The organism is Cerasibacillus terrae (genome assembly GCF_008039555.1).
Lineage (GTDB): Bacteria > Bacillota > Bacilli > Bacillales > Amphibacillaceae > Cerasibacillus > Cerasibacillus terrae.
This window is the reverse complement of the sequence record NZ_VDUW01000002.1, coordinates 115,343-346,028: the sequence shown is the minus strand read 5'-3', so window position 1 is coordinate 346,028 and position 230,686 is coordinate 115,343. Positions and strand designations below refer to the sequence as shown.

The window sequence follows — 230,686 nt, the reverse complement described above, 5'->3', positions numbered from 1 at the left end:
ATATGTTCACTTATGCTATTTTTAATAGAACCAAAACTATTAGTCACATGCTTTAGAATTACATCATGATGTTCTTGATTACTGTTATTTTCTTCCTCCATAGTTATAGAAGTCTTTTTATGATTTTCTAACAATTTAGCAATTTCCTCTTCTCCTTGTTCCCGTGTAAAAGTTAATGCATCAACATTCTTTTTAGAACTTCCATTATATGTAACGTCAATATTAATTCCATTATCAATTAGTATTTTTGCAACTTCAATATGTCCATTCCTAATTGCACCAAATAAAGGGTTTTTTTCCGGTTCACTAACATCCATAACAGCACTAGAAGAGAATAAAAATTTTACGATATCAGCATGTCCTGCAGAAGCAGCTTCATTCAATGCTCCACCACCGTAAACCCCACCTGATTTATTAACATCTAAACCAAGCTCTACTAATTTTTTGGCTATTGCTAATTCCCCTCTAGAGGCTGCTACATGAAGCCACGTTCCAAATGGGGTCATCATATTTAATCTCTCGCTATTAGAATCAATTAAATAAACTACTTTTTCAATATCGCTTTCTTTTATAGCAGAACGAATTTCTTTTGCAATATGTTTACTATCCATCATCTTTTTACTCCCTCCTTATTGCAATATCTCGGATCAAAATCATATATCATTCATATTTGTTGTCCCTCTTTCACCAATTTTTTGAGTCTTTCCATTTCCGTTCTTAAACACAACATGGTGTGCGGGGGGCATACATATCAGCTGATAATTAAGGAGAGTTCCTTAGTTTTTAATGATTAAAATTCCTTTCTTTCCAAACTAATATAAGCTTACGAAATTCCTCTGTTTCCATATATTCATCTGGTGGTGGTTCATCCAATATATCTGCAAGTGATACAGAAGTTATATGTGGTCCGATAACAACTGTTGGGGCATTAAAAAATATTTCGTATTCATCATGTGTGCCATCTATAACTTTATCTATAATGTTAATAAATTCATCTGCTTCTTCTTTCAATGCAATTTGCTCGATAAAATCAGAGAACATATCAACTTCTTCTGGGAGTTTGATTCTCAATGTTCCTAAAGGGTCTTTATAAAAACTAAAACTATATTTCATTTTTTCTATCACTTCCTTTTATTCATTTCTTCGTTCCTTCATCCAGTTAAAAATTACCTTCATTATTTTTTATCCTTTTGTCGTCCTAAATAACAGGATTCTTTTTCTTGAACCTCACTCGAGTTGTTCCAGGCATCACTGTCAATACGTTTGCCAGTAATAAAAGGAACAGAAAAATTAAAGTATATATTAACAACAAGATGTTTTTATATTTAAAATAGGCATAGAAACCAAATGTTATTAATAATAAACCTATAAAATATACAATAATATAAACAAAAAAATATATTATACCTTTAGGCCATATCCATAACTTTCTTTTTTGTAATTTTTCGGGATTAGCAATTTTATATAGATTTCTCTGGTTTATTTTACTTATATATAATCGCAATGAAATAAGAAGTAGTGCTGAAATTAAAAATATCATAAAGGTAACTACCGGAATAGTATTAAGATCAAAATAGTCTGATATGGACTCTAGCATTCTAGCCAATAGAACTGTCATTCCGATTCCAAATATATTAACATAACTCGCTTTTGTCTGTTTTACTGTTGGACCCTTTATTTGCTTTAAAATGTGCTGATTACTTATTTTATAAATCGTATGCGGAATTAACCAATAGGCAAATGGAATAAAAAGCACCCATACAGGACGATCTACATCAATCAGATAATCCTCATCATTAATAGTTAGAATTTTATATCTGAACCGCATGCTCATTGCTGTATAACTTACCTCGCACTTCAACTAATCACTCCACCCCCAATAAGAGCCCCTCCAGCAGAATTTGACACATCTACAAACGTTAGAAATGATGCCGCCCTATTTTGTTTTTAACTTCTGCAATCCATTGATTGAAAACATCATCCGGTAATAGAGTAATAAAACGTTTCAAACGCTTATATACTAATGAGTTCCTTACCTATTAGGACTTCGTTCAGGTAATTTTTCCTTCCAAATCAATATTAGTTTCCGAAATTCTTTTGTTTCTATTGTTTGTTCAAATGGCGGATCGATTAAAAATTCATTAAATACAGTTGTAAAATCAGGTTTGATGACAACTGTTGGGGCATTAAAAAATATTTCGTATTCATCATGTGTGCCGTCTATAACTTTATCGATAATATCAACAAATTCATCTACTCTTTCTTCTAATGCTATTTGCTCGATAAAATCAGAGAACAACTCTATTTCTTTTGGTAATTCAATCATTAAAAAGCCATGAGGCCCTCTCTTGAAAGAATAAGGATATTTCATTTCACTCTCACCCCTATTTATCGTATTTAGGATAAGTTGTAGCAATTGTTCCATCTTTATCTGGCGAAGTTTCAGTCCCTAGAATAATCTCTCCCATAATTATTCATTTGGAAAACCACTCCGATTCATGTTCATGTGAACTTACAAATTTCGACAAAATTCGGGAAGTGACAGGCACCCTACAACCATTTAATTTATTACTTTGAACATCGTAATGTAATTTCATTTCAGTCGGCATTTTACGTTTAAAATCTTTTCATTTATTATGGAGTGCTTCTAAATTATTAATCCCAAAATCTAATAATGCTTCTTGTCTATCTATTGATGTATCAATCTCATTTAAAATGGTATTTAATTTATGTTTACGATAAACATTATTTTCTATTACAAAGAAAACATTAAATACATATACATTTGACTCATAAGAACAATAAATATAAATATCATTTGCTTTATGTTTTACATATTCCAAACAAACTGCTACCATATTCGCTTGTAGTTCTGAGAAATAATCTTCAAATACTTTAGGCATCTTTATCCACCCTTTCCACTTAACGCATCATCTATCCTGCAAAATCGCTAACTGCCCATTTCCTAGGCACATAAATTCCCTTGTGTGCTATTCTTTTCGACAAAATTCGGGAAGTGACAGGCACCCTACAGACTTTCCTTCCAAATCAATATTAGTTTCCGAAATTCTTTTGTTTCTATTTTTTGTTCAAATGGCGGATCGATTAAAAATTCATTAAATACAGTTGTAAAATCGGGTTTGATGGTAACTGTTGGTGCATTAAAAAATATCTCGTATTCATCATGTGTGCCGTCTATAACTTTATCGATAATATCAATAAATTCATCTGCTTCTTCTTCCAATGCAATTTGCTCGATAAAATCAGAGAACAACTCTATTTCTTTCGGTAATTCAATCATTAAAAAACCATGAGGCCCTCTCTTGAAAGAATAAGGATATTTCATTTCACTCTCACTTCCCCATATTCAGTTCTTCGTTCCCTCACTCAGTTAAAAATTACCTTCATTATTCTTTATCCTTTTGTCGCTCTAAATAACATGATTCTTTTTCTTGAAGCTCCTCTACTCCCCTCAAACCAATTTCATTTTCACTAATTTTATCAATATAATAGTTAAGGTAAAGACCCAAATCATTCCTACTAAAACTAATAATCATTCCCTCTTTTCTTTTTTCTTACTCATATGTAAAATCTCTATCATATGCTTCAACATAAACAGTATTCTCATCTTTAAACTTTAGTGCCTCACTGATAACAGAAGAACCATAAGGCTCTCCCTTTGGTTCACCGTCTTTGTATCCCGCAGTAGGTACCCAATAATCACCAATTAAATCTTCTTCGGTTACTTTGGCATTACAACCAATAAGTAATAGTGCTATAAAAGGGGTAATGAAGTACTTTACTTTACATATTCCTATCACTCCTTCCAGACCACTTTTTCCGTCGTTTTCTAGAAAATCTTGGCTGATGTAGCAATTGGAATTTGGCTCAAATGTTTCCACCACTTCTTTTAATTCGGTCAATGTATGTTGATAGTCTATTAAAGACTGATGGAAAAAATAAAGAAAGGCTGGTGGCAATCATCATAAAATGCCCGGATTGCTTCACCACCCTTTCCACTTAACGCATCATCTATCCTGCAAAATCGCTAATTGCCCATTTCCCAGGCACATAAGTTCCCTCGTGTGCTATTCTTTTCGACAAAATTCGGGAAGTGACAGGCACCCTACAAACTTTTTCAAAACAAGGTCTTGTTTTAATTACCCTTCTATTTTGTTTTTAACTTCTTCAATCCATTGATTGAAAACATCATCCGGTAGTAAAGTTTCGTCATTTGAATAGATTAATTCATATTTATATTTAGCTTTTAAATGATTTTGTTTTACATTGTAATGTAACTTTATTTCTGTTGGCATATCCCAGTGAAACTTTTTACATATCTTATGAATTTTTTTCAAATTATCAATTCCTATATCCATGGCTTTAAATTGTCGTTCTTGTGATATATCAAATGCATACTTAGAGCTGTTCATTTCGTTAACTTGATGTTTTTCTAAGATTGTTTCATTAATATTATAGAAAAAATCAAAAGCATACATGTTTGGTTCATAAGAACAATATATATATATATCATTAGCTCGATTATCAATATATTCCGAGCAAATTAATACCATATCTGTTTGTAATTCTGAAAGATAGTCTTCAAACTCCTTTGTCATATAGAATACTCCCTTCAATTGTCTATGTTTCTAAAATACGCTTTTCCATCTATCATATATTTTATATCAAAACTTTCAGGCCTCAATCTCGCTCCATCATAATTCACATCAACGTTTACTGTAACATGCTTTCCATCTTTTATTGCATCAGCCCATTGATTTTCTATTTTTTTATAATGACTTAGGTTAACTTCACTTAATTGGGAAACCAAATTATCAAGATCAGGTGATCCACCGAATCGGTCTCCTGCTAAATGCCCAGCGTGATCACCAGGTTGTTTACCAGGAGTATTTGGATTGTGGGATAATCTATTTTCTCTATCTGTTAATTTTAAGTCCTCTGCAACCCATTCTTTTATTCTACCAAACTGGTCTGTTTTGTATAAATAATCAAATTCTCCTGCTCGATAGGTAATATTTGGCTTTAGCTTTGTTTTCTTTTTATCAAGAAAATGCTTGGAGAACATCATCAATTGTTCTTTCAAATTCATACCATCAACAACATTATAAGGAACTGGTCCCGCTGGTGCGAATTGGTATCGCGGGGCATAAGGAAACAAATTTGATAAGTTCACATTTTTTACATGTTTCCCAGCATTTCTAGCAGCTGTTTTTGTTGTCGCAACACCTGCCTTTGTGGCAGTTCCTGCTCCTTTTGTACCGACAATTGTTCCTAATGCGTAAGTTACCCAATGGGCTCGGCTTTCTGCATCCCCGTTAATCATATCACGTTTATATGAATCAGAAATTGCTTGAGCAATGTACTTACCTGTATCGATTGGGTGACTAGCCGCTTGATATAGTGATTCAGCTGTTCCTTCAGGATCTGTAATCATATCATAGATTCCTACAACTGTGTCTTTACCGACATCATATATTCCCAATCCTGCACCTTTCAGCGTTCTTCCAACCGTTGCAGTTCCTCCTTTAATCTTATCCCAAATAGAGGATTCCACTTTTTCATCCATTTTTTCATCTTTATATACGATTGTTTTTAAAAGGTTAGCATAGTCTTTTCTGTCTATTTCGCCATTTTTCAGAGCATGAAAGGCCTGTTCTAATATAACTTTTTCGTCTTTTACTAAATCTCCTAATACATTAGCATGCATCTTCTCAATCTCAGACATCGGCAACTTCTCGAAATCATCACCGTATAGTCCCAATATCGTTTCCTGATTCTTGTTATAAATACTGTCTTGAATCATTTGAAATGATTCAAGTCCTTGGATTGCTTTTACATTGAAGTTTCGAATCGACAAATCTCCACTCTGGAACTTCGATTCAATCTCTGTCAAATAATTCAACATCGTATCTAAGTCTTGCTTCGTTTGTTCGAGTTGGGAAACGCCATATTCATCTAGGATGTTTAATTCTTCCACAATATGGTCTGCTTTTTCTTTCCCACGCTGAACATTATCCACTACTTCGGATTCATCTATTTTTTCAATGGAAACGATGTCTTGGACACTACCAATGATACTATTTGCCTCGGATGTAAAGTCAATCGCCGTTGTTTTCACATCATCCAGGCCACTTTTTACATCGTTTTCTAGAAACTCCTGACTAACGTAGCCATTTGCATTTGGTTCAAATGTTTCCACCGCTTCTTTTAATTCGGTCAATGTATGTTGATAGTCTGTTAGCGATTGATGTAAGAAGATAAGAAAAGGCTGGTGGAAATCATTATAAAACGACCGGATAGCTTCACCGCCCTTTCCACTTAACGCATCATCTAATCCTGCAAAATCACGGACTGCTCGTTGTACTGCAGAAATCTGACCTTGTAGATTGTCAATATCTTTTAACGTATCATCTATACCAGATTGTAAAACATCAACATCTAGGACTTTCAATGAAAGCACCTCCTACTAGATAAAAAACTATTCTTCAATTCACCTATTTTATCTCAGCATATTTTCTGGATTGCCCAGGCACATTATTCTTTTCGACAAAATTCGGGAAATGACAGGCACCGCCCTGCACTGCACAGGCACCGCCCTGCACACCCAAACCCTAGAACAATTTTCGACAAAATACGGGAAGTGCCAGGCACCCTACAACCACTAGCCCGGTTAGGGTGTAAAGTAGGTAGGGTGTGGTGTTTGTAATTTGCTCTTCTTCGTCTTTTAGTGGTGTTTCTTGGACTTGGTTTGTGAAGAGTCCTATTTTTTCTAATTTTGCTGTGATGACGTTTGTTTCTTCTTTTGATGTTGTTAGAAATAGCATTTCTTTCATTTCATCCGTGTCTGATTGATTATTACGTTCAAATGTTAGTTCTTGCTGATTTTCGGAAATCTGTTCCTTTTTATTTATGCGATCCCGTAAATTAATATTTAATTCCACATCTTTTTTTTGGTATATATTTGGTTCTGGTTTTTCCACATCATCAGGAGCTGCAGCATCTACAAATCCGGAACCACAAAGGATGAAAATGAATAGAAAACTAAGCAGAAATTTCTTCATCCTGATCTACCTTTTCATGTTTATTTGTCAATATTTGATAGGTATATACAAATACAGAAACTAGAATCACAATTAATGCTAGTAAACTTACAGCGGCTAGGTAAGGTGTATTTGTATTATATTGTAAACCGATATATACATCTGCAATTGGATTATTAAATTGGAATTCTGGAACTGCAATATTTAATAACGGTGTTACGGAAAAGATGATAACTCCAATACTTGCTAACCAACCTACAAATGTATGAATAAAAAATCCTCCACGGACAATATTGGATATCGCAAACAATAATAATAATGTCAAGATGGTCCATTTAATGGTTTGAGCATCATTTAAATGATAGAGATTGATACTATAAACACTAATAATTAGCCCGATTGCTAAGTTCAACATGATAAATAAGCCACTTTGTGCGTAATAATTCATTTTGGAATAATAATTACTTATTGAACCTACAAGTAAGCCACTAATTAAAATGATGAGTAACATCACAACAGGTGGTATTCTCTCTTCCTTCTTTGACATTACCTTTCCATCTACTTTTCCTTCTACATTAACCGGATTTGATAAATAGTTATATACTAAAGGATTTGATTGTCCATCTACAATCGTATTGCCTAAAACTTCATATACATCGTCATGGACTTTCTTTGTTGCAGAGACATTCTGTTCCCATCTATTATTTAAGTCATCGGATTCCTTCTGAACATCGCCTACTTTTACTTGTAATTCAGTGGTTGATTGGATCATAGTATCTTGATTTTCATCTAGTGAACTGACAAGTTGTGCTAACTGTTCAAATGATGACTGTGAGATGTTATGAATATTTACAGGTACATGCTCATCCACATACTGTAATGCAGGAGATTCTTCCCATTCGAATGTTTCTGCATTATCCTCACTTAATCCGGCTAGAACATTCTCCACTTCTTCTGTTAATCCGTTTAATAATGTATTCATTTGTTCTTTATTACCTTCTAAACTTTCACTGTATTGTTCTAAAGACTTTTCTGCATCTTGGACAAGTGAGGAGAAGTTTTTCACTCGGTTCTGATTTTCCTTTTCCGAATCAATATCAAACGGAATTCCTAATATACCTCGAATATTCTTTTCAAATGCTTTATTCTCTCGATACCATTCCATCATATTGTAATGCGTATCCCCGATTTTTTCATTGGATCTTATAATGTCTTGAATGAGCTCTCTATCAACTTCTAGCTTTTGTTCTAAAACGACGTGATGTTCTGTCAAACTCTCAGCATAATCGATTAAATGTTCGATCGATCTATTTTCTGAAATTTTATTTACCTTTTCAAATTCTAAAACAAATCTATCGTATTCATCCTTATTGAATCGTTTGTAGAAGTTTAATATTTTTCTTTGTAAGTCACTAACTTTTCGATTTAATTTTCCTTTTGTTTTGTCCTTATTTCGTTGTAGATCTTCATTAATCTTTAGCAAATCAGCGGCGTAATTTTTCCAGTTAGCCACTGTTTCTTCTGTGTCATAATTTTCTATGAGCGTTTTTAGTTCATTTTCTGCTAGTTGATACTGATTTAATAAAGGCTGCCAATCTTCCTCATACCCTGTGGTTCCTTCTCCACTTTGTCCTTCACCTTCACCATTTCTCACTTGAACTTCTGTTTCATCTCCAGGTTCTTCTCCTGGTGGATCTTCAGGTTTCTCTTCTGGATTTTCCCCCGGTTCTTCAGGTTCCCCCGGTTCTTCTGGTACTTCGGGCTGATCTATTGGTTGATCAACAGGCTCTAATTTCCTTTTTAATCTATCGATTTCCTTACCCAAATGTTTGAAAGACCTCTCTAATTCACGGAATGAAAGTGCATTTCCATCCTCAGGTTCTACTGGGACAATAAATTCAGCTTCCTGGTTCGCTTCTAATATCTCATTTATTGAACTGTCCAAAGCTTCCGTGGATTCATCTAAATTCTTTGCAAAGGAACGATTCAAATATTCTTCACTAAAGTTCACAACAATGTCTTCTAAATGTTTTTGTTGCTGATCAAAAATTTTATCTGTATTGGTTGACCACTGTTTAATATTGGTTTTGCTTTTCTGAATGGTTCCTCTCATATCACCAAAATAGGATTGAAATGCATGATTATATGCCATATTTTGGGCAGCATGATCACCCAGTGCCGTATTGAGGTCTTGAATTCCCGCTTTCATCAATTGGTCATTCAGTTGAATTCCTTTATGAATAATTTCTTTGTTTTCTACTAAAAACTCATGAAGTGATTGTTGTTGTGTTTGCTGTGCTTCCTTATATTTACCTAATGCTTCAGCGAAAAGATTCATTTCCTTTTCTGCTTCCATACCCATGTCTATATTTCCTTTAGACACTTCGTTAATATTGTCCGTCTGATTTAAAATTGATTCTAGGACCTTTTTATGTTGTCCAATTTCTTCAGCCATCTTTTTGGAAGATGGTGCATAAAAAGAGTACATTGCATTTTGGAAGGCAATTTCCTTTTCTAAAATACTATCAAAATGCTCGCGGATATTTTTTATCTCTTCTGAAACATAATTCCAATATATAGTTGACATGTTTTCGCTAATAATATTTTCGGCATTAGCCATTTCTCGATGTATTCGTTGACGGTTTTTAGCATCTAAATACGGTTGAATGACATAATTGAGATTAGCCTTGTCCGGATTTTCCTCTTTAAAGGACATGACTCTTTCTGTAAAGTCCGAAGTTATATACACAACTGCATCATATGTTCTATCATTGAAACCCTGTTCTGCTGTACTTCTTTGAACCACTGTCCAATTATAATCTTTTTCTTCCTTTTCATTCAGTAGAATTGGAATTTCATTTCCTAATAATACTTCTTCACTACTCATCACAATACCGTTATCTTCATTAACTACCGCTATATCTCTAGTACCTTTCTTCTCCTCAGCATCTGATACGTTCACATTAGTTGGCTGACTATCGACATAGCGAAATAATAACAATGGGATAACTAAAATAATCAGAAGTTTCATCATTAAACCTATTGTTTTCTTCGTCTTCATATTGTACTACTCACCCTTTCTAGGTTATATTCGGGGATTAAAATTTTTCTATCAGAATTATTTAAGACATAATATGCGAACCCTTGTTTTAATTCAGATTCATTGCGAACATACGGTAAATGTACAAAGGATTGATCAGACTTTCTCATCAACAAGATGACCTGTTTGATTTGTTTCATCTGTGATGTTAATGGATCAAAACCTTTTGCGACATCATTCGCTGAACCAGTTACGACAAAACAAAAACCAAGATGTGTTTTATTTTTTATCATATGAATTAATTTGGTTTCATCTGCCTTATTTATGTTCTGTTTAAAATAACCAACCTCATCAACCATCAACATCAGTGGTGGGAACTTCAATACAGCATCTCTTTTTCCACTTATTACTTCGCGGTATGCATTATCCCTTCTTTCTAGCTCTTCTTCTACATCCTCTATCCACTTACTGAATTTATCTTTTGTTTCTATATAATCTATCTGTTTTTCATCTGAATAATCAGAAAGTGTATGTTGAATCGAATCAAAAAGTCCAATTTTCGTTTCGGGATTTGTAAGCATTTGATGAATGATTAATTGAAGGATATTCGTTTTTCCTTTCCCAGCATCCCCCATTACAATTAGCTGTTTATGCTTGTCAAAATCAATATAGACTGGTTGTACACTTCCTTCATCGAGACCAATAGCAAATTTAGTTAGTGTTTGCTTTAATTCGTACTTCTTCGTAAATGTAATGAAATTCAATTTGTTAGGAAGCATCGGAATAGAAAATGGCTTTTTCGCATCTTGATAACGTGCTTGTAACACTTCCACCTCATGCTTCATATTTTCTAACATTTCTACATCTGTTTGTCCTTCAATTGGTAAAACAATCTGAGAAAGAAATGCATCCTCTTTCTTTATATAAGCCCTACCTGGTATGGCTTCAATTTCGTACGGTGTCTTTCCAATGATGACCGTTTTCTCACCTGCATCCATTAAATAATGAAGGATTCTTGTTTTTAAGTTCCCCATTAACGCATGTTTGACTGCGCCATTTCGAGTTGCACTTAATATTAAATATATTCCTAATGACTGGCCATCACGAGACAACTGTATAAACTCACTTTCCAAATCAATCATTTCGTCTCTAATAATGTCGAAGTTATCAACAGTAACAAAGATGATTGGAAGTTTTTCAGGTGCAATCTCATTATATAAAGCAATATTATTGACGACATATTCTTGAAAAAGCTCTTTTCTCTTATTCATTTCTTTATGAATCATGTTAAAGAACTTCTCTATTTTTCTTAGATCATCTGTTTGAAAATAATCACCTGTATGTGGTAAATTTTTCAAAGGAAGTAGTGCCCCATTACCAAAATCAAATATATAGAACTGATATTTCTCAGGTGAGTATTTTCTCGCCATAGACAATAAAATAGTAAGGATGGTCATCGATTTACCATATCCTGCTGAACCAAATATCCCAATATTTCCATCTTCCACCGCTTTGTAAAGATACTGATTTTGTTGCTGTAGTTCTGGTTCATCTGTTAAAGCGATCATGAATTGATTTGGCTGATTGATTTTATCCTCTTTTGCAATTATTCGATTCGGTAATGGTGGTAACCATGGACTTGGAACCTTTTTGATTTGAAGTTCGTCCGTGACTTTAGCAATCTCTTCAACTACTACGTCTATTTCTGTCTCTTTTGACTTTCGAGTATCATCTTCTGTAGCTACCTCGGATAGTGGTACAAACCCTAAGTCTGTCACTAAAGCTACTTCATCTTCTGTAGAAACAATATTCTTCTCATATGGTGCACCACTCCAAGCTGACTGAAATAATTCATATACTTCATTATTTCCAACTTGTAAATATCCACGTCCGGTGACAGTGATATGTGCTGCATCACCGTTTTTCAGTATTTCTTTACTATCGCTTTCATCCTGTACTTTCAGTGCTACCTTAAAACGGGAGTTCGACCAAATCTGATTATCAATAATCCCACCTGGTTTTTGTGTTGCTAGGATTAAGTGAACACCTAAACTTCTTCCAATACGAGCAGCACTTACTAATTCCTTAATAAATTCTGGCTCTTCACTTTTCAATTCAGCAAACTCATCCGAAATTAAAAACAAATGCGGAAGAGGCTCATTTGCGACATTCTCTTTATATAAATCCATATAATCATTTATATGATTCACTTCGAATTGGTCAAAGAGTCGTTGTCGATGTTTTAATTCACTTTTGATTGATTCTAGAGCACGTTTGGAAAAGTTTTTACTTCCTTCAATATTCGTTATCGTTCCAAGTAAGTGTGGAATATTTTTAAATGGTTGAGCCATGCCTCCCCCTTTATAGTCAATAAGTAAAAATGCAACTTCATAAGGGTGGAAATGAACGGCTAATGATAAGATATATGTTTGTAAAAACTCACTCTTCCCCGAACCAGTTGTTCCAGCTAATAAACCATGGGGACCATGTGCCTTTTCATGTAAATTTAAATAAACAAGATCATCCTTACTCTTTAATCCGATTGGTACAGCAAGTGACTTAGATGATTTGTTTTCTGCCCATTTTTTCTGGATTTCCAATTCTTTTACTTCATCTGTTTCAAACAACTCCATAAATGTTACTTTATCTGGAATAGAATCACTCATCCCTAATTCATGATTTAGAGAAAATAGTGTACGAGCAAATGATTCATTTCCAGTTGTTGTGTGCGGGTCTAATTCAAATGGCGTATGTTTAGCCTTATGGTTTTGGATCAGTATATCACCATGTTTGTCATCATTATATCGGACAAGGGTATTTATATTTTCAGAAAGGCTTTCCTTTCTATCTGCTGCAAAAATGGTTGTAATCCCTATTTCCTCTTGGTCTCCACTTTCTAAAAATGACAAAATAGAGTGCTCTGATATTAATTGACGATTCGTGATGATAAAAACAAAATGTGGAATAAAACGCTTTTTATCCTTTTCTTCATCAAGTTCTCTTTCCTTCAATAATTCAAAAATGGATGAAAGTAATTGGTCCCTTGTTTGCTCATTATAAATAAGTCCTCTTGCATAAACATGTGGCAAACGAAAGTGTGGCAACCATTTAACCCATTCCCATTCTTCATATTCATCCTCATTAAATATGGCGACAAACCGTACATCATGATAACTATGGAAAAAGGCTAACTGTCCGATAATCTGTCTAATCTCCCGCTTAACAATTGTTTCCTTACCGATCATACCTGTTGAACCTGTAAATAAGTCAATCGTTAATGGAACATTTTTCACCTCTTTAAAATGTCTAATAAGTTCTTGCGATTTTTCTAGTAAATCATCTAATTCTCGATTCGTCATTTCCGTCCGTTGAGATGATACGTCATAACTTGCAGGTACCGTAGCTCTACCTACCCGAATATGTAAAAAGTCATGACTCGTTATGGTACGTTCCCATATTTGATCACTTATCTCACTTGTTAAATACTTCATCCTTTCAAATGAAGGAAAATGATAGTACAGTACATCACGTTGTTTATCGTATAGCTTTTGGAGTTCCATTTGTTTATCTTTTAAGTATTTCGTATATAATTCTTTACGTTTTATGTTTTTTTCTTTTACCCTTTTTCTTTCTTTAAAGTATTGTACGGAAGATGTGATAATTGTCATTGTAAAAATAGCAATCGACATTAAAATAAAGATACCTCGGGGGCGAATCATTGTAATAACCCCCATTACAATCAACATCACTAAGGGCGGTAAAACCATAATCCATAAACCCCGTTGATTGTTTTCCGCTTCTCTATCAGGAAATGAGAAGTTCACTTTCTCCTCTGGTAAATCATAAATCATTCGCGGTGTTCGCCGGTAATTAGGATACTTTTCTTTTAACACAGATGTTGGTAATTTAACGGGAGATAAAGGGAGTTTAGAAGCTTTATTTCCCTTCACCATCATGACATCATTTTCAATTAGAACCATCGTTGCTGATGGATAATACACCACATCCCCAAGTTGTAATTCGTACATATCCTTCATTTGGTGACCATTAATATAAATTTCCTTATGATTTGGTTGTAAAATCCACTGATCCTTCACTTTGATTAAGGAAAAACATGTGCTCTTATGGTCTTCACTGTGATTAGCCACAGGAATATGTATCTCCGTCTGATTACCTAAATAATAATGTTTTTCCTTCTGTGGTGATACATCTAAAAGAAATTTAAACAAAGACGCATCTATTTTTACTTCTAAAGGTGTTTGATCTTGAACTTCCCCCAATACATTTCCTTCATAAGTAATTTGTAATCGTCTTTCATTATCAATGGTTTGAATGCTTATAGCTGAGTCTAAAGGAAATGATCTCAATGAAATCGTATGTTTTAGATTATTTCCAATTGTAATTTCCTCTTGATCCTCTATGGACAGTGGATGACAGTAACATAACTGATCATAATAAATCCATAATATACTCATGATTGTCACTTCCTATGCATGAATGATAAAAGTTATTTATTTTTCTTTATCCTTTTTTTCTCCCTTTTTATCTTTCTTAGAGGTGTCCGCTTCATCCTCGTTCTTCTTCGCTTCTTCAGCCGATTTCTCTTTATTTAATTCTTTTTGTTTTTCTAATTCCTCTTCTTGTTCACGTTCTAATTCTTCTTGCTCTTCTTCTATTTCTGATTCATATTCTTCTATTTCAGAATCGATATCTTTTATTTTTTCTTCTCTATCTTTCCCTTTTAAGTCCGGATCCCGCTGAACAGCTAAGCGATTTTTATATAATCCATACAAAATTAAGTCTCTATCTTCAAACCTTTTTGCTATATCAATTGCTTCTTCAAATTCAGACCGTCCTATGTAAATCCAGTATAAAAAGTATCTATCATCTGTTTGTAATGTGATTGTTTTTTGTATATTTTTTCTCTGTTCGTCTGTCAGTGTTTCATTCTCAATAATCGACATTGCTAATTGATATTGCACAACATATGGCATCTTTTCAGGTTTATAGTTTTCCATTTCATCCATCACAGAACTATACTGCTTTTGTAAAAAATATTTATTCGTTTCCACATATGATTGCATCTCGGGAATTTTAAAAAACAAGGTAAAAATGACATAGATTACCGCTGGGATAAATAATATGGAAAGTGCTAATATACTATACTTGTAGGTTTTCCATTTTTTCCTTGGAACTCTCTCTATACTTTGCTCTAATTTTTCCTCTTTTTTTAACTGCTTTGTTATAAATGTCCGTAATTGATCATAGGATTTTCCATACATGATCTGTTTAGCCATATCAGATAAATCAATTGTTTCATAATGAGAAAAATATGTTTCGAAATCATATTTATCGTCTACTATACTAGCAATCGCGGCCTTTACTTCATGCCATGTAATGTCATCTTGGTCTTCATAAGGAGGAATACTTTCTTTTACTCCATAATGTAAAAAATGTGGCATTAAGCCACTATCTATCAATATATTATTGGGACAGACGATAACTTTTAATCTTTTTAATGAGTGATTTTCTACTGTATTAAGTAAATTAAATGATAGCTGCCATTTAGCAAACTTACTTTTCTTATGTATTTCAATAAACTGTTCAAAATATCCAGGAGGGGAAATATGTATCTTTAATTGATCATCATCTATTTCTATTTCTTTTTTTAATGCTGGGTTAATATGTTTTAATAATTCAATTTCTATCTGGTCATGCAATCTCACTTTCGCTTTATGTAATGAAATGATGATAGACTTTTCTTCATAGTCTATACTTGCTTCCGTCCTTTTATTAAAGTATGGTATCGATTTATCATCCATCTAAACATCCTCCTGCTTATGCAATTTCCTAGCTGCAATTTCATCAACCAAGTTTGGATTTTTATTCATTATAAAAATATGTATCATATTACAATATTTCCACACGGTCTCCTGTTGTTATTCCACATTCTTTCAATGTCTGATTTCCAGTATAAACTCGTTGTTTATTTTGAACCCTTATCCAATATCCATCACTAATCTGTATCTCTTCATTAAGTATTTGACTTACAATATCAACCAACTTTTTAATAGAATGTTGATTTGATAATCTAATATCAAATGTTGGCCTTGTTTGGTGCTTTACATCGATTGTCAGCTCTATATACATATTCATCCTCCGTATTGATGCTTCACTTTTAACTTGAAATTTATTAATAAATAAAAAGGCACCAACAGTATGGACATACTATGGTGCCTTTTATTTTTAGAAATAATTATCTACGAATCTGGCTTGCTATATCAGCATCAGCACCACGCAGAGCATTAGCAGTAGAGTCTAGTTGTAAATGAATTTCTTCCATCAATTCATGCATTCTTCTAAAGGGTTCTTTCAACTCATCGTACTGCTCGAAAAACGCTCCCTTAGCTTCACCGTCCCAAACACCATCTAAGTTCACCATTAGACCATCAATATGACCAAGAATTCCTTCAATGTCGCCCCCTGCTTTTCTGTACTCTGCGGCAACGCGCTCTAATTCATCTGGTGTTACACGAATAAGTCCTGCCATTTGGTAAAACCTCCTTTAAACTTTGATTCTATTATAGATTCTTTTTTCAAATTTATCTATACAATTTTCCAACTCTTCCAAAAATGAGTCTTTCGATTCAGTAAAAAATACCCATAATTAGAACTAGTTCAATAGAATCATTTATTCTAAAGAATACATTTTTTCCAAAATCACTATTGATTACCACTCATAATACGGTAATATTTTAGTATACACTTTAATATCCGAATATTCTCTTTTGTATTTATTTATATATTCTTAACTACATTTTCCATTAATCACATGAAATGAGAGGTCTGCAATCTTGAAAAACTTATACCTATTCATATGTACGACCATCCTTTTAGTAGGATGTTTTAACTTGGAAAACACAAAAGAAGAAACGAACAACGTAACCAATCAACAGAATCAAGAAGAACAATACATAAGTGTGCAAGACTATGATGGCGAAGGATACACATTAAGAGGTGGCCAAGATGAAGCGGTTGACATTGCCAAACAACATAAAGAGAAAATTGTAAAAGCAGTCGAGGAATTTTTCCTAGATAATTATAAAACAGAAGTAAAGGTAAATCATTTCATTGGTGCGAAAGATGCTGTATCTGTCACAGTCGAATCCGTGAATGAACCATTTTTCTATACATTTGCCATTGTTCCGGTTGATTTTAATACTAAAACAGTTGCGACAGACCGAGTTTTTACACTGGAAGGAGAAGTGGAGAAAGGGATTAAAGGTGGACTATATGTGATGGCCTATGAGGAGGAATTTGCCAATTTAGATAACTACTTACAAACTTTGGAGAAGGAATATCCAATTATAGGTATAAATAAAGAGGCAATTCAAAACACAAATATTATACGTGGTTATATAACACCCCACTATTTTGTTTCACCCTTTGGAGAAACATTTAAAGAATTATTTGATGTGTATACAAATAATTCCAAAATGAACAAAGAAGAGTTGCGGCATTTTTTTAATCAAAATCCAATCGATCCGCAATACTTAACAATTACGATTGAAGTTTACATGAAAGAAAAAAATATCGAACCTGACCAAGAAATATTTGACATAATTGTCAATGATATTGAAGAAATGACGGACATTCCAAAGGGTTCTTATGCAATATTCCTAAATGGTAATGATATTAATAAACAAACAGCTCTGGCAAAAGATTCAATAAGCAGGAAAACTCCAGATGAAATTATAAAAGAGTGAAACAAACTCACAACCATTTATGAACATCCACACGACAAAGGAACTCGGTGGATGAGGAGGTATTAACTTTGAAAAAGATAACCATATGGTTCATTACATGCGGTGTATTATTCTTAGGAGGATGTTTTAACGTAGACAACACAAAGAAAGAAACAAAACAACCAAATCAAGAAGATGAACAATACATAAGTGTGCAAGACTATGATGGCGAAGGATACACATTAAGAGGCGGTCAAGATGAAGCGGTTGACATTGCCAAACAACATAAAGAGAAAATTGTAAAAGCAGTCGAGGAATTTTTCCTAGATAATTATAAAACAGAAGTAAAGGTAAATCATTTCATTGGTGCGAAAGACGCTGTATCTGTCACGGTAGAATCCGTGAATGAACCATTTTTCTACTCCTATGCCATTGTTCCGGTTGATTTTAAATCTAAAACAGTTGCGACAGACCGAGTTTTTACACTGGAAGGAGAAGTAGAGCAAGATATCCAAACAGGCCTATATGCCATGGCTTATGAAGAGGAATTTTCTAACTTAGATCGTTATTTAGAAAATATGAAAAGTAAATATCCAGTTATCGGTAGATTAGAAGTAACTTATCAAAACACTAACAATATACGTGGATATGCCACACCATTTTATTTTATTTCATCAGCATCCTATACGTTGGATGAATTATATGATGAATATATAAACGAACCATCTATGAGTAAAAGTGAAGTTAAAAAGCTATTCAAGCGTACTCCAATTGATTCTAAGGGTATAAATATATCTATAAACCTTTTTATGGAAGAAGAAAATGTAGAACCAAATAAAGAGATCTTTGACAAGATTATTCATGACATTGAAAGTATGAAAGACCTTCCTAAAGCATCCTATTCTATTTTTTTAAACGATAATTTTATTAATGCACAAACTGGATCTGGAAAGAAGGATAATACGCTGAGTAGAAAATCACCAAACAAAATTATAAAAAAATAAAAAGAGTGTTTATAGGATTACACCACAAAAGCTCAGGAGGGCTTCATTTTGAAAAAAAATACTATCTTCTGTATCACATGCTGTATGATCCTTTTAGGAGGATGCCTTAACCAAGAAAATGAAAATGCGGAAATGGAAAAGCAAAGAAATAAAGAAGATGAACAATACATAAGTGTGCAAGACTATGATGGTGAAGGATACACGTTACGAGGTGGGCAGGAAGAAGCGGTTGACATTGCCGAACAACATAAAGAGGAAATTGTAAAGGCAGTCGAGAAATTTTTCCTAGAAAATTATAAAATAGAAGTAAAAGTAAATCATTTCATTGGTGCGAAAGATGCTGTATCTGTCACAGTCGAATCCGTGAATAAACCATTTTTCTACTCCTATGCCATTGTTCCAGTTGATTTTAAATCTAAAACAGTTGCGACTGACCAAGTTTTTACACTGGAAGGAGAAGTAGAACAAGATATCCAAACGGGCCTATATGCCATGGCTTATGAAGAGGAATTTTCTAACTTAGATAAGTATCTCGAAAAAATTGAAAAAGAGCATCCTATTATAAGTATAAATAAAACAGCTATTCAAAATACAAATATCATACGTGGATATGCTAAGCCTTACTATTTTATATCAATCGGATCATATACCATGGATGAATTGTTCGATAGATACATGAAAAACCCTACGATAAACAAAAAGAAGATTAAGAAATTTCTTATTTCAAATCCAATTGATCCTGAATATATAACTATTTCAATTGAATTCTTTATGGAAGCAAAAGATGTGGAACCTGACCAAAAGATTTTTAATATGATTGTTAAAGATATTAAAGAAATGGCGGATATCCCCAAAGGTTCATATTCCATTTTTTTAAATGATAATGATATTAATAAACAGACAGCCATGGGGAAAAATGCAATAAGCGTTAGCTACCCTGATAGCATTATTAAAGAATAGATAAGGAAAGCGAATATTTTATAACCGGCAATACTGTGAGGAATAAATTCATTACCAGTTCATGAATACTTATCTCTTGAATTGATACTTTAGGAGGTTTCGATCTTGAATAAAACTTCTACCTTGTTTATCACATGCTGTACACTCCTTTTAGTAGGGTGTTTTAACATGGAAAACTCAAAAGAAGCGACTAAACAACAGAATCAAGAAGATGAACAATACATAAGTGTGCAAGACTATGATGGCGAAGGATACACGTTAAGAGGTGGCCGAGATGAAGCGGTTGACATTGCCAAACAACATAAAAAAGAAATTGTAAAAGCAGTCGAGGAATTTTTCCTAAATAATTATAAAACAGAAGTAAAAGTAAATCATTTCATTGGTGCGAAAGATGCTGTATCTGTCACAGTCGAATCCGTGAATGAACCGTTTTTCTACTCATTTGCCATTGTACCAGTTAATTTTAAATCTAAAACAGTTGCTACAGATCAAGTTTTTACACTGGAAGGAGAAGTAGAGAAAGGAATTAAAGGTGGACTATATGTGATGGCCTATGAGGAGGAATTTTCTAATTTGGATAACTACTTACAAACTCTAGATAAAGAATATCCAATTATAGGAATGAATAAAGAGGCGATTCAAAACACAAATTCAATACACGGCTATGCAACACCTTATTATTTTGTTACTCCAGTAGGTGAGACATTTAATCTATTATTTGAGAAATACATGGATAATCCTAGTTTAGATAAACAAGACTTGCAACAATTTCTAAAAGATAATCCAATTGATTCTAAATATATTACGATTACATTAAATCTCTTTATGGAAGATAGTGATATAGAACCTGATCAGGAGATTTTTGAGATGATTGTCAATGATATTAAAAGAAAAACAAATATTCCGCATGGTTCTTATTCACTATTCATATATGAAAACGAGATAAACAGACATAGTGCACTAGGCAAAAACGGAATCAGCGGAAACTACCCGGAGAAAATAATTAAAAATTAAATGAAAGGAGTAAGTTAAAATATATATAAATAAATAGAATGTGGGAGGTTTATATATTGAAGAAAGCTACTATCTTAGTAATTACATGCAGTACATTACTTTTAGGAGGGTGTTTTAACTTGGAAAATACAAAAGAAGAAACGAACAACGTAACCGATCAACAGAACCAAGAGGAACAGTACGTAAGTGTGCAAGACTATGATGGAGAGGGGTATACATTAAGAGGTGGCCAGGAAGAAGCGGTTGACATTGCCAAGCAACAAAAGGGAGAAATTGTAAAAGCAGTCGAGAAATTTTTCCTAGAAAATTATAAAACAGAAGTAAAAGTAAATCATTTCATTGGTGCGAAAGACGCCGTATCTGTCACGGTAGAATCCAAGAATGAACCGTTTTTCTACACATTTGCCATTGTTCCAGTTGATTTTAATTCTAAAACAGTTGCGACTGACCAGATATTCACACTAGAAGGAGAAGTGGAGCAAGGGATTAAAAGTGGATTATATGTTATGTACAATAAAGAGGAATTTAGTAATTTAGATCATTATATACAAAGTTTAAAAAAGAAATATCCCATTGTAGGAAAAAATAAGGAAGCATTACAAAATACCAATATCGTACACGGGTATGCAACACCACACTACTTTATATCTGTTGCTGGAGATACATTTAAAAAGTTATTTGATGAGTATATAGAAAACCCCAAAATGAATATAGATGATTTACAGGAGTTTTTCACTAAAAATCCAGTCAATCCTGAATATATAAATATATCTATGGACTTTTTTATGAAAGAAAAAGACGTAAAACCCGATCAAGAAATATTCGATACAATTACTCATGACATTGAGAAAATGCAAGACCTTCCTAAAGGGTCATACTCTATATATTTAAATGATAATAAGATAGATCAAATGAGAGGTTCTGGAAGAAAAAATACAACACTAAGTAAAAAAACACCAGATCAAATTATTAAGAATTAAAAGGGAGGAGCAAATAAATGAGTACGACGAGTAATATAAAACAGGTAGACACTAGTAATACTTCTGATATTAATCACAAGCAATTGAACTCTACCATCAAATCATCTGATGTAAGCGATGCTGATTTAGTACAGATAGCTGGTAATCACGCCTACAACCGGGATGATATTGATAAGTTTATTTCCGTTAACGGAAACGAGTATGAATTAATTGACATCACACCAAATGGAGATGGTTTCCACAACAATTCCGGTCTAGATGCTATCGCACTTAAAAAGGTAGATTCTGATGAAATTGTCATTGCATATGTCGGAAGTGAACAAACAAAGGAAGACTGGATTGAGACGAATGCAAAGCTTATTCATGAAGATCCGCCACAGCAACTCCAAGATGCAGTTGATTATTATGAATATGTAAAGGATAAATATAAAGATGTTGGCACGGTTACCCATGTAACAGGGAATTCCCTAGGTGGGGCATTGGCAAATGCCGTAGCTGTGGAGAATGAAAATGTTCGCTCTGTTACCTTAAATCCAGCTTTATTACCTTATGGGTTGTTGAAAGACAAGGAATACGACAATATTGTCAATTATATGGGAACATATGATATTTTAACAGGGACTTTAGAACATCTAAGGCTTGAGGGTCGAATACCAGGAGAACATTATAAAATAAATCATGGCTTACAACATTTAGACATGTTTATCACCAATCACACTGGATATCTAAAAGGAAATGATCCAAACAATTTTCAGATTGGTGAATCTATCAATGACCCTGGTTACGGAACGATTCGAATTGCAGCAGACTTTTATATTGCGACAAGTCTTTTTACAGGCGAATCACTGCATGGTGGACCTTCCACAAAAATTAAAATTGACGCTGATGCGATGCGAAATTTAGCCGATGGTATCGCAAATATAAATAGTAATGAATTTCATGAGATAAGTGAATACATTAATAATAGTAGGGAAATCGTAGAATATGAACATGAAAAATTCCAAGAACGAGTGGAATATCTACAGGAAAAACTTCAATTACTTATCGAACAAATTGCACTTCACCCTGTTTTTAATAATATAGCAAGTAGTGGCAACTATATTATAACTATAATTGATGGATTAATTGATATCGTAGACATAATTGAAGGAAAGCTTGGATTCTTAAATATTATTTTGGATTCAAAACCGATGGAAATTATAGAATATGTATCGAATACAAATATAAATGTTGAAAGTTTAATATCTCCTGTAAGATTAGCGTTAAATACCGTCCAACAAACTATAAATGATTTTATTTTCGCTGTATCCAATATGTTTAACGATATCATCCCAGATTTATTCAAAGGTGGAACAGACTTTTTTATTGATGCTGTTTCTGGGGAACTAAATGCACATTATGAAATTGTTCAAACAAATAAAGATAAACTCCTACAGCAATTAAAACAATACAGTATGCAAGTTGGAGATATTGCCGATGTATTTGAAGAAACAGATAACAAACTAGGCAATGCCATTTCAAATGGAACACATGATACCCCCAATACCGATATCACACCCGTAGATCCCGTCACTCTAGATGAATCCCCATATTTGGGACTTGGTATGAAAATAAAGGAAATTCAAATCGAAATGGCACGTGGTCAACTAAGTTTACATGTGACAAGAAAAATAGTACCCGTTCTAATAACCATTGAAGCAGGACTTATCGCAGTTGAAACAGCTTTAGAGAGTGTCTTATTTGCAATCAACTCTACCACATCCATTGTATTAAACGGTAATCCAGCTAGCCTTATCATTGATTTATTTACAGATTTCAAAAGTAAAGTTAGAAATGCCGTTAATGAGGTAAAGCAACCCATTGTTGATTTAGAAAATAAAGTAGAGGATTTGAGAAAAGCAGTCGCTCGATTAATCATGGGTCTACCAAATATCACAAACGACCTTTTACCATATATAGATACTGCCATTTTTGCTTCAAATAACTTTTCAAATGTAGCTTTATACAATGCCGCTTCCCAATTTGTATTAGAGAAAACCGAAATGGTATTTTCTGATATTATTTACCAACTGTCCCAAGAAGAAGGAGGGGCGATTGAAGCTAACGTTGAAGCATCTAAAAATATAGTCAAGAATATCGAAACTTTAAAAGAGCAAATCAGTAAAGGAACGTTTTAAACGAGAATTAGTAGATAAGAAATTACATCTACTATTTTTTTTGAAAAAATCGAAGTGTAAAATTCGTTCCAAACCTAATAGAAATTATTATGATCTATTCATTCATGCTTTTTGAAAAACCTTACGTATCCAAACATCACTTTTTCTTTTGAAAAGTTAATCATAATCTTATCCCCATAAGTGTAAATAGCGAACCAATCGTCCATAACATCACTAATATACTAATTATCTTTTTTTTGCATTTTCTTTATAGTATTACCATCTTCGTCATATTCCTTAATCCATTTAACATCATATTTATCCATTAACTTTTCTCTTTTTTCATCAAATTCATTATCTTGTTCTTCCCCTAGTATATAGAAATTCATTATTTTCACTTCCATCTTCTTTGCATTTTTATTATCGATTTCTTCAATCAACTCTTCATATTTATCATACATAGATAACTCAATTTCTATCTGTAATTGATTTAATTGCTTTAATTCTTTGTTCTCTAATTCAATGCCTTCTAAATAATTAACTAATTCATCTATATTTGGCAGGACATCTTCTTCAAAGAGAGTTTTAATAGCTTGTAAATCATCTTTTAATAAAAAAGAAGTGATTGCTGACATTTCACTTTCTATATTATTTTCTTTCATGACTTGATAAGTAATCCAATAATTATTATGATATTCTATTAGTTCATCTGTTACGTCGCTATCTTTCAAACAACCAGTTAAAAGTATAATCAGAACTACACCTAAAACCATATTAAGAGCTTTTTTCATCAACAATCACCTCATGTATATGATGTTTTGACGTTATTTTTTCGCCCTTTCAACCTGCCTAAATTCATAAAAATTGTATCTACTAGTGCATCGAATACGGCTCGTCTTTATCTAGTTTTAAATCTATTCGATTTTTGTATAATTGATAACGTGTTTTTGACAAAAACAAAATATGGGCTCCTGCCACCACACTTAAACCAACACCATCAAAGAACCACCATCTGGAAGGAAATATATAAGATGATAAAACAAAGAATGGATGATAGTAATAACAAGGATGAAAATTTAATCTGTCTATAATATACTGTTTCAAGCCCTTTATACATAACATTTTTTATATGTGAACGATTAAAAAGGTCATTTGTATCATCTGATAGATGTCCTTGCGAATAAGGACATGCTACATAATCCCACGTTACCTTTTTTTCTGCTTGCACTTACTTTCTTCCATAAACCATTAGTCGCTTATTCCCACCTTTTAATAGAACAATAGACCCATTTGGCAATAGTGCTTCCATTATTTAAACTCCACTCCTTTTTCAATCAGTTTTTTCTTTTCTTTTTTTGTAGGCTCTTCATATGAGACAAAACGCATATTTGCTTTCATAAAAAAGTACCTATGGATAAACTTGGCGGCAAAGTAGATAAACAACAACATAAATAAAATGTTTAATCCAATAACAACATAATACTTTAATATTTCTGTTTTACCTACCAGTCCACCAAAAACCAATCCTAATGCCGGAAATACCGTAAGTGCTGTGTTATATTTTAACATTTCTTTTTTTTCTTCTTTTTGCTCTATTTTCAAATGTATATCTTTATATTTCACAATTTGATATCTGATTATGATATAAGAACTGACTAAAATGGCCAGATTTAATAGGACATAGTACATGATTGAATGAATATTCATTGTAAAATAAGAAATAGCCTGCAACATAATAAAAAGTGTGATTGCACCAATGACTCCATATACTCCTATAAATTTAATTACTTCAAATTGAGTAGAGTATGGATTTTTGATCATTAACCGTAAACACCAAATGTGTAAAATGAGTGCTAATGGCATAATCAACCATACAAGTTCCATTTTCGGTAGTGCGATAAATGATACCCCCAAAGGGATATCATATAATACGAGTACAAAAGTTGCTAAACCCCATTTTACATCTTCTGGGTATACAAAGCGTAATTGTTCTATTACAAAAGATGGTAATTGCTTATATTGTATGTCTGACTTTATTTTCATTCTCAACATCTTTCCTTTCCTAGTTTAAGAACCTTATTTGAACCATCCCGCTACCGTATTAAAAGTGCTGTGAACACCATCTTTTAATTTTTTTGATATGCTTTTTCCTGTTTTCCCCTCCCAGTTTAAGCCTACTGATATGAATGTAGAAATTCCAAAACCTACTATCGCACCCACAATAAACGGAGCACCTCCTATACCAATAGCCGTTGCAGTAACAGCTCCTGCAGCAACTAGAGACACAGCCCCAATACCGACATCAACTCCAGCATCTCCTATGATTCTAGATGTTGATTCTTCATTTCCCAGCTGTAGAAGCGGCTAACTCAAGATTTATGAATAATTTAGTCGTCTCCTTTGTCTACTGCAAAAACAAGCGTAATACCTCCGCTTTAAAATAAGGAGTATTACGCTTCGTATTATCATATTTTATATGAACTAATTCACGTACAATTAAGCCTTTTTTAAGATTTCCTGAAAATCTTCCTCTTCTTCATCCTCATACCCTCGAAAAATAATATCAATGATATCAGAGTGATTAAAAACATACGCATAATCCTGGTTAATATAGCCTTCTGGATACGGAACACCAAGATAATCAAACATTGTTCCTGCAATTGATTCTTTTTGAGTTTCTTCGTTTCCTTCTCCCGTAACAATTTGTTTTCTACCATAAATCATTAATCGCTTATTTCCACCTTTTAATAGAACAATTGAACCATTTGGTAATAGTGCTTCCATTATTTAAACTCCACTCCTTTTTCAATCAGTTTTTTCTTTTCTTTTTTTGTAGGCTCTTCATATGAGACAAAACGCATATTTGCTTTCATGAAAAAGTACCTATGGATAAACTTGGCGGCAGCATATACAAATATTAGAATTAAAAAAACATCAACTGCAAGAACATAATAATACTTTAATACTTCTGTTTTACCTACGAATCGACCAACCATCAATCCTAAAACTGGGGTTATTGCAATCACTGCGCTGTCTTTTGAAGTTATTTTCTTTTTTTCCTTTTGCTCTAGTTTCAAATGTATATCTTTATATTTCACAATTTGATATTTGATTATGATATAAGAACTGACTAAAATGGCCAGATTTAATAGGACATAGTACATGATTGAATGAATATTCATTGAATAATAAGAAATAGCCTGCAACATAATAAAAAATGTGATTGCACCAAACACCCCATATACTCCTATAAATCTAATCATTTCAAATTGAGTAGAGTATGGATTTTTAATTAACAAGCGTAACCACCAAATATTTAATATAAGTGCAAATGGCATAATCAACCATACAAATTCCATTTTCGGTAGTGCGAGAAATGATAATCCTAAAGGAGCATCATATAAAAATAGTATGAAAGCAATTGTATCCCATTTTACACGTTCAGGGTCTGCAAAGCTTAATTGTTCTTTTACGAAAGATGGTAATTGCTTATATTGTATGTTTGACTGTATTTTCATTCTCAACATCTTTCCTTTCCTAGTTTAAGATCCTTATTTGAACCATCCCGCTACTGTATTAACGGAACTGTGAACACCATCTTTTATTTTTTTTGATATGCTACCTGACTTCCATTCCCAGTTTAAGCTTATAGATATGATAGATGAAGCAACAACACCTGCAACAGAGCCTATAATAACTGGAACACCTAAGGTACCGATAAACGCCGCAGTAGTAAATCCTGCAGCAACTAGAGACACAGCCCCAATACCGACATCAACTCCAGCATCGCCTATAATTCTAGATGTTGATTCATTATTTTTAATATTTTCCTTAATATTTAATCCCGTGTCAATTGCAATTCCAGCCCATCCAGCTTTACTTTTTAAACCACTAATTGCACCTGCTTTAGAATGGACCTTATCAGCTATACGAATATTATCGCCATGTTTTCCTTTCTTAACTTGTTGGTTAATGTACCTACTATCGTATATTTTAGTGTCTCTTTTAGTAGGTTTACTTATCCCAATCGCTTCTGGGTTGTGCACACGATACCTAACCATTCCCTTTCCTTTTGTTTCATACTTTTCTATCTCAAATCCCTGATTATGTAAATTATGCGCCATTAACAAACCATAAACATCGCTACCAATACCGCCTTTATTATCGTTTATATAGTTAACAAGCGCTTCCGATATATCAATTTCTTCATTACCTTTCTTAACATTGGCCTCGAATTCTTTAAGTCCCTTTAGAATATTCAAGTATTCTTTTCTATCAATATTTCCCTCTTGCAAATCCTTAAAAGCATGATTTAGTATTGTTTTTCCTTTATCATTCAATCCTTTTAGTTCTGTATTCTTCCTCTTCTCAATCTCAGACATCGGCATCTTCGCGAAATCATCACCATACAATCCCGATATCGTTTCCTGATTCTTGTTATAAATACTGTCTTGAATCGTCTGAAAGGATTCAAGTCCTTGGATTGCCTTTACATCGAAATTTCGAATCGACAAATCCCCGCTCTGGAATTTAGATTCAATCTCTGTCAAATAATTCAACATCGTATCTAAGTCTTGTTTCGTTTGTTCAAGCTGGGAAACACCGTATTCGTCTAAGATATTTAACTCGTCCACAATATTTTCTGTGTGTTCCGATAAAGGTTATACGTTTAATATAAGAAAATAAAAAATGCTGGTGACAATCAGTGTATTTGTATCTAGTAATAAAAATAAAACCATACATACAAGATGTATGGATTCATTTAAACATGTTTAAATTAGCTTTAATCAGTTGTTTCAAGGGCTCTGTCACTTTTCCAGCTTTAAATTTTCCTTCATTCTCTTCCTTCCATTCGCCAAACAACTTTTGAAAACGTTCTTCTTCATTATCCTTATATCCTTCAAACACAATTTCATCTATATTTTCGTGATTAAAATAAAACACTCTTTCAGGTACTAACCCTTGAGGATAAAAGCAACCTGAATAATCAAACATAGCGCGTTCGCCATCCATTTCAATAATAGGACCACGATTCAAAATCATGATCTTACTCGTTCCTTCTTTTAAATAGATTATAGTGCCAATTGGTAGCATTTGTTATCCTCCTTTATTTCTTAACTTAATTTCATTCCTGTGACTCTGTTTCAATTTACCAAGGTATAGAGCATTTAAAATTACTTCACTGCATTTATCTCCGTTTTATTCATAACAAATTTTACTTTCGCGGGTCCTGGGAAAATAGCCATTGTATTTAAAATAAAAAACATTGCTGTAGCTGCTATAAAACCGAGCATTGGTATAATATGACCCATTTGTATAAATGAAATCATTGAAGGTATTATAAATGCCAAAGTAAACAAGAAAAAGAATATCAGCATGACATAATGTTTCAATAATTTCGGTCTAATCTTTATTACTTCTTGTTCCAGCTTTTTCATTGCAATCACTTCATTCATTTTTTTATGTCGTGTATGATGTACTCGGATTCTGTAGAAAATACATAATATCAAGGAAAATATTATGATAAAAACATTTACAAACATAGATGCCTGGAACATAATACCGTTTAACAGCGGTTGTATGAATTGCGCTAGAATCAATGATATACCTGTTCCCAATAAAATGAATCCACCTCTACCACCCTGATATTTTAACGGCATTTTTAACTCTTCAAACGTATTCCTATTAATCTTATAAACAGTATGTGGGATAAACCAGAATAAAAATGGAAAAATAATAGTCCAAATAGATTGATCCATATCAAGAATATAATAATCGTCTTTAACACGTATGATTTTATATCTTATATTTTTAAAAACATGCTCTGCTTCACATTCCAATTCAATCACCACGCCCAATTCATTGGATTTATTGCATCTATCCCACCAGATATTGCTTCTCCAACATTACTTATTACTTCTTTTGTTTTTTTCCAGGTTTCATCAATTTTTCCACCAACCCAATCTAATCCATCTTGAAGATCAAAGAGATTTATTTCATACCAATAATTAAAAGTTGTAGTTAATATAGTTCCAACAGCTATTCCCCCTAGTATAGCCCAACCACCTGGATTTGTTCCAAAGGCAGCCATTGCTAAGGTATTAGTACCTAAACCCACACCTAGTGAAGCTGTATTATGAGCAATGGCTTCTCCTACAGACTTATCCTTCTTTTTTAAATCATGATACATTCCTAGCCCATATCCTCCAATTATTGAGCCTACACCTAGTGCTAGACCCGCTCCTTGGATATTTCGTCCGGTAAGTACAATAAAATCTCCACCACGCTTAATAATATCTCCTGTTTTAGTGAAAAAGTTTTTGCCAACAGGGAATTCCTTTATTAAATCACCTATTCTAATACCATGTTTGCCAACTTCAACACTATTCTTGCCTGCTTCCTTTACATAACTACTAATAATGTCGGCATAAGCATTGATTCCAATATTCTTATAGTTGTTCCTAAAATACTCAAAAAATGCTGGATCAACTGACGCATCAAGGTTTCCCTCTTCAATATCCCTTTCAAATCTTTGTAGACCTAAAACAATATCCTGATACTGTTTACGATTAATCTCACCATTTTCTAATGCATTAAATGCATGATTTAAAGTAGCTTTTCCATCCTCACTTAACTCACTCAATATACTGGCTTGCATCTTCTCAATCTCAGACATCGGCATTTTTTCAATATCATCACCATACAATCCCGATATCGTTTCCTGATTCTTGTTATAAATACTGTCTTGAATCGTTTGAAAGGATTCAAGTCCTTGGATTGCCTTTACATCGAAATTTCGAATCGACAAATCCCCGCTCTGGAATTTCGATTCAATCTCTGTCAAATAAGACAACATCGTATCTAAGTCTTGTTTCGTCTGTTCAAGCTGGGAAACACCGTATTCGTCTAAGATATTTAACTCATCCACAATATGGTCTGCTTTATCCTTCCCACGTTGAACATTATCTACGACTTCGGATTCATCGATTTTTTCAATGGAAACGATGTCTTGGACACTACCAATGATACTATTTGCCTCGGATGTGAGGTCGATCGCCGTTGTCTTCACTTCATCCAGACCATTTTTTACATCGTTTTCTAGAAACTCTTGGCTAACATATCCATTTTCATCTGGTTCAAATGTTTCCACCGCTTCTTTTAACTCTGTCAGTGTATTTTGATAGTCGATTAGCGATTGGTGTAAGAAAATAAGAAAGGGCTGGTGGCAATCATCATAAAATGCCCGGATTGCTTCACCACCCTTTCCACTTAACGCATCATCTAATCCTGCAAAATCACGGACTGCTCGCTGAAGGGCAGAAATTCGACCTTGTAGATTATCAATATCTGTTATCGTATCATCCATTCCCGATTGTAAAACATTAACATCTAATACTTTCAATGAAAGCACCTCCTACTTAGTTAAAGGATTTCCTCGTCTATTGTTACACACCTCTTGCTACTACTTGATCTGTACGTTCCATTTCATCCACCGATTTATCTGTTGCTTGGACATTATTTATGAATAATGTTTCATATTTAGCAAATAATTCATCATATCGTTCTTTGATTTCATTTAGCGACTCCACCATATCTAGTTTAATCGACCCTTCTATAACCGTTCCGAATGTTGCATCCAATGATTGAACAGAAGAGCGCATTTCAGATGTCACCTGTTTAACCGTAGAAGTGTCATATTTAATTTCACTTCCACCACCACCGCTTGTTATCATAATTATTTACTCACCTCGCTTCTCATTGCCAATAAAGTTATCCGATTAGCCTCTTGAGCTGTTAAGATAGTTCTGTAATTCTCAATTTCCTTTTCGATTGCAATCGCCTTTCTCATCATTCTAGCATCTACTGTAGTTACTTGGTCGTTTGGAATCGTCTCGAAGCTAACCTCTAATTCACCTTCTCTGAAGTCATCGTATGTATTGGAATTTTCGCCGTGGAATGTTTTTGATGTAAAATTTGGCTCTAAACATATTCTTTTTTTACTAAGAAAATCACTCTTAACCGTTGCTAACTCTGTACGAGCTGCTTTCAAGCGTCTTAATTCTTCTTTTTTTTCCTCTAATTTTAACTTAGTCATAGCAATTTGCTGATCAGCAGCACCTATTTGAGCAATAATACTAGCTAAAGGTAACATATCTTCACCCCATACTTTTTTACATATATACTCCCTTATTTAAAATTGGGTATTTTCCGTTAATTATAATATAATTTAAGTAATTCCGTCAGAATATTTATAAAGTATCTCCGCAGAACTAGAAAAAGCAATCTTACTTCATATCCATCCTAGCTTGTATATTCACCCGGTTTTCATTTGTTAACAAATGAAAAGTAATTTTTAATTTAATAAAAGTGTATCGATTTGCAAGATTTCCAACAAGAGGAAAAAGGCCTATTAAAGCAAGTTTATATAGTTCGTTTCTACTATTTACTTTATTTTCCATATGAACTTACTTAAAGATACTAATAAGTGGTACTCTTTTAATTCCTATTAAAAATATTTTATTAGATTGTAATATATGATTGTGTTCTCGATTAAGGTGGAGTAGTTTTAAATTAAATTGCAGAGAAAAAAATAATCGAAAGGACCGCCAGTAGACAGTCCTTTCGATTAAAGGTTTCTCTTTTTAAGAGTATCATTTTAATTTATTTTAAGATTCTTTTTGTAGTTTATTCCATGTTTGTTGATCAACAACACCGTCAGGATCTAATTCATTTGTAAGCTGAAATTCAACAACCTTGTCATATGTCTCCTGTCCATATACACCATCTTCTGGAATATTTAATAATGTTTGTAGATAGCGGACATATTTTCCATTGTCATTGACATGGACATTGGGCAAATCACTTGTTGTTTGGGATGCTGTCTGTTGAAGAGATTTGTCCTTCATTTCGTGAGTATTAGCACTGTTATTTAATCGATTTTCTACCATTAGAAACCGATCGATTTCAGCTGCTTCTGAATTCGACAGAACATCCATATGTTTAAAATGAGACATGACAACTAAAAAAAGAATAATGACTATTGGATAAAAAAGAAAGGGAACAATCTTTTTAAACAATTTAATCTCTCCTATTTTTATTCACTAATCTTTTTATCTCTTCGGAAATCAGATATTCCAATAATTTCTTCGCCTGTGTCTACGATTGCATTTATTCCACCATAGTATGCGGCTGAATCGACAACACGCGTTGTATAACCTGCTTCCTCTAATGCATCTATCAACACACTATCTGGATATGATTCAAATTCAATGATAGAATCTTTAAGTATCAGTCTTGGCACGAGTACACTCTCACTTAAATCCTCTGTCACATGATAGTCTAATAGAACTTGTGCGAGAATCTGTGGGATTCGGTTTCCACCCGGTGAACCTATTGCCGTAATAGAATCCTTTTCCATAATAATAGTTGGTGCTATGAAGGAACGCGATTTCTTATATGGTTTATATTCATTGAAAGAACCTTTCACCGTGTTAAAATTATCCAATCCATTATTTAAAAAGAATCCTTTATAAGACTCTCCGGAACCCCAGAACTGGCTAAGTGTATTAGTGGCTGAAACGACAAGCCCGTCCTTATCAATGATAGAGAAATGTGTCGTACTGACAGGTTCTTCCTCATAATTATCAAAAACACTTACCGAATTGGATAGTAATTTTTGAATATATTCATCCGTTGTTAATTTATTATAATCAATCGATTGTACGGTTGGGTCTCCGACAGTTGATTTTCGATCATTATAAGCTTTGTCAACAATTTCGAGGTATTGTTCTATATTTTCACTCTCAGACCCTATTAATGGTTGAACATTTTCATACTCTAGCATTTTTAACATTTGGATTAGGGTCACACCAGAAAATGGTGGCGCTGCACTAAATATCTTTTTTCCATTTACTTCACCATGTGCTGGCTTTCTTTCCACAACAAGCCTTTCTTTCACCATCTTTTCATCATATTTAAATCGATCTTTTAAAATTTCATTATAAAAGTAGTCTGCACCGTTTTTTTGAATGGCTTGTAATGTTTTCCCCAGTTCCTTTTGAACAAGGGTATCTTCTTCTTTCAATCCTTCATCATTTTTGTAAAAATGTGGTGCTGTGTGAATAATATAATCTTTATTTCGGTCAATTCTACCTGCTAGACTAGAATCAATCTCGAATCCTTTTTTTGCATATTTAATGGCCGGCTCTATTAATGTTTCCATGTCCATTGTTCCATATTGCTTCTGAAGATGATCCATACCTGCTACAAAGCCTGGTATCCCTGTACGAACATTTTCGTCAAAATCTTCGCCATCACTAATTTCTTTATAATCTACAAAGATAGGTTCATCCTCGTCGGGGAATTTAATCATCATTCCTCCCCCGCCACCGATACCAGATCCATATGGTTCAACAACACCTAATGTATAAGCAATAGCAATTGCAGCATCAACTGCATTTCCGCCTTCTTCTAAAACTTCCACTCCCACTTGGCTTGCAAGCGGATTGGATGTACTTACACCAAATTGATTAGACTCTTCATTATTTTCTAGAACAGCACCACTCTCTAGCTGATCATCATCTTTTTTATTAGAATTCCATAATAAAATAATAGAAACGATCACAATAATGACGATAACTAAAACAGTTAACTTCTTCTTCATTTAATCTCTCCTAACTAAAGGATGGTCAAAGTAAAATAAATCATCCTTCTCATGTAATTCTATATTAGAGTGCTTTAAGAGACGTTTTTTTACTTTTGATTGATAATAGGATTCCATTTGATTTAAAAAACGAGGAGATGCTTCTTTAATAAGCATTGGTTCAATGAAAAACCTTCCAATCCCTTCTTCGTCCATTTTTAACGTGATTAGGGCAGTCTCCCTTGTATTCGACCAACCTTGATCAAACACAAAGTTGCCTAAACTATAGAACACCACTGTATCATCAATGATTTCAACTGGTTGTAATACATGTGGGTGGTGGCCAATAATAATATCTGCACCTGCATTTGCCATCGCCTTTGCTAGTTCACGCTGACGCTCAGATGGTAATGTATCATACTCTTCTCCCCAGTGAACATGAACAATGGTTAAATCAGCGTTTCTACTTGCATCTCCAATTCTCGGTATGAACCGACTCGGTCTTGCCGAAGCAATACCTGCCTCTGTTTTGGTTGCTACTGAATTGGCAACAAACACATCAGAGATTCCAAGTGTAGCAATCTTTACATCATTCACTGTCTTGTAATGAATATCTGTCGCTTCTTTTCGATTGATACCTGCTCCAACATAGTCAATGTCTACTTTGGAAAATTCCTCTAACGTATGCATTAACCCTTCTTGCTGATAATCCATCGCATGGTTATTCGCTAAATTTAACACCGTAAAATTAAGTTCTTTAAGGGATGGCAATATATCTGACTTTGCAAATAAATGGATGTTCTTATCTTGTTTTTCAAAGTCCTTTTCAGAATCTAAAACCGGATTTTCAAAGTTACCTGTAACAAAATCGGCTTCTTTTAATCTATTTTCTACATCTTGAAAAATAAATGGCAATCCCTTTTGATCAATCACCTTTTGTACATTACGGCCCATCATGATATCCCCTGTAAAGATTGCTGTAAACTCACTCGGGGCATCTGCCATTGTGTTTTCACTAGATTCAGAGCTAGCACTCACACTCATTATTGTTAATAAACCAACCGTGATTACTAGTAGAATAAGAACATGTTTTGTAGTATTTGGTTTCGTTTTTTTTACATACTTCAAAAGGCGTTCTTGCATATTTAATTTATCTTTCATCATTTCTTCATCCTATCAAAATATTTAAATCATCAAATAATAACGAGATGATAGACTGCTAATAATCCATAGGTAAGACCACTTAATACGATAGTACTAGATAGTGTCACAACCACACCTTGTTTTTGAATCGTGTTTGCAATAATTCCTGGTACGATGACACCAATTCCCCTAAATTCAAGAATTTCAAACGGGATGACCGGATAAAAATAGTCAAATACGAGTTTCAACATAATCCCTACTATTAACATAGCAGAAAATTTCCGACGACCATATAAAATAACAAATCGCATAATCCCGTGTTGAACAATGATATACGTTAGTAAACTAATGAGTAAAATAACTAACATAAAAACTGGCTGATCAAACACGAGTGCTAAATAGCCTGGAACAACTAGTCCAGCAGGTATAATTCCCGTTTTCTCCGCAAAAATTAAACTCAAGATGACTCCTAATACAAGTGCTATATATAGATCTGTCCCAAACATTAACTTTTTACCTCCGAATTTTCTGTACTACTATTTGTTAAATGATGAATTAGCGGTTCTCCTGATCCGTGAATATTTCCGATTCCATAAATAACTTGACCATTTAACCTTTTATGTAGTTCTTCTAAAACAAGGTCCATTGATTCATCTTCTAGATTCAGGAGTTCGTCTGCCTTAATCATGTCTTTGTTATATTTTTCTACAATAGGTGCTGTCGTGCTACCTGTAAGAATCAATGTACTAATTGACATGTAAGGCAATACATCATTAGCAAATTGTATCGTTCTATCCACTCGGTCATCCCGGCAGTTCATAATAACGATTAAATTTTCGGAAGGATAACCAACATACTGGACTCTATCCCATATTCTAAGAGTGGAAGTAGGATCATTTGCAGCAAAACCATTGACAAAATGAGCATACTTTCCACCATATTCATAGGTAGCAATTTTCATTGCACCAGGGTCTGGCGGCGTAAGTAGCATCCCCTCTAATGCATCTTCTTTTGGGATATCCAATGCCTCTGCTACACCTAAAGCGAGTGCAACATTGTCCGGAAAAATCATATAATCAAATTTTCGCAAATACGCTTCATCCACTTCTTCAGGCTTTGCTACAATAACCTTCGTATTCCTTTTTTTAGCAACTCGTTTAAATAAATTGAGGTATTCCCCATCTATCGTTACCAATGTTCCATTATAAGGGATTGTCGCTAGAAATGCTTGCGCCACCTCATCTAAAGTAGGCCCCATCACATCCATATGGTCTTCAAGCACATTCACAATCACGCCAATATTCGCTTGAAGCAATTGATCTTGAAACGTAATTTGATAGTCAGGATTAACAGCCATACACTCCGAAACAAGTGCTTCTGCACCTAAATCAGCCGCTTCTTGAACAATAAGCCTTTGCTCACCTATATTCGGACCTTCCCTGCGCCTAATAATCGGCCTTTCCTCTTTATTCCAATAAATCATTCTAGCAGCGGTACCAGTAGTTTTACCGACCGTCTTCAAACCACTCTCTATAATCATCGTAGTAATTAATCTTGTAACAGTAGACTTTCCACGAATCCCATTAACATTTATTCGAATAGGAATAGAATTTATATTTTCATAGTGCTTTTTCTTTTGTCTCCATCCAAGGAATAAAATAAGGATAGAAACAATGATAATCAAAAACAGTTCCATCTTATACCTCTACTTTCGACATCATTTTTACAACATATAATAATATAGCACAACTTAGAAATATACATAGGAAATAGCTATCCAAAGCCTTTTCAAAAGTCTCATTTAGGTAGAATATTTCCTCGTTTTTTTCATATTTTTTCACAAAAAGAGCATACTTTCGTCTACATTTGATACCTATACTTTTTATAAAATATAGACCTTTGGAATCATTTTCATTAATTGTTTTCCGTTTTGTCTTTTTTATATTTTTCTTCTTTTTTCCCCATTTTTAATGAGGGAAAATGGAAAGAAAAATCTCCTTTCAGTTAGGAGGAAATTTTCTGCTTTAACAAAAAATTGTCATTTTCGAGGGATGTGCAGTTGTTGCTGGGGGATGTGTGCCCAACGCCATGGGATGTGCGGTTCCCGTATGCAAACTTTACATACTATTTACAGAATGTTTACTATTGTTTAACAGTTAACATCTAAAATTGGGGGTGATTGGAATTAATAAATCGGAGGGGAATAGATGAAGATGAAAAAGGGAAAGGTTCATTCTTTTGTGGCGGCTGTTTCTGCAACAATGATTTTTGCAACAACATTATGGCCAGGAACAACGGTTGTACTGGCAGAGAGTACATATCCAAAAGGAGAGCAGCCAACTTTTGAGGTTTCAAAAGATAAGAAGCAAAATCAGGACACAAAGCAAACGAAAGAGAAAACAGAATTTCATCAGAAAAATGAGAAAAAAACAAAGCAGCCTGATATGACAGACGAAAATCATTCATTACCTGAAGAAGAGCAAGATGAAGAACCAAAATCAGATGAGAAACAAAAAGTTACAGGAAATGAGGACAAGTCCTCGGATTCAGAAGAAAAATATCCAAATGAGGAAGGTGACGAAAATGAAACAGATGAGGAAGGGAAAGAATCCGAAACTTCGAATTCAAATGATGAAAAACACGATGCTTCTAAGGAAGGAAAAACGAAAGAACATCAAGAAGATGAAATAGAGGATGATTTAGATAAGGATGAAGAAACTATTGAAGAAGATGAAGAGCTACGTATTGAACATGAGCCGATTACAAAAATTAATAAAAACGAGGAACTATTAATAGAAGCAAGCGTTCCAAATGCTAATAAAGTAATGATTCAATATCAAACTGGTAAACAAATGCAAACAGAAAATATCCCTCTACAACGTAAGGCAGATACAGACATTTATCAATTTAAATTAAGAAAAGAGATGACCGAACATCTATTTTGGTCCCCAGTGTTTTATTATTCGATCCACGCGGAAAATGAAGCAGGAGAAAAAGTTTCTACAGATGTTATCGAGGTAGATATTGTAGATAATAAAACCATAGATTATAATCAAATACCTCCCCTACTCATCACAGAAATCACACCAGACACAGCGAATGTAAATAAGAAAGACGCTTATGAATTTATTGAAATCTATAACAATACCAATCAACCCATTCAAATGAATGATTACGAGATTATTTATCGTTATCCAGATGGAAAAGCGGATTTCACCTGGAAAATTAAAGACGATAAGACAGTCGAACCACAAGATACTTTTATCGTTTGGATTCATAATGAAGGAAATAAAAATTTGACATTGGAAGATTTTAATAAGCATTATGGACTACAATTAACAGATGATGATGTGGCGATTGTTCATTCAGACGGGATGGCCAATGGTAGTGAGCGAACCATTCTTCTTGCAGATAAATATCAAAATGAAATTTCAGGAGCAACCTACACAAAACAAGATGTCACAGCAGATAAAGGGATTGTTTATGCCTACCCTACTTCTGGGAAGATGATGAAAAAAGTTGGAATTAGTGAAACGATAACTCCTTCAGAAATCATACCTGGACAAGTTCCAGCTGAACCAGTACAAGTAGATGCTGAAGGTGAAGCACCAGTCATTAAACATGAACAACCAAAAATAACAGATGAAGAAGTTATTGAATTATCTGTAGAAGTTACATCAGAGGAAGATTTACTCGGTGTAAAAGCACATGTGAAACAGAGTGATGACGCAAAGGAAAAGACAATTCAAATGGAGGAAACAGATGACCCTACTATTTTCACCGTTAGGATTCCACGTAAAGAAATATGGGGTGACACACTCTATTACTATTTTACGGCAGCTAATCAGGCTGGTGAAACAAAGAGTGAAACATTTGAATTAGAGATGCCCGAAAACCAAGTTGATTTTCAAAATTTACCAGAACTTTTAATTACTGAACTTGTGCCAGACAGCTCAAATGTCAATGCTTTAGATGGCTATGAGTTTATCGAAGTATATAACAACTCCAATCAAGACATTAATTTTTCTGAATATGTGATCCGTTATCGTTATCCAAATACCGATAAATCGGGTGACCTTCTATGGGAACCTACTTCAGATACTGATGTCATTATTCCATCTGGTGAAGCGATTGTTTTCTGGATTATTAATGGTGGTAACGGGCATTTATCAGGTGCAGATTTTAATCAAAATTATGGTACTAATTTAGTGGAAGGAAAAAATTTATTCCGCATGTCTAACAATGGTATGGCCAATGGAAGCGAGCGAACATTAATCGTTGCAACGAAATCAGGCCATGAAATTGCAAGATCGGCCTATAATACAGATGAACGTGAGGATGACACCGTTAAAGACAAGGGAATTTTTTACCGTTATCCAGCTGATGGAACAATTGATTCCGTAAAATTTAGTGCTGGAGTGTTGGATGCCACTCCTGGAACAGTGACGGAAGCTCAGGTACCAGCCGAAAAAGTCCAACTCAAAGAAGATCATGAAAAACCAGTCATTGAAGATAAGACAGGATCAAAAGAAATTCCTTCCTCTGAACCCGTTATTATCGAAGCGAAAATTACGGATAACGAACGTGTTACTTCTGCAGCAATTTTTTATCGAACAGATGAAACAAAGAATTTTAAAAAAGTAAATGTAGAAGAACAGAAAAAACATCGCTACCGTTTAAAAATTTATGCACCTGAATTAATTGGAAAAAATCAATTAGAATATTATTTTGTTGCAAGCGATGGGACAAGTACTGTCAAAACAGAACCACAACAAATCAAAATTGTTCATGACCATGTGTTAGAAGGTTTGCGTTTGAATGTAGCTGATGGGGACATCCTTTCTGGTGAAAGACTTATCAAAGCAACGGGAGATAACGCAACAGACAATGTTCAATTATTCATAGGTGATAAAGAATTAACAGATAAAACAAAAGCATTAGAAACAGAAGCATATTTTGCTTTTGATATCCGTAAAACAAATTTATATTTTAAAAATGGAGTCACAATGGGTGATGACATTTTGCACATATTTGATGATACGGTAAATGAATTTACAACACTAACCGTTCCAGTTGAACCTGAACGTTTGAAAGTCGGGGAAAATACGATTTCCGTTCGTTCAGGAACAAAGGTTAGCCCATTTGATTTAGAATCAACGGAAAACCGGGATGATTTTTATTTAAAAAATATTCGTCTCGTATTGGCAGATGGAACGGTGATTCGTGATGCGGACTACCCGGATGCTGGAAAAGAATACGCAATCGGTGACAGTGCTGGCATGTCTAGTGTATATGATTTCACATTTACATTGGAAGAAGACCAATTTAAAGCAAATGCTTATCTAATAGATACGACTTTATTGAAAGATGGAGAACATGAGATTAAAGCAGTTTTAGATGAAGAAACCGTATCAGCAAATGTCGTGGTTGATAACACAGCACCAATAATCAACCCAACAATCAACAACGGTGAAACATATAAAGGCAAGTTTACAATTGATGCAGCATTTACCGATGAATTAAGTGATGTAACAGAGACGAATGCACAATTAAATGGGGACTATATTTCTCTTCCATTTGAGACAAGCTCTGCCCTACTGGATGCTGGGGAGCATAAGGTGGTATTTACAGCAATGGATGAAGCAGGAAATACAAGAACAAAAACTGTAACATTTCAAACAAAAGCAGAACATCCGCTTCTCCCTGACGCATCACCAGATGAGGCAGAAGCTACAGAAACAAATTTAACCGTAAAGGTAACCGACCCAACTGGTGATGAAATGGATGTATCTTTCTATGAGGCATTCCAATATAAAGCAGACAGTGATGACATGTCGATTTCCATGCACGCATCAGATACAGAACCACCGCAAAATTTCACACCAGAAGGCGAGAAAAAGTTGACTGACAGCGAACGTGAAAAGCTGATAAAGAAAGATGGAAAAGCCATCACAACAGAATCAATCACCCAATTCCCGTATCATCGTTTTGATGTAGCAGTTGATGAAAAAGTACAAGCAGATGACATTGTCGAAATAGTTTGGAACGGTTCTTCCTTAGCCGGTCGAAAAGTGACGATGTATGCATGGAACGTTAAAACGAGTAAATGGGAAGCACTCATTTCGACCATTGCCGGGGAAGAAGAATTTGAATTAATTGGAAAAGTAACTGCTGGTGACTATATGAAAGATAGAAATATTAGTGTGATTGTTCAGGATGAAATTGCGAAAGATCGTGTGGATGATACTGATGGTGCTACAGACATAGCTGATTCTGAAGTATCCCGTGATTCGAGTCATCCAGTAGCCGAGGAACTACAAACTATTAAAAGTGATGACACTGATAATTCGGGGGATTACCGCGATGTGTTAGACTTACCAGTTAAAGACGGACAATTCTCTTTTGTCTGGTTCTCGGACACACAATATTATTCCGAATCTTATCCGCATATTTTTGAAAATCAGGTTAATTGGATTGTTGATGCAGCAGAAGGTTTAAATTTAAAATATGTTTTCCACACAGGAGACCTTGTTGATAAACATTATGATCCGAAACAATGGGAAGTTGCTGATAGTAACATGAAAATTTTAGATGATGCCAATATCCCATACGGTGTTCTTGCTGGAAACCATGATGTCGGGCATAAAGGAAATGACTATGAAAATTACTATCAATATTTTGGTGAAGACCGCTATATTGATAGAGACTATTTTGGTGAATCTTACCTGAATAACCGTGGCCATTATGACTTAATCTCAGCAGAAGGAAATGACTTTATCATGGTATATATGGGCTGGGGTGTCGATGAGGATGGAATTGATTGGTTGAATGACGTGTTAGAAAAATATCCGAATAGAAAAGCCGTCCTGAACTTCCATGAATATCTTTTAGCAAGTGGGTCACGCAGTCCAATTGGAGATAAAATTTTTGAAGAAGTTGTTGTGCCAAATGAAAATGTACATGCTGTGTTAGGTGGGCATTATCATAATTCACAAAAGCTAGAAGATAGAATTGATGATGATGGTGACGGTAAACCAGACCGAACCGTTTATCAAATGTTAGCAAACTATCAAGCAGGTCCTGAAGGTGGACAAGGTTTCTTGCGGATTTTAACATTTGACCCAGAAACGAACACAATGGATATGACAGCCTATTCCCCTTACCTGAATGAAAAGGATTATTATGATCCAGAACTGTACCCTGGGAAAGATTCCTTTGTTGTTGATTGGGATTTAACACCACAAGAGAAAAAAGTAGAAACAGACTATATTGAAGTAAATGTCTACACTGACAAATTAATTGGCAAAGTAGAAAACGTACCTAGCGGCGAAACAGCAACCGTTGTATGGAATGACTTAGAGCCTAATGAAACCTATTTCTGGTATGCCACAGCCGAAGACAATTATGGTGGAAAAACAAACTCCCCGATTTGGTCTTTCCTGACAAAAGATGGTGAAGTGATCGAACCAGAAGAACCTGGAGATGATGCAGGTGGTGACGATGGTGATGTGGATCCGGGTGATGATGAAAACCCTAAAGAGCCGGGCGGAGACAATAACCCTGGAGACGGCGGAAAACCTGGAATGCCTGAAAAACCGGGTAGTGACGGAAAACCGGAAGTGCCTGGAAAACCGGAAGTGCCTGGAAAACCAGGTAGTGGAAATCAACCTGGAAATGGAAATAAACCAGGGAATGGGGAAAAGCCTGAAAATGATAAAAATCTAGAAAAGCCAAGTAAACCCGGAAAAGATAGAACAAATAATGATGGGAATGGCCCAATCATTGAAAAACCAAAGGAAAAAGATGACGATTCAAATGATAATGGATGGCTATCAAATAACAAAACAAATGGAAGAAACAAAGCCGGGACAGGACTACCAAGCACAGCAACAAACATGTATAACTATATCATTGCTGGTATTGCCCTTCTCGTTCTCGGAACCGCAACCATGCTCCTCCTGAGAAGAAGAAAAACAAATTAATCAAAAGGACCGTCCCAGGGCGGTCCTTTTTCTTTTGAAATCTTCGGCCTGCTATCGTTAGGGTGACTCCTTTTATAATAGTGAACCTTTTTTATAGTAAATCTGTGAAATAATCTATTTTTTGTTCTCCGATAAATCCTTTCATTTCTCTTTCAAAATCTACCTTTATTTCTGGTATTCGAGGGTCTTTTTTGTATAAACGCTGGATGATAATCTCTAGTTTCAGCAGAGACGCTGATTTTTCACGGAAATGGAGATTCATATACGACTTTTCGCTCCTTTTCATTATTTTCTGAAACTAGTTGTCTGATTTCATTGACTATTTATTAAGCTATCATTTATGATAGAGTTAGGAAAGAATTTTTTAGCAAGAGTGGGGAGTGAGGAAGTATGGTGGGTTCGACTCCCACCGTCTCCACCAAAATGCTAGGATATTTTTTAGGGGGGATTTATTAAAAATGGAATTGCAAACGATTACAATCAAAAGAGAAGATTATGTATCTATTGTGGAAATTAATCATCCACCAGCAAATACATTATCTTCGCAAACAATCACAGAACTAAGAGAAGCATTTCAAATATTGAAAGACGACATTGATACACATGCCATTATTGTCACTGGTGCTGGTAGATTTTTCGTTGCTGGGGCAGATATTAAGGAATTTACTGAAGCTTTTGGTGATTATGACGCTGCTTTTGCTATGGCAGAGGCTGGTCAAGCATTATGTGATGAAATCGAACAAATGAAAAAGCCAGTTATCGCAGCGATTAATGGTGCTGCACTTGGTGGTGGATTGGAATTATCCATGGCATGTCATTTACGCCTAGCAGCTGAGGATGCAGTTTTAGGTCTACCTGAATTGAATCTCGGACTTATTCCAGCATTTGGAGGTACCCAGCGTCTTCGCAAATTGGTTGATATGCCTACAGCACTTGAGATGATTTTATCTAGTAAACAAGTAAAAGGAAAAGAGGCAGCCGAAATAGGTCTCGTTCAAGCAGCTGTGAAAGGTGATGAACTAATGGATACAGCACTCACACTTGCTAATTCACTAGTTGCTGGAAAAAGCATGACAAGTGTGAAGCGCGCGCTTGAATGTGTTGTGCAAGGTGCAGATGAAGCACTGGAACACGGCCTGGAGCGTGAGCGCGTAAAATTTGCGGAACTATTTTTAACAGATGATGCAAAAGAGGGAATTACTGCATTTGTTGAAAAACGTAAGCCAGATTTTAAACATCAATAATGTTTTATAATCAAGGGTGAAAGGAGAAAGATACGAATGGAAGAAGTTCTTGTTACAAAGGGGAAAAATGGCTTGGCAACGATTACGTTAAATCGCCCAAAAGCTTTAAATTCACTAAATGATGTGATGTTAAAGAAAGTGCATGAAGCACTCACTGCTTGGAAAGATGATGATGATGTTCAAGTAATCCTTTTTGATGCTGCAGGCGACCGTGCCTTCTGTGCCGGTGGAGATATTAAAACACTGTATGCAGCAAAAGATTCAGACGCTAAAAAGCAAGAGGCTATTGCATTTTTCGATTTAGAGTATGAAACCGATCAATTTATTGATGATTATCCAAAACCAATTATCGCGAATCTAGATGGTATTGTAATGGGCGGGGGTGTTGGCCTAACATATGGTGCCGATTATAAGATCGTCACAGAAAAAACAAAATGGGCGATGCCAGAAATGAATATCGGGTTCTTCCCTGATGTTGGAGCAGCTTACTTTTTGAATAAAGCTCCCGGATATACCGGTCGATACGCCGCATTAACCTCAAAAACATTCGGTGCTGCGGATGTTTTATATATGGAGGCTGCTGATTACCATATACAGACTGAGCAGTTGGTAGGCGTGCTGGAAAAATTAAAAGAAGTAGAGTGGCATGCAGGTGATGTAAGGAAAAAAGTAGAATCCCTGTTATCGGAACATGCGTCAGCTCCGAAAGAATACGGGAATCTCGAGAGATTACAGCCGGCAATCGATAAACATTTCCAATTTAATACCGTGGAAGAGATTATCCAATCGCTGGAAACAGAGTCTAGCGATTGCGCCGTGGGAGCTAGGGAAGACTTACTTCAAAAATCACCAGTTTCCTTAAAAGTCACACTAGAACAACTGATTAAAGGAGAGGGAAAATCCTTTGCAGAATGCCTTGCAATCGATTTAATCATTGCCAGTCGATTCATGGAACATGACGACTTTTTCGAAGGTGTCCGCTCCGTGCTAATTGATAAAGATCGTAATCCAAATTATAAATATAAAACATTAGACCAAGTCTCCGATGAATTGGTTGCCTCATTTTTTGAAAAATAGGATTTGGAGTAGGTGAAAAAGCTGCCTGAGATATTACGCGGGCAGCTTTTTTTGGTTTGGGGTGGAGGGGGATATCGGGATTTGGAACGGGATATCGGGATTCAAGCACATATATCGGGATTCGAGCACAGATATCGGGATTCAGAGCAATATATCGGGATTCGAGCACAGATATCGGGATTCAGATGCAGATATCGGGATTCGGAGCATTATATCGGGATTCAAGCACATATATCGGGATTCGAGCACAGATATCGGGATTCAAGCACATATATCGGGATTCGAGCACAGATATCGGGATTCAGAGCAATATATCGGGATTCGAGCACAGATATCGGGATTCAGAACATTATATCGGGATTCGATCAAATATATCGGGATTCAGAGCATTATATCGGGATCCAAACAAATATATCGGGATTCGGAGCAAGATATCGGGATTCAGGCACATATATCGGGATTCGGGCAAATATATCGGGATTCGAGCACATATATCGGGATTCAACACGATATATCGGGATTCAAGCACAGATATCGGGATTCAAGCACATATATCGGGATTCAAGCACATATATCGGGATTCAAGCACAGATATCGGGATTCGAGCGAATATATCGGGATTCAAGCACAGATATCGGGATTCAAGCACATATATCGGGATTCAAACAAATATATCGGGATTCAGAGCAATATATCGGGATTCAAACAAATATATCGGGATTCAGAGCAATATATCGGGATTCAGAACATTATATCGGGATTCAAACAAATATATCGGGATTCAAGCACATATATCGGGATCCAAACGCACATATCGGGATTCAAGCACATATATCGGGATTCAGAACACAGATACCTGGATCCTAAGCACAATATCCCGGGATCCCAAACAAGATATCCGAATCCAAGACATTTATATGGTTGATTTTCTGCTTTAGCAGAAAATCTTCCTTTCCCACCACTTAAAAAAACGAAGCGGCGGGCCGCTTCGTTTCCTTTTTTTTATATTTAATTAGAACCATCTTTCGGTAACGACTTTTTTCCTTGTGTAGAATTGGACACCGTCTTTTCCGTTTGTTCCTAGGTCGCCGAAGAAGGATGCTTTGTTTCCAGCGAAGGCGAAGAATGCCATTGGTGCTGGGACGTTGACATTGATTCCGACCATACCAGCATCAATTTGGTTTCTAAATGTTTGGGCATGTTTTCCATTGGTTGTGTAGATCACCGCTCCATTTGCGAATTTGGATTTATTAGTTAGGTCAATCGCTTCCTGCAAATCCTTCACACGAACAACACTAAGTACTGGTGCGAAAATTTCATCTTGCCAAATTTTCATATCTGGATTTACTTTATCGAAAATCGTTGCACCTACATAGTATCCGCCATCTTCTTTTGATACTTTTTCACCTTTTTCTCGACCATCGACAAGTAATTCTGCTCCTTCTTCTACCCCTTTATCCACATAACCGAGAACACGCTCTTTATGAGAATCACGGATTAGTGGTCCAACGAAATTAGCCTCAAAACGCCCGTCACCTACATCTAATTTCTTCGTTTCTTCCACAAATTTTTCAAGGAATGTATCTGCATATTCATCTGGCACAGCTACAACAGATGTTGCCATACAGCGTTCTCCACTACTTCCGAAAGCAGAACCGATAATTCCTTGGACTGTTTTTTCTAGGTTACAGTCAGGCATCACAACAGAATGGTTTTTCGCTCCAGCTAATGCTTGCACGCGTTTTCCATTGGCTGTTCCTGTTTTGTAAACATGTCTTGCTACAGGTTCAGAACCGACAAAGGAGATTGCTTCAATATCTGGATGTTCTAACATACGATTAACGACATCTTTTCCACCTTGGACAAGGTTTAGTATACCTTTTGGAAAGCCAGCTTGATAGAAATAGTCTACCAGTTTTTCCGCGAGTAGTGGTGTACGCTCGGACGTTTTTAATACGAATGTATTACCACAAGCAATCGCTAATGGGAACATCCATGCTGGAATCATCATCGGAAAGTTAAACGGTGTAATCCCACCTACTACACCGAGTGAGTAACGCCAGATGGACCCATCAATACCAGTTGCAATATTCGGTAGGGCATCCCCCATCATCATGGATGGTGTGGATGTCGCAAGTTCCACGGCTTCAATTCCACGACGAACTTCCCCACGTGCATCTGTTAATGTTTTTCCATTTTCTAGGGTAATGATTTTCGCTAATTCTTCCTTATTTTCCTCTAATAGCTCTAAATATTTAAACAATGGCTTCGTTCGAGCTGGAACTGGTGTCGCTGACCATTCTGGATATGCCTCGGCTGCCGCTTTTACCGCATCATTCACATCTTCTACCGTAGATAATGGTACATGTGCGATTGCTTCCCCTGTTGCTGGATTTGGGACAACCTCTACCTCCGTGCCTCTCGAGTCTACCCATGCATCACCTATAAAATTTTTCACCATTTTAATGTCTGTTTTCATCATTTTGTATCAAGCCCCTCTCTTGTTTTTCCTTGTGCTTTTACTTTTTCATAAAGAACCGCCATATCTTTCGGTCCATAGCCTTCCTTTTCTGTTTCTGTATATAAAGATACTAATTGCTCACTAATTGGTAGGTTTAAATCTTGTTGTTTTGCCAAATCAAGGGCAAATCCAAGGTCTTTTAACAATAAAGAAATGGTAAATCCCGGTTCATAATCGTTATTTGCAATATATGTTTTATAATTTCTTTCATAAATGCGGCTCTGACCGTAACTGACATTTAACATGTCAAATAACTTATCGAGGTCAATGTCTTTTTTATTCGCTAATTGCAGTGCCTCACTAACCCCTGCTGTATAGAATCCGATTAATAGATTATTAATCAGTTTAACCGTTGTACCACTGTCAATGGTCTCACCAACATGGAAGCAATCAGTTCCTAGGGCATTGATCAGTGGTAATACTTGCTTGAAAACTTCCTCAGAACCACCAACCATAAAGGTAAGTGTACGGTTTACCGCACCAATTACTCCCCCACTTACTGGAGCAGCAAGAAATGCGATTCCTTTTTCAGTAGCTGCTTTAGCAATTTTTTCATTCATTTCTGGAGCAACTGTACTCGTATCCACCAAAACAATGTCTTTGTGGCTATGGGAAATCAATCCATCCTCCCCGAGGTATACAGCTTCTGCCGCTTTGGAGGACGGTAAACTGGTGAAAACGACATCACAATTGGCTGCTACTTCTCCGCCTGAGTTAGCAGTTTTTCCTCCTGCTTCTTCAAATTGAGTTAAGGCATCTTTGTTTAAGTCATGTCCCAATACATCATAGCCATCTTCCACTAAATTCTTTGACATTGGCATTCCCATATTTCCTAATCCAATAAAACCTATTTTTTCCATCTAATCGCTCCCTTCCTCTTTCATATATATTTATTTAAACGGCATATTTGCCTGTTTCCACTTGTTTTTTGGAAATTTCTTTCTTTTTCGCAAACAAATCGGTATAAATTGGGATTTCTGTGCCCTTTATACTTGCCAACATTTCCGCCTTTTTCCCTTCATCTTTTACAATGGATGCGATAAGGGTTGTTGCTTGCATTTCAATTAGTTGAAAACCTTCTTCACAAATAATATCTGCTATCATTTCCTTTATTTGGTTCGCATCATCTTTCAATGAGCGATATAATACGGCTTTCATCTGATACACTTCTGTTAACATATCGGAAATGACCCGTAAATAGTCTTGATAATCATCCATTGTTTTTCGGTCCATTTCTGGCAAGTTTTCTACCACGTTATCAATTAATTGGATCGCATGATAAATAAATTGCTCGTTCCGACTGGTCGGTTTCCCAACTTCTTTCAATACATTGGAATCTTTCCTATATTGATTTAAAAGAGCCTTGGCTACAGTCAAGCGATTAATTTCATTTGTTCCTTCAAAAATTCGATTAATCCGCGCATCACGGTACATTCTAGTAATATCGTATTCTTCCATAAATCCATATCCACCATGAATTTGCAGAGACTCATCAACAACATAATCCAATGTTTCGGATGCTTTTACTTTATTCATGGCACAATCCATCATGTAATTGGAAAGTTCTTTGACCAATTTTTCATTATTGTCAATTTCATCCAACAAATGTGCCGTATAATAGGCCATACTTTCTACGCCATAAATAGCTACTGCCATATTGGCAATTTTCTCCTGAATTATTGGAAAATCTACTATTTTAGTCGCAAATTGCTTTCTTTCTAATCCATATTGAATTGCGATTTCCATCGCCTGCTTTGCCATTCCTATATTGGAAAAGGCAAGCTTTAGTCTCGCAAGATTCAAAATATTTAAGGCAATGTAATGCCCTTTTCCAACTGTTCCTAGTACATGGTCATTAGATAAACGAACTTGATCCAATATTAATGTAGCAGTGGATGATCCTTTGATACCAAGCTTCTTTTCCTCTGGACCAACAGAAACACCTGGCATATCCCGCTCCACAATGAAGGCGGTAATTCCTTCTTCTCCTTTTGCAAAGACAACATAAGTATTGGCCAGATGGGCATTGGTAATCCATTGCTTCTCCCCGCTTAGTACCCATGTCTTACTGTCTTCTTCCCATTTGGCAGAAGTTTTTGCTGCTAAGGCGTCTGAGCCGGCATTTGGTTCTGTTAAGGCATATGCGCCAATCCATTCTCCTGAAGCCAATTTCGGAACATATTTTTGCTTTTGTTCGTCAGTACCATATAAAACATATGGTAATAAACCGACACCAGAGTGAATGTTAAATGCAACACTAAATGAGGCTGCATATCCCATTTTTTCAGCGATTAAACCAGATACTTTCTTACCAAGTTCAAGTCCACCATATTCCTCAGGGACTTCTACCCCCATTAAGCCAAGCTCGCCGGCAGCAGTAAATAATTCTTTCGTTAAATCATAATCATGATTTTCAAGACTTTCTAGTTGTGGTAAAATACTTTCATCGACAAATTGAGATACCATTGTCGCAATCATTTTTTCCTCGTCGTTTAAATCATCTGGTGTTGGGAAATTTTTTAAATCTCCTATGACTGGAAAAACAGATTTCTGTTTTAACCTTTCCATTCATTCAACTCCCTCCTGTTTCTAAAAACACTAAAAATTCATTTATTTTTTATACAGATTGAGTGGTCGCTCAAAAATATCTTTTCTCAGATGTGTATGTTCGGAATGTCATTATTAATTCTTTACGAAGAAATAGCAATTATATGAAAACGCTTTCTATTTATTTGAAATTTTTTTGATAGATTAAAGTTTACTATCAACAGAATTTTCTTATCATATTTATAAAAAGTCTATAAATCTTTCCCTTTTCTAGTTGCTATTATATAATGTATGGGTTCGCGATTTTTTTAGTCGCGAATTGGTGGGCAGTGATTCACTCGTGGTGACAAATAAGATGGATGACCGATTGAATGGAGGAAAGATGGACCCTACTCCATCATCCGCCATTCACCGATCAGTATAGGTCATTTATTGCTCGTGGTAGTAAATTTTTTCTATGTCTTGGAACAAAATTATCGTGTTTTCTAAGTATCCTTTATACTATTTGATTGGTGAATACTGCTCACCAGTATATTTAACACGTGGACGGAATAAACGGTTATTGTCATGTTGCTCAATAACATGTGCAGTCAGGCCTGAAGCACGTGAACCATAGAAAATTGGTGTGTACAATGGAATCGGAATATCTAGTAACCAGTAACATGGAGCAACATAATAGTCCAAGTTAGGATAGATACCAATTTCTCTTTCCATTACTTTCTCCCCTGCTTCACACATTTCAAGCAGTTTATAGTCTCCTTTTGCCTCACATAATTGTTTTAAAGCATCTTTCATAACTAGTGCTCTTGGATCCATTTTCTTCATATATACACGGTGTCCAAAACCCATTACTTTTTCTTTGTTACGAAGTTTATTCATAATAAGCTCTTCAAATTCAGAAGCAGAGTCTGCTTTTAATAGATCATGCATGACCGCTTCGTTTGCTCCACCATGTAAATATCCTTTTAATGATGCAACCGCACCAGTTAAAGCACCATAAAGATCAGACATTGTCGAAGCAATTACACGAGCAGTAAATGTTGAGTTCGGCATTTCGTGTTCACTATATAGTAAAAGTGCACGGTCGAAGATTTCTTCTTCTAGCTTTGATGGAACTCTACCTGTAACCATGTAAAGGAAATTCGCACCGTATGATAGATCCTGACGTGGCTCAATTGGCTCATCCCCATTTAAAATATGATAACTATTCACAATTAATGCAGGTAATTTTGCCAACAAATCATATGCTCTATCTTTATTAACTTCGGTAGAAAAATCTAATAAATCTTTATCAAACCCTCCCAAACTGGAAAGTCCTGTTCGTAGTCCATCCATTGGATGTGTATCCTTTGGAAGTAGCTTTAAAATGTCATAGATTTCTTTTGGTAACCCATAATTATCTTTTAATTTTTTATCTAATTTTTCCTTCTCTTCAGCCGTTGGAAGTGAATTTTCCAGAAGCAAATGAACCATATCAAGGAAATCATTTTCTCTTGATAACTCAATTAGTTCATAACCTCGAATAATAATCTTCTCTTCTTTTGTGTCTAAAAGTGAAATCGCCGTTTCTGAAGCTACAACACCATCTAATCCTGGTACAAATTTATTTGTCGTTTGCATATCTTTTATCCCCCTATTTTTATTACTCTATCTTTTTGCATAGTTTTTCTATTTTTCAAACATGTAAACGATTACAGCACTCTTTTTAATACACCTCCATTTTTATAAAATTTAGCGGTAATTAATTAAGATGTTTTAAAAAGCGAGCGCTCATTCAGTTTTTTTAATAAAAAAAGAAACAACCTCTTACTCCCTAATAAGAACAGTCAAACACTGTATTTATGTTGTCATATTTTCCAGCAAATGAAACACTCTTTAAATCACATCAAAAATTACCTTAGTGTTGTATTTGTATAGATACTCCATTCTTTAATTTCTATCTTTTGGTTATTGTATCACTACTTTTCTCTAGTTTCAATATGTTTGTAATTATCTAAATTCAATAAAAAGAATATTTGTATACAAAAGTGCGATGTGTCATATGTTTGACACAATTTATAAAAATTAAATATTTTTATAAATTTTCTTCTAAAATATAAAATTGTCATACATTTTTCACAACACGACATTGCAATAAATAGCATGCATTGATAAAATGGATGTGATAAATTGTTCGAATCTGTTAAAAATAACTGCAGCAAATCAATCATTATATAAAGTGAAACTTCAATCAGTGGGAGTTTCTCCATTTCCCACTGATTGTTAGTTGAACCAATCGGGCATTTACTGGCTGTTGATCCTCCACTTGTAATTCTTGGATATTCCGAATTCTTAATGTGGAGGTCTTACAGCCAGTTAATACGCGGTAAAGTGAAACTTCAATCAGTGGGAGGTTTCTTCTTCTCCCACTGATTGTTAGTTGAACCAATCGGGCATTTACTGGCTGTTGATCCTACACCTATAATTCTTCAGTATCCCAAATTCTTGATGTGGAGGTCTTACAGCCAGTTAATACGCGGAAAAATATTCTAGATGATGTTGTGAAAATGAATGAATACACTCTCTCCTACTCGTCTTCCAAATCGTTTATTGGTCGCTTGATTGGAGAGATTTTTATGATAAAGATACGAATTCATGTGGCACAGCATCATTTTTATCAAAGGGGGTATGTTTATGCTGCCAATTGAAAGAAGGAATCAAATTAAACAATTAATTCAAGATAACGAACATATGAAAATTTCCGAGCTAAGTAAGTTGCTCGGTGTTTCTGAAATGACCATCCATCGCGATTTAAAACCACTTATTAAAGAAGAGTTTGTTATCAAAACATTTGGTGGGGTCACATTGGCAAAGGACTCCGCTACCAAGCAAATACCTGATGATGCTTGTATTATTTGCCGCCGCCCAGTAGAGGAACGTCTTGTTTTTCGAATTATCCGTAAAGATAACCAAATTGAAATGGCTTGTTGTGCCCATTGTGGCCTTTTGCGTTTCCAACAAATAGAAGATCAAGTCATGCAAATTATGACCCATGATTTTCTGTGTCACACAACGATTAACGGGCTAACTGCATGGTATGTCATGGACACATCACTTGTCGTTAGCTGCTGTAAACCACAAGTTCTAGCCTTTGAGTCGAAAAAACATGCTGACCAATTTGTCAAAGGCTTCGGTGGAGATGTGTATTCTTTCCAGGAGGCACTTGAAAAACTTCATCAGAAAATGAATAGTGGTACTTGTTGTCATCATCATGATTGATTTTTCAGGTAGAAATCGGATTATATGATTTACGTATCCATTTTCATTATAATGAAAACAGTACATATTTATTGCAAGTTACATGATTATAAAATTAATTGGCAACATCCAGATTGAAAGGAGTATGCTCATTGAGACAATTAAAAGTATTAGGTTTGTTTATTGTTTTATCCCTTATTTTGGCTGCTTGTGGTGGAGAAAAAATTGAAACCAATATGAGTGAGGATGTCATTGACTTCGAATTCACAACACAAGACAACGAGAAATTAAGCCTTGATGATTTAAAAGGAAAATATTGGATTGCAGACTTTGTTTTCACAAACTGTACGACTGTATGCTTACCAATGACAACGAATATGTCCGAACTACAAGATATGATGGAAGAAGAAGGACTGAACGAACATGTTGAACTCGTTTCCTTCTCTGTTGATCCAGACCGTGACACACCGGAAGCATTAAAAGACTACGCAGAAAGTTATGATGCAGATTTAAAAAACTGGACATTTTTAACTGGATATGACTTTGAAACGATTAAAGAACTTTCTATTAAATCATTTAAAAGTTTGCTAGCTGCACCACCAGAAGGAGATGACCAAGTCACCCATGGTACAAGATTCTACCTGGTCAACCCGGAAGGCGAAGTTATTAAAAATTATAATGGAGTAGAATCTGCTAACTTACACACACTGATGGATGACTTAAAGAAACTTGATTTAGAATAAAGGGATGCTCTAAGCAACACACCTGCTAGAGCCAGAGTTGGATTGATTGGTATCGCGGGTTGGATGCGGATATCGGGATTTCGGAGCAGATATCGGGATTCGAGCGATTATATCGGGATTCGGAGCACATATATCGGGATTCAGAGCATTATATCGGGATTCAGGAACAGATATCGGGATTCAGGCGCAGATATCGGGATTCGGGCGCAGATATCGGGATTCGAACGCATATATCGGGATTCGGGCGCATATATCGGGATTCAGGCACGGATATCGGGATTCAGGCGCAGATATCGGGATTCAGGAACAGATATCGGGATTCGAGCACGGATATCGGGATTCAGGCGCAGATATCGGGATTCAAACGCATATATCGGGATTCAGAACATTATATCGGGATTCGAGCGTGGATATCGGGATTCAGAGCATTATATCGGGATTCGAACGTATATATCGGGATTCGGGCGCAGATATCGGGATTCAGGCACGGATATCGGGATTCAAACGCATATATCGGGATTTCGGCCCAACATAACTTAAGATGAAAAATGCCCCATCTCATGTAATATGAATTATCTATACCATATTGGAGGTTATTTCATGCGGAAAAAATTGCTTTCTTTTTTCATAATCATGCTCATCCTTGTACTTGGTGCTTGTGGTGCAAGTGATGAAACAGAGGAATTAACACCTTTAGAGGTTGACTTACAAGTACCAGAAACAGCAGATGTTGGGGAAACAATTCCACTTAAAGCAACTGTTGGATTTGGAGATAAAAAAGTCGATGATGCCGACGATGTAGAATTTGAAGTGTGGGAAGATGGCGAAAAAGAGGACACCCTTTCCATGGATGATGATTCAACAGATAAATTTGACGCAGACAATGATGGTGACGGTGTGTATTCTGGTGAAATATCATTTGATAAAGATGGCGTATTTGTTGTTCAAGTCCATGTAACCGCAGAAGGATTACACACAATGCCACTGCAAAAAGTAACAGTTGGAGAAGGCGCATCAGAAGAAGATGCAGCTGAGGATGACCAGAAAGATGACGAAGAGGAAGGAAAATAGTAATAAAACCTTTCATGGAACAATGTTATATAATATGACACATTATAAAAATTTAAAAACAAAGGATAGATGAACAGGAGATTTAACCTGCTTATATCTATCCTTTTTTATATGACAATTGATTCATTTACTACTAGATCTTCCATTTTATTTAGGGAGATTTAGTTGCCATGAAACTCCGAAGCGGTCATTTAGCCAACCGAATTTTTCACTGAAACCATAATTATCTAAAGGCATAAGTGCTTGTCCACCTTCAACGAGTTTCTGATAAAGATTGTTAATTTCTTCTTCCGTATTACAAGTAACATAGATTGAAAACGAAGGTGTGAAAGAAAACTGGTGTTTCACATTACTATCAATACAGATAAATTCTTGCCCATTCAAGGTAAAGGTAGCCTGCATTACAGTCCCTTCTTCCCCTGCTTCATTAGCTCCATATCGAACAATTTTTGTAATTTTAGAATCCTTAATGAGAGATGTGTAATAATTCATTGCTTCCTCTGCATTACCATCTTGAAACATTAAAAATGGAGTTACCTTTCCCATTTTAAAATACTCCTTTCCACGTCACACTTATTGCATAATTTAATCAAAATTATATCATAATCCCTAACAAATCCCCCTCATATCTAAGAAAAATTGTTATTGTACAAAAAGGAAAAGTTCATCCAATCCTTTATAAAGTGAAACTTCAATCAGTGGGAGTTTTCTTCGTCTCCCGCTGATTGTAAGTTGAACGAATAGGGCTTTTACTGGCTATTGATCCTACACTTATAATTCTTAGGGTTTCGAATTTTTGATGTGGAAATCTTACAGCCGGTTAATCTGCGAAAAAACTCTTTTACTTGATATTTCTCCCCCTGATTAGTGCTGTATTTATGCTATAATTTAAATTAGAATGTGATAAAAGGTAATTTTCATGTTTTAACCATTTTTGTTTCAGGAAATTACCTCAATTTATGAGAAATAATACCACAGTCATATGGGGGACATCACGAGATGAGTAAGTGGTTTTTATTAAATATCATTTTATTAGGTATTGCCATCTGGAAATTTGTTACAAACGGACTTTTCCCAGCAGTTCCAACACATATTATGATTGGCTTTCTTGCGGTATTATTTTACCTCTTTAATTGGACAAGGCATGCGGTATTTTCTACGATCCGTGATGTCCCCAACCGCCAAACAAAAATCAAATACGCCAATCTTTCTAAAAAAGTACTCCCATTTCATAAATGGACAGGAACAACAGCTTTATTAATTGCACTGATTCATGCCACAATCGTCATTCATACATATGGATTTCAATGGCAAATAGCCAAATTCATAACCGGGACTCTCGCACTCATTATTCTTGCCGGAATTATCACAACAGGTTGGATGAGATTGTACCGGCCAACCATTGCCAAAAGAATGACACACCTCTATTTAGGAATGGCATTGTTTTGGATGATCTTACTTCATATTTGGTTGTAATTTTGGTATAGCCTATGAATTTTTACGGGGAAAATGGAAAAAAACACATGGACAAATCTAATAATTTTTTCACCACCGCTCTCTTTCATCAAGGAACTCGCCTTCGTCATGATAGAGTGCTTTTTTAACTCACAAATGCTATTTTAAATGGTAACGATTTGTGGAGATATCGGGATTTGGAACATTATATCGGGATTCAAACACATATATCGGGATTCAGAACAATATATCGGGATTCAAGCGCACATATCGGGATTCAAAACAATATATCGGGATTCTAGCGAATATATCGGGATTCAGAACATTATATCGGGATTCAAACGCAGATATCGGGATTCAAACGCACATATCGGGATTCAGAACGATATATCGGGATTCAAACACATATATCGGGATTCAGAACAATATATCGGGATTCAAACTCACATATCGGGATTCAGGCACAGATATCGGGATTCAAACACATATATCGGGATTCAAAACATGTTACCATAAATTTAGAAATACAAAAATGGATAATCATCATTAATGAAAAGGATGTGTTTTTTTGGTACTAAATTTTGCACATAGGGGTTCTCTTACAGAGGCTCCTGAAAACACACTTTCTGCGATTCAAAAGGCTATTGACAAAAATGCGCAGGCAATTGAAATCGATGTCCAACTTTCAAAAGATGGACATTTAGTTGTCATTCATGATCATCGTTTTTCGCGTCTTAATCCTAATGTTCCTGGACTGGTAAAAGATTATACATTAAAAGAAATTAAACAAATCGATGTTGGGTCCTCCTTTTCAGAGAAATTTGCTGGGGAAACTCTTGCAACCCTTGATGAAGTTTTAGAAGTCTGTCCAAAAGATACCCTTTTAAATATTGAAATTAAAAATATTCCGATTATTTATAATAATATTGAAGAAAACGTGTTACAATGTTTAACACGACATAATCGGAAAGAACAAATTGTTATTTCATCCTTTGACCATGAAGCATTAGCAAAGGTGCAGGCATTGGATTCAAATATGCCACTAGGACTTTTACTTTATTATCGTTTAGTCAAACCATGGGAGTATGTGAAAAATTCAGGATTGAATGTGTGGAGCGTCCACCCGAATATGGTTTATACAACTGAACAACTTGTTCAAGAAATCCATCGACTAGGCCTCAAGGTATACCCATATACTGTAAATCATATAGATAAATATGAAGAAATGCTCGAATACGGAGTCGATGGCGTCTTTTCCAATAACCCTGAGATTTTCAGAAAATAAAAAGGGAAATTTTTTGCGAATGCAAAAAATCAACAATTGAATGGTAGTGGTTTTTTTTTAGCCGGGGATGTGTGATTGGAGCAAGAAGATGTGTGGTCGATGGCTTGGGATGTGCGCTCCCAACCGAAAATGCGCAGTTATCAGCCAGAAAATATGCGCCTCGAGCCCAGCGGTGTACGCTCTCAACGGTGATATGCATCTCGAGCAAAATGGTGTGCTCCCAACCGAAGATGGTGCACTCCCACCCTGAGAATCTGCTCCCAAGCCCGATGATATGCGCTCCACTCCCACCCCTGCGAATGTGCGCTCTTCACGTAATAATATTCTCAACAGGGATTTCTCATTAGGAGGTGTGATTTTGTTAAAGCGACAAAATTATTTTGAATTGAAAAGTCAGCAGATGAAAGAAATTATCTTAGATGTATTGGAGCGTTTGTTACAGATGGCAGATCAGTATACTGCGCATTTGGAGAAACCTTCTGATAAGAAGAAGGCATATATTTTACAGGTGGAGCAGTTTGTGAATCAGAGCGAGGAGCGAGTCAATGATCATATTTTAGAGCTGCTCTCTTTACAACCAGTTGCAAAGGATAAAGTTAAAGAGTTATTCGGTATTAGCCGGATTGCTGGTTTGTTAGAGCGGGTTGGGGATCAATTAATCAATTTGCTTACGATAAGTGATGGTGAAAATGCTGCTGAATTAATGCCGATGATTGAGCAGTTTTTCCATTATGAGCGGGAAATGATGGGGTGGTTAATCCAAGGTATTGAAAAAAACGATCGTCATCTGCTTGAGCTCGTAATTTCACATGACCAATATGTGAATCGATTAAATAAAGGAACTTACCAATCTGTTGTTCATTCGGTTCAGGAGCAGGAGAAGATTACGGAGAGTAATTTGAAGACCATTATTATGAGTCGTTTTCTTGAAAGGCTCGGGGATTATCTGGTGACCATTGCTAAAATATATCATGACTTTTTAGATACTAGACAAGCGAGTGACGAATAATGGAGTTATTTTTTCAAAGTTTTCTAGGCTTTATCGGTGGATTGGGGATATTTTTATATGGAACCCATCTTTTAAGTAATGGATTGCAACGTGTGGCCGCCTCGAAAATGAGAACATACCTTACCAAACTAACAGACACACGACTGAAAGGATTATTCAGTGGAATCCTCACGACATTTCTATTGCAAAGTAGTACCGTAACATCCATTCTCTTGGTTGGATTAGTGAGTAGCTCAGCCCTCACCTTGTCACAGGCTTTTGGGGTTGTTCTCGGTTCTGCGATTGGTACAACGTTTACAGTACAAATTCTTACCTTTGATATTTCGATGTACTCCTCTATTTTCATTTTCTTAGGGGTTATTTTTATTATTTTTGTCAAGCATGATAAATGGAAATCAGCTGGTTTCATCTTACTCAGTATTGGATTTATCTTTTTCGGAATTCACTTGATTTCATCTGCTTTAGAACCTTTAAGTGAGCAGGCACGATTTTTAGAAATCCTACTTAGCCTCTCAGAAAATCCGTTCATTTTTGCTTTCATTTCCATGGTGTTAACGGCCCTTTTCCATAGTAGTGCAGCCATGATTATTATCGGAATTGCCTTTGTTACCAATGGTGTTCTAACGATGGAAGCAGTCATTCCACTTGTTTTAGGGGCGAATGTTGGCTCAACCATCCCAGTTCTCATCTCTAGCACGACATCCAGTAAAGAAGGAAAAAAGCTTGCCGTCTTTTATTTCTCGTTTAAATTTATTGGTGTTGCACTCGTTTTCTTCGGGTTAGCGTTCCTTGGACCACTGATGGAGATGATTCCTGGAAATCCTGGAAGACAAATTGCCAACTTCCATACCATCTTTAATGTGTGGATTGCAGTTATTTTTCTACCTTTTTTACCAGCAATTGCGACGCTTTTCAAGAAACTTTATCCACCTAAAAAGAAGTCCCCTATGTTTCAAGTGGATTTGCCCGAGCATTTATTAACCGTTCCAGAAGAGGGCCTTTATCAAAGTAAGCAAGAAATTGTAACACTCGCAAGTCTTGTTCACAAAGGCATGATAAGGCGTCTGGAAGATTACATCGATGGAAAAATAGATAAGCAAAAGCTGTATGAAATAGAAATCTTGATTGACGCATCCTATATACAAATCCAGCAATTTTTATTAAAATTAGCCCAAAAAGATTTAACAGATGAACAATCCAATTTAGAAGTTAAGCTATTAAATATTTTAAATGATATCGAGCATATTGGAGATACTGTCATTCGATTTATCAGTATTGCTGACAAAGTAAGCAAGAAAAATATTATATTAAATGAAGCTGATTTAGAAAAGGTAAAGACCCTCCTGCATTATATTGAAAAAACATATGTAGACTCCCTATCGGCTTTTCGGGATGATGATTTACAACTAGCCAAAGACAACTTACAGTACCAAGCCTCGATTGATCAATTTGAAAAAGATGTGAAATTCGAGCATTTTAACAGTCTCATTCATAAAAAGGAACATAATCCCGATATTAGTGCTGTATATTTGGACATTATTAATCAATTGCTCCATATTTACCAGCATTCCATGAATATCTCACGAACAGTGTTAGGGCTCATTTAATGAATGTACCGTTGCTGGCCAGGAGATGTGCGCTTGATGGCCTAAGGATGTGTGCTTGAGACCTGAGGATGTGCGCTTGCTGGCCTGAGATGTGCGCTCCCGCCCCGAGGATGTGCGCTCCAAGCCCGAAGATGTGTGCTTGATGGCCTGAGATGTGCGCTCCCGCCCTGAGGATGTGCGCTCCAAGCTCAACCCTCTATCAATCTTGTGACTGGATAATAACAAAAAAAGAGCGTGTATGCCTTAATACGCTCTTTTTTGTTATGCTCCTTTTTCATTTAGCGTCAGCTTTTTCTCTAGTTAGTCCTTCTCCCTTCCCCTCTCTTATATTTCCAATTCTTAGACTCTATTTATTAAAACGGTCTACGCAGTTTTCGACAATTTAAGCGATTGAAAGTTGGATTGGATGTGGTATGTTGGTAATACCATTTAGTTTCTGAATTTAGGGAGTTGATGTAATATTGGAAATATCTAAAGAAAACATTCATTCACCATTTTGCATCTCCGTCAATCCTCTTGATATAAAGTGGCAGGAAATCATTAAAAAAAATAATACCCCTTTTTTATTTCTTAAGGAAAAAGGAGTCATTTGTAAATACGTATTTATGGGACATGTTCATCAAAAAATGTCCGTTACAACACTTTTATCGAAGGCGACTTCTATCGAAAGAATAACGGTTTTAGCTGTGGAAGAAGCCCTCACCCCACCTATCATTTTTCAAGCACTTGGAGCACCCTTTACCATTATAAAAGAAAATGGGAAATGGGTTGGTTATATTTGTAGAGAAGATCTTTTTATCGAACTTTTTCATCAAAAAAGTCATCACACCAATTTTTTAAGAGGCATGCTTTCATCCATTCCGATGGGGGTATTTGTAATTGATCGCGACTATAAAATTATCCATTGTAACCAAACTGGGCTCCAGATGGTTAAGTCTACGTTTGATAATGTAATCGATTCTGATGCTGGGACCATTTTTAATCAGAACCAAATGGATAAAGTATTTTTAACGAAGGAAGCGATTCTCAATCAAGTCCATATTACAAATGAATTTGGAATATTGGTGGACTACATCCCTATTACTCACTCTGAAAATAATGACAATGTTATGATCATCGTTCAAGATTTACCTAAGATAGAAGAGATGGCACTGGAAATGGAAGCTGTTAAAAATTTAAATACAGATTTACAGGCCATTTTATCTTCATTGTATGATGAAATTATTGTAACGAATGATAGTGGAGTAATTCTGCGTCATAGTGATTATATTATACCTGACTTTTGGGAGACGGATGTCAAGCAAATTGTTGGTAAGAACTTGCTAGATTTAGAAAAGGAGGGGAAATTTTCACCCTCTGTAACAAGACTTGTATTAGAAAAACATGGAAAAGTTTCTGTCATTCAAAAAACAAAGAATGGAAAAACGGTCATGGCAGTTGGGAATCCGGTATTCGATGAAAACGGAAATATTCACCGGATTGTTATCGCATCGCGAGATATTACAGAAACAACCAAATTAAAAGCCGAATTACAAGAAACACGAAAACTAACAAAGGAATATAAAGAAGAACTAGAAATAATCAAAAGTAGAAGTCAAATAACGAAACAAATCATTTACTGTAGTCCGAAAATGGAACGAGTGATGCATAAAATTGAAAAGCTAAGTGAATTCCATTCAACCGTGATGGTGTTAGGGGAATCTGGAGTAGGAAAAGAGTTAATTGCCCGAGCGATTCATAAATATGGGCAACGAGCAAATGCTCCCTTTTTAGCACTTAATTGTGGGGCTATCCCAGAGGAATTACTTGAAAGTGAATTATTCGGTTATGTGAAAGGAGCATTTACAGGGGCAAATCAACAAGGAAAAAGCGGTTTTTTTGAAAAAGCAGAAAAAGGAGTATTATTTTTAGATGAAATTAGTGAACTCTCTCTTTCGCTTCAAGTCAAATTATTACGTGTTCTTCAGGAAAAGGAATTTACACCCGTGGGGAGTACACAACCTATTCCTGTTGATGTACAAATCATCACTGCGACAAATAAAAATATCGAAAAAATGGTTCATGAGGGGCTATTTCGCGAGGATTTATACTATCGCCTCCATGTTATTCCAATTACCATTCCACCCCTTCGTGAAAGACCGGAAGATATACCACTACTTGCGTATCATTTTATGCAAGAGTTAAATGAACAATATGGGAAAAGCCACCATTTATCACCAGACGCTCTGAACTTATTGGAAGCCTATTCATGGCCTGGGAATGTGAGAGAGTTACAAAATTTAATTGAACGGTTTGTCGTTTTTGCAGATGAAGACATTATTACGGCTGATTTCATTCGACCGTATATGCATTTTGGTGAACAAAAAGATTGCGAACTTATTATTACAGATATTATTCCATTTAAAGAAGCACAACAAGCAGTTGAAGAGCAATTAATCACATTAGCAATGAAACGTTATCAATCGACGACTAAAGCAGCAAAAGTATTAAATATTGATCAATCAACTGTGAGTAGAAAATATAAAAAAATATTAGAACGCCAAAAACTTAGCTAATTTGTTTGTGAAATAAAGTGAAACTTCAATCAGTGGGAGTTTTCTTCATCTCCCACTAATTCGAATCGGGCATTTACTGGCTGTTGATCCTCCACTTATAACTCTTGAAGTGGAAGGTCAATAGCCAGTTAATCTGCGATAAATCAAAGGGCAGTCTGTATGTCAATCAGCATAATCTATGCATCATTGCATAATTAATATGTCTGAAATTTTATAATAATCCTAATAATCTATTGAATAGCGATTATCATTTTTATATTTATAAAATTATATATTCCCATTTTATAAGGGTTTCAAACCCTTTTTTTTATTTTTTTCTTTATGTTGGCATGAGATTTGCATGAATAATGGCAAGAAAGAAATTCAACATATCCTGGGGAGGAATAACTTATGAAAAAAATGATAACGAAAGAAACAGAAGTGAAGCAATTAGTAGAATGGGACAAAAAACATTTTCTTCATCCAACTTCTAATCCAAAGGAAGGAGCAACAACTGGTCCGAGTATTATTTTTTCTGAAGGAAAAGGAGTTTATGTAAAAAATGCTATCGATGGTGAACAATATCTTGATGCGATGTCAATGCTTTGGAATGTGAATTTAGGTCATGGGCACCAAGAACTTGCTAAGGCAGGAAGTGAGCAGTTAGCTAGTTTAGCATGCACCTCTTCTTTTAAAGGTTTTTCCAATGAACCAGCAATTCAATTAGCTGAAAAATTAGCATCGATTACCCCTGGGGATTTAAATACGGTATTTTATACATCTGGTGGGTCAGAATCCAATGATACAGCACTTAAATTAGCCAGATTTTACTGGGGATTGAAAGGCAAATCAGAAAAAAGAAACTTTATCGCTCTAAATAAAGCCTATCATGGAGTCACCATGGCCGCCCAAACAGCAACAGGAATTCCAACATTTAATGAATTTGCTGGTTCTAATATTGATGGGGTGTTTCATGCAGAAGCCCATTTATTAAACTGTGAGTTAGGTGATCAAGATGATCCGAATTACGCCAATTCCATAAGAGGCATCATTGAGCGAGAAGGAGCAGACACCATTGCCGGTATTATTCTTGAACCTGTTCAAGGTGCTGGTGGTGTAAACATGCCACCTGAAGGTTATTTACAAGCCGTAAGAGATATTTGTGATGAATTCAATATTCTGTTTTTAGCTGATGAAGTTATTTGTGGATTTGGCCGGACAGGAAAAATGTTTGGTGTTGACAATTGGCAAGTTACTCCAGATATGATGTCGATTGCGAAAGGATTAACGAGTGGTTACGCTCAACTTGGTGGCGTGATGATGAATGAAGAAATTAGACAAACGTTTGCCAACTATGATGGAGTGTTATCACACGGATTCACCTATAGTGGTCATCCGACAGCCTGTGCCATCGGTTTAAAAAATATTGAAATCATTGAGCGTGACAATATTTTAGAAAACGTGAAGAACATGGAGATTGAAATGAAGAAAGGATTAGATTATTTACAACAAAAATACCCTTTCGTAACAAAGAGTCGCTCACTTGGTTTACTATCCGCTTTTGAACTTTACGAAGACCCGGCAACCGAAAAGCTATTTGAAAGTCGTGTGTTTCCTGCGAATACAGTTGTTAATGAATCTTTCAAACAAAAATTAATTGTTAGAGCAGTTGGAGCACATAACCAAGGCATCGCAATCGCCCCACCTTTAAATATTAATAAACAAGAAATTGAGGATATTTTTGAACGAATGGACGCGGCACTAACTGCTTTTCAAAAGAAAATAAAATGAAGCTTCCATTAGTGGGGATTTTCTTCATCCCCACTGATTGTTAGCATCGCCGGGTATGACTTAAAGACTCTAGAACAAATCGGACGTTAACTGGCTACCTGTCCCCCACTATCATTCTTAATTTCTTGAATCTTAAAGTGACGGTCTTACATCCAGTTAACCCGCAATCAATTAACCATTTTGTAAGCGATTCCATTTATTAGTAAAAAGGGAGAGATCATATGCTTTATATTAACGGAAAGTGGCGGAAGACCAAACAAGAAATGGACGTGACAAATCCGGCCACAGGTGAAGTCATTCATGCGGTATCCATGGGAGGAAAGGAAGAAACGAAAGAAGCAATTACGAGTGCAAAACAAGCTTTTCAAACATGGAAAAAAACGCCTGGTAAAATTCGGGGAGATTATTTAAATAAAGTGGTGCATCTCATGAAAGAAAAGTCAGAGCTCTTGGCTGAAACAATTACAAAAGAAAATGGTAAGCCATTACCTGATGCTAGAAGAGAAGTCGCTAGTGCGATTGAATATTTAAATTGGTATGCCGAAGAAGCGAAACGAATTTACGGTGACACATTACCTGCAACTCATCCGGATAAACATCTAATGGTGCTTCGCCAGCCAATTGGCGTGAGTGCAGCCATTACACCTTGGAACTTTCCACTATCGATGATTACGAGAAAAATAGCACCAGCACTTGCAGCAGGATGTACGGTTGTATTGAAACCTGCTCCCCAGACACCTATATCAGCAGTAAAGGTATTTGAATGTTTTCATGAAGCAGAGTTACCAGATGGAGTGGTTAATTTAATCATCGGGCCTGCAGAAGAAATAGGAAAGGAAATGACAAGTAATCCTGATGTTCGGAAACTAACATTTACTGGTTCTACCGTCGTCGGGAAAAAATTATTGAAAGATGCATCAGACACGGTAAAAAAAGTTTCCATGGAACTCGGCGGTCATGCTCCTTATATTGTGTTTGAGGACGCTGATCTTGATTTAGCTGTAAAAGGTATCTTATTATCTAAATTTAAAAACTCTGGGCAAACATGTATCAGTACAAATCGGGTGTATGTCGCAGAAAGTATTGCCGAGGAGTTTGGGGAAAAGTTAGCTGAAAAAGTTTCCCAATTAAAAGTTGGAAATGGCTTCACAGAAGGTACCGATATCGGGCCATTAATTAATCAAGGTGCCTTGGTAAAAGTCGAAAATCAAATATCTGACGCAGTGAAAAAAGGCGGAAAAGTGATTAGCGGTGGTAAAAGATATGAAGGAGAAACGAAAGGATACTTTTATGAACCAACTGTCATTCAACATGCAACAGAAGACATGCAAATTGCTACCGAAGAAACATTTGGACCGATTGCCCCACTATTTACGTTTCAATCAGAACAAGAAGTAATTAATCAGGCGAACCATAAATACTATGGCTTGGCTGCATATTGCTTTACGAAGGATTTAGGAAGAGGGCTGCGCATGATGGAAGAGTTAGAGTATGGCATTGTAGGCATTAATGACCCAGCTCCAATCGTTATTCAAGCCCCATTTGGCGGAATCAAAGAAAGCGGAATCGGTAATGAAGGTGGAAAATACGGGCTTGAGGAATATTTAGAAGATAAATTTGTTTCCATTCGTACTGTTTAAATGGAAGTGGCCCGCTATTTTGGCGGGCTGCTATTTCCAAATCATTTATAAAGGAGAGATTCATGATGAGTTTAAATTTAAAAATGGTGAAAAACGACGTAATTGTTCGGAATATTCAAGATAGTGACGTTAGAAAAATTGTAGACCTATCCCATAAATGCTTCGGATCAGAAATGTCACTGAAGTCCGAGCATTTTAAAAATCAATTAAAACTATTCCCAGAAGGACAAATTTGCGTTGAATATAAAGGAAAAATGGTTGGGAATGCTTCGAGTTTAATTGTGAATATGGAAGATTATAGTGATGAACACTGCTATGAGGAGATTTGTGATGAAGGTTATATACGGAACCATAATCCAACAGGAAATCATCTTTATGGAATAGAAGTTGGCATCGACCCAGACTATCGGAAAATGAAATTAGGCCGACATTTGTACAATGGCCGAAAAAAGATTTGCCAAGATTTAAATTTAAAAAGTATTTTTATTGGTGGACGAATGCCATTTTTTTATAAATATGCCGACCATCTTAGTGCAGAAGAATATGTTGCCAAAGTACAGGAGGAAAAAATTTACGACCCTGTATTAACATTTCAGATGAGAAATGGATTTGAATTGAAACATGTCATTAAAAATTATTTACCTGGTGATGAAGCTTCTTTACAATATGGAGCTTTAATGGAATGGAAAAATAAAGATTATCAAGAGAAATAGTACGAAATTAAAAGCCCCTATCTATCCACAAGCGAAATATCGATAAGGGGCTTCACTTAGAAATATATTTTAATCAAACAGGAGGATTATCGTTGGATACGAACATACGTAACTATATGAACCAAAATAAAGAAGAATTATATCAAACGATTCAAGAGCTCGTCCAAATTAAAACCATCGTTGGGAATGAACACGAAGGACAAAACTATATGAAGCACAAGTATGAGGAAATTGGTTTAGAAATTCACGAATTTGGGCCAGATTATGAGGAGATTTCCAAGCACGAAGCTTTTATTGATTCAGGAATCCCCTTTTCAGGACGAAAGAATCTTATCGGAATCTATCATGGGAAAAATCGTGAAAAAGCACCATCCTTAACATTACATGGACATATGGATGTTGTTTCACCGGATCCTATTGGGGGTTGGACGGTAGACCCTTGGGGCGGAAAAATCATCGGGAATAAACTCTATGGAAGAGGATCTGCTGATATGAAATCTGGCTTAGTTGCCAATTGGTTCGCATTAAAAACGTTGATTGATTTAGGTTATCCCATCCCTGGTGATGTGCAGTTACATTGTGTCATTGAAGAAGAAGCTGGTGGTGGCGGAGGAGCTTTAGCATGCTTTGAAGAAGGATATATTACCGACGGCTTCATTTCCACGGAACCACATAATTTAAATGTCACCATATCACATGCTGGGATTATGTATTTTCGAGTGAAAGTGAAAGGAAAAACAGCTCATGCCGGATTGGCACATGAAGGGGTAAATGCCATTTCCAAAATGTACAAAGTGTTTCATGCACTAGAGGAGCTGAATAAATGGCGGAGCGAAAACATTACGTTTGAACTATATGAACAGGGTTCAGGCCAAGCAGTACATCTTAATCTAGGGGCCCTTCATGCAGGAGATTGGGTATCGACTGTTCCCGGAGAAGCGGTGTTAGAATGTCGAATTGGTTTTATTCCAGGTGAAAGTCGGAAGGAAATAAAAAAGTTAATTCATGATACCATCTCCCAAGCTGCCGCTCATGATGAATGGTTAACAAACAATCCACCAGTGATTGAATGGTTTGGTTGGTCCACTGAACCTTGGTATCAAGATCCCCATCACCCCTTTGTCAAAACATTTATCAACACATCAGAAAATATATTAAATCATCAGGTAAATATTATTGGCAGGGCTTCCGGCAATGATGCGCGATTCACACAATACTATAATAAGGCTGGATTATGCTTTGGACCAATTGGTGAAAATATGCACGGACCTGATGAAAATGTTGATCTTTACAGTGTTCTTGAGGTGGCAAACGTTTATGCTAATTTTATTATTGATTGGACAGAAAACCACAAAATGTAGGCGGTGTCAGTAATTTCATAACGAAATATAGGAGGCATGATGTATGAATGAAAAAACTACGCTTAAACGCTCTTTAGGAGTTTGGGCGGTTGTTGCACTTGGATTAGGTTATATGACACCGACAGTCGTTTTTGATACATTTGGTATTGTTTCCAAAATGACAAACGGTGTTGTGCCTCTTGCCTATCTTATCGGATTATTAGTCATGGTATTAACAGCGATAAGCTACGGGAAAATGGTTCGTGTCTTTCCTGATGCAGGCTCCGCATATACGTATACACGAAAAACGCTAGGACCTCATCTTGGATTTTTCGTTGGCTGGGCTTCACTCCTTGACTATTTATTACTTCCAATGGTAAATGCTTTAATCATTCGCATTTATATGGAATCCTTGTTTCCTAGTGTCCCTGTTTGGATTTGGGTCGTAGGTTATGTAGCCATTGTAACGGCAATAAATATATATAGTATGCGCTCGACCTCTGGACTGAATACAATCCTTGTCAGTTTTACCATATTATTAATGCTTTCCTTTATTGTGATTGGATCTATCCAGTTATATCATGGAATGGGAGAAGGCACGATTTTTACATTACAACCACTATTTCATGCGAATGTAGAAATCGTCGCCGTCTTGACTGGAGCAACCGTCGTAGCATTTTCCTTCATCGGTTTCGATGCTATAACGATGTATACAGAAGAAGCCAAATCTGCTTCAACCGTTCCAAGAGCAATCATTATTACAGTACTTTTAGGTGGATTTATTTTCTTTGTCGGCTCCTATTTTGCACAAACATTATTTCCAGATCTCTCTGTTTTTCATGTATTAGATGATACATTACCGGAAATTGGTTTATATTTAGGTGGGAAAATATTTCAGCTCATTTTTATGGCAGGCGCCTTTGCAGCTACGGTCGCTTCCGGACTTGCATCACATGCAAGTGTTTCTCGCTTACTTTATGTGATGGGACGAAACGGGATACTTCCGAAGAAATACTTTGGATATGTTCATCCAAAGTTTCGTACACCGATTTTCACCATTATCCTAACAGGAATTGTTTCATTATTTGCCATATGGCCTAACCTAGAACTGATTGCTTCAGTCATTAACTTTGGTGCTTTAATTGCATTTTCCTTCGTCAACTTATCCGTTATAGCATACTTTGTATTTCAACAAAAAAGATATAAAACAGCTCGTGAGGTATTTAAATATGTCATTATGCCTTCATTAGGAACTCTAAGTACAGGAATACTATGGTCACAACTACAATCTGATGCATTAATTTGGGGGATCATCTGGGTAGCTATCGGCCTTGTCTATATGATCTTTTTAACGAAATTGTTCAGGATTAAATTAAAGAGTTTTGATGCAGAACATCAAGAAAATAATGATAATCAAAGCCCAAATGTGAAAACGATGTAGGAGGAGCCAATTCTGAGGATGTGTGCTTTAGGCCGGGGGATGTGCGCTTGAAGCGATGGGATGTGCGCCCTCCCTCCCCTAACAATCCGCTTCTAACTTCTTTTAAATCAAAACTCCAGCTTATCGGGAGTCAGCTAGATCCCAACGAGCTGGAGTTTTTCTGTTATTGCATTTTTTCTGGTAATCCGTGGATGGATTCGATAAGTTGATTGAGTTTTCCTTCAATGCGATGTAACAAATAAAATGTTACTGCAACTGGAAAGCCGATATCTGTTACAAATGCCATCCATGATTGAACTTCCATTATAACCCCTCCTTTCATGAAGCTTACTTATTTCCTCTACCCTATCCGAAAATATATTGGTATCACTTCTGGCTGATTATTTCCTTTCACATGACAATCAAAAGCTAAAGCTTCGTTTCCTCTCTTCCCATCTACTAACATGAAAGCCCCGGCATATTGCCAGGGCCTCCGTATCATTACTGGATTTCAACTTCTTCTACATGATGTTCTGAGATGCGGGCACTGTGCTTTTCAACTAATCCTCCTCCACTAGATGTGAAGGTATTTAGTGCAATCACCTCATCCATCACACGGCTCACTTCTGCTGGATCTACCGGTTCAATTGGTTCATCCAATGCCAATGTGACAACTTTTCCTTCGATATTTTTAAATTTCAATTCTAGCTTTTTCATCCAATCCACCTCCCTCCTCTAGTTGGCAAGCTCTTCATATCCACGACTCGTTGAACTTACCCCCTATTTTCATCGAAATCATGTTATGCTTTACGGATTTCGAATTTGTCCACACGCTCTACATTATAAAGTGAGCGTTGTTGTAAGCTTTGTAGTGCTTCTGCTACATCATAGATCTCTTTGTCTGTTGCATCTTCCTGCAAGTTAAATGTTTTTGTCTTATAGATTGGCTTTCCTGTTAAAACATCCTCCCCTGCATAGAAAACCATACGTAATCTGGAGTTAATCATACTTGCTGTTGCCATCTTATCACCTCCTTCACAAATATAATCGGGAAATATTTGATAGAGGGGGCATATTATTTTTAAAAAGTCGGAAAATAGGTTGAATATTGGGTGGGGGTTGGATAAACTTGAAAGGGAAGAATAGAGATAAGTAAGTAAAGCATCATTTTAAAAAGGTGTTTTATGTTTACTTTGTATAAAGTGAAACTTCAATCAGTGCGGCTTCGTTCATCCACACTGATTCCGATAAATTATTCTTCTTTGTATTACTCATGAGTAACATCTTGATGCTAAACAATATCGATATGAAGGAGTAGCATATGAAAAAGGTTATTACTTATGGAACATTTGATTTAACCCATATTGGCCATATCAATATATTAAAACGCGCAAAAGCTTTAGGTGATTATTTAATTGTTGGTTTATCGACAGACGAATTTAATGCGATGAAAGGTAAAAAAGCGTATCACCCATATGAAGAGAGAAAATTGATCCTTGAAGCAATTCGCTATGTTGACAAAGTTATTCCTGAGTATTCCTGGCAACAAAAAACACATGATATCCAAGTACATGATATCGATGTTTTTGTGATGGGAGATGACTGGACAGGAACCTTTGACTTTTTAAAATCATATTGTGAGGTTATTTACTTACCAAGAACAGTAAATATTTCCACATCTAAGATAAAAGCTGACCTATTAAAAGGCTGGAATAACTAGAATATGAATTAGAAAGTCATGATTTCTGTGCTACTTTTGTTATAAAGTCATATTGCAAAATTTGTCGAAAATACCTATAATAAGTAAAGTTAGGGGTTTTATTTTACCATAAAAGGAGTCTGTACTCATGAAGCGATTAGCTGTCCGTAAGACAAAGAAAAAGAGAAAATTAAGAAAATTAACTCTCTTTATTTTAATCCTGTTTATTGGAGTTATTAGCTTTGGTGGCTATAAAATTTTTGAAACATATAATGCAGCAAGTAAATCATACAATGATCTTGGTAGAGAAAAATCTGATTTACGAGATCAAACAGTAACAATAAGTAAGGACCCTGTTTCTGTTTTATTAATGGGAATTGAGGACTATTCGACAGATGGAGCGAATGGTAGAACAGATAGTTTGATGTTAATCACTTTTAATCCAAAAGATGAACGAATGAAATTATTAAGTATTCCCCGTGACACATATGTTGATATTATTGGTCATGGTACAACAGATAAAATTAATCATGCACATGCTTTTGGTGGCAAGAAAATGACAATCGATACGGTAGAAAATTTTTTAGATATTCCAGTGGATTATTATGCAGCTGTTGATTTTGATGCCTTTATTAATATTATTGATATTCTAGGTGGAATCACAGTCGATGTTCCTTTTGATTTTGAAGAAAAAACAATGGCACCTGGCTCTCGCTGGGTTGAATTTCATGAAGGACCAATGGAGGTAGATGGTGAAGAAGCTCTTGCCTTCGCTCGAATGAGAAAAATGGATCCAAATGGTGACAAGGGTAGAGCCGAACGTCAACAAGAGATTATTAAGGCAATTGTGGACAAAGCAACTTCCCTATCATCTATTGCAAAAATTGATGAAATCGCCAAAGAAATCGGAAATAGTATTGAGACAAACCTTCATATTAGTGAGGGGTTAGGTTTTTACAAAGCATATCCAAATTTTAGTCCAAGCAATATTGACCAAATCAGTTATGAGTCTCATTCAGAACGAATTAATGGAGTTGTCTATGAAATTGTAGAACAAGAATCTGTAGAAGAAGTAAAAGAAATCTTAAGAGATCATCTCGAGCTGAAGGATAGCGATTCTGGAACATATGCATCAGAGGAGATAGCGGAATAATTGATAATGAAAAGAATAGCTATATAGAAGATATAACTTAAAAGGACGGTTTGATTTAATAATTAAACCGCCCTTTTAAGTTTTTTATATTCATAAACAAACTAAAAGAGTAGACCATAGCCCACTCTCTCAGATAAAACAACATATTAATATTAAGAAACTTACAGTCATTACTCCAGGCTAATGTTTATCTCGTTCAAACGATTGCTTATCGCTAGAAAGCTTGCGGAACACATTTAAAAGTGGTTGGCGATTTAAATAGGTAACTCCTGCCATCTCCGTTATTAAACGAATTCCTAAGAGGATTCCAATCATAATTACAAATGATGTTAATAATGTAGAGCTATTAAACACAATCGCCATTAGTCCAAAAAATATGCTGAATCCATAAATAATCAAAACAGAACCACGATGAGAGTAACCCATTGACATTAAACGATAATGGATATGCTCTCGATCTGCTGTTGCAATACCTTGTTTGTTTAATGTACGTCGAATAATCGCTAATATCGTGTCGTAAATCGGAATAGCAATAACAATAAATGGCACGATAAAACTAAATAAGGCAACGTTTTTAAAAAGACCAAACATAGAAACAACAGCAATCGAATATCCTAAAAACAATGCACCTGTATCCCCCATAAAAATCTTTGCAGGATAAAAATTATGCACTAGAAATCCGAGTGTTCCTCCAATTAAAATAATCGCTAAATAAACAACAATAACTCGATAATCCATGATAGCCATAATCATTATACTTGTAAATGCAATGGTGGAAACCCCCGCAGCTAGACCGTCTAATCCATCAATTAAATTAATGGCATTGGATGCTCCTACAATCCACAGTACTGTGATAAGAATACCCCAATCATCTAAATAAACTGTCCCCGCGAAGGGAATTGTTAGCTTGTCAATAATTAAACCTGATGAAACAACAACAAGTGCAGCTGCAATCTGACCTAGTAATTTATAAATTGGCTTCAATCCAAAAACATCATCTAAAATACCTGTCAAAATGATGATAAATGCACCAATAATAATTTCATCTAAGTATGGATGTGATGGTTGTAAATAAAGATACCCAGCAGCCACACCAATAAATATTGCTAGACCACCAAGGCTTGGCTTTTCCCCCTTATGGAATTTACGCTTTTGATTCGGTTTATCTACTATATTTAATTTGTTTACAATTTTAATAAGAAGTGGAGTGACTAGTATTGCTGTCATAATGGAAATCAAAAATGCGATAACCAATTCACTTATGTTCCACATAGTACACCTGCTTTTATAAAACTATATTTTATATCAAGTTTATTCTACCATATTCTTGGATAATAAGGAAAAGAGTTTTCCAAAATTATATATCAAATATCATAAAATCTACATATTACATACTTTGCTACAAGTGACATAGTTTATGTGTATTAGTTGCTTAAAACTGTAATAGAGTGATTAAATAGTTAAATCCTTCCTATTTTTAATTCTTTTTTCTGCTTTTTTTAAAATCGTTTGAACATCGCTCTTATTTGGCCTCCATCTCTTTTATAACTCTCTTTTTCTTATCTACCAAACAACAGCACTGGCCATTCCTCATCTTCCTCTCCATCTATATCACGCCGAGAGAAAGACAATGGAACTCCTGTCTATTAATTTTTGGTAACTTTATCTCAGTACGTATAATGATATAAGAAGGAGAAGTATGTTATGAAAACAATAGATATTGTTGGTAGAAAACTAAGTAGTTCGAACCGAATGCTTGTAAGGGAAGCATGGAATCGAGGAATAAATTTTGAGATTTTACCCAAAAAGCGATTTAGGATGTCTCATGGGTCTAAACGTTATTTAGTAAGGCGAGGCAAAGTATCTCACGCATACAATTCACCTTTAGCCATCAAAACTACAAGATTAAAAGAAGTAACTAGTAGACTACTTAGAAGTAGTAGGTATCCTGCACCTGAGAATGTTGTCTTTTCTAAAGAGGAACGATATAGAGCTTGGAATTGGGCAAAACCAATTCTTCCTGTCGTTATAAAACCATATAATGGAACGATGGGAAGGTCTGTGTTTGTGAATATTGATAATAAAAAGGAATTCACAGCTTGCTTTGATAAGGTCGGTGAAAAGTATGATCATGTTTTAATTGAGGAATTCGTTGATGGTGAAGAGTATCGATTTACCTTTGTGAAAAATGAAATAGTTGCAGTTGCTAAACGAATACCTGCCAATGTTGTTGGCGATGGGAAACATACTGTCGAACAATTAATTGAACATAAAAATGAAGAAAGAAAAGCAAGAAAAAACCCTATTCATAAACAACTCGTATTAGATGAAGAAAGTAAGAGGATTCTAAAAAAACATCACTTATCTCCTGCTTATATACCAGCTATTGGTGAGGTGGTTTATTTAAGGGATAACTCGAATGTCTCAACTGGTGGCGATGCCATCGATGTTACAAATCAAGTGGATGATGACATAAAAAAGGGCGTTGCCAAAGCTATCCGGTCCATCCCTGGTCTCAGAGTGTGCGGAGTTGATGTCATTATAAAAGGGGAATCTTTTTATATTTTAGAAGTAAATTCTCACCCCATGCTTAGTATGCATCACTATCCATGGGAAGGAGAAAGACGAGATGTTATCGGAAAAGTCCTTGATGGAATGTTTCCCCAGACAGCGAAATAGATATTTGTATTTCAACACTAAACTGAACAATTTTTTTAAGGTATAAACTTGTTTGTAGCATACCATATATGTACTTTTTATTGAAAATGGTGCATGCACTTTGTCACTTGACTTGGATTCTTTGCGGGTATGATTTCTGTGCCATGCTTCTAGCTAATTTAATACTATGCTAGCATACCACAAAAAGGCTATCACACCCGCCACTCCAAGTAAAGTGGGTGCTCCGATACTAATTCGTATTTACTCCTGCGTAGAGTTTTTGCTTGTATTCCTTTGGTGTTAAATAATTCAATGGGCCGTGAATTCGAATATTATTAACCAGTTTACATAACCAAATAACTCTAACTCATGTTCTTTTTGGCTTGGAACACTCTTCCATTAACGAACTCTGTTTTAAGTGTTGCTTCAGCTACTGCGTTCTTATAAGGGCCAGCACTGTAGCCAATTATTTCACGATTAAAAAAATCTACCAATACGCAGATATAATGCCATTTTTTTGGGTTTAAATTATACTACTGTGTACTTTGAAACAAGTCCTTGCTCTTTCATATGCCTTATAATAAAACATACTTCTTGGAATTTGTAGGGCAGCACATATTGCTGATACTGAGTATTTGTGACGGTTATTACGAATCACAATTACTTTCGTCCCGTTATCAGCATGGCTTGTAATTACAGTATCTAGCATTTTAATGCGTAGATACTTTTATACCTTTAGGTGCGAATGGCAAGCCTTTGGTTTTCTTTGTGTAATTTGATTGGCTCTTCCTGTTCGGGGTTTCGATTGTCTTTTCCTTCACCTAAATGTATGTGTTAGCGAACACATCTATCAAAGGTAGATGGTTAAGTTTGTATTCTTTGATGATTTTACCTCTTGGTTTACCAGATAGGTGCAGCTGGATAAACTTTTTGAATTCTTTCGTAAATGTTCTTCTTTTTATTTTAGTCCTAATTGGTTCTCCTCCGGCACATGTTGAATCAACTTTATATGAGCTTAAAATATTTGCCTAACTAAATGTGACCGATTTATATACGCTGATAATTTTATTTTATATTTTAATAAAAAGAAAGGCCCTAAAGATTTATCTTTAGGGCCTTCCCCTTATCTCTTATTCGTTTAATTATTTATAAACTGGTAAATCAAGGTAAATCGTATAGTTTTGAATTTGTTGATAAAGATTGTACATGGAATTTACTTGCTTCGATGCCCATCCGATATCGGTTGCATATTGTTTTCCATATGCATTTGTATTTGCCATCGCCTCTGGATTCCAACGCATTTTATACAATGTGTTTAATCCAGATTTAATATAGCTATTACCAATAAACGTAGCTCCTCTTACAATTGCTCGTTCAGGAGTTGTCCAATCGTTTTCATATGCATACTTTGCACCACATTCTACTGCACAATTATCATATGCACCAATACCATACATATTATAAACTGTTTTAACATTTTTTAAACTAGATTTATTTTTAGAATCTACTAATACTAGTTTACCAGTTTTATCCTTGCCAACCTGAACACCTGTAGCAAGTTTAGAAGTACCATTTCCTGTCTCTAGTAAAGCATGTGATAACAGATAAATATCATTTACTCCGTGCAGATTACTAGCACGAATAAAGGATGCACCTTTTCCTTCAAGAATTCCTTTTCCAGCAAGGAATTTATTGAGATCAACAGCTGATGCAGCACTTCCTTTAGATAAATCTAAAAACTGAAATCTTTGTTTCGTATCGCCCACAAAATTATTAGGATTTAGATAATACTCCACATCTTGAGGACTTGCATCAACCCATTGTGAACTACCGTTAAATTCTATGATATACCAACCATTGTACTCACTAATGATGTTTACTTTATCACCTTTAACCAAAGTACCAACAATAGATGACTTTGTACCAGCACCACTACGAACATTTAATTTGCTAGCTGTTACCGTTTGATTATCATCGATGTAATTTTTTGAAACATAAGCATAATTTTTATCCGTTTGTGGGCTTGCGTTCATTTGAATTGTAACGGCTTCTTCTAAGGATAAGTTATAACGGGTATATCGCATTCCTTTCATAGCCTTCTCAATTTCTTTTAACGTTACTTCGTCAGCTATGCCAGAAATAGGTAAACCATTGTTTTTTTGAAAATCTTTTACTGCTTGTTCTGTTTTAGTCCCATAGTATTTATTAGGATTTTTAAAAGAAACATATCCTAATGCTACTAAGTCTTCTTTTAATTTTTTAATCTCTTCAGAACTATTTCCTTTTTGGAAATCACTAGATAATATTTCATCTATTTTAGCAAGTGTTTTTTCTTCAGCAATGCCATTTGGTTTTAAGCCAAAATGAATTTGAAAACTTGCAACTGCATTTGCTGTTTGGGTGCCATAATAAGTTGTTGGGTTTTGAAAATCTAGATATCCCAACCTATTTAAGTCTTCTTTTAATGTAATAGCATCTTGATGTCTTTTCCCTTTTTGTAAAGGACTGTTCGCGCTATACTGTTTACTTTCTCTACTGTTTTTGAATCTGCTACACCCGTTACTTTTAAGCCATAATACTGTTGAAAATCTTTTACCGCTTGTTCTGTCCTTTTGCCGTAGTATTTATTTGGCGTCTTAAAATTTGCGAAGCCTAGCTTGGTTAACTGTTCTTTTAGCTCAACTGCATCAGAACGTGACATCCCTTTTTGGAGCGGAGCATCTGCTTCATTTTGCAGCTTTTCCACAGTTACTGGGTCAGCTATTCCAGTCACTTTTAAGCCGCGATCAGATTGAAACTCTTTCACTGCCTTTTCTGTTTGTGAACCAAAATACGTGTTCGGGTTGTTCAATTTCAAGTAGCCTAAGACAATCAAATTCTCTTTCAATGAAATAGTGTCTTGATGTCTTTTCCCTTTTTGTAAAGGACTATTCGCTATACTGTTTACTTTCTCTACTGTTTTTGAATCTGCTACACCCGTTACTTTTAAGCCATAATACTGTTGAAAATCTTTTACCGCTTGTTCTGTCCTTTTGCCGTAGTATTTATTTGGCGTCTTAAAGTTTGCGAAGCCTAGCTTGGTTAACTGTTCTTTTAAACTAATTACTTGTGGATTTTTAACACCTTTTTCTAAACTGTCAGATGCTTTATTAGTAGATAACATTCTTGCTGTTTTTTTATCATCTGATTCTTTGTCCTCTACTTTCGAATCGTCGAGTTCTATCTCCTGTTCATCATTAGATGGAGTCTCGTTATCTACCGAATTTTTCTCATCTTCCCTTACCTCTGTGTTCTCGTTACCCTTTTCCACTTCATTGCGTTCAGCATCATTTTCTTCAGTTTTTGCCGACTCTTGTTCTAATTCCTTTTGTTCTTGAACACGCTCTTCATCTTGAATTTCTTGTTTCTTTTCTTCATCTACAACTTGTTCTTTTTCTTTTGTGTTTTCTACTTGATTTATATTTTGTGTATTTACTTCTGTTATTTCATTTGCTTTAACCGTATGTAGACTGGCTCCTAAAAGAAAGAAAGTAATCAGACATGAAAGAGTGATAGATTTTTTATTACGCAATGAATTTCACCTCCTTATTTGTATCTTACTATTAATATCGGATAAAATATAGATGAATTCAAGTGTAATATCAAATTCCATTAAAATATATATGAAAAAATCCTTTTAAATAATTTCACTATATATTTTAGAAGCTAATTAATAAATAAGATATAATGAATATAGTTGTTTAAAATAAGGAGAAATGTAAATGGATAAAGTTGGTTTTTTTAGATGGAACATACCATATAAATCTACAATGATGATCTATGCAATAATAGGAAAGCATTATGGACTCGATATGATTTTTTTTGATGATAAAGGTGTTAATATGGAAAATGAGAAGATTACTGGCTATGTATTAAGAGACAACAAATTTATAAAAACAACAAGTGACATACCTAAAATAATAAATAATACGCCTTATAAAAGTAATAACAGGGAATTACACACCTTCTTATCTAACAAATCCCATTTTATGTTTAAACCATTTGGTGGGAAAATGAAAGAATATCGCTATTTTGAAAAAGAAAGTATATTAAAAGATATTCTCATCCCTAGTACAAGAATAAAAAATAAAAAGCATGTACTTTATTTCCTTAAACAAAATAAAAAGGCTATTTTTAAACCATTATATTCGGATAAAGGAAAAGGAATATTTACTTTAGAAAGAATATCAGATGATAAGTTTATCTACGAAAGTGAAAATAAAAATAAAATAATTTATGAAGACAACTTTTTAGACTTTTATAAAGAATTTATTAGAAAAAAAGGATTACTAATGTCTCAGTTTATCGAATTTAAAACGAAAAATGGACATCCATTTGATATAAGAATAAATTTTGAAAAAGATTACCGTGGTAAATGGTGTGTTGCTCAGCGATACGCAAGGGTAGGTTTTAATAACAAAATTACTTCTAACTTATCAGCAGGAGGAGGAACAGCAAAGCTAAAAAGCTTCCTTAAAACAGAATATAACTCAAGTGATGAAAAAAAAATAAATGATCAATTAAAAGGAATAATAGAATTAATACCTGATGCGGTAGAAAAAATGGTGAACTTTGAAATTAATTCTATCGGATTGGACTTAGGTATAGACAGAGATAAAAAAATATATATGTTTGAAATTAATAGTTATCCTGGTATTTCTAATGCACTTGGTCAAGTAGCACTGTTAAGAACTGGATATATGCGTTATTATCTAGATAAAAACAAATAATAACTTACATTATTTCTTTAATGATTCAAAGAAACAAAAACAAACCATTTAAAATAAGAAAACGCATGAAATTAGACTTAACAATCATAATTTCATGCGTTTTTTCTCATGTAATTGTTCGATTTTTATTACCTTTTAAACTTCTTAATTAAATGACCTACTTGTCTTACAGGTTTAGAAATTTTCCAAGATGTGCTATTAATTAACTTATGATACTCTTTCTTGTAAAAATCACCATTTAATTTAGGCTTCCTCGTCTTATCCTTACTAGATGTTTTATTTCGATTAATATTGGATTTTATCCTAAATGCATAATATCCCGATCGTATTCTTGCAACCTGAGCTCTTTGAGGTGCAATGATTGGAAAGCTGTTAACCTCAAAAATATATAATTCACCATTTAAATCTATTGCTACGTCAAATCCCATAACCATGAACTTCTTTTTCTCATGTTTTTCAATAAAATAAGGAAGTTTAGTTTCAATATTTGTTATTTTTCTATAAATTTGTTCCCACTCATTACCAAATGTAAATTTCAGGTAACTTTTAACGTCAGCTATACACCCACCTTGGCTAATATTAGAAACTACCTTTTGACCTATACCTACTCTGATAAATTTTCTTGCTACTTCCCACTTACCTTTATCGTTTTTTTCTAAATGAATTCGACAGTCTATTGGATCACCTGTTTTAGAACGCGAGTTAATATATCGTTGCATAATGTAGTTTTTCTCATATATATGCTCGTTAAAAAACTCCTCTAATTGATTAAGATTTAAAACTTTATCTTCTCTTTGTTCACCTATAATAAAGTCTTGATTGTTTTTAGTTATAACAGTTACCCCTTTACCCTGTAACCCACTTGTTGATTTAAAAATAACTTTATTATATTTGTTAATATATTTAATAAAATCATCAAATTCTTTTATTTTAAACGTCGGTATTGACAAATGAGAAAAGGTATTTGATTCCAATAATACTTTTTGTAACCTATCTTTGCGGATTATCTGTCTTCTATCAATAGATAAGTCGGAATTTTTCTTTAAAAAATTTACTTCTGTTTTATATTTCTTTGAATTCTTCTTATTAAAAAAATGTGGACTCACATCAATGTAATCAGGTACTCTACTTTCAATCTCTACCAATTGATCGTTTAATAACATTTTTCCAATTATCTTTTTCTCTTTAATTTTTATATCTTCAGGAGTAAAATAAATCAAACTAACCCCATATTGATGAGAATGCATAGTTAGTAATCTAAAAAAACTCATGGGTATCTTCTTCTTAAATCTCATTATTCCTGCTAACATTTTTTATCACACTTCTTTTTTGAATTTATGATATGCTCAGTTTATTAATAACATAACTGTAGTAATCTGTTCTCAACAAGGCTGCTTGATCTCTTAATTGTGTAGTACCAGGGGAACTATTAATTTCAAACAAGTATACACTACCATCCGAATCTATTCCTAAGTCAATTCCCATTCTTACTAAAGTAATGTTTCTTAATTCTTCAATTTTATTAGGCAATTTCTTACCAATGTTTTTTAATCTCTGTTCAATTTGATGATGTTTATCATAAAAGTTTGCTTTTAAAAACGGTTTTGTATCACTAACCCCTCCACCACGACTAATATTGGATACAACTTTTTGACCTATACCGACTCGAATAAACTTTCTTGCGATTACCCAATTACCTTTTTCATTTTTTTCCATATTTATTCTGCAATCAAAGGGATATCCACCTTTTGTAATAGAATTAATATATTTTTGAACAATGTATTGTTTTGAATTAACTTTGTCATTGTAAAAGCTCTTCAATTCAACACCATTTATTCTTTCTTCAGTATCATCATATTTAAGTAAAAAACTTTCTTCCTCTTTCATTATTGAGATTACACCATTACCAAATTGCCCGGATATCGGTTTTAAAATTATTTGATTATATCTATCTAAAAATTCCTTCACATCTTCAAAAGTTTCAATTGACTTTGTAGGTATAACTAATTCCTTGAATTGCTTATCTTTTAGAAGGAGTTTTTGTAGGTTCACTTTATTAAATCTATTTTCTCCTGTATCAGATAAAACAGTATTTTTACGCAGAAATTCCAATTTTTCACGCGGCATTTTAAAACAATATGGAGATATATCTATAAATTTAGGTAATGGAACAGTCGCTCGTTTCCATTTATTATTAATAAATATTCTTCCTCTTACTGTTTCCTCATTTATTTTAATATCTTTTGGATTTAAATAAACAAATGGTATTCCTTTATATGCACACGCAACCGCTATTAATTCAGGTAATTCACCCGGTTTTTTTATCGTTGTTAGATATCCAATAAACATAACATTTCTCCTTTTATTTTCATAAAAGATTAAAATATAATTTTCTCAGTTTTTTTAGTAAGAGAAACAAAACATTAACCTAATATGGGTGTACACATGCAGTACTTCAATTTTAATATAGCAATATGATCATTATTACATTTTTTAACTAAATAAGTCGATTTATTATAATAAGTTAGTTTTCTTTTTTCACAATCCCGCCAACCTTACGTATTGGTTCTGAAAATTTCCAAGATGTGCTGTTATATACATGACTAATATCTTTTTCAATCCGATTTTTTTGTTTAATCATCCGTGCTAATTCTTGATTCATTTTACGTAATGAATGTTGGGCTGCTCTTAGACTTGTTGTATTAAATCTCTCTGTAATCTCGAAGCCTACGGTAACTGGATGATTCCACGATTCTTCCTCAACTTTAATAATACTTGACCCCCGCGGATATCCTTTAATTACTTCTTTAAAATTATCGACAATAGATTTATCTGTGCCTGCGATAACAATTTCAACTTCATCAAATACCATGTTTTTAATGAAACCATGTAGATTCCGATCAAGTGCTTGATTTTTTAACCAACGATGGTAACGATGGCGTTGTACATCACCTGTCACGACATATCTTTTTGCATATAATTTACCCAACGGTGCTGGTGCAACTTCTACTTCAAGTGCCGTTCTATCTTCCAATGGTTCTAAAACGGCTGTCATATCAAAGTAAATTTTCGATTGGGATGTATCTACACCTTTTGTTTCTGGGAAATAGTAATCAATAATCGCAGCAGGTATGTCCCGTGATTTCCCTCTTAACGGAAATAATGCTCCACCAATTTGCGCCGTCGGGTTAATTTCAAGAACTACGGCAGCTTGTTTGATGGATGGGTCTTCATTGATAATAATATCTACTCCAGCATGATGTAATCCTGGAATTGCCTTAACTGCATCAATTGCAATTTGTTTTACTTTATCCGGTGTTTCGTCCGTTACATCAATTGGATCTCCACCAGAGGATACATTTGTCTTTTCTCTTAACAGAAGTTGTTTCCCCTTTGGTAGCACACTGTCAAATGTATAGCCTTGCTCTGTAATAAATTCCTCAATTTCTTGGTCATTATGAATTAAACAACTATTCAGCCTTGCGTTCTGTCTACGTTCATAGTTTTTCAATTCAATTAATTCCTCAATATTATGCACACCATCACCAGTGATGTTTGCAGGAATTCGGTTATAAACAGCAATGACTTGGTCCTCTACAACGTAAAGGCGGAATTCTTTTCCTTTTACATGTTGTTCGACAATCACTTCCCCATACTCGAGCTCATGTCGCACATATTGAATAGCTTTTAACAATTCCTTTTCATCTTGAATATTCGTAACAACACCATTCCCTAAGCTGGCATTCGTCGGTTTAAACACTAGAGGATAATCTAATGTTCTACTATATTCAATAATTTCCTCATCTGTTGCATCCTCTTCAAATCCTTTACCTTGAGGAATGGGTACTCCCGCTTTTTCTAGCCATATTTTCGTGATACCCTTTTCAGACCCTATTTCTACCGCTTCATTTTCTACCTTATCCCCTCTTGTTCGAAAGAAGAAATGGGTACGCTCGCCAGAACTAAGTGAAAACAAGCGTCCTGGTGGATTAACACCAAAAATAATCATATCTTCAAAATGCTTAGAGTCCTTTGTATACCATTTTAACTTTAGCCCTCTTCTCCATCCTTCCAGAGCGACCGCAAACGCATCTAATCTTGTTTTACGGGCATTTTTAACAATTTCTTCTGTGAGCTGAGGCAAACTAACACCTGTAATTTTCTTCATCAAAAACGCTCCTCATTTAGCTGTTACATGTTCATTTATTTTTAAAGATTGCACCGAATATTCGAATTGGCTTCGTTGTTTTCCATGAGAGACTGTTATATAGTTTTCTCCGTTCTACTTCGGCTTTTTTCATTTCAAAGTTTGTGCGTTCTATTTCTCGATTTAATAAATCAAGTTCTTCTTTTAATGTTTTAATATCTGCCTTTACTTCAAAGCCTACCTTCAGTGGTTCATCATAGTCTGTTTCTTGGACATCAACCACATGTGCTCGTTCTTCATCTTCCCAAAATGCATTCTTAAAGTCATCGACCATTTCTGGATCTAATCCACCAACAATGACATCGATATCGCCATTTTCTTTATTCATTACAAATCCATGCAAAAAGCGTTCAAATGCTTGTTTTCGTAAACCACGATGATAGCCAATATCTTGCACATCTCCGCTAACCGTGTATTTCTTAGCATAAATTTTCCCTTGAGGAGATGGTGTGACAGTAGAGACATGTGCTTGTCTTGACTGCAATGGCTCTAAAACATCATAAAAATCAAAGTAGATATCATCATTTAATCTCTCTTTTTCCTTCGTCTCAGGAAAGTAATAATCAATAATCGCTCTTGGTACATCACGTGCCTTCCCATGAATAGGATATAGAATTCCACCTAATTGGGATGTTGGATTTAGTTCAATGACATATCCCTTTTCTTCACCTGTTTCAGCATCTTTTTGCAGTAACATATCTACTGCACCATGAACTAATCCAGGAATGGACTGTAATGCTTTTACAGCGGTATCCTTTATCCCTGATGATAGTTCATCCAAAACATCTATCGGATCGCCACCGTATGATATATTTGCTTTATCACTTAAAAACACTTGTTCTCCCTTTTCGGGAACAGTGTTTAAATCATATCCTGATCGTCCAATATAACTTAAGATTTCTTTATCTACTTTAATTTGACAGCTAACGAGTCGAGGGCTTAAGCTTCTTTCTTCATTTTTTAATGCTATTAATGCTTCAATAGAATTAATTCCATCTCCAATAATATTTGGAGGAATCCGTTTGATGGCACCGACTACCTTATCTTCAACAACATATAGGCGAAGATCGTCACCAGGAATATATTGTTCTACGATGATATCTTGATATCCCAATTCCTGTCGCACATAATCCAATGAATGCATCAATTCTCCTTCACTAGTTATATTAGCGACTACTCCCTTACCAAAGCTTCCATCAATTGGCTTTATCACAAGTGGATAGCCTAGTGTATTCGCATACTGTAGAATATCCTCGTTGTCTATATTTCCTGTAAAATGCTTTCCGTCGGGAACTGAGATACCCTTTTCTTTGAGTATTTGTTTTGTTTTTGCTTTATCCATTCCTAGTTCTACAGCTTCATTTATAACTTTATCGCCTCTTGTGCGAAAGAAATAATGTGTTTTTTCATTAGAGCTTAAGGAAAAAAGTTGTCCCGGCTGGTCAACATACCATGTCTTCATTTCCTTGAATTTCTCAGAATCCTTCACATGCCATCTTAGTGTTAGACCTCTTCTCCATCCTTCTAATGCAACTACATAAGCGTCGAGGAGTGTGCCTTGTGTTTCAGAAATAATTTCATCTGCTAAGTGTGGTAGCCACTCCGTATTTACTTCTTCCATTGGATTTCCTCCTACTATCATCATGCAATTAATTATTATTATTGTTGTTGTGCAAAATTTCTCATCTGATTAAACTCATGAAATACCTTCCCAGCTAATAAATCATTTGTTAACTGACTCTCTGCTCTTAGAAAGTAATCTCCTAAGATTTGATCTGTATTTTTATCAAATTCGTCATAATTACCTGGTTTTGGAGTAAATTCTCCAAACACAAGGCCATCATGTGCTCGTAAGAAGTCAATTCGTACAAAGGGTGTCGGGATTTTTTTACTTAACTCGTTGACCATCGATAATTCTTCTTGTGAGACACCTTTCCCTTTAAACACTTGTTCTTCATATTTTCCAACATGAATTCGTTCACCTGAAGCGTTCCACCAACAATATCTAGGCTCTGGAAAACGAGTGATTTCTAGAATGACACCAACTTTTCCATAAAACGTATAGAATTTCACATCTCGAGCCGGAATATGTTTTTCTGGATCTTCTAGAATTAACTCTTCTAACATCCATTCATCTTTTTCTACCCAATGTGTAATTAAATCTTTATGCATTTGTTCTAAAAGTTCATCCCAACTATTGAGTTGCTTTCCCCTCTTTAAATCTACTATATTATCAATACTGTGTACAACATATACACCACGGGAGCCAGCTCCATCAACAGGTTTTATGACAACACCTTCTTTTATCGGAAGTGTTTCTAAAGAATAAACTTCGTCAGACACCCAAGGGGTTCGAATTCCTAGGGATTTAACAAATTGATAGGCTAGTTTTTTATCATCTAATTGCCATTCCGGAAGCATCCCTTGCCATTGCAATTTTCGCATCCGTTGGTTTAAACTCCCTCTAAATGAAGCGACATGTTGTAAAGATAAAGTATTCTCACCTATTCCCGCTCGAACCATGAATTCTGGGATTTCTTCATTTGTTAATGCAGAGAAAACTTTTTGATAAACCCAATTCCGATAATCTTCATTTTCGTTCATATACAAACGTGCAATATATTTTAATGCAGTGGCATAGTTAGTTTGTAACTGTTTTTTGTGTTGGACAGCATAATGAAGAAATGCCATTAATTCTCCATTGTCTCTTTTTTCACGTAGAAATCGCCCAATTTGATCTTCATGAAGTGGAAGTTGTTCAAGTTCCATCTCTTGTAATTTTTGCTTTGCTTGAAATAATTCCCTATTTGTTGTCGCTAGTTCCTTTTCTAGTTCAGCAATGATTTGTTCCTGTTGTATCTCGCGTTCTTTCTTAGTTACCTTTCTCAAGGCTTTTGCAGATTTACGTAACGGCTTAGAATAAATCCAAGTATTGCTATCTTCAATCTGCTTTATTTCCTTTTTGTTTTTGGAAGTCGCTTTATCGATTTTCGTAATCTGTTCTTCTGCTTCTATTAAATCCTGGATTATTTTAGCTTGTTCATTTTTTTCTATAGATTTATCTGTCAATGATTCCGTATTATTCATAGATTCTGTTTGTTGAGTCATTTTTATCACTCCTTTCCTTTTTTTAATCTTCTATGAGCCAGGACTCTAGTCTTGCTTTATATTCTTGCTCGTTCAATTGATTATCTTGAAGCCAATCTTCTTTTGAAAGTGTAATAAATCGTAATTCTTTCTTACTATCTGCTATCAATTGCTTCCGGACATGACTATTTATCGGAAGCCATCTCCCTTTGACACCAAAATAATCTATTAAATTTCTAGAGCATTCCCTCAATGAATATTTTCTTTCTCCCTTAAACTTAGGGGGATTCGGAATAATGATTATCGCCATCGTTGTATCTATTTTGGGTATATAGTCCTGTTTATATTGTATTATTTCGGGATTGCACATAATTATAATACCACATTTTATCTTCTCACCGTAGACAATTATTTGTACATCTTCACCATCGACTTGTCTACGTATAGAAGGATGGACTTTTTGTTTATGATGTGTCCCATAACTTGCCATTTGCAGTAGCCCTGTTCTAAGGTGCAGTTTTTTATTCATCTGGATCATATCAATTATATGCTGGTACGATCCTTCTAACTTACTAAAATCAGCAGCAATAACGACATCAAATGGGCGAAATCCAGATTGCTTATCTTCCCTTGTTGGCCACATTGGTTCAGGAACTGGGAATAAACGCCTATCCTGTGGGTATGGATAATATAGCGTATCGGCCGCTTCGTGATATGTGGTAAATGCCTCCACATATTCCTTTCTTGCTCCCATGAAAAATCCATTATAACCAAATGCCGAGCTGGCGGTTAGAGATGTTACCGATTGTCTTGGTAAAGAGAGCGGTCCGGATTTCAAGTTCACGACACTGTCTTTTCCAAATACTTGAATTAAACGACGCTTAAACTCACCATCTGCTGCAAAACGAACACAGTCCCAAGATCCGAGCTTTTCTATCACAGGTTTACGGCGAAACATTAAAGAAGACATGTTAGGAAAAATGTATTTTCCTGGTGTTCCTCTGCGATATACTTTTAATTCTTCTGTTAACCTTGCATGAGCTGATGTGTTGGCAATAATGTTTTCATTTTCTTGTAAGTGTGTTACTTGTTTTTCGATTTTTTCAGCATGTGACCAATCATCCGCATCATTGACTGTTACATATTCTCCTGTTGCATATTGTAAGGCGATATTTCTAGCCACATATGGACCACTATTAGATGGCGTTTGAAAATATTTTATTCGGTCATCTTTTTCAGCATAGGATTTGATGACTTCTAGTGTATTGTCTGGACTACAATCATCGACAATTATGAGTTCAAGATTTTGCCAAGTTTGTGATAGAATCGATTCTATTGCCGTTTGAATTCCATCTTCTGCCTTATAAGCTGGTAAAATAACGGATACTTTCGGTCCATCTGTAACACGATGTTCGATTGGGACGGTGCGCAAATCATCATATGTTGTCCCGCCATCTTGAAACATAATTGGTGCTATTTTGTACATATCCATCACTTTATTAAAATAAGTCAATCGACCTTCTAATGTTTCTTCTAGGTTTGCTAGAGCAAGATATAAATCATGATGTTCTTGTTTTTCTAACATCTTATGGATGACTTGTTTTCCTTCGTTATTTTCATCTAAAATGTTGTAACACTCTGCCTTGATAATTGCAATACAGCGTAGTTGATTGGTATCCGTTTCTCCATCTTCAGCGACATCCAAATACGTTAATGCTTGTTTTGCCCCAAGTTCAGAATAATCACCGGCATACCAAAGGGCAAGCTCCCATGCGATGGCACGTAAAAGATAAGGATTTGTTGATTCTTCAAACAGGTACTCGATATCCATTAAAGCCTTTTCAGTAAAACCTAAATTATACAAATGGTATTTATACTTTTTTAAGTCATTACTGGCTTTTTTTCGTTTATAAGCACTGCTGTATAATTGTTTTGGATTACGACGACCTAATAAATAAGCACCAAAAGACCGAATCGATTGTTTGACTTTTGCCGGATTCATAAATCGCCATAGTTTACTCTGTTTAACGGCGTTGAATTCCTGCTTCAGTTCTTCCAATTTCGCTTCAGTCTGTTTGTATTCACTACTTTTTTTAGCCAGTTCTATCCTTTTTTGATTTAATTTTGCTTGTAATTCTTCTGTTTTATGTTGTTCATTTTGCCTATGATTTTTTTTATTCATTGGTTGACACATTCTCCCAGATATCTTTTGTTATATGCGTCTTTTCCATTATTATTTTAGTACTTGCACTCTAACGTTAGATGATTTAAAGTGATTTTCTATTTGTTTCATATATAATGGTACCTTTACCTCTTCTAATTCTTTTACAATCATAAATATGTCATCTGCTTGAATCTCCGGAATATATTTTTGTTCATATTTTAATGCTGCTGGGTGAAATAAAACCATTTTTTGTGTTTTAATCTTTTCCCCGTAAACAAGCATATGAATGTTTTTCCCATCGATGAGTTTCCGTATTTCCGGATGAACAACATGATCCTGTGTTACATTGTAAATATGCAACTGTACAAGCCCAATGCGTTCATGAAGATTAGATTGACCTTTTATTTCTGTGATGACTTCTGCATTCAGATGACTAAAATCAGCGACAATCACCCGATCAAATATACGAGCATTCGATTGTTTCTCTTCTCTTGTTGGCCACATTGGCTCAGGTACGGGATATGGTCGTTTATCTTGTGGGTATGGATAATATAACGAATCTGCTGTCTGATGATACGCAGTAAATGATTCCACATATTCTTTTCTTGCACCCATAAAAAATCCATTATACCCGAATGCGGAACTTGCTGTTAAAGATGTTACGGATTGTCTTGGTAATGAGAGTGGGCCAGAATCTAAATCTACCACACTGTCTTTACCAAAGGCTTGGATTATACGACGCTTAAATTCGCCATCTGCTGCAAAACGAACACTATCCCAAGAACCTAGCTTCTCCATGACAGGTTTACGTCGAAACATTAAAGAAGACATATTTGGAAAAATATATTTTCCTGGTGTTCCACGACGATATACTTTCAAATCTTCCGTAAGCCTTGCATGACCAGATGTATTCGCGATGATATCTTCATGCTTTAATAAATGAGTGACTTGTTTTTCAACTTTCTCTCTATGTGACCAATCATCGGCATCATTAACTGTCACGAATTCACCTGTCGCATGTTGTAAGGCAATATTTCTTGCCACATATGGTCCACTATTTGATGGTGTCTGGAAATATTTTATTCGGTTGTCTTTTTTAGCGTATGATTTGATGACTTCTAGTGTATTGTCTGGACTGCAGTCATCAACGATTAGGAGTTCCAGATTCTGCCATGTTTGCGTCAGAATTGACTCAATTGCTGTTTGTATACCATTTTCTGCCTTGTAAGCAGGTAAGATGATGGACACTTTCGGCCCTTCTGCTACATGATGTTCCATTGGGAAGGTTCGTAAATCATCATAGGTTCTTCCATTTTCTTGAAACATGATTGGAGCTAAGCTATACATATCCATCACTTTATTAAAATAAGTCAACCGACCTTCTAATGTCTCTTCCAAATTAGCTAAAGCAAGGTACAAATCATGATGTTCTTGTTTTTCTAACATCTTATGGAGGACTTGTTTTCCCTCGTTATTTCTATTCAACATGTCATAACATTCTGCCTTCATAATCGCGATACAGCGGAGTTGGTCTTTGTCCTTTTCTCCATCTTCTGCAGCAGTTAAATAAGTCAACGCTTGCTTTGCTCCGGGCTTAGAATAATCATTAGCATACCAAAGCGCAAGTTCCCAAGCAATTAACCGTTTCATATGTGGATCTGTTGTTTGCTCATAAAAGGATTGTAAATCCTTTAATCCTTTCTCCATAAAGCCTAAGTTATAAAGGTGGTGTTTGATCTGTTTCAATTGATATCTCTGGGCTCGATTCTTTCCACTACTTGTTAGTTTTTTTAGTTTATCCTTCAGATCTTCTGGAAAAAGATTGGATAAAGCTTTACGTTGCTTTTCATTTAAAACAGTATAAATAAACCAATCGATTGGCCCGATAGCGATTTTTTTTATAGTTTTTAACAAGATATGCACCACCTTTTATGACTGGTTTAATTGTTTTTGTCCTTCTTTTTGCTGATTTGTATTTTTCTTAGCAGAAGTCTTGTTGGCTACTTTCTTCTTCGCTGCGTTACTTTTTGTTGCCGGCTTATGATTTGTCTGCTTGTTGTTTATGGTATTATTCTTTGTTGATTTGCTTTTCGCTGCCTTGGTTTTCGCTGTTTTACCGGTTACTTTGGCTTTTTTTGTTGCTGTTTTGTTTGTTGTTGCTGTTTTGTTTTTTGTTTGTTTGTTTTTCACTGTTTTAGTTTTTGTGTTTTTCCCTTTTACTACCTTGGCTTTTTTTCGATTCACTTTACGTTTTGGCTTCTTCGTAACACCCATTGCTTCCCGGTATTTTGCTACAATTTCCTCTGCATCACCGTCTGCAACAATTTGTCCTTTTTCTATCCAAATCGCACGTGTGCATATCTTTTCCACAAAACTCATACTATGGGAAACGATAATAACTGCCTTAGCAAGTTCCATCATATCTTGAATTCGTTCACTTGCTTTTTGTTTAAAGGCAATATCACCAGTGGCCAACGCCTCATCAATAATAAATATATCCGGTTGAAGAATGGCTGCGATGCTAAATCCTAGTCTAGAGCGCATTCCGCTTGAATAATTTTTAACGGGCTTATGAATAGCTTTACCGATTCCGGAAAATTCAACAATCGCATCATATTTCTTATCGACTCTTGCTTTAGGGATACCTAATAGCATCGCATTCAAATAAATATTATCGGCACCTGTAAGTTGTGGATTAAATCCTGTTCCATACCCTAACAGGGCGGATGTTTCACCTGCTACTTCAATACTTCCTTCATCAGGAGCATAAATACTGGTTAACACCTTACATAATGTGCTTTTTCCAGCTCCATTATGTCCGATAATACCTACAACTTCCCCTTCTTTTATTTCAAAGTTAAGGTTTTTTAATGCCCAAAATGTACCTGTATTTAATTTAAAGGAAACACCGACATTTTCTGCTTTAACAACGGTTTCTGTACCAATTGCGGTATCCGTTTTCTTTAGTTCTAAGCTACGACGTTTTTTCCTTTTAATAGGTGGTACTGTCGCACGATAGTTTTTAATAACTTCTTTTGGTTCACCGATTTCTCTTACTTTTCCTTTTTCTAACCAGATGAGTCGGTCACAGTGACGCTGGGCATAACCTAGGCTGTGGGTGACGATAATCACCATTTTAGCCTTTTCAACCAATGTTTTCATTTTCTCGGCTGCTTTACGACTGAAACGTGCATCTCCTGTATTTAATGCTTCATCTAAGATTAAAATTTCAGGATCCAAGTGAGACGCGACACTAAAACCTAATCTAGCGCGCATTCCACTGGAATAATATTTCATCGGTTGGTCGATAAATCCTTCTAAATCTGAGAACTCGTGGATGCTATCGATATACTGGTGAATTAAATCTTGATCAATTCCAAGCATCATCCCATTTAAATAGACGTTCTCTCTTCCGGTCAATTCGGGATTAAATCCCATACCAAAGGAGAATAGGGCTGTAACATTCCCATCTACTTTTAGTTCCCCACGATCATGTTGTAAAATGCCTGTAATCACCTTGCTAAGTGTTGTTTTACCAGCACCATTGGAGCCAATAATGCCAAGAATTTCCCCTTGATGCCCAGTAAAACTAATATCTTGTAAGGACCAAACCTTCTTTTTCTTCTTTTTCTTCCCCTTTCGCTTGAAAGAGCCGAGAACAAGTGATTTAAAGTCATCACGTTCTCGACTTGGGAAAGAAACGCCTATATTCTTTGCTTTAATAACATCTTTTTTAGAAGTTTGCATCTCTTAATAAACCCTCTTTTATATCCATATTTACGATTGAAATTAAGTTTCCCTTCTTACAGTGCTTTAATAATTTTATGTTCATGTTTACTGTAATGGTAAAGCATATAAGCACCTAGGATAATGGAAGCTACAAATATGATTCCCAATCCAACAAAATTCGGTGTTTGGTGATACATAAAAATATCACGGTAGGAAGTTACGATAATCGCAATTGGATTATAATCTGTTATCCAACTATATTCGTCAGGTAATCTTCCGCCTTCCCAAATAATTGGTGATGCGTAGAAGAAAAGTCTCATAATATGTGTTAATACATTATCAATATCACGAACAAATACCGTAATATACCCTAAAAATAATCCAATCGATAATAAGAAGCAAGTTTGGATTAGGATTAGCACTGGTAAATAAAGGATGTACCATGATGGCTTCACACCAAAGAACACTAAGAATAAAGCAATCACAATTAAACCAAATAAAAAGTTAAACAGTTGCGAGATAGTAAATGCAACTGGAAATATCGACTTCGGTAAATAGACTTGATTGATAATTGATTTATACCGCAGAATAGACTTAGCAGATGAATTAATTGTCGTACTAATCCAACGCCATACAACTAAACCAATAACTAGAAATACCGGGTAGTCCGGACCCCCACGTTGCAAAATAATAACAACTAGGAAATAGTACACAAGTACGTTTAATAGCGGATCTAAAAGCCACCAGAAATAACCTAAATAACTATTTCGATGTTCTGCTTTTAGTCCCGATTTCACAAGATAAAATAATAAATCTTTCCGTTTTAATAATTCTTGTAAATATGTTTTCATAAACAATCGACACCGCCTAATATCTTTCTTCATCAAGACTGTCTGTTAATCTTTTTTCCTCATAAAATAATATTTAATTAAGCTTTTCACTGATTTAAATGCATAGTTTGTAAAATACCATATACTTTTTAGCAAGCTTTGCTTTTCAATATGGCGATAGACATACCAATTTCTTTTTGCTGCCTTCCATTTATTACTAGAAATGGAGTTCTCAACTAGTCTATACTTTGCCAATGTTTCCGGCATACCGTATGCTAAATGACCATGTTTCATAATTGTTAACCAATACACATAATCCTGACGTGTACGGATGTTCATCATTTTTAAGTTTCCAATTTTCTCGCGGTCTAACATAACCGTTAAACAACCAATCACACATTGTTTCATCAATCCGTCATAATTAATTTCTTTCGGAACATCTGAAACGGCATTGGTCATTGTACCATCTTCCTTCATTCGTTCATAACGAGTAAAAGAAAATGCAATATCATTTTCTTGCATAAATTGAAGTTGTTTAGAAAGCTTCTCTTTTGTCCATAAATCATCACTATCTAAAAAGGCAATGTACCTACCTTTAGCGTGTTCCATCGCCGTATTTCGAGCGACAGCTGCACCGCTATTTTCTTCTAGCTGAATGAATTTAATTCTATCATCCTTTTTTTGATATTGGCGGATTATTTGAACGGTCTGATCTGTAGAACAATCATCTACAATAATCATTTCCCAGTATGGATATGTCTGCTCTAGTACCGATTCAATCGTTTGGCTAATAAACTTCTCCGCATTATACGCTGGTGTAATAACTGATATTAGCGTATTTTGTTTAAATGGTTTCTTCATTTTAGCACAATCCTTCTGTCATTTTAAAATTGTACTGTTTTCCTGTAGTAATTGTTGGTACCATTGAATTAACTTTTTTTCTTCAGATAACCAGTTTAATTCTTGTTGGACTGCCTGCTTTCCATTTTCCCCCATTTGACGTGCTTCTTCTGGATGATCCCGTAAATATCGGATAGCCTTCTCAACAGCTGATGAATCGTATGGGTCAACCGCAATACCACATTTATATTGGTCGATAAATCGTTCCCATACTGGAAAATTAGAGCAAATAATTGGTAATCCAGCATTCATATATTCAAAGAACTTCGTCAGTTCCTTTTTCATGTAGTGGTCTGTAGGTGGAAATAAGGCAACTCCTGCTAACCAGTTATGTTCTACATACATTGCTTCAATTGCTTCTTTTTCAATATATTGGTCAATTCCTTCAATCAATAGCTGTCCTGAACGATTTCCTGCAACAGAATACATTTCTTCTGCCAGGTCTGATGGGCATTTTCCAATAAATTGTACAGATAGGGATTCATCGATTTGCGGAAGCCTTGCATGAATGAGTGCCCCTCTATCTTCAGTTACATTACCAGTATACAATACGGCATTTTTTAATGGCTGATTCTTTCTATCATGCTTAAGAAATTTTTCATTGATTGTTGGGTAGTTTAAAATGCACTTTCCTGTTGGATATATATCTTTATAATATTTTTCCGCAAGACATAGTTCCATCTTTCGTGCAAATATATTTTCCATTGTTTTATACATTTTCGCAAAGACTTTTCGGAAAAATGGTGACATATACTCTTTCTGTAAAATACTCGTGACATAGTCTTCATGAATATCATATATCACCGTATTATTTTTCCTTTTTAATAACCAACCAATTGGTAATAACTCAGGATCATGAAAATGATAGACATCTGCTTTTAATTTCTTTGCCTTCCGATACAAATCAAATGTTCCAAACAACATTCGCTTGATACGATTTTTATATGTTTTTAAAGGAATATGTCGAATAGGTTTTTCCTTTTCCGTTGTTTCCTCATCTTGCTGAGCAATTAAGGTAACATCATATCCCGCACGCTTCAGCGAAAGACATTCCTTATGATATATTCTCGGATCACTTGGATGATGGACGGTTGTCAAATGGACGACCTTTTTCGGAATGGTCATGCTCTTTCATCTCCTGTGATTCGATTTATTTTATGTTTCATTACTTGTAAAAACACCTCTTCGTATTGTTCCACAATTCCATGTGCATCAAAATGTTGCGCACGCTCTTGTCCGCGATGCTTTATTTGCTCACGTTCTTCTTCATCTAATGACAAGATGTTCAACATTTCCTTTGCCAGTGATTCGGAATCACCGACTGGAATCAATCTTCCATATTTTCCGTCTTCCAAAACTTCTACTGCTCCAGGTTTACAGTTAGTAGCCACAACAGGAGTTCCTGCTGCTAAGGCTTCTGCTAACACATGTCCAAACCCTTCATGTATGGACGTTAAAACGAATAAATCGGCCTGTTTAAAATACATATAAGGATTTTGTTGAAAACCTAAGAAGAATACATCTCTCTCAATGGAAAGTTCTTTTGCCAACTGACGTAATTCTTGCTCTAATTTCCCTTCTCCAAGGATAAGGAGTTTTATGTTTGTATCCGTTTTTTCTTTTAAACGTGCAAAGCCTTTTAATAATGTTTGTTGGTCTTTGTCTTTTACAAGCCGACCAGCCGTAATGATTACCTGTGAACTATTTTGGAAAACAGCTGCGTGTTCCTCTGGCATTATTCCTGTTTCTATTTTTTTGTGAATGTTTTCCAAATCTACTGGGTTATAAATAACTTTAATTTTGTTTTCGTTAATCTTATACCGTTTTACAATATTTTCTTTTACCCCATTCGATAATGCAATTACTTTCGATGCAAAACGATATAACCTTCCATATGCGAATAGCTTTACATTTTCCTTTAGACTTCCCCCTAAATATGCTGCTTCTCTAACAATATTCTTTGCCTTTGTAAATGAAAAAAGTCTTGCTAAGATTGCTATTGTATTATAATTAGGGATTGTACTAAACACAATATCTGCTTGTTCTCTGCGAATCACTTTTGCTAAAGGAAATATAGCAGATCGTAATCGCTTTGTATTCAATTTAACTAATTTAATGTCTTTATTTAGGTGTTCTTCATAGTTTCCTTCATAATCTAAGGTAACTAAAACAGGCGTGAACTTCTCACGATTAATATTATTTAAAATATTCAACATCGTTCTCGCAGCTCCACCGGCACCTAATTGATATATAAAAAAGACAATTTTCACTTTCTTCATCGGTTTTTCAACCTTTCCCTTAACAAAAAACAACTTTCCAAAATAACATATACCTAATGGATTATACCATAGCATCATGAATAAATAAATTATCTGAAAAGTAGTGATTAGGAGTGATTTTTAGTTGAATGAGTGTAGTTGGTAGAGTAAAACAGACGGAGGATTTAAATCATATAGCGAGTTTTGGTGAATTTTGATAGGTGACTTCGTAACAAATACATCATAACGGTTTCAAGAATGGAAATTGGTGACCGAAAATGTGAAAAATACTTAAAAATGGATAGTGGGATTGAGATGGATGACAGATATCAAAAAACGGGCAACCAAAACTGCACGATCATTTCACAAATAAATGGATGCCCGATTTCACATTGGTTATTCTTTTCTTAATTTTTCTTCCATATAAATGCGTATATCTTCTTTTAAATCATTTCGATTTAATGCAAAATCAATCGTCGCTTTCACAAAGCCTAACTTATCTCCAATATCATAACGTTTCCCAACGAAATTATATGCTAACATGCGCTCCCGCTTATTTAATTCTTGCAAAGCATCTGTTAATTGTATTTCATTATCTTTTCCTGGTTCTAGATTTTCTAGTATCGAAAATATCTCTGGTGTTAAAATATACCGTCCCATAATGGCTAAATTAGATGGTGCTTGTTCCACTGGTGGCTTTTCAATGAGTGATTCGATTTCTCGAATTGGTGCGTTTTTATCTGAGTCATCGACAGGGTTAATAATTCCATATTTCGATACATCATGTTTTGGAACAGTGTGAACACCGATAACGGAAGATTCATATTCTTCATAGACGTTAACCAGCTGTTTTAAACATGGCTCTTCTGATACAACAATATCATCCCCTAGTAAAACAGCAAATGGTTCTTCACCAATAAAACTGTGGGCACAAAGAATAGCATGTCCTAATCCTTTTGGTTCTTTTTGTCTAATATAGTGAATATTCGCTAGGTTAGAGATTTCCTGGACCATTTCTAGTTGTTCTTTTTTTCCTTTTTGGGCTAGTTTTTCTTCTAATTCATAAGATGTATCAAAATGGTCTTCGATTGCTCGTTTTCCTCTTCCAGATATAATAATAATATCCTCTATACCAGTTCGAACCGCTTCTTCTACAATATATTGAATGGTTGGTTTGTCAACAATCGGTAACATTTCTTTTGGTTGCGCTTTTGTTGCTGGAAGAAAGCGAGTACCTAATCCAGCAGCCGGAATAATTGCTTTACGTACTTTCATTATGCAAATCCCCTTTATGCTTATTCAAACACTTACTTGTAATTTTATCACATGGGTTATATGTATCCAATTTTTTAATGTCTCTTGGGTTTATTAACATAAATGTTGAATGATTGTAATATATTTCACCATTAAATTACTATACAAGTTGTTCATATAGGGGTATATTGTTCTATAGAAATGAATTTTATTTTATAAAGGTGGAAAAATCATGAGCTTATATGAAAAACTACTTGCAAAAGAAGAAAAAATTGCTGTTATTGGATTAGGTTATGTCGGACTTCCTGTAGCAGTTGAATTTGCAAAGAAATATGATGTCATTGGCTTTGATATAAATGAAGAAAAATTAGATAAATACAGAAGTGGTATAGATGTTACCGATGAAGTAGGAGACGAAGCTATCCAACAAACAACCATGACATTTACTAGTGATGAAAAAGATTTACAGAAATGTAAATTCCATATTGTATCAGTACCTACCCCCATTAATTTGGATAAAACACCAAATCTTGCTCCGATTATTAATGCAAGTAAATCCATTGCTCGGAATTTAACAAAAGGATCGATTGTCGTATATGAGTCAACCGTTTACCCTGGTACAACAGAAGAAATCTGTATCCCCATCTTAGAAGAAGTATCTGGTTTAACATTTGGTGAAGACTTTAAAGTCGGCTATTCGCCTGAACGCATTAATCCAGGTGATAAAGTAAATACATTAACGAAAATTATAAAAGTTGTTTCCGGATCTGATGAGGAAGCATTACGGGAAGTATCGAGTATTTACGGTGCTATTATTGAAGCAGGAGTACATGAGGCAGAATCCATTAAGGTAGCAGAAGCATCGAAGGTTATTGAAAACTCCCAGCGTGATATTAACATTGCTTTCATGAATGAACTCGCCATGGTCTTTAATAAGATGGATATTGATACAAATGCTGTACTTGAGGCAGCTTCAACTAAATGGAATTTCTTAAAATTCACTCCAGGCTTAGTAGGTGGTCACTGTATCGGTGTAGACCCTTACTATTTCACGTATAAAGCAGAACAATTAGGGTATCATTCCCAAATTATACTTGCTGGAAGAAAAGTGAATGATGATATGGGAAAATACGTTGCAAAAAATGTAATTAAACAAATGATCCAAGCAAAACAAGAGCTCACCAATGCTAAAATCGGTGTCCTCGGACTTACCTTTAAAGAAAACGTAGCAGATGTCAGAAATACAAAAGTCACAGATATCATTACAGAGTTAGAAGATTATGGATTAGACGTACTTGTTCATGATCCAATTGCAGAAGCAGACACTGTTTATCGTGAGTATGGCATTGAACTTGTTGATGAAGCACAATTAAAAAATTTAGACTGTCTCGTCCTAGCAGTTCCTCATGATGTTTTCAAAGAGAAATATACACTAGATGTCGTTGACACACTGTACAAAAATGATAAAAAAGTATTAGTGGATATTCGCGGCATATTTGACAGACAACAAGCAGAGGAAATAGGTATCCAATATTGGAACCTATAAATAAAATGTACTTCCATTAGTGGAAGCTTTACAGCCAGTAAACCTTTGACAAACCCGATAAATGAATGAAAGCAGAACACTCTATTCAGTGTCCTGCTTTTTTTATTCATCATCTATTTGATGAGTGACCTTTCTTGCCTATTTCACATGTAGTTGGGCTCTGACAACAACGATGAACGACCGTTCTACTCAATTCCACACGCAATCGGGATCTGATAACAGTGATGAGCGACCTTTCTACTCAATCCCACACGCAATCGGGCTCTGACAACACCGATGAACGACCGTTCTACCCAATCCAGCATGCAATCGGGCTCTGATAACACCGATGAACGACCATTCTACTCAATCCCACACGCAATCGGGATCTGATAACACCGATGAGCGACCGTTCTCTCCAATCCCGCATGCAATCGGGATCTGATAACAACGATGAGCGACCAGTCTCTCCAATCCTACATGCAATCGGGATCTGACAACAGCGATGAACGACCATTCTACACAATTCCACACGCAATCGGGCTCTGACAACACCGATGAGCGACCTTTCTACTCAATCCCACACGCAATCGGGCTCTGACAGCAGCGATGAACGACCGTTCTACCCAATCCAGCATCCAATCGGGCTCTGATAACACCGATGAACGACCATTCTACTCAATCCCACACGCAATCAGGCTCTGACAACACCGATGAACGACCGTTCTACCCAATCCAGCATCCAATCGGGCTCTGACAACACCGATGAGCAACCGTTCTCTGAAAAATCAGTTCAAAATCGTACGTCATTGGCCAAATACCTCACTATCCACATAAAAAAACAGAGGAATTAATTATATTTAAATTCCCCTGCTTTCTTTTCCTCATATTTGGTTGACATTTGACTTTGTTCCACTTATAAAGCATTTTTGAAGCACATACACTATCATGATTCCCGTTATTACTACAAAGCCCCAACCTAACATTTGCTGTTCGATTTCCAAATAATTATTACAAATTTGCACGGGAGAATCGATATAGAACCAGCCCATCAAACCGAACATGGATAAATAATTCAGAAACACAAAGCTTCTCCCGATAATTGTTAATTTACGCCAACTATTTCTAAGCAAAATTCCGACGAGCGGAAGGCTAATGAATTTAAATAGTTCAATATGCCAAATGGTTAATGATTCGTCCATTGCTCTTGGGAACATCCAATATGTGGTAATAAAGATGACTAGAATGATCCCTGCTATTCCATTCGCATCCCATTTCAGGAAGTGATAAGGCCATCGTTCCAGCACCCATTCCCCAATCAGCCAGCCAGCTAGGATTAACAAAGGAAATTGAATCAGCATATGCACAAGCATGATTGACTCCATATAAGTTGTAATTGGAGGGATAATTAAAATGACGTACAACAAAATTCCAAGTTTTGTCTGTTTCATTAAAACTCACTCTCCCGCTTCTTTTTCTAATACGGATACAACTGTTTGTGCTGCTTCATCAACTTTTTCATAATCCATTACTTTCTCTAAATAACCTTTTCTATTTACTAAATAAAATGCTGAATTGTGCTGGAAATGTCCATTTCCTTCAGGGATTACGATGACACCGAACTTTTTCAGTAGATTATCTAATTCTGTTTGATTAGGAATTCTGGCCATTCGCCATGTCTCTCCATCACTGCCAAAGCTTTTTCGGTAATTTTCCAATACAGCTGGTTTATCGTGCTTTGTGTCAAAGCTAATACTTAAAAATACGATGTCTTCCCCAATATATTTCTCAGGAATTTGATCATAAACTTCTGCAAAATTCATTTCTAATACGGGACATACATCTGTACATGCCGTATAGAAAAAGGTGATGAGCACATATTTATCTTCAAATTCGCTAAAAGGATACACTCTTTCCTTGTTGTCCTCTAACATAACTCTAGGAAAAAGCGGTTTTTCCTGATGCAATTGATAGGTTCTAGCACTTTCTTCTGTAAAAGCATGAAATCCATCTGTTCCAAAATAAATGAGTAAAGAACCAAGAACAATCGCTAAGATAATTGCTACTACATTACGCCAGTTTTTTATCATAATAATCGCTTCCGATATTTCCTTTATTCCTTACAGATATATATCGAATAAAATGGATAACGAATATTGTAATAGCTATTACTACTAAAATCCCTGCTACTGCACCGAACTGTGCTGGACCCATCCATTCTGGTAAATGGGTTGCAAAGCGGCGTGGTGTACTGATAGCACCTGAGGTTAAGAATGAACCACTGACACCGATTAATCCGAACATATACATGAAAAATGCTGTTTTATCTACCATCGTTTCCTTCAAACCATTATCATTTTTGGCTAAGAAATACATGAATGAGAATGTCATCGCAATAACTCCTAGTCCCATATACATGTGGAAATGTCCTGGAACCCATTTCGTATTATGCATGACGTGGTTAACAACGATTGCAGAGTCAACAATTGCTGGGATTACACCAATGGTCCAACCAAGCATCGATAAATATGCGAGGCCAGAAGCCATATCCCATTTAATACCAGATTTATAGACAATCATTAATGCACCATAGGCCGTTACGACAAGTACAGGTAGTCCGTTTGCATAGGATAATACTTGCCCCATAATTAACATCCATCGTGGCATAACAGAGTCCATTAATAGATGGTGCGGATATACGAGAAGTGTAAAAAACGTTGACATCGTCCAAAAGACTAGGAACACACGACTGGAATTCCACGGTCTTTTCGTATAACGTGCTAGTAGTTCATACACAACAATTACACCCATATAAATCGTCGCATTTGCGAAAATATGTCCAAATGCATACGTTAAATTCTTCGCTAAGAGTGGATTAAATGTAAAAGCTGGATTAATCACATTGATGATATTCATAATTAATACAGTCGAACCGGAAAGCAGTGCTGTCGTATTGACAATCGTAACCATTGTACTTGCGACAACAGCAGGTGGTGGTGCGTCTTTTTCTGCCTTTTTCCCGATGATGACATCCCAGCCTAATCCTTTTCCAAGGCTACCATATTTCTTTATAATTGCCCGCCCACTATCGATAAATAATAATAGAAAACCAACACCCATTACTAGCATACCAATGAGGTAGAACAGTGCCCCAATTGTACCCCATGCGCTAGCTGATAACGCTGGTAGCGGATACAAAAATGTCCACGCTCCTGCATATTCAAATGAAAACGTACCAACCGTTACCATGACAGCAGCGATAATAAATAATACTAAATTTATCTTTAGTATTTTCTTAGATAATTCTACATAATGACTTAAAAAGTACCACATAATTGCTGTTGCTGCTAAGGCTGCAGCTCCGATCATGAATGTTCCATGAATCGTTAGAAATTGATAGAATGTTGCTGGCATTGCCTCTATCATGCCACCTTGAACTAACAGCATGATAATCCCAAAAATCATTCCTACTATAACTGTAAGGCCCGTTACAACCATTTGTGTAACTATTAAGTTATTTCGCGATTTTAATCGAACCATCATTTCGCTCATCATCTACACTCCCATCTTTATATTATTTGACCACTAGCTCTGCCACCATTTGATGGTGTGCTAATCCACAATATTCTAAACATAAAATTTCATATGTTCCTGGCTCATCAAATGTGATATACACTTTATTGGTATAATCTGGCATTGCTTGGGTCTGAGCGATTATCTCCATATCTTCATCATAAATTCCGAATCCATGGTTTACGTCCTGACTTGTTACATGAAACTCCACAGGCTCTCCAACTTTAAATTCTGTTTCTGTAATATTCCAGCCAAATTGAAAGGCTTCTACATCAACAATCGTTGGTTCCTCCCCTTCGCTATAAACAGGTTGATTGAAAGGTATTAAGCGAAGCGTGTACAATGAAACTCCAATAATAAGAATAACTAAAATAGCGCCATAAAATGTTCGTGCTTTGTACCACTTTTTCACAATTGGTTCATATTCTCTCTTCTCTTTTGATTTGATTGCGACTACTAAGAAAACAGCTGCGATTAACAACATAAACACAAGACTCGTTATCCAAGCCACCATTTGTACCATGGTTTAGCCTCCTTCATAAGTTTAAAATGGAAACTTTCCCATTCATTATATATTTCTTTCGATTTATATTTAGTGAGTTACATCACAATATCTGAATATTTATTTTATTATGATTTTCACCTTTGTTACCTTGTTAATAATGTAAAATAGGGAAAAAGAGGCTTTTTATTAGAATTGATGTTTGAAAGTGTTAAAAAAGGATCAGTTTTACTATCCTTTAGTAGATGTTTCAAAAAATAAAAAAATGTGAGTTCTAAAAAGACGTGTCAGAACTCACATAATTCATCAACCACACACCTACCAACCCACACAAAAAGTAGGAGATTTTTAGAAAACCCCCTGCTTTTTTCTTCATATTTCGTTGGCTTGAGATTCAGTTCCACTCATAAAAGTTATTCAAAGCACATGCATGTCTATCCATGCTGTAATAACCTAAACTCGTTCATGCAAACAAGTTTACGAACATTCCTTAACTTCCCCGATGTTTTTCCCTCTTAAATAAACCTTTTATAAAATCAAGGACAGGTCTTTTTCCATTTCTGACGAGACCAGCAATCTCGGCGATGATATGCAGCAATATAAGTACAAAAATAGTTATGATAAGGGATGTCGTAATACTTGCATTAGAGAAAACAATAGCTAATAAACCGAATAAGAAACTAAAACCATATAAAATAAGGACGGTTGCCCTGTGACTATATCCGGAGTGAATCATTCGATAATGAATGTGCTTGTTATCAGCCATTGCGATACTTTCTTTATTACGAATGCGGCGGATAATGGCAAGAAATGTGTCGAAAATGGGAACAGCAAGAACAATAACAGGGATGATAAAGCTGAATAGGGCAATATTTTTAAATAACCCAAGAATGGATACAACAGCAATCATAAATCCGAGAAAATTCGAGCCTGTATCACCCATATAAATTTTTGCGGGATAGAAATTATGATATAAAAAGCCAAGATTTGCACCGATTAACACAATACATAAAAACGCTGCAATCATTTGTGCATCGATAATCGCCATAATAAACATACTGATTAAGGCAATCGTTGTAACTCCTGTAGCTAAACCGTCCAACCCATCGATTAAATTAATGGCATTTGTTATACCGACAATCCACAGTACCGTAATGAGAACACTTGCAAAGCCAAGTTCTACGACACCGATAAAAGGTAAGGTGATTTTTTCAATAATCATTCCCGATGAAATTAAAAAAGATGCAGCAATCAGCTGACCTGTCAATTTAATGATGGGACGAATGGTATACTTATCATCCAACATTCCTGTAAGGACGATAACAAAGGAGCCAGCAATAATTTCTGGCATATGTTCATGTTCTGGCCATAGAAAAACAAGCCCTAACATAAATCCAAGATATATTGCTAGTCCACCTAATCTCGGAGTGACTTCCTTATGAATCTTCCGGTGATTCGGAAAGTCCACTGCTCGAATTTTAATGGCGAATTTCTTGACCGGATATGTTAATAAAAATGTTGATCCAAGTGCTATAAAAAACGCAATCAACATATCATTTATGTAATCCATATATATTCTCCTAAACAATGGTGACAAATATTATGTATAGTGGCTAATATTGTTCGTAATACAATTCACTAATCAGAAAAAAGTCAGTCTAATCTTACTCATAAAAATCATTCAAATTATATCAAATGATGGAATGAATTAGCAAATAATCGAGAAATTCCTCGAGAAAAGAGGATTTGATTAAATGAAACAACAGTCCGTGAAAAGTCATACAGCCAGTTAACCTGCGATAATAAATAGGGGGCATTAGAAGTAATTTGAATTTTTGTAAATTCTATTGAGGATGGCCCTTGACTATGGTAAAATAACGTGAACATTCTTTAAGGAAAATATGGGGAAGGAATGAATGTTGATGGCAGCTTATTTTTTCATGTTTGCAACGATTATCGCTGTTTTAGCTATTGCTTTTATATTTAAAATATATGCGGATAAAATAAAAGCCAATCCAGAGGGCATCAGTCAATACCAAACACGATTTTTCATTTGGGTTGCACTGAGTGAGGCATTCCCGATTTTACTTGTTGTATTAGGGATGATGAATCAGGAAAAAGTAGGAGAAGCTGGGGAACTTATGATTCCTGCACTGATTATTATCATATTTATGGCGTTTTCTCTCTTTTTCATCTTCCTGCAAACAATGGTTGATGTAAATGAAGATTTAAAGGAAAAATTCCGGACTTTTGCAATGATTGGTGTTTCACTTTCCATGTCCATTCCAATCATCTCTGGTGTCGGCCTACTATTAATGTTACCGTGATTAAAATACTAAAAAAAGACAAATGAAATCATCATTGGTTTCATTTGTCTTTTTTATGGATAGTTAGTGGCTTTAAGAACCCTTGCCATGAGAAAATTTTCGTCTATAATAGGATAAGGATTTAGATATCCCATATTTGATTGGAATTAATCGTTTTTATCAATTGGGACATGCTAATGCTATAAAAGGAAGTTTTCAAAAATGAATCTTTTATTTATGCATTTTTAACTACATTCCATTAAGATAGAACAGGACACGAAATTACATATTATGAGAGGGTTTAAATATGGAAAAACAACAAGAACCAAAAGCAGTCATCGTGATATTCGGAGCTACAGGGGATCTTGCGATGCGTAAGCTATTCCCTTCGATTTATAATTTATATTATAACGGACAAATTGATGAAAATGTTGCTGTCGTTGGTGCAGCTCGGAAACCGTGGGATAACGAGACTTTCCGCGAACATGTGAAGAAATCTTTAATGAACAAGGTGGATTCTGAAGAAGAGATTCCAGATTCCTTCTTATCGCGGTTCTTTTATGAGTCAGTGGATGTAACAGAACCGTCATCTTATCAAAATTTGCAGCATTTAATTACAACATTAGAAGAAACATATGAAACAGATGGAAACCGAATGTTCTATTTAGCAATGGCACCGGAGTTTTTCGGAACGATTGCCCAAAACCTACAGGCGTATGGGTTAAAAGATGGACAAGGTTGGACAAGGCTTGTCATTGAAAAACCTTTCGGACATGATTTACCATCCGCTCAAAAGCTAAATAATCAAGTTCGGGAAGCATTTGATGAGGAACAAATTTATCGGATTGACCATTACCTAGGCAAAGAAATGGTGCAAAATATTGAAGTAATCCGCTTTGCTAATGGGATATTCGGACATTTGTGGAACAACCAATATATTTCCAATATCCAAATTACCTCCAGCGAATCACTTGGTGTGGAAGAACGATTCCACTTTTATAATCAATCTGGGGCTGTACGTGACATGGTCCAAAATCATATGTTACAGATGTTAGCATTACTTGCCATGGAACCACCAATTAAGCTAGAGACAGATGAAGTTCGTTCAGAAAAAATTAAAGTCTTTCGTGCCATGCGCCCAATTAAACCAGAAAAGGTGGATCAATATTTCATCCGTGGCCAATATGGGGCTGGTGAAATTGATGGAAATCCTGTTAAAAGCTATCAAGAGGAACATGAAGCATTAGAAAGTTCTAATACAGAAACATTTGTCGCTGGAAAAATTTTAATTGATAATTACCGCTGGGCCGGTGTTCCTTTTTATATTCGAACTGGAAAACGAATGGCTGAAAAAGCAGCAAAAATTGTTGTGGAATTTAAAAATATGCCAATGAATTTATATTATGATGAAAAAGACTATCAACAACCAAACCTACTCGTTATTAATGTTCAGCCCGAAGAAGGGGTCACCCTACATCTGAACGCAAAGAGTAATCAACCTGGAATCCAGGCAGAACCAATCAAATTATCTTATTCCTATAATTGTAAGGAAAGAATAAGTGCTCCCGAAGCATACGAAAAATTATTATTAGACTGCATGCTTGGTGATGCAACGAATTTCACCCACTGGGATGAAGTTGCCCTATCTTGGAAATTCATCGACTCCATTATCGAAGGTTGGAAAATGCAAAAACCTGATTTTCCTAACTATAAAGCAGGATCAAAAGGACCTGAAGCCGCCAATCAACTATTGGAAAAAGACGGCTTCCATTGGTGGCCTATTAAAGATATTTAAAGAAATGAGCCTCTCTCCTACATTGGAGGGAAGCTCATTTTTAAATGATTGGGATGTTGGTCGCGAATCCCGATATATTCGCTTGAATCCCGATATATCCGCTTGAATCCCGATATATTCGTCTGAATACCGATATATCCGCTTGAATCCCGATATATCCGCTTGAATCCCGATATATCCGCTTGAATACCGATATATCCGCTTGAATACCGATATATCCGCTTGAATACCGATATATTTCCCTGAATACCGATATATCCGCCCGAATACCGATATATACGCTTGAATACCGATATATTCGCTTGAATCCCGATATATTCGCTTGAATACCGATATATTCGCTTGAATACCGATATATCCGCTTGAATCCCGATATATTCGTCTGAATACCGATATATTCGTCTGAATACCGATATATTCGTCTGAATACCGATATATTCGCTTGAATACCGATATATTCGCTTGAATCCCGATATATCCGCTTGAATCCCGATATATCCGCTTGAATCCCGATATATCCGCTTGAATCCCGATATATTCGTCTGAATCCCGATATATTCGTCTGAATCCCGATATATCCGCTTGAATCCCGATATATTGCTCCGAATCCCGATATCCGAGCCCGAATCCCGATATCCGAGCCCGAATCCCGATATATACATGGATCACCTCATTCTAGATTATTTGAACGCCATTTCCAATACTTCCTTCTAAAGTTGTTGAATTGTTTATCTGAAACTTTATTATTTTTAGGCGAGGGAGTATTCTGAGATAATATAGAGGAATGTATAACTTGAGGGTATTTCAATTTATAGTTAGTAATGAAAAATATTTCTACCAACAGATAGTCATTTACATCATAAAAATATCGAGGAGGTTAATCTTTAGAGTGATTTACCTCCTCGAACACTATAGACATGGATATCGTCCTTAATTCGTAATGTATTATTGGTTAGTAATAAAGTCCATTATTTCAACCATTCTGTATGGAATGATCCTTCTTTATCCAACCGTTCATAAGTGTGGGCACCGAAATAGTCACGTTGTGCTTGTAACAAATTAGCCGGTAATCTTTCGGAACGATAACTGTCATAATAAGATAATGCTGCGGTAAATCCTGGAACAGGGATCCCATTTTGAATGGCGATTGTGATTACTTTTCGTAAGGATGCTTGGTATTTCTCAACAATCCCTTTGAAATATGTGTCCAATAATAAGTTTGGTAACTCTGGGTCACGTTCATAGGCATCTTTTATCTTTTGTAAGAATGCTGCGCGAATTATACAACCACCACGGAAAATCATCGCAATGTTGCCGTAATCTAAATCCCAATCATACTCTTCAGATGCTGCTCGCATTTGGGCAAATCCTTGTGCATAGGAGCAAATTTTACTCATATACAAAGCTTCGCGGACCGCTTCAACAAACTCAGTTCGGTCTCCTTCAAATGGTATCACTTCGGGACCTGATAGCATTTTACTTGCAGAAATTCGCTCTTCTTTCATCGCAGAAATAAAGCGTGCGAAAACAGACTCTGTAATAATCGGAAGTGGAATCCCTAAGTTTAGGGCACTAATGCTTGTCCATTTCCCAGTTCCTTTTTGTCCTGCTTTATCTAAAATCACATCAATAATTGGTTTTCCAGTTTCATCATCTATTTTTGTGAAAATATCTGCTGTGATTTCAATTAAGTAACTATCTAATTCACCTTTATTCCATTCGCTGAACACTTCATGTAAATCCTTTGCATCCATGCCTAATACATGTTTCATAATAAAATACGCTTCAGAAATGAGCTGCATGTCACCATATTCGATTCCATTATGTACGGTTTTCACATAATGTCCTGCACCATCTGGGCCAATGTATGTTGTACATGGTTCACCGTCCACTTTAGCAGAAATTGCTTCTAACATTGGTTTCACAAGGGCATGTGCTTCTATTTGACCACCAGGCATTAAGGACGGGCCATATAGTGCTCCCTCTTCTCCACCAGAAACCCCTGTTCCGATAAAATGAATCCCTAATTCACTTAACTCTTTGTTACGGCGTCTCGTATCTTCAAAGTTTGCATTTCCACCGTCAATTAAAATATCGTCTTTTTCTAGATGTGGGATGAGTTGTTCAATCATGCCATCTGTCGGGGCTCCAGCTTTTACCATCAGCATGATTTTACGTGGTTTTTCCAGAGAATCGATAAACTCCTCGATACTATATGCTGCAACAACATTTTTATCTGTTGCTTCTTCCATCATTTGATCTGTTTTTTCACGGGAACGGTTATAAACAGCAACAGAAAAACCTTTTGACTCCATATTAAATGCTAGGTTTTTCCCCATTACTGCAAGACCGATTACACCTATTTGTTGTTTTGTCATTCTAATATTCGTCCTTTCCAAAGTATGTTCCTATTATGTATCATTTTGCTTTGAATAACCATCGAAAATGACTTGTCTTGCACATTATAACAAGAAAAAATTGATTTAGGAAATATGGGAGATATTAGATTTATGAGGATTCAGCCAAGATGTCCGCTTGCGGCTGAGGAGGAATGGGTTGAGTCCGGGGGATCTACGTTTGGAACCCCGCGATCTGCGATTACACCCCTGGGGTGTGCGCTTGGTGCCTTGCAATCTGCGGTTACATCTGCGCTGAACCTCCGTGGTGTGTGTGCCAATCCCTGGGACGTGCGCTGAACCTCCGTGGTGTGTGTTCCAATCCATGAGATGTGCGCTCTTGTACATGTTTATACAGGACTTTTTTCATGGGGCTTGGTAAACTAAATATAGAAACAGTGCTTGCTATTAGGGAAGGGGAAATAATTATGGAAAATATTATGGTCGTACCAATCGATGATTCTACATTTTCTCATGATGCATTACGATTTGCACTAACACTTGCGAAGGATACAAAATCGAAAATTATCATTCTAAATGTGCAACCAAATATGCAAACTGCAAATGTACAGCGATTCTTTAATAAGGATGAAATTACCGCATATGCACATGAATTAGGGAAGGAAGTTTTAGATAAAACAGAAGACATAACTAAAGACACTTCTGTTCCAATCGAAAAAGTCATCCGAATTGGTTCTCCTAAACAAGAAATTTGTGATTTAGCTCGTGAACAAAATGCCCGTTGTATTGTGATGGGTTCAAGAGGTAGAGGCTTTATCAAAGGAGCGGTTCTTGGTAGTGTTAGTTATGGTGTATTACAAGTTGCACCATGCCCTGTAACAATCGTTCCTTGATGAGCTTATCAATAACAAATTAAAAAACTCCTACCTGTCATATGCCAGGTAGGAGTTTCTTCTTATGCTTCTTTTTTCTTTTTATTTCTTCTTGTTAACTTAGCTGTTAGGTCGTCAAAATACGTATAAACGACCGGGATGAGTAAGAGCGTGAAAATACTGGAGACAGCAAGCCCAAAAATAATAGTGATAGCTAATGGTTGCTGCATTTCTGCTCCTTCTCCTAAGGCTAGACCAACTGGAATCATTCCGACAATCGTTGTTAAGGTTGTCATCAAGATTGGACGTAATCTGTTCTTACCTGCTTCAATAATTGCCTCATATCGCTCGATTCCTCGCCGCCTTAAAATATTAATATAGTCAACAAGAACAATTGAGTTGTTTACAACAATCCCAGCAAGCATGATAATTCCAATGAATCCTGGAATACTTAGTGGGATATTCGTAATAAATAATCCACCTAACACACCAACAATCATCGTTGGCATAGAGAACATAATGATAAATGGAAATAGGAAGTTTTCAAATTGAATGGCCATCACTGCATACACAAGAAAGATAGAGAATACTAAAGCGAGCGCCAAATCTGTAAATGATTTAGCCATATCTTCTGCCTGACCTCCCATGGAATAGCTATACCCTTCTGGAAAGCTTTTTTCCATTTCGGTAAGGACCTTCTCCACATCTTGGACAACACTTCCTAAATCACGATCCACAATATCACTTGTAATATTCATTTGTGGTTGTTGATTTTCACGAAGTAAGGAAACAGGGCCTTGCATTTCCTTGAATTCAACTACTTCCTCTAAAGGAAAAGATGTTCCCTCTTGATTTGTTATTTTCATATCTTGTAAATCATGAATAGTGCTGCGTTCATTTTCTGGATAAAGTAATGTTACATCCATTTCCTGGCCATCTTCACGGTATTTCGTTGCGATTTGACCTGTAAATTGCATTTGCACTTGCCCGAGTACATCATCTTGTGATAATCCGTGTAATGCTGCCTTTTCTTTATCAACGGTAATTTGCATTTGCGGTACTGCCTCAGATGCCGCTGTTTCTGGGTTATGAATTCCCTCTACCTCAGAAATTCCATGAGCAATATCTTCTGACAGATCTCGTAATACATCATGTTCTGGTCCGTTTATTTGAATAGCAATCGGTTCCCCCATACTCATGTCTTGACTTTCACTAACACGAATATCTGCACCGACAATATCTTTTACATCTTCATTGATTTCTTTTACGATTTCAGTTGTTGTTTTTTCTCTTTCAGCAGATGGCACCAGTTGCATCATGAAGGATGCGGTATTTCCACTAGATCCCATTGTCGCCATTCCACCTGAACCAACATTGACATAGTTAGTTTCAATATCCTTTTCATATTTTTCAAGTTTTTCATGGACTTCGTCAACAATAGATTGTGTATATTCTAATGAACTTCCTGCCGATGTTTCTACACGAACTTCCATTTGGCCTTCATCTGCTTGAGGGATAAATTCAGCACCAATAAATGGAATTAATGCTAAACTCCCGACAATTGCTAGAATCGTAACAAAAACAGTTGTTTTTCGGTATTTCAAAACCTTTTTTAGTGCATTTCCATAACCATTGTTTAAGCGTTCTATAAAGCGATTAAACCAATATCTTCTGCCATGGTCCTCCATTGCTTTGGCAAGTAATTTCGATGATAACATTGGCACAAGTGTAACAGCCACAACAAGTGATGCGATTAATGAAAAGGAAACTGTCAAAGCAAGTGGTGTAAATAAATCAGATGCGATTCCTTCCACATATACAATTGGTAAAAATACAACCAATGTCGTAGTTGTCGAAGCAATAACCGCTGGTGCAAGCTCTGACGCACCTTTTGTAGCTGATTCAAATAGACTGTAGCCACGTTGACGGTAACTATAAATATTTTCCAAAATAACGATGGAGCTATCTACCATCATTCCAAGTCCAAGCGCCAATCCACCTAATGTTAAAATATTTAGTGTCTGACCAGTAAAATACATCAGAGCAAATGTGGATATAACGGCAATTGGAATAGAGAGACCAATAACAATAGTTGCTCGTATACTCTTTAAAAATAAGAGTAGAACAAAGACAGAGATGATTCCTCCAATTAAGATATTTTTCACGACTGAGTCAATCGATAGTTTAATAAATTCAGATGTATCAATCACAACATCTAAATTCGCATCTTTTGGAAGTTTCTCGTTCATTTCATCTATACCTTCAAGGACCTGATCGGCAACTTTCACTGTGTTGGCATCTGTCTTTTTCATAATGGATAAGACGACTGCCGACTCACCGTTCACTAATGTTTCCGATGTCGCTTCTTTATAGGTATCTTTTACTTCGGCAATATCTTCTACATGGATGGTTGATCCTTGTGGTGTTTGGATAACTGTATCCTTAATATCATTTAATGATTCATATTCTCCTACAACACGAAGCTGTAAATCTTTATTTCCTTTTTCAACCGTCCCAACGGATGCCGATTGATTCTGGCTATTTAATGCCTGCATGACTAACTGTGAATTTACACCATATTGTTGTAATTTCGCTTGATCTAAAATAAGCTGAATTTCACGTTCTTTTGCACCTTCAATCGTGACAGATGCTACTCCTTCTTGTCTTTCAAAAAATGGAACAAGTTGATTCTCTGCCAGTTCTGTCATCACTGCAGCATCTTTACCTGTTAAACTAAGCCAAACAACAGGCATTTGGTCCGGACTAAACCGCATAATATTCGGGTCACCAGCTGTTTCTGGTAACATTCCCTTCACCTGGTCAACTCGCTCTCTAACATCAAGCAATGCTTGGTCTAAATCAACCCCATTGTTGAACATCATAAGGACTAATGATGATCCTGCTTGTGATTGCGATTGGATGGTATTAATCCCTTCAACAGAACTAATCGATGATTCAATCGGTTGACTGATTAAATTCTCTACTTCCTGTGGTGCAGCATCCTCATATGTCGTCGCCACAACAGCTACTGGTAAATCAATTTTGGGAAATAAGTCAATGACTAAACTACGTGCAGATACAACCCCTAGCGCGACGATGGCAAGAACAATCATAATGACGCCGACAGGTCTTTTGACAGATGTATTAACGATTTTCAAAATTTATTCCCCACTTTCCTCTACCACATTTATCTTGCTACCATCCATAAGGGTTAGTTGGCCATTTACAATGACTTGATCCCCTTTTTTGATTTTTCCTTTAATAGCAGTTTGATCTGATTGTGTTTCTTCTATATCTACCGTAACTTTCTTTGCTTTATCATCTTTTGCAATATAAACAAATGTTTCGCCACCTTCTTCAACAATGGCACTTGTTGGAACTTGGATGGCATCTTTGACACGTTTCATCGGAACAATTGCTTTTACAACTTCACCTGCTAATATTTCGTCCTCTTCATTTTCTATTGTTCCTTCAACAGGATATAATCCAGTATCATCTGGAACTGTTCCAATTGATGTAATACTTAATTTCCCCTTTTCATCGTCATAATAGACATCTAGCGTGTCATCTTTTTTAAATAAAGCTTGATATTGTCCTGTTACAGAAAAATGCACTTTTAATGTATCTACATCTGCAATATAAGCAACAGGTTCTTCCGCGGGTAACATCTCACCTTCACTTGCTGAAAAATTAATGAATCTTCCATCTTTCGAGGCACGGATGGTTTGATTTCCTGCAGGTGTTTTCACAACAAACAGTTTATCATTCTTTTTTACTTCTTCCCCTTCTTCTCGTTCAATGGAATCTATTTCTCCTGGCATTTCTAGCACGATTGGTGCACTTGATTTCGGCTGTGTTCGACCATAGACAGTATTTTTTACTGTCAAATCTTTTTTCGTTACTTCTTGAACTTCAACAAGTATTGTTCTATCTTCCTCTTTGTCATCACCTGTTTTCTCTTCTTCTCCGGAACAAGCTGCCAATGTAAAAATCACTACAAAAGCAAGTAAACTATAAATTACCTTTTTCATTTTACACTCTCCATTTCTTTCATTTGTCTGTTTTCCTTTTTTAAAAATTGATATGTATCTATCTATCTTCCGCAGGTTTTTAAAAATCATTCAATCTCTTATTCTAACCCTATTAAATCAATTTCAACGGTCTTTGCTAGTTTTTCACAATAAGGAATGAGTTCTGGAATTTGTTGAAAATGAACAAGCAAGCCTTGAATCATTACTTCTGACGATTCTTCCTTTACTATTTCTTTCTGTAATGCTTCCCATACTTCCTTTAAGTGATTCAGTTGTTTTTCTGAAAGGGAAAGGCGATTTATTTCCAAATATATTTGTTCCATGATAGACATTGGTTCAAATTGGAAATTACCGTTCACTGATAAGGCTGTTACAAGTGCAGGCTCCTCTTTAGTAATCATTCCATTTACCAAGTCATCCATTCTTCTAATAAGAAATGCTCCTGCTTGAACAAAATCAAACTCCACATCTTCTGTTAATAACCAATTAATATATCCAGATAATAGTCCTTCAAATTGAATTACAATATCCAGCAAAAAAGGTTCTATTTGATCTTCATATATACTTTCTAAATGACTACAAATCCAATGAAATTTTTCCTTTTTTATATGTTGAATGAGTGTTTCCATCTGTTCACCAATCAAAATACTTTCATGAAAATAAGTTAAAATAAAATTTCGGTACTTAGAAATATATTCAAACAAAACAGTCGTCTGTTTAGCCAGACTTTCCCTAGGAGATCCTGTTTCCCTATCTACTTGAACAAGCTGATTGGCCAATTTTTCATGAAAATATTGAAAAGCTGTAACAATAAACTTTTCTTTGGACTGAAAATATAAGTAAAAAGATCCTTTTGACATGTTTGCTTCATCTGTAATCTCTTGGATGGATGTCGCATGGTATCCTTTTATCGAAAATAAGGATAAACCTGCTTCCATCAATTGTATTTTTTTCTCATTCATATTCTTCACCTTTTATCACCATTAACTGGTTGTACGGCCCCCACTGATTGATGCTCCTCTTTATATACGATTAAGTCATCCTTTTTGTTTCATATTTAATTATTTAATATGTACTTAAGCATATTTTTACACTACTTAATCAGTATATGAATAACCAGTCAGTCATATGATTTGATATGGTAAGAATACATGAAAAAGAATGAACAAGCAAGAAGATAAACCTAACTTTTTCACTATAGACGGATATGGGTAATTTATGTGTGTAGTTATTTCTAAATAAAGGAGCGCGATGCAATTCGGCAACGATTTGATAAAAAAAGAGAGCATATCAGCATGCCCTCTCTTAACAGAATAAACTATATGAATAATGATTTATTCATTATCATTATTTTTATTCCTATTGTCTTCATTTGTATTATTGTTTTCACCCGTATTGTCTTCGTCTAAGATACCGCCATCATCGCGGCCCATGTCTTCTTCTTGGCGATCCATGTCTCCATTATTCTCATCTACGTTCCCATTGTTCCCGTTGTTCCCATTGTTCCCATCGTCGCCCCCATTATCATCAATGATATTACCATTATCTTCATTCAGGGGTGCATTATCTTCCTCTGGTGCATCATCATTATTATTATCTGTTGTTGCACACGCTGCAAATAATGTCACAATTAGAAAAGGAACTAATAGACGAATTAACCATTTATTTTTCATATGTATCCCTCCTTTAAAATGTTTTACAGTTTTTAGCATGTCCTTTTTTTATAATCTCATGCGATTTAAACAAAAATTATTTAACGTATTTGTATGAACCTTCAATCAGAGGGAGTTTAACAACCAGTTAACCACGTTCTATAATCAATAACAATGCTCATCCCCGATTTATTTTGTTCAAAGCCCGATATATTGCTCCGAATCCCGATATATTGCTCTGAATCCCGATATATATGCTCGAATCCCGATATATTGCTCTGAATCCCGATATCTGTGCCCGAAGCCCGATATATTGCTCTGAATCCCGATATATTGCTCTGAATCCCGATATATTGCTCGAATCCCGATATATTGCTCGAAGCCCGATATATTGCTCTGAATCCCGATATATATGCTCGAATCCCGATATACTGCTCTGAATCCCGATATCTGTGCTCGAAGCCCGATATATTGCTCCGAATCCCGATATATTGCTCTGAATCCCGATATCTTGCTCCGAAACCCGATATGTGCGCTGGAATCCCGATATCTGTGCTCGAATACCGATATCTGTGCTGGAATCCCGATATATCCGCTCGAATCCCGATATATTCGCCACAATCCCGATATATATGCTCGAAGCCCGATAACCACGCCCAAAAGTGATATAAAAAAGCGACCCCCGGATTAGGAGGTCGCTTATCTTTATTTTATTGCAAACATGATTTCTGCTTCACATGCTGTTTTCCCATTGACTGTTGCAATTCCTTTTCCTTTTCCAATTGGACCTTTCATGCGAAGTATCTCTACTTCTAATTTCAATTGGTCACCAGGTCTTACTTGATGTTTAAAACGGCATTTATCAATTCCAGCCAGAAAGCCTAATTTGCCTTTATTTTCTTCCATATGTAACATAGCAATTGCTCCAACTTGGGCAAGTGCTTCAACAATAAGTACCCCAGGCATTACGGCATATTCTGGAAAATGGCCTTGGAAAAATGGTTCATTTGCGGTAACATTTTTTAACCCTACTACACGTTTTCCTTCTTCCATCTCTAATACTTTATCAACAAGTAAAAAAGGATAGCGATGTGGAATAACTTCCTTTATTTGTTCAATGTCCATTTTTAACTCGACTCCTTTCTCGTCTTTTTTCATTCAGCTTTGTTATTTGCAATACAATTTTTCACCCAAGAAAAGGGGAAATTTAGTATCACCAGATAGATAAAAAGCTTGCATTAGCCAATACAAGCTTATTCGTCATTTATATTATTTTTCCTTTTTTACAATATCAATAACATGTTGCCATGTTTCTATTTTTAAGGCATCTTTTGGATTGCCATCACCGAGTACACCATAACCGATCATGAGACCAACAATTAATACGACAAAAGCTAGCAATAAAATAATAATCAAACGAAGCCAAATTGGTATCATTCGAAGACGTGGCTTCTTTGTCTTACGTTTTGCTACCTTTTTTTCTTGTTTTTCCTTTTTACGTGTTGATTCTTTCGCAGACTGCTCCTTCTTCTTAGTTGCTCTTCTTTGTTCTTGCTTTGTCTGCTTTTCTGTTGATGTTTTTTCTAATTGCTTTGTTCCCATGGCAAACTTCGCCTCTTTCTTTCCATCATCATGCCATATTTATGTGTTGGCTCCAATGATTTCACATAGCATAACATATCGTATTATATCATAAAAGGAGGTTAAAAGGGAATGACCATTCTTTTTTACTAAATAATTTCACATGTGAAAATCAATATATTTGATGGCTTAAAAATATCTGTAACCGTAATCATATCACTATATTTAATTTATTCTGGCTAAAAGTGATTTATACATGGTTATCGAATTTGATTCACAAGACCCATCATTTGATCTGCCATTGTAATGGTACGTGCATTCATTTGGTAGGAGCGTTGGGTCATCATTAGATCTGTCATTTGTTTCGCCACATCCACATTAGCTTGTTCTAGGGCACGGCTTTGTACTAAGTTCATATCTGAATCTACTTCTTGAATAATCTCTTCTAACGAGTGGCCTAGTTCATCTACATTTGGTATAGCGAAAAAATTATTTCCTTTTGCTTCGAATAAATGTGGGCGAATGGCTCTTACAACCGTTAGCCGGTCTACATATTGTTCTTCACCTTTTCGTGTCACATAGATGGCACCGTTCGGACGGATCGATATGTCTTCAAAGCCATCTTCCAATTCAATTGGACCTGTTAAACCTGTTACCGCATGACCATCTTTCGTAACGAGCCTAAGGATGGATGCGTTTTCTGTTGGATGTAAATAAAAAGCTCCGTCCCTTGTGAAATGTGTTTCCGTAATTCCTTGATTATTTACTTGAATTGGATAATAGTAGTCCTCTTCAAGCAAAACAGTATCTAATACCCGATCTGTTTCTTTTATGGAACCAATAGATAAATCGGAATGGGTTGTTCCTATTTTAGCCCCAGAACCAATTCGGATACCGTCTGGTGTTAATCTTCCTTCCGCATTTCTAGGCGCTGTCATATTATTCATTTGTTGAAATAATAATGAGGAGAACTCTGCTTGACGACTTTTATAACCGGTTGTTTGGCTATTTGCTAAATTATGGCCAATGATATCTAGCTTTTGCTGGAGTTGATTCATTGTAACTGCTGCTTCTGTCATAATTCGTGTCATCTATTTCACCTCATTCTTTTCATTTGATATAAAATATATTAAGCCCTGATTAACCAATTCTTCCAATATCATTTACTGCTTTTCCCATGCTTTCATCATAGGCCTTTAAAACACGTTGATTTGTTTCAAATGCACGATATGCTTCCATCATTTGTGTCATGGCCTGCAAACTATCGACATTGGATCGTTCTAGGAAACCTTGCTTTACATGAAATGTAGCTTCGTTTGGAATAGGGTTGGATTCCCCGTTCAACAAGCCATTCCCTTCCTTCTCCAAGTCATGCACATTTTCAACATAACGGATATCCAGTAAAGTGGATTGATCAGCTGTCTGTAAAAGCCCTTCATCTGTGACCGAAAAGTCTAATCCATTTGTAAATGTCGGATTTCCATCTTCCCCCAGAACATAATATCCTTCTGAAGTGACTAAAAACCCATCACCATCTACCGTAAAGTTCCCATTTCTTGTTAAACGAACTTCTCCAGCCTCATTTTGAACAGCAAAAAAGAAACCACCTGCATCATCTGGAATTTCTTGTTGAACAAGTGCCAGATCTGTATCCATACCTGTTTCCCGGAGTGCCCCTTCTGAAAAATCGGTTACAAACTCTTGGGCATAGACACCTGTAAAGAGTCCCCCGATTGGCCTCTTAGTAGGAATGTTCGCACCATATTTAATCGGATGCTTTGTATTTATTTCATTCATTAACATTTCCGAAAAGGCACGAAATGTTGTTTGGTCCGCTTTATATCCTGGAGTATTTGCATTTGCAATATTATTAGACAATGCTTCTTGATGTCTTTGTTGTGCAATCATTCCACTTGCTACCGTATATAAGCCCTTAAACATAGCAGTTAATCCTCCTGTTCAGTTAAGAATTCAGATTGACTAGATATGCTTCTTATTGATACACATTCATATTCTTAAATAATCTTCTTACGCTCGATTTTGTCAATATTAGCTAGCATCATCCCTGTACCTTTTGCGACACAATTTTTTGGTTCCTCAGCAAGTAGTACTGGTACTTTTAATTGTTCTGCAAGCAATTGATCGATTCCATGGAGTAATGCACCACCACCAGTTAAAATAACACCTCGATCAATGATATCTGCTGATAATTCTGGTGGAGTTTTCTCTAGAACTGACTTTGCAGCTTGAACCACAAGTGAAATGGACTCTCGTAATGATTCTTCGATTTCCTTAGAATGAACAGTAATCGTTCTTGGTAAACCAGTTACTAAATCACGTCCACGAATATCCAAGCTTTCATTCCGACCATCTGGAAATACTGTGGCAACATTTATCTTAATATCTTCTGCAGTACGTTCTCCAATTAATAAATTATATTTCTTTTTAATATATTGCAGAATATCAAGATCAATGGTGTCACCACCCATTTTAATTGATTCAGATGTCACAATATCCCCCATAGATAAAACCGCTACATCTGTCGTTCCTCCACCGATATCAACGACCATGTTTCCGCTTGGTTGGAAGATTTCCATCCCTGCACCAATAGCTGCAACTTTTGGCTCTTCTTCCAGATAAACCTTCTTACCACCAGATTTTTGGGCTGCTTCTTTAATGGCCTTTTGTTCTACTTTCGTAATATTTGTTGGACAACAAATCAACATTCTCGGTTTAGATAAGAAACCACGAACATTTATTTTATCGATAAAATGTTTTAACATTGCTTCTGTTACATCAAAATCAGCAATTACACCATTTTTCAATGGACGAATTGCTTCAATATTTCCTGGAGTACGACCGACCATACGGCGTGCCTCTTCCCCAACTTCCAGTACTTTTCCAGTCGTCCGGTCCATCGCTACGACTGCTGGCTCATTTAATACAATTCCTTTTCCTTTCAGATGAATCAACACATTGGCCGTTCCAAGGTCAATTCCAATATCTCGCGAAAACATTTGATTGGTTCCTCCTAAATTTATACTCTTTTCACCTGTAAATACACACGGGTAACTATTATCATATTTTACCACAAAACGAAAGATTTAAGTGCATATTTAGAAGAATATTTGGGGAATTTGTCACATTTTATGTTTTACTTAAACTTTTTCATAACAAATTTTCTTTAGAACATGTAAAAAACACCCACCAACATCGATGGGTGTCCCGTCTTTTAAAAGACATGTCTATATAAAAAAGCTTTTTCGTACACTCTTTTTGTAAACCCTCTTTTGAAAATATATTGTAAAGAACTACGCCTATTGCCACCTCCTATTTTCAGTAAATGTAATTAATGTGTAGCATCTAGCTCTCGATTCTCTTCTGATTGAAGCTTATATTTCTTCCGGGTCGCCTCACCTCCTCTTAGATGTCGAATTGATTTGTGATACTCAAGAATTTCTTTCACTTTCGTTGCAAGTTCTGGATTTATTTCTGGTAGGCGTTCCGTTAAATCTTTGTGAACCGTGCTTTTTGAAACACCAAATTCTTTCGCTATCTTCCGGACTGTTTTTCTTGTTTCTAAAAAATACAATCCGATTCGAAGCGTTCTTTCTTTGATGTAATCGTGCACACCGTTCTCCTCCCTATGATGTAATAGAAATTCCGAGGTGCGGAGCGAGATAAGGTTATCTGAGATCCTTCAATAAATGAACCTCAGATTTTTTTCTCTTTTTCCAAAAGTCACAGTGGCAACCTTCTTCTTTAGGAGCAACGCTTCTTCTAGTAATTTTATACCAATCGTTTCCCGTCAATTGACATGCAACAATAAACGTAAATAAACATGTAATAAATGCCATTATGGAGAGTATGTAATTCAGAAATAATAAGGATTGTTCATCATATAGCCACACCAGTCGTTCACCTCAGATCGTGTTAGTGCTTACATGGTTTGTAATATTTTATTATTGTAAAATGTGAATTATGAATAAATTTTACATTTTCTATGGAAAGCTAACTATACTTTGAAATATATGCATAAATGATTCTAATGGTTAAAAAGAGAAAATGTATTATTTGCATAAAGTGAAACTTCAATCAGTGGGAGTTTTTTTCTTCTCCCACTGATTGTTAGTTGAACGAATCGGGCCTTTACTGGCTGTTGATCCTCCACTTATAATTTTTCGGTATCTCGAATTCTTGATGTGGAGGTCTTACAGCCAGTTAATCTGCGGTAAAGTGAAACTTCAATCAGTGGGAGTTTTTTCTTCTCCCACTGATTGTTAGTTGAACGAATCGGGCCTTTACTGGCTGTTGATATTCCACTTATAATTCTTAGGGTTTCGAATTCTTGATGTGGAGATCTTACAGCCAGTTAATCTGCGGCAAAAAAAATACCTGAACCATATACTATGATTCAGGAAGTAAGATGAACCTATCAATTAACTTTAAAATTTTATTCGTTATCCTTTTCATCATCTGATTTTTTGTCATCATTTAACGGATTATCATTTTGCTTATCATCGGATTCTGCATTTTTATCAGATGCTTCATCGTTTTCAGACTCTTCATCCTCATCCTCAGATGGTTTTTCATCTGATTTTTCCTCATTTGAATCACCTTGAGGATCTTCATCTTCATTTACGGACTGATCGGACTCTTCTTTAGAAGGTTCTTCAGAAGGTTCTTCTGCTCCTTCAACAGGCTTTTCTTCTTTTACTTCAATTTTACTTACTGGTTGATTAAAATACTTTTCTGGATTCACTTGTTGATCGTTTTTCCGTAATTCAAAATGAACGTGAACACCATTGTCCTTTCCGAATAGGTTCTTCCCTGCAGTTCCTAATACATCTCCCTGCTTTACTTTGTCCCCAGCTTTGACATCGACCTCACCTAAACTTGCATAATATGTCATTACTTCATCTCCATGCTCTAAAGAAACGACATTTCCAAGTAGTGGGTCCTCCTTAATCTCTGCTACAGTTCCACTTAAAGATGCTAATACATCAAATGCGTCATCATCTTCTGTTCTAAGGTCAATTCCTGTACTTTGATAGTAGCGGCTGTTATGAAAAACGAGTGCATCTAAGCGTTCCTCTTTCTCTGCATCATAGTCATAGAATTTTGTAACGACTTGTGCTTTAACATCTTCTTTTACTGGCATTTGAATGACTTCATCTTGGTCCATAACTGGTACTGCATCTTCATCATGCATGTTCGGCTCATATAAGTCACCTTTTGCAGGATCTTCTGCTGCCTCTTCTTTATTTGTACTTTGAAACCAGATAACACCAGATAACAGAAGTGCAGCAACACCAAGATAAATAGCCGGGAAAAACCATTTTTTACGATACAGGTTACTCCATTTATTTTTTGGAGTACCTTTATTTTCTTCTTTCATCCTTATCACCTCAGCAATCATTCTGTTCAGAAAACTTATAATCTATACCTCTTTCATAGATTTTTTTACGATTTTCATAAGTTTATGCTAAAAATGAGGTGACTTGACGAAATACATCGTTTGCTTTCAGTGGAATAAGCGTTCAAGCCCCGAATACAGCATCTAAAATCCCAAACATTTTATTAGTTGGCAGGCTTTTTACGAAATACCACTGCCCAACTTACCCATGTAATAAAGGCCAATATAAGCATATAAATAATGGATCCATATGGTACAAGGGATACGACAAAGTGAATGACTGTAAAGACACCAACCACAAACATAAGTAAGAAGTAGAGGATGGTCATTCCACCTTGTGAAGCACTTTCCATTTTCTTACTGAATGGATAATCTACTTTTGTTATTATTTTATAGCAAGAGAGTGTATATAAAATGGCTGTAATTCCTATGATAATTAAGTCTAAAATAATGTGATAAGAGAAAATAAAGACAAATATGATAGACAATAATAGATAAATCGGAAAAAACAATTGTACTAGAAATGCTTTTAATGTGGCACTATATAGTCGCTTTGGATTTTCTGAAGGGGTTACATGAAAAATCCATGCACCATTATATCTCTCCGAATACTGTAGCATATGAACAACCGTACTTATAATAATTAAAGAAAAATAAATAAAGAAATATTGCTTGGTTTCCCCAAGTCCTTGGAAACCACCTTCTTCCATTTGATTAAACATAAAGATAAATGGAAACACAATCGCCAAACCTAATGATGGATAAACGCGAAGTTTAAAATCCCTTTCTCTACGAATTAATGAAGAAGCAAATTTAAAATAAGCACGTTCCTCCTTTGACCTACAACATACCTTTTCTGCTAATGCTGTCCATCTGCTTTTCTTTTTACGAGTAATAGAGACATTCATTAACTTCTTTAGATTTTGTTCAAAGCTTGGCATTAATCGGTAATACAGATAAATTGCTATAATTGGAACGATAACAGTGAAAAGCGCCATGATGGAAATTCCGGGTGAATGATGATGATTGAATAACAATTCAAATGGAGCACCAAACCACATCGGCGGGATGAATACATGCCACCATTCAAAGGTATATACCAAATCCATCTCAACTACATTAAACATTCTCGCTACAATCTGATAACCAATGAAAATACCAATTGCCATGAAGATTTGCACATAATTAATGATATCTTTTAACTTCTCTCCATTGAAAAGATGTAGAATAACCATGTAAATCATCGCTGTCAACGCAATTATAAATAGTAATGCCATAAACATTTCAAACAAAAACAACAAAAGAATGAGCGGACCATGTTGTGCCAGCATCACCACAGATGGAATAGCAATAAAACTTCCAGTCATCAAAAACATATAAATAAATACGTGCATCATTTTTGCTGCACTAATCGTTCTTGCATCAACAGGTTTTGTATGTAAAATCACCTTGTCTCGAACATCTAGTAATACAGCTGAAAAATCAGAAATCATTGCTGTCATCAAAATGAAGAAAGCAATTCCAAAGATGATGCTCATTTGAAACATATACGCATCACCAAAGAATAAAAAAGGGACGATGAGTAGACTATATAACACATAAATACCGAGCATTTTTAAAAATTGATTTCCTTCTTTAGGCTTCGTTCCATTGGCCTGAAACACCGTGGGAATCCTACGCTGATCCATCGTGAGCTTGACCTCTAAGATACTACGCATTGCTTGATAATCCACCTGAAAAAAGCGGAAAAACCCCTGAAAAAAATCTAATACCTGTAGAATCCGCAACTCCTTCATTTCTGCTCCTCTCCCATTACAAGATTCACCATATTTTCTGCTGTCTCCTGATGGGATTCAAACCCTGTTAATTGATTGAATATTGCTTCTAGAGATCCCTTTTCACTACTGTTCTTTAATTCATCAAAACTTCCATCTGCGGCAATTTCACCATCTACAAGTAGCACAATTCGATTACTTATTTTCTCAACAACGTCCATAATATGTGAGGAATAAAAAATCGTCTTCCCCCTTGCGGCAAGTTCTGCCAATAAATCTTTAATAATCATCACGCTATTGGCATCTAATCCACTCAATGGTTCGTCAAGGAAAATTAAATCTGGATCATGCAGTAAACTAGCAACAATTAACACCCGCTGACGCATTCCTTTAGAATAAGAGGAAATACGCTCATAGAAAGCCGACTCCATCCCTAGTTCTGTCATAAGTGCCAATGCTTTATTCTCTGCTTGTTTCCGGTCCATCCCATACATTTCTCCGACAAATGTCAAATATTCAGACGCCGTTAACATATCATAAACTTCCGCGTTTTCCGGTACATAACCAATTTTACGTTTATAATCAACATTACCGATTTCAATCTTCTTTCCAAACACCTCTACCGTTCCTTCATATCCTTCCAATAAACCAAGAATGATTTTTAATGTTGTACTTTTTCCAGCACCATTCGGACCAATATAACCAATAATTTGCCCACGATAGACATCCAAGTTAATTCTTTTTAATACCTGATTATCTAAAAAACGCATCTTTACATCTTGTAAACGAAGTACTCTTTCCATATTCGTATTCACAGATAATTCCTCCCATTATACACATTTTATTTTTCATATTATGAAGAAACTAGCTTGATTTGTAGTATGAAATATTCTTGAAATAAGGAATTGACTATGATGCTTTTTTATTTTGCCAAAAATTTCCTTCTTCCCTTATTTTCTCTTACTATATGTACGTGTACATAATGGAAATTGTTTCAAAAAACGCATTGGTGTTGGTTTAAGTGGAGAATTCTATGACAACCTTTCAAACTGTATAACCTAAAAAGCACCTGTATTCTTCATACAGGTACTTTCTTGAGTGAAAAGAGGGGATAAAGATGCCTTAATCCGTAGTAGTGGAATAATACTCATTAGAAGCATATGCTTTAGCTTATATCATGACTAACCACTGACGGTTTCCATGATAGAGCTTACGAATATACAAAATGGTGACCGGTCATAGGGGGACTTTACCTACCCGGTCACCATAATTTTATTTTTTCGTTACAAGTGTAGGAGCTGTTTCTTCCAGCGAGCTTATATCGACATCCTGATAATAATGTTTTACAATATCCTCATATGTTTTTCCTTCCTTTGCCATGCCATTAGCACCATATTGACTCATACCAACACCATGGCCGAATCCTTTTGTTTTAAAAATGAGATAATCCCCTTTTTGAGTGACGGTAAAATCATTGGAACGGAGATTTAATTGTTCCCGTACCTTCCGACCGCTAAAAGTTTCACCACCGATAGTTAATGCTTTTACACGATTACTATTTGTTCGTGTGATTTCTAACGGAATTTGTGTGCTGGATGCTAAGGAAACACCCAATTGTTTTCCCACTTCTTGAAGGGAGAGTGTTTGTTGATCAAGAAATTTAGGTGATTCTTTATCCCACGGGCTTTTCACACTTCGTAAATAAGGATGTTCATTATCCCAATAATCCTCAGAATTCTCTGTGTACCCATTACTTGTTGAAAAATAGGCAGGAAAAATCGGTGCTTGATTATAGGTTAAAATTTTCCCCTTTGTTGCTTGAACAGCCTCCTGTACCTTCTCCATTTTAGAACGGTAGTTTTTCCCCCATCTTTCCCGTAATTCCGTATCATCACTATACACTTGATCTGCCGTTGTATCTGTCACATCTGGCCCTTTTGTTTTCCCTTGGTGTAGCATTTGATTTACTATATATGTTCTAGCTGCTAAAGATTGTGCTTTCAATGCCTCTAATTCAAACTCCGCTGGCATTTCATTTGCTACGACACGGGAAACATATGTCTCAAGTGGAATATCCTCTATTTTATCTGTTTGGTTACGCATGACAGAAACTGTAACTGCTTCCCCCTCATCATTCATAGAGGTTGGCTCCTTATTTTCTGGCTGGGCTTTTTCCACCGAATCTACCACCTCTTTCTTTGATGCAGAAGGGACAACAATTAAGGTTGGTAACACCAACATCATCAGGAGCAAGCAAGTAAAAATAAATAAAAATGGTTTTCCAAAGGGATGTCGTTGATTCTGTGTTTTCATGATTGTTTTTTGCTTGTTTTGTTGAAGGTTCTTCTTTTGTAAGATTTTTTGCTTTATTTTCCAGTTTTTATTATGTTTTGTGTTCCATGACTTTTTCAAACGCTTCCCTCCCTATTTCCAGTTTTTTCCTATGTTAGGACAGGCTTTCTAGTACCCTTACTATTAAACATATACAAAAAAGAAATTTAATAGAACCAAATTAAAAAACATCCCAAAATATTTTTGAGATGTTTTCCATCACTTTTTCATACCAATTGTTACCTTTGGTGTATGTTGTTCTTGCTTTTTATAGAGATGACAGGCAACAAAGTGATTCTGTTCAATTTCTTGCCATGTTGGTTTCTCTATTTTGCAAATATCCATTGCAACTGGACAGCGTGTTCGAAACACACATCCACTTGGCGGATCAATGGGACTTGGTAATTCTCCCTCTAAAATGATTCTTTCCCTCTTCTCTTCCATATCCGGGTCTGGAATCGGAATAGCGGATAATAAAGCTTTTGTATATGGGTGTAATGGATTATCGTATAATGCATTACTTGCCGTCAACTCTACTAAATTTCCTAAATACATGACCCCTATTCGGTCAGAAATATGTTTTACCATCGATAAATCATGGGCAATAAATAGAAATGTTAATCCCTTTTCCTTTTGTAAGTTTTTTAATAGGTTGACGACTTGTGCCTGGACAGAAACATCCAGAGCAGAAATTGGCTCATCTGCAATAATGAACTCTGGGTCTAGTGCTAATGCACGGGCAATCCCAATCCGTTGTCTCTGTCCTCCACTAAATTCATGTGGATATCGATTGGCATGATCTCGGTTCAGCCCGACTTCTTCTAGTAATTCAAAAACTTTATCATTTTGTTCTTGTTTATACCGATATAATTGATGAACTTCCATCGGTTCTGCGATAATCTCACGAACAGTTAAGCGAGGATTCAAAGAAGCATATGGATCTTGAAAAATCATTTGCATTTGACGATGGAAAGATGTTTTTTCCTCTTTTTTTAATTGATGTACGTCTTTATCATTAAAAATAACTTCTCCGGCTGTTTTATGATATAATCCCATAATTGTCCGTCCAATCGTCGACTTCCCACATCCAGATTCTCCAACCAAGCCAAAAGTTTCTCCTTGATAGACATGGAAGGTAACATCGTCTACTGCTTTTAAGTATCTGTCTTTCCCAAGATTAAAATACTTTTTCAACTGACGAACTTGTAACATTTTTCCATTCAAATGCCATCCCCTCCTATCCCACTTCTCCTTTTACAGCACTCCTGGTTCGATGTCGAGTCTTTTTTTCTTTGTGTCTAATGTTGCATTTACCCCAAGTGGTATCGAATAATGGGGGAAACAATGCCCAGTATCCAATCCCATCATCGCCGGTTTATCCAATGGACTTAAATAATGTGAAAAAACCTCTTTTAATTGATTCATATCCTCTATTCCATCAAAATGACCAAGAACCATTCCACTCATCTCATCTAGTTTTCCTGCATATTTTAATTGATTAAGCATGGAATCAATTTTATAGATTGGTTCGCCAGTATCTTCAAGAAAAACGATTTTTCCCTTCATATCTATCTCATAGGGGGTTCCAATCGTGCTTACAAGAACGGATAAATTCCCACCTACCAATTGTCCATTCGCCTTTCCTTCATGTATCATCGTTAACGTAGAAATGGCTTCCGAATAAATTATTTCCCTTGGAGAAAACAGTTGGTATTGTAAGAAAAACGCAGAAAAGTAATCAAACTCCTCTTTCGCAATGTCAGAAACAACCATTGGTCCATGAAAGGTAACCAGGTTTGCTTGTTGGTGTATAGCTGTATGTAGATAGGTAATATCACTATATCCTATAATGATCTTCGGATTTCGTTTGATTAAATCGTAATCAAGTTTATCTACAATACGTCCTGATCCATATCCACCACGTGTACAAAAAATTGCTTTTATTTCTGGATCTCGAATCATTTCATGAAAATCTTCGACACGCTCTTCATCCGTTCCTGCTAAATATCCATACTTTTTCGTAACATGTTTTCCTAATTTCACATTTAATGATAAACTTTCAAAAAAATACAGAGCCTTCATCAGTTCCTCTTCTTTTATCGCTCCTGCTGGCGAAATAACACCAACAGTGTCCCCACTATGTATGCGATTTGGTAAAATCATTTATGTACCTCCTAATTATTTATATGATTGTTTAATTGAAAGAATGAGATTGTCTGTCAATCGATGAAAGACAATCTCACACTATTACCTAGTTTTTGTCGGCATATTTTAAATCTAGATACCCAACTGGGTGACGAAGAATACCTGTCACACCATCTGCTTCTAATGATACGATATTATAATAGCGAATTGGAATAGCAATCATTTCTTCGGCAAGTAATTTTTCCGCTTTGTGTAAATACTCCCAACGCTTTTCTTCATCTACTTCTGTTTTTCCTTTTTCAATTAGTTCATCGTATTCTTCATTCGAAAAGCCAGTTCGGTTCATATATGAATCGGTTATAAAGCTTTCTAAGAAGTTCACCGGATCACTATAATCATTAATAAAGGAACTACGTGAAAATTGTAATTCTAAATTCTTTTGGGCTTCTGAAAAAACATTCCATTCCTGATTTTCCAATGTCACTTCTATTTCTAAGTTCTCTTTTAACATATTTTGTACCGTTTCTGCTACTGCTTTATTGGTGTCACTCGTATTGTATGACAAAATAACAGGAGGCAGTTCATCGTAGCCTTCCTCTTTCATTCCTTCTTCTAATAATTGTTTTGCTTGATCAGGGTCAAATGAAACAAGCTTTTCATCTCCATCTCGGAAGTCTTTCCCATCTGGGCCAGTAAATCCTGGTGAAACAAAGGCATACGCTGGTTTGACACCATTTTTTACAACATATTCTGCAATATCATCTCGATTGATTGCGTAAGAGAAAGCTTGACGGATTTTCTTATTTTGAAAAGGTTCTTCTGTTACGTTGAAACGATAAAATTCAAGGCCACCTTGTTCTCCAATATACACATTATCCCCATCAATTAGTTCATCTGATAACTCAGCAGGGATACTTGCTAAATCTAAATCACCGCTTGAAAACATTTGATATTGTGTATTATCATCATTCACCATCGCCCAGTGAACTTGATCTAATTGAACAGCATCGTGATCCCAGTATTCTTCATTTTTTATGAAGACCATTTCTTCTTCATGTTTCCATGATACTAGAGCAAATGGCCCATTACCAACAAAAGTATCTGCTTCTGCATGCCATTTTGGGTTCTCTTCTGCAATTTTTTGATTAATTGGGAAAAAGGCAGGATTTGTTAATACGTCTAAAAAGAAACCTGTTGGCGCATTTAAGACAACTTCCAACGTTTTCTCATCAACTGCTTTTACTTTCACATCATCACGAGAACCTTCTCCACTATTATACGCCTCTGCCCCTTCAATAAAATATGCTAAAAAAGCTGCTTCTGAAGCTGTATCAGGATCTAACATATGTTTCCAAGCATAAACAAAGTCCCCCGCAACGACGGGATCACCATTAGACCATTTCGCATCATCACGGATATGGAAAGTATATGTTTTTCCATCTTCTGAGATATCCCATTTTTCTGCAGTAGCTGCTTGTGCAACGGAATCTTCATCTAATCGAGTAAGTCCTTCCATTAAATTATTTAATGGCGTCCAAGAAACAGAATCAAAACCGATAGAAGGATCAAATGATTTCGGTTCTGTTCCATTATTGACATAGAGAACTTTTTCGCCCGCTTCCGCTTTATCCCCTTCTTCCTTTTGTTCCTTTGTTTCATCTGTTTGTCCTTTGTTCTCATTCTCATCTGAAGGATCTGCATCTTGTGTGGTTGTACATGCACCTAAAACAGTAGCTAAAACGACAGTAAACAAGATGAATGCCCACTTCTTCATTTCATTTCCCCCTTTTATTTGGCAACTTCTGCCAAGGTTTGCTTTGCCCGTTCATCTTGCAGCCAACAGTTTACTTCATGAGATTTTGTAAGCTTCGTATGAACAGGAAATACTTTATTACACACTTCCATTGCATAAGGACATCTCGCTGTAAACGGACATCCTTTAGGAGGTGAGAATAAATCTGGTGGTGTACCTTCAATTGGTTCTAAAGTTTCCCCTTCAAGATCCAACCGTGGCACAGAATGTAATAATCCTTTTGTATATGGATGTTGTGGATGATAAAAAATATCTCGCTTTGTTCCGGTTTCAACGATTTTCCCAGCATACATTACAGCAATACGGTCAGCTATTTTGGCAACAACACCTAAATCATGGGTAATTAATATAATCGAGATACCTGTTTTTTCTTGAATTCGTTCAAATAATTCCAAAATCTGCGCTTGAATCGTTACATCTAAAGCGGTCGTTGGTTCATCCGCAATTAATAATTCAGGCTCACATATTAAGGCCATAGCTATAACAATTCGCTGACGCATTCCCCCACTAAACTGATGTGGATACTGCTTGAAACGCTCCATCGCATTTGGAATCTCTACTATTTCCATCATTTCTAATGCTTTTTCTTTTGCATTCTGTCTCGATATATTTTTATGATGTTGGCGCAATCCCTCTGTTAGTTGTGTTCCGATTGTGAGCGTTGGATTTAATGCTGTCATTGGATCTTGGAAAATCATCGATATATCGACACCACGAATCGAACGCATCTTCTTCTCAGATACTTTCGTTAAATCTGTTCCTTTAAAAAGGATTTGTCCTTTTGTAATTTTCCCAGGTGGGTTGGGAATAAGGCGCATAATGGCATTGGATGTGACACTTTTTCCACAACCAGACTCCCCAACAATGGCCAATGTTTCTCTCTTTTTTAAATGAAGATGAACACCACGAACTGCTTTTACTGTCCCACCATATGTTGAAAATGTTACATGAAGATCTTTCACCTGTAGAATATTGTCTTTACCCACTCCTACACCTACTTTCTTAATTTCGGATCAAGTGCGTCTTGTAAGCCATCTCCCAATACATTAAATGCGAACATTGTAAATGATATGAAAAATGCGGGGAAGAACAATGTCCACCAATGTCCAGAAAGAATGGCCCCTAAAGAATCATTGGCCATAACACCCCAACTAGCATATGGTGCTTGGATTCCTAATCCTAAGAAACTTAAAAATGCCTCAGCGAATATGGCTGAAGGGACAGTTAATGTCATCTGAACAATAATTGGTCCCATTGTATTTGGTAATAAATGTTTTCGAATAATTCGTGATGCCTTTGTCCCATAAGACTCTGAGGCTAATACAAATTCGAAGTTTTTAATTTGTAATACTTGGCCTCTTACAATTCGCGCCATTCCCACCCATCCTGTCACCGTTAATGCGACAATAATGGTGGTTAAGCTTGGCCCTAATACAACAAGTAACAGAATGACAACAAGTAAATATGGTAAACCATATAAAATCTCGATAATTCGCATCATCACGCTGTCTGTCTTTCCTCCTTTAAATCCAGAAATACCTCCATAGACAATTCCAATGACAACATCAATTAATGCTGCCATTAAACCGACAAATAAAGAAATACGTGCACCAAACCATGTCCGAGTAAACACATCACGTCCTAATGAATCTGTACCAAACCAATGTTCTTTCGATGGGGGTTGGTATTGATTCGGTAAATCAGCCTGGTTGACTTCATAAGGAGAAAAAACAGGACCCAATATTGCCATAACACCTAATAACATAAGAAAAACAAGGCCAAGCATTGCCAATTTATTTTTCAATAAACGACGCCACGCATCTTGCCAATAAGAAAGAGATGGTCTTTGAACGATTTCTGATTCTGTTTTATCTTGTCTTTTCTTAGTAAACCATTCATCCGGAATATTAGATGGTATGATTGTCTCTGTATTTTTTAATTCCTTCACTTTAATCCCCATCCTTCCCATGTAGTTTAATACGTGGGTCTAATATTCCATATGCAATATCCACTAAAAATAGCATGATGATTAAAAAGGCACTATAGAAAACAGTTGTCCCCATAATGACTGGATAATCTCTATGATTAATACTTTCTACAAAATACTTGCCCATCCCAGGTATAGCGAAAATTTTCTCAATAACAAATGTACCTGTTAATATACCAGCTAATAATGTTCCCATAATTGTAATAACTGGCATCAAAGCGTTTCTAAGGGCATGTTTAAAAATAATCTTCCATGGGGATAACCCTTTTGCACGAGCCATTTTTATATAATCCTGTGTGAGAACATCCAGCATGGTTGACCTTGTAAGTCTCGCAATAATTGCCATTGGTCCTGTCGCAAGTGCAATGATTGGTAGAACCATATACTCCGGACCTTGCCATGTTGCAACTGGAAACCATTCTCTATCAACCGCTAATTTCTGGATTAAAAGGGTTGCTAAAATAAAATTTGGAATAGAAATTCCTAATACAGCAACCCCCATTGCTAAATAGTCCATGATTCTGTTATGCCGTAATGCTGCTAAAATCCCTAAAATAATTCCTGAAATAACAGCAACGATAATTGTTACAATCCCTAACTCGAACGAGATTGGAAATCCTCTACCTAACAAATCATTAACTCCTTGATTTGGTTGTGAAATCGATGGACCGAAATCAAAAGTGAGGATTGATTTTATGTATAATAAATATTGAATATGATACGGTTTATCTAAGTTATAATGTCTTTCCAAGTTGGCTTGCACGGTCTCATTGGAAGACTGTTCACTATTAAATGGTGATCCTGGAATGGTAACCATCAATACAAATGTTAGTGTCACAATAATCCACAACGTAATGACCATAATGAGCAATCTTTTTAAGATATATCGAAGCATCTTCTCCAACCCCTATGGTTATCATTATTTTGATAAAATATCTTCACTTTAATTGTATTCTTAATTTTCAATAAATATAACCATTCGTATAAAATTAGGATGGGGTTGGTAATATACTGAAGCTTTTTGCATATTATAGAAAAAACGTTTTAACAGATGTACTAAAATTTGGGGAGATTTATATAAGGGAAGGGATTTGTCTAGGGTAGGATAGATCCAATTTGTTTTCATTCATCAGAAGAACATGATTATGTCCGGAATTGTGTGTAAAATGATAACTTTATAATGGTTATCGCTACAGAAATATACTCCGCTTTCCGCGGGCGGCTGCTGAGCCTCCTCGAGCTACGCTCTGCGGGGTCTCAGCGAGGCCTTTTTTCCCGCAGGAGTCTACGTATATTTCTTTCGCTCATGTTACTTGGTCCATTTAATATTTACACAATTATTCGGACATGACCTCAGAAACGTTTCAAAACAACCATCAAATTACGACATTTTAGACAAAGATAACTAATCGTGACCATTTCTTGCTTTATTTTAAAAAACAGGAACGATTAGAGCCTATTCATGACCACAACCTGCCTTTTTTACACAAAACAGGAATGAATAGACCCTATTCGTGACCAAAACCTGCATTTTTACACAAAACAGGAATGAATAGACCCTATTCGTGACCAAAACTTACATTATTCCACAAATTCAGGAACGATTAACTACTACTTATAATCAAATGAAGTTTAAAAAAAAGAAGGCAATATATATAATCGCCTTCTTCTTGTCTTCTCATTTTTTATTGTAATTCAGCAGCAATGGAGTCAGTAGTTATTGATGGTGAAATGGATTTAATTACTTTTTCTTTTTCATCATCCACACGAGTAATATCTGCACCAAGTGCTGCAAGTTTTTCAACAAAATCGACATAGCCACGGTCAAGATGTTTTAATTCTGTAACACGTGTATAGTTTTCTGCGACTAGACCAGCTAATATTAATGCTGCAGCAGCACGTAAATCTGTTGCGGCCACTTCTGCACCTTGTAATTTCACTGGTCCTTCAATAATTACACTACGCCCTTCTATTTTTATCTTTGCGTTCATTCTACGGAATTCTTCGACATGCATGAAGCGGTTTTCAAATACAGTTTCTGTAATAACGCTTGTTCCTTCTGCACAGAGCATTAATGCCATCATCTGAGATTGCATATCTGTTGGGAATCCTGGGTATGGTAATGTTTTAATATCTGTTGATTTTAACTCTTTTGTACCAATAACGTGAATGCCGTTTTCCTTTTCATAAACTGTAACACCCATCTCACGTAGTTTCGCAATGACTGGTCGTAGGTGTTCACTCATGGCGTTTTTCACAAATACATCTCCACCGGTGATTGCCGCAGCAACCATGAATGTTCCTGCTTCAATCCTATCTGGTATGACATTGTGCTCTGTACCGTGAAGTTCTTCTACACCCTCAATACGAATGGTTTCTGTACCCGCACCAACAATATTAGCGCCCATTTTATTTAGAAAGTTTGCCAAATCTACAATTTCTGGCTCTTTGGCACAGTTTTCAATAATGGTTTGACCTTCAGCTAAAGTAGCTGCCATTAATATATTTTCAGTAGCACCAACACTTGGCATGTCTAAATATATTTTGGCTCCTTTTAAGCGGCCGTTTGACCTTGCCTCTACAAACCCATTTCCTACATGGATTTCTGCACCCATTGCTTCAAATCCTTTTAAATGTAGATCAATTGGGCGAGAGCCAATCGCACAACCACCTGGCATTGCTACTTTCGCATGGCCGTATCGAGACAATAATGGTCCGAGCACAAGGACAGAAGCACGCATTTGACGTACATATTCAAATGGAGCTTCTGTTAACATACGTTTCGTTGCATCCACTTTTACTGTATTATCCGCAAATTCGACATCTGCATTTAAATTTCTTAACACTTCATTTATAGTAAATACATCAGCTAATACAGGAACATCATGAATAACACTTGTTCCTTTACTAGGTAATATGCTTGCTGCGATAACAGGTAATACTGCGTTTTTTGCACCTTCTACTTTGACAGTACCTTTTAATACTTTTCCACCTTTTACAATGATCTTTTCCATATGTCAAGTCTCCTTCAGATCCAGTTTCACTATATTAATATTCAAAATTGATATTAGGTGTTCCAATTACAATTTTCAATTCTCAGATATACACTTTTTTAGTATTTCTAAATAACTCATGTCCAAACATGTTGTTTTTAAGATAAGTTTTTAAAAGTCATTTTGTTCTCATTTTGCATAAAGTTGATTGACAAAATTCAACACATTTTCCCAATAACTACATTCTTTCAAACAGAAAAAAGGGACTATATTTTATATAGTCATTCTTCTTTTATTTCATCACCATGGAAATATTTTTTGAACTCATTAAAAAAACAATCATTTTACATTATAGCACCATTCATCACCGGCATACAAGCATATTATCTTTTATTATGCATATGTAACACAATAGTTAAATTTTATTCAAGAAATAGAAAAAAATGTTATTAAATCTTAACAGTACAGAAGGAAATTACGCAATTTATGACAAAAAAAGGCAAAAAACTGGATAGAAAACAGACCTGCTTAATTAAAAAGAAATGTTAGATCACTAGACCATTGCAAAAACTCAAGGAAGAAACGACTGACTCCTGCTCCAATGGCAATCGCTATAAATAAAAGGAAAATACGTGCTTCCAGAGCTTTCCCTTTTCGAATTAATGGATCGAATTTTACCGATTGCATCGCCTTCCAAGTTAGGAAAATAAAAATTAAATGGGAAATCATACTTATTATTGCTGTTTGTCCGATTGAAAACATTTATATTTTTCCACCTTCTTTAGATTATTACTTATTGTTACTTTGCCATTATTAGAGATAATTGTCAAAGATTTATCCCAACTACAAATTTCATTTTATTAATGAATACAAAGATTATAGACATGAAAATATTGTAGTTTTTCAAGACTAAAGTCTTAATCATGTAACATGGATAAATTAATTGTCAAAATAAATTAGGATATATTTCCTTATTTCCAGGGAAATATCGACAAAAATAATTATTACTTTAAATAAAGCGTGAATTTTATCGGTCGATTTTTATTTTCTACAAAAATCCACTTTTCAAAGAAGCATGCACACTTTCCTTGAATTTATTCTACCGATCTCATAGTGAAGATTCACTTTGTTAAACATAAATGAATCTCCATTCATTGAAAATCCTCAATGACCACTTACAATTCCTGGTTTCTCTTTAATTTTTTAAGCGAGGGTCTTGTTGTAGCAAGTGAATCGGCGACAAAAAACCCATGACAAATGTCATGGGTAATGTATCATTATTTTTGAGCCACTTTTAATCTGTTCATTGCTCGTTTGAGTGCTAATTCAGCCCGTTGAAAATCCACATGATCCTGTTTAGATTGCAGGCGGTCTTCAGCACGATTCTTTGCTTTTTGTGCTCGGTCAACATCGATATCTGATGATTTTTCTGCAGATTGCGCAAGAATGGTTACTTTATCAGGACGAACCTCGACAAAACCACCATTAACGGCAATATATTCTGTATTATTATCACGTTTTAATCGCACATCACCAATAGTAAGTGGTGCCACTAATGGAATATGCTCTGGCAGAATACCGATCTCCCCGTTTTCCGCCTTGCAGACAACCATTTCAAAATTGTCTTCCAAAACTGGGCCATCAGGAGTAACAACACTCACATCTAGTGTTTTCAATGAAACCCCTCCTTAGACAGGCAAGGACCAGAAGAGTTCTTCCGTTCTTCTGGATAAAGCAATCGGTTCTAGGAATGGACCAATTACCATCTCTGCCTTATGTCAAAGTTATTGTTGCATTTCTTTTGCTTTTTCAACTACTTCTTCAATACGACCAACAAGACGGAACGCATCCTCAGGTAAATCATCATACTTACCTTCAAGAATTTCTTTAAAACCTTGTACTGTTTCCTTTACAGGCACATATGATCCTGGTTGTCCTGTAAATTGTTCAGCAACGTGGAAATTCTGAGATAAGAAGAATTGAATACGACGTGCACGTGCAACGGTTTGTTTATCTTCATCTGAAAGCTCATCCATACCAAGGATAGCAATGATATCTTGAAGTTCACGGTAACGTTGTAATGTACGTTGAACAGCTGTTGCTACTTCATAGTGTTCTTCACCAACGACTTCTGGGTCAAGTGCACGTGAGCTAGACTCTAGTGGGTCCACAGCTGGATAAATCCCTTGCTCAGATAATTTACGGTCAAGGTTTGTTGTCGCATCTAAGTGTGCGAATGTTGTTGCTGGTGCCGGGTCAGTATAGTCATCCGCTGGCACGTAAATAGCCTGAATAGATGTTACAGAACCTTTGTTTGTTGATGTAATACGTTCTTGTAATTGACCCATTTCTGTTGCTAGTGTTGGTTGGTAACCAACCGCAGATGGCATACGACCTAATAGTGCCGATACCTCTGAACCAGCTTGTGTGAAACGGAAAATATTATCAATGAATAAGAGCACGTCTTGACCCTCTTCATCACGGAAGTATTCAGCCATTGTTAAACCTGTTAAAGCTACACGCATACGTGCACCTGGTGGTTCGTTCATTTGACCAAATACCATTGCTGTTTTAGCAATAACACCGGAGTCTTTCATTTCAAAATAAAGGTCATTTCCTTCACGTGTACGTTCACCTACTCCAGCAAAAACGGAAATACCACCGTGTTCCTGTGCGATGTTATTGATCAATTCCTGAATCAATACGGTTTTACCTACACCCGCACCACCAAATAATCCAATTTTTCCACCTTTAATATAAGGTGCTAATAAGTCAACAACTTTAATTCCTGTTTCTAAAATAGTTGTTTCTGTTGTTAAATCTTCAAATTTAGGTGCTTCACGGTGAATCGGGTCTTTTCTTGTATCTGCTGGTAATTCTCCATCAAGGTCAATGTTCTCACCAAGTACGTTAAAAATACGACCTAATGTTACTTCACCTACTGGGACAGAGATTGGACTACCTAAGTCTTCTACCGGCATTCCACGCTTAATTCCATCTGTGGAAGCCATAGCGATAGTACGAACTGTATTATCCCCAAGATGAAGTGCTACTTCTAATGTTAATTCTTTACCAGTTTGATCATCATTATCTGTATTAAAATGGACAGTCAAAGCATTATATATTTCTGGGAGTTTGTCTTCGTCAAATTTAACGTCAACAACAGGTCCCATTACTTGAGTAACATGTCCTCTACTCATCCGTTTCCCTCCTAACGAACTAAAAACTTATATCATGGAGCTATTCTAATGCTGCCACTCCACCAATAATTTCGGTAATTTCTTGTGTAATTCCTGCTTGGCGTGCACGGTTATATGCCAATGATAAGTCTTCGATAAGTTCATCTGCGTTATCTGTAGCACTCTTCATTGCTGTCATACGTGCAGCATGCTCACTTGCTTTTCCATCAAGTAATGAACCATAAATAAGACTTTCCGCATATTGTGGTAGAAGCACTTCTAAAATAGCTTCTTCACTTGGTTCATATTCATATTGACTTGTTGAACTTGATCCTGTTTCCATATCTGTAATTGGCAATAACGTTTTGGACGTTACAACTTGTGAGATAGCACTCACATAGTGATTATAGAAAATAACCAGTTCATCAATTTCTTCATCTGTATACATTTGCACTGTTTCAGTTGCAAGCTTTTTAATATCAGCAAAATTCGGTTGATCCGCTAGACCGAGAATACTTTTTATTACTGGTAATTCTCTTTTCGTACAAAACTCATAACCAACTCGTCCGATTGCAATAATGGCATATTCATCTTTTGATTTATGACGTTCTTGTACGGTTTGATAAAAACTTCTTAAAACGTTACTGTTGTATGCACCAGCTAGCCCACGATCAGATGTAATTATTACATAACCTGTCTTTTTCACGTTACGTTTCTGTAACATAGGATGTGTTGCATCTGTACTAGAAGCAATGTGTGCTACAACTTCTTGAAGTTTTTCACTATAAGGAACGAATGAACGAGCATTTAATTCTGCTTTTGCCATTTTAGAGGCAGATACCATCTGCATTGCTTTGGTAATATGTTGCGTTTTTTCTGTTGAATCAATCCGTTGCTTTATATCTCTTAATGATGCCAAGCTTTTTCACCATCCTTCCTAACAGAAGTCTGTGTTAGAAGTGGGGGAATGAAGGATCGCTAAACCTTCCTTCATTTAGCCACTTTCCAACTTTATCTATTATAAAAACGATCTAGAATATTTATTATTTATTAGATGGCAAGAATGTTTTCTTAAACGTTTCTACAGCTTCATTCATGTCTTTTGCATCAGGTAATTGACCTGTTTCTCGGATAGAAGCTAGTAGATCTTCACGATTATGGTCAAGCCATGTGTTGAATTCTCCTTCAAAACGAAGAATATCTTTTACCGGGATATCGTCTAAGAAGCCTTTTGTAAGGGCATAAATAATCATTACTTGTTTTTCAACAGCTAATGGTTTATGCAAACCTTGTTTTAGTACTTCAACTGTACGTTCCCCACGATTCAATTTCGCTTGTGTTGCTTTATCAAGGTCTGAACCGAATTGGGCAAATGCTTCTAATTCACGGAAAGCTGCAAGGTCAAGTCTTAATGTACCAGCAACTTTTTTCATTGCCTTAATTTGGGCGTCTCCCCCAACACGAGATACAGATAATCCCGCATTAATCGCTGGACGAACACCTGAGAAGAATAGATCAGATTGTAAGAAAATCTGTCCATCTGTAATGGAAATAACGTTTGTTGGAATATAAGCAGAGATGTCACCTGCTTGTGTTTCAACAAATGGTAATGCTGTTAATGATCCGCCACCTTTAGCATCACTTAACTTAGCTGCACGTTCTAAAAGACGTGAGTGTAAGTAGAATACATCACCAGGGAATGCTTCACGACCTGGAGGACGGCGTAATAATAAGGAAAGTTCACGATATGCTGCTGCTTGTTTAGATAAATCATCATAAACAACAAGCACATGTTTACCATTATACATGAACTCTTCACCCATTGATACACCAGCATATGGTGCGAGGTATAACAATGGTGCTGGATCTGCTGCAGAAGCACTAACTACGATTGTATAGTCTAGTGCACCATAACGACGGAATGTTTCAACCGTTCCACGAACAGTTGAATCTTTCTGTCCAATTGCAACATAAATACAAATCATATCTTCGTCTTTTTGATTCAAAATGGTGTCAACTGCTACCGTTGTTTTACCTGTTTGACGGTCACCAATAATTAATTCACGTTGTCCACGACCAATTGGAACAAGTGCGTCAATCGCTTTAATTCCAGTTTGTAGTGGTTCATGAACAGATTTACGATCCATAACCCCTGGCGCTGGAGCTTCAATTGGGCGAGTTTTTGTCGTTTCTGTTGGTCCACGACCATCAATTGGTTGACCAAGTGGATTAACAACTCGTCCTAATAGTTCCTCCCCTACAGGTACTTGCATAATACGGCCTGTACGACGAACTTCATCGCCTTCTTTAATATCTGTATATGGCCCAAGAATAACGATACCTACGTTTGACTCTTCCAGGTTTTGTGCCATACCCATTACGCCGTTTGAAAATTCAACAAGCTCACCAGCCATGACATCGTCAAGACCATAAGCACGTGCGATACCGTCACCAACTTCAATTACTGTTCCGACATCACTTACTTTAATATCTGATTCGAAATTTTCGATTTGTTGTTTAATCAACGTACTAATTTCTTCAGCTTTAATGCTCATACCATTTCACCCCTATCCTCATTTGTTCGCTGTTGCAAATTGACGTTCCATACGCTCTAATTTGCCACTGATCGAACCGTCTAATATTGTATTTCCAACTCGGACTTTAATGCCACCAATTAACGTTGAATCGACAATATTTTTAATTTGTACATCTTGTTTTTGAAAGCGTATTGCAATTGTTTTTGCAATTGCTTTTTCTTCTTCATCAGAAAGCTTGCGAACAGAATAAACTGTTGCAACTGCTATTCCTTTTTGCTCATGAGCTTGCTCAATTAGTTGTTCAACCATGGATGGAATAACTTCTACTCTTCCACGTTCAACAAGTAACTTTAATGTATTCACAACGTCTTTTTCCATACTTTGGAACACAGATTCGATTAATTCTTGTTTTCTTGCATGATTAATCTGCGGGTGTCCCAACACAAGACGTAATTGTTCATTTGTTTGAAAAACTTCTTTTACAACACGGAATTGATCAACTAATTGATCTAATATATTTTTTTTAGTCCCAACTTGAAAGAGAGCATCTGCATATCGATTAGCAACTATCGCTTCACTCATCGCTCTTCTCCTACCTCTTTAATATATTCACTGATCAATTTTTCTTGATCCTGTGCACTGATTTCCTTCTCAATTACCTTGCTGGCAATAAGAACAGATAATGAGGCAACTTGGTCTTGTAATGCTTGAATTGCTTTTTCTTTCTCATTTTGAATATCTGCTTCAGCTGCTTCTTTGAGACGTGTTGCTTCTTCTCGAGCTGTTTGGATAATCTTTTGTTCTTCTTGTTTCCCAGTGTTACGAGCATCATCAATGATTTTTTGTGCTTCTTCTTTTGTTTGTCTTAATTGGGCTGTAGCTTCTTTTGAGGCGATTTCTGCTTCTTTACGGTTTTTTTCTGCCGTTTCAATTTCATCTTTTACATATTCTTCACGTTTTTCCATGACATCCATTAATGGACCCCAAGCAAATTTTTTCAATAAGGCAAGCAAAACAATGAAGGAAACTAAAGTGAAAATCATGTCAGCAGTTCGAAGACCGCCCACAGCTCCAAGTGTTAAAAACTCACTGTAAAAATGCACAGAATTCACTCCTTTCAGTATCTATCCAATTCTAAAAAACTTTCATCTATTTCACTCAAACATTTATTGTACATAAAGGAATGGCGTAGATTCATCCGGAAACGAATCCCGCCACGCATATTTTTTTAACGAAACTATGATTATCGTCCTTGTACCATGAATGCGATAACTACCGCCATGATAGGAATAGCCTCAACTAGTGCGATAGCCATTAACATTGTAATTGTTAGTGGTCCACGTAGTTCTGGTTGACGTGCAATCCCTTCTACTGTTCTTCCACCAATCAATCCAATACCTAAACCTGCTCCTAATGCTGCTAAACCAATAGCAATTGCTGCTGCTAAAGCTCCCATGTTAAATATCCTCCTTTTATATTTACCTTGATTATTTTTATTTTACATTAAGAAAATATGATTTCTTAAAGTTAAAACACAATTTTCACAAACAAACTTAATGACTTTCTTCCACTTTATGAGAGATGTATAGCATCGTTAATAAAGTGAAAATAAACGCCTGAATACCAGCGATAAACAATTCATAACCTGACCATACCAGCATTGGTACTCCTGCCATTAGAGAGCCACCAATACCTTTCGCACCTATACCAATAATCAGTGCTGTTAACATACCACCTGCAAACATGTTACCAAATAAACGCAAACCAAGTGTTAACGTATTGGTAAACTCCTCTACTATTTTGAAAGGAAGCATAAATGGTACTGGTTCAATGAATTTCTTCCCATACCCTTTTAGTCCTCTGATTTTAATACCATAATAGTGTGACAATAAAATAACCATCATTGCTAGCGTTAATGTTACACCTGCATCTGCAGTTGGGGCACCCCACCATGAAACATCATCAACAACAATCACCATAACATGTCCTATTAGGTTACTAACTAAGATGAATAAAAAGAGTGTTAACCCAAGTGGTAGAAATATCTTCCCTGTTTTCCAATCCATCGTATCATTGATCATGCCTTTAATAAATTCAATAAACCATTCCATAAAATTCTGTAGACCTGTTGGCTTCATTTGTAAATTACGGCTTGCTACTACGCAAAATACAAAAACGATAATAGATACTAAGGTAATCATTAAAATGTTCGATAAATTAACTGAAAGCCAAGGAATCCCAAACAAATTTTCTACAATTGGTGCTTTTGTTTCCAAACTTCATCACCTCTTTTCAGGCAATATTATAACTTGATTGAAGAATATGTACCCTATTATAGAAAGTATTATGACCTTTTTTCTTGCATTACATAATAGACAGCAAGATCAATTATGATTACGGCATATGATAAGCATAATCCGATAACAACTCCTATAATATGGAAGTATTCTTCATAGCGAAGTGCGATTAACGTAGCTAACGCGGCACCTCCTAATCGTGTCAACGTCCCAATGCTTGCTCTTTTTCTTTTTCTAATTGCTACTTCACCAAGTCGTTCCATGTTTCGGTGAAGTATCCATAAGTTAAAAAAGCTAAACACACTCCCTAACAATAATCCGAAGAAAAACATCGGATAAGGACTAAAACCTGCACCAAGTACAATGACAGATAAGAGATAGAGCATCCACTTACGTTGTCGTATAACCATCTTCCTATATTGCGACATGTTCACTCTACTCCTCAATTATTCATCGGTTGCCAGACACACTTCACTACTTCTCAAGTAGCTTGTCTATTGTTTTATTCAGCCAACTTCCTATGTATCGGGTTTCATTTTACAAATGAATCATACATTTTCAAAACAACTCACTATTATAGGCTGTTTTAATAAGAGAAGTTAGCATTTCCACTATGAGTGTAGTGGAAATCCACTATTCTACACTAAGCAAGTTTACATGAGCAAAACACTGTTGTCAATTGGTTTCTTACAATAATCGATATTTTTTATGTTCTATTTATCTTCCCTAAATTTAAGCTCATTTTTAGTAGAATCTTAGCCTTCGAAAGCGCTTTTTCAACGATGACTTTTGATGAATCAAATATGTAACATTCGATAGTTGTGATACCACTCGATTACTAATGAATAAAAAGAAGATTCAACGTTTGACAACTTAATTACAATAGGAAGTTTTTTAAGAACATATGAAAAAAATAGGAAACGACAACATATAAAGAACGCCTACAACCCATTATAGTATTAATTGATAAAATTAAATGTAACATTTTTGTGAACATTTATGGGAACATTTGGGAATTATAAGAATAATGAGTTTTTTCTTGTGGTTTCTTTGTTCAAACATACGTTTGTTTATTCACTTTCAAGTAATACAAACCTTCTTCTGGTAATCGTACGTGAAGGGATTTCCTATCGTATTTTAACCATCATGGTTCGATATAAATCTCGGTCTCCTTGTTCTCATATGTTCCATTCTTAAGCTGAATTGTTACTAAAGCACGGTAAAATCCCGGAGCTTTTATATGCTTTTTGGAAATATATCCTTCATTTACACCTATTTCTACTTGATCAATTGTTAATAGATGTTGTTGATATAAAAGTGTATCCATACCGTAGAGTGAAATATCTATTTGTTCTACTTCATCTGTGGCATATAAGCGATATTGGTATTCTTCTTTCGAAAAAGGCTTCAGAGAAAATTCAAATCCCATTAGTTTAGGGTTTTTTGCTTCTTTACTAATGAATGTATATGGAAGCTGATACGTTGTTTCTCCTGCATTTAATTGTAACCATCCTTCATGCAGACCTTTGTCAGTAAGCATTGTATTAATATTTAATCCAACTGTCACTCGTTTTTTTTCGTTTTTCTTCAAACGAACAGATCGTGGAATGTCCCAGTGAACACCAGATTGTTTCTTAGGAATATCAAAATAATAGATTTGTTCTTGGTTAGATTTATTTTCTATCCATATATCTTGCTTTACTTTGGATGTAAAACCTAATGCTTTTCCAAATGTTAAAAAAGGCTGATGAATGATGGTGTCCGGATCCAATGCTTTCTCAATTTGGACTAGACCCATCCCTTGTAAACTCGGATTTAAAAGTTGATTTTGATCATCTACTAACATTTTTGTTGTCGTTTGTAAGGTGCTTATAATTTCTTCATTTGTCCAATCAGGGTGTGCTTCTTTCATTAATGCGAAAATACCTGATATAAAGGGTGCCGCCATGCTTGTACCATTCAACACTTCATAACCAGATGGAATGGTACTTAAAATATTCTTTCCTGGTGCGACAATATTTGGTTTAATTTGCCAATTCACAGTAACAGGACCACGCGAGCTAAAATCAGTGATTCCTTCTAATACCTTTTGATATTTCGTTTGTAAAAAATAGTCCTCATTGCCTATTCTTTGTCGTAATTCTTTCCCATCTTGTTTTGAAATAGCTGCAACAGGAATACCAACCGGTTCATCTCCCTGGATTGCACCTTGAAAAACACCTTCTTCATGATTGTAGATTATTACTGCTACTGCACCTTGCTTTTCTGCCTGTTTCGCAAGTTCGTAAAATGGTACTTTCCCCCTTGGAATAAGCGCAATTTTCCCATGTAAATCTGGCGGTTGCTTTCGGTCATATAAAGTGACTGGATAATCTTTTTCTAATTTCCACGGTACAGAGCCCCTCATTAATTCAAAGGCGATATGTTTATTTTCCTTCCAATCATAAAGGGACGCTTTTTGTCCAGCTGAATGATATGCCCCAACAGAGATTGCCTTCGTTGCGGTAGCGGGTGCACCAACAGTCCATGTTTCAGGACCACTATTCCCATTTGCAATCACAACTGCTGTTCCTAATTCTACCGCTTTATTTACAGCGATACTTGTTGGATAGTCAGGACCATTTACAGAGTTTCCGAGTGATAGATTAATGATATCTGCTCCATCTTTAACAGCCTGTTCCAATGCTGCAATAACTTGAATGGATGAACCTATTCCACCTGGACCTAGTGCACGATATGCATAAATTTCAGCATCTGGAGCAACCCCTTTTAATTGACCATCTGCTGCAATAATACCCGCAACATGGGTTCCGTGTAAGGTAGGAATTCCCTCTTCACGTTTTGTTTCCATCGGATCTTCATCTAAATCAACTAAATCATATCCACCTTTATAATTCACTTCTAAATCAGGGTGTTCATAATCAATTCCTGTATCAATTACAGCCACTTTGACCCCCTTTCCTGTATAATTTGTCTTGTTCCAATCAGAAGGGATAACTGCATCTTCGACATTTTTCAACAACTCATTTTTCTCCTTCGCTTGCTTAAAAGACAAATCGATTTTGTATGTTTGCACAGGATGAATGGCTTGTACAAAATCAAGGGTCCCGATTTTTTCTATCTTATCAGGAGATGCTTTTAGTGCCATTCCTTGAAATAATTGATCATAAACGGTAACGACTTTTATGGATGGATGATATGTTTCAATATACTGTTTCGCTTCATGGGGGTCTTTTGATGTTTCGACAATAATCGATTGTTCCTTTTCTTCCTGTTCAACTTCTCCTTGTTGTTGTGGTGGGTGTTGTTCATTTGATGATGCATCCACCGTAACCATCGGGATTACTAAAAGGAAAACCAAAACAAAAAAGCATATGTACTGTTTCATGCAAATCAACCCTCCTTTTCAAATTATTATCTGGAAAATAAGGGAAAACATGCATGGGTAATTGAAAGTTTTCCAAATGAGTATTGGTGACCGAAATACTAAGAAAGGCAAAAAAGCGGGCATCCAAATCGGTATTGATGACCGATATACTATGAAAAGCAAAAAAACGGGCATCCAAATGGGTATTGATGACCGATATACTAAGAAAAGCAAAAAAGCGGGCATCCAAATCGGTATTGATGACCGATATACTATGAAAAGCAAAAAAACGGGCATCCAAATCGGTATTGGTGACCGATATACTATGAAAAGCAAGAAAACAGGCATCCAAATGGGTATTGATGACCGAGATACTAAGCAAAACAAGAAAACGGGCATCCAAATAGGTATTGATGACCGATATACTAAGAAAAGCAAAAAAGCGGGCATCCAAATCGGTATTGGTGACCGAAATACCAAGAAAGGCAAAAAAGCGGGCATCCAAATCAGCATTGATGACTGATAAACTATGAAAAGCAAAAAAACGGGCATCCAAATGGGTATTGATGACCGAAATACTAAGAAAAGCAAAAAAACGGGCATCCAAATCGGTATTGGTGACCGATATACTATGAAAAGCAAAAAAGCGGGCATCCAAATGGGTATTGGTGACCGATATACTAAGAAAAGCAAGAAAGCGGGCATCCAAATCGGTATTGGTGACCGATATACTAAGAAAAGCAAGAAAACGGGCATCCAAATGGGAATTGGTGACCGAAAAACAAATCAAAGCTTTTTTAAAGCTATTAATATTTTTATCAACCATGCTAACACAGTTGAAATACACTTCATATTTCCCGTAAGAGTCTATATGTGTTCGGTCTGCTTATAGCATCGATTTACCATAGCAGTAGTAAAGGACATTTTTTTAAGAAAATGACTTGAATCAAAAAACTTCTCCATGTCCATAAGACACGGAGAAGTTCTTTCTTATCGTTATTATTTTGTTCCAAATAGGCGATCTCCTGCATCACCAAGACCTGGAACAATATATGCTTTATCATCTAAGCCCTCATCAAGTGCAGCTAGGTAAATATCTACATCCGGATGTTCTTTTTTAATTCTTTCAACACCTTCAGGGGCTGCAACAATACACACGAGACGAATTTGTTTTGCACCACGTTTTTTCAAGGAGTGAATCGCATCAGCTGCAGAACCACCTGTGGCAAGCATTGGATCAAGGACAATTAACTCACGTTCGGAAATATCAGATGGTAATTTTATGTAGTACTCCACTGGTTCTAATGTTTCTGGGTCTCGATATAAACCGACATGTCCTACTTTTGCTGCAGGTATTAAACGAACCATGCCGTCTACCATTCCTAATCCTGCACGCAAAATAGGAATTAGACCAATTTTTTTACCAGCTAATACGTTAGCCTTTGCTTCTTGAACTGGTGTTTCAATCGTTGTTTCTTGTAAAGGCAGATTTCTTGTGATTTCAAATGCCATCAACATTGCAATTTCATTAACTAATTCACGAAAATCCTTTGTTCCAGTATTCTTATCCCTTATATGTGTTAATTTATGTTGAATTAATGGATGGTCAAGTACATGTACTGTTCCCATTTTGCCTAAACACTCCTTATCTTTATTTATTTTTTGGCATCCATTCGATTTTACAGAAAAACGCATTCAGATTCAACCATTCCTATAAGAAAAGGACGCCCTTTTACAAGGCATCCTTTATATTATGCATATAATGGAAATTTATCTGTCAGATCTTTTACACGTTTTGCTGCTTCGTTAAGAGCATCTTTATCTTCATGATTTTTAAGAGCAAAAGCAATAATAGAAGCAACTTCTTTCATTTCTTCTTCTTTAAAACCACGTGTTGTTACTGCAGGTGTACCAATACGAACTCCACTTGTTACAAACGGACTTTCTGTATCAAATGGAATCGTATTTTTGTTTGTTGTAACTCCAATTTCATCCAGTACTTCTTCTGCAATTTTTCCAGTTAGATTTAATGGTGTCACATCAAGTAAAAGTAGATGGTTATCTGTTCCACCTGAAACGATACGAATCCCGTTCTCTACAAGTGCTTCACCAAGGACTTTTGCATTTTTAATGATTTGTTCACAATATGTTTTGAAATCATCTGATAATGCTTCTTTAAAGGAGGTTGCTTTTGCTGCGATGACGTGCATTAATGGGCCACCTTGCATACCTGGGAATACAGATTTATCAATTTGTTTTGCATATTTTTCTTTACATAAAATCATTCCACCACGAGGTCCGCGTAATGTTTTATGTGTTGTTGTCGTAACAAAATCAGCATGTGGTACTGGATTATCATGCAATCCTGTTGCTACTAGACCCGCAATATGTGCCATATCCACCATTAAATAAGCATCCACTTCATCAGCAATTTGACGGAATTTGGTAAAGTCTATTTTACGAGAATATGCACTTGCTCCAACAACAATTAATTTCGGCTGTACTTCTTTAGCTTTTGCTAAAACAGCGTCATAGTCTAGTTGTTCTGTTTCTTTGTCTACACCATATTCGACAAAATTATACAATTTACCACTAAAGTTAACAGGGCTTCCATGTGTTAAATGTCCACCATGGCTTAAATTCATTCCAAGAACTGTATCGCCTTTTTCTAGGATAGTAAAATAAACAGCCATATTTGCTTGAGCACCTGAATGTGGTTGTACGTTGGCATGTTCTGCATCAAATAGTTTTTTCGCTCTGTCACGTGCTAGATTTTCAGCAATGTCTACATACTCACAGCCACCATAATATCTTTTACCTGGGTATCCTTCCGCATATTTATTGGTCAATACGGATCCCATTGCTTCCATTACGGATTCTGATACAAAATTTTCTGATGCAATAAGTTCAATTTTCTCTTGTTGGCGCTTTTTCTCTAATTGGATTGCTTCATATAATTCTGGGTCTGTCTGTTTGACGTGTTCCATCCATATTCCTCCCTTATAATATGTAAAGTTGGGTTAGATTTGCTTATACCCTATAAGCTTTTAATTATATCATTAAAATTTTTCCATTCAATACCTTTTAATGTCTGTATACTGCTCGTTCTCCACCAATTAGTTTTGGTCTTGTTTTAGCATAATTAATCCGCGCATCCCCTAGATAACGCTGTTTAAACCGTAAAGGAACAGCAACTGGCTTTAAATGCATACCGATTAATGTTTCACCAATATCCATTCCAGCATCTGCTTGAATCTTTTCAACTACGACAGGCTCTTCCATATGTTGATAGGCATGGGCCGCCATAGAACCTCCAGCATTTCGTATTGGAATAACGGTAACCGCTTCTAGGCTAAATTTTTCCATAGTAGATTTTTCGACAACAAGTGCCCTATTTAAATGTTCACAGCATTGAAAAGCAAGATGGACTTTCGTTCTTTGTTGGAGTTTTTCCATAGCAGCAAAAATCTCAGCAGCAATTTCTTCACTACCAGATGTACCAATCTCCTGGCCGGCCACTTCACTTGTAGAACAGCCAATTACAAATAAATCACCTTGTTCTAAAGTTTCCGTTTCTTCCCATTCTTGAATAATAGATTGTAATTCTTCTTGTAGTTGATCCAATTTTATCACCTACCTTTTTATTTTGAAAAGAGGTATTCCCACTTGGTGTTTGGATGAACCATTTATATAAAATAATTATTTCTCTTCATATGTGGTAATTTTTCCGACACGGCGTTCATGGCGTCCACCTTCAAATTCCGTTTCTAAGAATGCCTTTGTAATTTCACGTGCCAATCCTGCACCAATAACACGTTCACCCATTGCTAGTATATTCGCATCATTATGCTCGCGAGTTGCTTTAGCAGAAAACACATCATGAACTAATGCACAGCGAATTCCTTTCACTTTGTTTGCTGAAATAGACATCCCAATTCCAGTCCCACAAATCAAAATACCTCTATCAAACTCTCCACTTGCTACTCTTTCAGCAGCAGGAAGTGCATAATCTGGGTAATCAACCGATGCTTCACAACTACAGCCTGTATCTTCATATTCGATATTCATTTCTTCCAGTACTTTTTTTACCTCATTCCGAATGGTTGTCCCAGCATGGTCTGCTGATAGAATTACTTTCATCATGTATCACTCCTTTTATTTTCAATATTATCACGTAATTTCTCTCTTTTATTATATGCTATTATCTCCTATGATTTCCAATTAAAGATAGGGTATCAGTTAAAAAGCTTAGGAACGACATCCTAAGCTTAGCTTTACACCGTAAATTGCTGGATTTGTTTTTTTAAGCTCTGTGCTTGTTTTTCTAAGTGTTGGGCAAGTTCTTCTACTTTATCAATTGTTGCTGCTTGGTCATGTATGGCTGCATTGACTTCTTCTGTTCCAGCTGTTGTCTGTTCTGCAATGGCAGCCACTTCTTCTGACTGTGCTGCTGTTGATTGAATTGACTGTAGCTGCTCATTTACTAAATTGGATATTTGTTCAATCTCACTGGCAACTTCTTCAACAGAACCTGACATTTCTGCAATGGTGTGATTCGTAGATAATCCTTTTTCTGCTTCTTCCTTTGTTATAACTACATTTTCATTTATTTGCTGAACAACATGACTAATGTCTTGTTGTATTGCTTGAATAAGACTAGAAATTTGTTGTACAGCTTGGGCGCTTTGATCGGCTAATTTTCGAATTTCTTCAGCAACGACAGCAAATCCTTTTCCATGCTCTCCAGCGCGCGCCGCTTCTATGGACGCGTTTAAGGCCAAAAGGTTTGTCTGTTCAGCAATTTCACCAACCATTGTAATGATAGACTCAATTTTGTGTGCGTGATCTTTTAAATGTTCTACATCTTTTAAAGATAATTCCTGATCTGTTGCTAATTGCTGTGTACCTTCTACAAGTTCTTTCACAGCTACAATACTATTGTGTAAAGTTTGTAGCATCGCTTCCGATTTATCGCGGGAATGATTTGCTTGTGTCTGCACTTGTTCGGCAATATCTGTAACACATTCAATAGCTTCTACTGTTTGTTGAATTGCCTCTGAGGATGTGATAGCACCTTTTGAGATATCATCTGTAGATTCGCGAATCATGTTCGAATTCATGCTAACTTGATCAGATGCTTCTTTCATTTGGATAACCGTTTCATTTGTTGTATTAAAATGTTTATCAATATTGTGGACCATGTTTTGTAAGTTTGTTAGCATAGCTGAAAAAGCCAGATGAAGCGCACGAATTTCATCATCTGATTTAGGGATATGTATCGTTTGGTTTAAGTTACCATTCGCTGCCTCTGTTGCTATTTCCTCCAAGTCCTCTAATGGCTTTGTAATAAATCGCGCAGCAACATAGGCAAGTATTCCTGACCAGATAATACCAAAAAGTAAAGTAATGACGGTAAACAGTTCGAGTGACATATGGAACCACTGCCAATTTAAAACAATGAGATCATACACATAATAAAGAAATAAGGCACTTGTCGTATACGTAATAATAGCTAAAATTGTTGTAAACAACATTAATTTGATACGTAAACTAAATCGATATGATTTTTTACTCATATGCATCTCCTGATTTTTCTAATTTTTCTATTAGTAAATCGATATTCTCCTCCAATTCCATCAGTGTTTTCTTATAAACAGATAGACTCCCACCAAATGGATCGGAAATATCATAATTAATCAAACTCCGTTCAAGGATTCTAATTTCATTTAATTCTTTTTCAAGTAAAGAGGAAAGATTTTCTTCAAGAATCTTGTGGTCTAATTTACGCCCATTTTCTTTAATATACTTGGAACGTTTTATTTCAAAGTCCGCATAAATCTTTTTTAATTGACCCCATACCTCTTTATCGGCTTCTGATACATATTCTTTAAGTGTAAAATATTTTTCTTGATGGTTTGGATATTCCATCATTAATGCTTGCTTATGACCGGTTGTCATCATAAGTACTACATCTGCCCATTGTAATAATCTAGGGGTTACCCGCTGTGATACATGATTTGCATCTACGCCTCTTTCTTTTAACACATCGACAGCATGTTGGCTAATTCTTTCCCCATTATGGGCGAATACACCTGCAGACTTTACATTTACTTCTGGGAATTTATGTTTTAATAATGCTTCGGCCATTGGGCTTCGACATGTATTTCCAGTACAAACAAATAAAATATTCATTCCGACACTCCTAAAGGAAAAATAATCGTTCTTTCAATTGGTACTGTTTTCAAATGATTTATTATTTTATGTGTAATTATTTCTTTGTAAAATGGTACAAAATGCTCATCTTAAATATATCATAATTAGTTGGCTATTTCATGAATACGAATTTATCGCAGGAGCAGGTTAACTGGCTGGAAAATCCACACTTATTGAAGTCTTACTTTATGCCTGTTCGATTTATATTTAACTAGAAAATATAACAGCTAGTCCGAATGCACAGAGAATGCTACCACTCAATATTTCACTATATGTACCTAACATTCCTTGGATTCTTCTACCAATTAAAAGACCAATTAATGTTAAAGAGGAGCTAACGATAAAGAAAGTAATAGTAACTAAGAATGATTGAATATTAGACATTCCAAAACTTAAACCAATCGGAAAACTATCCACACTAACAGAAAAACCTAATATCCATAATCCAAACCCGTATGGATGGGGTGAATGCTTTTGTTCTGTTGCAAATGCACCAAAAAATATATGGGCACCAATAAAAAATAATAATAATCCACTCAATAACGTCGTAAATGCACCTACCTGTGAAGATATAAACTGACCAAGAATCATACCAATAGCAGGCAAGACCATATGTTGAAATCCAATCATTCCAGATATAATAGCAATTCTTTTTAGCCGAATTTTTTGTAAACCAATCACAAGACTAACAGAAAAGGCATCAAGACCGACTGCAAATGCTAGAAAAATAAGTGTTCCAACTTCTCCAAATATATGTTGAGACATAAAAAAGCCCCCTTTGGACATGCTTATAAACTATATGCATATCCAAAGGGGATTATGTTTTTAGACTAAATGATTTTACTTGCCGCTTTTCTAAGCCGATTCATAACTGCCTGTCCAATTCCTATTTCCGGAAAAGTCTCACAAACAATCAGATCGATGTTTTCCTTTTTGAAATGGCGTAAACCTTCGTACAAATTCATTGCTACTTCTGACATATTTTCTCCAAGTGAAAAGTACGCATCTGCTTCTATCTGTTCTAGATATTTATTTTGCAGTAATACTCCGACACGTTTTCCTTGTTCACGAACTTCACAGACAATTTGTTGCAACTTATCCACAGGACCATCCACAAGCCATAAAGGAACCTCTGGTGAATAATGCGTGTATTTCATTCCAGGTGCTTTTGGTTTTTCTGAATCATTATGAAGGGATGGATCCATTTGAACAGGTCCAATCACTGCTTCAATTTCTGATTTAGAAATTCCCCCAGGTCTTAAAATGACAGGGATTGGCCCGGTACAATCAATTACTGTTGATTCTACACCAACTCCAGTTGGTCCCGCATCCACTAATCCCGCAATTTTCCCTTGTAAATCTTCCCAAACATGATTAGCCTTTGATGGGCTTGGCTTGCCTGATAGATTAGCACTAGGAGCTGCCACTGGAATATTTGCGATTTGTAAAATTTTTAATGCAATTGGATGATCTGGAATGCGAACACCAATTGATGATAAACCTGCTGTTACATTCGCAGCACATGTCCCATTACTTGGTAAAATATATGTAATCGGTCCTGGTGAAAAAGCCTCTATTAACTTATCCACATATTCATTATATTTATCCACAATATCCACAAGTTGTTGTTTTGTAGCTACATGAGCAATTAATGGATTATCTTGTGGGCGACCTTTTGCTTGAAATATCTTTTTCACGGCTTTTTCATTTGTTGCATCAGCACCAAGTCCATATACCGTTTCAGTTGGAAATGCTACGGTTTCTCCTCGTAATAGGAGCGTTGCTGCTTCGGTTAATTGCTTGTTGATTCGTTGTTCATTTATATTTACTTTCCAGTATTTCGTCTGTTTCAATTATAAATACCTCTTTTCTTATTTCTATTTTAGAGGAAAGTCACGCATTTCGCCATTTTTTATCTATAAAGTGAAACTTCAATCAGTGGGAGTTTTCTTTATCTTCCACTGATTATTAGTTGAACGAATCGGGCTTTTACTGGCTGTTGATCCTCCACTTATAATTCTTCAGTATCTCGAATTCTTGATGTGGAGGTCTTACAGCCAGTTAATCTGCGATAAAAAAAGAAAATCTGTTGCTGATGGGAACAGATTTTGAAGTTTTCTTTACTATACATTTATTTTAATATAGTTATCCACAAGTTCTACCTAATTAGTGAATGGTTTTCCACAGTTTCAGCTCCATTTCCTCGATTAATTGACCTGATTTTAATAAAATTCCTATTTATTCACATATTATTCACTTGCCTTTAACAAGTTATCCCCATTATGCTGTGGATAGTGTGAATAGATTTACTTTTTAAAAAATCCCTATCGTAGATTAACTGGCTGTAAGGCTCTACTTTTAGAAAACACCCACTGATTGAGGTTTCATTTTATTAAGAAACATCATATTCCCACCATTTTCCTACAAGGTTTGGCTTTTGTTCTACCTGTACTTCTTCTTTTGCCTTTTCAAATTGTAAAGCATCTAAAATGATATCCAATACGGGTTGATGACTATGAACATATAGTTTTTTTGCTTTCATGTTTTTAATCATTAATAAAATAGTTTCTATTAGCGCTAATAAATTATTCGCGATTTCAGGTTGAATATAAAGCTGCTTTAGCCAAAATACTTCTTCTGTTAAAGATAATAAAGTAAAACATCCTTTAATCTCTTCATCTACTATAATAACATATCCCTCTTTTAGTAGAGCTTCTTTTGAAATAGATGTGACCGATTCCAAAAATTGATCTAATTGTTGTTCTGACACATGGTTCGCTCCTATTAATTTCAACATAATCACCCTCATCTTATAGAAATATACTACAAATCTATGCACGCATTCTCTCTATTATGATTGTTTCAGTGTGAAAAATAGGAAATCATAAAGTGTCCGACTTAAAAAATATCTTTTAACCATTCAAAAAGGAAAAATTTCACTTCTACTTCTTCCTCTTCTTCCTCTTCAGCTAATTCTTCTGGTGATGCTGCACTTACTTCTTGAGAAAAGTCTAAGAAGCATAACGGGGGAAATAAAACACACCACCAATTTTCACCTACTCCTTTACCAAGTGTAATCAGAACAGCTTCATAGTCTCCCTCTGGATAAACAGTTGTTCCATAAGTCTTCTCCGGAAATGCCACCTTTTTATTATATTCCACATGATACTCATGATTGACATCGTATTCTTTAATTGTATTTTCTACGGTTTGTTCAATCTCATCTATATTTTCCCTAATTAGCCGTCTTGCTGCATCAATATCTGTAAGATGCTTCACCCAGCCTGTTATTTGTTCATTCACCGCATCGCGAACTTCTAATTTCACGTGTTGATCTAGCTTATTATCACTATTTGCTAAAATTCGTAAGCGGATAGCCTCATCTGGAATCACCTGTAATTCTGATTCTTCTATATGATTACCTTTTCCGTTGATTGGAAAAGTAAAGAGTAAAATAATAAATATAAAAGCAAAAAATACTAGTTTCTTCATCTCGCATGCCCCTTTTTTATTGATTTGTTCACAGTATGGGCAAGAGATAAATTATTTAAACTAGTATTCTAGTATTTTTTCGATAATATTATTCTTTCAGTTGGGCACAAATGATTCGGTCATTTTTATTTATATCTTGAAATAGGGAGACTTTCGCATCTAGGAAATACTTTTGGATAAGGTCTGTTATTTGTTCTCCTTGTGTATGGCCAATTTCAAAAAAGAGTTTCTCAGGTCCTTTGTCTAACATTTCTATTTGCTTTACAATTGTTTCATATGCTGCGAGACCTTCATCGTCTGCGAATAAAGCGAGAGATGGATCAAAATTTTTAACCGTATCTGATAATGTTTCCTCTTCATCTCTTGAAATATACGGAGGATTTGACACAATAATCTGTGGTAATATTTTATTATCAATACAAGGTTGTAAAAAATCCCCTTCCAAAAAAGTGACAGGAGCATGTAATTCAGATGCGTTTTTCTTTGCAATTTGTAAGGCCTTTTTTGATATGTCTGTTGCATAAACTTTAGCTTCAGGTAATTCCAATGCTAATGTGATTGCAATGATTCCACTACCTGTTCCTAAATCAACAATCGTATAAGAAGAATCTGTTATTTTTTCTGCTTCATGAATAACCTTTTCAACTAATTCTTCTGTTTCCATCCGCGGAATAAGGACATCTTTTGATACGTGAAAGAGCCGCCCATAAAACTCTTCGGAACCGATTAAATGCTGAATAGGAATACCTGTTAATGCATGTTCTCGAATAGCTTCCTTGTAAATCTTTACAATATGCGGTTCCATTACCTCACGCATATTCGCTAAAAAGGACGCACGAGAAACTTGTAAGTAATGTTGTAATAACAGTTCTGAAACTCTTTGTTCTCGATTATATTCTTTTAAAAAAAGAGAAGCCCATTCAAGGACTTCATATTGTTTTAATTTATCTTCCATAGGTATCACCTATTTATTTCAAATTTATCACAAGATGTAAAACTCTATTGCATGAAGTCTCACATTTAACTGTTTGATAATCTAAAAAATGCCAGTGGATTATCCACCTATTTGTTCTAGGCGTTTTGTCTGTTCTTCCACTAGTAAAGCATCAATTACTTCATCCATTTTTCCTTCAAGGATTTGCTCCAGTTTTTGAATGGTCAAACCAATTCGATGATCTGTTACCCGACTTTGTGGAAAATTATATGTTCGAATTCGCTCAGAGCGGTCACCAGAACCAACTGCTGATTTACGTGTTTCATCATATTCAGCCTGAGCTTCTTGTTGAAATTTATCATAGACTCTAGCACGTAATACTTTCATTGCTTTTTCTTTGTTTTTAATTTGTGATTTCTCATCTTGGCACGATACAACGATTCCTGTTGGTTCGTGGGTTAACCTAACAGCAGACATGGTTGTGTTAACACTTTGTCCACCGGGACCACTAGAGGCAAACGTATCGACACGAATATCTTTTTCATGGATATCTACTTCCACATCTTCTGCTTCAGGTAAAACGGCAACTGTCGCTGTGGATGTATGGATTCTTCCTCCAGATTCTGTTTCTGGAACACGTTGAACGCGGTGTGCACCATTTTCAAATTTCAGCTTAGAAAATGCACCTTTTCCATGGATCATAAAAATGATTTCTTTATAACCACCAACACCTGTGGAATGAGATTCAATCACTTCGGTTTTCCACCCTTGATTCTCTGCATACCGCGAATACATCCGGTATAGATCACCTGCAAATAGCGCAGCTTCATCCCCACCAGCAGCACCACGGATTTCCATGATAACGTTCTTGTCATCATTCGGGTCTTTCGGTAGGAGAAGTACTTTTAATTGTTCTTCTAATTCTGTTTCTTTTTCGCTTAATTCATCTACTTCCATCTTGACCATTTCTTGCATATCCGCGTCTAAATCATCTTCAAACATTGCTTTTGCATCTTTTAATTCTTCCACAACATTTTTATATACACGATATACTTGAACAACTTCTTCAAGGTCTGATTGCTCTTTTGAATACTCACGAAGCTTTTTCGGATCATTTAATACTTCTGGATCACTAAGTAGTTCATTCAACTTATTATAACGCTCTTCAATAGATTGTACGCGTTCTAACATTCGGTTCACCTCACTAAGACTAACATGTTAATTATAGTATAACCTAAACACATGGTCAAAAAGTAAAAAGAGCATTCCCTTTTTTTAAGAATGCTCTCCCATGATTGAATTGGTTGTATGTTTTGGTTTCCTCGGCACTTCATGATGATGACGGCAACGTGGTTCATAAGATTCGGATGCACCAACTAAGATGATTGGGTCATCGAATGATGCAGGTTTTCCATTGATTAAACGTTGTGTGCGACTAGCAGGGGAACCACATACTGGACAGATTGCATTCAATTTCGTAACAGATTCTGCTAAAGACATAAGTTTCGGCATTGGTCCAAATGGTTCTCCACGAAAATCAGTGTCTAATCCCGCAACAATAACACGAATACCTTGATTTGCTAAGGAATCTACTACTTGTACAATTTGTTCATCAAAAAATTGAACCTCATCAATTCCAACAACATCTACTTGTTTATTCAATTTGCTAAAAATATCTGCTGATTTCTGGATTGGGTATGCAATAAACGATGCTCCATTATGGGAAACAATACTCTCTTGTGAATAACGATCATCTATTGCAGGTTTGAATACTTTCACAGTTAGTTTTCCATAGTTAGCACGTCGAATCCGGCGAATCAGTTCTTCTGATTTTCCCGAGAACATACTTCCACAAATGACTTCCACCCAACCATTATGCTTCATGACATACATGTGGCCACTTTCCTTTCATCATGAATTTCTTCTAGATGCAAAATAATATATGAACGTAAATTTCATCAATATTGATTTGTTGTGTCCCATTTTGGCATAAATGTACAGTAAAAAAACAGGCAAGCGCTTCTGTTTGCCTGTTTTTATTTCATATGAATTCTAAAGTAATGATCGAATTACTTCATATTATATTTTTTCTTGAAACGGTCAATACGACCACCAACTTTATCAGCTTTCTGCTTACCTGTATAGAATGGGTGTGATGCAGAACTGATTTCAACACGGATTAATGGGTATGTGTTTCCGTCTTCCCATTCAATCGTTTCTTCTGAAGTTTTAGTTGAACCACTCAAAAATTTATAATCTGAGCTTGTATCAAGAAATACCACTTTACGATATTCCGGATGAATTTCTTTTTTCATGTCTTTCCACTCCTTTTTGCCCTGAATCCTTTGGAAACAGAGTTATTGTAAAGAGCCGTTTTAAGGTTAGTATACCTTTTCTAAACTCACGTTAAAATTATATCAGTGTAGACAATTGATTGCAATAGATAGATGATAATTATTTCATCTTTCATATTTCATATAGGAAATATTTTCTAGATTACAATATATATAGTCATTATTATTCTTTTAAGTTTAAATTAGGATTTTACCCGTCGGCGTTTCATTTCCTCGTCCATTTTCCCCAAAAATTCCTCATTTGATTTCATTGATTTTAATCGTTTTAAGAAACGTTCAAAGAAGTCTGATGAGTCTTGCATTGTTTTACGAATAGCCCACATTTTATCAAGATGTGCTTTATCAAGCAGCAACTCTTCTTTCCTTGTCCCAGATCGTAAAATATCGATTGCAGGGAAAATTCGTCTTTCAGCAAGATTACGATCTAAATGTAACTCCATATTTCCTGTTCCTTTAAATTCCTCATAAATGACATCATCCATCCGTGAACCTGTATCAACTAATGCTGTTGCCAAGATGGTAAAACTACCGCCTTCTTCAATATTTCTTGCAGCACCGAAGAAGCGTTTTGGCCTGTGGAATGCAGCCGGATCAATCCCACCTGATAATGTTCGGCCACTCGGAGGAATAACCAAGTTATATGCTCGAGCTAAACGGGTAATACTATCCATCAATATGACCACGTCACGCTTATGTTCTACTAAACGCATTGCTCGTTCTAAAACAAGTTCAGACACTTTAATATGATTTTCTGGTAATTCATCGAATGTAGAACTAACAACATCCACATTTGGATGGACCGAACGCTCAATATCTGTTACTTCTTCTGGACGTTCATCAACGAGAAGAATGATCAGTTTCGCTTCTGGATGATTAATAGAAATACTATTTGCTATTTGTTTCAGTAGCATTGTTTTACCAGCTTTTGGAGGAGCAACAATTAAACCACGTTGACCAAATCCAACAGGGTTCATTAAATCCATAATCCTTGTTGACAATTGATTTGGTTTTGTTTCTAACTTCATAAGACGATTTGGATAAAGTGCTGTTAATGCTGGAAAATGAACACGCTCTTTTGCTGATTCTGGGTTATCATCATTGACAGCATCGACATGTAATAAACCATAATAGCGTTCATTTTCTTTTGGAGGACGTACTTTTCCTGATACTTTATCACCGTTTCGCAAATCAAAGCGGCGTATTTGTGAGGCGGAAATATAGATATCCTCAGCACTTGGTGAATAGTTGATAGGCCGTAGAAAGCCAAATCCTTCTGAAGGAATAATTTCCAAAATTCCATCCATAAAGGAATAGCCATCTTTTTCAGCTTGAGCTTTTAAAATAGCAAAAATTAATTCCTTCTTTGTTAATTTTGCATAATAAGATACTTTATATTCTCTTGCTAATGCATAGATTTCTTTTAATGTTAATTCTTCTAATTCTGAAATTGTTAAGGACAATCCAATCACCACACCTATTGTAATATTTTTCTGTATTTATTATTATTGAAAATAATGAATTCCCTTCGTTTTTCAAAAATTAATCCCAATAATTTTTTTAGGAAATAAGCTTTATGAAACTATTTAATATGTCGTTCGAATGTAAACCTGCATGATAGGGAAATAAAAGATGTTATTTTTAACCATAGGGGGGTTCTTAGCAGTTTACACGAGGAATCATGATGGAAAACACTCCATTCATTCCACCGCTAATCAAAGGAAAGTAAAAGAAAACCATTGAATAAGTGGATTTATATTAAATTTTTTCTGTTCTTATATAATGAAACTAGAATAGAAGTCTATTGGCTGAAAAATTAATAGTTGTTTTTTTCACATCTTTCTTACGTTAATTAAATTTATTGGATGTTTGTATTTTTATTGAGCTTAGAGGGCTTATATGATGTTAGAATAGACAGGATTTACTATTTTTATAACATTCTTTATATTACACTGCTTTGAAATGAAAATCCATCTTTTATAATTTATATAAAAAAGAGTGAAAAGCGTTGGCATTTCAATTATAGACCAACGCTTCTCTTATGTTAAGCTTTTTTAACAATTTATTCATACTTCCTAAATAAAAGCGTATGAATTGGATTCTAGCGTTCTTGTGGTTTTAAAACAAGGTTCGGCTTTTTCTTTAAACTATGTTGACCATCAATAAAACGAACTGTTCCACTCTTTGCACGCATCACAACGGTTTGTGTTGTTGCTGCTTGTCCTTTAAATTGAACACCTTTTAATAACTCACCATCCGTAACTCCTGATGCGGCAAAAATTGCGTCATCTCCACTACAGAAATCATCCATATAAAATACTTTATTGATATCGTCAATTCCCATTTTTTTACAACGTTCGCGTTCCACTTCATTGGAAGGAACAAGCTGACCTTGAATTTCACCTTCCAAACATTTTAAAGCTGTTGCTGCAAGTACACCCTCAGGTGCGCCACCAATTCCTAATAAAATATCAACACCTGTATGATCAAATGCGGTATTCACAGCTCCAGCAACATCACCGTCTGGAATTAATTTAATCCTTGCTCCAGCCTCACGTATTTCTTTAATTAATTCTTCATGACGCGGGCGATCTAATACAACAGCAACTACATCTGTAATATCTTTATTTTTTGCTTTTGCTACAGCATGTAAATTATCAGAAACAGATGCTGTAATATCTATTTTACCAACTGCTTCTGGGCCAACAGCAATTTTCTTCATATACATATCTGGTGCATGCAGTAATGTTCCTTTATCTGCGATTGCGATTACAGCAAGAGCATTCCATGTTCCTTGAGCAACAATGCTTGTCCCTTCTAATGGATCAACAGCAACATCAACAGTAGGTCCATTACCCATGCCTAATTCTTCACCAATATAAAGCATTGGCGCTTCATCCATTTCACCTTCTCCAATAACCACTGTTCCTTCCATTGGGATTGTATCAAAAACAGTTCGCATTGCAGTCGTTGCAGCATCATCTGCCTCATTTTTCTTCCCTCTACCCATCCAACGTGCAGATGCTAATGCTGCAGCTTCTGTCACACGTACTAATTCCATTGTTAAACTTCTTTCCATATATTCTCTCTCCTCTGTAGCAATACTTTTGGTTATCGGATGTTATGAATTTTGAAGTTGTTTCTTTTCTTCATTCGTTAAATCCTCACGCCAAACGTTTGCACCAAGTTGTAATAATTTTTCTGTCATTTGTTCGTAACCACGGTCTATGTGTTCTAATCCAGTTAGTTCGGTTATTCCTTTTGCCATTAATCCAGCGATAACTAGAGCAGCACCCGCACGAAGGTCTGATGCTTTCACTCGTGCCGCTTCCAACTGGACAGGTCCAGAAACAATGGCAGAGCCACCTTCCGACTTAATTACGGCATTCATTCGTCTTAATTCGTCAATATGCTTCATCCGTGCACTGTAAATGGTATCTGTTACAACACCTGTACCGCTAGCTTTTGTTAATAATGTTGTAAAGGGTTGTTGTAAGTCTGTTGGAAAACCAGGATAAACCAATGTTTTTATATCGACACTTTTAATCATCTTTCGTGGGGCAATATATAATTGTTCATCACTTTCTTCAACGATAATATCCATCTCACGTAATTTCGCAAGTAGCGATTCCAGATGCTGCGGAATAACATTATCAATAATTACCTCATCCCCTGCAGCAGCTGCTGCAATGGCATATGTACCTGCTTCAATCCGGTCTGGAATAATTGTATGACGACAACCATGTAAGGATGGAACACCTTCAATTCGAATAATATCTGTTCCTACTCCTTTAATATTCGCCCCCATATTGGTTAGTAATGTTGCAACATCAATAATCTCTGGTTCTTTTGCAGCATTTTCAATAATTGTTGTGCCTTTTGCTTTTACAGCAGCAAGCATAATATTAATGGTGGCACCAACACTAACGACATCTAAATATATTCTTGCTCCTGTTAATTCTTCTGCATGAAGATAAATAGCTCCCTGCTCATTGGTAACCTTGGCACCAAGTGCTTCAAAACCTTTAATATGTTGATCAATCGGCCGTGGTCCTAAATGACATCCACCAGGTAGTCCAATAACAGCTTGTTTAAATTTACCTAACATGGCTCCCATGAAATAATAGGATGCGCGGAGCTTTTTTACTTTACCATTTGGCAGTGGCATCGAAATCATTCGTTCTGGATGAATATGTATGGTTCGTTCACCATTCCAAGTGACTTTCCCACCAATTTCCTCTAATAAGTCACCTAAAATACCTACATCAGATATATTCGGTAATCCTTCTAAAACAACTTCTGAGTCCGCTAAAATTGCTGCAGGAAGTAATGCTACTGCACTATTTTTCGCACCACTAATCCGCACTTTACCTTTTAGTTTGTGACCACCTTCAATTAGCATCTTTTGCATCAATAAAACCCCACTTCTAAAATGACATACAAGATTCCTGAAAGAGCTCTAAGGAAATTTTCATTCCATTATAGAGCTCAAACATAGGTAATTTAATCTATTTATAGTATGTGCAAATTTTGTCAAAATGATAAGTTATATTTAGACTCTATGTTGTGCCTGATTCCAATCGGCAAGAAACTTCTCAATGCCTTGTTCTGTTAGCGGGTGTTTCACAAGTTGTTCTAATACGCCATACGGAACAGTTGCAATATGTGCCCCAAGACGTGCTGCTTCTGTTACATGCATTGTATGTCGAATGGAGGCGGCAATGATTTTTGTATGCACTTGATGTTTATCAAATATAGTTCTAATCGTGTCCACCACATCCATTCCAAGGTGGCCAATATCATCCAAGCGTCCTAAAAATGGAGAAACATAGGTAGCTCCTGCACGGGCGGCAAGCAATGCTTGGTTTGCATTAAAAATTAATGTTACATTTGTTTTTATATTTAAACTTGTTAGTGTGTTGACGGCTTTAAGACCTTCTAATGTCATTGGAATTTTCACTGTGATATTCGGGGCTATTGCAGCGAGTTTCTTTCCTTCTTCAATCATTCCTTCAGCATCTTCACGAATAACCTCGGCACTAACAGAGCCTGTAACAATTTCTGTAATTTCTTCCAGACGTTTATGAAAAGGAACCCCTTCTTTTGCTACTAGACTTGGGTTTGTTGTCACACCAGCTAGTATACCTAGTTCTTTTGCCTTTTTAATCTCATCTAAATTTGCCGTATCAATAAAAAATTTCATCTTATTTCTCCTCTTTCATGAAGATTTTATAAATGAAACTTCAATCAGTGAGAGTTTTCTTCTTACCCACTGATTGTTAGTCGAACGAATCGGGCTTTACTGGCTGTTGAGTTTCCACTTATAATTCATAGGGTTTCAATTTCTTAATGTGGGGGTCTTATAGCCAGTTAATACGCGACGCGAAAAATGAATTATGCTTTTCATGTTGAACCAAATTTAATAAAATAGTCCTATTATATATCAACTTTTTCGAGCATTTCTTTCATTGATACTGATGTAATATACCATAGAAATAGTATACCATTTTATTTCACTATTTATAGAATACCAACTCAAAGAAGAAGTAGCAACAATTTGTTGCTACAACTTTTGACCTACTTATTACTTTTTAAAAAGGAAGGTGAATTGCGCACTGGATCCCAAAAAAAGACTAAATATGAAGCAGCTATTTATTAGATCCGAAAACAATCTAGGCATATTTCCCCTTCCAATCATCCCGTATACTAAATCTGTTTTGTTTGTACTGTTGGAAATATTTTCTGAACTATTTCACATAATTCATCCACATTAAATGGCTTTGCAATAACACCTTTCACAAAATCCATTTTTTCCAACTGTTCTGCCACCAGTTCTATTAACCCGGTCATCATAATACAGGGAATAAAATGTTGATCTGTTTGTAATTGTTTGATCACTTCAATTCCATCTAAAACCGGTAATTTATAATCAATAATTAATAAATCAAAGGATGATGTTGCTATTTTTTCCAATGCTTCTTTTCCCGTTGTCGCCTGCATTACTTCATGGCCTTCTTTTTTTAAAATTTCATTTAAAAGTAATCGAATACCAGGTTCGTCTTCCACAATTAATACTCTTTTTTGCATGAAAATCTCCCTTCTTTTTATAATTCTATGTATATGTCATCCCATTTTTAAAAATGATGTAATATTATAAAGTGCAATTTCAGCAATTAGTGGAGGCTTCCACTGATTGTTGGCATCACAAGGTCCTTATCTAAAGGGCTTTCGGTGAATTGATCGCTAATGGACTGTTGATCCCTACTTGTAATTCTTAGTTCTTTTGAATTCCTGAAGATTCGTCTTATATCCAGTTAACCTGTGATAAAGTTTTCTTTCTATTCTCATTCATTCGACACGAACAGCCGTAACTCCTTTTTCTTTAGTAAAAATAGCCCTTATAGCCTAATAAAGTGAAACTTCAATCAGGGGGAGTTTCTTCTTCTCCCACTGATTGTTAATTAAACGAATCGGGCTTTTACTGGCTGTTGATCCTCCACTTATAATTCTTCAGTATCTCGATTTCTTGATGTGGAGGTCTTACAGCCAGTTAATCTGCGAAAAAAAAACTCACGATATGATTATCGTGAGTTTCATGTTTATTTGACAGTCGCACCAATAAATCCTAAGAATAGTGCTTGTGCTTTTGTTGGGCGTGATTTGAATTCTGGGTGGAACTGACATGCGACAAACCATGGATGATTCTTTATTTCAATGATTTCCACGTATTTCTCATCTGTACTCATTCCGGAAATAATAAATCCATTACTTTCCAACTGCTCAATATAGGCTTGATTTAATTCATAACAATTGCGATGACGTTCTTCAATAATTTCCTGACCTTGATAAGCTGCTTTTGTTTTTGTGCCGTCTACTAGGCGACAAGGATAATTTCCTAGGCGAAAATCTCCCTTTTCATTTTCTTTTTGTTCTACCGGTAAGTCAACGATTGGATTAGCTGTTTCCGGAAGAACCTCTGTTGTATGTGCATTATCTAAACCAAGCACATTTCTTGCAAATTCAACAGCAGCTAATTGCATACCAAGTCCAATTCCTAAAAACGGAATATTATTTTCACGTGCATAACGAATGGCTTCCATTTTTCCATCAATTCCGCGGTGGCCAAACCCTCCAGGAACAATAATTCCATCTACCTTTTCCAATTGTTGATCAATGGTTTCAGGATCTAGTTTCTCAGAATTAATCCAATGTACAACGACATCTGATTCATATGCATAACCTGCATGTTTCAATGCCTCGACAACAGATAAATAAGCATCTGGGAGTTCTACATATTTTCCTACAAGGCCAATATGAACCGTATTTGTTAATTTATTAACCTTTTCAATCAGGTGCATCCATTCAGCCATATTCGGCTCATCACAAGTTAGATGTAAATGATCACAAACTAATTTGTCAAGTTGTTGTTTTTGTAGTTCCACAGGGATTTGATATAAATTATCTAGATCCTGCATTTCGATAACAGCGTTGTAATTAATATCACAAAATAGAGCAATTTTTTCTTTATTATCTTTACTGATCGGATGCTCTGTACGTAAGACAATCGCATCTGGCTGTATTCCTAATGAACGTAATTCTTTTACACTATGTTGGGTTGGTTTTGTTTTCATTTCACCTGCAGCTTGAATAAACGGAACAAGTGTACAGTGGATGTACATCACACTTTCTCTTCCTACATCACTTTTAATTTGGCGAATTGCCTCTAAAAACGGAAGGGATTCAATATCACCAACTGTCCCACCAATTTCTGTAATGACAACATCTGCTTCTGTTGCTTTTCCAGCCCGAAAAACCTGATCTTTTATTTGGTTAGTAATATGTGGAATAACTTGGACAGTCGCCCCACCATATTCCCCATTACGCTCTTTTTGAATAACTGAAGAATATACTTTACCTGTCGTAATATTACTATATTTATTTAAATTGATATCGATAAAACGCTCATAATGCCCTACATCTAAATCTGTCTCCGCTCCATCCTCTGTAACAAAAACTTCCCCATGTTGGTATGGGCTCATTGTCCCTGGATCCACGTTAAGATATGGGTCAAATTTTTGTAAGGTTACCTTTAAACCACGGCTTTTTAATAAACGTCCTAATGAAGCAGCTGTAATTCCTTTTCCTAGTGATGAAACAACACCACCTGTGACAAAAATATACTTTGTCATTCTGTCATCCCTCTTTCTAAGAATATCTTAAATTAACGTCTTTTATTAATCTTTGATAAAAAGTGAAGCTTCATTCGTAAAGAATTACTCTTGGTAAATTGAGTAATTTATAAATAAGAAAAGCGCCTCCCCATTGAACAGGGGAAACGCTTATAAGTCGAATTTAATGAGCCCAATAAGAATATTACCTATCTGGCATAAAAAAGTCAAGTTCCTTACTTAAAATTCTTCATCATCGTCTTCTTCAAATGACTCGTCATCGAATTCTTCGTCATCTAGTAATTCATCATCCACTTTTTCATCTATGTCTGCATCTATATCTTTAAATTCTTCGTCTGCATCATCAGCTTCATCATATTCATTTTCTTCTTCATCATCTTTTTCCAAATCATCTTCATCATCTAGAATATCTGGAAATTCTTCATCGTCATCATCTTGTTTAGACTTTTTTTTATGTCTTACTTTAACTTCATCATCAATTTCATCGATAGGGTACCAACGCTTTAATGTCCAAACATTAGAGCCTAATGTCATAAAACGACCATCTGTATTTAAGTCTGTATAGAACTGTGCCAATTTATCTAGTTCTTGTTCTTTTGTAAATCCCTTTATTTCACTAATTTTTTTAAAGATTTCCTTTAGTTCCAATTCCTTCTTTTCGTCCATCAATAACAGATTAGCCAACTCAATCATTGATAGAAATTGTAATTTATCCTTGCTAACGCTTTTTAAGCTCATCGAACAGCACTCCCTTTACACGTTATTAAGGCGACTTGCCTAAAATATCTTTCTCTATTCGTTGCATTTCATACGTTTCATATTAATGCATCGAATGATTTATTAAAACCTTTTGCTTTTCTTGTTTTTCATTATTGAAGTATAAACTATACCATACTTCATAATCAAATAATATTGTAAAAGATTTTCTTTTATTTTTCTACTATAATAGGCAAGTCATGACTGGATATGGTATAGCATATATTTTCCTTGGATTCTTTTTCTATAGATTGTTGCTAGCTACCTACAATTTATTCTTCAATTAATAATACACGCATAAGATAAAAGAGTTGCCGATCAATGTATTCATCTAATTTGAATTGTTTCTGCAAAATCCAACGACGAAAACCCCACATTTGTCCTTGAATAAAAATATTATTTGCAATTAATTCCGTATCCATATCCGATATATTATGCTCTGGTAAGCAAGATTCAATGACTTGCTTTAGCATATCCACCATCTCACGCTCTTTTTTTAGTACATACTCCTGTGCTTCTTTCTCTAAGGATTTTACTTCTTGGTACATGACAAGAACTTCTTCTTGCATCTCATCCATTAATTCAAAATAGGCCCGTACAACATTTTTCAACATTTTTACAGAAGGAACTTCCTTCGCGATGACAAGTTCTAGACGCTGCTTTACTTGTTCATAAATGGAATCACATACAAGAAACAAGACATCCTCTTTTGTTCGTATATATTCATAAAGTGTACCAATACTGAAACCAGATTCTTTCGCAATCTCTCTTGTCGTTGTTCGATGAAATCCTTTTTCTTTAAAGAGACTAATTGCTCCCTTGATCATTTGATTACGACGTTTCATAACTAATTCTCTATTTTTTACATTGGAAAGAATCTTTTTACGTTCCATCACCACGTCCCTCCTTATATTTACTGGTAAAAAAGGCATGCATGGCGATAGGCCACACATGCCTCACTATCAACTTTCTACTTATTTCGTCAACATTCTGCCGATAACAAGTCGTTGAATTTCGTTTGTTCCTTCATAAATCTGAGTGATTTTTGCATCACGCATAAATCTTTCAACAGGGTAATCCTTTGTATAACCATATCCACCGAATACCTGAACAGCTTCTGTTGCTACACGCATTGCAGCGTCCCCTGCAAATAATTTAGACATGGCAGATTCTTTCCCATATGGTAATTTATTCGATTCTAACCATGCTGCTTGATATGTTAATAGTCGAGATGCTTCCACATCTGTCGCCATATCTGCTAATTTAAATGAAATTCCTTGGTTATGGGCAATTGGCTTACCAAATTGCTCTCTTTCTTTTGCATAATCGACTGCAGCATCTAAAGCCCCTTGCGCAATTCCAACTGCTTGAGCGGCAATACCATTACGTCCACCATCTAATGTGGTCATCGCAACTTTAAAACCTTCTCCTTCTTTACCAAGCATATTTTCTTTCGGAATACGACAATTTTCGAAAATAAGTTCTGTTGTTGGTGAGGAACGAATTCCTAATTTCTTTTCTTTTTTACCAAATGAGAAGCCTTCTGTTCCTTTTTCGACAATAAATGCACTGATACCGCGGTGACGTGCATCTTGATCTGTCTTAGCAAAGACGATGTAGATGTCTGCTACTCCACCATTTGTAATCCATACTTTATTCCCGTTTAAAATATAGTCATCTCCATCTTCTTTTGCTGTCATACGCATGGAAACAACATCACTTCCTGCACCAGGCTCAGATAATGCATAAGCACCTAGAGCTTCTCCTGTTGCTAAACGGCGAAGGAAATTTTGTTTTTGTTCTTCATTTCCGTATTTATAAATTGGCCAGCTAGCAAGTGATAGGTGTGCTGATAACGTAACACCTGTTGATGCACAAACACGAGATAGTTCTTCAACAGCAATCACATAGCTTACAAAATCGGCGCCAATTCCACCATACTCCTCTGGCCATGGAATTCCTGTTAATCCAAGTTCAGCCATTTTATTAAAAATTTCTCTGTCAAATCTTTCTTCTTCATCACGCTCTGCAGCAGTTGGTGCTACCTCGTTTTCTGCAAAGTCTCTTACCATTTTACGTAACATTTCTTGTTCTTCTGTTAATTGAAATTGCATTGTTATGTTCCTCCTTGTTTGTCAAAAGCTAGTTTACATGAATAATTTCAATATCTATTAATATATATCATGAATTATTTTTATTTTAAAAGGTGTTTACCAATAACAAGTCGTTGGATTTCGTTTGTTCCTTCATAGATTTCGGTTACTTTCGCATCACGGAAAAAGCGCTCTACTGGATAATCTTCTGTAAAGCCATATCCACCAAAAACTTGTACAGCTTCAATTGCTGTTTGAACAGCTGTTTTTGTTGCATACATTTTTGCCATGGACGCTTCTTTTCCACAAGGTAAACCTTTTTGAACAAGTGATGCTGCTTGATATGTTAATACTTTAGCAGCTTCTACACTTGTTGCCATATCTGCTAGTTTAAAAGAAAGACCTTGCTGATGGGAAATTGGTTTTCCAAATTGTTCACGTTCCTTAGCATATTCAACTGCATGCTCTAAAGCTGCTTCTGCTATACCAAGAGCCTGTGCCGCAATTCCAATTCTTCCAACATTTAGGTTGGACATGGCAATTTTAAATCCTTGTCCTTCTTCCCCTAATAATTGTTCTTTCGGTACTTTACAATTATCGAAACTGATTTCGACAGTGTTTGATCCATGTAAGCCCATTTTTCGCTCTTTTTTACCAATTACTAATCCTGGAGTGTCTTTTTCAACAATAAATGCACTAATTCCTTTAGAACGTTTTTCTTCACTTGTGCGAGCAAACACGACATATGTATCTGCCACTCCACCGTTTGTAATAAACATTTTAGAACCATTTAGGATATAATAATCGCCATCTTTTTTAGCAGAAGTACGTAAGCTAGCTGCATCAGATCCTGCACTAGGTTCTGTTAAAGCAAATGCTCCTAAATATTCTCCACTTGCTAGTTTCGGAACATATTTCTTTTTCTGTTCTTCTGTACCAAAATAAAGAATTGGATTTGTTCCAACAGATGTGTGTACAGATAAAATAACCCCAACACTTGCACTTACTTTCGCTAGTTCATTAATCGCAATAATATAGGATGTAAAATCCATCCCACTTCCACCATATTCTTCTGGAATTGGTACACCCATAAGTCCTAGTTCACCCATTTTTTGGATGACTTCTTTCGGAAAACGGTCTTCCGTTTCCATTCTTTCTACTTCTTTTGCTACTTCATTTTCCGCAAAGTTACGTACCATTGAGCGCATCATTTCTTGTTCTTCTGTAAAAGTTAAGTTCATGATTGTCTGTCCCCTTTTCTATGCATAGTCTATTAATTTATTAATCGTATGTGTAGAAGCCACGTCCAGATTTACGTCCTAACCAACCAGCACTAACATATTTACGTAATAATGGGCATGGACGATACTTACTATCTCCTAATCCTTCATGTAGGACTTCCATAATGTAGAGACATGTATCTAGTCCAATAAAGTCAGCTAATGTTAATGGTCCCATTGGGTGATTCATTCCTAGTTTCATGACAGTATCCACATCTTCTACAGAAGCTACTCCTTCATAGACCGTATAAACAGCCTCATTAATCATTGGCATTAACACACGGTTTGCAACAAATCCTGGGAAGTCATTTACTTCAACAGATGTTTTATTTAATTGTTTTGCCATCTCATCAATCTTCGTAAATGTTTCATCACTTGTTTGTAATCCTCGAATTACCTCTACTAGTTTCATGACTGGAACCGGATTCATAAAGTGCATTCCAATGACTTGCTCAGGACGTTTTGTCACAGCACAAATCTCTGTAATCGGTAAAGAAGATGTATTGGATGCTAGGATTGCATGTTTTGGTGTAATTTCGTCTAATTGTTGAAAGACACTTGTTTTCACATCCATATTTTCTACAACTGCTTCGATAACTAAATCACAGTCTTTTGCATCCTCTAACATAGAAGATGGTTTGAGGCGACTCATTGTTGCTTCTTTGTCAGATTCTGTCATACGTTCTTTTTCGACAGATCTTGCCAGAAGTTTTTCAATTCGATTCATACCTTTGTCTAGTGCTTCTTTATTCATGTCATTTAATAGCACATCAAATCCTGATTGGGCACAAACTTGAGCAATTCCTGATCCCATTTGTCCTGCACCAATTACCATTACTTTTTTAATTGTCATTATAGAAAACCTCCTTAGATGTGTATCTGTTTATTATTTTGTATCATTCTTCATATGCTGTTCTATTTATGCTACCGCATTTGAAATACACTCCGCTTTCCGCGGGCAATCCGCGAGCCTCCTCGAACTACACTAACGTTTCGTTCTGTGGGGTCTCGCCTGGCTCGCTTTCCCGCTGGAGTCTTCGTGTATTTCAAATGATAATTTCGATAAAATTTCTATTTAAATCATTCTTTTAAAAAGCACCCTTTACTTCATATCCAAATTATTGTTTTGGAACTTCGATTAAAATAGCGTCTCCTTGTCCGCCACCACTACAAATGGCTGCGATTCCTAATCCGCCACCACGACGTTTTAGTTCATAAGCTAAAGTTAAGATAATACGAGCACCACTTGCTCCAATTGGGTGACCTAATGCAACTGCACCACCATTGACATTTACCTTTTCATGTGGGATATCAGCAATTTGCATGGATGCAAGAGAAACTGTTGCAAATGCCTCGTTAATTTCAAATAGTTCAATATCATCCATCGAATAGCCTGTTTTATCTAGTAATTCTTTGATGACATATCCAGGAGTCTTTGGAAAATTCTCTGCTTCTACAGCAACTTCTGCATGACCTAAGATGGTTGCTAGAGGTTCTTTATTTAATTCTTTTGCTTTTTCATCTGACATAAGTACAAAAGCTGCTCCACCATCATTAACACCTGGAGCGTTTCCAGCTGTAATTGTTCCATCTTTCCCGAATACTGGACGTAGTTTCCCGAGTACTTCTAGGTTTGTATCCTTACGTGGTGCTTCATCAGTATCCACAAGAATCGGGTCTTTTTTACGCACAGGTACTTCAATCGGTTCAATTTCTTCAGCAAATTTACCTGTCTCCATTGCTAAGATGGCACGTTGATGACTGCGATACGCCCACTCATCTTGTGACTCTCTTGATATACCTAAATCTTCAGATGTGGAGTTCCCGTAGTTACCCATATGTACTCCTTGGAAAGAGCACGTTAGTCCATCATGCACCATAGAATCGACTACCTTTTGATCACCCATTCGGTATCCAAAGCGAGCATTTGGTAATATATATGGAGCATTAGACATACTCTCCATTCCACCTGCTACAATTACATCTTCTTCCCCTAAACGAATAAGCTGATCGGCTAGTGTTACACTTCGTAAACCGGATGCACATACTTTGTTAATTGTTTCTGTCTTCACTTCCCATGGCATTCCAGCCTCCCTAGCAGCTTGACGTGATGGAATCTGGCCTTGTCCTGCTTGTAAGACATTTCCCATAATTACTTCATCGACTTCTTTTCCTTCTATTCCTGCTCGGTCTAGTGCCGCTTTAATGGCATGACCACCTAACTTAGAAGCAGTTATTCCTTTTAATGAACCTCCAAGTTTACCAAAAGGTGTCCTTGCTCCAGATACAATAACTGTCTTTTTCATGATTTTTTGTCATCCTCTCCATAATTTCCATGAAAACGCTTCAATTTCTACTATTCTATCTTCTCATAAATCGATTGAACGCTCAATCAAAACATACTTAAAAAAGGAAGGCATCACACCTATTCTTTTTATGCTTGCCTTCCTGTAATTACTTTTAAGCTGTCTTGGTTGTTTCTTCTTCATCGAAGACTGATAATGCAAGAATTTCTGCTACATCCATTGTACTAATATCTTCTTCTACTTCTTTTGCCTTTGTTCCATCACTTAACATGGTTAAGCAATATGGACATGCGCTGGAAATCATCGTTGGTTCAACTTCTAATGCTTGTTCCGTTCTCGCAACATTAATTCGGTTTCCAGTTGTTTCTTCTGCCCACATCATTCCTCCACCTGCTCCACAGCACATTCCATTTTCATGGGAGCGGTCCATCTCAACAAGTTCCAAACCTGGTATTGCCTTTAGGATTTCCCTTGGTGGATCATACACACCGTTATAGCGGCCTAAATAACAAGAATCATGGTATGTTAATCTTTCTTTAATAGCACCTTTTGGTTGCAATTTACCATTCATTACTAAATCATATAGCATTTGTGTATGGTGAATAACTTCTGCTTCGAAACCAAAATCAGGATATTCATTTTTGAAAATGTTATAAGCATGTGGATCAATCGTTACAATTTTCTTTACATCATTTTTCTGAAATTGTTTAATATTTTTCTCTGCAATTTCTTGGAATAAAAATTCATTTCCAATTCTTCTTGCTGTGTCACCAGAGTTTGCTTCTTTATTTCCTAAAATAGCGAAACTTATGCCTGCTTTATTCATTAATTTAGCAAATGCAATTGCAATCTTTTGACTCCGGCTGTCATAAGCACCCATCGAACTTACCCAGAATAGGTATTCGAAGTCTTTATCTTCTTTCTTCAATTCCTTTATTGTTGGAATATATACAGATTCATCTAATTCACGCCATTTAATTCGATCTTTTTTCGAAAGCCCCCAAGGGTTTCCTTGACGTTCGATATTCATAACCGCACGTTGGATATCAGAATCCATTTTACCCTCGGTCATTACAAGGAAACGACGTAGGTCAATAATTTTATCAACATGTTCGTTCATTACTGGACATGCATCTTCACAGTTACGGCATGTTGTACATGCATTTAATTCTTCTTCTGTAATAACATCACCAATTAAGCTAACTTCTTCCATCGTTGCTGCTGCTTCACTTCCTTGGCCTGCTAGTTGATTACCAGCTGTACTGGAAAAGGCGTATGTTGGTACCCATGGTGATTTACCTGTAATCGCGGCACCTTTTTCAGTTAAATGGTCACGAATTTTAACCATTAAATCCATTGGTGAAAGCATCTTACCTGTTGTAGCAGCCGGACAAACACTTGTACAACGGCCACATTCTACACAAGCATATAAGTCAACTAATTGATATTGTTCAAAATCTTCTACCTTTCCAACACCAAATGAAATATCTTCTTCATCATCGTCTTCATCAATATCGAAATCTAATTTTTCCAATTTTCCTGGAACACGCTTACTTAAGAAAACATTAATAGGTGCTGCAATTAAGTGTGCGTGTTTAGATTGTGGTACATAAACTAAAAAGACTAGTAATGTAATAGTGTGGATCCACCAAAAGATGAAAAACAGAACCATTGCTGCAGTTGGTGATAAAAATCCAAATACAGTAGCTACTAAACTAGCAACAGGTTGAGACCATGTAGCTGCTTGTTCTTCCCAGATTAATAACATTCCATTACCTAGAAGAACAGAAATCATCAATGTCCCAATAAAAATCAATACTAAACCAGACTTTAAACCACGTTTTAAACGAGGTAGTTTCTCAATATAACGTCTGTAAAAAGCAAAGGCAACTGAAATTAAGATCATTAATGTTACTAGTTCTTGGAAAAAGGTAAACCCAGGATAAATTGGCCCAAATGGCAAATGTTTTCCAGGAGCTAGCCCTTTAATGAACATATCAATTGCACCGAATTGGACAAGGAGAAATCCATAAAACATCATGACGTGCATGATTCCGGATTTTTTATCCTTTAACAGTTTCGATTGACCAAATACGATTGTCCAAATTTTACCCAAACGCTCTTTTACTTGCCCATCAAATTCTGATTTCTTACCTAGACGAATGTAAGCAAGTCTTGTTGCTATAACCCTACCAAATAGGTATAGGGCATAGACTGTAACCGCAATAAAAGCTAACATATTAATCAGTAGAAACCCCTTCATTATTCGCGCCCCCTTTTATATTTTAAGACATCTAAAAATGATAACGATTACAAACCTAAAAAAACTACTTTCTAGACTACTTTTCTATGTGCTCATATTATACTATAAATATGAACGAGCATTCAGTCAACTTTTTTTATTTATAAAATATGATTTTTTTACAAATATTCTCTTTTTTTATTGTTTTAACGACAGAAAGTTCAGATGACAACTCATTCTTCGAAATACAATTCTAAGCGATGTTCTCGCGCTTCTTGACCATTCAGCTTAACAGAGTATTCAATGATTAAGGAGCCATCTTCTTTATTTTCTAGTCTTTTATAGACAATTGATTTCGTGTACGTTTCCATACGGATTGTTCCATAAGGATGTTTAAATACATTTTCAGTCTTTTTATGGAGACGAAATTGTTGGTTCATTTGAACATGGCCTGAGCGTTTAATGTTCACACGTTCTGGTTGAATGGTAATCCGATTCTTTATTGGACCATCTTCATTATTTGATTCCACATATGAGAGTACATCAAACTGATCCCTTTGGAAATACTCCCCTTTTTCTCTGATTGTATTGTATTCCATCTGGCCATTATCATCGATTGTCATATGCAAATTAATTTGTATTTCTTGCCCCATCTTATCGCCTCAATTTCTATATAAATTCTTTTCTATTATAACGAATTATGTAGAGAAAGAGAATGCTTTGAAGCTATTTTCATGAATAATTGACATATCCTTTTATCACATGTAGTTCTCCAAAACTTGTCTCTAAAAGGATCTCTTCATATAGATTGGTCTTATCTCATTCTTCCTCGTTTATATTCTAGATTTTTTCCCCATAATATGACAAACAAACTAATTTTAAAAATGGAGCATCAGTGAGCGATGGGACGAATACATTTAAAACCAATCAATCGTATATTATTAAAGTTCGGTCTGGGGATCATTTCGATGGTCATCTTGTTTTTCGTAGTGCTTTATTTAATAGGTCCTCCGCCAATTTCAGATGAGCAAGACACCATATATTATGACACATCTGGTGAAAAGATTGGTGAAGGGAAAGGAAAAGAAAATCAGGATTGGGTGTCTTTAACAGACATATCCCCCCATGTAATCGATGCAATGATTGCTATTGAAGATCAACATTTCTTTAAGCATCACGGTTTCGATATAAAACGAATTCTAATTGCCGCCTTAAAAGATATTAAAAGTGGCTCATTAAAAGAAGGAGCAAGTACGTTAACCCAACAATATGCTCGTAATCTATATCTATCCCATGAAAAAACATGGTCCCGAAAAATAAAAGAAGCAATCTATACAATCCGATTAGAAATGTTTTATTCGAAAACAGAAATTTTAGAAGGATATTTAAATACGATTTATTATGGTGCCGGTGCTTATGGGATTGAAGCAGCCAGTCAAGTCTATTTCAATAAGAAGGCAAAAGATTTGACCTTAGCTGAGTCTGCCATGTTAGCAGGTATCCCTAAGGGGCCTAGTTATTTTTCACCTTTCCTTAATAAAGAAAAGGCAGAAAAACGTCAACAACTTATTTTGCGTGTCATGCATGAAGAAGGAGTTATTTCTAAACAAACGTTTGAACTAGCAAAGAATGAAAGTTTGGATTATGCAAAATACGATCCTTCCCTTTCTTCTGATACGAGTAATTATTTTCAAGAAACAGTCCTACAAGAGGCAAAAAAAATATTGCAGATGGATCGAGAAGCCATCCAAGCTGGTGGCTACCGTATTTATACAACCTTAAATCAAGACCATCAGGATAAATTGGAAGAAACAATTGAAAAAACAATCGACTCAAAAAGTGATATTGAAATTGGTGCACTTGCATTGGATCCAAATACAGGAGCAATCCGAGCACTTGTTGGTGGTCGAGACTTTCAAAAAAGCCCTTTTAATCGTGCAACACATTCCAGAAGAATGACCGGATCTACATTTAAACCTATTTTATTTTATGCAGCATTAGAGCGCGGCTTTACAGCAAATACGACATTAATGAGTAAACCAACTACATTTGAATTTGCAAATAACAATACGTATCAACCTCGTAATTACAATGGTTATTATGCAAATGATCCGATTACATTGGCACAAGCTCTAGCCTTGTCTGATAATATTTATGCAGTAAAAACTCACTTATTCATCGGGATGGATACGTTGGTAGAAACTGCGAAGAAATTTGGAATCACAGGAGATTTGCCACGTGTTCCCTCTTTAGCACTTGGGACTGCTTCTGTCCCTTTACAAGAAATGGTTACAGCTTATGGGATGATAGGAAACGGTGGAATGCAGATTGAGGAGCATGCTATAGAAAAAATAGTGGATAAGAATGGGAAAACTTTATATACAAGAGAACATCCAAAAAGGCAAATTTTTGATGAGAAAAAGGCGTTTATTTTAACAGAACTTCTTACAGGTATGTTCGATGAATCATTAAATGGATACATGTCTGTAACAGGATCCCCTATCATTGATCAATTATCCAGACCTTATGCAGGGAAATCAGGAACAACAGAATCGGATAGTTGGATGATTGGCTATAGTCCTGAAATTGTAACAGGTATTTGGACTGGATATGATGATAATCGTGAACTAGAACGTGTCCGCGAAAAAAAATATGCCAAAGAAATCTGGGCCAAGTTTATGGAAAAAGCACATCAAGATATACCAATGAGCACATTCATGCCACCAAAAGGGGTCATCGGCATTCCGATTGATCCAGAAACAGGAAAAAGAGCAACACCAAATTGCCCAACCAATCATGTCATGTATTTTGAAATCGGAACAGAACCAACAACTTATTGTAAAGAACATCAAGCACCTGAAAAAGAGGGGGAAAAGAAAGAAGGAAAAGAAAAAGGCATTTTTCAAAAATGGTTTGAATTATTTTTTGATTAACCTTATATACTCAAAAAAACATAGATAAAGTGAAACTTCAATCAGTGGAGGGATTTATCTTTCTCCCACTGATTGTTAGTTGAACCAATCGGGCCTTTACTGGCTGTTGATCTGCGATAAAGATAAAAGCCGACTTCATATGCAGTGTCCTAGCTGCAAACGAGTCGGCTTTTATTTTGTCCTAGTAATATTGATTGTCCATGTACTGTATATTTTACAAATTTCCTTTGAAAAGTACAAGGGTTTATAGTTAACTTCATGATTCAGTCACAAAATGTGAATAATTTGTGACTTTTTTATTAAACCGATTTTATAAAGTGAAACTTCAATCAGTGGGAGGTTTATTTTCCTCTCACTGATTGTTAGTTGAACGAATCGGGCCTTTACTGGCTGTTGATCCTCCACCTATAATTCTTGAATATCTCAAATTCTTGATGTGGAGGTCTTACAGCCAGTTAATCTGCGATAAAGTGAAACTTCAATCAGTGGGAGGTTTATTTTCCTCTCACTGATTGTTAGTTGAACGAATCGGGCCTTTACTAGATATTTAATTGACTTTTCAATTCCTCTGTAGAATGCTCCCAGAATTCTTGATTAAAATCCTTTAAATAATCATGTAATAATTGTTTCGATAAATCGTCCATATGATCAACAATAATTTTTCCCTTTAAAGATGCTTCCATGTTTTGCACATGTTCTGGCATGGATTTATATGCACGTTTATTTGGTTTATCAACAAGCAACTCACATCCAGCAACACCTGCATAATATGGACTTTCTTTCCCTTGTTCCACTGTCACCCAAACAATCCAATATTTTTTTGGATTAGGTACATCTTCCCGATCCGGCATATATTTTACACGTCTCTCAATTGCACTTCTAGCATGCATTGCATCCATATCAAGATATGCTGTTTTTTCATTTGGATCAACAATGACAGACGACATATTTTCTAAACTAATGGACCCAGCACCATAACCACCATGTCCATCATTAGAGTCATCTTTTATAATGGTAAAGCGATTTTTCTTTTTATTGGAAGGTTGATTTGAATTCATTGTTAATTGCCTCCTTCTGAAATACATACTTCTTTTAATTGTAGCATAGAGTATGTATTTATTTCACGTAAGAGGCATGGATGATTTCCTAATAGGTCTACAGCTTTTTTCATAATTTATATGATAGATAGTTCGTATTCAACTTATGTCCTAGCTTCGTTACTAAGCAAAGCATCAATCACATTCACTGTACCAATGTATCAATTAATTCCCATGCTTTTGCCATTTCCACGGGACTATAGTTCTGCTTCGGTTTGACATGATGCACTTTTTTCTCCACTACTTCTCGAGGGAGGTCTTTGAAAAATAGCATCGTTGCTACTAATTCCAAAAAGCGGGAACTCTCTGCTAATAAGAGATTTGCCTGCTCACTGAAATCAGGCATGTCCGATTGAAAATGCTCTAAGAAATCCACGCCATGTTCTGTAATCTGATAATGGTACTGAATATAATTGCTCTTATCTTCCTTTTCTTCTTCAATAAATCCAAGATTACATAGCTCTTCTATTCGGAGGGACAACTCTTCAGAGTATGGTCCATAAAAGTGAAATTGATACTTTTCCTCAAAAGGCACCCCACATGATTGTAGAATATAAATCATTTTTTGGAGTTTTTTCCGTCCAGTTACCTCTCCTACTACAGAAAAAAACTGCATGACTTTGGAATGATTCATTAACATCCTTAAACATCTCCTTGAATCTGTAAAATTGCCATGATTTTCTCAACTGTTTCTTTGTCCTTATTTTCTTTCAACATATCTAATGGAAAATATAATTTATGATCTGTTCGTTTTTTCCCTGAGATTGCCTCCACGACATCTGATTCTCGGGATAACTCCCTTAATTCCTGATTTGGCATTAATAAATGAATCGGTAACCGTTCCCCTTCTTCTCCCGGCCGGTAAAAATCATATGGTAAGTCAGAAGAAGAGTCAACAACAAGATAATAATCAGGATCGATTCTAATATTTTTAAACAATTGAATCAGCTCTAACCACACATTCATCATCTTATTTGGATCAAATTCAACATATTTAAACAGACGTCGATTGATAAATCTTTCACATAAATCTTGTAAAACTTCATCTGTTTCCTCTTGCCACATTTGGAAATAGTAATAAACAATCGCTTCGTCGAGTTTTAAATAATCTTGGAGATTTTCCTCGTTTTTGAAAAAAGATATGAAATGTGTCGGTTCTAATTTAAATATGTAGCCTTTATCATATAAATGTTTTACACGATGGAAAATTTTCGTCAAAATCACCTCAGAACTACGAGTGACAGGATGAAAATATACTTGCCAATACATCTGATAGCGGCTCATAATATAGTCTTCTACTGCATGCATCCCAGTTGATTTAATGACGACTTGATCCTCCGTTGGGCGCATCACACGCAAAATACGTTCCATATCAAAATGACCGTAGCTCACCCCTGTAAAATAGGAGTCGCGCTGTAAATAATCCATACGGTCAGCATCAATTTGACTAGAAATTAGACTTACGACAAGTTTATTGGAATGGGTTTTAGCAATCACATCAGCAACCTCATTAGCAAATCCTGGATATACCTTTTCTAACACATGATTTACTTTTGTATCACCGACAATGATTTGTTGTGTATAATGTTCATGATCTAATTTGAACACTTTTTCAAAGGAATGGGAAAAAGGCCCATGTCCTAAATCATGTAAAAGAGCTGCACATAAACAGAGCAAGCGGTCCTGTTCATTCCAATGTTTACGGTCCTTAAAATTGAATATAATTCTCCGGACAATTTCGTAAACCCCAAGAGAATGATTAAAACGACTATGTTCTGCACCATGGAATGTTAAATATGTCGTACCTAATTGTTTAATTCGTCTTAGTCGTTGAAACTCTGGTGTTGCAATTAAATCCCATATCACCCGGTCTCGAACATGCACATACCGGTGAACAGGATCTTTGAACACTTTTTCTTCATGTAATTGTTCATCTTTATACGCCATTTTTTTACATTCAACTCGTTTCTTTTCGACGATTATGTATTATTATATAATAGAGTGTTCATAGTTAAAAGGGTAAAAATCATGACATTTAAATGAGAGGGACTTTTATGAAAACATTAGATGATATCATGCAACATTCTACTTTCCGTTATATGGACCATACCAATTGCACCATTTTTCAAAACAAAGCCTATACAGCGATGACTTCATTTGCGATTGATGATGCAATCTCTACTGCTGTAAGTAATCATATGTCCCCACCAACTGTTAGACTATGGGTTCACCCAAAAACAGTTGTCCTTGGGATTCCCGATACACGCATCCCCTATCTAAAAGATGGAGTTAAATTACTCCAAGACCAGGGTTATCAAGTCATTGTCCGTAATTCAGGCGGACTAGCGGTTGTACTTGATGAGGAAATTTTAAATATATCCCTCATCTTACCAAATATGAGGGATATTTCTATTTATGATTGTTATGAAGCGATGGTCACCTTTGTGCAACATATGTTAAAAGATGTCACAAACGAGATTCAAGCCTATGAAATTGTTGGATCATATTGTCCAGGTGATTATGACTTAAGTATCGCCGGGAAAAAATTTGCTGGTATTTCTCAGCGTCGTATAAAAGATGCTGCCGCTGTGCAAATTTATTTAGATGTCGATGGAGGTAGTGAAAACCGTGCAAGACTCGTTCGTGATTTCTATGATATTGGCATTCAACAAGAGATGACAAAATTCACCTATCCAAAAATCAAGCCACAAAAAATGGCATCTCTAACAAACCTACTTGGTCGGAAAATGACGATGGAAAATATGATTCACCGGACAAAAAAGGCATTAAGGGAGATAAGTAAGGAAGTTGTGATTGAGGATTTTTCTCTAGAAGAAAAGAAGACATTCCAAAAGCGAATGAAAATGATGGAAAAACGCAATGAGATAATTCACAAATTCCTATGATATTTTTAACAATTTCGTGACAAATAGGGTCTTTTTAGCTAATACAAATCATTTTTAAACAGCATCTTAAATGAAGCCCTTCCATCGTTATGATATAGTAAAAATTGGGTTATGCTATTTATAATCCTTAAAAAAGATTATATTTTAAATTCACTTTACATAAAGGAGAGATTCAAATGGTAGAAGCTGTAGAAACGATGGACGGTTGGTATTCTTTACATGATATGCGTTCTGTTGACTGGATTTCTTGGAAACTTGCGTCTGAAGAAGAGCGTGAAGAAGCACTTGCTAGCTTCCATAAACTAATTGAAAAATGGGAAAAAGTAGAAGAAGGTAAAAACGGAAGCCATGCATTGTATACAGTTGTTGGCCAAAAAGCAGATCTTATGTTTATGTTCTTACGCCCAACAATGGAAGAATTAAATGAATTAGAAACAGAATTAAACAAATCAAAAATGGCGGAATTCCTTATCCCAGAACATTCCTATGTTTCCATTATTGAATTAGCAAAATATCGAAAATCAAAAGATGGTGTTGACCCAGAAACATTACCAGAAGTTCAAGCAAGATTAAAACCTATTTTACCTAAATGGGAACATATCTGTTTCTATCCGATGAATCGCCGTCGAATTGGTGAAGAAAACTGGTACACATTAGAAAGCGATGCTCGTGGTAAATTATTGTACGAACACAGCAAAACAGGCAGAAAATATGCTGGAAAAGTAAAACAATATATTACTGGTTCCATTGGTATCGATGACTGGGAATGGGGCGTTACGCTATTTGCACATGATCCATTAGAGTTCAAAAAAATCGTCTATGAAATGCGTTTTGATGAAGCGAGCTCACGCTATGGTGAATTCGGCTACTTCTTCGTAGGAAACATTTTGAAAAAAGAAGCTGTAGCAGCATTTTTACACGTTTAATAAAAGTTTAATGATTGGCAGACGGTATTCCCGCTGCCAATTTTTTTCTGCTAAAAATCCACTTTATAGAAAAAAATACTTTTTAAAGATAAATACCTCCCCCTCTTGTCATATCCCTTTTGCTTTCAACATACATATCTTTAATGGAACGACCATCATGATTTACAGAAATGAGGTGGGAAATTGGCTGTTGTTCCGATGACAGAAGAAAGTGTCAACCTCTTAGCCAGGTTAATTCGGGCTGAAGCAGAAGGTGACGGAAGACTTGGGATGCTAATGGTTGGAAATGTTGGAGTAAACCGTGTTATCGGGAACTGCCTTGATTTCAAAGGAATTCGGACGATACGAGATATGGTATTTCAAAGTCCAGGTGGTTTTGAAGCAACACAGAAAGGTTATTTTTACCAACGGGCACGAGAAGTAGATAAGGAACTAGCTAGAAAAGTAATGATGGGGATGGATTACCACCCTGCATCAAATGCCCTTTGGTTTTTTATGCCACCAGGAGCTTGCCCAGCACAATGGTTTGACCAATGGAATGTTGGCAGATATAAATCACACTGTTTCTATGCCCCCCTCCAGTCCGTATGTCCACAAGTTTACTAAATCATAAGGAGGTATTTTTTAATGAGTGAACATCAGTATTATGGAAATGAGCAACAAATGTATCCATATTTTTATTATCCAGCTTCATCTCCAGCATATTATCCAGCGACATATCATTATAGGCAATTTTCACAGCCCCAGGCTCAAACAGGGCAACCAGCAGCAAATCAAACGGGAGTAGATATACCAGGTATGTTGCCACCACAACAATCCTATATTGAAAATATCTTACGTCTGAACAGAGGGAAGCTTGCTACAGCTTATATGAGCTTTAATGGTACACAAAAGACTTTTAAAGGCGTTATCGAAGCAGCTGGAAGGGATCATATTATACTTAGTGATCCAGAAACGAAGAAACGTTACCTATTATTAATGGTTTATCTTGATTATGTCACGTTTAATGAACCACTTAATTATAGTTATCCATACAATAATCAAGGTCAAATGGCATCATACCCATCAAGATAAAGAAGATAGAAATAAAAAGGATAGCATCATGAATGATGCTATCCTTCTATAACTAAATTTGAGGCGATTTAAATGAGACATCCATATGAAAAATTCATACTCGGAGAACTTATATCGATTGGACTTGCTCTTTTGTTTGGGCTTATTGCACTGATTCGAGGCTCTTTTCCCCTACTAATGCTATCTCTTTTCCTTCTGGTCATTAGTCTTATTTGTACTGGAGTAATTTTTTTATATAGCAATCGATCTACTGAAGCAGGAAAACAAATTCTACGAGCAGCCATTCTGTTTCTCCTAATCATATATCTCATTATTCGCTAGAACCTCATTAGACAAATTTTGTAACAGCAATACCAAGACATACCCAACCAACTAAAAAGGTTACACCACCAAATGGGGTAATCATTGCTAACATTTTAACACCTGTTGTTGCATAAAGATATAAACTTCCAGAGAATAAGACAATACCGATGAAAAAGGCCCAACCTGCTGTCGTTAAACTTGCTGCTTCTATTTTCGCTGCAAGTATGCCAGTAACAAGTAATGCTAATGTATGAAACATCTGATAATTAACTGCTTTTTCCCAAATGGAGATCGCTTTATCAGATATTTTTCCTTCTAATCCATGTGCACCAAAAGCACCTAACGCAACAGCTAAAAATCCATTCACAATTCCAAATAACAAAAATAGCTTCATTTCTTATCTCTCTCCTGTTCCTTGCTAAATAATTTCTTTTTTAAAAATCAAAAATCGACGTGCCATTAGCTTCTTCCTGTTTTTCTTCCTCTTTTTCCGATTGAAGAAAGGAGGCATGCTTCTCGTTAGAGTGTTGATTCGTCCGTGACGATCCGAGCATGGTTTCCATTTCCTTTGCTGTTATTCTATGGTTATTGAACTTGGATTCTTGATTATTGCTTTTATATTGTGTATTTGAATCTAATAATAATTCACATAATAATTTAATACGTTCGATATGCTTTATAAAATTAGAATCACCATCATGACGGTTTGCTTGTTCCATTTCTTCCATCATTTTCTGTAAAATAAAGCTATTCTCAACTGCCATCATTCATACTCCTTTCTTCAAGTTTATGTACATTGCATTCAGTATAGCATGAACTGATTATCTTCACGAATTGAATGCATATGAAAATAGCTGATAAGATTATTGATCGTTTTATCCAATAAAAAAGGACGAATCCAAGCCCGCCCTGAATTTTTTTAATAGATTCATTTCAATTCATACATGTTTTTTAAACTGCTAAAACGAGGAACATGATTTTCTTTTAAACCTACCATAGGATAATAGTTTAGATCTAATATTTGCATGAATACGTGTACAGGGAGCTCCCTTTTTTGATAAATAATTGCTGTATAACCAAGCAAGGAATATCTTTTCATTTCTATTTAATTTTCTACCTAATTCCTGTTCCAATTCACTCTTCCATTGCAATAATGATTCCATCAACTATTCACCCCATGTTAAAAAATGTTATTTCTAATTGTAACCTCAAATCGTCATATGTTCAAGCAATATTCGGAATTTAACAAAAATACAACAAATCAAGTGACACATCGACAAAATATGATCATTTTCTATGGCAGCAATTTTCGTATGCTTGGTTCGTCGTATAACTTTAATCGCTTTTTAAAATGTTTCTTCATTGACAACAACTCTTTTAGAAAACAGTCGTCGTTACTAACGAAAAATGGTATAAAAAAAAATAAATTACCTCTTTTAATTTTATACATTTTTATGTATAATAATAAAGTGAAACTTCAATCAGTGGAGTTTTCTTCATCTCCAACTGACTGTTAGTTGAACAAATCGGGCTTTACTGACTGCTGATCCTCCACTTATAATTCTTGTGTATATCGAATTCTTGATATGGAGATCTTACAGCCAGTTAGTCTGCGATAAATATCTTATATTAAAGACATCAATAAATGATTTTTTAAGGGAGATTCTACATGAAAAAATATACAACGGCAGATCATTTACGTTTTATTATACCTTCTTTACTCGGTGTCCTTTTGTTTATGACTCCGATTAAGACAGATGATGGCTTTTCCATTGTAATTGCTCTATTAGCCAGTAAAGTTCAAGACTTATTAAAAGATGAATTATCTTTAATCATGATGATTATCATTATTCTTACAGCAATTATTACTATATTAGCTAAATTAATTGGTTCTAACAGATTAAAAGAATCATCCTTTTTTTACAAATTATTTTATGTGAGCCCATTTTGGACGCTCACCCGTATATTAGCTGCTGTTTTTGCAATCATGGTTTATTTCAAATTAGGTTCAGAGGCAATCTATGGTGAAAATACTGGACAACTTTTATTAGGTGATTTACTCCATGTATTGTTTTCTGTATTCTTATTTGCTGGGTTATTTTTACCACTGCTCACTAATTTTGGTTTGCTCGAATTAGTTGGTACATGGATGACGAAAATTATGCGTCCCTTATTTAAATTACCAGGACGTTCTGCCATAGATGCCTTAGCTTCTTGGATTGGTGATGGAACGATTGGTGTACTTCTGACTAGCAAGCAATACGAAGGTGGATTTTATACCAAACGAGAAGCAGCAGTAGTTGGAACAACCTTCTCGATTGTATCGATTACTTTTACATTAGTCATTATTGATTACGTTAATCTTGGACATATGTTTGTCTCGTTTTATTTAACCGTACTTCTTGCTGGATTTGTCGCTGCGATTATTATGCCACGGATCCCTCCATTGTCACGTAAAGAGAATACGTATGTTAAAAAGTCAATCAAACCTGTTGATGAATCCATTCCTTCTGAATACAATGCATTTTCCTATGGATATAAAAATGCAATCGAACGCGCGAAAAAAGAAAAAGGTATCAAACATTTTTTTAAAGAAGGTATCCAGAACGTTTTAGATATGTGGATGGGTGTTGCACCAATTGTCATGGCTTTTGGTCTGATTGCAGTAATGATCGCAGAATACACCCCATTCTTCCAATGGCTTGGAATGCCGTTTATCCCTTTGCTTGAATTGATGCAAGTTCCAGAAGCGGCCAAAGCATCAGAAACTTTGTTAATCGGTTTTGCAGATATGTTCCTACCAGCTGTTTTAGGAGCATCTATTGAAGCGGAAATGACAAGATTCATCATTGCTGCCCTTTCTGTCACTCAATTGATTTATATGTCGGAAGTTGGTGGATTATTACTCGGATCGAAAATTCCTGTATCATTTAAAGACTTATTTATCATCTTTATTCTCCGTACCATCATTACATTGCCGGTTATCGTACTAGTTGCACATATTTTATTTTAGAAAATGCCATTGTTTTAATTAACGAAAAAAACGCTTATCCATGATTATGGAATAAGCGTTTTTTTAGGCGCGATAGATACTAGGTTCAGTGACCGACCGAGTGATCTTCACATCAAAAAGGGTGCTGAAAACTCCTGTCAGTGACTAAATGACTGATCTTCAAACCAAAACGGGTGCTGAACACCCTTGTCAGTGACTAAATGATTGATCTTCACACCAAAACGGGTGCTGAACAATCTTGTCAGTGACCAAATGATTGAGCTCCAAATCAAAACGGGTGCTGAACACCCTTGTCAGTGACCAAATAACTGAGCTTCAACTCAAAACGGGCGCTGAGCACTCTTGTCAGTGACCAAATGATTGATCTCCACATCAAAATGGGCGCTCAATCTTGTGATGAATGCCTTATTTTCAATTTAACTGTTCCTGTCCATTGAGATTTACTTGCTTTTTCTTAGCAGTGGACGGCAACATATGGAAAATTATATTTAAGATGATTGCTGTAAAACTTCCAGCTACAATACCATTACTTGTTAAAATTTGTATACTTGTTGGAAGAACATGAAATATATCTGGTACAACTGTTACTCCCAGGCCCATTCCTACAGAACAAGCAACAATTAATGCATTTTCTTGCGAATCAAAAATCGTTTTAGAGAGCATCTTAATTCCTTGTGCAACAACCATTCCGAACATTGCTACCATTGCTCCGCCTAAAACCGATGGGGGAATAATGGTTGTAAGGGCAGCAATTTTAGGGAAGAATCCTAAAATAATTAACATAACACCGGTAATCCCAATGACCTTTCGCGAACGAACACCTGTCATTTGTACTAATCCCACATTTTGGGAAAAGGCTGTATATGGGAACGCATTGAAGATACCACCAAATACAATCGCTAGACCCTCTGCTCGGTATCCACGAACAAGATCTTTTTTGTGTAGATCTTTTTCACAAATATCACCAAGTGCAAAATAGACTCCTGTTGATTCAACGAGGGAAACCATCGCTACTAATATCATCGTAATAATCGCAGACCATTCAAATGTTGGTGTCCCAAAATAAAAAGGCTGGGCAACATGAAGAAGGGATGCTTCTTGAACTGGTGCAAAGTCAACTTTCCCCATAAATAATGCTGCAAATGTTCCACCAAGCATACCAATTAATATAGCAATAGATCGGATAAATCCGGTAGAGAACTTATATAATAAAATAATAAAAAATAAAGTGCCAAATGCTAAAAGAATATTGGAAAGAGAGCCGAAATCACTTGCGCCTTGTCCTCCCCCCATATTATGGATAGCTACAGGAATAAGTGTAATACCAATAATTGTTACAACAGAACCTGTTACAACTGGTGGGAAAAATTTAACAAGATGACCGAACAGTCGACTAATTAAAATAACAAAAACACCGGAAACGAGAATTGAACCATAAATTGCCGATATCCCATATTCATTTCCAATTGCAAGGATAGGACCTACTGCTGTAAACGTACATCCTAGGACAACAGGTAATCCAATTCCAATGACGTTACCACGCATAACTTGAAAGAGAGTGGCAACACCGCACATTAAAATATCAATAGATACAAGATAAGTTAATTGTTCAGAAGTAAGGCCAAGGCCATTACCAATAATAAGCGGAACAATCACTGCTCCTGCATACATTGCCAGTAGATGTTGCATTCCAAGAACCGTTAATTTCATGTTATTTTTCATTTGTTAACGGACTCCTCTGCAAAAACAACTCCCCCATTTACTAATGATTCAACAATTGCTAATGATTCCACCCGAAGTCCATTAGCACGTATTTCTTTACCACCCGTTTGGAATCCCTTTTCAATCACAATTCCTGCTCCAGCTACTTGTGCACCTGACTGTTTCACTAAGTCATTTAAACCTTTTAATGCCTGTCCGTTTGCTAAAAAGTCATCAATAAGTAAAACAACATCTTCTTCATGTAACATATCTTTTGAAACAGAAATATCATTCGATTCCTGTTTTGTAAACGAATAAACTGTTGCTGTTAATAAATTATCTGATAATGTTAGAGACTTCCTTTTTCTTGCAAAAATAACCGGCACATCTAAAATGAGCCCTGTCATCAATGCTGGGGCAATTCCAGATGATTCAATTGTCACGATTTTTGTGATTCCTGCATCTTTAAAACGAGCCGCAAACTCCTTCCCAATTTCCTGCATTAATTGTGGATCAATTTGATGGTTTAAAAATGTATCGACCTTCAGTACTGTGTCTGATAAAACGATTCCTTCCTTTTGAATCTTTTCTTTTAGCATTTTCATGTTGTTACTTCCCCTCTCCAGTTTCGGTCTTTAAATGTATTTTCTTACACTATGAATTCTTATTAAGTAAAACTTTAATCAGTGAATGTTTTCTTCTTTTCCCACTGATTGTTAGTTGAACCAATCGGATCTTTACTGGCTGTTGATCCTCCATTTATATTTCTTAAGGCTTCTAAGTCTTGAAGTGGAGGCCTTACAGCTAGTTAATCAACAATAAACATTCAAAAAAAGCCCTACAGACTGCTCCTAAATAATGGGATGAGCAATGTCCTAAGGCTTAAAAGTCTACTAAAAGGAAATAGATAGATATGAACATCTATCTAACAATGCCACCCATAGTCGGTTTGTTTTTGGCAAACCGGTAGAAACTCGCGAGCCATATTCTCGCCATTATATGAGTGTATTTATTTTTTATTTGAATGCTACCATTATAGCATTGTAATCATTTTTTGCAATGGAAATTATCACCGAATGTTTTACCTTATTCAGAATTAGACAGGCTACACTACTAAACTGTAATTCTAGAAAATGCATTTTTTAAAATAGTGGTCTTTCCTTCAATCATTGGCTGCCAAATCCCACGTACTGGTCGGCTTGATAAGATAAATACAATAGCTAATGACAATGCACCGAGCCCAACGACATCCAATAAACCATCTACTTTAAAAAGATTGGCCTGGCGAAAATATTGGATGAAAAAACCATGCAATAAATAAACATATGTCGTTTGCGATCCTATATGCGTCCATTTAAACCTTTTCGTTGGTACTAAAGAAAGTACACTGATTACCATAATGCTTGATGTAATATAAATAAAGAATCGAGCAAATCCACCATATTCTGGTGAACCTAAATCACTATACGATTTGGAAGCAAGTAACCATCCCGAATTAATATCTGGTGCATAATGAATAACAATAGCTGCTCCAATTAATATTCCAATAGAAATAACTTGCACTGCTTTTCCTTTTATTTTCATCAAATGATCTTTTGACAGCCAAAATCCAATCAAAAAGAATGGTAAAAAGACAAATGTTCGTGACAAACTAAAGGTATGACCGATTTTCCCAATATATCCAACCGACAATCCAATTAAAATAGCAATAAGTATACCATATACTGGTGGTATTCTTTTAAATATAATTAGAAGTATGTGCCAGCAAAATAAACTAAAGAGAAACCATAGCGACCAATGGGGGTAAAAAATACTGTCCATTAGCCAATCTTCCTTGCCAATTACAAAATAATAAATAGTATAAATGGCTTGAAAGATCAAATAGGGAATTAATAGCTTTTTAGCCAATTTCTTAATATATGTTATCGACCCTGAACCTTTAGCGAAAAATCCCGCCAAAAAGATAAATGCTGGCATGTGAAACGTGTACATCCACGTATACAATGTTTGTATTCCTGATGATGAATCTGTAAATGGTTGAATGATATGACCGAATACAACAAGGAAAATCAACAGTACTTTCACATTGTCAAAATACGCGTATCTTTCCATATCTCTCATCCTTTTAAAAATGATTCAAATGTTCATTCTTCTACTAGCATAAACCTTTTTTATCAAATTAGGTAGTTTTCATCAATCCTTAATGCAGATGTAAATAGGATGTAAGTAAAGTGTCATAATATAAAACCTTTGTAATAAACTTGAAAAAACAACACTATACCTAAATATATTAAATAAAAAGATAATTGTCGAGAAATACACATATAAAGTGAAACTTCAATCAGTGGGGATTTCTTTATCTCCCACTGATTGTTAGTTGAACGAATCGGGCCTTTACTGGCTGTTGATCCTCCGCTTATAATTCTTAAAGTATCTCGAATTTTTGATGTGGAGGTCTTACAGCCAGTTAATACGCGATAAAGTAAAAAAGCCTAGAGGATGAGAGCTTGTAAATGGTATAAAGGAGATTTTCTTAAAATTATTTCGCTTTTTTCTTTGTTGTTCGTCTTTTTGGTTGACGTGGTTTCGGTTTGTCTTTCTTCGCCTTTTCCAATGAGGCTTGAAGTACTTCCATTAAGTCTGTTACATTGTCTGGTTTTTTTGCTTTATCTTTCCCTGTTACAACTTCTGCGTTTCCTTTCTTCTCCTCGATTAATTTGATTAATTCAGTGCGATATTCGTCTTCGTATTTCTTTGGATCAAATGTTGTTGTTAATTGGTCAATTAACAACTTTGCTGTATCTAATTCCTTTTTCCCTGTTTCTACTTCTTCTGGAACATTGGGAACATCACGAACTTGCCTTACTTCATCAGGAAAATGAATTGTTTCTACAACAATTGTATTTTCGTAAATTCGAATGACGGCAAGACGTTCTTTCGAGCGAATCATCATTTTTGCAACACCTATTTTCCCTGTTTCCCGAAGTGCCGAACGAAGGAGTCCATATGCTTTTACTCCCCCCTCATTTGGTGATAAATAATAACTCTTATCAAAATAAATGGGATCGATTTCTTCTAATTTTACGAAATCAATAATTTCCACCGCTTTATCTGTTTGCTCTTTCTGAATCGCTTTTAGATCATCTTCCTCTAAAATGACAAATTTATTTTTGACATATTCATATGCTTTTACAATTTCGTCTTGTTCTACCTCTCGTTCACAGACAGGACATGTCTTTTTATATTGAATCGGGGACTCACATTCTTTATGCAACTGTCGTAATGGGATATTTTTATTTTCTGTTGCTGCATGCATTTTTACCGGAATATTTACTAGGCCAAAACTGATTGTTCCTTTCCACATCGTATGCATTGTCTTATCTCCTTTCCATATTTCTTAATTAGTTTATTTTTGGGTTAGCGTTCCACTTTATCTTTATTTTATCCGAGATGACAAATGATTATTTTTTAAAAATCGAGATATCTTAACATAGAAAGGAGCTTTCAAACAATGGACATTATGAAGCCAATTGCTACAGAACTTGCCCCCACTGGAGATGAATGGTGTTATGAAGTAAAATATGATGGGTTTCGCTGTGTATTAGTATGGACAAAGGATAGTATCCAACTACTCAGTAAACGAGAACATGATTTAACCAATCAATTTTCAGAAATTATCGCATTTTGCAAGAAACATGAACAGACATTTTCTGCCTATTTACCACTTATTTTCGATGGAGAATTAGTCATTTTAAACCAAGCCTATCAAGCTAATTTTCCCCTTATACAAACAAGGGGTCGAATGAAAAGACAAGAAAAAATTCAACAAGAAGCAAACAAAAGACCTGCCACATTAATGGTTTTTGACTGTTTACAAGAAAAGGGAAAAGATACGTTGCAATTACCTTATATAAAACGAAGACAACGATTGGAAGATATATTTTCATTATCTCCTCATACATATCCTTGTCTTTTACAATTGGTGGAAGTATTTGAGAATGTAGAAGCCTGTCAAAAGCTTGTATTTGATTATAAAGGAGAGGGAGTTATTGCAAAACGGAAAAGGAGTATCTACAAAAAAGGAAAAAATCATCGAGATTGGTTAAAAATAAAGAATTGGCGCATCATTCAAGGAATCCTTACTGCATATGATCATAAAAATGATTATTTCACAGTTTCCGTATATGATGATAGCCATACAACCCTCATTCCAATTGGAAAATGTAAACACGGGCTAACAAAATCTGTTCACCACGTATTACGAGACTTTTTCCAAGAAAATGGAGAAAAGGTGAATTCTGTATACACACTTCCACCTACAACTTGTGCACGGATTCGTACACTTGACCTACACCAGCATGAATTACGCGAACCTGAATTCGAGCAACTTACTCCTGAAATAGATGCTAAACAATGTACAATCACAAAGTTAAAAGAAGATATGGCTATGTTTCCTAAACATGTAAATATAACAAGTCTTGATAAAACCTATTGGCTAGAGTTACATCTAACCAAACGAGATTATCTTGTTTATTTACGGGAGATTTCACCCTTTATGTTACGATTTTTCCACAAAAAAGCAGTGACACTTATCCGTTGTCCAGATGGTGTCCATGGAGAAATTTTTTTTCAAAAGCATGCAAGAGAATCCACACCAGAGCATATTACAAAGCATGTTATTGATGAAGAAGTGTTTATTATTTGTGACTCATTAGAAGCATTACTGAGCCTAGGGAATCAAGCAGCAATCGAATATCATCTTCCCTTTCAAACTGTGACATCTGATACCCCTAATGAAATCGTATTTGATTTAGATCCGCCAAGCCGCGAATCATTCCATTTAGCAATTGAGGCGGCAATCAATATTAAACAATTATTAGATTCATTTCAATTACTATCATTTATTAAAACATCTGGAAACAAAGGATTACAAATCCATATCCCCCTTCCTGAAAATAGTCTGACCTATGAAGACACAGCCATTTTTACAAAAGCAATTGCTTGGACAGTTGAAAAAAAGCATCCTAATTTATTCACAACCGAAAGAATGAAAAATAAACGTAATGGCAGACTCTATCTGGATTATGTTCAACACGGGAAAGACAAAACAATTATTGCGCCCTATTCAGCAAGAAAGACGATGGATGCGACAGTCGCCACCCCATTATTTTGGGAAGAAGTAAATGAAGATTTACACCCAAAACAATTTACCATAAAGAATGTTGTGGAACGTGTAAAGAGATTAGGCTGTCCATTTGCTAGTTATAATCAGGCACGCAAGAAACAACCTTGGGAAAGGCTATTAGAAATAGTAAGAAGTGATTGATATGTAAAAACCGCCCTTTAGGTAGTGACCCCACCTTCTTAGGACGGTTTTATTTTTATCCATTAAATAGCCAATTGGTCATCTTCGAATGTTCTTGATTTATCATTATATTCGTTTATATTTAGTTTATTTAATACACGTGCAGTTAATGTACCGCTTAGGATACTATCATTTACGTTAATTGCGGTTCTTCCCATATCAATTAATGCCTCAATGGAAATTAGTACCCCAGCAAGGGCAACTGGAAGCCCCATAGAAGAGAGAACGATTAATGCGGCAAATGTTGCACCGCCACCTACTCCAGCAACACCGAATGAACTAATTCCGATAATCAATACTAACTTTACAATAAATTCGGGTGCTAATGGGTCAATCCCTACAGAAGGTGCAATCATCACGGCTAACATGGCAGGATAAAACCCGGCACATCCATTTTGCCCAATAGTAGCACCAAACGATGCTGCCATATTAGCAATTCCTGGTTCAACACCGAGTGACTTCTGTTGCACTTGGCTTGTTAATGGAATAGTTCCTGCACTGGAGCGAGATGTAAAGGCAAATCCAAGAACAGGCAATGATTTTCGAATAAATGTAATTGGATTTAAGCCAAATAATCCAACCAAGATTAAGTGGAATAATAAGATAGCCGCTAATCCGACATAAGAGGCAATCACAAATTTACCTAATTCCATAATCCCTGCGACATTAGTCTTCGCAACGGTCGTTGCCATTAATGCTAAAATTCCAAATGGTGTTAAACGTAAGACCAAGGTAACAATTCGCATCACAACGGCATAAACAGCATTTACCATTTTCGTAAACATCTCTGCTTGTTCTGGTTTTTTCCTGCGTAAACCAAGAACAGCAATTCCAACAATCATAGAGAAGATGACAACAGAAATAACGGATGTTGGTCGTTCTCCGGTCATATCAAGAAAAATATTTGCTGGAATAAAACTGAGTATTTTTTGAGGTGCTGATGTGTCCTCCACCTCTGTTAATGTTTCTTCCATCATAACACCGCGTTCTTGTTCTGCATCACCTGTTTCAATTTGTTCCGCATCTAAATTAAATAAAGTGGATGTTCCAATTCCAATTAATGCAGCAACCATTGCCGTAGAAATTAGAAATCCAATAATCCACACCGATATTTTCCCTAAGTCCTTCGATTTTTCCATATTAATAATCGATTGAATAATGGAAACCATGACTAATGGCACAACAATCATCATTAAGAAACGAATATACCCACTTCCAACGACACTGTACCAATCTACTGTTTTCGCTAAGACTTCTGAATCGGCTCCATATATATATTGTAATAATGCACCAAGAATGATTCCAACACCTAAACCTGTAAATACACGCTTTGTAAATGATTTATGTGTTTTCTGCATATAAATTAACACACCGATGAAAAATAATAAAACAGCCACATTTACAATAATTAAAAAAGTATCCACAACGCCTTCCCCCTTTATAATAATCTTATTAAAACAGTACCAGATGTATTTCAGTTATCTCACTTTATCGTATACATATTCATTTTTATTAAATGAATTAATCCGATAAACTTACTACGAATTATAATATACATAAATTTAAAAGAAATATCAACCATATAAAGCGAAAAAAAATAAAAAAGACTTGAAATACTTTTATCCATCTTCCGACAAATGAAACTTTTTAGCCTTTTGATTCGTAGTAATAGATAGGGATCAATCTCACGAAAGGAAGAATGCCATGAGACAAACAATTCCAACCTATATAGACAACTTTCAACTACTACAGAAAAAATGCAGATGGAAAATGAATAAGAAAACCAAAATGATTATTGCATCTATTTACGCGATGAATCGACAACATTTTCATATCAACCATTTTATAGAAATTGCAGATACTATAAAAAAAGAAGCAGGATTTTTTTCCCCTTTAAAAGGAGAAACAAGATATATGATAGCGGCAACGCTTGATGTAAATTTTGCAGAGCCAATCGACGCTGTTTCTTTATTATTCAAGTCCTACAAGGATCTGATTCAAGCCAAATTCAAAAGAGGATCATATACATATATTGCTGCTGCCATTTTATTAACAAGTCATAACGAGGAAGAGAATAAAATGGCGTGGATTTCACAAGCAAAACAAATGTATGACCAAATGCAGAAAGGACATCGTTTTCTAACTTCCCATGAAGATTATCCATTAGCCGTACTACTTGCTTCTAAGGATAATAAAGAAGTAATGGAGCGAGCAGAAACATTTTATCAACTTTTAAATAAAAATGGTTTTCGAAAAGGAAATAATCTACAATGTACGAGTCATATTCTAGCATTAGAGAAGGAACACGATGTAGATACACTTGTCCACCAGGTTATCCATGTGTTTGATGCATTTCGAAGAGTTCGCTTTAAACAAAAACCCATGTACTACCCAATTATGGGAATGCTTGCACTGCTCCCTCCTGAATCCTTCCAAATAGAAGATATTGTGAAAACTTATAAATCATTAAAGAAAGTAAAAGATTTTAAATGGGAAAAGGACTTAAATATTATTCTTGCTGCAAGTTTTTTTATGAAAGAAGAGTTATCCATTTCAGCCTTAACAGAAACAACTTTATTCACTACACTAGAAGCAATCCTTCAAGTCCAACAAGCAGTGATGATTAGTACGGTTGCTGCTGCTACCATTTCCTCGAGTGGCGCTAGTGACTAAACTTAAGAGAAAAGAGAGATAAACAAATATACTTGTTTATCTCTCTTCCTATTTTCACTCCGCCTCGTCTAATAATTCTTTTAAAATAACAGCCTGGTTGTGTATCGTATCTTTTGCTCCGTACAATAAGGTAATTTGATTGTCTTTATTGTTACAGATTTCTTTTAGCTCTTGCAATGCTTTCCTTTGTTTTGGATTACTTTTTAATTCGTCTATATATGCTTCCTTAAAAGCTGGGAATTTTTTTGGATCATGGTTAAAACCTTTTCGTAATTCGGTTGTTGGACCGATTTCTTTTAACCAGTAATCAAGCATGGCCGCTTTTTTTGATATACCTCGGGGCCAAAGGCGATCTACCAAAATACGTAAACCATCTACATCGCTCGGCTTTTCATATATGCGTTTCAATTGAATAGACATCAAATTCCTCCCTGATATCTATTTTACCGTATTTACTTGGCTTTTTGTTTCTCTGCCTGATGCAAACCAACCAATTACGGCAACTCCAACTAATACGGCATAGAAAATAATTTTCCATAATGTTGAATGTGGAAATGCCTCTGGAATGAGTGCGATATCTTTATGTGCTAAAACAAGAAGTGCTAATTTCACACCAACCCAACCAACAATAACAAAGGCAGCAATTTCTAAGCCTGGCTTTTTATTTAGTAATTCAACAAACACATTTGCAGCAAATCGCATAATAATTAATCCAATCATACCACCTGCTAACACAACGAGGAATTGACCTGTATCAAGGCTTCCAACTTGCCCCAATCCTGTAGCAGGAAGTGCAACAGCTAAAGCAACCGCAGCTAAAATTGAATCAACCGCAAATGCTAAATCTGCTAATTCTACCTTTGCTACCGTCATCCAAAAACTACCTTTAGATACTTCTGTTGGCGGTTCTTCTGTCGGTAGCTCCTCTATATCTTTTTCCTTTTTACCCAATTTAATATAGAGATGTCGAATAGACATGAGGAGTAAATATGCTGCCCCAATTGCTTGTACCCACCATACTTCAACTAGAAATGAGATAATAAATAAAGACCCGAACCGTAGTACAAACGCCCCCAATAAACCATAAAATAATGCTTTTTTACGTTGAACTTTTGGTAAATGTTTTACCATGATGGCGAGTACGAGCGCATTATCTGCTGCAAGTAACCCTTCCAAACCGACTAATATAAGTAATACCCAAAAATACTCCAAAAACAATTGTGCATCCAATCGAATCACTCCTTTAATTTTTTCTATATGAAGTGAATTTACATTACTTAAAAGCTTTTTCTCCTATTATGTCACTTTTCAAATATGAATATGTAGGATTAAAAAAGGCCTTTACCCATATTGGTAAAGACCTTACAAAAAGACCTCTACCAACAATGGTAAAGGTCTCGCTAACAACGTTCATTGCCAGCTCAAGCCGGAGAAATATCCTCGTAATGACGACTTAAACTGTACAGCTACTCCCCTTTAGGAATGCTATTCACTTAATTATATTAAACATGCTTTTTCAATAAATGTCAATAGTTATACAAAAAATACATCATTTCATCTATTTGATATTCTTTAAAATCTGATCAAATCGTTGCTCAATTGCGCCTTTTAAAGAAGTTAATCTTATTTTACTTTCTTCTTTACTTTTTCCGCTGACACCATAGTAACATTTTATTTTTGGTTCTGTTCCTGATGGACGTAAACATAGCCAATTATTATTTTCTAATATATATTTAATCGTATTTTCTTTTGGCAAATCCAATGTTTCTTGTCTTTCTTCTGGGAGTATCTTTCGCTCACCCACTAGATAATCTTCTATTTTCTCCACTTGAAGAGAGGCAATTTCTGTAAACGGATTATCTCGCACATCATTCATGATTGCTTCAATCTGCTTCGTACCACTTACACCCTCTAATGTGATTGATGTCATGTCTTCTACATGGAACCTATGTTTTTCATATAAATCTTCTAATACATCTAATAATGTTTTCCCTTGTCTTTTCCAAAACTCCGCCATTTCACAGGCCATAACAGCTGCTTGGATGGCATCTTTATCTCGAACAAATCCACTAAATAAATAGCCGTAACTTTCTTCAAAGCCGAATAAATATGTTTCACCAGTTTCATCATATTGACGGATTTCATCAGCTATATATTTAAATCCTGTTAACGTATTGACTACTTCTACACCATACGATTCCGCAACAGAGGTTGCAAGTTCCGTGGTCACGATTGTTTTTAAAATGCGTCCGTTTTTTAAAAATATAGGATCTGTATGGGTTAAAATATAATCAATAAACAGACAACCTAGTTGGTTTCCAGTTAAAACTGTATATGTTCCTGCTTTGTTTTTTACTGCTACCCCTAAACGATCTGCGTCTGGATCTGTTGCTAATAAAATATCAGCATCCACTTTATATCCCTTTTCCATTGCTAACTGAAATGCTTGATGTTCTTCTGGATTCGGTGATTCAACCGTTTTAAATTCCGGATCAGAAATGATTTGTTCTTCTACAACATGGACCTCTGGAAAATGAAAAACATCGAGACCACGCCTTACTAAATCATATGCTGTCCCATGTAGTGGGGTAAAGACAATCTTTAAATCCCTTTTCGTTTGGAATACATCATTTGGTTGCCTTGTTATTTGAACAAATTCTTGTAAATAAGCATCATCTACTTCATTTTCTACCCAAATCAATAATTCTTTTTCTTCCAATTCTATTTCTGAAAGAATAGGGACTTTTAATTCATTATCAAGTTTTTGAATTTCTTGCATTACTTCATTTGCCTCTTCTGGAATTAGTTGTCCACCATCTTCATTATAAACCTTCAAACCATTATACTCTGGTGGATTATGACTTGCAGTAATCATCACACCTGCAACCGTACCAAAATATCGAACAGCATAGGATAATAATGGTGTTGGGCGAATGGATGTAAATACGTATGTTTTTATACCAAATACACCAAGTGTTTTAGCTGTCTCTATGGCGAATTCCTTTGACATATATCGATTATCATAAGCTATAACAACACCACGATCTTTTACATTCACACAGTTAGCCAATAAATAATGTGCTAATCCGTGGATAACCTTTCGGATTGTATATATATTTAAACGATTGGTTCCTGCTCCAACGACTCCACGAATACCACCTGTACCAAATGTTAAATCTTTATGAAATAATTCCTGTAATTTCTCTTCATTGTATTGAATGGATTGTAATTCCTTTTTTAAAGGTGGGTGAAGTTGTTCATTGCCTATCCATTTTTCATAGGCCTTTTTCCAAATATTCATGCCAAGTTTCCCCCAGCGTCTATAATATGCTCAAATTTTAACATATTTTCTCAAAATATACTAACAGTTACGGTTTTCACACTAGTAAACCCATTGCAGTTATTCTTTTTACTTGCTAAACTGATAGCTAGAAAGGGTGGAATGAATGAAAACGAAAAAGGAATTACAAGATGAGCTAACGAATTTAAAAGCAGATTATGCACGTATTCAAAGTGATATGGATAAATTAGAATATGTAAAAGGACGAGTTTCTTCAGCGGAAGAACAGTTAATTCGAATCGAAAAGGAAATTGCTGAAGTATATGAACAAATGGAACAATTGGATCAATTGGATCAATAAGAAAGATACGCATGAGTTTTCTATATTTCCAAAGTCAGCATCTATTTTATGCTAACTTTAGAATTTTCAGTGATCGGAATTCTATTTAGTACACGAAATCAGGCTACCAAATTAGGATTAGTGACCGATATTCTGCTTAGTACACGAAATCGGGATACCAAATCTGGATTAGTGACGTATATTCTCCTTAGTACACAAAATCGGGCTACCAAATTAGGATTAGTGACCGATATTCTGCTTAGTACACATAATCGGGATACCAAATCTGGATTAGTGATCGATATTCTGCTTTGTACACATAATCGGGAAACCAAATCTGGATTAGTGACCGATATTCTCCTTAGTACACGAAATCGGGATACCAAATCTGGATTAGTGACCGATATTCTCCTTAGTACACGAAATCGGGATACCAAATCCGGATTAGTGACCGATATCATGCTTAGTACACGAAATCGGGATACCAAATCTGGAAATTCGGATTAGTGACCGAAAAGCTATAAAGTTTGAGAATGAGCCTGAATTTAGAAAGCTAGTTGTGAGGGGCAATATGCCTTCTTTTTTTCAATAGGATATTGCTAAAACGCTACTAAGTTAATCCCATTCATGCTCATACACATGTAATAAGGCCCATAGCTCATTTTTCGCTTGTGGGCCTTATGTTTTTTTATAAAAATCTTCGTGTAAATCTCCTAGTAATAAATATCTTTTCACTAGATTTCAGTATAAAGCAACTTTAACTACTTCTTCCCATTCTTCGTCTGTTCGATTTTCGCTTGTATCTTTGCCTGTTCTTTCGTTGGTGGCGTAATACTTACAATAATATCTCCTACCTCTGGTGCTACTTTTAAATCTTCGGTAAAGTATTTAATCTGTCCAGACGGTTTAATGAGATATAGGAAAATTGTGTCATTATCTTTTTCCTTTACATAATGTTTAAATCTAAATTGTTCTGTAATTGCAGTATGGCGGAAAACAAATCCTCTTCGCAACATATCATTTAAGCCGGTCATTGTTACTTCTTCTTTAAATAAGACTCGACCAGCAACTTTTGGAACAATTTCACCTGTAGAATTAATGTTCATCTGATCATATGGACTTAATTTAAAGACATTGGTCCGTCCATATTCTGGCATAAATGTTGTACAGATTAATGAATTATAAAATGGATCATCAGATGCTGCGATTAAATAATCGTATGGCATCGTATCTAAATGATATTCTGTTTGTTCGGATAGCATTTCTCCATGATAAAATGGAATACCCGCTTCACGAGCAAGGCGAAGTTTTCTCCATGAAGAATCTACAATAATAACCGGAGTTTCAGCTTTCATCAATGTTTTAGCAAACTCAACAGTAAAGCGATTGCTTCCAACAATTAACGTACCAGGACGACCTTCCATAGATAAATGTAATTTTTTCGCCAATGGTCCAATTGTAAATCCATGTGCTAACACGGTAAAAAACACGAGACCAAATGTTAAAGTCGTTAACAATGTTGCATCTTCATAGCCTGCTTCCAGAAGAATACCTGCGAAATAACTCGACACAGTCAATGCAACAATACCTCTAGGTGCTATCCATCCGACTAATAATTTTTCATTTAATGTTAAATTCGTACCAATCGTTGACAAAAAGATGGATAACGGACGAACAGCAAACATCATTAATAATACATATCCGATAATATTCGGGCTAAAGATTTGTAGCAATGTCTCCATCTGCAATGACGCAGTTAACATAATGAAGATTGCTGAGATTAGCAAAATAGACATGTTTTCCTTGAAATGTCTCATCTCTATAACAGAGCTGATTCCCATATTTGCTAGTGTAAGTCCCATTGCCGTTACAGATAAAAGTCCTGTTTCATGAACAATTTCATCTGGTATCGTAAAACATAAAATAACGACAATGAACACAGCTGGGGATTTCAAGAACTCGGGGATATACCCTCTTTCGAACACATAACCAATACCCTTTCCACATGCCCAACCAAAAATAGCGGCAAAAACCGATGCAGCAAAGAAAATTAGTAATTTTTCTCCGCTTGGGTTATCAGAAGTTAGAAAAGCAATAATCTCAAAAGCAAATACAGCTAACAATGCACCGATTGGGTCAACAATAATTCCTTCCCACTTTAAAATCTTAGCCGGACGAGGCTTTAATTTAGACTGCCTTAATAGTGGCATGATGACGGTTGGCCCTGTTACAATAAATAAACCACCTATAACAAAAGCAACTGCCCAAGAAAGTCCTGCAATATAATGTGCGGTTAGTGAACCGAGAATCCAGGCAATAAATGCTCCAATGGTTGAAATACGAAATACTGGTTTTCCTAAATCACTCAGTTCTTTAAAACGTAAATTCAGACTTCCTTCAAAAAGGATAATCGCAACAGCAACAGATATAATCGGATTATATAAATCTCCAAAGTCTTCTTGAGGATTAATCCAACCGAATATTGGGCCGATGATTAGTCCTGTTACAGACATGACAACAATTGCAGGCATCCGATAACGCCATGCCACCCATTGTGAACCAATCCCTAAAAGACCAATTAACATAATTTCAAATAGCAGTGATAAGTTCATTTTTTCCCCCTTTTAATTCCCATCATTTGGTTTTATTTCCTGTTTCGGATTCAAAATATAAGGACATTGTATATGCGATTTACGAAAAAGTAAACAGTTAAATCTGAAATGAAATGATTTGTTTTTTACAAACGAACCTTAAATATATGTATCTCCTGTTTTTTTCATTCTCACAATGTTGCTGTATCAATCTTTATTCTAAAGAAAAGTAAAATAACGCGATTCAAATTCAATAAAAAAGAAAATATTTTTATAATCACTATCTTATTTGTCGGTATTTTAGTATGGATAGATGGTGAAAAAATATAAATCCCTTTTATTTTTCATACATCTTCCCATGAAAAAATATGGTAGGATGAGTTATAGGAGAAAGGAAGATTTACATGCTCGGTAAACCAGAAAGTATTTTACAAACCTATTTCGGTTATCCATCTTTTCGTCCTGGGCAAAAGAAAGTAATTGACCTTGTCTTAGAAATGAACAACACATTGGCTATTATGCCTACCGGTGGTGGAAAATCCTTATGCTACCAAATCCCTGGACTCATTATGGAAGGAACCGCAATTATTATCTCTCCATTAATTTCATTGATGAAAGACCAAGTTGATTCCCTTATTGCCTTAGGGATTCCAGCAACTTACATAAATAGTTCTCTTTCTACCGAAGAACAGAAGAAGCGTCTTTTCGATTTAAAAAATAGACGATATAAATTTTTATATGTCGCACCAGAACGATTTGATTCAGCTTGGTTTATAAACACGATTAAAACCATTCCGATTGCTTTCGTTGCTTTTGATGAAGCACATTGTATTTCACAATGGGGACATGATTTCCGTCCAAGCTATCGGTCCATTGTTCCTAGCTTAAAACGATTGAAGAACATTCCTGCTTTTATCGCTTTAACAGCAACTGCTACAGAACAGGTAATTAAGGATATTCAATCCTTATTAGATGTTCACGAACAACATATTATCAATACAGGATTTAAGCGTGACAATCTTTCTTTTCATGTCATAAAGGGAAAGGATAAACGATCATTTCTTCAAAGCTTTTTAGAGAAACGTTCCCAAGAATCAGGAATCATATATGCAGCAACTAGAAAACAAGTGGACGGGCTCTATACTTTATTTGAAAATCGTGGTTTTTCTGTTGCCAAATACCATGCAGGCCTATCAGAAATGGAGCGCAAACGTGCACAAACCGCCTTTGTACATGATGAAATAAACATTATGATTGCAACTAATGCATTTGGGATGGGGATAGATAAATCAAACGTTCGTTTTGTAATCCATTATGCCATGCCAATGACTATTGAATCGTATTATCAAGAAGCAGGTCGTGCAGGAAGAGATGGAGAACCAAGTGATTGTATTTTGTTATTCTCTCCACAAGACATACAATTGCAGAAATTCTTTATCGAACAGTCGCAAATGGATGACAATGCTAAACAGCAAGAATACCAAAATTTACAAGCAATGATTAACTATTGTCATACACATAGTTGTTTGGCAACATTTATTCTGGATTATTTTAAAGATAAAGGACCAATAGATAATTGTGGACAATGTAGTAATTGTACAGATCGTAAAGAAAAGGTAGATATTACAGAGGAAGCACAAATGATTTTATCCTGTGTGAAAAGAATGAATGAACGATACGGTATCACGCTTACCGCGAAGGTTTTGAAGGGATCGAATGATAAAAAGGTTCGTGAACTTGGATTCCGCTCTTTATCTACATATGGCTTATTATCTAACTATACAGAAAAGGAATTGACAGAACGAATTCATTTCTTAATTGCAGAAGATTTACTTTCTACAGAAGGTGGCAAATATCCAACTTTAAAATTAAATCAACAATCTGTAGATGTTTTAAAAGGGAAACGTCAAGTCACGATGTTTCTTGCACCAATTCCAACAGGAGAAGTATCCGATTATTATGGGGATTTATTTGAGGAATTGCGTCATTTACGTAAAAAAATTGCTGTAGAAAAAGCAGTACCTCCATATGTCATTTTTTCTGATGCCACATTAAAGGACATGGCTCGCTATCTGCCTATGACAAAAGAAAGCCTTTTAAATATCAAAGGTGTTGGTGAAAGAAAATATGATCAATATGGGGAGGCATTTCTAAAAGTACTTCAGAATTGGCAAGAAGAACATCCGAATAAAAAAGGAAAGATTTCCATTTCCCAACCCGAGACAGTTGTACGAAAACAAAAAACTGCTGACACAAGACCAAGCCATTTAATTAGCTATGAGCTATTCCAATCAGGAAAAATGATTAAAGAAATATCAATAATGCGCGACCTTTCACCGCAGACAATTGAAAATCATTTATTTAAAGCATATAAAGAAGGCTATACCATTGTTTGGGAGATTTTCTTTAATAAACAGGAAGAGGAGACAATTCTGAGGGCACGGAAAGAAATAGATGAACCAAAATTAAAAGCACTAAAAGAAGCAATAGATGAAGAATATAGCTATACGAAAATCAAAGCTGTATTAGTGAAGAATGATTTAGCATAATTAAAAAGAGACTGGACAAAACACTTTTAAAATGAATAACCGTATGAAATCTAGTTTAAAAAACATTGATTTCATACGGTTTTTTTTAGGATTTTATCTAAATTCAATTAAATTTCAACTTATGCCCCAGCATCGTTTAAATTTATTTAATTATAGAGTAACAATAAAGTGAAACTTCAATTAAAAAAAATCTCAATGTTGCTTTAGATAAGGTTTGACCAGAAATCCCCTGTAAACCCGGTTTTATGTTAAATAGATTTCCCTATTCGCAAGTTTTAATCTTTGTATACAGCTTCAGCGTATCCGCTATTTGTGCTTTATCTGGATGACTAATATCTTCTAAAGGAGCCCCCTTAACAATACTTATATATTCACGTTCATCCACCAACCCAAGTGTTGCCCAGCATTGCCCTGCATCATATGTTGTACCAGATTTCCCCCCAATAATTTCAAAGCCATCTTGTTCTTCTTTATTAAGAGACGAAAGCACAGTTGATTCTAGCAAGATTCCATCAGGATGATCCTTAGTTAACGTTGTCTGAAATGTCTCTTTTGTAAAAATCGCTTTAAAATGACCATTATCTAATGCATAATCTAAAAGCTTGGCCATGTCAGAAGCTGTCGTATATTGCTTTTTATTATGGAGGCCTTCTGGATTAGTAAAGTGTGTGTCATTCAATCCAAGTTTAGTAGCCTTATTATTCATCATCAGCAATCAATATCGAGATATTTCTCATCTTCCCACTCCTGAATAAAGTTTTTTTATTTTCTATTTTACATATTATTCCCTGCATTAAAAACACACGTTCGATTACTTTAATTGTAATCGATAACGTGTGTTTTTTAAACAACTATATTGTCACTCAACATTAATGTTAATCGCCCATGCTCCACTACGGAAAACTGCTTCTGTTGTACCATCATGAAGCACTCCATCAATATCTAATTTATCTGATCCAATCATAAAGTCAACATGTGTCAGACTATCATTTGCACCATGCTGATCAAGCTCTTCTTTATTCATATCAGAGCCACCTTCTAAGTTCGTCGGATATGCTTTTCCTAATGCAATATGACAAGATGCATTTTCATCAAATAATGTGTTATAGAATATTAAGCCTGATTGAGAAATTGGGGATTCATGTGGAACAAGTGCAACTTCTCCTAGGCGTGTTGCCCCTTCATCTGTCTCTAATAAATGTTTTAAAGTTTCTTCTCCTTGTTCCGCTTTAAAGTCAACTACTTTTCCATCTTTAAAAGTTAGACTGAAATTGTCAATTAAGCTACCACCATAATTGAGTGGTTTCGTACTAGATACAGTACCATTGACACCATATTTATGTGGCATCGTGAAAACTTCTTCTGTCGGCATATTTGGGTTAAACGTAATTCCTTGTGTTGATACAGCAGAACCACCTTTCCAAATATGGCCTTCTGGAAGTTCCATTTCTAAATTTGTCCCTGGTGCTTTAAAAATTAATTTTTTATATTTTTTCTGATTTAATACTTGATGAGCCTTTTTCAATGTTTCATTATGTTTTTCCCAAGCTGCAATTGGATTATCTTGATCAACACGAACAATTTTAACAATAGCATCCCAAAGACTTTGGACTGCTTCTTCTTTTGATTGGTTTGGAAAAACCTTTTGTGCCCAGTCACCTGATGGAATGGAGATAATCGACCATGTAATTCGATCATTCATCGTATATTCACGGAATTTCGTTAATGCTTCACCTGATGCTTTATTCGCTTTCGCAATTCGAGTCGGGTCCACATCTTTTAATAAATCTGGATTTGTTGCACGGATATGAAGAACCGCTCCACCCTCCTCTGCAAGACTATTATGTAATTGAACTCTCCACTCAGGGAAATTTGTCAACACTTCCTCTGGGGCATGTTGAAATTTTAATAATGTTAATTCATCATCCACCCAGTTAACATGTACATCTTTCGCCCCTAATTCCCAAGCTTTCCGGACGACTTTTTTTGTAAATTCCATTCCTTCTAATGGAGCATTAATCATTAAGGCTTGCCCTTTTTGTAAATTAACACCTGTTTTCAAGGCCAGTTCCGCATATTTTTCCATGGTTTGTTGTTCTATCATATCGATAATCCCTCCATAACTATTTATCTTTTTATTATTTCACAAAAAAATGAATTATACAATTTCGATAGACTAATAATGGTTAATAATAAAGAAAACTTGGTTCAGATGGAGTTTTTACCCAGTCTGAACCTTAGTCACACTTATCTCGAAGCTTAGCGTAACTTTTCCCGCCTAAAGCGACTTGACTTAACGCCGCGAAGATAAAGAATGGGTGGTTCCTATTCGTGACCAATTTTAGCGTTTTTTCAATTTCTGGGCATGATTAAAAGTTATTCATGACCTTATTTCACATTTTCTGGATTTAAGGGAATGATTACACCCTATTCGTGACCGTTCTTCCTAATTTCAAAATTCTTGGGAATGATAAACGTCTATTCGTGACCAATTTCTACGTTTTCGAAAATATTGGGCACGATTACACAAACTTTGCTTTTGTTTATACCCTCTTGAAACTAATTCATATAGAAAAAAGTCCCACCATCATAATTGATAAGTGGGAGAACTTTTCACTTTTCCGCAAATTAACTGGCTGTAAGACCTCCACATCATAAATTCGAGACATTCAAGTATTATAAGTGGAGAGTCAACAGCCAGTAAAAGCCCGATTCGTTCTACTAACAATCAGTGGGTGACGAAAAAAACTCCCACTGATTGAAGTTTCACTTTATCGTGACCACGGATATCCCGTCCCGAACATATCAGCAAATCCTTTTGATTGTTTTCTTCTTTCTCTTCGTTCTTCTGCACGTTTTGGTGCACCTTCATGTAGTAATTTTTCTTGTTCTGTTTCTGGATATACGGCTGGAACAGGACTCGGGCGACCATCTTCATCAATAGCAACAAATGTTAGGAATGCTGTTGCACACACTTGGCGTTCACCTGTAATTAAATCTTCAGTTACAGCCTTAGCAAATATTTCCATTGATGTTTTATGTGTCCATGTCACATATGCCTCCACACAAATAGAATTTCCAGCTTTTACTGGTGCTAGAAAATCAAAGGAGTCTGTTGAAGCAGTTACAACATTTTTTCGAGCATGACGAATGGCAGCAATTGATGCTACATCATCAAAATAGGCCATTAATTTTCCACCAAATAATGTCCCATGAGGATTTGTGTCTGGCGGCATAACTTGCGAGAGTTTTACAGATAATGAATTAGAACAAGGTTTTGCGTTCATATGCTTCTTTCCTTTCTGGGTATGTCTTAATTCATTTTAGCATTTCTTCCCCGTCCATGACAAAGAATGGAGATTTCACAGGGGGATTTGGCTCATTCCTCTCTTGTGCTAACAATCAGTGGAATGAAGAACCCCTTACTTACTGAAGTTTCGCCTTATAATATAGGTGACAATAATCGGGAGACTGATTCCTTCATCCGAATTCCAAGCGACCGCTTATCATATAAGGATTTCGGCATTTGCGTCGAATGTCTCATATCTTCTTCAAATTCAGCCACCAATTGTTGGGCAATTGCAATATCATAAATAAATGCATTCACTTCAAAATTCAAACGAAAACTACGTACATCTATATTTGCCGTTCCAACAGAGGCAATTTTTCCATCCACTACAATTGTTTTGGCATGCATAAATCCTTTTTGATAAATATATGCCTCTGCCCCTGCCTCCAACACATCACCAATATGCGAGAATGTTGCCCAATATACAAATGGGTGATCCGGCATATTCGGAATCATAATCTTAACATCTACACCTGATAGGGCAGCAATTTGCAAGGCATCACGTAAACTTTCATCAGGAATATAGTATGGTGTTTGCAAATAAATATACTCTTTTGCCGACATAATCATTTTAATGTATCCATTTTTGATCTGTTCCCAACTCGAATCAGGTCCACTTGAGACAATTTGAATCCCTGTATCCCCCTTTGGCACTGCATCATAAAATCGTTTCTCATAATGAATATGATTTCGTGATGCTTGATTCCAATCAAGAATAAAACGTGTCTGCATATTACGTACAGCATCCCCCTCAATCCGTAAATGGGTATCTCGCCAATATCCGAATTTCTTACTTTTTCCGACATATTCATCACCAATATTAAATCCACCGATATATCCCAATTTTCCATCGATAATAACCAATTTCCGGTGGTTGCGGTAGTTTATCTTAAAATTAATTTTCGGTATCTTTGGTGGAAAGAATGAATCAACACGGACTCCAGCCTTTCTAAGCTCCCGGACGAACTTCGGACGAAGCATTCGAGAACCCATATCATCATATAAAACTCGGACATCTACACCTGCTTTCGCCTTCTTCATTAACACCCTTGCAATACGCTGGCCTAACTCATCATGACGAATAATATAGTAAAGCAGATGGATATGGTCTGTCGCTTGTTCTAAATCATGAATCAGAGCCTTAAATTTTTCAGTTCCATCTGTAAAAATATCAACCTGGTTATTTTGTGTGAATATGGCATCATTATTACGTAAATGTAAATAATATAAGTCCTTATACTCCATTAATTCTTGTTGTCTAAAATGAAAATTATTATTTTCGATTGCTCGCATTTGTTTCTGTACGGCTTTCTTTACACCGTGCTTACTTTCTCGATCCCATTTAAAAATTCGTGTTCCCCGCAGTGGCTTTCCGAAGACTAAATATAGAAAAAAGCCGACGATTGGTATGAAAAATAATACCATTAGCCATGCCCATGTTGCTGGAGCGTCTTTTCTCTCTAGAAAGATAACAGAGAGTGCCAAACCAATGTTAATCACAAATACAAGACTAAACAAATAAGGTGTTAGCCCCATCCACAAGACCCCTTTCCAACTTCTCTTCTCTTTACAATATAGCATAAAATGGAATTAGGGGTGACATGGAAGCTAAATGTTAGCTTTCCCCGCTTTCCCGCCTGATTTCTTTACTTTTATGAAAGGATGCTTTTGTGTACGATTGATTTCGTTCATATTTTACAAAGATACATCCCCTACTGAGAACAATCTTTTTAAAAACAGTAAATAAAATGAACCTTCACCCAGTAGGGGTCTTGTAGCCAGTTAACCTGCGATAAAAAAAAGAGCGTTTTTCACGCTTTTTTTTTTTATTTATTTACCATTGAGGAAGTTTTATTAGATAAACTTTTTTCTATTTTATTTAATGCTTGTTCTAAATCATTCCATATATCCTGCCAAGCTTCCAGGCCAACGGATAAACGAAGGAGCTGATCGGTTATTCCCATCTGTTCACGTGACTTTTCTGGAACAACAGCATGTGTCATTGTTGCCGGATGTTGAATTAATGTTTCTGTATCCCCTAAACTAACCGCAATTTTAATAAAGGAAAGATGATTCATTAATTCCTGTGCTGTCTGTTTTGTACCCTCTATCTCAAAGGAAATCATGCCACCACCACGAGACATTTGCTTCTTTTGAATGGAACCACTTGGGTAATACACATTCGACACGGCTGGATGTGCTTTTAATTTTTCAACCATTTTTTCTGCTTGTTCTGAGTGACGGTCCATACGAACGGGAAGTGTTTTTAAACCGCGTAGTAATAGCCAAGCTTGAAACGGTGATATAATTCCACCGATATCTTTTTGTGTTGTCATCTGAACCGAATCAAGAAAGTCTCTTTTTCCAACAACAAGCCCTGCCACCACATCTCCATGGCCCCCAATATATTTTGTCGCACTATGAATGACAACATCACAGCCCAATTCAAGTGGACGTTGTAAATAAGGAGAGGAAAAGGTATTATCCACAACAACAGGAATTTCATATTCCTTAGCAACCTCTGCAACCATTTCAAGATCAATTAATTGCATGGTCGGATTAATCGGTGTTTCAATATAGATACATGCCGTTTCTGGTTTGATAAGTGAACGAACCTCTTCTTTCGTTCGCATCGCTGAAAAATCATGTGTTATTTGGTATTTTTCTTCCATCATCGTTAATAAACCAAATGTACAACCATATAAACCATTCGAACATAAAATATGATCATTTGCTTTTGTTAAGGCAACTAATACGGCAGAGACCGCTGCCATTCCAGATGCAAAGGCAAGCCCCTTTTCTCCACCTTCAAGTGTGGCAATTTTATCTTCTAATGCTGTGACAGTCGGATTACCAAGTCTAGAATAAATAAATCCCTCTTCTTCCCCTCTAAATCGCCGTTCTCCTTGTTCCGCTGTGTCAAACGTAAACGTGGATGTTTGAAAAATCGGTGTTGACAAACTACCCATCATATCCTTTGAATCATATCCTGCATGGATTGCCGCTGTTTCAAAATGGTCATATTTTTTCTTCATAACAAACTTCCCTCCTATACCTTTATTCTTATCATACGCTATACCATACTTAAATGTAAACGCTTTCTTTTAATTTTTCCCATCATTAGTTATCCACAACAAATTATGAATAAAAAATCCTTTTCATAATATACAGGGTTGCAATTTTTCACAAATAGTCTAAAATTTAATTATTTAGAAATAACTAGAAACAAAGGAGGGATTAGCTTGCAAACTAAAAAGAAAACAAGCATTGTCGATGTAATTAGCGCATACATTATATGGGGGTTTCTACCAATTTATTGGAAACTAATTGATAATGTAAATGCCGGAGAAATCTTAGCACACCGGATTATTTGGTCTTTTGTTTTTATGTTAGCAATTATTACTGGAATGCGTGCATGGCCATCTTTCATAAAGGAATATCGACATATGTTGAAAAATAAAAAACAATTCATCGGCATTACTCTTGCTTCCATCGTTATAAGTACAAATTGGCTAACATACATATGGGCCGTTAATAATGAATATATTGTGCAAGCAAGCCTCGGTTACTATATCAATCCATTAATTAGTGTTTTATTAGGGGTCATCATTTTAAAGGAAAAGTTAACAAAAGGACAAGTGGTTTCCGTTCTGTTAGCAAGTATTGGTGTCCTTCTTCTAACAGTACATGCAGGTGTATTCCCTTGGGTATCCATATGGCTAGCTATCTCCTTTGCGATTTATGGTTTCATTAAAAAGACGATCCATCTTTCAGCAATGAATGGATTAACCATTGAAACGATGATTGTGACACCAATTGCCTTTATTTATTTGTTACAATTACCACAAACAGCATTTTCATTGGATATTTTTTCAAAAACAAATATTGTTTTAATAGGGGCAGGAATTGCTACGGCAACACCGCTTTTGCTGTTCTCTAAGGGTGCGAAAGGTATTCCACTATCAATGATAGGATTTTTACAATATATTGCACCGACTATTATGCTTGGAATCGGTGTTTTTCTATATCATGAAACATTTTCTCCCATGCACCTACTCGCATTCTCATTCATTTGGATTGCTTTAATTATTTATATTGCATCCATTAATGAAGGACCAACCTTTTTACATCGAAAAAGAAGGCTTAAAGAACATTCATGATACAATAACTTCCTGTAATGTTCTATACGAAAAAGAGATATACTAATACTAATGACAGAAATATTGGTGGGCTCTATATGAAGAATAAAATAATTTGGGGAATCCTTCTTACTAGTCTTTCTCTTGGGATTATTGGCTTATTCTATTTTGGAAATGAGGTCCCTACAGAAACAAAGGTTACCCATTTTAAAGAACAATTACAAGAAACAGAGCAAGAGAAAACGGATGAAGATATAAAAGAAGATAAACAAACCAATCAAAAGGAAGAAGATGACAGATCAACCGTTCTTAATGAAAAATTAGAAGATGTGATGCAACACGCAAAGCAAATTATCGCAAGGAAAACAGCTCATATTGTTGCGATTGGAGACTCTTTAACAGAAGGGGTCGGTGATGAAACAGAACAAGGTGGATATGTTGGTGTATTTAAAGAAAAAATTCGTGAAGACAAACTGCTAGCTCAGATTGAGAATTTAGGAAAACGCGGAAATCGAACAAGTCAACTAATAGAACGCTTAGACGAACCTGATATTCAAAACAAATTAGAACAAGCGGACATCATTTTAATCACGATTGGTGCCAATGATGTCATGTATGTATTAAAGCAAAACATTACAAACATTACCCATAAGCCATTTGAAGAAGAAAAGCCAAAATATAAAGAAAGACTTGAATCCATCTTTCACACCATTCGAAACATCAACAATGAAGCTGAAATCTATTTAATTGGTTTTTACAATCCATTTGCAGGCTATTTTCCAGATATTGAGGAATTGGAAGTAATCTCTGAAGAATGGAATAAAGTGGGGGAATCCGTTACAAAGCAATTTCCAAAAACATATTTTGTCCCGACAGCAGACTTGTTTAAGGGACAATCTAAAGAAGTCTTAGCAGATGATCATTTCCACCCAAATCAATTGGGTTATCAATATATTGCGGAGCGTATTTTAAAGTATTTAAATAATAATCCTTAAGAGATGGCTGTTTTAACAACTTTTTATATAACGATAGCACATTCATCAAACAGGTTACGAAAATAACCAAAAACAATAACGAAAGGCTTATTTCCCCTCACATCCCTTTCGCTTTATTGTGGGATAGGAGTAAGATATGAAGAGAAATTGGAAAAAATACTTCCTTATTTTATTATCTATTAATCTTATTGTCGTCATTTTTATTAGTCTATTTATTCTTTGGCCAGCTCCTTCACCAGAAAAAAGGGAAGTAGAAGAGCTGAATAAAGACCAATATTCTGAGTTTATTATTCGCACAACAAAAGCAAACTTAAATGAATTAGTAAATGCATACTTAGAACAATTACTACAAGACACAAAACATCACTATCAGATTTCCCTAGAAGATGATGTTCATTTACAAGGAGAACTTCCTGTCTTTTCTGCGACGGTTCCATTATCCATCCACTTGGAACCACTTGTTCAAGATGATGGAAACATTATATTAAAACAAAAATCTATCTCTGTTGGACTCTTAGAGTTGCCAAATAAACAGATCATGAAATATATGAAGAGATTTTTACCTGTTCCAGAATGGGTAGATATTGATCCTAACAAGGAAGAAATCTATGTTGCTGTAACCGATATGGAAATGAAAAGTAACTTCCAAGTACAAGTGGATCATTTTGACCTGGAAGCAAATCATATTGCAATGAAAATTAAAGTACCATATGAAACACTTGGAATTGAGTCCTCTCATAAACATGAAGAATCAAAATAGAACAGCGAGATTATATACAATCCCGCTGTCTCTTATTCATCATACAATTTTTGCATATCTATAATTTTATTTTTCACTGCATCAACTACCTCAGGTGGAGATAATACCTTCGCCTGATTTCCCCATGTTAAAATCCAATTAATGAGTCCGTCTGATAATTTCGCCTTCGTAGTTAACACAAAATGATCTTCATCTAATCTTTTTATATCTGCATCATGGCCAAATCTGTCTAACATGACATTCACTAGATTATTTACAAAGCGAATTTTAATTCTCGTATCTTTTCCTGCAAACATATGAAAGGTTTGATTCACATATTCCTCTAAATTAAATGGCTGTTTTCTAAATCTTTGTTCTGTCACTTGAATGTTACGAATTCTGTCTAATCGATAATGGCGGATTTCATTATTTTTCAAGTAGTGGCCAATCAAGTAATAATAATCATTTTGCCATATCAATGCATATGGCTCCACTTCATATATTTCACCATCTCGATGAAACTCGAATTCCTTTTCTACATTATATGACCCATATTGATATGTAAGTACACGCTGTTTATATATCGCGCGATGTACTCGATCTATATTTAACTTTATAAGATCATAATTCATATTAGAGGATGGACTAAATAATATCGGATTTGGTAATGTTTCTGCAATATATTTACTTGTTAGCTGCTTAATCTTTTTAATTAGATATTTCTTTTCATTTGATGTGATAAAACGTGCAGAAAGAATAGCATCATTTATTAGTCGTAATTGGTATGTTTCAAATAAACGGTCTTGGTGGCTATAAAGATTCTTCCCGTATTTCCCTTTGTTTTGAATCACATCGAAACCCAAATCCGCTAAAACTTCCATATCACGTTTTAACGTTCGTACATCGAATGTTTCATCCATCACTTTTCCAAGTTTTTCATTCAGTTCTGTTATCGTTAATTGATTTTCCTCATCTGTTTCTCGGAATAAAAGCTCGCGTAATTTTAGAATACGATAGCTATTTCCACCTTTCATACCTTCACCACCTATTTTACTACTTAACTGGTTATCGAATAACCAGTTGTTTTACTTTATTTCGTAATGAAAAAATAAAAGATGACTTCACATCAATCACTTCTGGTTCTTGAAGTTGATAATCTTTTCGATATTCTCCCAGTCTACCATAATAAACCAATTTCATTCCCGTCTGGTTTCGTATATCTTCTGGTTTAGTGAAGCAGGCCGGCTTTGATGGTTGAAAAGATTCTGTCCGATATAATAATGTTGCAACAAATTGAGAACAGAAATAAGCATGCTTTCGTTGTAGTTTAATTTTAAATAGAAAAGCAATTAAGCCAAGGAAATTATAACGATACCTGTCTTGGTCTTTTTCAAACTGTTTTACCATTGTTTCAATTTCATTATATTCCGCCTCTGTTAAACGAAATGTATATAAAGCACATTCGGAGTGTTTTAAAAACTTACTACGAATATCTTCCTGTACAAATCCTCCACTAAAAGGATTACGTGGCTGTTTTCGACCAAAACTGTATACTCTCGTTAAATCTTCATCAAAGGCAATGGATACATGATTTAACGGTTTTTTCGTATATAAATGGATTAACTTAGATAAATAAGTACCAGTATTCATAAAAAGAATATAGATGGTTTTATCTTTCATGACACTCCCCCCCGTTTTATACAATGCCTTAGTTGATGAATACTCATCATACATTTTAAATTTAAGCGATTATATACATTATACGTATCTTTGAATAAAAAAGTTTCATATTCTATTTACTGTAGTCCTATTATACTCGGTTTCCTGTAAAAAATCTTCAAAAAAATAGATTCATATTGACTATAACCTCTATTTTACAGTAAGCTTAGCTTAAATCTACTTTTAAATAATGGAGGAAATAATTATATATGATAACTGTTTCTAATGTAAGTTTACGATATGGTGATAAAAAACTTTTTGAGGACGTTAATTTAAAATTCACCCCAGGAAATTGTTATGGTGTCATTGGTGCCAATGGTGCTGGTAAATCCACGTTTCTTAAAATTTTATCCGGTGAAATTGAAGCCCAAACTGGTGAAGTTTCCACTCCACCTGGTATAAGACTTGCTGTATTAAAACAAGATCACTTCGCTTATGAAGACAATCAAGTGATGGATGTTGTTTTAATGGGTCATGAAAAATTATATGCAGTGAAACAAGAAAAAGATGCTATTTACATGAAAGCTGATTTTTCCGAAGCAGACGGGATTAGAGCTGCTGAATTAGAAGGCGAATTTGCTGAAATGAATGGTTGGGAAGCAGAGTCTGATGCCGCGATTCTTTTAAAAGGGCTTGGTATTGACGAAGGATTACATGATAAGAAAATGGCTGAACTTACCGGTGCACAAAAGGTAAAAATATTACTTGCCCAAGCACTATTTGGAAACCCGGATATTTTATTATTGGATGAGCCAACAAACGGTCTCGATATCCAGGCCATTCAATGGTTAGAGGAATTCCTAATAAACTTTGAAAATACGGTTATCGTTGTTTCGCATGATCGACATTTCTTAAATAAAGTATGTACGCATATAGCAGATGTTGATTTTGGTAAAATTGAAATCTATATTGGTAACTATGATTTCTGGTATGAATCCAGTCAGTTAGCAGCAAAAATGGCACAAGAACAGAATAAGAAAAAAGAAGAAAAGGTCAAACAACTACAAGCATTTATTGCTCGCTTTAGTGCAAATGCATCGAAATCACGCCAAGCAACCTCAAGGAAGAAATTATTAGAGAACATTACACTCGATGATATTAAACCATCTTCTAGACGTTATCCATATATTGCCTTTACACCAGAAAGAGAAATCGGTAAGGATGTACTTCGCGTGGAAGGTTTAACAAAAACAATTGACGGAAGAAAAGTGCTCGATAATGTCAGCTTTACAATGAAAAAGGAAGATAAAATTGCCTTTGTCGGAAAAGATGAAATAGCGAACACGACCCTTTTCAAAATCTTGATGGGTGAAATGGAACCTGATGCCGGCTCCTATGAATGGGGGATAACGACATCCCAATCCTATTTTCCAAAAGACAATAGTGCCTACTTCGACAATAGTGATTTGACATTAGTGGAATGGTTACGACAATTCTCACCAGAGGATGAAACAGAAACTTTCTTACGCGGATTTTTAGGAAGAATGCTTTTTTCTGGTGAAGAAGCATTGAAAAAAGCAAATGTTTTATCTGGTGGAGAAAAAGTACGTTGTATGTTATCAAAAATGATGTTATCGAATGCAAATGTGCTTCTCTTAGATGAACCAACAAACCATCTGGACTTAGAATCAATTACTGCCTTAAACAATGGATTAATGAAATTCAAAGGGGCAATGTTATTTACCTCCCATGACCATCAATCTGTTGAAACCATTGCCAATCGTTTGATTGAGCTTACACCAAATGGAATGGTTGATAAAGAAATGAGTTATAATGAGTATGTTGGAGACAAAGCATTGCAGGAGCAAATTACAAAGATGTATCAATCATAAATGATATAAAAACAGCACCTATTCCATGAATAAGTGCTGTTTTTGTTTATTTTAAAATCCCCACTGATTATTTTTTCTGTTTTGCTGCGATTTTTTCTAGCATATCTTTTGTCATTTTATCCAAATCATAGGTTGCTTTAAATCCCCATTCTTCAGTCGCCGCAGTGGAGTCAATTTTATTTGGCCAGCTATCAGCGATTTGCTGACGGGCGGGATCCACATCATAATCTAATTGAAATTCAGGCATATAAGTTTGAATCGATTTCGCAAAATCCTCCGGTGCCGCTGATATCGCGGAAATATTAAAGGCATTTCGATGTTTTAATTTACTAGGGTCTGCCTCCATTAATTGAACAATCGCTTCCAATGCATCTGGCATATACATCATATCCATGTATGTTCTTTCTGCAATATAAGAGGTATATGCCTTATTTTTTATTGCTTCATAATAAATTTCCACTGCATAGTCTGTTGTTCCTCCACCCGGTGGTGCAACATATGAGATGAGTCCTGGAAAACGCACACCACGGGTATCCACACCAAAACGGTGATAATAATAATCACATAGCAATTCACCTGATACTTTATTTACCCCATACATTGTTGTTGGACGTTGAATCGTATCTTGTGGTGTATTATCTTTCGGTGTTGCTGGACCAAAGGCACCAATCGAACTTGGGGTGAAAAACTGTAAATCTAGTTCTTTCGCAACTTCCAAGGCATTTACAAGACCACCCATATTAATATCCCACGCTTTTTGGGGCATTTTTTCAGCGGTGGCAGATAATAATGCAGCAAGATGCATGATTGTATCTACTTTATATTTCTTTGCTATTTCAAACAATCGCTTCCCATCGGTTACATCCAACTGTTCAAATGGACCTGAATGTTCTACTTCTTTAATATCTGTTGCAATAACATTTTCTGTTCCATATAAATCACAAAGTTTAGTGACAAGCTCTGAGCCGATTTGGCCAAAAGCTCCTGTTACTAAAATCTTTTTCATTCCAATAAACTCCTCTATGCATAGACTAAATGTAAACAGCCACTTATAAAAAACGATGATGAGTGGCCGTTTACGAAAAAAATCCCCTTAAATGACATCCATTTCTTTACCGATTTTTTCATAAATTTGAAGTGCTTTATCAAGCATTTCCTTCGTATGAGCTGCTGTCGGCATATTTCTTACCCGTGCAGTTCCTCTTGGTACAGTAGGAAATACGATAGATTTCGCGTATACTCCTTCTTCAAAAAGACGCTTACTAAATTGTTGTGCCTTTTTCTCGTCTCCGATAATACATGGTGTGATTGGTGTTTCACTATTACCAATATCAAAACCAAGCTTTTTTAAACCTTCTTTTAAATATCTGCCATTTTCCCATAAGCGGTCATGTAATTCTGTGCTTTCCATTAATAGTTCAATTGCCTTTGTACTTGCCTTCGCATCTGCTGGTGAGACAGCTGTTGAGAATAAGAATGGGCGTGAGCTCACCTTTAACCAGTCAATTAGATTTTGCTTCCCAGCTACATAACCACCGATAACACCAATTGCTTTGGATAATGTACCCATTTGTAAATCAACTTTATCTTGTAGGCCAAAATGTTTCACCGTCCCAGCACCTTTTCCAAGGACACCTGAACCATGTGCATCATCCACATATGTTATTAAATCAAATTCCTCTGCAATCTCTACAATTTCTGGAAGTTTCGCAATATCTCCATCCATAGAGAAAACCCCGTCGGTAATGACCATAATCTTTTTATATTGTCCAGATTCAACAGCCTCTTTTGCTTTCTGACGAAGGTCTTCCATATCAGAGTGATTAAAAGGAATAATTTTTGCTTTTGATAAACGACATCCATCAATAATGGAAGCATGATTTAATGCATCTGAAAGAATCGCATCTTCTTTATTCATTACAGCAGAAATTGCTGCCATATTACAATTGAATCCAGATTGATAAGAAATTGCTGCTTCTGTTCCTTTAAAAGAAGCAATTCTCTTTTCTAGTTCCACATGAAGATCTAAAGTACCATTAATTGTTCGAACAGCACCTGCCCCAACACCATGTGTATCAACCGCTTCTTTCGCCACTTGCTTTAGACGCTCATCTGTAGCTAAACCTAAATAGTTGTTAGAAGAAAGGTTAATTAATTGTTTCCCATCAATATTAATTTGAGGTCCATTTGCCCCTTGAACAGGATCAATCTCGTTATACATTCCACGTTCTTTTAAATCTGCAATACTTTCATTTAAAAATTTATTTAATATTTTACTCGACATATTAATTCCTCCTTCATTTATTAAAAGATATGTACATTTGTCTATGTGGAGTGTACATATTTCATCAAAATACCTTGCTATACATATAGTCTAACATAGCAAAGGAAAAATGTTTACCCGAAAAACACATAGATTTAAAATAAATATGAAAGGCTTTATTTCGTTATCATTTCATTTAATCACGCATTTATACCCAATGTTCTATCATCATCTTCTGTTTCTTAGCCTGAAATTATTCAGTTACAGATTTTGGGTTCTGGCATGATCATTTTTTTACTTATTGTGCGGTTTTCTAGAGTTCTGGGTATGATTAGTTCTTATTCGTTACCGATTTCAGGATTCTCTGGGGTTTCGGGCACGATTACTCCCTATTCGTTACTTATTTCAGGATTCTCTGGAGTTTCGGGGCACGATTATCTTCTATTCGTTACCGATTTCAGAGGAATCTGGAGTTTCGGGCACGATTACTCCCTATTCGTTACTTATTTCAGGATTCTCTGGAGTTTCGGGCACGATTATCTTCTATTCGTTACCGATTTCAGAGGAATCTGGAGTTTTGGGCACGATTATCTCCTATTCGTTACCGATTTCAGGATTCTTTGGAGTTTCGGGCACGATTACTCCCTATTCGTTACTTATTTCAGGATTCTCTGGAGTTTCGGGCACGATTATCTTCTATTCGTTACCGATTTCAGGATTCTCTGGAGTTTTGGGCACGATTAATTCCAGTTTAATTGAAGTGCACATATAAATTTAGTAAGTTAAGCATCCCATTGTCCTTTCCATTACTTCTATACGATTTTTCACCAATTTTAACAGTTAACAACTAAAAGTTTGCATTATATTGAGTCTTTTCATAAAATGATGATAAATAATATATAGTTAGGAAGTGTATAATGATATTTAAGCCTCCCGTTGAACCCCAATCATTGAAAATTCTCCGATGTTTAAAACCACGCATCATCTTGTCCAAAACAAACAATCGATACCTCCGAAGTTTAAAAAAAGGGTATCAAGGTGAAAAGAAATTTGCAGCATTATTGAATACCTTAGGTGATAATTGTATTGTTTTGCATGATTTATTACTAGAATACAACCACAGTATTTTTCAAATTGATTCTTTATTAATTACTGAAGGTGTTGTCTACCTCTTTGAAGTAAAAAATTATGAAGGAGACTTTTACTTTGATTCTGGACATTGGTTTAAGGAAAATGGAAAAGAAATTAAAGATCCAATGATCCAATTAAAGCGATCAGAATCTATGCTCCGTCAACTGTTTACCAGCATGAAAATAAACTATCAAATAAAATCTTATATCATTTTCGTCCATCCTGAGTTTACTCTTCTTCAAGCTCCAAGGAACATCCCTATTATTTTGCCAACACAATTGAAGCGATTTTTTCAACGTTTACATGAAAATACTGATATCATAAAAAAATCCCATGAACATTTAGCAAAAAAGTTATTGGACATGCATATAGAAGAACATCCTTATACCAAGCTACCTCATTATAATTACGAACAATTGAAAAAGGGAATCATTTGTAATTCATGCCATTCCGTTATGTTGAAAGTAGTTAAGAAAAATGTTGTTTGTAATCAGTGTGGACAACATGAGAGTACGAGTAGTGCTGTACTAAGAAACATCCAAGAATTCCAACTGCTTTTTCCAGAACATCAAATCACAACACATATTATCCACGAGTGGTGTGGAAAGTTGCTGTCTAAAAAGATCATTCGGAAAGTTTTAACAGAAAATTTTACGTGTATTCCTAAGGGTAGATCGACATATTATATTCATTCCCCCAATACGATAAGATAGGAAAAATTAATACCTCAGTCTATCCATTAACACATTTTAAATTTGATTGCTTTTTGGATACATTCAGATTTTATTCTTTACTAGCTTTAAAATTACCTGAGTGATCGAACGATATTAAATTCTTATTCATTCCCTGTTCTTAAATTAACTGGAATTTTGAAATCGATTACTCTATATTCATTCCCTGCTTTGTGATTATCCGGTAGCTCCAGGCACGATTAATCCTTATTCATTCCCTGTTTCGCTATTATCTGGAGCTTCAGGCACGATTATCTTCTATTCATTACCGACTTCAGGGGGCTCTGGAGTTTCGGGCACAATTATCTCCTATTCGTTACCACATTCACGATTTCTCCAATGATTAGGCACGATTAACCCTCCTATACATTACCAATCTTAATTCCCATGTAATATTATCCTAATACCTACCACATATGTGATTATTTGTTCCCCTAACCATATGACCAACGCCTGTCACTTAGCAAGAGGGAATTGCCAAAATAAAAAACGCATCTGCGGAAGATGCGTTTTTAAATATCTATTCAATAATGGTTATGTCTACTGTCCGGACGCCCCATTTGTTAGCTTCTGATTTTGTTGGTACGTGGATGTCAATTTTATTTCCTTTGATTGCACCACCAGTATCACCAGCGATAGCCTGACCATAACCTTCTACATATACTTTCGATCCCAATGGAATAACATTTGGATCAACGGCAATTACTTTTGCATTACGATCTTTATTTAAATCAATTCCTGTTGCTGTAATTCCAGTACATCCATTACATGCTGCAGTATATGCAGTTGCTGTCACTGTCATTGTTTTGCCTTCTGGATTTTCCTGTTTTTCTGATTTAGTTACCGACTCTTCTTTAGCTTCTTCTTGTTTAGTTACCGGTTCTTCTTTGGCTTCTTTTTTATTTGTTGATGCTTCTTCTGCTGGTTTTGTTTCTTGTACTTCTTCTTTTACTGTACTTTCTTGTGTTTCTTCCGTCTGATTTGTTGGCTCTTTCTCGATGGATAAACTTCCACTCTTAATATGAAGTTCTTGACCGATCAAAATGATTTCTGAATCCATATCATTCCAATCTTTAATATCCTTCACTGACACATTATGTTCCTTTGCGATGCTATATAATGTGTCTCCTTTTTCTACAGTATATATATCATCAATTGTAAGTTTTTGTTTTGGTTGAATTACTGTTGTCTCTAAATCGTTCATTTCCACTAAATGACCGACTGTTGTTTCATATGTGTTCGCAATATCCCAGAGATTATCTCCTTTCTGTACGACATGTTCCTCCGCGGAAACAGTGGATACGCTTGCGCCAACAATCATCAGACCCGTTGTGAATGTTGCTATGAATTTTTTCATAGTTTAATTCCCTCCTTGAGTTTGACATAGGTAATCGTAACATAGAAAATGCACCCATGCCTTTACAAGACTATTAAAAGTCTATTACAAGGATTACCATATTCGTAGTTTTTATTACATGATTAATAGATATTTTCTGGTTCATCCTCATAAATCCATATTTAACAACCGTTATTGCTGGAAATGAAAATTATTCCTATGTAATGAAATCGTAAAATACCTATGTATTATTTATGATACGAATTATTTAAAAACTCCGATTATGGAAAGGTGTGACGAAGTGAGAATATTTATTGGTGTAAATTAAAATCATTTAAAGATATAGGCTTGTAAAAATTGCCTCCAAAAAGGCGGTTCTTGATTCAAATCAAAAACCGCCTAATTAATTAGGTAGTATATCAGCTTTATTTCTTCATATAATTATGTTGTAGTCTTAAAATAAAAAGCATCTTTCAAGCTTTCATCTACAAAATTAATGAAAAAAGTTACTTAAAGCATGTAAAAAATCAATAAGCATATAACTACCGAAAGTAAGACAATACCTGTAATAAAAGGAAATTTATAATATTGGGGAACAAGTTTAGATAAAGGTCTTCTTTTTTTATTTTCCATTTTTCCAAAAGTGTGTTGAAAACTATAAAAAACAATATCAAAAAAACGTCCCTTAACGACATATCCACCCATCGCAATTAGCAAAAGCGAAAATCCAATAACAAAAGCTACATTAATATAGCTTAATAACGTTATTTCTTTATAAAAGACAAAAGAGGACAAAATAATAGCTACTTGTGATGATCCTAACCAAATCGAAAGTTTTTTTAAAAACAATGATTACACCTTCCATTCTTAAACTACAGTACATATCCAATAAAAAACAGCATGTAACGTCTCTTGATTAGTATTATATTATAGATTTCTTTATAAATAAATAAATAAAATAAGGAGTTATTTGAATTTGGCGTACTTTTTAAAGAATAATCATTTTACAATTAATAAAATTCTCTGTATAATATAATATAATTTTAAAAAAGGGGAGTGTAAGTAAATATGAAAAAGTCAAAAAATTTATTCTTTATCACACTATTAATAACCTTGGCCTTCATAATTTCTGGATGTGGCTACAATAGTTCAAATGATAGTGATGGTAGCGGTGGTGATGGGGGAGATTCAGGAAAAGGTGATTCTGACACAAAACAGGTTCTTAATCTAATAGAATCTGCTGAAATTCCAACAGGGGACCCAACATTAGCAACTGATGCCGCTAGTTTCATTGTTTTTGGGCAAACAATGGAAGGACTTTATGTTTTAGATGAAAATGATACACCTATTCCAGGAATTGCAGACGGAGAACCTGAAATAAGTGAAGATGGAAAAGAATATACATTTAAAATCCGTGAGAATGCAAAATGGTCTAATGGAGATCCTGTAACTGCAAATGACTTTGTCTATTCATGGAGAAGAGCTGTAAATCCTGAAGTTGCTTCAGAGTATGCTTATATGTTTTCAGGAATCATAAAAAACGCAACTGAAATTATTAACGGAAAAGCCGATAAAGAGGATTTAGGTGTTGAAGCAGTAGATGAAAACACATTAAAAGTTACTTTAGAACAGCCAGTAGAATATTTTGATTCCCTACTAGCATTTGGTACTTATCTACCATTGAATGAAAAGTTCGTTGAAGAAAAAGGCGACAAATTTGGTACAAACAGTGAAAACATGCTAGCAAATGGACCATTTGTCTTAACAGATTGGGATGGTTCAGGGCTTGAATGGTCATACGAACCAAATGAACATTACTATGACAAAGATGAAGTACATTTAACAAAAGTAAATGTACAAGTTGCCAAAACACCAAATACAGCAATTAACTTATATCAAACAGATGAAGCTGATCGTACAGGTGCATTAAGTGCTGAATATGCAAACCAATATCAAGATGATGAAGAGGCTTCTACATTTAAAGAAGGAAGTTCTTGGTACCTGAAATTTAACCAAGAAAGAAATGGTAAAGATACACCTTTAGCAAATGAAAATATTAGAAAAGCAATCGCTATGGCTTTCGACAAAAAATCATTTACAGATACAGTTTTAGCAAACGGCTCAATACCAAGCGATGGATAT

At 35.6% G+C, this 230,686-nt stretch carries 199 protein-coding genes, 5 pseudogenes and 1 riboswitch (2 of these 205 cut by a window edge); of the genes and pseudogenes, 51 read left to right on the top strand and 153 right to left on the bottom strand.

Annotated elements, in window-relative coordinates:
- The 15 genes and pseudogenes from FHP05_RS05050 to FHP05_RS04975 form a co-directional block, all read right to left on the bottom strand.
- Positions 1-611, bottom strand: a pseudogene (locus FHP05_RS05050) (suppressor of fused domain protein); it reaches 537 nt to the left of the window's first position.
- Positions 612-783: 172 nt separating this feature from the next.
- Entirely contained in the window at positions 784-1,113 is a 330-nt protein-coding gene (locus FHP05_RS05045; protein WP_147666151.1) for a tRNA-Val4, read from the bottom strand.
- Between the two features lie 85 nt (positions 1,114-1,198).
- Positions 1,199-1,861 (bottom strand): DUF443 family protein, encoded by a 663-nt coding sequence (locus tag FHP05_RS05040; protein WP_147666150.1) that lies wholly within the window; start codon positions 1,859-1,861, stop codon positions 1,199-1,201.
- 171 nt (positions 1,862-2,032) lie between these two features.
- Entirely contained in the window at positions 2,033-2,371 is a 339-nt protein-coding gene (locus tag FHP05_RS05035; protein WP_147666149.1) for a tRNA-Val4, read from the bottom strand.
- Positions 2,372-2,627: 256 nt separating this feature from the next.
- Positions 2,628-2,903, bottom strand: coding sequence for a hypothetical protein (locus FHP05_RS05030; RefSeq protein ID WP_147666148.1), 276 nt, complete (start codon positions 2,901-2,903; stop codon positions 2,628-2,630).
- Between the two features lie 125 nt (positions 2,904-3,028).
- Positions 3,029-3,346, bottom strand: a complete 318-nt coding sequence (locus FHP05_RS05025) for a tRNA-Val4 (RefSeq protein WP_147666147.1) — start codon at positions 3,344-3,346, stop codon at positions 3,029-3,031.
- A gap of 229 nt (positions 3,347-3,575) precedes the next feature.
- A pseudogene (locus tag FHP05_RS05020) lies at positions 3,576-4,000 on the bottom strand (T7SS effector LXG polymorphic toxin).
- Positions 4,001-4,160: 160 nt separating this feature from the next.
- Positions 4,161-4,619: a DUF600 domain-containing protein gene (locus FHP05_RS05010; protein ID WP_147666145.1), complete on the bottom strand. Its 459-nt coding sequence runs from the start codon at positions 4,617-4,619 to the stop codon at positions 4,161-4,163.
- 14 nt (positions 4,620-4,633) lie between these two features.
- On the bottom strand, positions 4,634-6,472 hold the full coding sequence (locus tag FHP05_RS05005) for a T7SS effector LXG polymorphic toxin (protein ID WP_191126242.1): 1,839 nt from the start codon (positions 6,470-6,472) through the stop codon (positions 4,634-4,636).
- A 160-nt stretch (positions 6,473-6,632) separates the two neighbouring features.
- Positions 6,633-7,082, bottom strand: a complete 450-nt coding sequence (gene essA, locus FHP05_RS05000) for a type VII secretion protein EssA (protein WP_147666143.1) — start codon at positions 7,080-7,082, stop codon at positions 6,633-6,635.
- The gene (esaA, locus tag FHP05_RS04995) at positions 7,063-10,122 is read right to left on the bottom strand and encodes a type VII secretion protein EsaA (protein WP_147666142.1); all 3,060 of its coding nucleotides are present in this window, start codon (positions 10,120-10,122) and stop codon (positions 7,063-7,065) included. Before esaA ends, essA begins: the two co-directional genes overlap by 20 nt.
- On the bottom strand, positions 10,119-14,576 hold the full coding sequence (essC, locus tag FHP05_RS04990; RefSeq protein WP_147666141.1) for a type VII secretion protein EssC: 4,458 nt from the start codon (positions 14,574-14,576) through the stop codon (positions 10,119-10,121). Before essC ends, esaA begins: the two co-directional genes overlap by 4 nt.
- A 36-nt stretch (positions 14,577-14,612) precedes the next feature.
- Positions 14,613-15,923 (bottom strand): type VII secretion protein EssB, encoded by a 1,311-nt coding sequence (essB, locus tag FHP05_RS04985; protein ID WP_147666140.1) that lies wholly within the window; start codon positions 15,921-15,923, stop codon positions 14,613-14,615.
- 88 nt (positions 15,924-16,011) lie between these two features.
- Entirely contained in the window at positions 16,012-16,251 is a 240-nt protein-coding gene (locus FHP05_RS04980) for an EsaB/YukD family protein (RefSeq protein WP_147666139.1), read from the bottom strand.
- A 106-nt stretch (positions 16,252-16,357) separates the two neighbouring features.
- A complete protein-coding gene (locus FHP05_RS04975; protein ID WP_147666138.1) occupies positions 16,358-16,651 on the bottom strand; it encodes a WXG100 family type VII secretion target in 294 nt (97 codons plus the stop codon).
- A 361-nt stretch (positions 16,652-17,012) separates the two neighbouring features.
- Here FHP05_RS04975 and FHP05_RS04970 point away from each other — a divergent pair, with 361 nt between their 5' ends.
- The 6 genes from FHP05_RS04970 (at position 17,013) to FHP05_RS04945 (ending at position 23,981) form a co-directional block, all read left to right on the top strand.
- Positions 17,013-17,867, top strand: coding sequence for a DUF1672 family protein (locus FHP05_RS04970; protein ID WP_191126241.1), 855 nt, complete (start codon positions 17,013-17,015; stop codon positions 17,865-17,867).
- Between the two features lie 68 nt (positions 17,868-17,935).
- The gene (locus tag FHP05_RS04965) at positions 17,936-18,850 is read left to right on the top strand and encodes a DUF1672 family protein (protein WP_191126240.1); all 915 of its coding nucleotides are present in this window, start codon (positions 17,936-17,938) and stop codon (positions 18,848-18,850) included.
- 48 nt (positions 18,851-18,898) lie between these two features.
- Entirely contained in the window at positions 18,899-19,810 is a 912-nt protein-coding gene (locus FHP05_RS04960; protein WP_147666135.1) for a DUF1672 family protein, read from the top strand.
- A 168-nt stretch (positions 19,811-19,978) separates the two neighbouring features.
- Positions 19,979-20,824: a DUF1672 family protein gene (locus FHP05_RS04955; protein ID WP_147666134.1), complete on the top strand. Its 846-nt coding sequence runs from the start codon at positions 19,979-19,981 to the stop codon at positions 20,822-20,824.
- 119 nt (positions 20,825-20,943) lie between these two features.
- A complete protein-coding gene (locus tag FHP05_RS04950) occupies positions 20,944-21,804 on the top strand; it encodes a DUF1672 family protein (RefSeq protein WP_191126239.1) in 861 nt (286 codons plus the stop codon).
- A 17-nt stretch (positions 21,805-21,821) separates the two neighbouring features.
- A complete protein-coding gene (locus FHP05_RS04945) occupies positions 21,822-23,981 on the top strand; it encodes an SA1320 family protein (RefSeq protein ID WP_147666132.1) in 2,160 nt (719 codons plus the stop codon).
- Between the two features lie 221 nt (positions 23,982-24,202).
- On the opposite strand, the gene FHP05_RS04940 is transcribed toward FHP05_RS04945, so the two are convergent.
- From FHP05_RS04940 to pgsB, 17 genes and pseudogenes are all read right to left on the bottom strand, one after another.
- Positions 24,203-24,751 carry a hypothetical protein gene (locus FHP05_RS04940; RefSeq protein ID WP_147666131.1) on the bottom strand — a complete coding sequence of 183 codons (549 nt, stop codon included), beginning with the start codon at positions 24,749-24,751 and terminating at the stop codon, positions 24,203-24,205.
- A 206-nt stretch (positions 24,752-24,957) separates the two neighbouring features.
- A pseudogene (locus FHP05_RS04935) lies at positions 24,958-25,269 on the bottom strand (DUF4176 domain-containing protein).
- A complete protein-coding gene (locus tag FHP05_RS04925) occupies positions 25,269-26,003 on the bottom strand; it encodes a hypothetical protein (RefSeq protein WP_147666129.1) in 735 nt (244 codons plus the stop codon). The pseudogene FHP05_RS04935 and the gene FHP05_RS04925 overlap by 1 nt, the downstream one beginning before the upstream one ends.
- 33 nt (positions 26,004-26,036) lie before the next feature.
- On the bottom strand, positions 26,037-26,246 hold the full coding sequence (locus FHP05_RS04920) for a hypothetical protein (RefSeq protein WP_147666128.1): 210 nt from the start codon (positions 26,244-26,246) through the stop codon (positions 26,037-26,039).
- A 210-nt stretch (positions 26,247-26,456) separates the two neighbouring features.
- Positions 26,457-26,744, bottom strand: coding sequence for a DUF4176 domain-containing protein (locus FHP05_RS04915; protein WP_147666127.1), 288 nt, complete (start codon positions 26,742-26,744; stop codon positions 26,457-26,459).
- A complete protein-coding gene (locus FHP05_RS04910) occupies positions 26,744-27,478 on the bottom strand; it encodes a hypothetical protein (protein WP_147666126.1) in 735 nt (244 codons plus the stop codon). Before FHP05_RS04910 ends, FHP05_RS04915 begins: the two co-directional genes overlap by 1 nt.
- A 33-nt stretch (positions 27,479-27,511) precedes the next feature.
- Positions 27,512-28,594: a hypothetical protein gene (locus tag FHP05_RS04905; RefSeq protein WP_147666125.1), complete on the bottom strand. Its 1,083-nt coding sequence runs from the start codon at positions 28,592-28,594 to the stop codon at positions 27,512-27,514.
- 124 nt (positions 28,595-28,718) lie between these two features.
- Positions 28,719-29,054, bottom strand: coding sequence for a DUF4176 domain-containing protein (locus FHP05_RS04900; RefSeq protein WP_147666124.1), 336 nt, complete (start codon positions 29,052-29,054; stop codon positions 28,719-28,721).
- A gap of 80 nt (positions 29,055-29,134) precedes the next feature.
- Positions 29,135-29,809, bottom strand: coding sequence for a DUF443 family protein (locus FHP05_RS04895; RefSeq protein ID WP_191126238.1), 675 nt, complete (start codon positions 29,807-29,809; stop codon positions 29,135-29,137).
- Positions 29,806-31,362 (bottom strand): ribonuclease YeeF family protein, encoded by a 1,557-nt coding sequence (locus FHP05_RS04890; RefSeq protein WP_147666122.1) that lies wholly within the window; start codon positions 31,360-31,362, stop codon positions 29,806-29,808. Before FHP05_RS04890 ends, FHP05_RS04895 begins: the two co-directional genes overlap by 4 nt.
- Positions 31,363-31,405: 43 nt before the next feature.
- Positions 31,406-31,693 (bottom strand): YwqI/YxiC family protein, encoded by a 288-nt coding sequence (locus tag FHP05_RS04885; protein ID WP_147666121.1) that lies wholly within the window; start codon positions 31,691-31,693, stop codon positions 31,406-31,408.
- Positions 31,694-31,695: 2 nt separating this feature from the next.
- Positions 31,696-32,112, bottom strand: a complete 417-nt coding sequence (locus tag FHP05_RS04880) for a YwqH-like family protein (protein WP_147666120.1) — start codon at positions 32,110-32,112, stop codon at positions 31,696-31,698.
- 514 nt (positions 32,113-32,626) lie between these two features.
- On the bottom strand, positions 32,627-33,037 hold the full coding sequence (locus tag FHP05_RS04875; protein ID WP_147666119.1) for a peptidoglycan-binding domain-containing protein: 411 nt from the start codon (positions 33,035-33,037) through the stop codon (positions 32,627-32,629).
- A gap of 17 nt (positions 33,038-33,054) precedes the next feature.
- The gene (locus FHP05_RS04870) at positions 33,055-34,623 is read right to left on the bottom strand and encodes a gamma-glutamyltransferase (protein WP_147666118.1); all 1,569 of its coding nucleotides are present in this window, start codon (positions 34,621-34,623) and stop codon (positions 33,055-33,057) included.
- Positions 34,624-35,763: a CapA family protein gene (locus tag FHP05_RS04865; RefSeq protein WP_147666117.1), complete on the bottom strand. Its 1,140-nt coding sequence runs from the start codon at positions 35,761-35,763 to the stop codon at positions 34,624-34,626.
- Positions 35,764-35,795: 32 nt separating this feature from the next.
- On the bottom strand, positions 35,796-36,251 hold the full coding sequence (pgsC, locus tag FHP05_RS04860; RefSeq protein ID WP_147666116.1) for a poly-gamma-glutamate biosynthesis protein PgsC: 456 nt from the start codon (positions 36,249-36,251) through the stop codon (positions 35,796-35,798).
- Positions 36,251-37,435 (bottom strand): poly-gamma-glutamate synthase PgsB, encoded by a 1,185-nt coding sequence (gene pgsB / locus FHP05_RS04855; RefSeq protein WP_330998077.1) that lies wholly within the window; start codon positions 37,433-37,435, stop codon positions 36,251-36,253. Before pgsB ends, pgsC begins: the two co-directional genes overlap by 1 nt.
- Before the next feature lie 517 nt (positions 37,436-37,952).
- Here pgsB and FHP05_RS04850 point away from each other — a divergent pair.
- Entirely contained in the window at positions 37,953-43,727 is a 5,775-nt protein-coding gene (locus tag FHP05_RS04850; protein WP_147666114.1) for a lamin tail domain-containing protein, read from the top strand.
- Between the two features lie 91 nt (positions 43,728-43,818).
- Here FHP05_RS04850 and FHP05_RS15260 read toward each other — a convergent pair whose 3' ends face one another.
- Positions 43,819-43,989, bottom strand: a complete 171-nt coding sequence (locus FHP05_RS15260) for a hypothetical protein (RefSeq protein ID WP_191126237.1) — start codon at positions 43,987-43,989, stop codon at positions 43,819-43,821.
- Between the two features lie 196 nt (positions 43,990-44,185).
- Between FHP05_RS15260 and FHP05_RS04845 the strand changes: the two genes are divergently transcribed.
- From FHP05_RS04845 to FHP05_RS04835, 3 genes are read left to right on the top strand one after another with little or no spacing between them, the layout of a single operon-like run.
- Positions 44,186-44,971: an enoyl-CoA hydratase-related protein gene (locus tag FHP05_RS04845; protein ID WP_147666113.1), complete on the top strand. Its 786-nt coding sequence runs from the start codon at positions 44,186-44,188 to the stop codon at positions 44,969-44,971.
- Between the two features lie 36 nt (positions 44,972-45,007).
- Positions 45,008-46,048, top strand: coding sequence for an enoyl-CoA hydratase/isomerase family protein (locus FHP05_RS04840; protein WP_147666112.1), 1,041 nt, complete (start codon positions 45,008-45,010; stop codon positions 46,046-46,048).
- Positions 46,049-46,060: 12 nt separating this feature from the next.
- Positions 46,061-46,915 carry a hypothetical protein gene (locus FHP05_RS04835; RefSeq protein ID WP_147666111.1) on the top strand — a complete coding sequence of 285 codons (855 nt, stop codon included), beginning with the start codon at positions 46,061-46,063 and terminating at the stop codon, positions 46,913-46,915.
- A 145-nt stretch (positions 46,916-47,060) separates the two neighbouring features.
- On the opposite strand, the gene FHP05_RS04830 is transcribed toward FHP05_RS04835, so the two are convergent.
- From FHP05_RS04830 to mmgD, 4 genes are all read right to left on the bottom strand, one after another.
- The gene (locus FHP05_RS04830; RefSeq protein ID WP_147666110.1) at positions 47,061-48,530 is read right to left on the bottom strand and encodes a CoA-acylating methylmalonate-semialdehyde dehydrogenase; all 1,470 of its coding nucleotides are present in this window, start codon (positions 48,528-48,530) and stop codon (positions 47,061-47,063) included.
- The gene (locus FHP05_RS04825; protein ID WP_147666109.1) at positions 48,527-49,429 is read right to left on the bottom strand and encodes an NAD(P)-dependent oxidoreductase; all 903 of its coding nucleotides are present in this window, start codon (positions 49,427-49,429) and stop codon (positions 48,527-48,529) included. Before FHP05_RS04825 ends, FHP05_RS04830 begins: the two co-directional genes overlap by 4 nt.
- Before the next feature lie 34 nt (positions 49,430-49,463).
- Complete coding sequence (locus tag FHP05_RS04820; RefSeq protein ID WP_147666108.1) at positions 49,464-51,137, bottom strand: acyl-CoA dehydrogenase family protein; 1,674 nt, start codon at positions 51,135-51,137, stop codon at positions 49,464-49,466.
- 480 nt (positions 51,138-51,617) lie between these two features.
- Positions 51,618-52,736, bottom strand: a complete 1,119-nt coding sequence (gene mmgD / locus FHP05_RS04815) for a citrate synthase (protein ID WP_147666107.1) — start codon at positions 52,734-52,736, stop codon at positions 51,618-51,620.
- A 1,053-nt stretch (positions 52,737-53,789) separates the two neighbouring features.
- Between mmgD and FHP05_RS04810 the strand changes: the two genes are divergently transcribed.
- The 4 genes from FHP05_RS04810 (at position 53,790) to FHP05_RS04795 (ending at position 56,167) form a co-directional block, all read left to right on the top strand.
- A complete protein-coding gene (locus FHP05_RS04810; RefSeq protein ID WP_147666106.1) occupies positions 53,790-54,374 on the top strand; it encodes a DeoR family transcriptional regulator in 585 nt (194 codons plus the stop codon).
- A 131-nt stretch (positions 54,375-54,505) separates the two neighbouring features.
- Positions 54,506-55,096 carry an SCO family protein gene (locus FHP05_RS04805; RefSeq protein ID WP_147666105.1) on the top strand — a complete coding sequence of 197 codons (591 nt, stop codon included), beginning with the start codon at positions 54,506-54,508 and terminating at the stop codon, positions 55,094-55,096.
- Between the two features lie 46 nt (positions 55,097-55,142).
- On the top strand, positions 55,143-55,631 hold the full coding sequence (locus FHP05_RS04800; RefSeq protein ID WP_147666104.1) for a hypothetical protein: 489 nt from the start codon (positions 55,143-55,145) through the stop codon (positions 55,629-55,631).
- Between the two features lie 65 nt (positions 55,632-55,696).
- Positions 55,697-56,167 (top strand): FixH family protein, encoded by a 471-nt coding sequence (locus FHP05_RS04795; protein WP_191126236.1) that lies wholly within the window; start codon positions 55,697-55,699, stop codon positions 56,165-56,167.
- Between the two features lie 147 nt (positions 56,168-56,314).
- Here the strand turns inward: FHP05_RS04795 and FHP05_RS04790 are convergent, their stop codons facing one another.
- Positions 56,315-56,713 carry a VOC family protein gene (locus FHP05_RS04790; RefSeq protein WP_147666102.1) on the bottom strand — a complete coding sequence of 133 codons (399 nt, stop codon included), beginning with the start codon at positions 56,711-56,713 and terminating at the stop codon, positions 56,315-56,317.
- Positions 56,714-57,166: 453 nt separating this feature from the next.
- Here FHP05_RS04790 and FHP05_RS04785 point away from each other — a divergent pair, with 453 nt between their 5' ends.
- The 11 genes from FHP05_RS04785 (at position 57,167) to FHP05_RS04735 (ending at position 70,982) form a co-directional block, all read left to right on the top strand.
- Complete coding sequence (locus tag FHP05_RS04785) at positions 57,167-57,643, top strand: hypothetical protein (protein ID WP_147666101.1); 477 nt, start codon at positions 57,167-57,169, stop codon at positions 57,641-57,643.
- Positions 57,644-57,790: 147 nt separating this feature from the next.
- Positions 57,791-58,138 carry a hypothetical protein gene (locus FHP05_RS04780; protein WP_147666100.1) on the top strand — a complete coding sequence of 116 codons (348 nt, stop codon included), beginning with the start codon at positions 57,791-57,793 and terminating at the stop codon, positions 58,136-58,138.
- Between the two features lie 52 nt (positions 58,139-58,190).
- The gene (locus FHP05_RS04775; protein WP_147666099.1) at positions 58,191-58,907 is read left to right on the top strand and encodes a glycerophosphodiester phosphodiesterase; all 717 of its coding nucleotides are present in this window, start codon (positions 58,191-58,193) and stop codon (positions 58,905-58,907) included.
- A 358-nt stretch (positions 58,908-59,265) separates the two neighbouring features.
- A complete protein-coding gene (locus FHP05_RS04770; protein ID WP_191126235.1) occupies positions 59,266-59,916 on the top strand; it encodes a phosphate uptake regulator PhoU in 651 nt (216 codons plus the stop codon).
- The gene (locus tag FHP05_RS04765) at positions 59,916-61,523 is read left to right on the top strand and encodes a Na/Pi cotransporter family protein (protein WP_147666097.1); all 1,608 of its coding nucleotides are present in this window, start codon (positions 59,916-59,918) and stop codon (positions 61,521-61,523) included. Before FHP05_RS04770 ends, FHP05_RS04765 begins: the two co-directional genes overlap by 1 nt.
- A 458-nt stretch (positions 61,524-61,981) precedes the next feature.
- Complete coding sequence (locus FHP05_RS04760; RefSeq protein WP_407923423.1) at positions 61,982-64,078, top strand: sigma 54-interacting transcriptional regulator; 2,097 nt, start codon at positions 61,982-61,984, stop codon at positions 64,076-64,078.
- A gap of 390 nt (positions 64,079-64,468) precedes the next feature.
- Positions 64,469-65,848: an aminotransferase family protein gene (locus FHP05_RS04755; RefSeq protein WP_147666096.1), complete on the top strand. Its 1,380-nt coding sequence runs from the start codon at positions 64,469-64,471 to the stop codon at positions 65,846-65,848.
- A gap of 221 nt (positions 65,849-66,069) precedes the next feature.
- Positions 66,070-67,488, top strand: a complete 1,419-nt coding sequence (locus tag FHP05_RS04750) for an NAD-dependent succinate-semialdehyde dehydrogenase (RefSeq protein WP_147666095.1) — start codon at positions 66,070-66,072, stop codon at positions 67,486-67,488.
- Positions 67,489-67,553: 65 nt separating this feature from the next.
- A complete protein-coding gene (locus tag FHP05_RS04745) occupies positions 67,554-68,201 on the top strand; it encodes a GNAT family N-acetyltransferase (protein WP_191126234.1) in 648 nt (215 codons plus the stop codon).
- Positions 68,202-68,293: 92 nt separating this feature from the next.
- Positions 68,294-69,562 carry an ArgE/DapE family deacylase gene (locus FHP05_RS04740; protein ID WP_147666093.1) on the top strand — a complete coding sequence of 423 codons (1,269 nt, stop codon included), beginning with the start codon at positions 68,294-68,296 and terminating at the stop codon, positions 69,560-69,562.
- 43 nt (positions 69,563-69,605) lie between these two features.
- Complete coding sequence (locus FHP05_RS04735; RefSeq protein ID WP_147666092.1) at positions 69,606-70,982, top strand: APC family permease; 1,377 nt, start codon at positions 69,606-69,608, stop codon at positions 70,980-70,982.
- Positions 70,983-71,145: 163 nt separating this feature from the next.
- On the opposite strand, the gene FHP05_RS04730 is transcribed toward FHP05_RS04735, so the two are convergent.
- From FHP05_RS04730 to FHP05_RS04720, 3 genes are all read right to left on the bottom strand, one after another.
- A complete protein-coding gene (locus tag FHP05_RS04730; RefSeq protein WP_147666091.1) occupies positions 71,146-71,286 on the bottom strand; it encodes a YvrJ family protein in 141 nt (46 codons plus the stop codon).
- A 176-nt stretch (positions 71,287-71,462) separates the two neighbouring features.
- Positions 71,463-71,678, bottom strand: coding sequence for a DUF2922 domain-containing protein (locus FHP05_RS04725; RefSeq protein WP_147666090.1), 216 nt, complete (start codon positions 71,676-71,678; stop codon positions 71,463-71,465).
- An 83-nt stretch (positions 71,679-71,761) separates the two neighbouring features.
- Complete coding sequence (locus FHP05_RS04720) at positions 71,762-71,983, bottom strand: DUF1659 domain-containing protein (RefSeq protein WP_147666089.1); 222 nt, start codon at positions 71,981-71,983, stop codon at positions 71,762-71,764.
- Positions 71,984-72,282: 299 nt separating this feature from the next.
- Here FHP05_RS04720 and tagD point away from each other — a divergent pair, with 299 nt between their 5' ends.
- Positions 72,283-72,681, top strand: a complete 399-nt coding sequence (tagD, locus tag FHP05_RS04715; protein WP_147666088.1) for a glycerol-3-phosphate cytidylyltransferase — start codon at positions 72,283-72,285, stop codon at positions 72,679-72,681.
- 127 nt (positions 72,682-72,808) lie between these two features.
- A complete protein-coding gene (locus tag FHP05_RS04710) occupies positions 72,809-73,813 on the top strand; it encodes an LCP family protein (protein ID WP_147666087.1) in 1,005 nt (334 codons plus the stop codon).
- 180 nt (positions 73,814-73,993) lie between these two features.
- On the opposite strand, the gene FHP05_RS04705 is transcribed toward FHP05_RS04710, so the two are convergent.
- On the bottom strand, positions 73,994-75,085 hold the full coding sequence (locus tag FHP05_RS04705) for a glycosyltransferase family 4 protein (protein WP_147666086.1): 1,092 nt from the start codon (positions 75,083-75,085) through the stop codon (positions 73,994-73,996).
- 432 nt (positions 75,086-75,517) lie between these two features.
- Between FHP05_RS04705 and FHP05_RS04700 the strand changes: the two genes are divergently transcribed.
- Positions 75,518-76,492: an ATP-grasp domain-containing protein gene (locus FHP05_RS04700; RefSeq protein WP_147666085.1), complete on the top strand. Its 975-nt coding sequence runs from the start codon at positions 75,518-75,520 to the stop codon at positions 76,490-76,492.
- Positions 76,493-76,721: 229 nt separating this feature from the next.
- Here the strand turns inward: FHP05_RS04700 and FHP05_RS15745 are convergent.
- From FHP05_RS15745 to FHP05_RS04685, 3 genes and pseudogenes are all read right to left on the bottom strand, one after another.
- Positions 76,722-77,445: pseudogene (locus FHP05_RS15745) on the bottom strand (IS3 family transposase).
- A gap of 168 nt (positions 77,446-77,613) precedes the next feature.
- Positions 77,614-78,915, bottom strand: a complete 1,302-nt coding sequence (locus FHP05_RS04690) for an N-acetylglucosaminidase (protein ID WP_147666084.1) — start codon at positions 78,913-78,915, stop codon at positions 77,614-77,616.
- 17 nt (positions 78,916-78,932) lie between these two features.
- Positions 78,933-80,042 (bottom strand): peptidoglycan-binding domain-containing protein, encoded by a 1,110-nt coding sequence (locus tag FHP05_RS04685; RefSeq protein ID WP_147666083.1) that lies wholly within the window; start codon positions 80,040-80,042, stop codon positions 78,933-78,935.
- Positions 80,043-80,232: 190 nt separating this feature from the next.
- On the opposite strand from FHP05_RS04685, the gene FHP05_RS04680 reads away from it, so the two are divergent.
- Positions 80,233-81,240, top strand: coding sequence for a YheC/YheD family protein (locus FHP05_RS04680; protein ID WP_147666082.1), 1,008 nt, complete (start codon positions 80,233-80,235; stop codon positions 81,238-81,240).
- A gap of 128 nt (positions 81,241-81,368) precedes the next feature.
- Here the strand turns inward: FHP05_RS04680 and FHP05_RS04675 are convergent, their stop codons facing one another.
- From FHP05_RS04675 to galU, 13 genes and pseudogenes are all read right to left on the bottom strand, one after another.
- The gene (locus FHP05_RS04675; RefSeq protein ID WP_147666081.1) at positions 81,369-82,550 is read right to left on the bottom strand and encodes a YheC/YheD family protein; all 1,182 of its coding nucleotides are present in this window, start codon (positions 82,548-82,550) and stop codon (positions 81,369-81,371) included.
- A 25-nt stretch (positions 82,551-82,575) separates the two neighbouring features.
- Positions 82,576-83,589 (bottom strand): YheC/YheD family protein, encoded by a 1,014-nt coding sequence (locus FHP05_RS04670; RefSeq protein ID WP_147666080.1) that lies wholly within the window; start codon positions 83,587-83,589, stop codon positions 82,576-82,578.
- 175 nt (positions 83,590-83,764) lie between these two features.
- Positions 83,765-85,408, bottom strand: coding sequence for an acylphosphatase (locus FHP05_RS04665; RefSeq protein ID WP_147666079.1), 1,644 nt, complete (start codon positions 85,406-85,408; stop codon positions 83,765-83,767).
- Between the two features lie 31 nt (positions 85,409-85,439).
- Positions 85,440-87,068 carry an acylphosphatase gene (locus FHP05_RS04660; RefSeq protein ID WP_147666078.1) on the bottom strand — a complete coding sequence of 543 codons (1,629 nt, stop codon included), beginning with the start codon at positions 87,066-87,068 and terminating at the stop codon, positions 85,440-85,442.
- Between the two features lie 38 nt (positions 87,069-87,106).
- Positions 87,107-88,555 (bottom strand): ATP-grasp fold amidoligase family protein, encoded by a 1,449-nt coding sequence (locus tag FHP05_RS04655; RefSeq protein ID WP_147666077.1) that lies wholly within the window; start codon positions 88,553-88,555, stop codon positions 87,107-87,109.
- Between the two features lie 22 nt (positions 88,556-88,577).
- A complete protein-coding gene (locus tag FHP05_RS04650) occupies positions 88,578-90,716 on the bottom strand; it encodes a glycosyltransferase family 2 protein (protein ID WP_191126233.1) in 2,139 nt (712 codons plus the stop codon).
- A gap of 51 nt (positions 90,717-90,767) precedes the next feature.
- The gene (locus FHP05_RS04645) at positions 90,768-92,612 is read right to left on the bottom strand and encodes a glycosyltransferase family 2 protein (RefSeq protein WP_147666075.1); all 1,845 of its coding nucleotides are present in this window, start codon (positions 92,610-92,612) and stop codon (positions 90,768-90,770) included.
- A 312-nt stretch (positions 92,613-92,924) separates the two neighbouring features.
- Positions 92,925-94,445, bottom strand: a pseudogene (locus FHP05_RS04640) (ABC transporter ATP-binding protein); the annotation flags it as partial.
- Between the two features lie 56 nt (positions 94,446-94,501).
- The gene (locus FHP05_RS04635) at positions 94,502-95,278 is read right to left on the bottom strand and encodes an ABC transporter permease (RefSeq protein WP_147666073.1); all 777 of its coding nucleotides are present in this window, start codon (positions 95,276-95,278) and stop codon (positions 94,502-94,504) included.
- Positions 95,279-95,323: 45 nt separating this feature from the next.
- The gene (locus FHP05_RS04630) at positions 95,324-96,118 is read right to left on the bottom strand and encodes a glycosyltransferase family 2 protein (RefSeq protein WP_147666072.1); all 795 of its coding nucleotides are present in this window, start codon (positions 96,116-96,118) and stop codon (positions 95,324-95,326) included.
- Positions 96,119-96,136: 18 nt separating this feature from the next.
- Positions 96,137-97,282 (bottom strand): glycosyltransferase, encoded by a 1,146-nt coding sequence (locus tag FHP05_RS04625; protein ID WP_147666071.1) that lies wholly within the window; start codon positions 97,280-97,282, stop codon positions 96,137-96,139.
- Entirely contained in the window at positions 97,279-98,436 is a 1,158-nt protein-coding gene (locus FHP05_RS04620; protein ID WP_147666070.1) for a glycosyltransferase, read from the bottom strand. Before FHP05_RS04620 ends, FHP05_RS04625 begins: the two co-directional genes overlap by 4 nt.
- A 375-nt stretch (positions 98,437-98,811) precedes the next feature.
- Positions 98,812-99,690, bottom strand: a complete 879-nt coding sequence (gene galU / locus FHP05_RS04615) for a UTP--glucose-1-phosphate uridylyltransferase GalU (RefSeq protein WP_147666069.1) — start codon at positions 99,688-99,690, stop codon at positions 98,812-98,814.
- 211 nt (positions 99,691-99,901) lie between these two features.
- On the opposite strand from galU, the gene FHP05_RS04610 reads away from it, so the two are divergent.
- Positions 99,902-101,215 (top strand): nucleotide sugar dehydrogenase, encoded by a 1,314-nt coding sequence (locus FHP05_RS04610; RefSeq protein ID WP_147666068.1) that lies wholly within the window; start codon positions 99,902-99,904, stop codon positions 101,213-101,215.
- Between the two features lie 863 nt (positions 101,216-102,078).
- Here the strand turns inward: FHP05_RS04610 and FHP05_RS04605 are convergent.
- The 5 genes from FHP05_RS04605 to FHP05_RS04585 all read right to left on the bottom strand — a co-directional run bounded on the left by FHP05_RS04605 (position 102,079) and on the right by FHP05_RS04585 (position 106,839).
- On the bottom strand, positions 102,079-102,645 hold the full coding sequence (locus tag FHP05_RS04605; protein WP_147666067.1) for a DUF1404 family protein: 567 nt from the start codon (positions 102,643-102,645) through the stop codon (positions 102,079-102,081).
- A 6-nt stretch (positions 102,646-102,651) separates the two neighbouring features.
- On the bottom strand, positions 102,652-103,284 hold the full coding sequence (locus FHP05_RS04600) for an SCO family protein (RefSeq protein ID WP_147666066.1): 633 nt from the start codon (positions 103,282-103,284) through the stop codon (positions 102,652-102,654).
- A complete protein-coding gene (locus FHP05_RS04595; RefSeq protein ID WP_147666065.1) occupies positions 103,265-104,746 on the bottom strand; it encodes a cbb3-type cytochrome c oxidase subunit I in 1,482 nt (493 codons plus the stop codon). The genes FHP05_RS04600 and FHP05_RS04595 overlap by 20 nt, the downstream gene beginning before the upstream one ends.
- Before the next feature lie 22 nt (positions 104,747-104,768).
- Positions 104,769-105,290: a cupredoxin domain-containing protein gene (locus tag FHP05_RS04590; RefSeq protein ID WP_147666064.1), complete on the bottom strand. Its 522-nt coding sequence runs from the start codon at positions 105,288-105,290 to the stop codon at positions 104,769-104,771.
- 469 nt (positions 105,291-105,759) lie between these two features.
- Positions 105,760-106,839, bottom strand: coding sequence for a glycosyltransferase family 4 protein (locus tag FHP05_RS04585; RefSeq protein WP_147666063.1), 1,080 nt, complete (start codon positions 106,837-106,839; stop codon positions 105,760-105,762).
- A gap of 352 nt (positions 106,840-107,191) precedes the next feature.
- Here FHP05_RS04585 and FHP05_RS04580 point away from each other — a divergent pair, with 352 nt between their 5' ends.
- On the top strand, positions 107,192-107,596 hold the full coding sequence (locus FHP05_RS04580; protein ID WP_147666062.1) for a F0F1 ATP synthase subunit C: 405 nt from the start codon (positions 107,192-107,194) through the stop codon (positions 107,594-107,596).
- A gap of 286 nt (positions 107,597-107,882) precedes the next feature.
- Positions 107,883-109,370 (top strand): glucose-6-phosphate dehydrogenase, encoded by a 1,488-nt coding sequence (gene zwf / locus FHP05_RS04575; protein WP_147666061.1) that lies wholly within the window; start codon positions 107,883-107,885, stop codon positions 109,368-109,370.
- Here zwf and FHP05_RS04570 read toward each other — a convergent pair.
- From FHP05_RS04570 to gndA, 3 genes are all read right to left on the bottom strand, one after another.
- The gene (locus FHP05_RS04570) at positions 109,323-110,039 is read right to left on the bottom strand and encodes a hypothetical protein (protein ID WP_147666060.1); all 717 of its coding nucleotides are present in this window, start codon (positions 110,037-110,039) and stop codon (positions 109,323-109,325) included. The genes zwf and FHP05_RS04570 overlap by 48 nt on opposite strands.
- Position 110,040: 1 nt before the next feature.
- A complete protein-coding gene (locus FHP05_RS15740) occupies positions 110,041-110,178 on the bottom strand; it encodes an HNH/ENDO VII family nuclease (RefSeq protein ID WP_407923422.1) in 138 nt (45 codons plus the stop codon).
- A gap of 160 nt (positions 110,179-110,338) precedes the next feature.
- Positions 110,339-111,748: an NADP-dependent phosphogluconate dehydrogenase gene (gene gndA / locus FHP05_RS04560; RefSeq protein ID WP_147666059.1), complete on the bottom strand. Its 1,410-nt coding sequence runs from the start codon at positions 111,746-111,748 to the stop codon at positions 110,339-110,341.
- Between the two features lie 446 nt (positions 111,749-112,194).
- Here gndA and FHP05_RS04555 point away from each other — a divergent pair, with 446 nt between their 5' ends.
- Entirely contained in the window at positions 112,195-112,620 is a 426-nt protein-coding gene (locus FHP05_RS04555) for a universal stress protein (protein ID WP_147666058.1), read from the top strand.
- 62 nt (positions 112,621-112,682) lie between these two features.
- Here FHP05_RS04555 and FHP05_RS04550 read toward each other — a convergent pair whose 3' ends face one another.
- From FHP05_RS04550 to FHP05_RS04240, 62 genes are all read right to left on the bottom strand, one after another.
- Complete coding sequence (locus FHP05_RS04550) at positions 112,683-115,757, bottom strand: efflux RND transporter permease subunit (protein WP_147666057.1); 3,075 nt, start codon at positions 115,755-115,757, stop codon at positions 112,683-112,685.
- A gap of 3 nt (positions 115,758-115,760) precedes the next feature.
- Positions 115,761-116,630 (bottom strand): efflux RND transporter periplasmic adaptor subunit, encoded by an 870-nt coding sequence (locus tag FHP05_RS04545; protein ID WP_147666056.1) that lies wholly within the window; start codon positions 116,628-116,630, stop codon positions 115,761-115,763.
- Positions 116,631-116,728: 98 nt separating this feature from the next.
- On the bottom strand, positions 116,729-117,592 hold the full coding sequence (locus tag FHP05_RS04540) for a TetR/AcrR family transcriptional regulator (RefSeq protein WP_191126231.1): 864 nt from the start codon (positions 117,590-117,592) through the stop codon (positions 116,729-116,731).
- Positions 117,593-117,964: 372 nt separating this feature from the next.
- A complete protein-coding gene (locus FHP05_RS04535) occupies positions 117,965-118,303 on the bottom strand; it encodes a hypothetical protein (RefSeq protein WP_147666054.1) in 339 nt (112 codons plus the stop codon).
- Positions 118,304-118,480: 177 nt separating this feature from the next.
- Complete coding sequence (locus FHP05_RS04530; RefSeq protein WP_147666053.1) at positions 118,481-118,936, bottom strand: hypothetical protein; 456 nt, start codon at positions 118,934-118,936, stop codon at positions 118,481-118,483.
- 51 nt (positions 118,937-118,987) lie between these two features.
- Entirely contained in the window at positions 118,988-119,407 is a 420-nt protein-coding gene (fabZ, locus tag FHP05_RS04525) for a 3-hydroxyacyl-ACP dehydratase FabZ (protein ID WP_147666052.1), read from the bottom strand.
- 144 nt (positions 119,408-119,551) lie between these two features.
- A complete protein-coding gene (locus FHP05_RS04520) occupies positions 119,552-119,884 on the bottom strand; it encodes a DNA-directed RNA polymerase subunit beta (protein ID WP_147666051.1) in 333 nt (110 codons plus the stop codon).
- 239 nt (positions 119,885-120,123) lie between these two features.
- Positions 120,124-120,954, bottom strand: a complete 831-nt coding sequence (locus FHP05_RS04515; RefSeq protein WP_147666050.1) for a flagellar hook-basal body protein — start codon at positions 120,952-120,954, stop codon at positions 120,124-120,126.
- 49 nt (positions 120,955-121,003) lie between these two features.
- Positions 121,004-121,804: a flagellar hook-basal body protein gene (locus FHP05_RS04510; protein ID WP_147666049.1), complete on the bottom strand. Its 801-nt coding sequence runs from the start codon at positions 121,802-121,804 to the stop codon at positions 121,004-121,006.
- A 74-nt stretch (positions 121,805-121,878) separates the two neighbouring features.
- Positions 121,879-122,880, bottom strand: a complete 1,002-nt coding sequence (gene mreB, locus FHP05_RS04505; RefSeq protein WP_147666048.1) for a rod shape-determining protein — start codon at positions 122,878-122,880, stop codon at positions 121,879-121,881.
- Between the two features lie 332 nt (positions 122,881-123,212).
- Positions 123,213-123,494 carry a sporulation transcriptional regulator SpoIIID gene (gene spoIIID, locus FHP05_RS04500; protein ID WP_147666047.1) on the bottom strand — a complete coding sequence of 94 codons (282 nt, stop codon included), beginning with the start codon at positions 123,492-123,494 and terminating at the stop codon, positions 123,213-123,215.
- An 822-nt stretch (positions 123,495-124,316) separates the two neighbouring features.
- Complete coding sequence (locus tag FHP05_RS04490) at positions 124,317-125,261, bottom strand: M23 family metallopeptidase (RefSeq protein WP_147666046.1); 945 nt, start codon at positions 125,259-125,261, stop codon at positions 124,317-124,319.
- 182 nt (positions 125,262-125,443) lie between these two features.
- On the bottom strand, positions 125,444-127,075 hold the full coding sequence (locus FHP05_RS04485; RefSeq protein ID WP_147666045.1) for a hypothetical protein: 1,632 nt from the start codon (positions 127,073-127,075) through the stop codon (positions 125,444-125,446).
- Positions 127,072-127,869, bottom strand: coding sequence for an ABC transporter ATP-binding protein (locus FHP05_RS04480; protein ID WP_230973922.1), 798 nt, complete (start codon positions 127,867-127,869; stop codon positions 127,072-127,074). The genes FHP05_RS04485 and FHP05_RS04480 overlap by 4 nt, the downstream gene beginning before the upstream one ends.
- A gap of 457 nt (positions 127,870-128,326) precedes the next feature.
- Entirely contained in the window at positions 128,327-129,466 is a 1,140-nt protein-coding gene (spoIID, locus tag FHP05_RS04475; protein ID WP_230973921.1) for a stage II sporulation protein D, read from the bottom strand.
- 138 nt (positions 129,467-129,604) lie between these two features.
- Positions 129,605-130,597 (bottom strand): ABC transporter ATP-binding protein, encoded by a 993-nt coding sequence (locus FHP05_RS04470; protein WP_147666263.1) that lies wholly within the window; start codon positions 130,595-130,597, stop codon positions 129,605-129,607.
- 42 nt (positions 130,598-130,639) lie between these two features.
- Complete coding sequence (locus tag FHP05_RS04465) at positions 130,640-131,548, bottom strand: S66 peptidase family protein (RefSeq protein ID WP_147666044.1); 909 nt, start codon at positions 131,546-131,548, stop codon at positions 130,640-130,642.
- Between the two features lie 88 nt (positions 131,549-131,636).
- The gene (locus FHP05_RS04460; protein ID WP_147666043.1) at positions 131,637-133,304 is read right to left on the bottom strand and encodes a peptide ABC transporter substrate-binding protein; all 1,668 of its coding nucleotides are present in this window, start codon (positions 133,302-133,304) and stop codon (positions 131,637-131,639) included.
- A 14-nt stretch (positions 133,305-133,318) separates the two neighbouring features.
- Entirely contained in the window at positions 133,319-134,329 is a 1,011-nt protein-coding gene (locus FHP05_RS04455; protein WP_147666042.1) for an ABC transporter ATP-binding protein, read from the bottom strand.
- Between the two features lie 8 nt (positions 134,330-134,337).
- Complete coding sequence (locus tag FHP05_RS04450) at positions 134,338-135,291, bottom strand: ABC transporter permease (protein ID WP_407923417.1); 954 nt, start codon at positions 135,289-135,291, stop codon at positions 134,338-134,340.
- A gap of 1 nt (position 135,292) precedes the next feature.
- Positions 135,293-136,225, bottom strand: a complete 933-nt coding sequence (locus FHP05_RS04445) for an ABC transporter permease (protein WP_147666040.1) — start codon at positions 136,223-136,225, stop codon at positions 135,293-135,295.
- Between the two features lie 790 nt (positions 136,226-137,015).
- On the bottom strand, positions 137,016-138,344 hold the full coding sequence (murA, locus tag FHP05_RS04440) for a UDP-N-acetylglucosamine 1-carboxyvinyltransferase (RefSeq protein WP_147666039.1): 1,329 nt from the start codon (positions 138,342-138,344) through the stop codon (positions 137,016-137,018).
- Positions 138,345-138,851: 507 nt separating this feature from the next.
- Positions 138,852-139,085: a DUF1146 family protein gene (locus FHP05_RS04435; RefSeq protein WP_147666038.1), complete on the bottom strand. Its 234-nt coding sequence runs from the start codon at positions 139,083-139,085 to the stop codon at positions 138,852-138,854.
- A 515-nt stretch (positions 139,086-139,600) separates the two neighbouring features.
- Complete coding sequence (locus FHP05_RS04430) at positions 139,601-139,999, bottom strand: F0F1 ATP synthase subunit epsilon (protein WP_147666037.1); 399 nt, start codon at positions 139,997-139,999, stop codon at positions 139,601-139,603.
- Between the two features lie 108 nt (positions 140,000-140,107).
- A complete protein-coding gene (gene atpD, locus FHP05_RS04425) occupies positions 140,108-141,523 on the bottom strand; it encodes a F0F1 ATP synthase subunit beta (protein ID WP_147666036.1) in 1,416 nt (471 codons plus the stop codon).
- A gap of 40 nt (positions 141,524-141,563) precedes the next feature.
- Positions 141,564-142,421 (bottom strand): ATP synthase F1 subunit gamma, encoded by an 858-nt coding sequence (gene atpG, locus FHP05_RS04420; RefSeq protein WP_147666035.1) that lies wholly within the window; start codon positions 142,419-142,421, stop codon positions 141,564-141,566.
- Between the two features lie 124 nt (positions 142,422-142,545).
- Positions 142,546-144,057 (bottom strand): F0F1 ATP synthase subunit alpha, encoded by a 1,512-nt coding sequence (gene atpA, locus FHP05_RS04415; RefSeq protein ID WP_147666034.1) that lies wholly within the window; start codon positions 144,055-144,057, stop codon positions 142,546-142,548.
- Between the two features lie 18 nt (positions 144,058-144,075).
- Positions 144,076-144,621: a F0F1 ATP synthase subunit delta gene (locus tag FHP05_RS04410; RefSeq protein ID WP_147666033.1), complete on the bottom strand. Its 546-nt coding sequence runs from the start codon at positions 144,619-144,621 to the stop codon at positions 144,076-144,078.
- The gene (gene atpF / locus FHP05_RS04405) at positions 144,618-145,142 is read right to left on the bottom strand and encodes a F0F1 ATP synthase subunit B (RefSeq protein WP_147666032.1); all 525 of its coding nucleotides are present in this window, start codon (positions 145,140-145,142) and stop codon (positions 144,618-144,620) included. The genes FHP05_RS04410 and atpF overlap by 4 nt, the downstream gene beginning before the upstream one ends.
- 140 nt (positions 145,143-145,282) lie before the next feature.
- Positions 145,283-145,495, bottom strand: coding sequence for a F0F1 ATP synthase subunit C (atpE, locus tag FHP05_RS04400; RefSeq protein ID WP_146938438.1), 213 nt, complete (start codon positions 145,493-145,495; stop codon positions 145,283-145,285).
- 97 nt (positions 145,496-145,592) lie between these two features.
- Positions 145,593-146,315 carry a F0F1 ATP synthase subunit A gene (gene atpB / locus FHP05_RS04395; RefSeq protein ID WP_147666031.1) on the bottom strand — a complete coding sequence of 241 codons (723 nt, stop codon included), beginning with the start codon at positions 146,313-146,315 and terminating at the stop codon, positions 145,593-145,595.
- 68 nt (positions 146,316-146,383) lie between these two features.
- Entirely contained in the window at positions 146,384-146,764 is a 381-nt protein-coding gene (locus FHP05_RS04390) for an ATP synthase subunit I (RefSeq protein ID WP_147666030.1), read from the bottom strand.
- 716 nt (positions 146,765-147,480) lie between these two features.
- Entirely contained in the window at positions 147,481-149,724 is a 2,244-nt protein-coding gene (locus tag FHP05_RS04385) for a S8 family serine peptidase (protein ID WP_230973920.1), read from the bottom strand.
- Complete coding sequence (locus FHP05_RS04380; RefSeq protein ID WP_147666029.1) at positions 149,645-150,550, bottom strand: hypothetical protein; 906 nt, start codon at positions 150,548-150,550, stop codon at positions 149,645-149,647. The genes FHP05_RS04385 and FHP05_RS04380 overlap by 80 nt, the downstream gene beginning before the upstream one ends.
- 152 nt (positions 150,551-150,702) lie before the next feature.
- Positions 150,703-151,332 carry a uracil phosphoribosyltransferase gene (gene upp, locus FHP05_RS04375; RefSeq protein ID WP_147666028.1) on the bottom strand — a complete coding sequence of 210 codons (630 nt, stop codon included), beginning with the start codon at positions 151,330-151,332 and terminating at the stop codon, positions 150,703-150,705.
- 122 nt (positions 151,333-151,454) lie between these two features.
- Positions 151,455-152,690 (bottom strand): serine hydroxymethyltransferase, encoded by a 1,236-nt coding sequence (locus tag FHP05_RS04370; protein WP_147666027.1) that lies wholly within the window; start codon positions 152,688-152,690, stop codon positions 151,455-151,457.
- A gap of 97 nt (positions 152,691-152,787) precedes the next feature.
- On the bottom strand, positions 152,788-153,327 hold the full coding sequence (locus FHP05_RS04365; protein ID WP_147666026.1) for a TIGR01440 family protein: 540 nt from the start codon (positions 153,325-153,327) through the stop codon (positions 152,788-152,790).
- Between the two features lie 75 nt (positions 153,328-153,402).
- Positions 153,403-153,843, bottom strand: coding sequence for a ribose 5-phosphate isomerase B (gene rpiB, locus FHP05_RS04360; RefSeq protein WP_147666025.1), 441 nt, complete (start codon positions 153,841-153,843; stop codon positions 153,403-153,405).
- A 134-nt stretch (positions 153,844-153,977) separates the two neighbouring features.
- The gene (locus FHP05_RS04355; protein WP_147666024.1) at positions 153,978-155,279 is read right to left on the bottom strand and encodes a methyl-accepting chemotaxis protein; all 1,302 of its coding nucleotides are present in this window, start codon (positions 155,277-155,279) and stop codon (positions 153,978-153,980) included.
- A complete protein-coding gene (locus tag FHP05_RS04350; RefSeq protein ID WP_147666023.1) occupies positions 155,272-155,895 on the bottom strand; it encodes a low molecular weight protein arginine phosphatase in 624 nt (207 codons plus the stop codon). Before FHP05_RS04350 ends, FHP05_RS04355 begins: the two co-directional genes overlap by 8 nt.
- A 228-nt stretch (positions 155,896-156,123) precedes the next feature.
- Positions 156,124-156,681, bottom strand: a complete 558-nt coding sequence (locus FHP05_RS04345; RefSeq protein ID WP_147666022.1) for a manganese efflux pump MntP — start codon at positions 156,679-156,681, stop codon at positions 156,124-156,126.
- Positions 156,682-156,746: 65 nt separating this feature from the next.
- Positions 156,747-157,769 (bottom strand): L-threonylcarbamoyladenylate synthase, encoded by a 1,023-nt coding sequence (locus FHP05_RS04340; RefSeq protein WP_147666021.1) that lies wholly within the window; start codon positions 157,767-157,769, stop codon positions 156,747-156,749.
- Between the two features lie 539 nt (positions 157,770-158,308).
- Positions 158,309-158,713: a hypothetical protein gene (locus FHP05_RS04335; RefSeq protein WP_230973919.1), complete on the bottom strand. Its 405-nt coding sequence runs from the start codon at positions 158,711-158,713 to the stop codon at positions 158,309-158,311.
- Between the two features lie 101 nt (positions 158,714-158,814).
- The gene (gene spoIIR, locus FHP05_RS04330) at positions 158,815-159,408 is read right to left on the bottom strand and encodes a stage II sporulation protein R (RefSeq protein WP_147666020.1); all 594 of its coding nucleotides are present in this window, start codon (positions 159,406-159,408) and stop codon (positions 158,815-158,817) included.
- Positions 159,409-159,496: 88 nt separating this feature from the next.
- Positions 159,497-160,363 (bottom strand): peptide chain release factor N(5)-glutamine methyltransferase, encoded by an 867-nt coding sequence (gene prmC / locus FHP05_RS04325; protein WP_147666019.1) that lies wholly within the window; start codon positions 160,361-160,363, stop codon positions 159,497-159,499.
- A 99-nt stretch (positions 160,364-160,462) separates the two neighbouring features.
- The gene (gene prfA / locus FHP05_RS04320; protein WP_147666018.1) at positions 160,463-161,533 is read right to left on the bottom strand and encodes a peptide chain release factor 1; all 1,071 of its coding nucleotides are present in this window, start codon (positions 161,531-161,533) and stop codon (positions 160,463-160,465) included.
- A gap of 84 nt (positions 161,534-161,617) precedes the next feature.
- The gene (locus tag FHP05_RS04315) at positions 161,618-162,235 is read right to left on the bottom strand and encodes a thymidine kinase (protein ID WP_147666017.1); all 618 of its coding nucleotides are present in this window, start codon (positions 162,233-162,235) and stop codon (positions 161,618-161,620) included.
- A 176-nt stretch (positions 162,236-162,411) separates the two neighbouring features.
- Complete coding sequence (locus FHP05_RS04310; RefSeq protein ID WP_147666016.1) at positions 162,412-162,657, bottom strand: type B 50S ribosomal protein L31; 246 nt, start codon at positions 162,655-162,657, stop codon at positions 162,412-162,414.
- 221 nt (positions 162,658-162,878) lie between these two features.
- A complete protein-coding gene (gene rho / locus FHP05_RS04305; RefSeq protein WP_147666015.1) occupies positions 162,879-164,156 on the bottom strand; it encodes a transcription termination factor Rho in 1,278 nt (425 codons plus the stop codon).
- Between the two features lie 638 nt (positions 164,157-164,794).
- On the bottom strand, positions 164,795-165,772 hold the full coding sequence (gene glpX, locus FHP05_RS04300) for a class II fructose-bisphosphatase (RefSeq protein WP_147666014.1): 978 nt from the start codon (positions 165,770-165,772) through the stop codon (positions 164,795-164,797).
- A 42-nt stretch (positions 165,773-165,814) separates the two neighbouring features.
- Positions 165,815-167,104 (bottom strand): UDP-N-acetylglucosamine 1-carboxyvinyltransferase, encoded by a 1,290-nt coding sequence (locus FHP05_RS04295; protein ID WP_147666013.1) that lies wholly within the window; start codon positions 167,102-167,104, stop codon positions 165,815-165,817.
- A gap of 141 nt (positions 167,105-167,245) precedes the next feature.
- The gene (gene fsa / locus FHP05_RS04290; RefSeq protein WP_147666012.1) at positions 167,246-167,896 is read right to left on the bottom strand and encodes a fructose-6-phosphate aldolase; all 651 of its coding nucleotides are present in this window, start codon (positions 167,894-167,896) and stop codon (positions 167,246-167,248) included.
- A 503-nt stretch (positions 167,897-168,399) separates the two neighbouring features.
- The gene (locus FHP05_RS04285) at positions 168,400-168,780 is read right to left on the bottom strand and encodes a response regulator (protein ID WP_147666011.1); all 381 of its coding nucleotides are present in this window, start codon (positions 168,778-168,780) and stop codon (positions 168,400-168,402) included.
- 512 nt (positions 168,781-169,292) lie between these two features.
- Positions 169,293-170,882: a CTP synthase gene (locus tag FHP05_RS04280; RefSeq protein WP_147666010.1), complete on the bottom strand. Its 1,590-nt coding sequence runs from the start codon at positions 170,880-170,882 to the stop codon at positions 169,293-169,295.
- 219 nt (positions 170,883-171,101) lie between these two features.
- Entirely contained in the window at positions 171,102-171,620 is a 519-nt protein-coding gene (rpoE, locus tag FHP05_RS04275; RefSeq protein ID WP_147666009.1) for a DNA-directed RNA polymerase subunit delta, read from the bottom strand.
- A 290-nt stretch (positions 171,621-171,910) separates the two neighbouring features.
- Complete coding sequence (locus FHP05_RS04270; protein WP_147666008.1) at positions 171,911-172,531, bottom strand: TetR/AcrR family transcriptional regulator; 621 nt, start codon at positions 172,529-172,531, stop codon at positions 171,911-171,913.
- A gap of 81 nt (positions 172,532-172,612) precedes the next feature.
- Positions 172,613-173,752, bottom strand: coding sequence for an acyl-CoA dehydrogenase (locus tag FHP05_RS04265; RefSeq protein WP_147666007.1), 1,140 nt, complete (start codon positions 173,750-173,752; stop codon positions 172,613-172,615).
- An 80-nt stretch (positions 173,753-173,832) separates the two neighbouring features.
- Positions 173,833-174,972 carry an acyl-CoA dehydrogenase gene (locus FHP05_RS04260; protein ID WP_147666006.1) on the bottom strand — a complete coding sequence of 380 codons (1,140 nt, stop codon included), beginning with the start codon at positions 174,970-174,972 and terminating at the stop codon, positions 173,833-173,835.
- Between the two features lie 40 nt (positions 174,973-175,012).
- Complete coding sequence (locus FHP05_RS04255; protein WP_147666005.1) at positions 175,013-175,864, bottom strand: 3-hydroxybutyryl-CoA dehydrogenase; 852 nt, start codon at positions 175,862-175,864, stop codon at positions 175,013-175,015.
- A 265-nt stretch (positions 175,865-176,129) separates the two neighbouring features.
- Positions 176,130-177,317 carry an acetyl-CoA C-acetyltransferase gene (locus FHP05_RS04250; protein ID WP_147666004.1) on the bottom strand — a complete coding sequence of 396 codons (1,188 nt, stop codon included), beginning with the start codon at positions 177,315-177,317 and terminating at the stop codon, positions 176,130-176,132.
- A 154-nt stretch (positions 177,318-177,471) separates the two neighbouring features.
- On the bottom strand, positions 177,472-179,580 hold the full coding sequence (locus FHP05_RS04245; protein WP_147666003.1) for a (Fe-S)-binding protein: 2,109 nt from the start codon (positions 179,578-179,580) through the stop codon (positions 177,472-177,474).
- A 212-nt stretch (positions 179,581-179,792) separates the two neighbouring features.
- On the bottom strand, positions 179,793-180,212 hold the full coding sequence (locus FHP05_RS04240) for a DUF1934 domain-containing protein (RefSeq protein WP_147666002.1): 420 nt from the start codon (positions 180,210-180,212) through the stop codon (positions 179,793-179,795).
- Positions 180,213-180,461: 249 nt separating this feature from the next.
- On the opposite strand from FHP05_RS04240, the gene FHP05_RS04235 reads away from it, so the two are divergent.
- Positions 180,462-182,492, top strand: coding sequence for a transglycosylase domain-containing protein (locus FHP05_RS04235; RefSeq protein WP_147666001.1), 2,031 nt, complete (start codon positions 180,462-180,464; stop codon positions 182,490-182,492).
- Positions 182,493-183,031: 539 nt separating this feature from the next.
- Here FHP05_RS04235 and FHP05_RS04230 read toward each other — a convergent pair.
- The 3 genes from FHP05_RS04230 to FHP05_RS04220 all read right to left on the bottom strand — a co-directional run bounded on the left by FHP05_RS04230 (position 183,032) and on the right by FHP05_RS04220 (position 185,536).
- Positions 183,032-183,550, bottom strand: coding sequence for a YwhD family protein (locus FHP05_RS04230; protein ID WP_147666000.1), 519 nt, complete (start codon positions 183,548-183,550; stop codon positions 183,032-183,034).
- A 184-nt stretch (positions 183,551-183,734) separates the two neighbouring features.
- Positions 183,735-184,229, bottom strand: a complete 495-nt coding sequence (locus tag FHP05_RS04225) for a YwgA family protein (RefSeq protein ID WP_147665999.1) — start codon at positions 184,227-184,229, stop codon at positions 183,735-183,737.
- Positions 184,230-184,231: 2 nt separating this feature from the next.
- Positions 184,232-185,536 (bottom strand): HD domain-containing protein, encoded by a 1,305-nt coding sequence (locus FHP05_RS04220; RefSeq protein WP_147665998.1) that lies wholly within the window; start codon positions 185,534-185,536, stop codon positions 184,232-184,234.
- A gap of 107 nt (positions 185,537-185,643) precedes the next feature.
- Between FHP05_RS04220 and FHP05_RS04215 the strand changes: the two genes are divergently transcribed.
- The 4 genes from FHP05_RS04215 to gerQ all read left to right on the top strand — a co-directional run bounded on the left by FHP05_RS04215 (position 185,644) and on the right by gerQ (position 188,495).
- Positions 185,644-186,495 (top strand): lipoate--protein ligase family protein, encoded by an 852-nt coding sequence (locus tag FHP05_RS04215; protein ID WP_147665997.1) that lies wholly within the window; start codon positions 185,644-185,646, stop codon positions 186,493-186,495.
- Positions 186,496-186,671: 176 nt separating this feature from the next.
- A complete protein-coding gene (gene hemQ, locus FHP05_RS04210) occupies positions 186,672-187,421 on the top strand; it encodes a hydrogen peroxide-dependent heme synthase (protein WP_147665996.1) in 750 nt (249 codons plus the stop codon).
- Positions 187,422-187,604: 183 nt separating this feature from the next.
- Entirely contained in the window at positions 187,605-188,027 is a 423-nt protein-coding gene (locus FHP05_RS04205) for a cell wall hydrolase (protein WP_147665995.1), read from the top strand.
- 21 nt (positions 188,028-188,048) lie between these two features.
- Positions 188,049-188,495 (top strand): spore coat protein GerQ, encoded by a 447-nt coding sequence (gene gerQ, locus FHP05_RS04200; protein ID WP_147665994.1) that lies wholly within the window; start codon positions 188,049-188,051, stop codon positions 188,493-188,495.
- Between the two features lie 328 nt (positions 188,496-188,823).
- On the opposite strand, the gene FHP05_RS04195 is transcribed toward gerQ, so the two are convergent.
- Complete coding sequence (locus FHP05_RS04195; protein WP_147665993.1) at positions 188,824-189,192, bottom strand: DUF423 domain-containing protein; 369 nt, start codon at positions 189,190-189,192, stop codon at positions 188,824-188,826.
- Between the two features lie 40 nt (positions 189,193-189,232).
- A complete protein-coding gene (locus FHP05_RS04190) occupies positions 189,233-189,562 on the bottom strand; it encodes a DUF5327 family protein (RefSeq protein ID WP_147665992.1) in 330 nt (109 codons plus the stop codon).
- A 905-nt stretch (positions 189,563-190,467) separates the two neighbouring features.
- Between FHP05_RS04190 and FHP05_RS04185 the strand changes: the two genes are divergently transcribed.
- Positions 190,468-191,811: a YjiH family protein gene (locus FHP05_RS04185; protein ID WP_147665991.1), complete on the top strand. Its 1,344-nt coding sequence runs from the start codon at positions 190,468-190,470 to the stop codon at positions 191,809-191,811.
- Between the two features lie 411 nt (positions 191,812-192,222).
- Here FHP05_RS04185 and FHP05_RS04180 read toward each other — a convergent pair whose 3' ends face one another.
- From FHP05_RS04180 to ku, 4 genes are all read right to left on the bottom strand, one after another.
- A complete protein-coding gene (locus tag FHP05_RS04180; protein WP_191126229.1) occupies positions 192,223-193,533 on the bottom strand; it encodes a nucleobase:cation symporter-2 family protein in 1,311 nt (436 codons plus the stop codon).
- On the bottom strand, positions 193,530-194,117 hold the full coding sequence (locus FHP05_RS04175; RefSeq protein ID WP_147665990.1) for a xanthine phosphoribosyltransferase: 588 nt from the start codon (positions 194,115-194,117) through the stop codon (positions 193,530-193,532). Before FHP05_RS04175 ends, FHP05_RS04180 begins: the two co-directional genes overlap by 4 nt.
- A 316-nt stretch (positions 194,118-194,433) precedes the next feature.
- Positions 194,434-194,535: riboswitch (purine riboswitch) on the bottom strand.
- A gap of 90 nt (positions 194,536-194,625) precedes the next feature.
- Complete coding sequence (locus FHP05_RS04170) at positions 194,626-195,624, bottom strand: acyltransferase family protein (protein WP_147665989.1); 999 nt, start codon at positions 195,622-195,624, stop codon at positions 194,626-194,628.
- A 427-nt stretch (positions 195,625-196,051) separates the two neighbouring features.
- Positions 196,052-196,885 (bottom strand): non-homologous end joining protein Ku, encoded by an 834-nt coding sequence (ku, locus tag FHP05_RS04165; RefSeq protein ID WP_147665988.1) that lies wholly within the window; start codon positions 196,883-196,885, stop codon positions 196,052-196,054.
- A gap of 138 nt (positions 196,886-197,023) precedes the next feature.
- On the opposite strand from ku, the gene FHP05_RS04160 reads away from it, so the two are divergent.
- A complete protein-coding gene (locus FHP05_RS04160) occupies positions 197,024-198,838 on the top strand; it encodes a DNA ligase D (RefSeq protein ID WP_147665987.1) in 1,815 nt (604 codons plus the stop codon).
- Positions 198,839-198,900: 62 nt separating this feature from the next.
- Here FHP05_RS04160 and FHP05_RS04155 read toward each other — a convergent pair whose 3' ends face one another.
- A complete protein-coding gene (locus FHP05_RS04155) occupies positions 198,901-200,301 on the bottom strand; it encodes an L-cystine transporter (RefSeq protein ID WP_147665986.1) in 1,401 nt (466 codons plus the stop codon).
- 280 nt (positions 200,302-200,581) lie between these two features.
- On the opposite strand from FHP05_RS04155, the gene FHP05_RS04150 reads away from it, so the two are divergent.
- Entirely contained in the window at positions 200,582-201,550 is a 969-nt protein-coding gene (locus FHP05_RS04150) for a DUF4003 family protein (RefSeq protein ID WP_147665985.1), read from the top strand.
- Positions 201,551-201,604: 54 nt separating this feature from the next.
- Here FHP05_RS04150 and FHP05_RS04145 read toward each other — a convergent pair whose 3' ends face one another.
- The 3 genes from FHP05_RS04145 to FHP05_RS04135 form a co-directional block, all read right to left on the bottom strand.
- Positions 201,605-201,970, bottom strand: a complete 366-nt coding sequence (locus FHP05_RS04145; RefSeq protein WP_191126228.1) for a DUF488 domain-containing protein — start codon at positions 201,968-201,970, stop codon at positions 201,605-201,607.
- Positions 201,971-201,988: 18 nt separating this feature from the next.
- Positions 201,989-202,780: a TerC family protein gene (locus tag FHP05_RS04140; protein ID WP_147665983.1), complete on the bottom strand. Its 792-nt coding sequence runs from the start codon at positions 202,778-202,780 to the stop codon at positions 201,989-201,991.
- 328 nt (positions 202,781-203,108) lie between these two features.
- Complete coding sequence (locus FHP05_RS04135) at positions 203,109-204,851, bottom strand: phospho-sugar mutase (protein WP_147665982.1); 1,743 nt, start codon at positions 204,849-204,851, stop codon at positions 203,109-203,111.
- Positions 204,852-204,996: 145 nt separating this feature from the next.
- Between FHP05_RS04135 and FHP05_RS04130 the strand changes: the two genes are divergently transcribed.
- Positions 204,997-205,191: an SE1832 family protein gene (locus FHP05_RS04130; protein WP_147665981.1), complete on the top strand. Its 195-nt coding sequence runs from the start codon at positions 204,997-204,999 to the stop codon at positions 205,189-205,191.
- A 48-nt stretch (positions 205,192-205,239) separates the two neighbouring features.
- Positions 205,240-205,677, top strand: a complete 438-nt coding sequence (locus FHP05_RS04125) for a hypothetical protein (RefSeq protein ID WP_147665980.1) — start codon at positions 205,240-205,242, stop codon at positions 205,675-205,677.
- 254 nt (positions 205,678-205,931) lie between these two features.
- Here the strand turns inward: FHP05_RS04125 and FHP05_RS04120 are convergent, their stop codons facing one another.
- Positions 205,932-207,782: a cation:proton antiporter gene (locus FHP05_RS04120; protein ID WP_147665979.1), complete on the bottom strand. Its 1,851-nt coding sequence runs from the start codon at positions 207,780-207,782 to the stop codon at positions 205,932-205,934.
- Between the two features lie 383 nt (positions 207,783-208,165).
- On the opposite strand from FHP05_RS04120, the gene recQ reads away from it, so the two are divergent.
- A complete protein-coding gene (gene recQ, locus FHP05_RS04115) occupies positions 208,166-210,310 on the top strand; it encodes a DNA helicase RecQ (protein ID WP_147665978.1) in 2,145 nt (714 codons plus the stop codon).
- Positions 210,311-210,572: 262 nt separating this feature from the next.
- Here recQ and FHP05_RS04110 read toward each other — a convergent pair whose 3' ends face one another.
- The 5 genes from FHP05_RS04110 to megL all read right to left on the bottom strand — a co-directional run bounded on the left by FHP05_RS04110 (position 210,573) and on the right by megL (position 216,694).
- Positions 210,573-211,016 (bottom strand): D-alanyl-D-alanine carboxypeptidase family protein, encoded by a 444-nt coding sequence (locus FHP05_RS04110; RefSeq protein WP_230973918.1) that lies wholly within the window; start codon positions 211,014-211,016, stop codon positions 210,573-210,575.
- A gap of 153 nt (positions 211,017-211,169) precedes the next feature.
- Positions 211,170-212,414: an aminopeptidase gene (locus FHP05_RS04105; protein ID WP_147665976.1), complete on the bottom strand. Its 1,245-nt coding sequence runs from the start codon at positions 212,412-212,414 to the stop codon at positions 211,170-211,172.
- A 667-nt stretch (positions 212,415-213,081) separates the two neighbouring features.
- A complete protein-coding gene (locus tag FHP05_RS04100) occupies positions 213,082-213,597 on the bottom strand; it encodes an acyl-CoA thioesterase (protein WP_147665975.1) in 516 nt (171 codons plus the stop codon).
- Between the two features lie 155 nt (positions 213,598-213,752).
- Complete coding sequence (gene cls / locus FHP05_RS04095) at positions 213,753-215,195, bottom strand: cardiolipin synthase (protein ID WP_147665974.1); 1,443 nt, start codon at positions 215,193-215,195, stop codon at positions 213,753-213,755.
- A gap of 290 nt (positions 215,196-215,485) precedes the next feature.
- A complete protein-coding gene (gene megL / locus FHP05_RS04090; RefSeq protein WP_147665973.1) occupies positions 215,486-216,694 on the bottom strand; it encodes a methionine gamma-lyase in 1,209 nt (402 codons plus the stop codon).
- 207 nt (positions 216,695-216,901) lie between these two features.
- On the opposite strand from megL, the gene rarD reads away from it, so the two are divergent.
- The 3 genes from rarD to FHP05_RS04075 all read left to right on the top strand — a co-directional run bounded on the left by rarD (position 216,902) and on the right by FHP05_RS04075 (position 219,553).
- Positions 216,902-217,819: an EamA family transporter RarD gene (gene rarD, locus FHP05_RS04085; RefSeq protein WP_147665972.1), complete on the top strand. Its 918-nt coding sequence runs from the start codon at positions 216,902-216,904 to the stop codon at positions 217,817-217,819.
- 77 nt (positions 217,820-217,896) lie between these two features.
- The gene (locus FHP05_RS04080; RefSeq protein WP_191126227.1) at positions 217,897-218,793 is read left to right on the top strand and encodes an SGNH/GDSL hydrolase family protein; all 897 of its coding nucleotides are present in this window, start codon (positions 217,897-217,899) and stop codon (positions 218,791-218,793) included.
- Positions 218,794-218,929: 136 nt separating this feature from the next.
- Positions 218,930-219,553, top strand: a complete 624-nt coding sequence (locus FHP05_RS04075) for a YpmS family protein (RefSeq protein ID WP_147665970.1) — start codon at positions 218,930-218,932, stop codon at positions 219,551-219,553.
- A gap of 32 nt (positions 219,554-219,585) precedes the next feature.
- Here FHP05_RS04075 and FHP05_RS04070 read toward each other — a convergent pair whose 3' ends face one another.
- Together FHP05_RS04070 and FHP05_RS04065 are read right to left on the bottom strand one after the other, a co-directional pair.
- The gene (locus FHP05_RS04070) at positions 219,586-220,566 is read right to left on the bottom strand and encodes a helix-turn-helix transcriptional regulator (protein WP_147665969.1); all 981 of its coding nucleotides are present in this window, start codon (positions 220,564-220,566) and stop codon (positions 219,586-219,588) included.
- A gap of 31 nt (positions 220,567-220,597) precedes the next feature.
- Positions 220,598-221,212 carry a hypothetical protein gene (locus tag FHP05_RS04065; protein WP_147665968.1) on the bottom strand — a complete coding sequence of 205 codons (615 nt, stop codon included), beginning with the start codon at positions 221,210-221,212 and terminating at the stop codon, positions 220,598-220,600.
- Between the two features lie 248 nt (positions 221,213-221,460).
- Between FHP05_RS04065 and FHP05_RS04060 the strand changes: the two genes are divergently transcribed.
- Positions 221,461-223,083 carry an ABC-F family ATP-binding cassette domain-containing protein gene (locus FHP05_RS04060; RefSeq protein ID WP_147665967.1) on the top strand — a complete coding sequence of 541 codons (1,623 nt, stop codon included), beginning with the start codon at positions 221,461-221,463 and terminating at the stop codon, positions 223,081-223,083.
- Between the two features lie 67 nt (positions 223,084-223,150).
- On the opposite strand, the gene FHP05_RS04055 is transcribed toward FHP05_RS04060, so the two are convergent.
- Both FHP05_RS04055 and FHP05_RS04050 read right to left on the bottom strand, forming a co-directional pair.
- Positions 223,151-224,089: an L-threonine 3-dehydrogenase gene (locus FHP05_RS04055; protein WP_147665966.1), complete on the bottom strand. Its 939-nt coding sequence runs from the start codon at positions 224,087-224,089 to the stop codon at positions 223,151-223,153.
- 87 nt (positions 224,090-224,176) lie between these two features.
- Positions 224,177-225,367, bottom strand: a complete 1,191-nt coding sequence (locus tag FHP05_RS04050; protein WP_147665965.1) for a glycine C-acetyltransferase — start codon at positions 225,365-225,367, stop codon at positions 224,177-224,179.
- Between the two features lie 556 nt (positions 225,368-225,923).
- On the opposite strand from FHP05_RS04050, the gene FHP05_RS04045 reads away from it, so the two are divergent.
- Together FHP05_RS04045 and FHP05_RS04040 are read left to right on the top strand one after the other, a co-directional pair.
- Positions 225,924-226,118, top strand: coding sequence for a hypothetical protein (locus FHP05_RS04045; RefSeq protein WP_147665964.1), 195 nt, complete (start codon positions 225,924-225,926; stop codon positions 226,116-226,118).
- Between the two features lie 145 nt (positions 226,119-226,263).
- Positions 226,264-227,190 (top strand): nuclease-related domain-containing protein, encoded by a 927-nt coding sequence (locus FHP05_RS04040; RefSeq protein ID WP_147665963.1) that lies wholly within the window; start codon positions 226,264-226,266, stop codon positions 227,188-227,190.
- A gap of 538 nt (positions 227,191-227,728) precedes the next feature.
- Here the strand turns inward: FHP05_RS04040 and FHP05_RS04035 are convergent.
- Both FHP05_RS04035 and FHP05_RS04030 read right to left on the bottom strand, forming a co-directional pair.
- The gene (locus FHP05_RS04035; RefSeq protein ID WP_147665962.1) at positions 227,729-228,565 is read right to left on the bottom strand and encodes a 3D domain-containing protein; all 837 of its coding nucleotides are present in this window, start codon (positions 228,563-228,565) and stop codon (positions 227,729-227,731) included.
- A gap of 489 nt (positions 228,566-229,054) precedes the next feature.
- Positions 229,055-229,393, bottom strand: coding sequence for a DUF3899 domain-containing protein (locus tag FHP05_RS04030; protein ID WP_147665961.1), 339 nt, complete (start codon positions 229,391-229,393; stop codon positions 229,055-229,057).
- 219 nt (positions 229,394-229,612) lie between these two features.
- On the opposite strand from FHP05_RS04030, the gene FHP05_RS04025 reads away from it, so the two are divergent.
- On the top strand, positions 229,613-230,686 hold the 5' portion of the coding sequence (locus tag FHP05_RS04025) for a peptide ABC transporter substrate-binding protein (protein ID WP_147665960.1). The gene runs 624 nt beyond the window's last position; only the first 1,074 of its 1,698 coding nucleotides appear in the window; the start codon lies at positions 229,613-229,615; its stop codon lies off the right edge, out of view.

Coding starts and splice junctions, on each gene's coding strand:
- FHP05_RS04240 (WP_147666002.1), bottom strand. CDS start 180,212: ATGGGGCAAGAAATACAAATTAATTTGCATATGACAATCGATGATAAT.
- FHP05_RS04610 (WP_147666068.1), top strand. CDS start 99,902: ATGAGCTTATATGAAAAACTACTTGCAAAAGAAGAAAAAATTGCTGTT.
- FHP05_RS04445 (WP_147666040.1), bottom strand. CDS start 136,225: ATGCTTCGATATATCTTAAAAAGATTGCTCATTATGGTCATTACGTTG.
- FHP05_RS04510 (WP_147666049.1), bottom strand. CDS start 121,804: ATGTTTAAGGGCTTATATACGGTAGCAAGTGGAATGATTGCACAACAA.
- essB (WP_147666140.1), bottom strand. CDS start 15,923: ATGGATGATAAATCGATACCATACTTTAATAAAAGGACGGAAGCAAGT.
- FHP05_RS04250 (WP_147666004.1), bottom strand. CDS start 177,317: ATGAAAAAGACAGTTATTGTATCTGGAGCAAGGACACCTTTTGGTAAA.
- FHP05_RS04840 (WP_147666112.1), top strand. CDS start 45,008: ATGGAAGAAGTTCTTGTTACAAAGGGGAAAAATGGCTTGGCAACGATT.
- FHP05_RS04255 (WP_147666005.1), bottom strand. CDS start 175,864: ATGACAATTAAAAAAGTAATGGTAATTGGTGCAGGACAAATGGGATCA.
- rpiB (WP_147666025.1), bottom strand. CDS start 153,843: ATGAAAGTAATTCTATCAGCAGACCATGCTGGGACAACCATTCGGAAT.
- glpX (WP_147666014.1), bottom strand. CDS start 165,772: ATGGAAAGAAGTTTAACAATGGAATTAGTACGTGTGACAGAAGCTGCA.
- FHP05_RS04080 (WP_191126227.1), top strand. CDS start 217,897: ATGAAGAATAAAATAATTTGGGGAATCCTTCTTACTAGTCTTTCTCTT.
- rpoE (WP_147666009.1), bottom strand. CDS start 171,620: ATGAGCTTAAAAAGCGTTAGCAAGGATAAATTACAATTTCTATCAATG.
- FHP05_RS04705 (WP_147666086.1), bottom strand. CDS start 75,085: ATGTGGAACATAAGTGAATTGGTTATCGCATTTTTGATTTCCATTATG.
- FHP05_RS04050 (WP_147665965.1), bottom strand. CDS start 225,367: ATGTCGAGTAAAATATTAAATAAATTTTTAAATGAAAGTATTGCAGAT.
- FHP05_RS04585 (WP_147666063.1), bottom strand. CDS start 106,839: ATGGATTACATAAATGATATGTTGATTGCGTTTTTTATAGCACTTGGA.
- FHP05_RS04390 (WP_147666030.1), bottom strand. CDS start 146,764: ATGTCGCAATATAGGAAGATGGTTATACGACAACGTAAGTGGATGCTC.
- FHP05_RS04605 (WP_147666067.1), bottom strand. CDS start 102,645: ATGAAACAGACAAAACTTGGAATTTTGTTGTACGTCATTTTAATTATC.
- FHP05_RS04545 (WP_147666056.1), bottom strand. CDS start 116,630: ATGAAAAAGGTAATTTATAGTTTACTTGCTTTTGTAGTGATTTTTACA.
- FHP05_RS04975 (WP_147666138.1), bottom strand. CDS start 16,651: ATGGCAGGACTTATTCGTGTAACACCAGATGAATTAGAGCGCGTTGCC.
- FHP05_RS04265 (WP_147666007.1), bottom strand. CDS start 173,752: ATGCAATTTCAATTAACAGAAGAACAAGAAATGTTACGTAAAATGGTA.
- ku (WP_147665988.1), bottom strand. CDS start 196,885: ATGCATACGATGTGGAAAGGAACAATCAGTTTTGGCCTAGTAAATATT.
- atpA (WP_147666034.1), bottom strand. CDS start 144,057: ATGAGCATTAAAGCTGAAGAAATTAGTACGTTGATTAAACAACAAATC.
- FHP05_RS04825 (WP_147666109.1), bottom strand. CDS start 49,429: ATGGAAAAAATAGGTTTTATTGGATTAGGAAATATGGGAATGCCAATG.
- FHP05_RS04870 (WP_147666118.1), bottom strand. CDS start 34,623: ATGAAGAAGAAGTTAACTGTTTTAGTTATCGTCATTATTGTGATCGTT.
- tagD (WP_147666088.1), top strand. CDS start 72,283: ATGAAAAAGGTTATTACTTATGGAACATTTGATTTAACCCATATTGGC.
- FHP05_RS04555 (WP_147666058.1), top strand. CDS start 112,195: ATGGAAAATATTATGGTCGTACCAATCGATGATTCTACATTTTCTCAT.
- FHP05_RS04795 (WP_191126236.1), top strand. CDS start 55,697: ATGCGGAAAAAATTGCTTTCTTTTTTCATAATCATGCTCATCCTTGTA.
- FHP05_RS04980 (WP_147666139.1), bottom strand. CDS start 16,251: ATGTATATAGAGCTGACAATCGATGTAAAGCACCAAACAAGGCCAACA.
- FHP05_RS04680 (WP_147666082.1), top strand. CDS start 80,233: ATGGATAAAGTTGGTTTTTTTAGATGGAACATACCATATAAATCTACA.
- FHP05_RS04145 (WP_191126228.1), bottom strand. CDS start 201,970: ATGTCTATTCAATTGAAACGCATATATGAAAAGCCGAGCGATGTAGAT.
- FHP05_RS04110 (WP_230973918.1), bottom strand. CDS start 211,016: ATGAATAATAAGGCTACTAAACTTGGATTGAATGACACACACTTTACT.
- pgsC (WP_147666116.1), bottom strand. CDS start 36,251: ATGTTTGGGACAGATCTATATATAGCACTTGTATTAGGAGTCATCTTG.
- esaA (WP_147666142.1), bottom strand. CDS start 10,122: ATGAAGACGAAGAAAACAATAGGTTTAATGATGAAACTTCTGATTATT.
- FHP05_RS04670 (WP_147666080.1), bottom strand. CDS start 83,589: ATGTTTATTGGATATCTAACAACGATAAAAAAACCGGGTGAATTACCT.
- hemQ (WP_147665996.1), top strand. CDS start 186,672: ATGGTAGAAGCTGTAGAAACGATGGACGGTTGGTATTCTTTACATGAT.
- FHP05_RS04370 (WP_147666027.1), bottom strand. CDS start 152,690: ATGGAACACGTCAAACAGACAGACCCAGAATTATATGAAGCAATCCAA.
- FHP05_RS04220 (WP_147665998.1), bottom strand. CDS start 185,536: ATGGCGTATAAAGATGAACAATTACATGAAGAAAAAGTGTTCAAAGAT.
- FHP05_RS05010 (WP_147666145.1), bottom strand. CDS start 4,619: ATGACAAAGGAGTTTGAAGACTATCTTTCAGAATTACAAACAGATATG.
- FHP05_RS04460 (WP_147666043.1), bottom strand. CDS start 133,304: ATGAAGAAGTGGGCATTCATCTTGTTTACTGTCGTTTTAGCTACTGTT.
- FHP05_RS04635 (WP_147666073.1), bottom strand. CDS start 95,278: ATGAAAACATATTTACAAGAATTATTAAAACGGAAAGATTTATTATTT.
- FHP05_RS04600 (WP_147666066.1), bottom strand. CDS start 103,284: ATGATAAAAAACTGGCGTAATGTAGTAGCAATTATCTTAGCGATTGTT.
- spoIIR (WP_147666020.1), bottom strand. CDS start 159,408: ATGAAGAAACTAGTATTTTTTGCTTTTATATTTATTATTTTACTCTTT.
- FHP05_RS04880 (WP_147666120.1), bottom strand. CDS start 32,112: ATGTTACCTTTAGCTAGTATTATTGCTCAAATAGGTGCTGCTGATCAG.
- FHP05_RS04945 (WP_147666132.1), top strand. CDS start 21,822: ATGAGTACGACGAGTAATATAAAACAGGTAGACACTAGTAATACTTCT.
- FHP05_RS04590 (WP_147666064.1), bottom strand. CDS start 105,290: ATGGTACAAATGGTGGCTTGGATAACGAGTCTTGTGTTTATGTTGTTA.
- FHP05_RS04765 (WP_147666097.1), top strand. CDS start 59,916: ATGGAGTTATTTTTTCAAAGTTTTCTAGGCTTTATCGGTGGATTGGGG.
- FHP05_RS04270 (WP_147666008.1), bottom strand. CDS start 172,531: ATGGAACGTAAAAAGATTCTTTCCAATGTAAAAAATAGAGAATTAGTT.
- FHP05_RS04725 (WP_147666090.1), bottom strand. CDS start 71,678: ATGAAAAAGCTAGAATTGAAATTTAAAAATATCGAAGGAAAAGTTGTC.
- prfA (WP_147666018.1), bottom strand. CDS start 161,533: ATGTTAGAACGCGTACAATCTATTGAAGAGCGTTATAATAAGTTGAAT.
- FHP05_RS04485 (WP_147666045.1), bottom strand. CDS start 127,075: ATGAAGGAGTTGCGGATTCTACAGGTATTAGATTTTTTTCAGGGGTTT.
- atpD (WP_147666036.1), bottom strand. CDS start 141,523: ATGAGTAGAGGACATGTTACTCAAGTAATGGGACCTGTTGTTGACGTT.
- FHP05_RS04125 (WP_147665980.1), top strand. CDS start 205,240: ATGCTAACTTTAGAATTTTCAGTGATCGGAATTCTATTTAGTACACGA.
- FHP05_RS04735 (WP_147666092.1), top strand. CDS start 69,606: ATGAATGAAAAAACTACGCTTAAACGCTCTTTAGGAGTTTGGGCGGTT.
- FHP05_RS05045 (WP_147666151.1), bottom strand. CDS start 1,113: ATGAAATATAGTTTTAGTTTTTATAAAGACCCTTTAGGAACATTGAGA.
- FHP05_RS04150 (WP_147665985.1), top strand. CDS start 200,582: ATGAGACAAACAATTCCAACCTATATAGACAACTTTCAACTACTACAG.
- FHP05_RS04850 (WP_147666114.1), top strand. CDS start 37,953: ATGAAGATGAAAAAGGGAAAGGTTCATTCTTTTGTGGCGGCTGTTTCT.
- FHP05_RS04185 (WP_147665991.1), top strand. CDS start 190,468: ATGAAAAAATATACAACGGCAGATCATTTACGTTTTATTATACCTTCT.
- FHP05_RS04335 (WP_230973919.1), bottom strand. CDS start 158,713: ATGTTGAAATTAATAGGAGCGAACCATGTGTCAGAACAACAATTAGAT.
- FHP05_RS04660 (WP_147666078.1), bottom strand. CDS start 87,068: ATGGAAGAAGTAAATACGGAGTGGCTACCACACTTAGCAGATGAAATT.
- FHP05_RS04885 (WP_147666121.1), bottom strand. CDS start 31,693: ATGATAACAAGCGGTGGTGGTGGAAGTGAAATTAAATATGACACTTCT.
- FHP05_RS04075 (WP_147665970.1), top strand. CDS start 218,930: ATGAAGAGAAATTGGAAAAAATACTTCCTTATTTTATTATCTATTAAT.
- FHP05_RS04100 (WP_147665975.1), bottom strand. CDS start 213,597: ATGAACGCAAAACCTTGTTCTAATTCATTATCTGTAAAACTCTCGCAA.
- upp (WP_147666028.1), bottom strand. CDS start 151,332: ATGGGAACAGTACATGTACTTGACCATCCATTAATTCAACATAAATTA.
- FHP05_RS04285 (WP_147666011.1), bottom strand. CDS start 168,780: ATGCAAAAAAGAGTATTAATTGTGGAAGACGAACCTGGTATTCGATTA.
- FHP05_RS04910 (WP_147666126.1), bottom strand. CDS start 27,478: ATGAAAATACAGTCAAACATACAATATAAGCAATTACCATCTTTCGTA.
- FHP05_RS04225 (WP_147665999.1), bottom strand. CDS start 184,229: ATGTTAATGAATCATTCCAAAGTCATGCAGTTTTTTTCTGTAGTAGGA.
- FHP05_RS04130 (WP_147665981.1), top strand. CDS start 204,997: ATGAAAACGAAAAAGGAATTACAAGATGAGCTAACGAATTTAAAAGCA.
- FHP05_RS04180 (WP_191126229.1), bottom strand. CDS start 193,533: ATGAAAAATAACATGAAATTAACGGTTCTTGGAATGCAACATCTACTG.
- FHP05_RS04190 (WP_147665992.1), bottom strand. CDS start 189,562: ATGGCAGTTGAGAATAGCTTTATTTTACAGAAAATGATGGAAGAAATG.
- FHP05_RS05035 (WP_147666149.1), bottom strand. CDS start 2,371: ATGAAATATCCTTATTCTTTCAAGAGAGGGCCTCATGGCTTTTTAATG.
- FHP05_RS04105 (WP_147665976.1), bottom strand. CDS start 212,414: ATGATAGAACAACAAACCATGGAAAAATATGCGGAACTGGCCTTGAAA.
- FHP05_RS04535 (WP_147666054.1), bottom strand. CDS start 118,303: ATGAAAAATAAATGGTTAATTCGTCTATTAGTTCCTTTTCTAATTGTG.
- FHP05_RS04755 (WP_147666096.1), top strand. CDS start 64,469: ATGAAAAAAATGATAACGAAAGAAACAGAAGTGAAGCAATTAGTAGAA.
- FHP05_RS04175 (WP_147665990.1), bottom strand. CDS start 194,117: ATGAAAATGCTAAAAGAAAAGATTCAAAAGGAAGGAATCGTTTTATCA.
- recQ (WP_147665978.1), top strand. CDS start 208,166: ATGCTCGGTAAACCAGAAAGTATTTTACAAACCTATTTCGGTTATCCA.
- FHP05_RS04120 (WP_147665979.1), bottom strand. CDS start 207,782: ATGAACTTATCACTGCTATTTGAAATTATGTTAATTGGTCTTTTAGGG.
- zwf (WP_147666061.1), top strand. CDS start 107,883: ATGGAAAAACAACAAGAACCAAAAGCAGTCATCGTGATATTCGGAGCT.
- fabZ (WP_147666052.1), bottom strand. CDS start 119,407: ATGGACATTGAACAAATAAAGGAAGTTATTCCACATCGCTATCCTTTT.
- FHP05_RS04295 (WP_147666013.1), bottom strand. CDS start 167,104: ATGCAAAAGATGCTAATTGAAGGTGGTCACAAACTAAAAGGTAAAGTG.
- FHP05_RS04625 (WP_147666071.1), bottom strand. CDS start 97,282: ATGACCATTCCGAAAAAGGTCGTCCATTTGACAACCGTCCATCATCCA.
- FHP05_RS04810 (WP_147666106.1), top strand. CDS start 53,790: ATGCTGCCAATTGAAAGAAGGAATCAAATTAAACAATTAATTCAAGAT.
- FHP05_RS04620 (WP_147666070.1), bottom strand. CDS start 98,436: ATGAAGAAAGTGAAAATTGTCTTTTTTATATATCAATTAGGTGCCGGT.
- FHP05_RS04355 (WP_147666024.1), bottom strand. CDS start 155,279: ATGAGTAAAAAATCATATCGATTTAGTTTACGTATCAAATTAATGTTG.
- FHP05_RS04230 (WP_147666000.1), bottom strand. CDS start 183,550: ATGAATTCAAATCAACCTTCCAATAAAAAGAAAAATCGCTTTACCATT.
- FHP05_RS04595 (WP_147666065.1), bottom strand. CDS start 104,746: ATGAGCGAAATGATGGTTCGATTAAAATCGCGAAATAACTTAATAGTT.
- FHP05_RS05025 (WP_147666147.1), bottom strand. CDS start 3,346: ATGAAATATCCTTATTCTTTCAAGAGAGGGCCTCATGGTTTTTTAATG.
- FHP05_RS04845 (WP_147666113.1), top strand. CDS start 44,186: ATGGAATTGCAAACGATTACAATCAAAAGAGAAGATTATGTATCTATT.
- FHP05_RS04630 (WP_147666072.1), bottom strand. CDS start 96,118: ATGAAGAAACCATTTAAACAAAATACGCTAATATCAGTTATTACACCA.
- FHP05_RS04385 (WP_230973920.1), bottom strand. CDS start 149,724: ATGAAACAGTACATATGCTTTTTTGTTTTGGTTTTCCTTTTAGTAATC.
- prmC (WP_147666019.1), bottom strand. CDS start 160,363: ATGGAAGATAAATTAAAACAATATGAAGTCCTTGAATGGGCTTCTCTT.
- FHP05_RS04675 (WP_147666081.1), bottom strand. CDS start 82,550: ATGTTAGCAGGAATAATGAGATTTAAGAAGAAGATACCCATGAGTTTT.
- FHP05_RS04410 (WP_147666033.1), bottom strand. CDS start 144,621: ATGAGTGAAGCGATAGTTGCTAATCGATATGCAGATGCTCTCTTTCAA.
- FHP05_RS04820 (WP_147666108.1), bottom strand. CDS start 51,137: ATGGAAAGGTTAAAACAGAAATCTGTTTTTCCAGTCATAGGAGATTTA.
- FHP05_RS04540 (WP_191126231.1), bottom strand. CDS start 117,592: ATGAATGAGAAAAAAATACAATTGATGGAAGCAGGTTTATCCTTATTT.
- FHP05_RS04315 (WP_147666017.1), bottom strand. CDS start 162,235: ATGTATGTCATGAAGCATAATGGTTGGGTGGAAGTCATTTGTGGAAGT.
- FHP05_RS04065 (WP_147665968.1), bottom strand. CDS start 221,212: ATGAAAGATAAAACCATCTATATTCTTTTTATGAATACTGGTACTTAT.
- FHP05_RS04070 (WP_147665969.1), bottom strand. CDS start 220,566: ATGAAAGGTGGAAATAGCTATCGTATTCTAAAATTACGCGAGCTTTTA.
- FHP05_RS04345 (WP_147666022.1), bottom strand. CDS start 156,681: ATGTCTCAACATATATTTGGAGAAGTTGGAACACTTATTTTTCTAGCA.
- FHP05_RS04470 (WP_147666263.1), bottom strand. CDS start 130,597: ATGTTACAAGTTCGTCAGTTGAAAAAGTATTTTAATCTTGGGAAAGAC.
- FHP05_RS04665 (WP_147666079.1), bottom strand. CDS start 85,408: ATGAAGAAAATTACAGGTGTTAGTTTGCCTCAGCTCACAGAAGAAATT.
- FHP05_RS04580 (WP_147666062.1), top strand. CDS start 107,192: ATGGCAGCTTATTTTTTCATGTTTGCAACGATTATCGCTGTTTTAGCT.
- FHP05_RS04925 (WP_147666129.1), bottom strand. CDS start 26,003: ATGAAAATAAAGTCAGACATACAATATAAGCAATTACCATCTTTTGTA.
- FHP05_RS04280 (WP_147666010.1), bottom strand. CDS start 170,882: ATGACAAAGTATATTTTTGTCACAGGTGGTGTTGTTTCATCACTAGGA.
- essA (WP_147666143.1), bottom strand. CDS start 7,082: ATGAAGAAATTTCTGCTTAGTTTTCTATTCATTTTCATCCTTTGTGGT.
- fsa (WP_147666012.1), bottom strand. CDS start 167,896: ATGAAATTTTTTATTGATACGGCAAATTTAGATGAGATTAAAAAGGCA.
- FHP05_RS04490 (WP_147666046.1), bottom strand. CDS start 125,261: ATGAAAGAAGAAAATAAAGGTACTCCAAAAAATAAATGGAGTAACCTG.
- FHP05_RS04900 (WP_147666124.1), bottom strand. CDS start 29,054: ATGCTACCAATTGGCACTATAATCTATTTAAAAGAAGGAACGAGTAAG.
- FHP05_RS04955 (WP_147666134.1), top strand. CDS start 19,979: ATGGAAAACTCAAAAGAAGCGACTAAACAACAGAATCAAGAAGATGAA.
- galU (WP_147666069.1), bottom strand. CDS start 99,690: ATGAAAGTACGTAAAGCAATTATTCCGGCTGCTGGATTAGGTACTCGC.
- FHP05_RS04465 (WP_147666044.1), bottom strand. CDS start 131,548: ATGATTTTACCAAATCGCATACATAGTGGGGACACTGTTGGTGTTATT.
- FHP05_RS04170 (WP_147665989.1), bottom strand. CDS start 195,624: ATGGAAAGATACGCGTATTTTGACAATGTGAAAGTACTGTTGATTTTC.
- murA (WP_147666039.1), bottom strand. CDS start 138,344: ATGGAAAAGATCATTGTAAAAGGTGGAAAAGTATTAAAAGGTACTGTC.
- FHP05_RS04785 (WP_147666101.1), top strand. CDS start 57,167: ATGAGTAAGTGGTTTTTATTAAATATCATTTTATTAGGTATTGCCATC.
- FHP05_RS04160 (WP_147665987.1), top strand. CDS start 197,024: ATGGACATTATGAAGCCAATTGCTACAGAACTTGCCCCCACTGGAGAT.
- FHP05_RS04710 (WP_147666087.1), top strand. CDS start 72,809: ATGAAGCGATTAGCTGTCCGTAAGACAAAGAAAAAGAGAAAATTAAGA.
- megL (WP_147665973.1), bottom strand. CDS start 216,694: ATGAAGAAAAAATATGACCATTTTGAAACAGCGGCAATCCATGCAGGA.
- FHP05_RS04745 (WP_191126234.1), top strand. CDS start 67,554: ATGAGTTTAAATTTAAAAATGGTGAAAAACGACGTAATTGTTCGGAAT.
- FHP05_RS04060 (WP_147665967.1), top strand. CDS start 221,461: ATGATAACTGTTTCTAATGTAAGTTTACGATATGGTGATAAAAAACTT.
- FHP05_RS04040 (WP_147665963.1), top strand. CDS start 226,264: ATGATATTTAAGCCTCCCGTTGAACCCCAATCATTGAAAATTCTCCGA.
- essC (WP_147666141.1), bottom strand. CDS start 14,576: ATGAGTATATTATGGATTTATTATGATCAGTTATGTTACTGTCATCCA.
- FHP05_RS04700 (WP_147666085.1), top strand. CDS start 75,518: ATGAAAACAATAGATATTGTTGGTAGAAAACTAAGTAGTTCGAACCGA.
- FHP05_RS04515 (WP_147666050.1), bottom strand. CDS start 120,954: ATGACACGAATTATGACAGAAGCAGCAGTTACAATGAATCAACTCCAG.
- FHP05_RS04830 (WP_147666110.1), bottom strand. CDS start 48,530: ATGATGAAAACAGACATTAAAATGGTGAAAAATTTTATAGGTGATGCA.
- FHP05_RS04135 (WP_147665982.1), bottom strand. CDS start 204,851: ATGAATATTTGGAAAAAGGCCTATGAAAAATGGATAGGCAATGAACAA.
- FHP05_RS04350 (WP_147666023.1), bottom strand. CDS start 155,895: ATGAATATTTTATTTGTTTGTACTGGAAATACATGTCGAAGCCCAATG.
- FHP05_RS04215 (WP_147665997.1), top strand. CDS start 185,644: ATGAAAACATTAGATGATATCATGCAACATTCTACTTTCCGTTATATG.
- FHP05_RS04940 (WP_147666131.1), bottom strand. CDS start 24,751: ATGAAAAAAGCTCTTAATATGGTTTTAGGTGTAGTTCTGATTATACTT.
- FHP05_RS04720 (WP_147666089.1), bottom strand. CDS start 71,983: ATGGCAACAGCAAGTATGATTAACTCCAGATTACGTATGGTTTTCTAT.
- FHP05_RS04260 (WP_147666006.1), bottom strand. CDS start 174,972: ATGAACTTAACTTTTACAGAAGAACAAGAAATGATGCGCTCAATGGTA.
- FHP05_RS04650 (WP_191126233.1), bottom strand. CDS start 90,716: ATGAATAAAAAAAATCATAGGCAAAATGAACAACATAAAACAGAAGAA.
- FHP05_RS04435 (WP_147666038.1), bottom strand. CDS start 139,085: ATGTTTTCAATCGGACAAACAGCAATAATAAGTATGATTTCCCATTTA.
- gndA (WP_147666059.1), bottom strand. CDS start 111,748: ATGACAAAACAACAAATAGGTGTAATCGGTCTTGCAGTAATGGGGAAA.
- FHP05_RS04865 (WP_147666117.1), bottom strand. CDS start 35,763: ATGAAAGATAAATTAAATATGCAAGAACGCCTTTTGAAGTATGTAAAA.
- FHP05_RS04750 (WP_147666095.1), top strand. CDS start 66,070: ATGCTTTATATTAACGGAAAGTGGCGGAAGACCAAACAAGAAATGGAC.
- FHP05_RS05030 (WP_147666148.1), bottom strand. CDS start 2,903: ATGCCTAAAGTATTTGAAGATTATTTCTCAGAACTACAAGCGAATATG.
- mreB (WP_147666048.1), bottom strand. CDS start 122,880: ATGTTTTCGCGAGATATTGGAATTGACCTTGGAACGGCCAATGTGTTG.
- FHP05_RS04655 (WP_147666077.1), bottom strand. CDS start 88,555: ATGACTCAACAAACAGAATCTATGAATAATACGGAATCATTGACAGAT.
- gerQ (WP_147665994.1), top strand. CDS start 188,049: ATGAGTGAACATCAGTATTATGGAAATGAGCAACAAATGTATCCATAT.
- FHP05_RS04245 (WP_147666003.1), bottom strand. CDS start 179,580: ATGAAGGGGTTTCTACTGATTAATATGTTAGCTTTTATTGCGGTTACA.
- atpE (WP_146938438.1), bottom strand. CDS start 145,495: ATGGGAGCTTTAGCAGCAGCAATTGCTATTGGTTTAGCAGCATTAGGA.
- FHP05_RS04790 (WP_147666102.1), bottom strand. CDS start 56,713: ATGGGAAAGGTAACTCCATTTTTAATGTTTCAAGATGGTAATGCAGAG.
- FHP05_RS04235 (WP_147666001.1), top strand. CDS start 180,462: ATGGGACGAATACATTTAAAACCAATCAATCGTATATTATTAAAGTTC.
- mmgD (WP_147666107.1), bottom strand. CDS start 52,736: ATGCAAACGACAAATAAATTTGTACCAGGATTAGATGGTGTTGTAGCT.
- FHP05_RS04035 (WP_147665962.1), bottom strand. CDS start 228,565: ATGAAAAAATTCATAGCAACATTCACAACGGGTCTGATGATTGTTGGC.
- FHP05_RS04915 (WP_147666127.1), bottom strand. CDS start 26,744: ATGGAAGCACTATTACCAAATGGTTCAATTGTTCTATTAAAAGGTGGA.
- FHP05_RS15260 (WP_191126237.1), bottom strand. CDS start 43,989: ATGAATCTCCATTTCCGTGAAAAATCAGCGTCTCTGCTGAAACTAGAG.
- cls (WP_147665974.1), bottom strand. CDS start 215,195: ATGGGGCTAACACCTTATTTGTTTAGTCTTGTATTTGTGATTAACATT.
- FHP05_RS04055 (WP_147665966.1), bottom strand. CDS start 224,089: ATGAAAAAGATTTTAGTAACAGGAGCTTTTGGCCAAATCGGCTCAGAG.
- FHP05_RS04195 (WP_147665993.1), bottom strand. CDS start 189,192: ATGAAGCTATTTTTGTTATTTGGAATTGTGAATGGATTTTTAGCTGTT.
- FHP05_RS04310 (WP_147666016.1), bottom strand. CDS start 162,657: ATGAAAAAAGAAATTCATCCGGAATATCGTAAAGTGGTATTTCTTGAT.
- FHP05_RS04730 (WP_147666091.1), bottom strand. CDS start 71,286: ATGGAAGTTCAATCATGGATGGCATTTGTAACAGATATCGGCTTTCCA.
- FHP05_RS04780 (WP_147666100.1), top strand. CDS start 57,791: ATGGTAACGATTTGTGGAGATATCGGGATTTGGAACATTATATCGGGA.
- FHP05_RS04520 (WP_147666051.1), bottom strand. CDS start 119,884: ATGGGAACAAAGCAATTAGAAAAAACATCAACAGAAAAGCAGACAAAG.